Genomic DNA, 196,633 nt, shown 5'->3' on the forward strand with positions numbered 1-196,633 from the left:
TGCTGCGTTAAACGAATTTGTATATGACCGTCTAAGCCAAACCCAAAAAACACATTTTGAAAAAGATACACGAGCTGTACATTATTTTTCACTAGAGTTTTTAATGGGCCGTTTAACTGGGAATAACTTACATAATTTAGGTTTATTTGAAACCGCCAAAAAAGCATTAACAGAATTAGACATAGATATTAATACGTTAGTGGATGAAGAAGAAGACATGGCTTTGGGTAACGGCGGTTTAGGTCGTCTTGCAGCTTGTTTTATCGACTCATTAGCGACTATGGAACTACCAGCTATTGGTTATGGTATTCATTACGAACATGGTTTGTTCCGTCAAGAATTTAAAGATGGTCACCAAATAGAACGCCCAGATAGTTGGCGTGAATACGGCAATCCATTTGAGATCTGCCGTCCTGAAAGCATCCAAGATATACCTGTTTATGGTTATGTTGAAACCAAATTTAATGACGCAGGAAAAGTCGTTAAAGAATGGCATCCGGGTCGAATCATTAAAGGGGTTCCTTGGGATGTACCTGTGGTTGGCTATTCTGGTAAAACGGTCAACGTATTACGTTTGTGGGAAAGTAGAGCAACTAACTTCTTTAACTGGGATGTATTTAACTCTGGTGGTTATCATGATGCACATAAAGAAAATGTTGAATCAGAAACCATTTCTAAAGTGTTATACCCAAATGATGAAACTGATGCCGGTAAAGAGTTACGTTTAATCCAACAATACTTTTTCTGTGCGTGTTCATTAAAAGACATTATCCGTCGTTACAAACGTGCTCATGCTGATGATTGGAGCAATTTCAGTGCTCAAGTAGCGGTACAGTTAAACGACACACATCCGGCTATAGCCATTCCAGAATTAATGCGTATTTTAATTGACCGCGCAGATATGGATTGGGATCAAGCATGGAAAATTTGTCGTGAAACCTTCTCATATACCAACCACACGTTATTACCAGAAGCGTTAGAAAAATGGTCAGTGCGTTTATTTGAGAAAGTTTTACCTCGTCATCTTGAGATTATTTATGAGATAAACCGTCGTTTCTTAGAAAACGAAGTCGATGCTAAATGGCCAGGTGACAACGCCATTAAATCTAAATTATCCATAATAGAAGAAGGTCACGAACGTATGGTTCGTATGGGTAATTTATCAGTAATTGGTTCAAATAAAGTTAACGGTGTGGCTGAAGTACATTCAGCTTTAGTTAAATCTGACCTTTTCCCTGAATTTAACGCCTTGTGGACAGATAAATTCACTAACGTGACAAATGGTGTTACTCCACGAAGATGGTTAAAAGCCTGTAATCCAGCATTATCTAAATTGATTGATAAAACGGTTGGCGATCAGTGGCCAACTAACCAAGAAATTCTAAGAGATTTAGACAAAAAAGCCGATGATGCTAAATTTCAAAAAGCATACATGGACATTAAACACGAAAACAAAGTGGCATTAACTAAAGTCATTAAAGAGTTAACCGACGTTGATGTAGATCCAAGTGCTATTTTTGATATTCAAATCAAACGTTTACACGAATACAAACGCCAACATTTAAACTTGTTACATATAATGGCCTTGTACCGTCGTTTATTGCAAAACCCAACAATGGATATGGTACCTCGAGTCTTTATCTTTGGTGCAAAAGCAGCGCCGGGTTATAAACTTGCAAAAGACATCATCTACGCAATCAATAAAGTAGCGGATAAGGTTAATAATGACGAGCGCATTGGTGGTAAATTAAAAGTTGTATTTTTACCTAACTACCGTGTGTCGTTAGCTGAGAAAATGATCCCAGCTGCCGACGTATCAGAGCAAATATCTACGGCAGGTAAAGAAGCATCAGGTACTGGTAATATGAAGTTGGCGTTAAACGGCGCAATTACAATCGGAACACTGGACGGCGCTAACATCGAAATTGCTGAAGAAGTGGGCGAAGAAAACGTTGTGATCTTTGGATTAACCGTTGATGAAGTTAAAGCGCTTAAGAAACAAGGTTACAACCCTTGGGATTACTATTACGGTAACGAAGAAATTAAAGCGGTATTGGATTGGTTTGATACTGATTATTTCACACCGGGTAAACCTGGTGAGTTATCGTCAATTAAAAACAGCTTTTTAGATGGTGGTGATCCATATTTATGTTTAGCTGACTTTGAATCTTATTCAGAAGGTCAAAAAGAAATCGAAGCTAAATACAAAGACAAAAAAGGGTGGGCGCGTAGTGCAATTTTAAATACCGCTTATATGGGTAAATTTAACTCAGACCGCTCAATTCAAGACTATGTTGACCGTATATGGAAGTTAAAATCGTGCACGGTTAAGTAACTCTAACGGTTTTGTAAACACAAACTGTAAATTAAATAAGCCATCAACTCCATGATGGCTTTTTTTTATTCTGGATTTGTAACGTACTTAAAACATAAATATGGCAAAATAGGGGACTTTTGATAAATCGAAACAAGCATCACAGTATTTATGAATAAAATATCCAACAATGACTTTTTAGCGTTAACTTGTGCAAATGAATATTATTTAACACCATTTAGTATTGACCATCCCCAGTGTGATATCGATATATTAGCCACCGGTGTTATCTATTTTTGTCCAAAAAACATAATCGATAATCAACGAAAAAAAGCCATTGTTATATCGTGTGCGATCCACGGCAATGAAACGGCTCCAATTGAAATATGTAATGACATTATTAGTGATTTATTAAGTAATAACATTAACTTACAGCACCCAACACTTTTTATATTTGGTAATCCCCCAGCTATTAATATTGGTGAACGCTTTGTTGAAGAAAATTTAAATCGTTTATTTAGTGGAATGCGTTCATCAGATAACAATGATTATGACCCAACACTTAATAAAGAAAGGGCCAGAGCAGCAGAATTAGAAAACTTTGTTACTGAGTTTTATCAAAAACACCCAGATGCAGAACGTACCCATTATGACTTGCACACTGCAATTCGTGACTCGGCACATGAGAAGTTTGCTGTTTATCCATTTATACACGGCAAACCTTGGCATAGAGAGCAATTTGAAATTGTAAGAAGTATGGGCGTTACCACATTTTTATTAATGCAAAAACCCGCTACAACTTTCAGTTACTATTCTTCAAATATCCACGGCGCCCATTCTTTTACTATCGAATTAGGTAAAGTAAGACCGTTTGGTGAAAATGATCAAACTAAATTTGCAGCTTCAAAACAAACCATCATAAACCTTATCTCTGGACAAGAAGTGGATATTCATCAATTTGATGCTAGCAATTATCAATTTATGTCTGTTTATAAAGAAGTAGTTAAACATAACGATTCGTTTAAATTAACATTCTCCGATGACGTCGCTAACTTCACCGCGTTTAATCAAGGGGATGTATTTGCTATTGAAGATGATATAGAGATCAAAGCGGATACCAATGGAGAAGCGATTGTGTTTCCTAATGCTAATGTAGCTAACGGACAACGTGCGATGTTAACTGTGATCCCCGTGAATATTGATAACAACTTAGTTTAAGTTTATATGTGGAAAGGCTAACGAGTAAATAAATTCGCTTAGCCTTATAGCTTTACTGACTTTTAAGCCAGTTCATAGCCGCTTCAATATTATCGAAGTTTTGTGCATTTTGAGAACGTCTAGCCGGGGTTCGGCTCTCCAAAATAGCTAAATGTGCAGAAGATTGAATCACTAAGGCTTTTGCCACCATTTTTTGAGTATTTAGCCAAACATTACACTCGTTGATCTTTTCAAACACATCAGGGGTTCCCCCTTCAGTTTCTAAATAATTAAAAAGCAACTTAAAGTCATTTCCGTCAAAATTTTCAATTTCAGACTTTAATTGTGCAATCGTTTTTACAATACCTTCTTTGTTAAAAGCCCCAATAGCTTTAATTGTGATTATGTCGCCTATAACTGTTATTAGCGTTTTTCCATGTTCTATTGTCATACAACGTCTCTAAGAGTTGATAACCACGTATTACTTGAACTGACAATTCAAATTGTGTCACTCAGTGGTTTACATTAACTAATTACATCAAATTTGTAATATTAATAAGAATTTAACAGGTGCATTCAATAGAAACAATGCGCATACCTAACTAATCAATATTTAAATTAAACATCAACTTTCTGTTTAAATAATCATCATATAAACCTGCATAATTATGCTTTCACGGCCAAAGTGGCAATTTTTCTTAACAGTTTTGATTTCTAAACTATTTACTCTAAATTCCTACTAAATTGAATTGCCTGTTACGTAAAGGTAAAGTCGCGCCAAATTCGGTTAATAACAATAATTCAGCACATCAACAATTGCCTAGTTAGACTAGAATTAAGGCATCGTCGCTGATACAGGAGTACTTCCCTTATGGGTAAGCTTAATAATGTCGAAAATCCTAATAATATAAACCGCAGCGATACTTTATCGCTTGAGTTTGTGTCTGAGAACGCTTTATCTATACCTGCATTTAAAATGATGGATGCCAACGGTGACTTGTATGAAGGTGCAGCCAAATCCACATTAGATAAAGCCACAGCATTACGAATATATGAAACTATGCGCTTTGTGCGTGTGTTAGACGAACGTATGTTAGCGGCACAACGTCAGGGACGTATTAGTTTTTACATGCAATGTTTAGGTGAAGAAGCGGCCGTTACTGCAAGTGCAGCCGCTTTAGAAGACAAAGACATGATCTTTGCGCAATACCGTGAACAAGCAGCTTTAGCTTACCGTGGTTTTTCTCTTGAAAACTTCATGAATCAAAATTTCTCAAACTCAAAAGATTTAGGAAAAGGCCGTCAAATGCCTATCCATTATGGTTCTAAAGAATTGAACTACATGACTATATCTTCACCTTTAGGTACACAAATACCACAAGCGACGGGTTATGCTTATGGCCAAAAATTAGATGGCAACGGGGCTTGTTCAATTTGCTACTTTGGTGAAGGTGCAGCTTCAGAAGGTGATTTCCATGCAGGCCTGAATATGGCCGCAGTGCATAAAGCACCGGTATTGTTCTTTGCTCGAAATAATGGTTATGCCATTTCAACACCGGCCAGTGAGCAATTTAAAGGAGACGGTATTGCTTGTCGTGGTGTGGGTTACGGGATGAAAGCCATAAGAGTAGATGGTGTGGATACGTTAGCCGTTTATGAAGCGGTTAAGATGGCACGTGAATATGCTGTCACTCATAACGAACCAGTATTAATCGAATCTATTGCTTACCGATTAGCAGCGCATTCTAGTTCTGATGATCCATCAGGTTATCGTTCAAAAGACGAAGAAGAAAATTTCCGTCAAAATTGCCCAATTGCGCGTTTTAAATCGTATCTATTAAAACAAGGTTGGTTAGACGAAGCTGAAGACGAAAAAGCTAAAGAAGCAATTCGTCAACAAGTGTTAGAGGCTTTAAAAGTATCTGAAAAAGTCGATATGCCAGCGTTAGAAGAAATTGTTACCGATGTTTATGAGCAAGTACCATTACATTTACAAGAGCAATACGAACAACTTAAACAACATATTCTTAAGTATCCAGATGCTTATCCAGCCACGGCCGCAAGAATTAAAACTACACCTGCGGAGGTTAAATAATGTCTAAAATGAATATGTTACAAGCAATCAACTCTGCAATTATGCTGGCGATGGAAGAGAACCAACGTTCTTGTGTATTTGGTGAAGATGTTGGCCACTTTGGTGGCGTATTTAGAGCAACAAGTGGTTTACAAGAAAAGTTTGGAAAAGACCGTGTATTTAATACGCCACTTGTAGAACAAGGCATTATGGGATTTGCTAATGGGTTAGCGGCTTTGGGTTATACCACCATCGCTGAAATTCAGTTTGCTGATTATATTTTCCCAGCGTTTGACCAAATAGTGAATGAAACAGCCAAGTTCCGTTACCGCTCAGGAAATGAGTTTAATGTTGGCAACTTAGTCATCCGTACACCTTACGGTGGTGGTATTGCCGGTGGTTTATATCACTCACAATCACCGGAAGCCTACTTTGCACACACTCCAGGTTTACAGTTGGTATTCCCACGTAATGCTTATCAAGCTAAAGGTTTGTTAACTTCGTGTATTGAATCTAATGATCCTGTGATCTTTTTTGAACCTAAACGCCTTTATCGTGCATCGGTCGGCGAAGTTCCAGAAGAAAAGTATTCAATACCGCTAGGTAAAGCAGAAGTGGTAAAACAAGGTACGGATGTATCTTTGTTAGCTTGGGGCGCTCAAGTTGAAATCATTGAAAAAGCGGCAGCGATGGCGGAAGAAGATGGCATCTCTTGTGAGATCATTGACTTACGCACAGTATTACCTTGGGACAAAGAGACGGTCGTTAACTCTGTAATTAAAACAGGACGTTTAATTGTCTCTCAAGAAGCACCTATCACATCAGGTTTTGCATCAGAAATTAGTGCAACTATCCAACAAGAGTGTTTTTTACACCTTGAATCTCCAATAGACAGAGTGTGTGGTCTGGATACTCCGTATCCATTAGCTCACGAAAAAGAATATATGGCCGATCATCTAAAAGTTTATGAAGCCATTAAACGTTCTGTTAATTATTAAGTCAGTGTAGGAGAAGATAATGAGTAAAGATTTTATATTACCCGACATTGGTGAAGGTATTGTTGAATGTGAAGTGGTTGAATGGTTGGTAGCTGAAGGTGACACCATAGTTGAAGATCAGCCTGTTTGTGATGTCATGACTGATAAAGCGTTAGTGCAAATTCCAGCCATGAGTGATGGTGTTGTTACGAAACTGTATTATCAAAAAGGCGAGATAGCCCAAGTACATCAACCTTTGTTTGCAGTGTCTTCTGCCCAAGAGTCTGCCCAAGAAGTTAGTCCAGCCCAAGGTGTGGTAGAACAAATCATGGACCACGCACCAGTAAAACCAACTAATTTAACCGTTAATGAAGTAGTAGAAGACTTTTTATTACCGGATATAGGCGAAGGTATTGTTGAGTGTGAAGTCGTAGATTGGTTAGTTGCCGAAGGTGATGAAGTTAAAGAAGATCAAGCTATTTGTGATGTCATGACTGATAAAGCGTTAGTGCAAATTCCTGCAAAGTCAGATGGCATAATAGAAAAACTGTATTACGAAAAAGGTGAAATTGCGAAAGTACATCAACCTTTATTTGCTATAGCCATTAAAGGTTCAACGGCTGTTGCTGAACCTAATGTGGTTGCTAATGTTTCTCAATCCAAACCAACGACGGCAGTGTTAGATAAAGAGAGTAGTAATGTAGTTGCCATATCGACAACTGCGTCCTCTGCAAAACTAAACAACTCAGGTCAGTTAGTTACTCAAAAAGCCGTTGCATCTCCGGCGGTGAGACGCTTAGCACGTGAAATGAATCTTGATATCAGAACTGTAAATGGCTCAGGTGCTAAAGGCCGTGTATATAAAGAAGATCTAGTAGCGCATACTCAACAAGCGCAAACACCATACGTAGCAGCCTCAGTTATTCAACAGCAACCTCAAGCTGAGCTAACACAAAATACTAGTGATTCGAGTTATATTGAACCAATCAAAGGCATTAAAGCAGTTATGGCTAAAGCCATGCAAACGTCTGTTTCAACTATTCCGCATTTTACATTTTCAGATGAAATTGATTTAACTGAAATCGTTAAATTACGTAAACAGTTAAAACCTGAATATGAAAAACAAGGCATTAAATTAACGATGATGCCGTTTTTCATGAAAGCTATGTCATTAGCAATTAAGCAATTTCCAGTAATGAACTCGCAACCAAATGACGACTGCACTGAGTTAACTTATTTTAACGATCATAATATTGGTATGGCCGTAGACTCTAAAGTTGGTTTATTGGTACCGAATATTAAATCTTGTCAAAACAAGAGCATTAAAGAAATTGCGATTGCGGTAATGGAAATGACGGAATTAGCTAGAGAAGGCCGTTTGTCTCCTGATAAATTAAAAGGTGGCACTATTTCAATTTCTAATATTGGTGCGTTAGGCGGTACAACAGCAACACCTATTATTAATAAACCAGAAGTGGCTATTGTTGCCTTAGGTAAAATGCAAACTTTACCTAGGTTTAATGATAAAGGTGAAGTAGAAGCACGCCAACTAATGAACGTAAGTTGGTCTGGTGATCATCGAGTGATTGATGGCGGTACAATTGCTCGATTTAATAACCTTTGGACTCAATATTTACAAAACCCAAGCTCTATGATCATGGATATGATCTAAAAAAGAGTAAAACCGAGTTGATGTTGAAACGCTCAGTGGTGTTAATTGCATATTGTGATTAACATTCTGGGCGTTTTTTTATCTTTGTTATCAAAGTCAGTTTCTCTCAATTGAATTCATTAACCATTAAGTGCAATACTGTTAGTAATTAATATTAAGGTGTTCTTGAAAGTTGGAATCAAATCTAAAGAATTTTTACATCGCTGATGAACAGTCAATTTACTTATTATCAGCTAATGACGCCAAAAAATTAAGAGATTGGGTAGAGCTATGTAAAACCCAGCTACGAAAAATGGGCTATTCCAATGTTGAAATGATTGGTAAAGGCGCGTTTGGTTTTGTTTTTGTAGGTACCGACAAAAACCAAACCGAACGTGTATTTAAATTTTCACGGATCACGCTAGCGCAAAACATAAGAGAACGTTTAGAAGAAGAAGGGTACATGTTAAATCTTCTAAATCACCCCAATATTCCCGCTTTTATCGACTTTCAAAGTATAAAGAAACAGGGCATTTTAGTAATGCACCGGGGTAAAGGCATTGATTTACACGAACTTTCCAAACTACGTGGGCGCTTGCCTGTAAGTACTGTGATTAAAATTGCGATTCAACTGGCTAATATTATCAAGTACTTACGTAATTTCACTATGTTAAGTGCAAGTGGTCAATTTGAAAACAAACCTATTGTACATGGCGATATTAAACCGTCTAATTTGATGTGGGATGAGGTAACCGAAACGTTATCGTTAATTGATTGGGGCTCCTGTGTGTTTGCTCAACTAGATGAAAACGCACAACCTGTAGTCAATAATGTAATGGAGTTAATGTCTGCAGATATGCAAAATACCAATGCACGTTTGGGTGATGTCTATTTTATTGGTGATGAGCAATTAAATGGTGCGTTATCTAATACCCGTTTTGATGAACAAGGCGCTGCAGCAACACTTTACGCAATCGCATCAAATCAAAACTGCCGATACGGTTACAAAGCCATTCCTCCATCGTCATTAGGTTTACCTAAGGCTTTTGCTCAAACCCTTAATCATTTATTAAGTCACGACGAAGAATTAAAATGCCATGCCGGCGATCAATTTATTAATCATGTTCAACAAATGGAAAATTGGTATTTACCTGTTCTGGAACTGGAACCCGAGAGCGCCTACATCCCAATTTGGAATAAACGGTCTAATACTAAATTAGATACAGTGGTCTATTCATCTCGTAAGTCATTTCTGCGCCAACAGGGCATCCATAGCGCGCTTTATGGTGTCAAAGATGCTCAGCTAGATAAGTACTATAAAAACTATCTACAAGGCATGGGAGACAACGAGAAAGCGTTTGTCGCAACAGTAAGTCGGTTAAGTGAATTTCCAATTGTAGGTGGTTTTGCAATACATTGGTTAGAAGATGGAGTGTATGTTGATTCAAACTTAAATTTGTTTGACGATGTGTATCGAAAAAGTGTTACTGAAACGGTGAATAATATTATTGATATTGCCCGTTCATTGGATCTTAGAGACGGTATTTTTAAAAGTTGTTTATTTGATGCTAAAAACACGATTCACGTTGAGCGTGAAAATGAAAATCAACAATTTGAATTAACGCACATTCCAAATATACCTTTTGAAATAACTCACACACCGGAAGTTGAACAAGGTAAACAACACTCGTACTTTGAAGATGGTGATGATCCAGACGAACGTTTACGTTTACCTGAGCAGATCATGGCACATATCGTTGCACTCAATGAGATCAGACATACAGGATGTATTATCTTTGAAGTTTTACCTAAGCATTTAAAAATACATAATTATTACAATTTGTTAGACAAAACTAAGGTTGGGGAGTTTACCTTTCATTTAAATGGGATTTTACAAAATATAAAGTATATTGATGATGTTGGCGTATCTGGTTTCATGAAATTACCATATAAAGACGCAAAATTGTTTTGTTATCAAACGTGTCGCTCAGATTTATATTATCCGCAAGACCCTAAGTCGTTTATCCCGAAAAATAGCTAGTTATTTCTTCGCTAAAAATTGCTCAAATTGTTCTTTTAAATCGGTAGCTCGTTTTTTATGACCTTCACCAATTGGCATACCATCAATAATTCGAAATACATTTTTACAGCGTTCAATGTACGTCCATTTTTGTTTTGGATTTTGCTTCATTAGCGCAATCAGAACTTGCACTAAGTTTAATGCACTGCCTGTATTCATTGGGGCAATCACCAATGACTTCTCAAATAAGTCATTGGCTTCTTTCAAGTCACCACGTGAAAATGCTTCAATACCTGTTTTATTTAACAATCGCATACTGGTCATATGGTCTTTCGCCATATATTGCGCATCCATGATCATAGAACGCGTAAAGTCATCTAATTCTATTTTTGATTGTTTTATTTGTTTTACATAATCTAACGCCGTTTCAAATTCACCAATCTTTAACATTAATGAAATACTGTCGGCCAGTAGACCGGCTGGAATTTTAAAATCTGGGTCGTTAAATTTTTGCGTTAATTCAGAAAATGACTTTTTAGCTTTTAAGTTAAGTCCATTTACAGAATCTAACCGCGCTAAACATAATTGTTCAAAGTCTTCTTGATCTATATCGGTAAAGGATGAGCTATCGCGTTTGGATTGTTGTAATGCATATAACGCGTCTTGGTTATATTTTCGTTTTTTCTTTTCATCTTCTTCAAGGTCAACAATATCAATAATGTTTCTTATGTGGTTTAACAAATGACGATAATCTTTTTTAAATGAGTTAGACGTTAAATCAACCACTTGGCTGCAAGCTTTAATTGACGATTCAAAGTCTTTATTTAATTTAGCTACAGCACTTAACTTATATTGACGTGGTACTGAGAAAGGAGAGCGTTCAATACCAGAACGTACCCAATTATATGCTTGTTCTATTTCACCTTTTGCTAAGTAACAGTCGGTGATCACGTCATACGCTTCAACATTCATTTTACTTTGTAACACAGCTTCTTTGGCAAACTTAATGGATGCAAGATACTTTTTTTCGTGTTTCAAAATTTTTGATTTGTAAATTAATGCCCAATTCAAACGCTTTTTTTCTAAAAAGCTATCGATGTAATCATTTAACTCTTGGTATCGACCTAAATAGAATAATACTTGTGCTTTGTATTTGTTACAGGACGCTTTATAACGTGGATACTTGGCTATTATCTTATTGATTAGTTCTAACGATGTTTCATAATCGTTGGCATTCATACTGTGGTAAAAGGGCACAAATACCTGTTTTTTTAGCCATGATTTGGTAACGCGTTGCAGTAATAAGTTTTGAGAGAATGGCTTGACGATGTAATCGTCGGGCAACACTTCTAGTGCCCCCACGACAGCTGTAGCCTGACTTTCACCCGTTACTATGATGCAAATACTGGAGTCTGGAATTAACTTACGTTCCTTGATCTCTTCAAATAACTGTCGACCATTACGACCAGCACCTAAGTTATAATCTATCAGTAAAATATCGTATTGATTTTGCCCACACTTAACAATAGCGGCTTCGCCTGATTGGGCGACCGAAATTTTACTCACATCGAGATCTTTTAACATTCCTCGTATCATCACTTGAAATGGTTTTTGATCATCAACTATCAGTATTTTCTTACCACTAAATATAATATTTGAACGCAAATCTTTACTACTTATTTAATTTAACTATGCCCATTCTTGTAAAAATACACATAAATACAAGTGTTATTTTCATTTAATTATGGATCTGGGTGCGAACACTAAACCTAAATGTAATTGAAATTGATGGACAAGGTTAGTTTGAAAGGCTTGTAGCTAATTATATGAGATTAACAAAGCGCAAGATCAAAAAAACCGATGTTAATTGCTTAACATCGGTCTATTGAATAGATGGTGGAGGGAGGTGGATTCGAACCACCGAAGGCAGAGCCAGCAGATTTACAGTCTGATCCCTTTGGCCACTCGGGAACCCCTCCAACAGGATGCGCATAATACCAAAATTGTTTTGTCTGTAAACATAAAATTAAAGTTTTTTGTTTAACTGCCGTTTAAATACCCAGATGCACAAAGAAAAGAAGTATTGATGCAAACCCAAACCAAAGAACCAATCGCTAAAAACATCCAAGTTATACGGGAATCTTCCGTATTTTCTGATATTCAAAAATCGGTTCACAGCAACGACAGCTCTGCCTTTAGCTTACTTTTAGCTATGGTCACACAAGACAGAATGGAATTAGATGAATTCCATTTACCAAAAAATAAAAAACCTAAAACAACTTCTGATTTAGAAAAAACATTTCACGTTGTACCTAAAAAATTAATCGATAAAGTAAATAATGAACAAGATTTAATGTTCAATCAGTTAATTAATTCAGGATATAGAGAAAGTGTGAGTCTCATGTTGAATTTACACCCTCAACCACTTATTTCGACAAATAGTGAAATAAATAACCCTATCAATATTCCAGCTAAGTTATTTAACAGCTTGGATATAAACCAACAAGCTAAGTTATACCAAGAGATCCAATCTAAAACATCAAATGTGGTAACAGAAGCGCCTATGATGACAACAGATAAAAACACTGATGATGAGAGCATCGAAATGGATGTAGGTACTTGGTTTAGTGTACTAGAACAAGCAAGAACCTTAAGTAAAGTGGCGTAGTTAAGCCACTTATCAATACGTTAAATAATGAAATGTTATAACAAAGTGATTTGAACAATTTCATTTATTTAATTTCTCGTTATAATCAACCGCCTAAATAACTCATTCTTTAGCCGTTTATCTATGATCCGTCGTATTACCAAACAAGAAATCTTATCCGTTACCGTATCTAATTTTTGTGACGAGCTTAAAACCTTTACTGCAAGTAACGGGTTAAAGTTTAATGGTGATGTGGATACTTCATATTCAGCACGTATCTCACAGGCAACAGATAACAGTATCTATCAGGCATTGCCACAAGGGATTTTGTTCCCACGCAATACCGACGACATCCTAGTTTTAACTGAGTTAGCCAACCGAGATAAATACTTATCTCTTCGTTTTTCACCAAAAGGCGGTGGAACTGGGACAAATGGCCAGTCCTTAACAGATCATTTAATAGTAGATATGTCACGCCACATGCGTGAGATAATTGAAATTAATGTTGAAGAGCGTTGGGTAAGAGTACAAACCGGTGTTATTAAAGATCAGTTAAACGACTTCTTAAGACCTCACGGTTTTTTCTTTGCCCCTGATTTATCCACGTCTAATCGTGCCACTATTGGCGGTATGGTTAACACAGATGCATCTGGCCAAGGTTCTTTGGTTTACGGTAAAACAAGTGATCATGTAATTGAATTAGAGGCGGTAACCATAGCTGGTGAACGTCTAGAAACCGCTGACATGTCACTTTCTGATGCACAAGCTATCGCTAATAACGACAGTCCATTAAGCAGTATTTATAAACAAGTACTTGATACATGTACCACTCATCGCGATAACATTCTTGCTACTTTCCCAAGACTCAACCGCTTTTTAACCGGTTATGACTTAGAGCACGTTTTTAATGAGGATATGAGTCGTTTCAACTTATCCCGTATCTTAACGGGTTCTGAGGGCACATTAGCTTTCATTACAGAAGCAAAGTTAAACATCACGCCGATTGCTAAATACAAAACGATGGTGAATGTAAAGTATGACAACTTTGATTCTGCTCTTAGGAACTCGCCGTTTTTAGTTGAAGCCAATGCAACCTCGGTTGAGACTGTTGATTCCAAAGTTTTAAACTTAGCCAAACAAGATGTGATTTGGGATTCTGTTTCCGATTTGATCACAGATGTACCTAATCAAACCATGAATGGCCTTAACATTGTTGAATACAACGATGAGGATCCAGACAATCAAAAACAAAAAATAGAACACCTTTGTGCTCGTTTGGATGCGTTAATTGCCAACAATAATGAAAATGGGGTGATCGGGTATCAAATAATTGAAGACTTAGCTGCCATTAATAAAATTTACGCCATGCGTAAAAAAGCAGTTGGGTTATTAGGTAATGCTAAGTCTAGTAAAAAACCTATTGCCTTTGTTGAAGATACGGCCGTTCCGCCTGAACACCTAGCCGACTTTATCGCTGACTTTAGACGTTTGTTAGACAGTCATCAACTTGATTACGGTATGTTTGGACATGTTGATGCTGGCGTTCTTCATGTTAGACCTGCTTTAGATTTAACTGATCCGGCGCAAGAACAATTGTTAAGAGTTGTCTCTGACGAAGTAGTAAAGCTAACAGCAAAATATAATGGTTTGATGTGGGGCGAACACGGCCGAGGTTACAGAAGTGAATATGGACCAGAGTTTTTTGGGGATGCATTATTCAATGAGCTGAGAAAAGTAAAAACAAGCTTTGACCCTAACAATCGACTAAACCCAGGCAAAATTTGTACGCCAATTGATTCAACTGAAAACTTAGTCTCTGTTGACGGAATTAAACGTGCTCATTTTGATAAACAAATTCCATTATCGGTTATAGAAAACTTTGAAACCACCGTGAATTGCAATGGTAATGGACTGTGTTTTAATTATGATGTTAACAGCCCAATGTGTCCGTCTTATAAACATTCAAAAGACCGTTCATTTTCACCAAAAGGCAGAGCTAATCTGATGCGTGAGTGGATCAGGTTACAAGGTAATAACATCAGTGATGAACAACTTAATCGGTCACGCGATACTATTTTTCAACTAATGACCCTGCCATACAAAGCATTTAGAAGTTTAGGTGCCAAGATGGGGATGTACGATTACAGCCATGAAGTGAAACACTCAATGGATAACTGTTTAGCATGTAAAGCGTGTAGCACGGCATGTCCTATAAAAGTTGATGTTCCTAGCTTTAGAGCTAAATTTTTGTCTATGTACCACCAACGTTACTTCAGACCGTTAAGTGATTATTTAGTGGCGAATATAGAACATTTATTGCCCACTTTGGCCAAAACTCCAAAACTGAGCAATTTGTTTATGCATAATCCGTTATCCACTTGGGTGACAAGAAACATTGTCGGTTATCTAGACGCACCTAAATTTAGTGATTATTTGAATACTCACTTAGACGATGAATTTAAGTTTAGTAAACACAAGATAACAGCATTATCTGCAGCGGATAAGTCAAAGGCCGTATTGATAGTACAAGACCCATTTACTAGCTTTTACGAGTCACAATTATTGCTTGATACCGTCATTGCATTAAAAGGATTAGGCTTTAAGCCATTTGTTTTACCTTTTAAAGAAAATGGTAAACCAGCACATGTTAAAGGCTTTTTGACTAAGTTTAATAAAATCGCGTCTAAGGCTAATAACTTCTACAACCAAATTGCTAAATACGATATCCCAATGGTAGGTATGGATGCCTCTTTGGTATTTGCATATAGGGATGAGTATGTTGAGTCTCTAGGCGCTGACAAAGTAAACTATAAGGTGAGTTTATTAAGTGAGTGGTTATGGCAACAAGATTTTGATCTGTCATCTGAAACTTTATCGCAGAATAGCAATAATGAAACGCCACAGTTTAATTTAATGACACATTGTACTGAAAAGTCAGTATTGCCAAACATAAACACTCAGTGGCAAACTATTTTCGCTAAATTAAATATGACAATTAACCCTATTAATACAGGGTGTTGTGGGATGGCAGGGACCTTTGGTCACGAAGCCAAAAACCAACAAGCTTCAAGCGATATCTATCAATTGAGTTGGAAACCTGCACTTGAGCAGGTCGATCAACGTCCAGTTTTAGTAACCGGTTTTTCTTGTCGTAGTCAGGTGAAACGTTATGAAAACAAGTTACTAAAACATCCTATACAAATTGTGGCTGACTTATTTAGATAAACATCACATGTTTGTGATAGTCACTTGCCATCTTATTGTTATTAATTGGAGATAATGTTGGATTACAGTCAATATGGTGTTGAATTTTTAACCATAGGGTTCGCTCATTTAATTGCTGTCACAAGCCCAGGGCCTGATTTTGCAATTGTGATGAAATATTCGATTAATTACGGTAAAAGGATCGCATTACTCACTAGTTTGGGTGTTGGTTCAGCAATATTTTTACATGTGACTTATGCGTTGGCCGGTATCGGATTAGTGATAAGTACGACCCCTTGGCTTTATAATTTGTTGATTATAGTGGCATCCAGTTTCTTGTTATATCTTGGCTTTGGAGCGATACGATCACAACCTGTATCTGAGCAGAAGATAAAAGATAGTTCGCCAGTCAGATCTATTTCATCTAAAAAAGCATTCCTAATGGGGTTTTTAACCAACGGAATTAATCCTAAGGCAACTTTATTCTTTTTGGCATTGTTTACTGTTGTTGTAGATATAAATACACCTCTGGTAATTAAGGGGTTGTATGGCCTATATATGGCTATAGCAACGGCTATTTGGTTTTGTTTTTTGTCTTTAATTTTAACCCATAAAAGAGTTCAACACTTTTTCCAAGCTAACGCTTATATATTCGATAGGGTAATGGGAGTGGTCATGATCGGTCTTGCTTTAAATATCCTAGTTAATGAATTCTTATTATAAATAAACATAACAAATCATAGCTATACTTAACCCATAGTGCGATGTGGTCTAATTTATGTATACATTTTAACCACATTTAACTTAGGCAGTGATGTCAGGAGGCCACAATGGCTTCTCAAACTCAATTAATTAATCTGTGGGTTGAAACAACCAATTTAAATAATGGTACAAGTGAAAAAAGACATATCACTGTTCCTATAGCAACCCCAACATATAGTAAAAAAAACGTGTTGACCTTATTAACACTTTGTTTATTACCACAATTTAAATTTAATTCTAAACCTAAGGTTAACCCCAATATTCAGCATATAAACCCAGATATTTATATACAAGATGACGTTCACCTTGGTATTGATAGACTGTGGATTTACACTCGATCATTGTCAGCATCTGAATTGAAAAAAGCACAACACAAATGCCAAAAGCTCCTTTGCATTGGAAGTGCAGAGACTTCTGAACTGATCAACAACCATGACCTTCAATTTAATTCCGCTTTAATAGAACAATTATCCAGCAACATACAAAAAAAACTAAACTGGAATATTCTAATAGACGAAGAATCAATTGCTATTACGGACTCTGAACATTATTTATCAGGCAACTTCATTGCCGGACCAAAGTTTAAAAAGTTAAACAGCAATCAGTACCACTTTGATTTAACAGGGTAATATTAGGTCTAATTGTGATTGATTTACCTAAACGAAAAAGGGGACGAAAACGTCCCCTTAATGTTATTGATTTTGTATTAGTGCTCTATTTCCAACAAGTCTAAATAAACAAACTTGGGATTAGTGGCTACCAATGCCTGTTCTAATTTGTCTACTCGTTTCATACTATTGCAAAATGCATCCGCTTTAACTTCGATGAGATCAGCTTTAGCTTCAATCTCTCGTTCAATATTCTCGCCAAAATTATCAAAATCTATATCATCACCTGAGGCGATGGCTTGTCCCATATTAGATATTAAACCACCAATAATAGTGGGCACCATATCATCGACAATTTCATTAACTAACTCGTCAACTTCACCGTCGTCAATATCCATATTAAACTCACCTTCAGTAATTGAATATCGACCTTCATTACTATTGTATTTTTCTCTTATTTTTTCTTGTATTATCTTAAACTTATCTTCATGAACTTCCATATCGACAAATTTACCAAGACCAGCATTTAAACCTTCAAAGGCCAATCCAACCGCCTCAATTGCTATTTCAGTAACTTCTGGTATTGCTTTGCGTATGGAAGTTGAATACTCATTAATCATCGATTGCTGTTTATCCGTTAACTGTATTTGTTCACCTTTTATAAACAAAATACGGTCTTTGTATATATCGACCATAGTTTCATCATCTTCAATGATACGAATATGATCAGGAGTGACCGATAAATCATTCTTTAACGACAAATGGCATTCGTTGTTGTGAGCGTTTGCAGAAACTGAATTAAATAGTAATAGGGTAGAAGCAATGACAGGTAAGGCTAATTTATTTTTTAATGTATTCATTAAACATTCTCCAACAGAAAGGTAATTTTTTTAAATCTAAAAAGTGATAAATTTATCTTTATTGTGTTTGTTATAACAAATACAGTGCCAGTTATATTTTAATTTAAATACAATGACTTAGCTTCATTACAAATAGTTGAGTTAATATAATACGCGTTATTTTCGTAAATTTAACCAATAATTAGTGTTTAAGTTTAATTTATAACTTGTTGGTAAAATTAAATCATTAATTTCTATATTTAAACTTGGAAAAACACTGAGTGGCAATGATATACTCGCGCCAATTAAATTGTTAGAAAAGGTTATATAAATGGCGGATGTAGAGAATCGTCCATCTAATTTTATTAGAAATATCATCGACGCAGATTTAGCGGCAGGAAAATACCCTACAACCCATACACGTTTTCCTCCAGAACCAAATGGTTACCTTCATATTGGGCATGCAAAATCTATCGTGTTAAATTTTGGCATCGCTCAAGATTATGATGGATTATGTAACCTACGTTTTGATGATACCAATCCAGAAAAAGAAGACATTGACTATGTTAACGCTATAAAAAATGACGTTAGCTGGTTGGGTTTCAATTGGAGTGGTGAAATTTGTTATTCATCAAACTATTTTGACCAGTTGTTTAGTTATGCAGAAGAGCTGATCAATAAAGGCTTAGCGTACGTTGAATTCTCTAACCAAGAAACCATGCGTGAAATGCGAGGTACGTTAACATCGCCAGGTACTAACAGCCCATATAGAGACACCAGTCCTGCTGAAAACTTACAGTTATTCCATGACATGCGTGATGGCAAGTATAAAGATGGTGAGTGTTGTTTAAGAGCTAAAATCGATATGTCATCTAGCTTCATGTGTATGCGTGATCCTGTTATTTATCGTGTTCGTTTTGCCCATCATCACCAAACCGGTGACAAATGGTGTATTTACCCTATGTATGATTTCACTCATTGTATATCTGATGCAATAGAAGGGATCACACATTCTTTATGTACGTTAGAGTTCCAAGATAACCGTCGTTTATATGATTGGGTGTTAGATAATATCTCCATTGAAACGCGCCCACATCAATACGAGTTTTCAAGATTAAACCTTGAATACACTATGATGAGTAAACGCAAATTAAATGCGCTAGTTACAGAAAATCATGTACAGGGTTGGGATGATCCTAGAATGCCAACCATAGCTGGTTTAAGACGCCGTGGTTACACGCCAGGCGCAATACAAGAGTTTTGTAAACGTATTGGTGTGACCAAAATGGAAAACACCATTGAAATGGGCGTTCTAGAAGCCTGTATCCGTGAAGATTTAAATGAAAATGCACCACGAGCAATGGCCGTTGTTGATCCAATCAAATTGGTTATTGAAAACCTACCCGATGATCATATTGAATGGATAGACGCACCAAATCATCCAAGTGATGAAAGCATGGGCACGCGCAAGCTACCATTTAGTAAAGTGGTTTATATTGAGCGTGAAGACTTCCGTGAAGAAGCCAATAAAAAATACAAACGTCTAGTGATTGGTAAAGAAGTCCGTTTACGTAATGCATACTTTGTTAAAGCTGAGCGTTGTGACAAAGATGAACAAGGAAATATCACCACCGTTTATTGTACGTACGATGAAACGACGTTAGGTAAGTTACCGGCTGACGGTCGTAAGGCGAAAGGGGTAATCCATTGGGTATCAGCCTCTCATGGTGTTGAAGCTGAGATCAGAGATTATGATCGAATGTTTACCGTTGCTAATCCTGCTGCAGTTGAAGACTTTACCACAGTATTAAACCCTGACTCTTTAGTTATTAGACAAGGCTATATTGAGCCAAGTTTAGTAGAAGCAAAAGCTCAACAAGGTTTCCAATTTGAACGTTTAGGCTATTTCTGTTTTGATGGCAATAAAAACTCAGATGGTAAAATGATCTTTAATAAAACGGTTGGTCTAAGAGATACATGGACTAATAACGAAAATAAATAATTTTTGTGTCGTTACAAACAAAAAAACCTAAACAATTGTTTAGGTTTTTTTATATTTAGTTAGCAAATTACTGAGAGTTAAATTTAAACCAGTTCTATTACTTTAACGCTCGTTGTGTCTATCTCTGCAATTTCAGATTCTGGGTCTATATATGTCGGTATCTCTGGCGCATCAAAAGCCACATCACCTTCTTCAACGTCTTGAGTCAAAGTTTTAAAGTCAAATAACTCTGTGTCTGCAAGATGACTTGGAACCACATTTTGTAACGCGCTGAACATACTTTCAATACGTCCAGGGAACTGCTTGTCCCAATCGTTTAACATTTGTTTAATTTGTTTACGCTGTAAATTCTCTTGTGAACCACATAGATTACAAGGAATAATCGGGTAACCTTTTATTTGTGAAAACAATTCAATGTCTTTTTCTTTAGCATAGGCAAGAGGGCGAATAACCACGTGTTCGTTATTATCACTTTTTAATTTTGGCGGCATCGATTTTAACTTTCCGCCATGGAACATATTTAAAAACATAGTTTCTAGTATGTCATCTCTATGGTGACCCAAAGCAATTTTTGTCGCGCCTAGTTCTTTTGCTGTACGGTACAAAATACCTCTACGCAATCTTGAACATAATGAACAAGTTGTTTTGCCTTCAGGTATCTTATCCATCACGATAGAGTAGGTATCTTCCGTTACTATCTTATATTCAACACCTAACTGTTCTAGATATTGTGGCAGTACATGATCAGGAAAACCGGGCTGTTTTTGATCTAAATTAACCGCTACTAATTCAAAATTGATAGGGGCAGCCTTTTGCAAACTCATTAAAATTTCTAACATGGTGTAACTATCTTTACCACCAGATAAACAAACCATGACACGGTCACCGTCTTCAATCATGTTAAAGTCATTAATAGCCTGACCCACTTGACGACGAATACGTTTTTGTAGTTTATTGAAGTTATATTTTTGTTTTGCTTCTAATGATGTTGCCATACTGCCTCTCAAATTAAACATCAATAAGAGTTATCAAATTGATATAAGGCGCGCATTATAATGTCCTTACATAAACAAAGAAACCGCTAATTTATATTAGCGGTTTTGTAAGTAACAATAATGGCCCTAGATTTGACTATGCTTTAATTGGACTAATAAAATCAGGTGGCTTTAATGCTAATAAATCACAGTTTAAATTATCTATAACGTGTTCCGCCGTATTGCCTATTAAAGCTGCACTGATGCCAGTTCGTCCCACTGTGCCTATCACTACTAATTCAGCGTCCAAAGTACGTGCAACTTCTGGAATAACGTCTTCTGGTAATCCTTCAACTATGTGAGTCTTATTGTCGTCGATGTTAAAGTCCAAAGCCAATTTTGATAATGATGTTTGATGATGATTTTTCATGTTTTCATTGTACTTAACAGTATCAAACTCTGGAATTTCAACCGCTATATTCATTGGCGTAGGGGGATAAGCATTAATCAGATGCGTGTCTGATTGTAATAAACCGGCCATAAAACATGCGTGATTAATGATCTCATAATTTAACAACGCATGACTAGCATCGTCCGTTCCAGCACTCACCGCGGCGAGTACTTTACTGTTTTTAGGCCATGCATGATCTTTAACTAATAATACTGGGCAAGGGCACTTTCTTAATAAGTGCCAATCCGTTGGGGTAAAAATAACTGATTTTAACGAATCATGTTTGTGCGTGCTTTTAATAACCAAATCAAACTGGCCTTCAATCGCTGCACGAGTAATGCTTTCATATGGTCGATTATGCCAAACGACTTCCGTTGAGATATTAGTATTATTTTGTTTAGTTTGTTTTATTAACTCAATTAACCATTCTTTCTTATCTTCTAACACGGCATTTTGCATCACCGTACGTTCATCACTGGATAACATAGTGGTCATTTCATAAGAGAAATCATAAATAGTTAAAAACACTGTAATGTCACAAGGATGTTTTTCTGACATTTCTAAAGCACGCGATAGTGCTTTGTGGTTATCTTCTGTGGGGTCAATTACTACTAATATTTTATTAAAGTGACTCATATTATTCACCTTCCATTTTTATGGGCACTTGCTAAGTGTAGTAAATTATTTAAATTTTGAAGCAGTTAATTGAATGATTTTATTCGTTTTTTATTAATTACTTTCTAGCCGTCTAAATTTCTCGACATTGTCAATTTCAATTAATTTACCATTAACTTGAATGAAACCCGCTTTTTGAAATTTACTAAATATACGACTAACTGTTTCTACCGTTAACCCCAAATAATTACCAATTTCACCACGAGTCATGGTTAATCTGAAAGAGTGTTTTGATAACCCTCGTTGAGAGAAACGATCTGACAAAGAGGTAAGAAATATGGCTATACGTTCCTCAGCAGATTTTTTATTCAACATCATAAACATATTTTGGTCAGCTGAAATTTCGTTGCTCATTAAACGGGTAAATTGATTACGTAATTTAGGCATCTTGTCGGTGAGTTCATCCATTGTGGTATATGGAATTTCACACACCATGGACGTTTCTAGGGATTGGCAATAGGTTTGATGTTTTTGTGTTGCTAATGCATCAAATCCAATGACATCGCCAGGTAAATGGAATCCGGTAATTTGCTCGACACCTTGATCATCCACTAAGTAAGATTTGAAACTGCCAGAACGAATTGCGTAAAGTGATTTAAATGTTTGTCCCGCTTCAACAATACAATCATTTTTATGAAATGGTTTTTTACGCTCAATCACATCATCTAGTTTACGTAATTCATTTTCGTCCAATGAAAAAGGAATACATAATTGATTTAAACTGCAATTTGCACAGTTCAGTGAAAAGTTACTAGAAGAGTTATTAATTAACATTAAATACCTACAATACTTAGAGAAACATTATCCGATTATACGCAAAGTAAAACTGCCATATAGCCATTATAATTACGCTCATACCTAATATAAACCTAACATAGCTATGGTTAAAAATACTATTTAATTTAGCATTTATTAACGTTAATCCGACTAAAGTAGGTAAGGTGCCAATACCGAATAAAAACATGACTGAGAATCCAGTTAATGGTGAAGGTGATGTTATTGCTAAACTTAATGCAGTATAAACGAGTCCACATGGTAAAAATCCCCAAAACAAACCATACAACAAACATTTAAGTGGAGTATCTATTGGTAATATTTTAGATTTAATCGGATCAATAAAAGGTTGAAACCACTTACCAATAAACTCTGTTTTCAAAACAAAACTGTTAATATTAGCAATATGTAGTCCTATTCCAAACATTAAAATTGACGATAAAAGCGTCAGATATAACACGCCACCTTGAGTAATACTGACAACCGATTGGGCAAAAAAGTTAACTATTAAACCAATAAAGCCGTAACCAAAAATACGACCAATACTGATTAAAACCGAATAGAGGAAAAATGATTTTTCTTTAGGGACTGAAAAGCCCAATGCCATGGACAATGACCCACACATAGCAACACAATGACCACTTCCCAAAAAGCCCATTAAAAACGCAGGAATTAGGTATTCAAAAGGGAACGACATTATATTTGGCTATTATTGTTTTGATCGGTATTTGGCGTTGTTTTATTTTGGTCATTAGATTGCAATTCATCGTCGTCCATTAAAATAGACAAACCTTGTTTCTCTAAATCTTCAAACTGTTCTGATTTTGTTGCCCAAAAAAATGCGATGACACCAACAATCACAAAGATAATTGCCACTGGAATTAGGTAATAAATAACATTCATTGGATGTTTACTTGACCTTTAATAAGCGTAATGAGTTCGTCACTACTAAAATGGAGCTCGCTGACATGCCAATTACTGCAATATATGGTGCAACGTAACCAAGCATAGCAACAGGTAATATAACGAGATTATAAATTAACGACCAATATAAATTTGACTTAATCGTGGTTCTTGTTTGTTTGGCCGCGTTAATTAACGAGATTATTGAGTTCAAGTTGCCTTTTAAAATAATGATATCGGCGGCATATTTGGTTACATCCGCACCATCCCCCATAGCGACACTAACATCTGAAGCTGCAAATACAGGGGAGTCATTAATACCATCTCCAACCATAAGGACTAAATTAGTGGGGGAGTTTTGTTGAATATCAGAAACGTATTGTGCTTTTTTATCCGGTAAACATCCCGTTTCGACCCTATCTAATTTTAATTGTTTCCCAAGTAATTTAGCTTGCTCAGACGAGTCACCTGTTAACATAGTAAGCTGATAACCCGCGTTATTAAGTTGACTTAATACATCGATAGATTCTGATTTTAATTGGTCAGATACGTAAAACTCAGCAAGGATTTGGCCTTGATAACAAAGAAATACATTAGCATTTGATAGATGCATACTAGTACCAACACCACAAAATTGTGCGCTACCAACCTTTACGGTTTGACCTAAATATTCACCTTTAATTCCGGAACCAACAACAGCAGAAATGTTAGTTAAGCTGTCTATCTGCAATTGAGCTTCGGGTTGTGTTCCTTGCTCTAGCTCTGCGGGAGATTGTTCGAATATAGTTTGGTCAAATGCATTAGAAATAGGGTGCTCAGAGTGTTTTTGTAGTCGAATGATGATAGCTTTCAACAAATCTACGGGCAAACCCAGTGATAATAAATTCGCTTGATGATAATAAGCTTGTTGTATCTCAAACCGTCCTTTAGTCAAAGTGCCCGTTTTATCAAAACAAACATGAGTCAAATGACTTAATTTATCAAAGGCTAATGGGTCTTTAATTAAAATACCTTGTTTATTCAGAGCTGAAATAACACAAGTATACGCGGTTGGGGTCGCTAAACTTAACGCACACGGACAAGTGGCAACTAAAACAGACAAACTTACCCAAAGGGCATCAACAGGCTCTACAAAGTACCAAATAACATAAGTGATCAAAGCCAGTATTAGCTGGCTGAAGACAAACCAATGGGCAATCTTATCAGCAAACTGGGTATAAACGGGTTTATGCCTAGCAAACTCTTCTTGTAAGTCACCAATTTTAGATAGGGTCGTTTTATCCCCCATAGCCGTCACTTCGACAGTTATAACACCATCATTATTAATACTGCCAGCCAAAACAGTATCGCCAGTTAATTTTGCTATAGGTTCAAACTCACCATTTAATACCGATTCGTTAACGCTGGTAACCCCATCTTGTATAACACCGTCAATCGCAATATTTTGTCCAGGCTTGATAAGTACAAGATCACCTAGTTTTATATTTTTTACCAATTCAACCATAGGTTCACCATTAACTATCTTATTGACAGTGACAGGTAAATTTTTATTTAAATTGGCGTTAGATAAAATGGCTTTACTTTTAGCCCTGAACTCTAAGTACTTACCAATCAATAACAAAAAGGTGAACATGGAAATACTTTCAAAAAATACTTCTCCTTGATCACCATTTAGTCCATTAACTAATAATTGATAAAAGCTAGCAAAAAAAGCACCGTAAATTGCAAATGCGACGGGGACATCCATATTTAACTTTTTAGCTTTGATAGAGTAATAAGAACCAAACAAAAAAGGTAAAGCAGAATAAAAAACCACAGGTACAGATAAAATCAAACTAAGCCATTTAAAATAGCCTACTTGGTGTGACTCCATATTATTAAACGCACCAAAGTACATAGCAAAAGCGATCATCATCACTTGCATAGTAAATAGACCAGCCACACCTAGGCGTTTGATATATTGTTTTTCTTGAAATTTAAGTTTGTGTTCAGTGTCTGACACATTAAACGGAGAAGATGGATAACCCACTGCAGTTAATTTAGATAATATAGAAGATAAAGGCAAAGTAGGGTGTTGCCAAATGATTTCAGCCCTTTGGTTAATCGTATTCACGTTAACTTTGATAATGCCATTTAACGTAGTGAGGGATTGTTCAATTAACCATGCACAAGCTGCACAGTGGATATTATCAACAGAAAGGATTACTTTTCTTACATTTGGATCTTCAGTCACACTAGATATTTGTTCTAAAAATCCAATATCGTCATAAACCAAGAAGCGTTCATCGGTTACATTTTCCTCTGGTTTAGAAGCCATATCAGAACGGAACTGATAATACGTGCCTAAACCATTGTTATAAATATGCTCTGTAACCGATTTGCATCCCAAACAACAAACTTGAAAAGTTTGTCCATTAATATCCGCAGCAATCGGACTTTGATTTTTAGGTAAATCGTTACCACAGTGGTAACAAGATGCAGTTTCCGCCATTTATTTTATAAAGCTATCCAAGTTGAATTTGGTAATGCGATATCTTTACGGATCTTCCAAGCGTTATCCATAGGAGCAATGATTATTTGCCATTTGCCAGCCATAATTGAATCAACGGAAGATGAAAGCGTGCCTTTACCATTTGGAGTTAGGACTAAACTAAAATCTTGATCTGCCAAGGTAGAGTGAACAACATTAACTTTTAACGCAGTGTACGTTTGTGGAGATTTTATCTCAATTCGTTGTTCATCAATCTTTAAGCTTAAGCTTATACCTAGCTCTTTAGCGTTATTGTATAATGTAAGTTCTTGGTTGATTGCTTTGCCTTTTTTATAGTAATCATCAATCACCATATCTGGCTGGTTTTGATTAGTAATAATAATAGTGGCGATACCACCAATTACTGCGAGCATTGGGAAGGTTATGATTAACCAAACCCAAGGATTACGATACCAAATATCCGATTTCATATATTTCACCTACTAATAATTATCCATTACCATCACGTTTAATGGTATTACCGACTTATAAAGAAAGAAACTGAAGCAATGCCTTTTTTTATAAACCAATATGGTTTCGCATGTTTAACAAACTAATGGGAACATAAAAAAAGCCTCCGTAGAGGCTTCTTACAATATGAAGTATCTATTTGTTAGGATGTGATATCCGATAAACGTAACTTGATATAACGTGTACTTTATCTTCACCTAAAACATCTTTCCAAGCAGGCATGACACCGGCACGACCGTTACGGATTGATTCTTCAACTTTATGTGTAGAACCACCATATAACCAAATATTATCCGTTAAATTTGGAGCACCTGTTGCTAAACCATTAGCTACACCACCTTTACCATTTGCACCGTGACACGCTGCACAAAGAGCAAATTTAGCTTTACCAGCTTCAGCCATTTTGTCGTTAACTTTACGACCAGCTAATTTAAGTACGTACTGTGCAACTTCTTTAACACCTTGTTCACCACCTAAAGCAGGTCCCCAAGCGGCCATTCCTGTTGCTACACGACCATGCATAAGTGTTTCTTTAATTTTTTCTGGCGTACCACCATATAACCAATCACTATCAGTTAGGTCTGGGAAGCCAGTAGAACCACGTGCATCTGAACCATGACATAAGGCACAGTTTTGAAGGAATAAACGTTGACCAACTTTAAATGGTTCTATTTCAAGCATACCTTGAGGCCTTTTGCCATCAGCATCTTCAACACATGCCGTCTCAGCATAAACTTCGCCGTTCTTTTCAAAACATAAACCATCTGAGTAAGCTAAATCTAAAATAGGTTTGTCAGCCATAGATTTGAACAGTGGCCCATAGATTTCATCTGCACGTTTGATCTCTTGATCTAACTGAACAAATTCACCTTCAGCAATAGATTTAGCTGATAAAGTACGAGACTCATCTAGAGAAACAATACCTTGGTGTGAACTTTTCCAACCAGATAAACCTTCCCAATTACCCATACCAGGCATAATGATTAGATAACCAATTGACCATACTAAGATGAAGTAGAACATATATGTCCACCACTTAGGTAAAGGGTTATTTAGCTCTTCTATACCATCAAACTCATGGCCCATAGACTCGCCTTCGCCTACGTGGGTATAGTTTGTTAGATTAATTGTAATAATCCAGAAACAACCGATGATAGAAATACTAGTTAGTATTATTACCCACCAATGCCAAAATTCAGTCATTACCATTTTTTTGCTCCTTTAAATTAGGATCTTTGTTTACTTCATCTTCTTCGAAAATAGATTGGGCTATATCGTCAAATTTACTCTTACTTTTTTTGTTGTAAGCCCAGTAAACAATTACCAAAAACAAAACCATTAAAATAAGCGTATAAACGCCTCGATACGTTCCGTAATCCATATTCATTACTTAAGATGCGTGCCAAGTTGTTGTAAATAAGCGATTAAAGCCTGCATTTCAGTTTTACCTTCAACGGCAGCTTTCGCGCCTGCTATATCTTCAGCTGAATACAATGGTATGTAGTTTCCAGCGTCGTCTTTATGGGTTTTGCCTTTTGTTAAAGTATTAAATACTTCAAACTTTTTGCCTATGATTTCGCCATCTAATACAGCTTCGTCTAACCATTTAAATGAAGGCATGTTTGATTGTGGTACAACATCACGTGGATTCATTAAATGAGCATAATGCCAATCGTCACTATAACGTTGACCTACACGAGCCAAATCAGGGCCTGTACGTTTAGATCCCCAAAGGAAAGGGTGGTCCCATACAGATTCGCCGGCAACAGAGTAATGACCATAACGTTCAACTTCAGCACGGAATGGACGGATCATCTGGCTGTGACAGTTATTACAACCTTCACGAATATAGATGTCACGGCCTTCCATTTCTAACGCTGTTAATGCACGCATGCCTTTAACGGGTTCTGTTGTATCTTTTTGAAACATCAAAGGTGTGATTTCCACTAGGGCACCAAAGCTAATTGCTACAACCGTTAGGATAGCCATTAACGTGATATTTTTTTCAATCTTCTCATGATGATTTGCCATATCTATAACTCTCCTTACGCTGCACTAACTTGTTTGCTTTCGCGAACGGTTTTAACTACGTTGTATACCATCACTAACATGCCAGCAACAACAAACACACCACCTAAGAAACGTACAAAGTAGAACGGGTAAGAGGCTTCTAAACTTTGAACAAAACTATAAGTTAATGTTCCGTCAGAGTTAACCGCACGCCACATTAGACCTTGCATAACACCTGAGATCCACATAGCAACAATGTAAAGAACAACACCAACTGTGTGTAACCAGAAATGCGTATTAATTAGCTTAATGTCTGCCATTTCAGTTTTGCCATATAGGCGAGGGATAACATGATATAAAGCACCAATAGAAACCATGGCAACCCAACCTAAAGCACCTGAGTGAACGTGGCCGATTGTCCAGTCTGTATAATGTGATAATGCGTTTACTGATTTGATAGCCATCATTGGGCCTTCAAACGTAGACATACCATAAAAAGATAAAGAAACGATTAAGAAACGTAAAATAGGGTCAGTTCTTAGTTTATGCCAAGCACCTGATAACGTCATAATACCGTTTATCATTCCGCCCCAAGAAGGGATGAATAAGATAACTGACATAACCATACCTAGTGATTGAGTCCAATCAGGTAAAGCTGTGTAATGAAGGTGGTGAGGACCAGCCCAAATGTATAAAGAAATTAATGCCCAAAAGTGAACAACAGATAAGCGGTATGAATATACCGGACGTTCTGCTTGTTTAGGCACGAAATAATACATCATTCCTAAGAAACCAGCTGTTAACAAGAAGCCTACCGCGTTATGTCCGTACCACCACTGAACCATGGCATCAACCGCACCAGAGTATATAGAGTAGGATTTAAACAAAGTAACCGGTATAGCTGCACTATTTACTAAGTGCAATACAGCAACCGTAATAATAAAACCGGCATAGAACCAGTTTGCAACATATATATGACTTGTCTTTCTAATGGCAACAGTACCAATAAAGACATATGCATAAGCTAACCAAACAATCGTGATTAAAATATCAATTGGCCATTCTAATTCAGCATATTCTTTTGAAGTAGTTAAGCCCATTGGTAAAGTAATTACCGCCGATACAATAACGGCTTGCCAACCCCAAAAGGTGAAAGCGGCCACTTTATCGCTTATTAGTTTTACTTTACATGTACGTTGTACAACGTAATAAGAGGTAGCGAATAACGCACTAGTACCAAATGCAAAAATTACAGCGTTGGTATGTAGTGGGCGTAAACGCGAAAATGTTAGCCATGGAGTTTCAAAGTTTAACGCAGGCCATATTAATTGCGCAGCAATTAATACACCAACAGTCATGCCTATAAGACCCCAGAAAACAGTTGTTAAAGCAAATTGCTTTACAACTTTGTAGTTGTACTCTGGATGAGCGATCGTAGTTGTTGTCATATTTATGATTCCACTTACATGTGAAAATTATTGGTATACAAGTTTAAAAGTTTAGACTCTTTAAGATTATTTTGTGAAAAATAACCAAAATCAAACAGATAAGCTTATGGGCAGATGCATAATAAAGACTTTAGGGATAAAATAACAGCGGCTATTCACAAAATATTGTCATAGATCAAGAGACTGAAACATCGCATGAACAAAATATGTACAAAGTTAATTCAATTAGTAACCAGCTTGTTATTTGTTACTTTATTATTGGGATGCCATAGTGAAGAAACTTCAAGATTAAACACCTGTGAAAAGCAGTGTTTAACCATGGAAAACCAAAACCTAAAGGTGACCGTTAACACCCAATATATTTTGGTCGAACAGTCCTATCAATTATCCATTACATCAGATCAAAAAATATCATCAATCTTTATAACTGGTATCAACATGAACATGGGTAAATTACCATTAATCGCGCAACAGATTAAACAAGAGAACGGACAATATTATTACCAGGCCTCTTTTTTGTTAGGTTTATGTTCTGATCCGCAAATGTTATGGCAATTAACTATAAATACAGAACACTCAACAAATCAATTTGAATTTACCTCGTATTGGAAACAACCTGAATAAATACGAAAAAGCAGCCAATGTAATTCACACTAGCTGCTTATTTTTCAATTAATCTAATCGATATTTCTAACGTAAAATGATCAAGGGTAAGTTGGTATTTTCAATCATTTTTAGGGTGTTACTTCCTAAAAAGGCGTGTGCCAATTTTGAATGAGAAAACGCCCCCATAACCAGCATTTCTACATTATTTTCAGATATATAATCCATTAACACATTATAAATATTGCCTTCGATAAAACTGGATTTAACGTCAAATCCGCTGTCGATTAACATAGATTTTGTCTGGTTAAATTTTTCTAATATGTCTTTTTGGCCATTTTTAACTGTCACCAAATGACAGGTTAAATTATGTAGTAAACCACCTTCAATAATACGCTTTACTGCTTTGTCAGCAGTTTCACGACCATCGTAAGCAAACATAAAACTTTTAGGATCAGTAAAGTCTCTATTGGTTATCAGTACGGGTGTATGCACATGACGAATAACTTGTTCTATATGTGAACCTATGGCTTTAAAACTGTGATCATGATTTTTACCAGAACGGCCAATGACAATAAATCGAGCGTCTTGTTCAAGGTCCTGAATAGCTTCAACAATATCACTATGTCTTTGAGTTTGTTCCACATTTTCACATTCATTTTCGTTAGCGATATTAACAGCATGATTGAGCATTTCCTTGCCAACTTTTAACGCTATTTTACTACGATGTGCATCAAGAGATGCCATTTCATTGAGCAATGTTGCGTTGGCTCCAAAACCAATGGTGCCACTTAAATCATCCACCACTGAAACGTGATTTTTCTCTAACGCGTGTAAGAATAAAATGGATTTATTTAACTTTTTGCTAACCCAAATACCCGCATTACAAACATCATCGGAATAAATAGAACCGTCTATACATGTAATAACTTTATTCATTGTCATCTCCTAGTGGCCAGCCATGAATTTTTCAACTTCAGCAGGGTCGTTATGCACACCAAACTTATCAACAATCGTTTCAGTGGCTTCGCTCATACCAATAATTTCAACGTCAGCACCTTCACGTCTAAATTTAATCACCACCTTATCAAGTGATGATACTGATGTAATATCCCAAAAATGTGAATGGGTTAAATCTATAATGACCTTATTTACAACTTCTTTAAAATCAAACGAATCAATAAACTGTTCAGACGACGCAAAAAATACTTGTCCAACTACTTTATACACTCTTATATCTTCGTTTTGCTGTTCGGATTTAACCACCATAAATCGGCCAATTTTATTTGCAAAGAACAAGGTCGCTAATAACACACCAACAAATACACCAATCGCTAAATTGTGCGTCGCTACCACCACAATGACCGTAGATATCATTACCACGTTAGAAGAAAGAGGGTGTTTATTAAGATCGGTAATAGAACTCCAAGAAAACGTGCCTATTGATACCATGATCATTACGGCAACCAGTGCTGCCATTGGGATCTGTTTAATCCACTCATCTAAAAATACCACCATAATAATCAAGAACAAACCTGCACAGAATGTAGATAAACGTCCCCGACCACCTGATTTAACGTTTATAATGGATTGCCCAATCATGGCACAACCAGCCATGCCACCCATTAAACCAGCACCGATATTAGCAATACCTTGACCTTTACATTCACGGTTTTTATCACTGGTGGTATCGGTTAAGTCATCCACTATAGTTGCAGTCATCATTGACTCTAGTAAACCAACAACCGCTAAACCTACGGAGTAAGGTAAAATTATCATTAGGGTTTCTAAATTAAGCGGTACTTCAGGCCATAAGAATATAGGTAAAGTATCTGGTAACTGTCCCATATCCCCAACCGTACGAACGCCAATTCCAAAATACATGGCAATTCCAGTTAACAATACAATACAAATAAGTGGTGAAGGAATGACTTTGCCAATCACAGGTAAATATGGAAATAGATAAATAATTCCTAACCCAGCTATGGTCATTACATAAACATGCCAGGTTACATTAGTTAGTTCAGGCAATTGAGCCATAAATATCAATATTGCTAATGCATTCACAAAACCTGTAACGACAGAGCGAGAAACAAAGCGCATTAAACTGCCTAATTTAAGGTAACCAGCCAATATTTGTAAAATACCGGTTAAAAGGGTGGCTGCCAGTAAATATTCTAGACCATGTTCCTTCACTAAAGTAACCATTAATAGTGCCATGGCACCAGTAGCCGCAGAGATCATACCTGGTCGTCCACCCACAATTGCGATGACAACAGCAATACAAAATGAGGCATATAAACCGACTTTAGGGTCTACACCCGCGATGATAGAAAATGCTATTGCTTCAGGGATCAGAGCTAAAGCTACAACAATACCTGCGAGTAAATCACCTCGTATGTTAGAGAGCCAGTCGAGTTTCATTCTTTCAATCATAAATAAACCTTGTTTATATTTGTTACGGAAACGTATGCATCATGCACAAAGACAATATAAAAATTATCTATTTAGCAGGTAACCTTTGAAAATACGTTGAATTTGTTATTGGCATATAAATGCCTACCGACAAAACGGTATAAGGATGTCACGCAAAAGATGACAGTGTAGAGGGATTGGACGTTATGGTGGCGTAAGACGCAAAATGGATTCCTTATTGTATATTTAAGCGCCTAAGTATATTACAGCGACAGTTATTATAATCAACAAACAACCGATAATTTGTACTAAAAATGCATATATATTAATTAGATACCTAAACATTAAAGGTAAGGGATGGTATTTCATTATGTAAACTGTTTAAAAATACAAATTATAGAATGAAACTTAAGAACAGTTTATAAGTAAACTAAGCCTTAACTTAATCAGTAGCTTTACATCAAATGGAGCTTATCTATTATAACGCTTGTCAAAATATGGTTTCAGGCCATCTTGTCATTAGATAGCTAAATACATACATAGATAAATAGATAGGCTAAACAGAAGGGTTAAATGTATATAAAAACTATAATCCTGCATATGTATGTAACATTCTACCAAACACTCTATTTAACATAATATACATTATACGCATATCACTATACCTATCTATATGATAAGTAAGATATTAGTACCTACACCTATGTCAATCTGTCATTTACGTTTAAGCGTGTGTCATGTTTAATTTTAGAGCTGAGTTTTACAAGCGTTACGGCACTGATTACGAATTGGCGAGCCTTGAACTTGGTAAATCGACACGTACGTTACAGATTTACTTCAGCGCTAACAAATGTGAAATTAAAAATGAAAAGACAAATTGTGTTTTCACTTTTCACTTTAAACGAATTTAAACTTTAAACGTCAGTACTAGCTTTTCAAGTTCATAGAACTGGGCTCTTAAATTCGTACATTCATTTAACGCTTCGGCCAAATTCAGCTGGCCTTGGTTAGCTATATCTCTAATATGATGAACGTCTGAATCGATTGTTTGAGTTACTTCATTTTGTTCTGTAGTCGCTGATGCAACCGTATGATTAACTTTATCAATTTGTCGGATTACTTTACTTACATTTTCCATCTGTTCGCCAGCGTGTGTGGCTTGTTCAACTGACACCTTGGTATCTTCTAAACTTGATTTCATCGCTATAACTACAGATGAAGAACCTTGTTGTAACTGTGCAATGGTATTTTCTATTTCTCTGGTCGACTCTTGTGTTCTAAACGCAAGCTGTCTTACTTCATCGGCGACCACCGCAAATCCACGTCCAGCATCACCAGCTCGAGCAGCTTCAATGGCGGCATTCAAAGCCAGTAAATTGGTTTGTTCACTGACACTTTTGATAACTTCTAATACCTGGCCAATGCTTGCCGTATGCTGTTCTAAGTTTTCAATTTCTTGTTCAGCTTGTTCCATTTTAATAGCTAGATTTTTAATAGAACTTATATTTTTATCTAATGTTTCATGACTTAAATTTGTTTCTGTGCTGGCAGATGTTGCCAATTGTGAGGCTTCTGTTGCATTAGAGGATATATCTAGGGCGCTAGATGAAAGACTTTCTATGGCAAACGTTAATCCATCGGTGAGTTTGGTTTGATCTGTGTACATTTTTTGGGTTGCTTGGGTAGATTCAACTAGATTTTCAACACTGCGTTCCAATTCAATAGTACTGCTGCGTACTTGTTCAATTGATCCATGGATTTTTTCTATGAAGACATTAAAATGCTGACAAAGCTCACCAAATTCATCATTACTTTCAATCACTAAACGTTTAGTTAAGTCCCCTTCTCCTTGCGCTATATCTTTAATGGCATCACTTAAACGTTGCATTGGTCTCATTAAATACTTGAGCAAGGTTTGTAATAGAATAATGATAACAACCACACCTAAAATTAAATAAAGCGCAGCCATATTACGAAAACTAGAAACAGAGGAATACGCAATACTTTGGTCGATAACGACACCTAAATACCAATCAACATTTTTTATTCCTTTAATTTTAATAAACGAAACCAAATGTTCTGTGTCGTTTAATATTACTGATGCAAAGTCAGTTTTTAACGGCAAAGATTCATTAAACAATTTAGACATAGGTACGTCATTAAATTTTGCATCTGGATGACTTAAAATATGACTATTACCATCGACTAAAAACGCATAGCCAAAACCTAAGAAATCGATACTACCAACAATATCGGATATTTTTGCCATATCTATGTCTCCACCGGCCACACCCGAAAACTTGCCATTTTCAAACATAGGCACAACAGCTGAAATGGTTAATTCATCTGTAGTTACATCTACATAAGGCGCTGTAAATGCGGTGGTTTTTCGTGATTTGGCTAATTTATACCAAGGTCTTTGCCTTGCATCATAATCTGCCGGTAATTGGATATTCTGATCATCTAATATAAAGGTGCCATCTACTCGGCCTATATAGACATTTTTAAACGTGCCGGCTTCATCGGCTAAATGTAATCGCTCCAACACTTCAGATTTGGTCAAGTCACTGGTAAATACATTAGCAACACCTGAAATGATGGCTAATTTACCGTTTAACCAGTTTGAAATGTTTTGAGATACGGACTCTGAGATTTCGTGTAAAACTGATGATAACTGCTCTTGAGTTTGATTTTGCATGACGACAAAGTTATTAACGGTAAATAAACCTAAAACAAATACCAATACTAAAGATGCTGCAAACGTAACTTTTGTCGTGAACTTCAATGAACGGAGCATAATTACCTCATTTAATTAATATATTAAACGTCTTTATATAGAGTTATAACTGTATCGGCCAGAATAAGGTTTCTTGCATTAATATATTTCATTTGTTTTACAATAACCTAGCGCCTGTTGTGTGACTATTTTATAGACAATGATGTTGGTGAAACCCGAGGATTTTAGCCTAACTTTTTTTGACATTAAAAACGAGTTTAGTCGATTTTATTAATTTGTCTTAACAACTGTTTAGGTTATTCACATTGGTACAATGTTTAAATTAATGTATGTTAGTCATGGTCATACATAATAAAAATCATAAATATGAATCAATACAAAGTATTAATTATTGGCAGTGGATTTGGTGGATTATGTTCCGCAATTCGGTTAATCAAAGCCAATATCAACGATTTCTTAATTCTAGAACGACGATCATTTATGGGGGGGACTTGGTCTCAAAACACTTACCCAGGTGCCGCTGTTGATGTTCAATCGCCATTATATTCCATTTCTTCTGAGCCTTATGATTGGTCGCAGATGTTTGCTACGCAAGAAGAATTAAAAACGTACACTAATTATGTCATCGATAAAAACAAACTTCGTGAAAAATGCATAGTTAACTCCAATGTAAATCAAATAAAATGGAGTGCAGACAGCGCTAATTGGCTGGTAACATTAACAGATGGAACGGTTTTACGTAGTCAATTTGTGATTAATGCTTCTGGGCCATTAAGTACACCTACAATTCCGAATTTTAAAGGACAAGACAAATTTTCAGGTGCTAGTTTTCATACCAACGATTGGCAGCATGACTTTGATTACACTGATAAAAACGTAGCTATTATTGGTAGTGGTGCCAGCGCAGCTCAGGTGATACCGGCCATCGCAGATAAGGTGAAGCAGTTACATGTATTTCAACGCACACCACATTGGGTTATCCATCGACCAGACAGGAAGTTTACACCTTGGCAAAGAAAGTTACTCAAATACCCTTTTATTCAAAAAACACTCAGAACCCTTACCTATTGGGCATTAGAATATAGAGTATTAGGATTTAAATACTCCAAAACGCTGCTTGATTTAATCGCAGGAAGTGAGGCTAAACGATATATCAAACAACAAGTTAAAGATAAATCATTGCAACAGAAATTAACGCCGGAATTTACCATCGGTTGTAAAAGGGTCATCTTATCCAACACCTATTATCCAGCGTTGTGCAGAGAGAATGTATTTCTGCACGACAAATCGGATGGCATTGCACAGCTTAATCAAACTGGGATCCATACCACAAAAGGCGAACAAATCGATTTAGATTTAATTGTTTATGCAACAGGTTATGATGCTACCGATGGGGTGATTTCATATCCAGTGATTGGTAAAAACAACAAAGTGTTACAAGAATATTGGCACCCCTTTCCACGCGCATATTTAGGTACAAGTATTCCAAACTTCCCCAATTTGTTTATCGTAACTGGTCCCAATACCGGTATTGGTCATACTTCAGCTATTTTCATTATTGAGTCACAGATAAATTACATCATTAATGCGATACAACAAGTGGATGAATTGAATAAACAAGTGGTTGAAGTAACCGAAATTGCAGAACAAAATTATACTGATTTAATTCATCAAGAAATGGAAAAAACAGTATGGAAAACAGGAGGATGTAGTAGCTGGTATCAGAGTAAAAGTGGTCATGTCATTGCTATGTTTCCTGGTTTTAGTTTTACCTATAAACGTTGGGCTAAAAAATTAAAAATAAATGACCATTTATTTTATTAATCCTCAGTCGTTTCCATTAATTAAAGAAGTTAAATATGACAGATTATCGAAATACGTTAGGTTATAAAATTGCGCACTTAGTTGAAAGTATAGAAGCATCAATATACGGTCTTAAAGACGTCACAGTTAATGTGAAGGGTTTAGAAATTGCGGTGTATCAAAGTAAAAGGATTGACCCTTTCAAACCCACTATTGTTATGCTGCATGGCTTTAGTGCTGATAAAAAAGTATGGATCCGATTTGCTAAACACTTTGTAAATGATTTTAATGTCATTATTCCTGACTTAGCGGGGCACGGTAAAACCCCCTATTCTGTTAATAATTCACATTCAATCAGTGCCCAAGCAATTAGAGTTATCGAATTACTTGCCGTTTATGGTATTAACCAGTTTCATCTGCTTGGCAACTCTATGGGTGGGTTTATCACCGCACATTCAAGTATCTATTTTGCTGAACACATCCTAAGTAGCTGTTTAGTTGATCCCGCCGGTATAATTCCTGTGTCATTAAGTAAAATGGACAGACTCGTTATAGCGGGTAAAAATCCATTTTTAATAAAAACGAAACAAAACTTCTATGACTTTTATGCCATGACAATGGCCAAACCGCCTTATATACCTAGATTTATACTGGATTGTTTTGCGCTTGAATATCAAAGTAAATATGACCGGTTAGAAAGCATATTTTCTGAATTTTTAAGTGAAGATGGTTTGTTAGATAAAGAGTTAACTAAAGTGAATTGTCCTACATTAATTTTGTGGGGAGCAAGCGATGAATTGTTACATGTTGATAATGCTAATTTGTGGCATGAAAATATTAAAGACTCTGAATTAACCGTATGGCCTGGCGTTGGTCATATGCCTATGATGGAAATAGCCAAAACATCGGCTAACCGTTATCGATTATTTTTATCTGATAACGGTTTTTGCTGATGTAGCTGATCAGTCATTTAATGACGAATAAATATCTTTCATCGTCTGAATTGGGTTTTCAGATTTCGTGATTGCTCGGCCTATTACAAGGTAATCTGAACCGGCTTCAACTGCTCTTTGTGGTGTCATTATTCGTTTTTGATCATCTACAGATGCATCGGCCGTTCTTATTCCAGGGGTAATTAGTTTAAAGTCAGTACCATAGTTTTGCTTTAACATAACCGCTTCTTGCGCAGAACAGACAACACCATCCATACCCGCTTTATGTGCTAAACCAGCTAAGAAATTGACTTGTTGTTCAGGTGAATGAGTAATACCTAAGTCCAACAGATCTTCTTCTGACATTGAGGTTAACACGGTTACCGCTATTAATATTGGTGCTTTATCACCATAGGGTTTTAAAATCTCTCTGGCTGCTTGCATCATTTTACTGCCACCGGATGCATGAACATTAACCATCCAAACTCCGAGATCAGCGGCGGCTTTTACTGCTTTGGCTACTGTGTTTGGAATATCATGGAATTTCAAATCTAAAAATACGTCAAAGCCTTTGTTTTGTACTTGTGTAACAAAATCAGGACCAAAGTGAGTAAACATTTCTTTGCCAATTTTTAATCGACAAAGATTTGGATCTAATCGGTCAATTAATTCCAAAGCATCCGATTTACGTTCAAAGTCTAATGCTACAACAATATTTTTATTATCCACTTTTTAACTCTCACTAACTATTTGTTAAATACCATCTAATCCGGTTAACGGTTTCATTGTTTGCCAGCTATTACATGCTGAGCAACGCCAAGTAAAATGATTGGATGAAAATCCACAACTCTTACATTCGTAATTTGGTTTTAATTCTATATATCGGTTTATCAAACTCAGTAATTGGTCAAAGTGAGAATTAGACATAAACTCTCGCTCCAGCTCAATTAACTTAGCAAAGCCACGTACACTCGGCACATGTTGTAAATGTTCGATAATATATTTACGGCCAGACTCTAGGCCCTTTTCTTTTACTATGTATTCCGCCATCCGATTGTGCGCGGTAACACTGGTGATGTTTTTATCTTTAATTAACCAATATAACCATGCTGTTTGCTCAAATTCATCAACAAAACATTCTGGCGCTATGTTAAACAATGCAGGGGCGAAGCTAGGTTCATTATCCAAAATACTAATAATGTATTCACGTGACTTATGTTTATGATTACTCGACATATATAATTTAGCTAACGACACTAAACTGCGAGTACAGCCAGAATTTACTTTAAGGGCTTTTTTGTATAATTGTTTTTTGGTTTTTAAACTTTCACTCTTATCTGCAATTTCACAATAAAAGTGACTAACAAGCTGACGATTATCTGCGCTGATCTTGCCATTAGGAATGGTGGTAAATAATTCAACACCTTCATCCCATTCACGTGTTTGTTCGTAAATATGCAATGCCAGTGTGAGCGCATCATTTGCTCTATCATTTTTAAATAATGGTTCTAGATTAAACAGTGCTCTTTCTAACATTCCTGCAGACAAGAAATCTTGGGCTAATTCTAATTGAATGGTTTCTTGTTTTGGTTTGGGGATATCTAGATGTTCGGTTTTTAATAAACCTTCGTGGATTGAAATGGCTTTATCAATTTCGCCTTTTTTACGAAATAGTTGTGCCATTGTAAGATAGTTATCAATACTTGAAGGTGTACCATCTAGGTATTTAATTAACTGATCAAAAGCTTGTTCTTCTTTATTGTTTAATAACAAACTAACACTAGAGGTAAGTGCACTGTTCATTGTAGCCTGTTGCTGCTTTAATTCCTTTTTGGCACTGTGTTTGCCCATTACCCAACCATAAGCTACGGATACAGGTAATAATAAAAATAACAGCTCAAGCATTAGGTTTTATTTTCTTTAATAGGAGCATGATAAAAGAGGAAACTAAGCCAAACAAAAATGCACTGTAAATAACAGTGGCTAAACTCATTTCTAATTTTACGAACAGCAAATTAACAGACACAAGTTGGCTATTCTCACTACCTAGCGCCAACGCTAAGATAACAAGAAAAATAAAAAAGATGTAAGACAAGATTTTCAATAGCAAATACCCCAGTTACTCAAGGGTATAAGGCTATTGTAACTAACAAGTAGAGTCAATCTAGGATTGAGAAAAATCCACTCTTTCTCTTAATTCTTTACCAGGTTTAAAATGAGGAACGTATTTAGCGTCTAAATTTACCGATTCGCCTGTCTTAGGATTACGCCCTACTCGAGGTGCTCGGTAATGTAATGAAAAGCTACCAAAGCCACGTATTTCAATACGTTCACCAGAGGCTAACGTTTCGGCCATATTATCAATGATGGTTTTAACGCCCGCTTCCACTTCTTTAATGGGTAAATGAGGATGTTTTTCAGCCAACGCTTCTATTAATTCAGACTTTGTCATTTTTTCACCTAAGTAACTTAATAATTGCCCATTTAGATGTGGGTCAATTGTTGCCATACGTTCTAACAAATTGAGTTTAGCATTAAAATATATTTATGCACTTCAATAAGTTACATTTTAATTACTTTTTTATTTAAGTCCATTTAAAACAAAAAGCAAATTTACTAACTTCTCTTTATATAAATTAGCTGATTTTAATAATTCACGATCAAAAAAGGTGAACCTAAGTTCACCTTTTTTTAACTTACACAACTAAATGATTAATCATCATCCGTTAAAGTCATTAACGATGTATTACCACCTGAGGCTGTTGTATCAATACTTACCGTTTTCTCAGTCACTAAACGCTGGATTAAGTTATCGTTATATTCAGCAGTTATTGTTGGCAAAATAGCGCCAACACGTTGAGCTAATTTATGTGCAACATAAGCACTACGTCGACATTCAGAGTCAATAACAACACCTGCCAATGTTTCATGTTCTAACAAAGGTTGTAAGTGTTTTAGTCTTGCTACTTGTAAAACACCTTTATCTGCACCGGTTTTATTGAATTTATTCATAAATTCAATCGCTTCTTCATAGAACACATCGGAAACAACAGCAATAACAGTATTACCAGTAGACAGTGCTGTAACAATAGACATAACCCAATAATGGAAAGTTGCGTCTTTATCGGCAAAACAAACTAACGTACCTCTTGGCTCCAAATATAAAATATTTGACTCACCAGTTGGACCTGGCAATACCGTTGGTTTTTTAAGTTTACGTTCTACATCAATTAACTGTGAACGAGCTGTTGCTAATGTTTTATCTAAATCGTCAGCAAATTCATTGGTGTGTTCTACAGTTGCTATGTCAGCTAATAACTGACGAACATGCGAAGTACGCGTATTTAAATCAGCCGAACGCCAATATTTTTCACCAACTAATGCTCGTTCCATTAATTTATTGGCTTCTTTAATAGAAGAGTCCGTTGGCTCTAATGCGTCATCATCTAGTACTAATTCATCTTCACTTGGCGTTGATTTCTCTTGTAATAAACGAGGCAAATAATTTGGTCCACCGGCTTTAGGTCCAGTACCAGAAAGTCCACGGCCACCAAATGGCTGAACACCAACAACCGCACCAATCATATTACGATTAATATATACGTTACCAGCTCTAGACTTTTTGGCTAATTCCATCGCACGGGTTTCAATACGCGAATGGATACCCATGGTTAAACCAAAGCCTGTAGAGTTAATTTGCTCAATAACGTCATCGACGTCTTTACCTTTAAAACGAATGATATGAACACAAGGACCAAATACTTCTTTTTGTAATTGGTTTATATGATCGATTTCGTATAAACGTGGTGCAAAGAAGTAACCATTATTCGTCTCATCACTCATTTCACATTGGTATAACAACTTGCCATGGCTTTGCATGTACTCTGCATGTTCGTTTAACGCGTTTAATGCTTTGGTATCAATAACTGGCCCAACATCCGTCGACAACATTGCAGGGTCACCAATGTGCAACTCTTTCATTGCACCTTTAATCATACGGATAACATTGTCAGCTATGTCATCTTGGACAAACAACACACGTAATGCTGAACAGCGTTGCCCTGCACTTTGGAAACCAGATGCAATGACATCATCAATGACTTGTTCCGGTAAAGCAGTCGAGTCTACGATCATGCAGTTCTGGCCACCAGTTTCAGCAATCAACGGTACTTGTTCACCACCACGCTGTGCCAATATTTGTGATATTAATGTGCCGGTTTGAGTTGATCCGGTAAACATCACAGCCGAAATTCTTGCATCAGGTAACAAGACTTTACCTACTTCAGAACCTTGTGCGATAACAGGCTGTACAATATGTTTTGGCAAGCCACATTCGTGCAATAACTCAATTGCGCGTAACGCTATTAAACTAGTTTGCTCTGCAGGTTTAGCAATAACAGCATTACCTGTAACAATAGCTGCAGCAACTTGGCCTAAGAATATAGCCAGTGGGAAATTCCAAGGACTAATACATAAGATCACGCCACGCGGTTCTAACCGTGGATCTTTTGCTATCTTTTCAGCTTCATTTGCATAATAACGACAGAAATCAACAGCTTCTCTAACTTCGTCAATACCATCTTGCGCAATCTTACCCGCCTCTTTAATACAAAGCGCAATCAGCTCATCCATATTGTGCTCTAAGGCATCGGCGGTTTTTCTTAATATGTCTGCTCTAACGTTTACTGGAGTACTAGACCAAGATTGAAATGCAGTTTCACCTTGCTCTAACATCGTCAACATATCAGCTTGTGTTGCAACAGGTAAACGTCCAACAACTTCGTCTAAATTAGCTGGATTCACCACAGGCAATTCGTTACTGGCTATAGTTGAGATGTCAATTTTGTTATTAGTAAACCACTTATCAAGGTTGTCCCTCAATGGTGTGATTTTAGTGATATCCGTTAAATCTAACCCTTTTGAGTTAGCTCTTTCTTCACCAAACATTTGAATTGGCATTTTTATTTGTTCGTTGTATATCTGCTCAACTCTATGAGTACGCTCAACTGGATCTTCTAATAAAGATTCAACCGGTCGATCAACATCAACAATGGCATTAACAAACGATGAGTTAGCGCCATTTTCTAATAAACGTCTAACTAAATAAGCCAATAGGTCTTCATGAACCCCAACAGGGGCATAAACACGACATTGAATCTTTTCTTTGCTCACAATTTGATCGTATAAGGTGTCACCCATGCCATGTAGACATTGGAACTCAAACCCTTCTTTATCATCACCAGCTAACTCTAGAATCACCGATGCGGTATAACCATTATGAGTAGCAAACTGTGGATATATGGTATCGCGATACTCTAATAATTTATTTGCACATGCGTGATAAGACACGTCAGTAGAGGCTTTACGAGTAAATACAGGAAAATGCTCTAAACCATCTTTTTGAGCGTTTTTAATTTCTGTATCCCAATAAGCACCTTTAACTAAACGTACCATAATTTTACGACCAACTTTTAAAGTAAGCTGACGTAACCATTCAATAACAAAAAATGAACGTTTTTGGTAGGCCTGAACAGCAAGACCAAAACCATTCCATTCACCTAAATCTGGGTCAGAAAAAACGATTTCAATAATGTCTAAAGAGATATCTAAACGCTCAGATTCTTCAGCATCAACAGTTAAACCAATATTGTATTCTTTAGCTAATAAACATAGTGCTTTTAACCTAGGCACTAATTCATTGATTACACGGTCACGGTGGCTAAATTCATATCGAGAATGAATTGCGGATAATTTAATTGAGATACCTGGGCTAGTACGAGGTCCACGACCTTGTGCTGCTTTACCAATTACATGGATTGCTTTTACATATGCTTGGTAATAACGGTCAGCATCGTCCATGTTACGAGCGCCTTCCCCTAACATGTCATAAGAATATACGTAACCATTACGTTCTTTCTCAATGGCACGTTCCGTTGCAGCTTCAATGGTTTCTCCCATTACAAACTGTTTACCCATGATCTTCATGGCAACATTCATTGCTTTACGAATAACTGGCTCTGAAACTTTACCTAGTGTGCGTTTAACCAAACCAAAGTCATGTTTTAGATTCGTATCTGAGTACTTAACCATACTACCGGTTAATAACAATCCCCAAGATGAAGCATTAACAAACATTGAATCACTAGACCCTAAGTGCGAACTCCACTGACCTTGAGATAATTTGTCACGGATTAATGCATCTTGTGTTTTTTTATCTGGTACACGCAATAAAGCTTCTGCAAGACACATTAAAACAATGCCTTCTTCAGAAGATAATGAATATTCACTTAACAATGCATCAATCCCACCTGAGCCTTCAGCTTCAAATCGGATCTGCAACACCATTTTACGGGCACGTTCCCAAGCTCGGCTACGTGCGGCCATACTTATTTCAGCTTCTGGCAAAAGATGTTTTATCGCAATCTTTTCATCGATACGATAATAATTACGGATTTTCTGACGAATTGGACAATCTGTCATCAAGCTGCCATTAAACAACATAAGCGTAAACCTTTATAATTAGTGGTGTGTGGGTATGTATAACATGGCGGCATTTTAGTTCACAGACTCAGTTTTGTGCTAATCAATTATTTTGAAACAGTTGCATAAACAAAACTAATGCTTAACCCTAATTTTCTCTATTACAATTTTGTTGATTTTATTGATAATAATGACGGGAAAATTAAAGGTTTAACTATTAATATTATTGAATTTCATAAAGATAGTTGGGTTTATGAAGGTATATATTAGATGTTTAGTATTCTAAGTGAATCAGCCAATATAGGAGAATATATTGGCTCGCATAAGGCAAACTAATCTTAAAACTATTAAATTTTTTTTGAAAAACTGAAAATTTATTAGTTCCAAAATAAGACGGTATCTGTTTGTTTTTTGGCTTTTTTAATAATGGTTTTATCCATAGGGGTTCCTAAATACATAAACCCAATAACTTCATCTGATTTGTTCAAGCCTAAAGCTGTATTCACAAATTGATTTTGTGAATAACTACCAGTACGCCATATTCCGTTATAACCTTGAGCTTGAGCAGCCATTTGCATATTTTGTAATGCACAGGCGGTTGTGGCTATCTGCTCTACTCTTGGCACTTTATCGTGAGGTTTGTATTTACAAATACCTATGATCACCATAGGTGCACGAAAAGGTAATGTTTTTGCCTTTTCAATTGCTGCAGGTTCAAAGCCGGAATGTATAGCTGCTTGATGGTAAATGTCAGCTAATTTAGCAAGTCCATCACCTTGGCAAACAATAAATTGATACGGGGTTAAATGAGCATGGTCCGGTGCCCGATGCGCTGCCGCAAGAATATTGTCAAGCGCGACTCCACTCGGGGCTGGTGTCGTTAATTTATTATCTGAAGAACGTGTTAACAAGATATCTAATGCATTCATAACAAAACTTACAATCGATTTTAATAATATATTATGAATGCAATACTATCTCAAAAGCACAATGACCTTCAGCTTTTATTTGTGATCTTTTCATTAGTATAAAACCGTTTAGCTAGGTAATGATCAACACTAGTAAAGCGTCCTGCACCATAGAAAAATAACACCAACAACATAATAAAGTACGTAATGGAAAACTCCATTCCATTATTTAGTATGGTAAAACTGCCACTGCTAGATAACCAATCGTAGTTACCGTGTTGTTGTAAAATCGCGACAGCCGCTTCTTTTTTCTCAGCTGCCGCCATAATAGATTCATTAAAGAATATGGTGCCATCAGCTAACCAACTGCTTGAGTCTGCTAACGCAAGCCAACCATTCTTTCCATGTACACCAAATGCGGCGACTAACATAGTGATCATCAAAGGAATCGCAGTTAAACGAGTAAATAAACCGAGTAACAATAACCAGCCACCAATAAATTCAGAACCGGCAGCTAATGCGGCCAATAAGTCAGGAAAAGGTAATCCTAATCCCCACTGAGCATTGCCAAACCACTGAACGGTAGAATCAAAATTTGCTAATTTGTTCCACCCCGCTTGAATGAATATAGGGGCTAAATATAAACGTAATAACAGAGGGGCAATGCCATCTAAATTTGACAACATTTGTAGACTTTTTTCATAACGACTTGTTATGGCATCAATAATCATAGAAGTTTCCTAAAAACGAACGTATTCTTATTAGAACAGAGTTAATCGTTTCTTATTTCAACTATAGACAGAAAAGTATGAAATCTTCCATTACTGAATTAGAAAAACAAGAGCGTATCCAACGAGCTAAGAATAAATTCCAACTGATCAGGCGTCAACTAAATAATAAACAGGCCAATAAGCATAAACTATTGGCCTTAGTGCAGGAGCTTGTAGCTCAAAGACCTGAAGTAACGGTTCAAATCTTAGCTAAGTGGATAGACACAAAACGTTAATCTAGGTGAGGTAACTTGTAGGCTATATTTTGATGAAAGCGCACGACTAATTGATTCATCTCTGGATCTATGTTCAATCTTGCCGCAATCTGTTTTAAAGCAATATGTATTTGATTTACAAAGCGGCCATAACCTTTGTTGTTGATATCAGCGTCATTGGCAACAAACACTAACGTGAACTTATTGGTTAGTATGGTGCTATTCCACTTAGCAATACAATTTTGATCTTCTACACCATTAAATCCTAAATATATTAACTCCCCTTCGTTATATACAAAACCTTGTTTACTTGATGTCACAATTGGATGACGTCCATTAGCAATCATAACGGCATTTTTTAATTCCATTTCAGAGGTAACTTCTGCTACGACCTTAGAGATACTTGTATATAACTCATTGTAAGGTGCGGTATGAGTGGCGTTTTGATCCATCGTTTCTATCAAAGTTTCAGCAATAGGTAGCTCAGCAACGACATAACCCATTTGGTTATTTAACTGAGGTATTAATACCGACTGTTGTTGATACCTATGTTTTACTTGACGAAATTCATGAGTTGACGTTTTTTTATCGCCTTTTTCAGGACTAAATAAATCATAGGTTACATGCTGATGATCTTTAATTTTAAACAAGCTAGGAGAAAAACCTAATGTATCAGCAAGTTCTGACGCCATTTCAACCGTGTTTTGATGTAATTCAAACGCAGAATGACGTATTTCTTCGTTGTTGGTTAATACAACTAAGCTGATTTTTTTAGCTTTAATGGTTCTATCATAATAACTTTGAAAACCTTTATGGCTAGTTGGATCATAAAATACAATTAGCTGTTCTAAGGTTTCTATAACTTGAGACTCTTCACCGTAACGAAGGCGAACTAATTTATCATTAGCGACAAACAATCCACTGCTGATGCTATTTCGTTTACTGATTGAAATAAATGCTTGTTTAACCTGCATATAGAAATCTGACAGCAAAAATTCATTTATCTGAGCTTCACCAGAAACTAACTGTAACAATTCAGTCGTAATTGGCAGTTCAACGATTAGATAATGATTTTCACGGTTAGTGGCTGGCACATAAACCTTATTATTAAACTTCTTACTGCTATTACTTTGAATCATTTTATTCAACATAACTTAATATCCCTTAGTTAATTTGCGTGTAAATTAACAAGGAGTTATGACTGATATATGTATTATTTATTACTGTTAAATGACAGTGATTAACTTAACCTGTTGTGAAATCTTCAAAACTAGTTTGTGGCATCTCTTCAATATCAACAGTCTGCACTTCGGCGTTTTCAGAACCAACATGTAAAAATGCCTTAAGCTCTTTATGTTGTTCATCGGATCCAGTTGCCATCACTTTAACTTGCCCTGTAACTAAGTTATTGGCATAACCTGTCATGCCTAATTGTACAGCAATCTGCTTAGTGTTTTTCCTAAACCAAACACCTTGTACTTTTCCTGTCACTATATATTTATATGTTTTCATATCGATTCTTTACTTAATGAGTTTTAATGAAAGTCTATTTATTGACCAACATATCTTAATATACGCCTAATTAGCCAGTTCAATCCATATTAACGCTTATACTTTTAAACTGAGAAGATAGCCGGATTAATTGTAATAATATTGGTATTACCTTGTTAGCTAGATTAAAATTGCGGTCTTGCTCCTATATAAAAGTTAATAACATGCCATCTATATTTATTCTTCCAGATCGTGAAAAAAACCTTAAGCGTAAACACCCATGGATCTTCTCCAAAGGGGTTAGCAAAGTTGAAGGTGAACCAAGTGATGGCGAAACGGTTGATGTATTATCTGAAAATGGCACTTGGTTAGCCAAAGGTGCCTACTCGCCTCATTCTCAAATAAGAGTTCGTATATGGAGTTTTGAAAAGCGCCCTATTAATAAACAGTTTTTCATTGAAAAAATTAATCGCGCAAAATTAATACGTAAACCTATTATTCAGCGCGGTGGCTTAACTGGCTACCGTTTGTTATGTGCTGAATCAGATGGTCTTCCTGGTGTAACAGCTGATGTATATAACGACACGATAGTTATTCAGTTATTAAGTTGTGGCGCAGAGTATCAGCGTGACAATATCTTTGAAGCATTAAAACAATGTTTTCCCGACTTTAATATATTCGAACGTTCTGATGCTGATGTACGCAGTAAAGAAGGGTTAAAAAAATCAGCGGGCTTAGTGCATGGCAAAATGCCAAAACAAGTGATCATTGAAGAAAATGGCATCAAAGCTATTGTAGACATAGCACAAGGTCACAAAACAGGATATTACGTAGACCAACGTGATAGCCGAGCCGCCTTAGAAAAATACGTGAAAGGGAAATCCGTATTAAACTGTTTTTGTTATACAGGCACATTTGGTTTATATGCGTTACGTGGTGGCGCTAAAAAAGTGGTACAAGTCGATGCCTCTGAAGATGCTTTAAACATAGCTGCTAAAAACGTAGAGCTTAATAAACTTGATATGAACAAGATGTCGTTACTTAAAAAAGACGTCTTTAAATTATTAAGAGAATACCGCGATAACGGCACTAAGTTTGACGTTATTGTTATGGATCCGCCTAAATTTGCAGAATCAAAGGCTAAGCTAAAAGACGCTTGTCGCGGCTACAAAGACATTAATATGTTGGCCATTAAGTTACTAAATCCTGGTGGTTATTTATTAACATTCTCATGTTCTGGTCTAATGGAAACCCCTTTATTCCAAAAGATCATTGCAGACGCAGCACTTGATGCAGGCAGAGACATGGTATTTGTTGAACGTTTAAGCCAAGCACAAGATCATGTTGTCGGCAGTGCTTATCCGGAAGGTTTTTACTTAAAAGGTTTTGTTTGCCAAGTGTTTTAATTTGCAGGTAAATATCACAAAAGAATCATGCGTGAGATTAATAACTATTGTCTCACGCATTTTTTTGAATTTTAAACATGAATCAAGAAATTGCTTATAACCTTACTGTTCATTTAAATCAAACAAATGTGTTTCACCTTGACCACTGATCAATCTATATTCTGCCAACAAACCTTTTTCATTTAATGTCACTAAACCTGCAGCGGATTGGCTGTGTAAATGCCGTTCATGTTTGCCTTTTCTGGATAATAACGGGTGGTGTTCAATTTCCATTTTTCTTCGTTTAGTAAACAAGTTCAAAATACTGTGTTCTGAGTATAAAAAACGATCTATAAAATCAAAGAACTTTAACAAACCTTGAGGGAATTCATTTTTAAACCCACTACAGGTTAGCTGCCATATTTTGTCGGTATCAGAACTAAAACGACGCATGGCAGAAAAACAAAACGAGTAATGCACATCACCAGATAATATAATGACTTCATCAGGCGCTGAGTCGTGACGCAACATTTCCATTAGTTTTTTTGCTGACCCTTGATGTGCCATCCAGTTTTCTACATCAACTAACAGTTCTTTGCCTAAAAGTTCACACGCCTTTTGTATTACTTCAATAGATTTAACACCAAAAACCGGTGCAGCAGACACGACTAATACTGAATTTTGAGGTTTAAATAAATGTTTTTCAAACTGCTCTAAACGTTCCCAATCCATCAATCCGCTTGGGTTTTTAGTGGAGGTCTCGCTACGCCATCTGTGCGTGCGAGTATCTAATACCACGATTGCTGGTTCCGTTTTTATCGAATAATGCCACTGATTATGTAAATGAATTATTTCAGTGAACTCTTCACTGGCGAAGTCTTTTGATTTTGATAACTCACTGATCTGCTCAATAAGATCTTCTACCTTTTCAGGACAATTGCCCCAGCCCTGAAATAAAGTGTAAGACAATAAACCGTCGCGGATCATATTATTAGTAATGGTATTGCCGTATATATGCTCTTCCCAATCCGCCGTTAAATTCCAGTCATCGGTTATATCGTGATCATCAAATATCATTACCGTCGGTATGTTTGCGACAACTTGGGCAAACAATGGCAAACTTTCAATAAACCCTGTTAAGTGATCCAGTTCATTTTGATAGATAGTTTGTTGATTTGCCTTTAATTGTTCTTTTGCTTCTAGGGTTTGTTCATAAACTAACGACCAACACTGACTTGACCAGGTTAATAAATAACAAGCAAAAAACTCATCTAATCCAATTAAATGGTTTTCGTGATGGCGAGCTGAAACTATGTTATCGCCATGCCAAAATTTGGCAAACCACGACTGGTCTTGTTTTTTAGGAAATAAGGTACTGCGATTAAATAATGAATAACGCCAGTCTAATTGTTGTTTGGAAACCGCCCCCAATTCATGGGTTGCTGAATACAGACCTAATTTTTTGCTCAAATACTGACAAGCCACCAGCATTGGTGCCGCAACGTCATCTGCGTATATTTGATCCCCTGCCATGATCAAATAATCAGGCCTAGTTAAAGAACCATCATTTAGTTGTTTACCAATAGTGGCAAATGCATCAGGAGCTGGATGATCTGGTTTTCTACAAGAGCCTTGGATAACCGAGGATAACTTGTCTTTAACAATAAATGCGGGGCTGCTTTCACCATTTAAGGTTGCTGAAGTTAAATCTAACTTATGTTTTTTACCATTAACTACTTTCTCAATCTGATAACCAATGTTTTGATTTAATGGCCAACTATCTTCTACTTTACAATGAATCTGATTGATAAAACATTGAGAGCCAATCTGAATGTTTTGTAAGTTTTGTTGAAAACTAAGTTTATGCGACTGTTGTTTAAGTTGAACACTGTACTTATGTTCGGCACTGGTAACAAACCAGATAATCGCTTGAGTTTTATCGACTTTTCTTAAAAAAGGGCCACATAATAACTCAGGTATCGTTTTTGTCTTGTGATTTTTTTCTAATGAATCTGCCGATGTTAAGTTGGTGTCAGCCATAACTTAAGGGTTATCCTTTGGTGAAAGTAAAAGAAACAAAATTGCCAATGGCCCAAAAAGTAAACCTAAGATAAACCACGTTGACGTTACTTTATTTCTGTTGGACGCCATATTCAAACAAATTATGCCGCAAATAATACTAATTATGATGGTAATGAACATGTTCGTTCCTCATGCATTTTATTTTGCTGTATCAAGCTTGGTATGAAAACGGACGGCTGATTGATACATTCAACGTTAACTAACATATCCGTTACCTGTTCGCTTGCCGTCATATCGTAGTTAACCGATTGTGGATTAACATACCCATGTTTTAACGGAACTTGAACAATTCTAAGATTCTGTTTTGTAACAAGATGTTGAATAACCTTTGGCAAATCAAAGTGTTCCTCTTCTTTTGGAAACACAATCGTAAACGGACAACTTGGGGTTAAATCTAATGAATGCCTAATTTGTCCCGGATAAAAGCCAATACAATGATTTATACATAAGTGACTGTTGGTGTTCAATTTAGTAGATACCACCTGCCACAATGCCGCAGCACCTGCACTAAAACCAATACAATTGATAGCTTGTTCATCAGAAATGTTAAGTTGAGCCAAACATAACTTTAATTTGTTCACATAAGCTTCCAAACCACCTGCATCTTGAAACGCTTGGTAAGCTTGTTGCTCGTTTTCGAAATTGGTAAGGCCATCATTTTCTTCATAAGGGCTTATACAAAATGTGTTGTGCCCTTTTTGTTGCCATGTTTGTAATAAGGTTTTACACCAAGACGTTTCACCAAAAATATCAGTGACTAATATTAACAATATGTTCTCCTAAACCTTTACCTTGGTTACTAACTTTTTACTCGTCTCTGCTCAATGGATTATCCTAATCGGCCCGCATCCAAATCAACAAATGCTTGCTGAATCTCTTCATTAGTATTCATAACAAAAGGTCCATATTGCACAATCGGCTCTCCGATTGGATCACCCATTACGACTAATGCACCAGAATCAGGAAACAAGGTCAAATCAACGGTGCAGCCTTCACCAAATGTGACTACGTGAGACGATGTTATCTGCTGTTGATTTACTTGGATCTGCCCTTGATAAACATAAATGTAACCTCTGGCATTATGATTAAACATGAGTAACTGTTGATGTTCGACCTCTGAACTTATATCGTAAATTTGTAGTTGGATATCATCCCTAACTACAGGGCCTGTTTTATCAAAGTTTGATACTTGACCAGCAATCAACTTTAGTCGTGTTTTATCTTGCTTAAGAGGTAAAACCGGAATTTGTTCTTTTGTAATATCAACATAGGAAGCGTCAACCATCTTATGTTTAGCTGGAAGATTTATCCATAATTGAAATCCCCATAATAAACCTTGATCTTGTTTAGGCGTTTCCGAATGAATGATACCTTTGCCAGCCGTCATATATTGTACCCCACCGGAATTAATTAACCCGTGTCCTCCGGTAGAGTCATTATGCTCCATGCTGCCATGCATAAGATAAGTTAAGGTTTCAAACCCTCGATGTGGGTGTGGCGGAAATCCAGCAATATAGTCATTTGGATCATCTGAACGAATTTCATCAATCATTAAAAATGGGTCTAAGTTAGGCAATTTAGGCTGACCAATCGCTCTTGTCAGCTTTACACCAGCACCATCTGTCGCCGGCATTCCTTTTAAAATATGGATTATTTGCTTATTCATACTCGTGTTGCCCCATCTGAGTTTAAAGAAATGTCATATGTTCGAATTGGTTAATCATAAAGCGATAAAAGTGAAATAACATAAAAAACCAAAATATTTATAGTCAAATACCCATTATTCTATTATTTTTATTAGAAAGAACATATTGTTAACTCATTATCAAGGTGATTAATGTCAGACCAAAATACTTGTAAATACCATAACCTTGAAGGCAAGCGCTGTGAAGAAAAAGATATGGGTGCAGGTCATTGTTTCTGGCATGATAAAACCATTGATAAAACAGGTATGGACTTAAGTGAACGTTTAGAAAACTACGCAAAAAGTGGTGGAATGTTACAAGGGCTCCAACTTAAACAAGCTAACCTTAAAGACATCCGTCTAGTTCGTCGAGGTTGCACTAGTGGTTACGATATGCGTAATTGTGATCTCTACCGTGCTGACATGGAAAATGCTCATCTGTTTAACATAAACCTAGAAGGTTCTTCTTTAATGAAGACCCGTCTTAATGACTCCAAATTAAATTGTGCAAATTTACATAATACGAATCTATTAGGCGTCAAACTGCAGAATGCACGTATCGATAATATTAAAGTGGGCGAATATGTTCAGCAAGAAGCTATCGCGATACAAGCTGATAAAGATAAAGATAGAACCAAAGCGATTGATTATTATGAACAGTCAGAAGAAATATATCGAAATTTAAGAAAAACCGCTGAAACTGACGGAATACATGTTTTAGCTGGTCATTTTGCCCATAAAGAACTGATTATGCGCCGCAAACAACACCCACAATATTCTCAAAAAAGAGTTGTTTCTAAAGCCGTCGATTTATTTTGTGGTTACGGTGAAAAACCTATAAATGTGATCTTATTCTCATTAATATTGATTTTATTTTGCGCCGTTTTGTATTTTATTCTTGGCATCAAAAGTGATACCGGAATCATTCAATTATCTTTCAACAACTCATTTGTTGAGAATCTATATAACTTTTTCTCTAGCATTTATTTTAGTGTGGTGACTTTTACTACCTTAGGTTATGGCGATATTAACCCAGTCGGATATTCCAGATTGGTCGCCACCATAGAGGCCTTTATTGGCAGCTTTGCATTGGCCTTATTTGTTGTGGTTTTTGTGCAAAAAACCACAAGATAAAACCCCTTCCCCATATTGACGATATTAAGACATCTTATGTTGATGACATATTATGTCTTAATAACAAACTCAAACCTGACTGCCTAACCGTTGCTTTGTTAATAGCTTGTTGAATTTCTTGAGCTTGGCCAAAGATAGTGAACTGTTTTTTAGCGCGAGTTAATCCTGTGTACAGGATCTCTCTGGATAAAATCTTATTGTTAAGGTTGGCATCGGGTAAAACTAATGCCACATGTTTAAACTCTGATCCTTGGCTTTTATGCACTGTCATAGCGTAAACTGTTTCGTGTTTAGGTAACCGTTGGCAAGACACTTTCATCACTTGGCCATCAGGCTGCAAAAAATAAGTCATTAATTGTTTATCATTACCAATAAGCTGTAAGCCAATATCCCCATTATATAAACCCAAATGATACGCGTTTTCTGAGATCATCACTGGGCGACAATGATAATGTTGCTCATGGTGATTAACCAACTTACGAGAAATTAGCCTCTGTTTGATATGCCTATTGATCCCTTCAACACCAAACTCACCTTCTTTTACGCAGGTCAGGATTTGGAACTGCAATAAGTGGTCGAATAACCTTGTTAAAAAAGCATAACTGAGCTCTGGAGGTTGATGGATAAACTCTTTTGCCTGTTGGATTAATAATAGTTGGTGTTTAAAACTGAATTCTATCAACGAGTGATAACTATCTAGGTCTGGTTTTATCCAATTGAGTTCAGCTTCGAGTATATTATGTGCAACCTGGTTTGCTTGGTCTGATAATAAAGAGATTACTTTGGCGCTGTTCCCTTGATTAATAAACCTAGCTAATTGGCCAATTAAACCGGCAGCACTAAAACGATAACTCTTTTGTAATTCAACCACCAAATTCAGAGATTGTGTTTCAACACGGCATATTTCTGCTAATACGTTGCCAGTTTCCACCGACGATAATTGCTGCCTATCCCCTAATAAAATAACTTGAGCATGTTTAGGTACGGCGGCTAACAATTTGCTCATCAAACTTAAGTCCACCATAGAGGCTTCGTCGACGATCAATACATCAACAAATAATTTATTGTTTTCGTTATACGTAAACTCGTTTAACCCTTGGGGTTTTAATAATCTATGAATAGTAACCGCAGTATTAGGAAGCCTATCTTTAATAGTTGAGTTTAATTGCAAACTCCCTAATGAATGCGTTATTGATTCAGCTAATCGTTGTGCCGCTTTACCTGTTGGAGCCGCAAGTTGTATGTTTAACCCTAATACTTGAGTTGTAATTGGTGACTTATATTGTTGAGTTTGTTCATATTGATCATGTAACTGTAATAATGTCGCTAATAGTTTTACTACAGTTGTTGTTTTACCAGTACCTGGTCCACCAGATATCACTGAAAATGGTTTAGTAATGGAGTTAATCACTGCTTGTTTTTGCCAGTCAATCTCTTGGCTAGGTTCAAATAAGGTATTAACTACAGTCTCTATCTGTTGTTTATCAAGGGTGTTAAACCAATACGGTTTATCATTGGCCTCTCCTTTAATAAAGTTCACTACTGCTTTTTCATAATTGAAATACCGACGCATGTATAAGCAGTTGTTAAACAGAACTAATGGCATTCCATCCGTTTCTATCGAGTACTCATCTTCATACAAGGTAAATTGGCTAGCCAAACCACTGTTAAGTAGAATATCTTGCCATTGTGACTGTATTGGCAGCTGCTCTAATACTTGTTTGGTTAAATTATGCTGCTGTAATTCTGGTGGTAACCAAGTAAATGGTTGGCTCAAGTTGACTTGATCTAAATGTAAACACGCATCTTGTATACTCATGTCATAACTAAGTTTCGCAGTCAGTAACAGCACAAAGTTAATTTCTGCTCGGGTTAACTTAATCGTGTTACCCAACTCATTGTTTACGATCATTTCACCGTAGATAAAACAAGCAAAGTGATAATCCATTGATTGAATGATCTTGTGCTGTTTTAGTAACAACAGCCATTGTAACGTTTCGGGTAACTCTCTATTCGCTAGATTAGTGCTGTCATTGGCTTTATCCAATTTGCAGCTTATGTCATCCGATAGCTCTATAGTGTGTTCATTCTCAATGCCTTGAACAAAAACTGACGTGTTTTTAAACCACTGTTTTATTGGCTTTTCTACCATAGCGTTGTCTAAATCCGTGTTAGTAGAATTAGTATTGCTAGAATTGGTTTTATTTATATCAGTCAAAGTCAAACCCCATCTGTGAAACTGTGCTGGTTACGTCTTGATGACTCAAATCATCCGTTGCTGAGTCTGTCTCAGTTTGGCTTTGTTGTGATAAAACAGGTTCACTCTTTTCAGCATAAGTCGACTGTGATTGCTCAAACTTACCTTCTAATGCCGCGTCTAAGTATTCAATAACATCTTGTTTTATATTCATAACATAAACACCAGATGTTGAAGTATTGTTCATTGTTTGCATGCCGCGCAAAAATAAATAAAGAGCACCTCCAACATGAACATTGTAATCGTAATGAGGTAAACGCGACTTTAGCCAGCGATGAAGTGCCAACGTGTAAATCAGTGCTTGTATTTGATAATGATGATCGGACATGGAAACCTCTAAATTAGCATGATTATAAAACAATAAATCATCGCCTAAATAATTGGATTTATAGTCTAATACGTAATATTTATCTTTATGATGTACCGTTAAATCAATAAAACCTTTTACGATACCTGACAGGCCATCTTGATTGGCACTTGCAGATAAAAAATTATCAAAATGCACCGGTTTTAAACCCATCATTTGTAACGCGTTACTTATAATCAATTGGTTCAAACTGTTGAAATTAAAGTAGAATTCCATTTCAACCAATCTATCTTTTTTTTCTATGTCAGCAAGGGAGTAACTCGGCGTTTGATCTGGGGTATTTACGTTTTCATCTATGGATTTGGTATCAGAACCCGCCAATAAATTACAATTAATAATATCTTTCATCCAGTCTATCGTTACTGAGACCCATGACAGTTCTATTCCATATCGCGTTAATCCAGATTCAATAACATCAACCTGTTCAACCACTGGCTGTTGAAAATCTAAGTTCTCCATAATCCAATGTAAACATGTTCCTGCATTCGCGCCTTTGGGAAATGAAAATCTATCTTTTACCATTATTGGCTCAGATGTTATCTGAACATTTGATTGTTCTGGCTCAATATTGTTTTGTTCATCCGATAAACCAGACACCCAAATATCATTTAATTGTTCTTGGGCAAAACTATCCGTAGTTTTATACCCAGCGGACTCCACGAATTTACTTTCGCTGTGATGCGCGCCAGCCACTAATGATGAATAACTTATCATTTTCCAATTATCGTTTACGTTACCACTAAATTGAGAAAAACTAAGTACCGGCGTTTTTTTACTGTGTAAGCTTAGTCCAGCAGATTTACGTTGATTAAACTCATCGACCACCAGATCTTCAGCTTGGCTTTGATATTGGAAACAGTCCTTAAATTCAATGTCATTATTGAAGTCTAGCTGTAACAATCGGTTACAGGCTTGTTCTATTAATTCATTATTTGGTTTTTGATTGGTGGCTAACTCACCTAACAACACTTGCCCTAAACCTGAATTATCTAAAACAGGTCGTTTATATGCATCTAATAAATTATATACACCGATCACTAAATTGAATATTGGACGGGTCATCGCAACATATAATAAACGTAAATCTTCCGCTAAACGTTCAGCTTCAGCTTGTTGTAACTCTTGAGTGCGATTATCAACACGATAAGTTAACCCTTTAGATTCTTGATTTGAGGTATAAATAGCGGTTTTTGCCGCTTTAAAATCACAAACAAAAGGTAGATATACAATTGGATATTCTAACCCTTTTGAAGCATGTAAAGTGGCGATTTGCACTAAGCTACTGTCGGATTCTAAACGTAATTGTTGGTCGTCCGTTGCGTCACTCCAGTTATCATCGGCAATCACTTGCTGCTCAAACCAATGTAGCAGTTTTTCAACACCTGCATGTTTAACCGATTGTTGTTGGATAAGTTCAGACAAATGGCGTTGGTCTGTGATCAATCGTTCATATTCATTTGGCTCTAACAATTGCCATTTATTCAAGGTATCTGCTTGTAGCAAAATGGTGTCAATGGCACTTGAGATTTGACCATAAACCCAACGTTGATTAGCGTTATAAAACCAATCTAAATGCTGCTGCCATAATACAGGATCATGTTGCAGCTTAAATAATGTGTCGATGTCATAAGCAAAAAAACAAGTGGCGCAGGCGGCCCTCACTTTTTGCTCATTAAACGGTGAATTAATTGCCATCAATAACCGCAGTAAATCTTTGGCGACTGCAGTATTGAATATATTGTCACGACTGATAAATACCGAGCGTATATTCAACTGAGCTAGGGTCTTTTTAATTACGCTGGCTTGATTACGGTTTCTTACTAAAATACAAATATCGTTTGCTTGTACGGGTAATACTTTACCCTGTTTATCGATATACGTACTGGGATCGTCACTGGTGGCTGATAACAAGGTTTGCTGTATTTGACTGGCACACCATTTAGCTAATATACCTTCAGCATCTGATTGTTTAAATCCAACTTTATCAGGGGCTTGGGTATCTGGTAATAAATGGCAAAATGTTAATTGATTTGCATCTTTGCCATTATCTATCAGTTTAAATGTATCTGATTTGCCCGCTAACACAGATTCAAAGGGGATCTCTTTTTGTTTAAATCCTTCAACACTTTGTTTGAATACTTGGTTAACGGCATTCACTAGCTTGGGGTGAGAACGCCAATTGGTGTCTAAGGTATAATGTTGTGAGTCGGCTAAATCTTGTTTTGCTTTGATATAAGTAAATATATCGGCACCACGGAACTTGTAAATGGCCTGTTTAGGATCACCAATTAAAATCATATTAGCAGTGGTTGTTTCGCTATCTTGCGACCTGTTATATATGGCATTAAATATACCGTACTGAACAGGATCGGTATCTTGGAACTCGTCAATAAAGGCCAAAGGGTATTTAGTTCTAATGGCCTGCAATAACAAATTATTGTCCTCAACCACATCCACATTTTCCACTGTAGACGTTGCATTTATAGCGTTAAGTAACTGAGTTAACAAATCATCAGGGTTAATGATCTGTTGTTCGTTTTTAATTTGTTGTGCGCGGTTTTCTATATAATCTTTCGCCAGTCTTAACCAATGACTTTGAAAACCTCCATTTTTAAGTTGGTGTACTACCTCAGCCAATTTATCAATGGTTTGGCTAATTGGGTGGTGAAGCGGTTCTGATTTAGCTTTGTAATTACTGGCATTGTTTAATGAATCTGAGCCCCATAATCCCCACTCGTCGCCCTTCTCAAATTCTGGAAACCAATTATCTGATTGAACAAACTCCGTCAACACACCAATACGTTTGTATATCTTGCCAGTCTTTTTAAGATCTGATTCAGCCAATAACTTGGAAAAGTCCGATTTTTTCCATTCTTGTTTTAAATTGATAATCAATGATTGATAATCGTTGATCAACTCATTATAACGGCTTGTATCAAGCGCTGGCGTAATATCTATGTTTTTACCTAATACCGATGCAATCGCTTTGTATAATCCTTCAGGGTTACGCCAGTTTTGTTCAAACCAACCAAACTCAACACCATCTAATGGAACAACGTGTTTACGCCAAAAATCATATAACGCACCTTGTAAAATAGGTTTATTATCCATTTCAAATGTTTGTTCAAAACTTGAGTTAGTTTCAAATGCAAATTGCTTAATGCAACGATGGCAAAAGCCATGAATTGTAAAGATTGAAGCTTCATCTATTAACGTTATGGCATTTTGTAACCTGTGATACCCCTGCAAAACTGCTTTTTTGATATCTTGTTCATTGTGGACAATAGACGCAGGTTCATTGCCATTTTGTATTTCAGCTGGTGAAGTTAACAAACGGTGAATATACGTATTGAGAAGTTTAACTAGATTTGAATCAAAACTATCACCAGTATTTGTCGTTTGTTGCAAGACACTTTGGTTAGGGTCACCTGTTAATTCATCCGTTAATAAAACTTGTTGAGCTTCAAGTAGTTTTTTTCTTACTCTGTCTCTGATCTCTTGCGTTGCGGCTTCTGTAAAAGTAACCACTAAGATCTGCTCAATAGATTTAGGGCTTAATGTCGTTTTTGTATCTACAAGTCCCAATAATGCGCGTAAATATAATGTGGTTATCGTGTATGTTTTACCAGTACCGGCACTGGCTTCAATAAGCGCATTCTGATCAAGTGGTAATGTAAGTGGATTTAATTTATTCATTTTAGATTCACCAACTCCTTGATCTGCTTAATGACTTTTTTCGTCTTTCCACTTTGGTATTGTTCTGCCATGTCTGATAATTGATTTACCGTAATACGTTCAAACTCATCGTCAAACTGCTCCAATTTAAACAAATGTTTAGAAGCGTAATCGTCACTGGCTAAATTTCTTGCACTGAGATTAAACGTATTTGGGGTTATATGTTTAGCTAAAACCGCATTTAATCCCAACTTAGAAGCGCCCTTTTGTTTTTCTGCTAACCAATCTACCGCGGGGTCTATATGCCAAGTTAACATTTGGTTTTGATTTTTATAACGAACAAACTCTGTTGCCCATAATGACAATTGTTCATTAGCATGTTCAGGCTGTAACGGTTCAAACCAGCCTATAGTGTCATCATTACCAATTAATATTGTCATAGATGCGTTAAATGCTGCACATTTACTTAAATGTATTAACCAAGCAGATAAAGTATCAGATTTTCTAATTTTTCCGCTACGGACAAATAAGCTCACCTGTTGGTTATGAGTAATAAACGTTTCTATAGTTGATTGCACTGATATTTGTTCCAACCCCAATTTCGAAGTCAAACTGCTTGGTAGATCTAAACTGACTAAATGTTGGTGTTTAGTTAATTTCAGTTGTTCCATGTGATCGATACTGAGTATCTCTTTTATCAGGTTGACCATATTAAGACTTTGTTTTTGGTATGAATCCAACACTTTTTCACCCCATTTTTTTGCAGGGTAATTTCCAGAGCGTAAATACTTTTGGTTTAACTGTTTATTGGTTTTCTGTGTTGTGACGTTTTGATCGTCGGCTAATGGATTGTTAAATAAAAATAAGTCTAATAACGCCGATTGATTTTTATATTTCTGTAATCCGTCATGCTGGAATACTTCATGATCTGATAAAACATCGTTGTTTAGATCCAGTTTGATATCTAATACACGACGATAAAAATACTTAATTGGATGCGTCCAAAACTCAATCAATTCGCTAAGATCAATTTGATCCTTTTGTAATTTGATAGGATCAAACTGCTCGATATTTTGATCCTGCTGATCCAAATTAGGATCTTGATTGTTATTGGAATGATCGTGTTCACTTGACCTATGGACAAAGTGGTCACTTACTGCACTATTACTTTGTACAGAATTTTGTGTCTTACAAACTTGATACCAACGTTCAGAGTAGGATTTATAAAGGCTTAAGCCGCCTTCATTTAAAAAATAGCCCGAATTAAATGGTTGCAGTTTATGTTTGATCACGACGCGATCAAAGATTGATTCTTTCTCATTAGGATTGTCGACAATAAAAGACTGTTGCATATAATCGATCAATTCCGACAAAATAACCGAAGGCATTAACTCTTTATTATTTTTAGCTGATTGGCCAATAAAACTTAAATGCAGTTTTTCTCTAGCAGAGCTGATGGCTTCTAAAAATAAATAACGTTCGTCTAATTTACGCGAGCGGTCCCCTTTTCTAGCAGAATTTAATCCCACCAGATCAAAACTAATTGGGTCAACATGACGGGGATAATCACCATCATTTAACCCTAAAATACAGATAACTTTAAATGGCACTGAACGCATTGGCATTAAAGTACAAAAATTCATACGTCCTGCCAAAAATCTTTGAGCTACCCCACTCTCACTTAAATGCTGTGCAAAAAAATGATGAATTAAATGGTAATTAATACCACCAGTATAATCACGGTCATCCAAATAAACGTGTAACTGCGCGATTGAATTTCGTATCTTTTGAATGGTGATCACATCAATTTTGTTTTGATATTCCGTTTGTTGTTCATTTTCACCTAAAGTAAATAAGTGCGTAACAAACTGTTCTAATAACTCACACCACTGCTCAATTGTTTTATCACCATTTAAGATCTGCTCTAATTCAACTAAGAAACTAAAGTAGTTTAATAATTTACCCAATATGGCTTGGTTAAGCCCTTCAATTTTTTCATAGGCTAAAATGTTGTTCCATAAACCTTCTTCACCTAACGACACCCCCAACACCATACGTTTTAATCCATATACCCAGGTATTAAGGTCGATTTCTGGTAATTGCCACTTGGCTTTATGTTTAGCGTCAATTGCCCATTTAATTTGACTCTGTTCAATCCATTGTTTTAATAAATTAATGTCGGACAAACTTAAATTAAACGTGGACATTACCGCAGGCACTTCTAAATGATCTAATAACTCTGATACTGTAAAACGAGAAGATGGCAGCAGTAATAAGTCGATAAATGTGTTTAATAATGGATTTTCTTCCAAACCGCCTCGGTCAGAAATCGTGAATGGGATAGTTTGATTATGGCTTGAGTTGTTTCCACTAGTTATAGCGCTAGACTCAGATTTAAAGATAGATTCAATAAAGGGTGCATATTGATTCACGTCCGGCACCATAACCAAAATATCTTTAGGTAATAAAGTGGGATCTTGTTCAAACCAACCTAATAACTGGTCTTTTAGTACCTCAAGTTCACGAATTCGACTGTGGCAGTTATGCACTAATATAGAGTCATCGTCATTGGTTAATAAGACTTTACCGTGATCAGAGTTGATTTGTTTAGGCGTCAACGGAGTTTGTTCACCCCGATATTGTAAATTTAGTATGTCGTTTTGAATTTTTTCTAAACTTGAAAATGAATCTAACTCTGCGCTAGGTTCAATAAAGACATCGGTGATATTAATATTGGCGTTTGTTAACACGTCCAGATAATCACGCCCAACTTTGCCCCAACTTGCCAATAACGGATTACCCGTCACAAAGTAATCCTCTTTATGATTAACATTAAGCTCAGCAATTTGTTTTTGATTACTGTCTAATCGCGCAATGGTTTTATCACTTAATATATCGCCCCAATATTGGCTACACGGATTTAACCATAAAATCTGTACGTCGATATGTTGAGATAACGCTTCCAATACTTCTAACTGATGAGTCGGTAAAGTAGAAATACCAAATATAAATAAACGGTCAAGAGACGTTGGCAATGCGACTTTTAATTCTTCAGTACTGATAGTAGATAATTTATCTAACAATAACTTATGCATACTGGCACGGTGCAATGGGCTTTGGTTTTGTTGATCCGTGAAAGTCACTAATGCTTGCCATAAAATGCACTGCCATTGTTGCCCTTTAATATCATCACCTTTGACAATATCTTCTTTAGGCAAATCTAAATGGCCTTGTTGCCAGTGTTCTAACCACTCGGGTCTATACATTAAATAGTTATCAAATACGTCTGCTATTTTTTCAGCTAATTGGAATAACCTGAGTTGTTCATAACTACCGATCTGTTCTGACGATGATTTTCCATTTTGGTTTGCAAAATGATTTTCGTTGGAATGGTGATCTATACATTCAACAGCAATGGGTTTGTCATTGTTTAGATAATCGGCTATGGACTTGAATTCAGGTTTGTTTAAATGCTCTGGTAATAATTGATATAACTTCCACGTCATTCGGTCTTTATTAAATGGACTTTGTGCAGGAACATCAGGCAATAAGTTTTGATATAGACGCCAAATAAAACTACTTGGTAACGGAAAGTCTATATTAGCCGCTATGCCATTGGCCTCAGCTATTTGCAGTTTTAACCATTGAGACATACCAGGACTGTGCACCAAGATAGTTTCTGGAGTTAGTGCATTATCACTGATTGGGAATTTAATTTGAGTCGACAAAAGCGTAACTAAAGCTTCGAGTCTATTAGATTGATATAGGTTTAACATTGGATGCTAAAAATTCCATTTGTTAGTGCTGTTTTCTATAGTAAGGGATCTTTAATCTATAAGGGAGTATTTAAAGGAATTAATTAGTCAACGACATATAAATTGTTTAACTCATTCTTGCTAATTATAAAGGGAATGCACCTATACATTGGCAATAAAAAAGGACAATTGTTGTGCAATTGTCCTTTATTAAAATGATTTATGACTGCTGTGATATTAAACAGTACCCGACTTACACTGCTCAATGCGTATTTTATTATCGACTACTTTCGGTATTTTCAGTTCTGTTGTTACAACTTCTGAAACCACTTTAGCAGTATCTGTTTCTTCTATCCAAATAGCAGCTTTGTTATCAGTCACTTGTCTTTTTAATGCGTAACGTTGACCTGCATCTAACGTTACATCAAAATTAACATAACCTTCACCACCGATATCAAATTGAGCTTTAACCCAAAGATTATGACGCCCCGCCATCAATTCTCTTGATTCAGAATAATCTGACTGTCTGTTTCGGTAACACGCTAAATAAACGTATTCTTTTGGTGTAGATATATCTTGTCGGTAGTTCTCAATTACAAAGTGGTTATCTTTAACTTTTTTCTCAAAAGGAAAAACACCACAACCGAAAACCAAAGAACTTAACGCAACGACAGTAACTAATTTAACTATTTTCATACAATATATTCCTTTATTAGACCAAATTTACGATAGCCATGATTTAATAAAAAAGCAAATTATCTAATAAAATTAATAAGTAACAATTTGTTATTGATTGTAATTGTAAACTGAATAATTAGTTTTTAACATTTATTTAAGATTATCCCCTTTGCCTGCGACTCTTATTTAAGAGCCTATATTGCAGTTACTAATTTGCTTTTTTTCTTTGCTCTTAATATCAAAACAATGGAGAGCAAAGCACAAACAAAAAAGCCAACAGTCAGCGGTATAGCAGATTCATTATATAAATATCCGATAACACCACCGATAAATACGGAGATTAACGTTTGTATGGAACTTATCACCGAATTAGCTACGCCAGCAATATGGCCTAAAGGTTGAACAGCTAATGAGTTTAAATTGCCAAATAAAAGGCCAAAAAAGAAAAAGCTAATGGATAAATACATCATCAACATGAATATCGTTGGTTCATTTTGTAAAACAAAACAGTATATTAGAAATAAACTACTGCTTATTAACAAACCTAGTAACGCTGTTAAACATAAGTTAACCATTTTATAACGCATTACTAATTTAGAATTACTAAATGACGACAATCCAAGCGCTAGGGCTAATACACCAAAATACAGAGCAAACTGCTCCCCTAATTTATAATGGATTTGCAATAATTGCTGTGACGTACTTAAGTAGCCAATAAAAGATCCAAATATTACGCCACTGGCTAACATGTAATTGCGGCTAACTTTATTGGTTAATGTTTCCTTTATACCGTTAAAAATCGCGGTTAACGTAAAAGGTAAACGTTTATCAAGGTCTAATGTTTCTTCTTGCCTGAAGTGCAACCACAATAAAGATGACATACTAAACAACAATACAAATCCAAAAATTGCACGCCAATCTCCAATCCATAATATGCCTTGACCGACCGAAGGAGCCAACGCCGGTACAATTATGAAAGACATAACAATTAACGACATAACTCGACCCATTTCTGGACCTTCAAATTTATCCCTGATCATTGCTAAACTCACAACTCTGCAAGCGGCCGCGCCAAAGCCTTGTATTACACGACCAATGATCATCATATTAAAATCAACGGCAAACAAAGAAATAAGATCGCCAATAATAAAAATACTGACACCTAAGTAGATTGAATTTTTCCTACCAAAAGAATCAGATATAGGCCCGTATATCATCAGCCCAAATGCCATGCCAAAAAATACCGAAGATAACACTAATTGAGTGTCATTTTCATTGGCGACTTTCAGGTCAGTACCTAGTTGAGATAGCGCGGGTAAAACCGCATCAATGGTTAACGCCACTAAAGACATTAATAAGGCCATTAAACAGATAAATTCAAAATTGCTAATAGCTTTAGCTTGAGATTTCATTTTTATTCTTAATGTTAATAAATAAACGGGGTTAATTGGTTTTATTCACGTTGAATGTGGGACAAACTGGGAATATAACTTAGTAGGATTTTATCATAGGAACACGTTTATAAGTATGCGCTTTTATGAACTAAGGTGACATTAATCAACTGTACCTCATTAAATAACATATTCACTAAATATAAGAAATGACCAAGCTCTGTTTAACTGCACTGATATAGCTCTAACGGCAAGCCATCTGGATCGTTAAAAAAGGTGAACTTTTTATCGGTAAATTCATCCACTCGAACCGGCTCGACCTCAATCCCATTATCTAACAGGTATTGTCGAACCTCTTCCACTGAATCAACACAAAATGCTAGGTGTCTCAAACCTAGCGCTTCTGGATAACTGGGTCTGGGAGGTGAATTGGTAAAAGAGAACAATTCAATTTGACCACCTTTGGGCAATTTTAAGTCAAGTTTAAATGAATCTCTATCCGCTCTATAGTTTTCAGCGATTATTTCAAGTTGTAACACTTCAGTATAAAAATGTTTTGAAACTGGGTAATCAGAACATATTATCGCGGCATGATGAATAGATTTAAACAATGTTTAACCTTAATTTATTTTGGTTATTAACCTAGTTATATTATGAGTTATAACGGTGGATCAATCTTATCCGCTATAGAGGTATTAACTCGAAACCAACCAGCAATAGAATAACGATCACGGTTCGCTTTTAATACTTCATGAGGGAATTCTTCACTTAAAAAAGCGACGATGGTTCCCATCAAAGGGATCACTTTAGTGCCCTCTTTGTCTTTATCATCCTTGTATATGACTAACTCACCACCATCTGTACTTACCCAACCAGAATTGAAATAAGCAACAATGGATAATACTCGGTTTGCCTCACCTCTAAATGCATCATAATGGCGTTTATAATAGTTACCTGGACCATAATGAGCAAAATGGCTTTCAAATGAAAATAAGCCTAAAAATAAACGTCGATTTAGATAACTTTGTAATTGCGCATTCCAATCTAACCATTGTTTGCCCGCATTACTTTCACCTGTTATCCAACAAATCTCATCGGTACGAACAAACTCATTTTTTAAATATTCGCCACCTCGACCAATACCTGCATCTTTGAATTTTTCAGTTTCCATGGTTTGCTGGTGGATATACAAAGCATTTGTTAATTCTACCGGTAAGGCGCCAGGACGAATACTGTAACCTTGTTGTTCAATATCTTGTGCTATTAAGTTAAATAAACCGTCATCACTCGTACTGTTACCATCAAAAGATGAGATCTTTTTTATCGCGACCAAGTTATTTTCTCTTTATATAAAGTAGACAATTGTTATCTTATTTTAAGTGATGCGCATCATACTTAAAAAATTGAAAAGGACACGCTTTTTTATATACTTTAACAACATAAAAAACGGCTATCGTTTAGAAAACCATATACCTATCTTTACCGGCCTTTTTAGCTTGATACATCGCATCATCCGCGTCTTTTATTTCGCTTTCCAAATCTGTATTTTCTGTTACTTGCGTAACTTTTAAGCCAATACTGACGGTGATATTGATCTCATCGTCATTCTCAGTGGTAAATGAACAATTCCTAATTTCATTTAACAGTCTGTCCCCCAATTTAGAGATACATTGCTTTGAAGATACGGCGACAACAAAAGCAAATTCTTCCCCACCATGACGACAAAATGCATCTTCAGTCCTGAATGATTGAGCCAATCTATTCGCTACCACTTTAAGCACTGTATCACCGGTAACGTGTCCATATTGATCATTTATTGTTTTAAAATTATCTACATCAATAAATCCAAACGCTAGAGTTAAATGATTACGTCTTGCTAAATGAATGACTTTTTGTGCTTGATCGATAAAATATCGGCGGTTGGGTATGTTGGTAAGTTGATCAATAAAAGCAATTTGCTCAAGTTTAACCTTAAACTTCATCAGTTCTTTTGTTCTTTCTTCCACCCGTTTCTCTAGACCCACTTTTAATGCTTTTAACTCTTCATTTTTACTTTTTAACTGCTCAATATGGAATTTCTTTTCCGACACATCTCTTTCTATGGCAACAAAATTAGTAACTTCACCAAATTTATTGGTTAGCGGCATAATGTTCATTTCTATCCAATAAGGCCGCCCTTGTTTATCATAATTAAGCAAGGTTTCTGTGATAGCTTGATTATCTTTAAGGGCCTTATTGATGCGGTCAGTGGAGTTTTTATCAGTCAATGCCCCTTGCAGTATTCTTGGTGTTTCACCAATCACTTCTTCAGAGGTATAACCGGTAAGGGTTTCAAACGCTTTATTAACATAAACAATTTTGGGGCCAAACGGTTTATCTATGGTAGACGCTTCGGTAATGATCACTAGGTCCTGAGTATTCTCAACAATTTCTTCAAAAGAATATAATTGTTTTTTATCCGTTATATCGTTAAAAGTCACTACCACAAAACTATCTGTGTCACTTTCCCCACGTTCTACATAAGCATTGATTAAAAACCAGCTTATCGTATCGTTACTACTATCCACCACACCAACAACTTCATCAATTAAAGGGCTATTGAGTTGTTTTACTTTTGTCACTGGGTATTCATCTACAGACAAAATCCTGCCACTTTCATCTACGAAATGCCACTGGGGATCATAAGCAATCTTGCCTAATATTTGCGCTCGGGAGAGTCGTAATAGTCTTAATGCTACGGGATTAGCATACAATACAGAGGTGTCCCATGAATGTATTACTACACCAATATGGGCATTATCTAACAGTCTCTTTAAATTCAAATCATTTGAAAAACCAGGTGTTTTCACATTCATAGACTAATAACTCCTTTTGTAAAAAGCGTAGTTAGCTTTTTACAAAAAATAAAGTGCTTACTCTTTCCTTCAAAATTAAGTTAACTGTAGGTAAAAAATTTGTCGTTAATACTTATGACCTAAAAATCGGTCTATTAATTTTGAAATCCGCTCCATTACTTCTTCTTCTATCAGTTCAAACGTTAAATTTAGTTTATCCAAAACCAGTACAGCCCTTTGCTGTGGTAGTGGTGCTTGATTCATCAGTAACTCTAACTCTGGTAATTTTTTATCGTAACGCGGTACTATTTTAAATGTTAAATTAGCAAATTCTACTTTGGAAAATACCTTTTCTGCGACCACACAAAATGACTCTACGTGGTCAAGTCCATCTGGGCCTAAAGAACCGGGTTCAACTCTTACCACTAACTTTAAATCTAACTCTTGACTCATACCGAGGGTAAACCTACTGAATGTTTATTTAACTATCTAAGCACAGTAATCACATTACGGCTAACTTAATTGATATTTATTAACTGGTTATATGTTGGTGACAAAAGTAATGCACCGCGTTAATTTATATATCGACAATAATATCCAAATAATAAGTTATCCATTTATGAAATTAACAATGAGAGTGGTTGATGCATTTACTGACACTTTGTTCAAAGGTAATTCTGCAGCAGTCATAATACATAACGATTGGCTACCAGTAGTAACGATGGCAAATATAGCAGCTGAAAATAACCTTTCTGAAACTGCCTATATAAAACCAATTAACGACAATCAATTCGCGATTCGTTGGTTTTCACCGATAACTGAAATTGATTTTTGTGGTCATGCTACCTTAGCGTCAGCGTTTGTATTATTTACTGATAATCCACATCTAAACACAATAGTATTTCATACTGATAAAGTGGGCATATTAGAAGTCAATAAAGGTGAAAATGGCATTATCGTAATGCAATTTCCTAATTTAAAACCTACGATTGCAGAGCATATTCCTCTAGCTTTGCTAGATGCTATTTCTATTAAACCCAAACAAGTTTTAAAAAACCAACAAGCTTATTTTGTAATATGTGAAACAGAACACGAAGTACTCAATATTACACGCAATAACGACTTATTAAAGACATTAGACCCTTATGATTTAGTTGTCACAGCACAAGCTAAGTCCAATAATTTTGCTGACTATGATTTTGTTTCTCGCTACTTTTGGCCAGCCAATGGCGGTGATGAAGATCCCGTAACCGGTTCTATTCACGCTGGACTAGCGCCTTATTGGGCTGCGGAATTGGGTAAAAACAAACTGGTCGCTCTACAAGCCTCAAAACGCCAAGGTGTTTTACATTGTGAAATTGATAATTCAAACGGCAAAGATGTTGTGATCATATCTGGTCAAGCTGTGTTGTATATGCAAGGTGAGATACACGTTTAGTATTTTCATTGACCAATTTACATAAACCAAACACCAAGGTTTACCTTACAATCTATGCTGTCCAAAGCCATATGAATGACCAAGCCGATACCGATTAAACGCATCGGCTTAACAAAACACATTGCAATGTACGCAAATACTAAAGGCAATTGGTGTAAGGGATGAAATCCAATACTGCAGCGTAGTGGGTCATATATTGGCGTTGCTAATAAATGGTCAACATCCACCAGCATAGTTAACATCATTATTAACAATGCTTTTTGCCAATCATCTCTGAAAAATACCCAAGCAATAACCAATGGAACTAAAAAGTGTAAAAAAAGGTGGAACATAAAAGAGGCTCTTCCATTAATAATTTGTCGTCTGAGTTAATAGTGATGATACTCATACATAGGCTGCTAGATTAATTTGTCATTTTGAAATGTAAACAAAAGAAATAACAATTAAGGTTATCTCTCATATTTAGTTAACCATTAAGCTGTTATAATCGCGCCAATTTTATTGTTCGCATACATCTAGGGTACTACTTTGACACAAACATCATTTTCATCATTGGCACTTAAACCAGACTTGGTAAGTAATTTAGCCACTCTTGATTATAACGAAATGACTCCAATTCAAGCGCAAAGTTTACCTTTGATCATTGACGGTAAAGACGTTATTGCCCAAGGCAAAACCGGTTCTGGTAAAACGGCTGCCTTTGGTTTGGGTCTGTTACAAAACTTAGATGTAAAACGTTTTCGTATTCAGTCATTGGTATTATGCCCTACCCGTGAACTTGCTGACCAAGTAGCAAAAGAAATTAGAAAGTTAGCCCGTGGTATCCACAACATTAAAGTATTAACCCTTTGTGGTGGCGTACCTATGGGACCTCAAATTGGATCATTAGAGCACGGTGCACATATCATAGTTGGTACACCAGGACGCATACTTGACCATTTAGATCGTGGTCGTTTAAACCTAGATAACTTAAATACATTAGTGTTAGACGAAGCTGACAAAATGTTGGAAATGGGTTTCCAAGATGCGGTAGATGCCATTATCGACTTAGCTCCTAAAAACAGACAATCTTTGTTATTTAGTGCCACCTTCCCAGATCAAATTAAAGGCATTGCAGGTAAGTTACTTAAAGACCCAGTAATGGTTAAAGTAGAGTCTACTCATTCTGGGACTAGCATAGATCAACAATTCTTTAATGTTGATAACAATGACGCACGTAAACAAGCCATTCAGCTTTTGTTAATGCAATACCAGCCTGAGTCTTGTGTGATTTTCTGTAATACCAAAATAGAAACCGTTGAAGTAACAGACTTTTTGTTAGATTCAGGCTTTAGTGCAATTGAATTAAACGGTGATTTAGAACAAAGAGACAGAGATCAAACTTTGGTACGTTTTGCTAATAAGAGTATTTCAATATTAGTAGCAACGGATGTTGCCTCTCGTGGATTGGACATAGACAACTTAGATGCCGTAATCAACTACCAATTAGCCCATGATGCCGATACCCATGTTCACCGTATTGGTAGAACAGGTCGTGCTGGTAGCAAAGGGGTTGCTTGCAGTTTGTTTACTAATAAAGATTCATACAAGGTAGTGGAAATCGAAGACTACATGGATATCCGCATAAAAGAGTCTGAATTACCTGATGCGTCTGTTTTAGAAAAAGAAATCTTTGAACCGCAAATGGCGACCCTTCGCATTGATGGCGGTAAAAAACATAAAGTACGTCCAGGTGATATCCTTGGAGCACTTACAGGTAAAGACGGCATTGCGGGTAAAGACGTTGGTAAAATCAACGTATTGGATTTTTGCGCTTATGTTGCTGTGCATAAATCGGTTGCTAAAGACGCCCTACACAAGTTAGAAAAAGGCAAATTAAAAGGCCGTAGTTTTAGAGCTTGGCGCATACGTTAAACTCATTTGTTCTTTTTAATCAATGAACATTAGGCTAATAGTTAACTACTTATACGTGGTTAACTATTAGACCAACAATATACAAATCCGTTTTAGTGCTAAAGGCACTTCCTATGTAATTCTATCGTAGATATTTTGTTAAATTTAACGCCTTCCATGACAAATACATCTTCCGTTATCCACTGACAATTATCACCTCGGTGATTATCTCTTGTGGTCACTATTAAATTTCCATCAGCAGATTTAGATACAACTATATATGCCATAGAAGAACTAAACGTGACATCAAAATCAGCAGTAAATTGGTCAGCGCCACGTTGGGTGGCTAACAGTCTGACTATGGTCGTATGACCTCCCGCTTTGCTGGTGACTTTAATAATTTGATTTAACTCTTTGTGCCAAAAACGTTCAATCCCCACAACAAAGCCGTTTATTTCAACACTAGAGTCCGGTTTTCCTTTTAATTGTATTTTTGATTGGTTCGTTGGCATGCAAGTCGAATAATGATTATTTAAGCTCTGTTCCCTATATATCTCATAGTTCCCTATAAAAGCATCAAGTTTGGCTGTACAAGTGCTCTTGACTTCAGAAGCATGAGTGAATATTGATAATAAAGAAATGACAATAATTAAATAGTGCATTTTGTAGAAATTTTCTCGTGTCGTTTATAAAAAGTTTCTAATCTTGATAATCATAAAAACTTTATAATTCATTGAATAGCCTAACAATAATTAAATCACCTCATAACTACAACTAATCATTTACCACGCCTAAATCTTCCCGAAAATGTTAATGCACTTATAACTCTTTAATAAATATATTAAGAAACAGATTTGTTTAATTAATCGACAGTGAAGGTCGACTTTAGAGTTAATGCTCTGTATAATGCGCGCGCTCTAGTTGGCAATAACTGGCATTCAGATCAGTTATGGTTCTGCAAGCCCCACATATCAGGAAATACCCTTTGATCACTACCGCAAATATCACCATGCAATTTGGCGCTGTGCCATTATTTGAAAACATCTCGGCTCAGTTTGGCCATGGCAACCGTTACGGTTTAATTGGTGCCAATGGTTGTGGCAAATCAACCTTTATGAAGATCTTAAGTGGTGCGCTATCGCCATCTTCAGGCAATGTTTCCATTACTCCAGGTAATAAATTAGGGGTATTAAGTCAGGATCAGTTCGCATTTGAACAATACTCAGTAGTTGACACCGTTATTATGGGCGACACTAAATTATGGGAAATCAAACAAGAACGTGACCGTATCTATTCTTTACCAGAAATGTCTGAAGAAGATGGAATGAAAGTCGCCAACCTTGAAACTGAATTTGCTGAAATGGACGGTTATACCGCAGAGTCTCGTGCCGGTGATATCTTATTAGAAGCTGGTATAGATGAAGAGTTTCATTTTGGCTTAATGAGCCAAGTGGCACCGGGTTATAAAGTCCGAGTGTTATTAGCTCAAGCCCTATTCTCAAATCCTGATATCTTATTATTAGACGAACCTACCAATAACTTGGATATACATTCAATCAATTGGTTGGCAGACGTGTTAAACCAACGTAAATGCACAATGATCATCATTTCCCATGACCGTCATTTTCTTAACTCTGTTTGTACACATATGGCTGACATTGATTATGGTGAATTACGTATATATCCAGGTAATTACGAATACTTTGTTGAAGCGTCATCGTTAATTCGTGAACAGCTGTTATCAGAAAACGACAAAAAAAGTGCTGAAATTGCTGAGTTAACAGCCTTTGTTGCCCGTTTTGGTGCTAATGCGTCAAAAGCAAAACAAGCCAGTTCACGTGCTAAAAAGCTAGATAAAATTGAATTGTCAGAAGTTAAATCTTCTAGTCGTCGTACCCCTTCAATCGCGATTAAACAAGATCGTAAATTACATCGCCAAGTTCTTATTTTAGAAGAGTTAGGACATGGTTATGATGAAGGTCCATTATTTAAAAACGGTAACTTAATTCTTGAAGCCGGTGCCAAGCTTGCTGTGATTGGTGAAAATGGCGCAGGTAAAACGACGTTCTTACGTTGTTTGATTGACGAGATCAAAGCAAATAACGGTGTGGTTAAATGGTCTGAAAACGCCACTATCGGTTACTGCCCGCAAGACAGCACAACAGATTTTGATTGCGATTTAAGTTTATTCGACTGGTTAAGTCAATGGCGCACCAAAAAACATGACGATCTTCAAGTTCGTGCCATGTTAGGTCGCCTGTTATTCACCGCCGATGACTTCGAAAAGAAAGTGAAAGTTTGTTCTGGTGGTGAGAAAAACAGACTCTTATTTGGTAAATTAATGATGATGGACTTAAACGTGTTAGTCATGGATGAACCTACCAACCATTTAGATATGGAATCAATTGAAGCACTTAACCATGCGTTAAAAGAATTTGACGGTACGCTTATATTTGTCAGCCATGACACCCAATTTGTATCCTCTTTGGCCACGCATGTTATTGAGATCAAAGATAGCAGCATGGATATATTCCACGGTTCTTATCGTGAATACCGCGCAAGTCAAAAGCTAAAAAACAAAGCTGCTTAGCTTTATACGAATTAACCATAAATAAGCCATCGTACGATGGCTTTTTTTATACGTTACATTAAATATTAATATTAACTAGTGTATTAGTGAGCTAACTCAATAGTGTTGACGTCTATGGGTGTTCCCCATAACAAACTAAATAGACCATTTAACTTGATGCCGGCAGATAAGTCCGCGCTTTCTAGTTTAGTACTAAGAAACTCTAATTTACTTTGATCATTTACGTCTTCACATGGACTAACATAAATACCTTTATTTAATATCCCTCTTGTTTCCAACTGACGTTTTAATTCTAAACAAACAGGCATAGACGGCTCTATAATAGTCACAGGCTTAGACGTTAACTCGTTTATGCATTGGCTAATACTGTGAATTAAAAATGCATAATGGGTACAACCTAATACCAAGTGATCTATCCCCTTTTCAATTAAAGGTTTGATATAAGACTTTACCGCTTGTCGAGTGTATTCTGTGTTAAGTTGACCTTGTTCCACCAAGTCCACAAACAAAGGACAAGGGACAAGCTCCACCTGAACTTTATCTTCAAACCGAGCCTTTAATCGTAATAATGAATCACTGTTAATCGTCTGCTGCGTTGCTAACAATCCAACTAATCCTGTTTTACTCATTTGAGATGCCGGTTTTAACGCAGGCTCTACTCCAATAATTGGGATGTCGGTTAATGTGCGTAGATAAGAGATGGTATGCACCGTAGCCGTATTACAAGCGACAACGATAGCTTTACAGCCACGTTTAATAAAATATTCCACAATTAAACTAGTTCGTTGCTTAAGAATGTCTGTGGCTTTATTACCATAAGGGCTAAATTGATGATCGGCTATGTAAATGAGCTGTTCGCCCGGCATTATATTTTGAATCGTTTTTGCGATGGACAAGCCACCCACTCCCGAATCAAAGATCCCTATAGGGGATTGTTGTGTCATTAATTGTATTTCCTGCAACTTCATTTAGCTTAATTCAAAATACGCTCTATTTTTGAATTAACGCTCATTGTCGTATATTTCCCATTGTTAACCTTAACCATGTTACTTGTTGATGTTTAAAATTGATATTGTATAAATAGTTAATTTTAAATTTCTCGTTGTTTTCCTTTGCTATCAAATTTAGATAAAGGCATGATCACACCATATAAGTATTTAACATCTAATAAGAATTATTATGAAAATCATCTCTTTTAATATAAATGGCATTCGAGCCCGTATTCATCAACTTGCTGCATTAATTGAAAAACACAATCCAGATATTATTGGATTACAAGAAACCAAAGCTCACGACGATGTATTTCCTTTTGAAGAGGTTGAAGCCTTAGGTTATACCCCTATCATTCATGGTCAGAAAGCACATTATGGTGTCGCTATGTTGGTACGTAATGATGTAGCAGCGCGAATGACACACTCACAAAAAGGCTTCCCTACCGATAACGAAGATCATCAAAAACGTATGGTTATGGTCACAGTAACGACAGAAATGGGCAACAAAATAACCGTGCTTAATGGCTACTTCCCGCAAGGAGAAGCAATTGATCATCCGGTAAAATTTCCATACAAAAGACAGTTTTATTCTGACTTGATGAATTACTTAATTAGCCATGAAGATGCCAGTGAAAATGTTGTAGTAATGGGCGATATAAATATCTCCCCAACGGATTTAGACATTGGTATTGGTGAACCCAATAGAAAACGTTGGTTAAAAACCGGCAAATGTTCATTCCAACCAGAAGAACGTGAATGGTTGAAAACATTAATGGATTGGGGATTTAAAGATACATTCAGAGAACAACACCCTACTACGGATGATAGATATTCATGGTTTGACTACCGTTCTAAAGGCTTTGACGATAACCGTGGATTACGTATAGATGTTGTTTTAGCTACGCATGGTCTAAACGATAAATGTACTGACACCGGTATAGATTACGAATTACGTGGAATAGAAAAACCATCTGATCATGCGCCAATTTGGTCAGTATTTGATATTTAAAGATAAAAGGAATAACAATGAAATTAACACCTAAGTTAACGTCACGTTTGTCATTATTACTATTAACATTAGTATCTGCTTCAAGCTTTGCTGATTGGACACTTAACAATGATAAATCTAATTTAAACTTTATTTCAGTTAAAAAGTCGAGCATTGTAGAAGTTCATCACTTCTCACAATTAGCCGGTTCAGTTAAAGACTCGTCAGGGAAAGCCAATATAGAGATCAATTTGGCCAGTGTAGAAACATTGATCCCTATCCGTAATGAACGCATACAATCTTTATTGTTTCAAACCAACATGTATCCTAAGGCAAGTATAAGTGCCGACATTAATGTTGCAGATGTTAATCAATTAAAACCTGGTGAGTCGTTCAAAACTAAGCAAACCTTAGTTTTAGATTTACATGGAGTGAAAGATGAATTGGTTGCAGATATTCAGGTCACTAAGTTAATGAATAATTCACTAAATGTTAGTTCGCTAAAACCCGTTGTATTAAAGGCTGCTGATTTTAAATTGGTAGAAGGCATTAATGATCTTAGAGATATTGCAAGCTTGCCATCTATCACCACTCAAATACCAGTTACCTTTAATTTAGTATTTGATATAAATTAACCATTAAAAACATAATCCCTACTACAACGAACCAAAGATAACGTTTAATTCTTTGCTTTGGCTTAATAATAAAAGGCTGTCGTTACTTCCAACGACAGCCTTTTTTAGTGGATAAATGATATGCCCCCATAATTAACTAGGGTGGGTCTTAGTATTAATTAGCGTTAAAATCTGTAATGAACTTGCTCACCCGTGCCGCATTTGCACCAAGATCACTACCGCCAATACGAGAAATTGAACGTAAATCTATTTTACTGCCTGTATCAGTCGTTTGTACTCGGATAACGATATCATCTTTAAATGCCCATAGTGCGGTGGTATCTACCGCTTCAATCTTTCCTTTTTTATAATCCTTGGCCACTATTTCCCAACCTAAATTACTAGCAACATTCACCGCTTTATTGAAAGCTTGTATCATGTTTAAGTCGCTATGAATCGTTTGTAATTCAGGATATGCAGCCTGTTGCAATGGCGCTAGCTTCTCACTGTCATAATCTAATGGATTACTGTTTTCACCACGTAAGCCAACAATCAATTCGAATTCTGGTAAATTAACCGTATCTGTAGTCACTTGATGTAAAAATGGTAATGACTTAGCTTTGGCAGCTTGCATGGATAAACCTACAACAGGTATAGCTAATAATATGGCCACCACTGCACCAGTTATGGTTACCGGCTTTTGTTTCTTAACCAAACCGAACACAGCTAAACCAAGGGCAAGCAATAAAACGGCAATACTTATAAACCCTGTGTATTTTATGATTTGAAATGAAATACCCATAGACCAAATATCTAAACGGTAGGCAATAATGGCAATAGGAAATCCAAGTAACAAAGGTATTACTGCGAATTTACAAAATTTAGTGATGGCATTGACGACCATTATATTCCCTTAATTTAGATGTTAAAAGTGTTGTTAGGTTAGCCATTAAACTGTGAGGCTTCTGAAGTATTTAAACGCATATTAAATAATAGCGCTATCAAAATTGACCGGTTGTGTTGTGATTAAATTTGAAAATAACAGTGAAAATAACAGTGCCACCCACTTTAAATGAAACTTAAACAATCTGTAAACTTAAAGTAAGTTCTAGATTTTTAATCGAAGTTTAATTTGAAATGGAAAATAACAGAAAATAACAGTGCCACCCACCTTAAATTAAACTTAGACAATTTGTAAACTTAAAATAAATTGTAGATTTTTAATCGAAGTTTAATTTGAAATATTGAGTGTAATTGTACGCTTTTACTCGTCTTTTTGGCTTGGTTTAACTTTTGGGTGAATGCTAGATATGCACTTATCTCAGTGGATTCTGATTTGATATTTTGTCTTTTTGGTTAATTTTTTACAGGCTTTTTTGGGGGTTAAGCTAGCAATCTTCTACAACTCGATAAGTTTGGTCGTCGTTTTAGTTGTAAGTTCTCACTGAAGTTTTGTAATACCTGCTCATTACCTACTGCACCATGGAATACTTTGGTGAATTGCTTGGTCATTATTAACCAGCTCTCAGGCTCTATGTTTAAGCGTGTGAGTATACTTGGTAGGTTGTTGTCTATATGCCCTGCTTTATCTTCTCTTATGCAACGTCCTGTCACCTCTACTAATTCTATGTATTCATTTAGTTCAAAAGGAATACCGTTTGGTATATCTTTTCTTGGATTACCAACGAATGGTTTTAATGTGCTTGGTTGTTGTTGGTTTTGGATTATATGTTTAATGCGTTGCTTTATGCTGGTGTAGCTGGAGGTTTCTGGTGTGGTTGCCATTTTGGCTCTTACTGGGTTTAAATCTACATATGCCATACAGGCAAGTAAGGCTGACTCATCTAAGAGGGCTTGGCATTTGAAACGTCCTTCCCAGAATCGCCCTGTGCAGTTATCTTCTTTATTCGCTTGTCTTGCTATACTTTCATTTAATACACGCATAAACCAACTTATGTCCATTAGGCGTTTTCTGTAAATAACGGTGGTTTGCTCTATGGCTAGAAGCTCTGATTGACTTAACGTATCACGTTCATTTTCTGCTAAGGACTGATATTTCTGTGTCAGTAATGTGCCTTTAAACACCTTATGCCAACGAGTTAGAACTTCTGTTGTATTCCAGTTAAGTGCTTGTTGTTCATTTACATGTAACACAAAGTGTGTGTGATTACTCATGACTGCATAAGCACAGACTTCAATAGCAAATACTTGAGGGAGAAATAACAGCTTATCTTCTACCCATTGTCTTCTGTGCTCATAAGATTGATGGGTTTGTTTATCTTCACCACATAAAAATGCCCTACGAACACACCTTGAAATACAATGATAATACGGCGTATCCGATAAGCTAATTTGAAATTCTCTGGGTCTAGGCATAAGCAAACTCACCTGTATCAATATAGGTACAAGCAAGTCTAGTGCAGTTTAAATAACTGTCAAATTGAGGTGGGTGGCCTTGTTATTTTTAGGTGGCCTTGTTAGTTTTGTTAGTTTTGTTAGTTTCAGCCTTGTTAGTTTCAGGTTGGAATGTACTTATGTTATTAGTCGGGTCCTATAATGAGTTGCGAGAACTCGACTTGTGATCAAAAGACAGACTTACAGCTTATAGCCTTAATATTACTTCCGCTCAAATCTAACTTTCAACAACTTAGCCAAATCCATATAAGTCAGCTTGTGTGCTTTTGATTTATTAAGATTAACGCGCTGCTTGATTTCAACGTCACTGCTTTGTAATTGCTGTTCTATTTCTCGGTACCAACTTCTTAAACCACTTGGTAAATCGGCTTCTGCTTGTTTACCTAATAAAAAGTAGCCGTGAACCGGTAAAGACAAAATAAGTAAAGACATAGCGATAGTGGTATTTAAGTTATCCATGCCTATATAAAACAACTGTAAATATGCGGTTATAAACGCAATGATAGGCGCAACCGTTAATGAGAGATCAGCTAGCTTGATATAACCGGTCTGAGGAAATGATAATAGATAAGGTTCTTTTTTTGGCCACGTTTGACTAAATTTATAACCTGAATTTAATGTAGCAACTAAAATAACATTCACCTTTAATGCAATTGTGTTTGAGTCTAACTGATGTTAACAATAACCTAATAATATTAGATTTTGCATCACTATAACAATTTCTTAATTAGAGCATATGTACTAGAATACAACTTTAATTATGAAGTTCAAAAACTTAAGGTAACTATGAGCACTGAAAAAAATATTCTGGTTTTAAACTGCGGTAGCTCTTCTTTGAAGTTTGCCGTAATTAATAGCACAACCGGTGAAACTAAAATAACCGGTTTAGCTGAACGTTTAGGCTCCAACGAAGCAACCATTACCGTAAAATTCAACGGCAATAAACAAGTTACTGCGTTAGTTAACAACAATCAGCATTTAGGTGCGATAGAATATTTAGTTAGTGAGTTACATGCTAATGATTTAAGTGAATCATTAACCGCGGTAGGTCACAGAGTGGTTCATGGTGGAGAAGTGTTTACGTCTTCGGTTGTCATTAATGATGACGTTATAACCGCAATAGAAAAAACCAGTGGTCTAGCGCCATTACATAATCCGGCAAACTTAGTTGGTATTAAAGCGGCGCAAGCTACCTTCCCTGCATTACCGCAAGTTGCCGTATTTGATACCGCCTTTCATCAGACTATGCCGCAGAAAGCATTTATGTATGCAGTAGATAATGATCTTTATAAAGAAAAAGGCATACGCCGCTATGGATTCCATGGCACTAGCCACTATTTTGTTAGTCGTGAAGCGGCAAAACATTTACAACAAGACGCTGAACAAACCTCTTTGATCACGGTTCATTTAGGCAATGGCTGTTCGATATGTGCCATTGAAAATGGAGAAAGTGTTGATACCTCTATGGGTCTAACCCCAGCTGAAGGATTAGTGATGGGCACACGTAGTGGCGATGTTGATCCTGGGCTTATTATTTATTTAATGAACCAACATAATTACAGTGCCAAACAAATTGATGACTTGTTAAATAAACAAAGTGGGTTATTGGGTTTATCAAAATTGAGTAACGACTGTCGTACACTTGAAGATGCTGTATTTGGTGATGATGTTGAAAAACACCAACAAGCAAAATTAGCTTTAGATGTTTTTTGTTATCGTGTGGCTAAATATATTGCTTCTTATACCGTTGCCCTTTCACATTTAAATGCAATCGTGTTTACCGGTGGTATAGGTGAAAATTCAAATTACATTAGAACGCAAATCATTAACCAACTATCTATTTTAAAAATTGCATTAGACGAAAAGCAAAATGAGGCAGCTCGTTTTGGTTCCGCAGGTGCAATTCAAGCGTCTGATTCACAGTTTAAAGTATTGGTTATACCAACAAATGAAGAATGGGTCATCGCCCAAGACGCAGCACAACTATCTGAGAGTAAATAATATGTCACATAGAATCATGTTAGTGCCGGTAGGATCTGGCGTTGGTTTAACTTCTATTACGATGGGTTTAGTCCGTTCAATGGAACGTCAAGCCGTTAACGTTAACTTCTTTAAACCGATTTCCCAGCCAATGCACGGTGATAAAGGTCCTGAAAGAAGTACTGAAATATTTAGAAACTTGTCTCACCTTAATCCGCCAGAACCATTTGATTTAACCTATGCAGAAACCTTAATTGGTGACGGTAATGTAGATGTGTTGTTAGAAGAGATAGTTGGTCGTTTTGAATCACATATAGATCCTAATGAAGCCGTAGTTATTGAAGGTTTAGTGCCTACCAAACACCAAGCTTATGCAAATAAGATCAACCGACAAATTGCGTCTGCTCTTGGCGCAGATGTCGTGTTTGTTATTGCTCCTGGTAGCGAGCCAATTGACTCGTTAGAAGACCAACTTGAAATTGCAGCTAATAATTATGGTGGCTTTAATAAAGAACAAGTCATAGGTTGTATATTTAATAAAGTGAACGCTCCGCGTGACATTCAAGGTAATTTAGCCAATGACTTTACCGAGCAATTAGCGGAACCTGAACTTGAAGATGTTGCTTATAAATATCAGCAAATGTCTATCTTTAGACACAAATTTAAAATGTTAGGTTGCGTGCCTTGGGATCCTGAACTTATTGCTCCAAGAGTTAAAGATTTACAACATTACCTAAATGCTAAAGTATTAAACAAAGGCGATATGGAGTTTAGACGTTTAAGAAGTATTACCTTTTGTGCTCGTACCGTCGGTAATATTTTGGGACGTGTCAGACCGGGTGTTTTATTAGTGACACCAGGAGACCGCTCAGATGTTCTAGTTGCAGCAGCTCTTGCCGCCATGAACGGCACCAAACTCGGCGCTATTTTGTTAACCGGTGGCTTTATGCCAGAACCAACTATTTTGAATCTTTGTAAACAAGCATTTGAAACCGGTGTTCCTGTCTTGTCTACCGAAACAGATACATGGGAAACTTCATTATTGTTACAACGCTTTAACATGGAAGTCCCAACCGATGATGAGCAAAGAATAGAACGCGTAAAAGAACATACCGCTAATCATATCTCTAAAGGTTGGATCAAAGACATGATCCAAAATGTTGCTAAGTCTCGAAAATTGTCCCCTGCTGCATTTAGGTATTTATTGGTTGATAAAGCCAAGAAAGTTCAACGTACTGTGGTACTGCCTGAAGGTAACGAGCCTAGAACCATTAAAGCTGCCGCTATCTGCGGACAACGTGGTATCGCCAAATGTGTGTTGTTAGGCGATGCAGAAGAGATCAAATTAGTCGCATCTCAACAAGGTGTTGAGCTTAATGAAAATGTGATCATAGAAAACCCTGCCAAAATCCGTAATCGTTATATTGCACCTATGGTTGAGTTAAGAAAACACAAAGGGTTAACCGAAGTTGTTGCTGAAGAACAATTACAGGACAACGTTGTGCTTGCCTCTATGATGTTAGCGTTAGATGAAGTTGATGGATTAGTGTCTGGTGCTGTGAGTACAACCGCTAATACAATCCGCCCTCCATTACAGTTAGTAAAAACAGCACCTAACTCAAAACTGGTGTCATCTATCTTCTTTATGTTATTGCCAGATCAAGTATTAGTTTATGGTGATTGTGCTATTAACCCAGACCCAGACGCCGAACAGTTAGCCGATATTGCAATTCAATCAGCTGACTCAGCTAAAGCATTTGGTATTGAACCTAAAGTTGCTATGATCAGCTATTCAACTGGTACCTCTGGTGTAGGTGCGGACGTTGATAAAGTCAGAAAAGCCACTGAGATTGCTAAAAAACTACGACCAGATCTGATTATTGATGGGCCTTTACAATATGATGCTGCGGTCATGGAAAATGTTGCTAAGAAAAAAGCGCCAAACAGCCCAGTGGCAGGTCAAGCTACAGTGTTTATTTTCCCAGACTTAAATACCGGTAATACCACTTATAAAGCGGTACAACGAAGTGCCGATGTAATAAGTATTGGCCCTATGTTGCAAGGCATGAGAAAACCAGTAAATGACTTATCTCGTGGAGCATTAGTTGATGACATTGTTTACACCATTGCGTTAACTGCAATTCAAGCCGGTGAGTAAACTTTAAATTTAATGAGTAAAACATGATAAAAGAGACCTTAACGTCTCTTTTTGTTTATTAACCTTAATATATTTGGTTAATAAGTGGGAGTTAATTGTACGACTGTTCAAAATGTAACACTTTTTAACCCTTTATTTTATCCGTTTAAAAACAATAGGATACAGACTTACAAATTGGTACTTAACAAAGTTATCCACAGATATTGTGGAAAACATTGGAGTTAATTTTAAAAGCATCATTAAGTAGACATAACTTATAGTTTTACTCTTATTAATTTAGCCAATTGATCACTGTTATTTTTGACTAAACATAGTATATTCAACAGATAACGTTTTTAGACTTTTCAAAAGGATTGTTCATTTATGCCAAAACAAACTCTACAAGTATTAACAGAAACGTTTTCCGTACATAGTTTTGATCATGAACAGACCGTCCCACCTGAAGTATTTGCTTGTCCCATCTATTTTATTAGTAAGACCTACGATGAATTATCAATAGTGTGCCCTACATCGTTAAAATTAGACAGCATTGAACATGAAGATAATTGGATAGCTTTAGAGGTATTGGGTCCGTTAGGTTTTTCTTTAACCGGAATATTATCAAATATTTCAGGCGTGTTAGCCGCTGCTAATGTCAGTATTTTTGCTATTTCTACTTTTGATACCGACTATATATTAGTAAAAAAAGACTCAGTAGCCACCGCTATCAAAGTATTAAGAAAAGACGGTTATAAAGTGTTAACTGACGCGGCTTAACCTCACCAATATGTTATTACACTCTATAGTTAACTTTACCACTCCTGACTTGGCTAAGGGCATCAAAATTACCGCCCCAGCTACGGGTAAAGTATTAAATATTGCGGAGTTGGATGGTGAGCAGTCTGCTTATTTAAGCTGTGGAGAAGGTATAGTAATAAAAATGGAGGGGCATCAGGTAAATTCGCCCATTAGCGGTACAGTAATAGATATCGTACCTAGTCACGGTAAAATCATCATTCAAGCGAAAAACAAGTTACGCTTCTTATTACAGTTTCCGTTTGAATACACGAAATTTCATGGCATCGGCATCCAAAACCTGACTTCAATCGGTCAAACGGTTAGGATTAATCAACCTCTTTTACACCTTGATTTATTTCGAATGAATCAATATATCAAACCTGTTTATTTATATTTTATTTTACTCGATGTAACAGCATTTAAGTCGATTGAAGTTTTTCATAAACATGTGCAAATAGGTGCGGATCCTATTTTTTCCTTAGTACCAAAACCTGTAACACCTAAAACTATTAAGAAGACGTAATTATTATGATCACTATGTATGGCATTAAAAACTGCGACACCATTAAAAAAGCAAAAAAATGGTTAGATAATCAGCAAATTGAATACACATTTCATGATTATCGTGTGGATGGTCTTGATGAACAGTGGTTGCAGAGTGCCTGTCAAACATTGGGATGGGAACTAGTATTGAACAAACGTGGAACCACGTTTCGTCAATTAGACAGTGAAATCAAAGAGAACTTAACTGAGTCCAGCGCCATAGAACAAATGCTATTGGCTCCAGCTATGATCAAACGCCCTATTTTAATCGTTGACAACCAATTACACATTGGCTTTAAAGACACTCAATACGCAGAAATATTTAACCGATAGGATCGATTAAGATGCAACCATTATCAGAAACCGTTGAATTAGCTAAAGCCCTAATAAGTAAAGAATCGGTGACCCCAGAAGACGCAGGATGCCAACAATTAATGGCTTCACGTCTAGAAAAACTGGGGTTTAATATTGAATCGTTATTTTATGTCGACACATTAAACATGTGGGCACGCAAAGGTACCCAAGACCCAGTATTTTGTTTTGCAGGTCATACAGATGTAGTACCAACAGGTGATGTGGCTAAATGGACAACGCCTCCGTTTGAACCCACTATTATAGACGGTATGTTATATGGTCGTGGTGCTGCGGATATGAAAGGCAGTTTAGCGGCTATGGTAGTGGCCACTGAAAATTTTGTAAAAAAACACCCAGATCACAAAGGCTCTATTGCATATTTAATTACCAGTGATGAAGAAGGTCCATTCATTAATGGCACCATGAAAGTGATAGACACTTTAGAAAAACGAAATGAAAAAATAACATGGTGTTTAGTGGGTGAACCATCCAGTACTAATTATTGTGGTGATATCGTTAAAAATGGACGTCGTGGTTCATTAACCGGTGACTTAACCATCAATGGTGTGCAAGGTCATGTGGCCTACCCTCATTTAGCGGATAATCCAGTTCACAATGTTGCTCATGCATTGTTTGAATTAACCGAAATAAAGTGGGATGAAGGTAATGATTATTTCCCACCAACCAGTTTTCAGATCTCAAATATAAATGGTGGCACCGGTGCTGGTAATGTTATCCCTGGGGAATTAGACATAATGTTTAATTTCCGTTATTCCACTGAGGTTACAGCAGAACAACTAGTAGAAACTGTTGAAAATTTGTTTGATAAACACGAACTCAACTATAAATTAGATTGGACCTTTAATGGTCTGCCATTTTTAACCGATACAGGCACATTTATTGATGCGGTCAGTGGTGCAATTAAAGATGTTACCGGAAAAGATCCTATTTTATCCACTTCTGGAGGCACATCGGATGGTCGCTTTATCGCACCAACGGGGGCACAAGTAATCGAATTGGGACCATGTAACGCTACTATTCATAAGTTAAATGAATGTGTTGGAGTTGATGAACTTGACCAACTAACATTAATGTATGAAAAAATATTAGAACGTACTTTGTTATAATTGCTTATTGTTTCACCCGATTTTACAAAACCCATTTGAATAACATTACTGTTAATTATCTTTGGAATATAAATGTCATTTAAGCTAAATACTGCAGAGATACTAGGTACTTGTTCAGATCATATTGTGGAGATAGAGCAAGGTATTTTTGTACACGCTGAAATGGCAAACAGCTATAATCACTTACAACAAGAGGCCAAACTCGCTGGCCTCGATATTTGTATCGCATCTGGTTTCAGAAACTTTGAACGACAGTTACACATTTGGAATGCCAAATTTAATGGTCTCAGACCCATTTTAGATAGACAACAACGGTCGATAGACACCTCGTCATTATCTGAATGGGAAATTGTACAAGCGATTTTAACTTACTCTGCACTTCCGGGAACCAGTCGACATCATTGGGGTACTGATATAGATATTTATGATAAGAATGCAGTTCCCAGTGATTATCAATTACAACTGGTACCCAGTGAGTATCACCAGGGACCATTTAATGCCCTTTCAAATTGGATAATAAAAAACAGCCATAAATTCGGGTTTTATTTGCCATATCAGAGTAATAATTCTGGGGTTGCCCCAGAACCTTGGCATATATCTTACCAGCCACTATCATCAATGTATCAAGATAGATTAAAACAAGATCCTCAATGCCTTATCGACTGTTTAAGTCAGAGTAATATTGCAGGTAAACAATCTATTCTTGAAAACCTAGAATATATATTAACGCATTATGTCTTTAATATAAGTTCAGCTAATGGGGTAACTTTATGAATATACTCGCAATAATTATTATCGTATTAGTTCTTGGAATGGTGGTTGGTAATATCATGCTGCTCAAGCATACCGCTAAGTTTTCAATGAAACGTTTAAACCAAGATCCTATCGAAATAGCAAAAGAAACATTAGCCCAGCGTAAACAAGATCAAGACAAATAATTCCGCCCATAAAGTAAAATATTCAAGTTAGTATGGTTATCGCCGTTAACTAAGTATATATTGCAAATAAAACGATTGTTTTAGGCATAAATAACAATAACAGCCTAAACTTGTATTGTTTTAAACAATTACATGCAATTAAAGACTTTTACAATCACAGGGGTTGTTTTGTGGCGCTTCATTTTACAGTAAAACAAAGGTTATTAGCATTATCCATTGGGTTATCACTTATTCCATTGTCATTAGGTGTTTGGTTCACTGGGCAAATTTCTCTCGACTTAATTCAACAGTCACTCAATACATCTAACCAAAACTTGCTTGTCTCTATCCGGGAAAATAAAAAACAACAAATAAGTAATTATTTAGAAAATATAAAAGGCCAGATCTCAACTTACGCCAGTAATGAGATGGTGGTAGCAGCGTTAGATGAATTTGCATTTTCGTTTGAAGATTATGTCAGTGAATATAAAGCGCCCAACGATGATTTAACTCAGTTTTATAACACTGAGTTTAAAAACAAATACACTAGTATTAATAAAACCGACATTAATGTTTCATCTATCATTCCGGATCCAGACAGCACAGCTTACAGTATTCAAACCTCATATTTAGCGCACAATGACAACCCTATTGGCAGTAAAGATCAACTGGAACTTGCCAAAGACAGCACTACCTACAGTAAAGTCCATCAGACTTACCATACTAGTATTCGTAAATACTTAGAGGAGTTTGGGTTTTACGATATTTTTATTGTAAGTATCGATACAGGTGATGTGTTGTACTCCGTGGCCAAAGAAATAGATTTTGCCACTAACTTAAATGATGGTGCATTTGCACAAAGTGGGTTAGGTAAAGCGTTTCATGGAGCAAAAGATTTAGCAGAAGGTGAAATATATACCACCCGATTTGAAGCCTACCAGCCGTCATATAATGCCCAAGCTGCATTTATGGCCAGCCCTATCTATGATCAGGGCCAAAGTTTAGGCGTATTAATATTTCAACTTCCGGTTGATCGTATTTCCAATATCATGACCAATGACAAACAATGGGAAACCGTAGGACTTGGTGCTACAGGTGAGACTTATTTAGTTGGTGCTGACAAAACGCTTCGTAGTGAAAGTCGGTTGTTATTAGAACAGCCATCCCATTATTTTGACGTATTAAAACATACTAACCAAAGCGCCCAAGCCGACTTAATTAAGAAACTAGGCAGTGCCGTTGGTATACACACAATAGATACTAAAGGTGTGGCGTTAGCATTAGATAAACAATCTGGTTTCACCCAATATACAGGTTATAAAAACACCCCAGTCCTTTCGGCTTACACATATATTAACTCTGGTGGTGAAACTTGGGCTTTAATTGCTGAGATTGAAAATAAAGAAGCCTTTTCTACCTTTAATAATTTAAAAGCCGAATTGTCTTATATGTCGGTTATTACCGTGATCATATTTTTAATTGTTGGCAGTGTTCTGGGTTATTTAGTGGCTAAACAAATTAGCAAACATTTAAATAATTTATCCGCCATCATGAACGACATTGCTAAAGGAAATGGCGATTTAACTGCAAAAATAGATTATAACGGCATCAATGAATTTGGTGATATATCACGAGCATTTAACGAGATAATCAGTAAGTTCCATTCCATCATTTATGACATTAGAAACACGTCAAAACAGATCTTGGTTGAGTCTGACGTCGTTTTAGGTGGCGCAAAAGAAAGCCAAGATATTATTTTGTCGCAAAGCGATGCAACCCGAAATACCGTCACGGCTTTAGAACAATTTGAAGCATCTATTGCAACGGTTTCTCAAATCAGTGACGAAAGTCAATCTATCAGTATTGAAGTAGTTAAAGAATGTGAAAGTAGCAGTGAAAATGCTGCACTCGCCACTGATGATATCCGGTTATTAATGACCACTCTGCAAGAGGCTTCACAAGTCGTAAATGAATTAAATATTGAAGTGCAAGATATTACTTCAGTGCTTGATGTCATTACCTCTATTGCGGATCAAACCAATTTACTTGCGTTAAACGCCGCTATTGAAGCTGCGCGCGCTGGCGAACATGGCCGTGGATTTAGTGTTGTGGCTGATGAAGTAAGAAGCTTAGCGAAACGAACGCAAGAGTCGACCGTTGAGATCCAGAAAAAATTAGAGGTGTTGGACAACACTACAAGTGGCGTGGTATCAAGTATGGATAATGCAACCAATATTGCAGATAAAGGCGTTAAACGTGTATTAGACCTGAAGGATACTATTGATGGGCTAACTGACAGAATTCATCAAATGGAGCAACTGATAGCTTCCGTTGCGACTGCAACCGATGAACAAACTCAAACCATCGGCGAGATAAATCGAAATATGAGTTTGATTGATACTCAATCTAAAGAAGTTGCACAAAAATCAGTTGAAAACGAACAAGCCTCCATGAAATTAACTGAAGTTTCTAAGAATATAAATCGACAAGTATCGACTTTTAAATTGCACGATTAATTCAGTCACCTTGTTCAAGTGGATATTAATTACGATATCCACATTTTATTATTTAAGTTAGTCCTTTAACTTTTTAATTATCTGTTTTTGCACTTTCTCTGCAAGCTCTTTATGTTTGATATTTAATACATGAAAACCTTTCTCTTCATATAAAAAGAAACGCTCTGCTTTAGCAAACACAAGATTTACATCATTCCTTTCACTAGAAAATGGATAGATCATGTATTTAATACGGTTATGAGTAAATAGCTTTTCCAAAACCGTAATAGAGGTCATTGTTTCTATACTGGCTTTAATATCTAAATTTTGTGACTTCTTCACTACTGAAGCCATAAATATAGTGTTCTCAGGATCTTCTAAAACACTAGGTGTACAATCAAGCCCTTGTTGACATAACAGATATTGTTTAACGGTTATAAGTGGAGGCTCTACGACAATCATGTTTTCAACACTGGATAAATTAGCCTCTGAATATGCTAATGCCCCATCAATTAAACCGCTCTGTAATGATACTTCTGAACGTTCTCCAGAAATATATACAAAATCTAAATTTATGCCTAGTTCTGCATAAATATTACGTAATAACGGTTCGTAATAATCAATAACGGTTGGATGGTTTATAGAAGCAAAGACTAAGTTTTTTTGTGTTAAAGCAGATGTATTTACAGTAAATAATAATAAAATTAACAACCAACGCATAATTATATACCTTTAACTTTATCTATTAGAGATTATAACTAAGTATGATGAATAAGAATAAGATTTCCATCTTAAATTCAGATATTTAGAGGTAAAATTACATATCAGTTTTGTTTTTTATTCATATATCAACTTATTTTCCTTTAAAGGACCTACTGGCGTTTTGCACCGATTTAATTAATTTGCCAAAAGACTTATCTTTGAGTCTAGTCTCAGCGATAGAAGCGCCATTACGTTCTTGTTCTTTTAATAACTTATAATAGTTATCTAATCGTCGTTGATCTAAACTTTCATTTTCTAAAGCGTTAATAACCGCACAGTGTGGCTCAGTTATATGTTTGCAGTCAGAAAAGCGACATTGTTTGGTTAAGGCTACGATATCTGAGAAGGTCTCTTCTACCCCGGCTTCACAATCTGCAATTTGTAACTCTCTCACCCCTGGTGTATCAAGTAATAAGGCACCCGTTGGCATAATGTGTAACGAACGAGCTGTCGTGGTGTGACGCCCTTTACTGTCATCTTCACGAATACCAGCTGTGTCTTGTGTTTGCTGTTGCATCAAGGTGTTCACCAAAGTGGATTTACCTACGCCAGAACTCCCCACAAAAGCAACAGTTTTACCTAACGTTAACCAAGGACTTAAGGAGACAACACTATCAGTATCTAACGCATTAACAGTTTCAACCATTAAAAATGGGTCGATACTATTTACTTGTGATCTGTATTCATCTAAATCGTTACATTGATCGGCTTTGGTTAAAACAATCACAGGTTCACAGCCACTATCGTGGGCTATGGCTAAATATCGTTCAATTCGATTTAAATTAAAGTCGTCATTTAATGAATTTACGATGAATAAAGTATCCACATTGGCAGCTATCAGTTGTTCTTCAACTTTAGAACCTGCAGCCTTACGAGAAAGCACAGTACTGCGTTCTAACAGTCTGACAAATTCGTGATGTTCTGACATTACTAACCAGTCACCAACGGTCATGGTTGGCATATTAGGCCTTATTTCTAAAGGTATATCCTGACTTTCAGTTTGAATAAGGTAGTGGGTTCTATGATGTTCAAATACACGAGCAAACAGACAAGTCTCAAGTTCTTCAAGACTGATCTGTTGTTGGAACGTCCCCTGCCAACCCAATTGATTTAGTGTGTACTGGTTCATAAAAGGGCTTCTGAACTCACTTCAATGTTTTGATTATTGATATTTAACCACATTTGACCGTCTTGGATAGTCACTTGTATCTGCATATTACGTTCAGTTAAACCAGATAATTCACTCGCTAACTCAGGAGGTAATGTCACAACGGATAAGTTATTACGTTGGGATAGTTTATTCTGCTCCTTTTTCCACCAAACATTAAAGCTATTGTCGGCATAGGAATAGATCATCATTTTTTTTGATTGGTTACAGCCCTTTTTTATACGTTGTTCAGACGGTTGTCCTAGTTCAATCCATAACTCAATCTCGTCAGTATAATTTTTTTGCCATAAGTCTGGCTCTTCATCATCACTAATGCCTTTACTAAAACTTAAAAACTCATGGGCATTATGAATAAAGGCAATTAAACGCAACATCATTCTTTCGTCAGTTTCTGACGGATGTCTGGCTAAGGTTAAGTTATGATCTTGATAATAGTTTCTGTCCATATCTGAAATAGATATTTCAGCTTTGAAAATGGTAGCTTTTTGCGCCATTAGGGTTCTTCTTTTGATAAATTATTGTTACAACGTCATATAAACCAATGATAACACCCAGATGGCGAACAATATAATGACAATATGATTATTTAATTCATTAGATGATTGGTTAACTGGCTAAATACAGTAGTCAATCATTTGTTAGACAAGTTCTGTTTGGCCTTGTTGTACCGAATGGATCAAAGGAGCTTTGAGCTTTTGTTTTATAAACGCCACATTTTGTTTGGCAATATCGGACTCGCCCTCAATGTAATTCGCTATCCAACCTATCAAGTTACAACCACTTTGCTCAATAGCTTGCGCCGTTAATAACGCATGGTTTAAACAGCCTAACTTTACGCCAACTACCATGATCACAGGGATTTGATGCTGTGCTACCCACTCACTTAATAACTCAGAATCATTAAGCGGTAAATGCCAACCGCCAGCACCTTCAATAAGTTGTACCTCACCTAAACCATGAGTTGCCTTGTAAGCCAAATCTAACCGGTCAAAGTCTAAAGATTGTTGTGCGATTTTCGCTGCGATATGAGGCGCTATAGGTTGGTCAAATACGATTGGGTTTATCTGATCTAAGCTGTAACGTCTTTGCACTGCATTATATAAACAAACGGCATCTTCGTTTGCCTTAGTGTTATTACTAGCTTCTAACTCTGGATAGTATTGTGTACCTGCTGATATTGGCTTAAATGGAAAAATATCAAGGTTATCTTTTAACAGCGCCTTAACCATTAAGCTGGCACAAAAGGTTTTGCCAACTTCGGTATCTGTACCTGTGATAAAGATGGTTTTATGTTGATTAAACAGAGTAGAAATATTCATTATTTGGTGAGCTCTAAATACATAACATGATAGGTTGCCGGTATGCCTTGTTGCTGGGGATTATAAAATGCATCTTTATAAGCACTTTCCATTTGTTGCCATGTATTTTTAGTGACTAATCCTTTGTTCTGACGATTTTGCACAAAATTAGCCCCTAAACTTTTTAATTCTTTGGCTAACATTCTGGCATTACTAAACCAAAATACTTCAGCCTGCTGAGTTAATTGTATTTGGCTCCAAGGTCTGTTTTGTACAGTGGATGTTAATTGTTCAACGCTGAGATACTCATGTATATGTTTATCACTGTCTACCTTTGACCACGCTTGTTCTAATTCAAACAAGGTGCCATCAAGCAAAGTGGCAATAACGGCTTTTCCGTTCGGTTTTAACGCATTATAAACTTGATCTAGTACTTGATGTAGGTCGCACCACTGCACCATCAAACTGGAATAAAATACATCGATACTTTGTGGTAAAAACGGTAAGGCATGGGAGTTTGCTTGAACTTTAGCTTTAGCGACGTCATTAACTTTTAACATGTCATTGGCTAGATCCAAGGCGATTACGGTTTCAAATTCTTGATTTAACAAAGGGGTAAATAAACCAGGTCCACAACCTAAGTCGACACAAATATTACTTTTGTTGTAACGGTTTATTAACGAGGTTGCTGCTTTCCCCAGCTTCAATTTATTAAATAGTATTTGCCCAACTCTGTGCTGTAACTGTGCCCTTTTAACGTAGGTTTGAGCAGAGTCTGAAAAATGTTTTTGAATTTGTGAAAATGGAATGTCGAGTGACACTTGTTTATCAGGTATTTGCATAGAGTCTGCGTTAATACTATTCACAGGTTGTAAATCTAACAATGCGCTCATTGCGTTACCTGCTTTATCAATTGATCCAATTGCTGTTTAGTGTGAGACGCGGTAATTGTTACCCTTAATCTAGCTTGTTGTTTTGCCACTGTTGGATAACGCATCGCTGATGCCCAAATTCCATTTGCTTTTAATTGCTGTGAAAGCCCGATAGCTTCAGACTCATCACCGATAACAATAGGTTGAATAGGAGACAAGCTATCAAGTGTCTGATATTTAGAACCTCGTATATTGGATTTAAAATACTCTATGTTTTCAGCCAGCTTTTCCCGACGCCATCCATCCTTTTGAATGGCTTTAATATTGACGATGGCCGCAGCAGTTTGTAGAGGTGATAGGTGGGTAGAATATATATAATCACGACTGAAGTTAGTTAAATACTCTATGGTTTGTTTACTGGCAATAACAGCCGCACCTTGTGCGCCAATTGCTTTACCAAAGGTAACAACTAATACATCACAATTATCTAAGGTCAGGTGTTGAGCAGATAAACTTCCTGCACCGTTTTTGCCATGTATGCCAATTCCGTGTGCATCATCTAACATAAACCATGCATTATTAGCTTTAGTAATTTTCGTTAATCTTTGCAAGTCTGGTTGATCACCATCCATGCTAAACACCCCTTCTGTCACCACTAATTTATTAGTAATTTCATCGGAGTTTTTATTGTTAGATTTAGCCAAAACGGTCTGTAAACTAGATAAGTCGTTATGCAGATACCGTACTTGTTTACAATGACCTAACGCTTGGCTATTTCGACCAACATCCATTAACGACGCGTGATTCAGCTTATCCTGAATAAGTAACGCGTTATCACTTTTGGTGTTAAACAAAGCACTTATGACACCTGTATTAGCACTATAACCAGAACCAAACAGCAGACAGTTAAAGTTTTGTGGAGCACCGACCCAATCTAATAATAATTGTTCTAATTCTAAGTGTATTTTGTGTCGACCAACGACTAATGGACTGGCCATTGCACCTGCAGATAAGTGTGTATATTTATCAATGGAAAGTAATTTTGCAGATGTATGGTCGGATGCGATACCAAGGTAATCGTTACTTGAAAAGTTAAGATATGAGTGACCTTCAACCGTCAAATTTGTAGTAGAAATATCATCTACTACCATCCGACTACGCAACAAACCTAAATCAGTTTGTTGTTTTAATCTGCTCGCTAATCTTGATTCAAACATAATTAACTGAATACTTAATTATGCTGGGTAAAACATTTCTTTTTCTTTCGGCTTTGTTTGTTCATTTATCTGTTCAAACAATGCGGCTTCTTTGGTTTCGTCTGAGTAATCACGACCTTTCTCAGCGTTAATCCCTAATTTTTTAAATAGCTTTTGGTCAAAGTGTTCGTCCGGGTTCCCTGTGGTTAATAACTTACATCCATAAAAGATTGAATTCGCGCCTGCTAAGAAACACATAGCTTGCATTTGTTCATTCATACCTTCACGCCCTGCCGATAAACGTACATGTGATTTAGGCATCATAATACGAGCAATGGCAATAGTACGGATAAACTCAAAAGACTCTAAATCTTCAACGTTATCCAGCGGTGTCCCCTCCACTTTAACTAACATGTTAATAGGCACACTTTCAGGGTGGCGCGGTAAATTTGCTAGCGCAATCAATAAACCAGAGCGGTCTTTAGCGCTCTCACCTAAACCAACGATACCGCCAGAGCATACGTTCATACCTGCATCACGCACGTTTTGCAGGGTATTTAAACGGTCTTCATAAGTACGGGTTGTAATAATGTCACCGTAGTATTCAGGAGATGTATCTAAGTTGTGATTGTAATAATCTAAACCAGCTTCGTTAAGCGCTAATGCTTGCTCTTTAGTTAACATGCCAAGTGTCATACAGGTTTCTAAACCTAACTCTTTAACCCCTTTGATCATTTCAATTACATACGGCATGTCACGGTCTTTAGGATTACGCCAAGCTGCGCCCATACAAAATCGGGTAGAACCTATTTCTTTGGCTTCTTTTGCTCTGGTAAGTACTTTTTCTACTTCCATTAAACGTTCTTTTTCAAGACCTGTTGAGTAACGTGCGCTTTGTGGACAATATTTACAATCTTCTGGACATGCGCCAGTTTTGATAGATAACAAAGTACTGACTTGAACTTGGTTTGGATCAAAATGCTCTCGGTGAGTGACTTGAGCTTTAAACATCAAGTCATTAAAAGGCATGTTAAATAATTCGTTAACTTGGTCTAACGTCCAGTTATTTCTGATTTCAGCAGTCATGTTTCCAGCCATATTCTTATAATTAATGTGTCACTTGGCCAATTATTTACAAACTATGATTGAGCCCGTGACATTTTTTGGCTAGTCTAGCGACCCAATGGCGATTGTCAATTTACAAATCACAACAAACTTTACATCGGGCTAATTTATGAACAAACCTATTGACATTAAATTTGATGAACAACATATTTGGCACCCGTATACGTCGATGAAAACACCATTGCCCTCTTATCCAGTTCAAAGTGCTGATGGTGTTCGGATTAAATTAGAGAGTGGTCAAGAATTAATAGATGGCATGTCTTCTTGGTGGTCTGTTATTCACGGATATAATCATCCTGTGATCAACCAAGCTATTACCGATCAATTATCTAAAATGAGTCACGTTATGTTTGGCGGCTTAACGCATAATCCAGCAATTGAGTTATGTAAAAAGTTAGTAGAAATAACACCTGTAGGATTAGAAAAGGTCTTTTTAGCAGATAGTGGTTCTGTCAGTGTTGAAGTGGCACTTAAAATGGCGATTCAGTGTCAATTGGGACGTGGATATACCAATAGAAACAAGTTTGTCACTATTAAACATGGCTATCATGGCGATACCTTTGGTGCGATGGCCGTGTGCGATCCAGTAAACTCCATGCATTCATTATATTCAGATATTTTACCTAAAAATTACTTTATTGAAGCACCTAAAAGCAAACCAGATCAGGACTTTGACCATAAAGAACTAGATGAATTAAAGATGTTGTTACAACAAGATTCAGACAGTATAGCTGCATTGATTTTAGAGCCGGTAGTACAAGGTGCTGGCGGTATGCGCTTTTATCACCCTGAATTTATCAGTGCGGCTAAGTCCATATGTGAACAATATAAAATATTGTTCATTGCTGACGAAATTGCCACCGGATTCGGCCGTACCGGCAAAATGTTTGCTTGTGAACATGCTCAAATTACACCAGATATCATGTGTTTAGGTAAGGCTATTACTGGTGGTTACATGACGTTAGCCGCTACATTGTGTACTGAACAGGTGGCATTAGATATTAGCCAATGTGACGCTGGAGTATTAATGCATGGTCCTACTTTTATGGCGAATCCATTAGCCTGTGCAGCAGCCAATGCCAGTTTAGATTTGTTAATGACGGGTGATTGGTTTGAACAAGTTAAGCATATTGAAGCTGGACTAAAACAAGGTTTGCAGCCTTGTGAAGAATTAGACTGTGTGACAGAAGTTCGTGTATTTGGCGCAATTGGTGTCATTGAGATGAAACAAGCTGTTAACGTTGCTGAAATTCAAAAACAGTTTATACAACATGATTTATGGATCCGACCTTTTGGTAAATTGGTTTACGTAATGCCGCAATACATTATATCCACTCAAGATTTAGCCTTGTTAACCAGCGGTATCGTCAAAACATTATCAGCCATGTAACGCCAAATTGTATAAGTTCATGTAATCAAAGTAGTCTTGAACCTATTAAATTATGACAGGCTTACCAAGGTGATGAATACCACACTTATCACGACTAACATATACATACTGTATCGTTGACCATCACTATGACGTCTTGATCTAAATTGATTTAACACCAAGGTTAATATCGATAATGATAAACAAAAATATAAGGTGATCTGTAACCATTTTTTTAATTCTAATAACCAACCGGTTCTTACATCGACGGGTTCATCGACCAACTGATAGACAAAATACTCCACTTCGGGTCGAGCATAATGAAAAATAATTAAGGCAACCAAAAAAACAACCCAGGAAAATATATTTAAGAAATTAACGGTTATATGGATCAGATCCGAACTTTTTCGCCTTTCTACCACTCGTTTCATTTTTTAACCTTATAAGTTTAAAGAATCAACCGTCAAATTGAGCATTAATTGTTCAACCAATTGAAAAATGTTTAATTACTTATGCTTACGCTGTTTTAGTACTTGTATATAGGGCGCAAGCCAGTAATATTGCACTTTATATACTTAAAATTTTTAATACAATATTTAGACCGAAACTATCATGGCTCATCAATCAGTAAAATCATTATTAGCGGGCGAATTTGCCGCCGGCGACACAGTAACAGTTAAAGGTTGGATCCGTACTAAACGTGATTCAAAAGCAGGCATATCATTTTTGGCCGTTCACGACGGTTCATGTTTTGATCCTATTCAAGCCGTTGCACCTAATTCATTAAGTAATTACGAAGACATTACCAAATTAACAACAAGTTGTTCAGTTGAAGTAACGGGTGAACTTGTTCAATCTGAAGGTCAAGGCCAAGCGTTAGAAATTCAAGCTCAAGACGTTAAGATCGTTGGTTGGGTGGAAAATCCAGACACATATCCAATGTCTGCAAAACGTCATTCAATTGAATATTTAAGAGAACATGCACATTTGCGACCTCGTACTAATATTATTGGTGCGGTTGCACGTGTACGTAACTGTTTATCTCAAGCAATTCATCGTTTTTTCCACGAACAAGGTTATTACTGGATCAGTACGCCAATCATCACAGCATCTGACTGTGAAGGTGCCGGTGAAATGTTCAGAGTATCAACTTTAGATATGGTTAATACACCAATGAATGACAAAGGCGAAGTTGATTACAGCCAAGACTTTTTTGGTAAAGAAGCGTATTTAACAGTTTCTGGTCAATTAAATGGTGAAACCTATGCTTGTGCGTTAAGCAAAATATATACGTTCGGCCCTACTTTCCGTGCTGAAAATTCAAATACTAGCCGTCATTTAGCTGAATTTTGGATGATTGAACCAGAAGTTGCTTTTGCTGACTTAGCGGATATTGCTCAATTATCTGAAGATTTATTAAAGTACGTATTTAAAGCCGTATTAACTGAATTACCAGATGACATGGCCTTTTTCGCACAACGTGTTGAAAAAACGGCTATTTCTCGTTTAGAGCAAGTAATTAACTCTCCGTTTGTTCGTATGGACTACACTGACGCTATCGACATATTGTTGAAGTGCGATAAAGAGTTTGAATTTCCGGTTTCATGGGGAATCGATTTATCATCTGAACATGAACGTTACCTTGCTGAAGAACATGTTGGCGCACCAATTATTATGCAAAACTATCCTCGCGATATTAAAGCATTCTACATGCGTCAAAATGACGATGGTAAAACCGTTGCGGCGATGGATGTATTAGCACCAGGTATTGGCGAAATCATTGGTGGCTCTCAACGTGAAGAAAGACTAGACGTTTTTGATGCACGACTTGAAGAAATGGGTCTGAGCAAAGAAGATTACAGCTGGTATCGTGACTTACGTCGTTATGGTTCTGTACCACACGCTGGATTTGGTTTAGGTTTTGAACGCTTAGTTGCTTATGTAACAGGTATGCAAAACGTACGTGATGTTATCGCATTCCCACGTGCACCAGGCACAGCTAACTACTAAAGTTAGCTGCTATAACATTAATATTAAAGGGCTAATTCCAGCCCTTTTTTAGTGAAAGATAACATGAGGTCATCATGAAGATATTAGGTATCGAATTAAACGCTAAAGAAGCCGTTGTGTGTTTAATGGCATCAGAAGCAGGTTTATTTAATGTAATGGAATGTCGTACTAGAGGCATTGAATTGCGTGATGCAGATACAGCTGAAGGCATACGCGGTTTTCAATTTCAAATGATTAAGTTGATAGATGATTACTCAATTGACAAAGTAGTGATCAAACAACGTCATTCAAAAGGTAAATTTGCTGGTAGTAGTAATAGCTTCAAAATGGAAGCGGCTCTGCAACTTATTGATTCGGTTTCTGTAGAAATGATCAACCCGACTGAAATCAAAGAAACGTTAAAAAAGAATCCATTGGATTACAACATGAAAGACTTGGAATTACGTAAATTCCAAGAAGATGCATTTTACACTGCTTATACGTTTGCGTTACGTAGTCTTTAATTCAATTTAGTTTGTTTTAAATACTAAAAACCCACTTTTCCAGTGGGTTTTTTATTGTCTTTAATACAAATGGTTAATGGTTATGGCTTTCTTTTAAAACGTTTATTCACTGTTAGTCGATTATTAACATCTCTACTACTTTTTATTAATTCATCGTTTTCAATGTTTTGATTGGCTTTAGCTACTCGGTCATATAAAACAACATTTACTGATGCAGCTAAATTTAAACTGCCTTTGGTTGGCATAAACACAACATGATCAGCTTTGTTTATTACCTCTTGTTTAATGGAGCCATCTTCCGGTCCAAAGACATAAAAAGCACTTTCTGGGTGTTCAAACTCTGGTAAGGGTGTTGCCCCTTCGACTAAATCAACACATATTAAGGGTATATCGTCCGGTTTCTCAGCCAGAAAATCCTCCACGTGCACAATACCTATCTCATCATTGATATTCTGGGTGTCAGTTGAGAACTTTTTAGCTTTGTTATAGCGGTTACCTGTATATAAAATTTCGTGGGCGCCAAAGCAACCTGATGCTCTTAATACACCGCCAACATTGGTTGGGCTTTTAGGGTTTGTTAAACAAATTGTTACTTTTGCAGAATTAGACACGGTCATAGATAGCTTTCATTATTTTATTGCAAGAAAAAGCCAAGCGATTGCTTGGCTTTAAATTGTATTTAATTTTTAGCTTATTACCTAACAATAAATAAGTTTATTTAGATAATAGCGGCTAAATCAGCACCTTGACGGATTGCACGTTTAGCATCTAACTCTGCAGCTATGCTGGCACCACCTATCAAGTGAACGGTTGCACCACTTTGTTTTAACTCATTAAACAAGGTGTTATTTGATGTTTGACCGGCACAAACAATGACATTATCAACATCTAAATACTGCTGTACGCCATCAACTAACACTTCAAGCCCTTGATCTGAGAAGCTTTTGTACTCAACCTTATTCATCATTTTAACACCAGCACGGTTAAGTTCAGCTCTGTGTACCCAACCTGATGTTTTACCAAGACCCGCCCCTACTTTAGTGTCCTTTCGTTGCATCAGGTAAATAGTTTTATCCACTTTGTCTTCTGTAATTGGTTTAACCGCGCCACGATTTTGATAGCTTTTATCAACACCCCAGTAATTTAGCCAATGATCAAGATCGAGTGTATGAGATTTAGGTTGAACTAAACTGCATGCAACGTCAAAACCAATGCCTCCGGCACCAATAATGGCAACTTTGTCACCTACTGGTTTTTTATGCTTTAACACATCTAAATAACCCAGTACTTTATCTGAATCAAATCCCGGTAAATCTAGTGTTCTTGGAGTGATGCCTGTAGCAACTATGATTTCATCAAAATCCATTGCCTTTAAGCTCTCTACAGACTGATGTTGGCCTAAATGTAAGGTAACGTTTTCATCTTTTAACTTATGTTCAAAAAAGCGGATAGTTTCGTAAAACTCTTCTTTACCTGGAATAGTTTTGGCTATATTAAACTGACCACCGATCTCTTCTGCCGCATCAAATAAATGAACTTCATGGCCTTTTTCAGCAGCATAACTAGAGAATGCCATGCCCGCAGGTCCTGCACCTATTACCGCTAATTTCTTTGAATTAGTTGCCGTTTTAAATACTAATTCAGTTTCATAACAGGCCACTGGGTTAACTAAACAAGTTGCACGTTTTCTGGCAAACACATGGTCCAAACAACCCTGATTACATGCAATACAAGTATTGATTTTATCACTTTGGTTGGCTGCAGCTTTTGCTACAAATTCAGCATCCGCTAATAAAGGACGGGCCATAGAGACCATGTCGGCTTGACCTTCAGCTAATATCTCTTCGGCTATTTCAGGTGTATTAATTCGGTTAGTTGTAACAACAGGGATAGAAACTTCTTTTTTAAGACGTTCTGAAATCCAAGTAAATGCTTTTCTAGGCACCGAAGTCACTATCGTTGGTATTCTTGCTTCATGCCAGCCAATGCCAGTATTCAAGATAGTCACACCCGCCTGCTCTAATAATTTAGCCAGTTGTACTACTTCTTCAAACGTAGAACCATCATCAACAAGATCTAACATAGAGAGTCTAAAGATGATGATAAAATCATTGCCTACTTTTTCTCTCGTATGTTTAACAATTTCTAATGCTAGACGGATTCTATTTTCAAAACTACCGCCCCACTTATCAGTACGTTTATTGGTTTTTGGCGCTATGAATTGATTGATTAAATACCCTTCAGAGCCCATAATTTCGACACCGTCGTATCCCGCTTTTTGAGCTAGACCAGCACATTTAGCAAAATCACGAATGGTTTTATTTATGCCGCGTTCAGACAACGCTTTTGGTTTAAATGGATTGATTGGTGCTTTAATAGCAGAACTACTGACATTAAATGGATGATAAGCGTAACGGCCTGTATGTAGAATCTGTAAACAAATCTTAGTGTCATACTTATGGACTGCATTAGTGATCGTTTTGTGTTTATTAACATGCCAAAAACGACTTAATTCTGAACCTAATGGTTCAACTCTGCCGGCAAAATTCGGCGCAATACCGCCAGTAACAATAAGACCAACCCCACCTTTTGCTCTTTCTTCATAAAAGGCAGCCAGTTTTTCAAACCCTTTTTTCTCTTCTTCCAAACCTGTGTGCATTGACCCCATTAGTACACGGTTTGATAATTGAGTGAATCCAAGATCTAATGGTTTTAATAAATGCGGATAAGACATATTCAACTCTTCTAATTATTATTATTTCTTATAGGGATACTCTAACCAACTACTGGTCGGACTTCAATTAAATAAATTAGTTACAAAGGATTCTGGCAATGTATTCTAAATTATTGAACAATAAGTTTAAGTCATTTAATAAATTTAGAGAGAAAAATGGAACATCAGTTAAAGAAAAATAAAAACTGGATAAAGGATTTGTTTAAAGCATGTTGGGGAGTACTTAATTTTACTCGCAGCGCTATTTTAAATATTTTATTTTTAATTGTCGCCGTTTTAGTTATTGGTGGCATTGCTGCAAGTGGTGAACAACCAATAATCGTAGAAGCAAATTCTGTTTTAAAACTGGATTTAGTCGGTGAAGTGGTTGAAGAGAAAACCTACATAGACCCTTATAGTGAGTTCATGGCAGATGCGATGGGCAACAATAATGACAGTCCTGAGGTTTTGCTAACTGATATTTTAGCTAGCATTAAATCAGCAGCTAATGATAATCGAATTAATGCACTGCTTTTGGATGTAAGCAGATTAAGAGGAACAGGCTTAAGCAAATTACAAGAAATTGGACACGCGTTAAAACAATTTAAGCAAATATCTGATAAGCCTATATTAGTTTATGGTGATTATTATTCACAAACTCAATATTACATAGCCGCACATGCAGATGAGATCATTCTTCATCCTATGGGCGCAGTCGCTATCGACGGTTTTGGCCGTTACCGTATGTACTTAAAATCAGCGTTAGAGAAATTAAAAGTTAATACTCATATATTCAGAGTTGGTACCTATAAATCCGCTGTTGAACCATTTTTACGAGATGATATGTCAGAAGCTGCAAAGACGGCTAATCAACAATGGCTGGGTGACTTATGGTCAGAGTATAAGTCAGATGTGAGTACAGCAAGACAGTTTGAACAGAGTAACTTTGATGAACAATTAACAGGTCTTTTAGCTAAATTAAAGAATGTTAACGGTGATTTAGCTCAATTTGCACTTACTAACTCTTGGGTAGATAAACTTATGACACACCAAGAGTTTGAGCAATATGTTGATAATCAGTGGTTAAATCAAAAAAATAAGACGATTAATTTTAACGACTATTTATCTGTAACCTCTCAACAATTTAATCCGATTGAATTAGACAAAATTGGTATTGTAGTGGCTAAAGGTACGATTTATAACGGTACTCGTACCCCTGGCGATATTGGTGGGGACTCAACCGCTAAATTATTAAAACAAGCACGCGAAGATGATCAAATTAAAGCCATAGTTCTACGAGTGGATAGTCCGGGTGGAAGTGCCTTTGCATCTGAAGTGATCCGTAATGAGATAGAAGCTATCAAACAGGCTGGTAAACCTATCATTGTTTCAATGAGTTCAATGGCAGCATCTGGTGGTTATTGGATTTCTGCATCCACTGACGAAATTTGGGCATCCCCAACCACGATCACTGGTTCTATAGGCATATTCGGAATGTTAACTACATTTGAAGACACGTTAACTACATTAGGTGTAACAACTGACGGTGTGGGTACAACTGAAATGGCTGGATTCTCCCCGACTCGTGCACTTAACCCAGCAATGGGACAGGTTATTCAAACAGCTATCGAACATGGTTATGATCAATTCATTGGTTTAGTTGCACAAGAAAGAAATATGACAAAACCTGAGGTTGATAATATTGCACAAGGCCGTGTCTGGTCAGGTAAAAAAGCTTTTGAGTTAGGATTAGTTGATAAATTAGGCTTCTACCAAGATGCTATTGAGTCAGCTGCTGACCATGCCGGTCTAAGTGACTACCAAGTTACTGTCGTTAAAAAACAACTTACGCCTTATCAAGTGTTTATTAATGATTTATTCGCAACCTATGCACCACAGATAACGGTGAATCAAAATAACTCACCAATGATGGATGTATTCAACTCAATCATGAAAGAAACCAAAACATGGGCTCAATTAAATGACCCAGTTGGTATGTATCTTTATTGTTACGAATGCGACATCAATTAAACGTCAAGGCTGTTGGTTTCCTTAACGTTTATATTTAGAATAAGCCCACTAATTTAGTGGGCTTATTTTTTTGCCCATAACGCTATATTGAGACAATTAATGACATCTGCTAAAAAACGAATATATATCGCCTATACTGGCGGCACAATTGGGATGAAAAAGTCACCTAACGGTTATATACCAGTTGAGGGTTATGTCACTGATGTTTTAAATTCGATGACGGAACTAAATCGTCCAGAAATGCCAGAGTTTACAATCTCAGAATTTTGCCCAGTATTAGATTCGAGCAACATGTCACCTAATGATTGGCAGAATATTGCTAATGATATAAAACAAAACTATCAATACTATGATGGCTTTGTCGTGTTACACGGCACTGATACTATGGCTTACACAGCCTCGGCTTTATCTTTTATGTTAGATAACTTAGATAAGCCAGTGATTGTCACCGGAAGTCAAATTCCCTTATCTCAGATCCGTTCAGATGGCTTACATAATTTATTAAATGCCTTGTATATCGCCGCTAACTACCCGATTAACGAAGTCACTTTATTCTTTAATAACCGCTTATACCGTGGGAACCGAGCGACCAAAGCGGATGCTGACGGCTTTAATGCGTTTGACAGTCCAAATTTTCCACCCCTCATTGATGCTGGTATTCAAATAGAAGTAAATGCCGAAGCAATTAATGCTCACCAATCTTTCACAAACATTAATACAAGCTTTAATGTCATTAACATTACGGACCAACCTATTGGAGTGGTAAGTTTATACCCTGGCATCTCACACTTAGTGATCAAAAACATTTTGGCACAACCCGTTAACGCATTAATAATACAGAGTTATGGCGTAGGTAACGCACCAGAAAATAAAGCGTTATTAGCCGAAATAGAAAGTGCTAACGACAGAGGTATATTAGTGGTCAACAGAACTCAATGCCATCGAGGAAGTGTTGATATGGAAGGTTACGCAACAGGGAAAGCCCTACAAAGTGCTGGCGTATTGTCTGCACACGATATGACATTAGAAGCCTGCTTAACTAAAATACATCACTTACTAAGCCAAGACCTTAGTTTTGAGCAAGTTAGGCAGTTGTTTAGCCAAAATCTAAAAGGTGAAATGACCATAGATTAATTTGGCTGTTGATAAGATTACTTTATGATTTTACTTTTTATTTTTGACTAACCACCCATTCAATAATTTAACTTGTCCACATTGCTGAGCAGCATAAGTTAATCGGATGGCATTACTTAATATAGTACTGTCATCCCAATCAGTAATGTTACGAATTTCTGCTAAACAATCTTGTGCTTGTTCAGTTAAATATCCGCGAACTTCTTTTTTTCCAAGAGATTCTTTCTTTTCTCGGTAACGTTTTTGCTTCTCAGCGTTAGTTAATGGTGCTTTTTTAGCCATAATATCAAATATATCACTGTTCAGAGTTGTTTAGCGTACAAGTGTTCGCTAAGATTTGCGCCCTACTTCTTGTAACTAGTATAAGTTTATTTATGTCACAAAAAAACAGCTTTGATAAAAACGATTTAATCGCATGTGGAAACGGCGAGTTATTTGGTGAAGGTAATGCACGTTTACCATCAGATAATATGTTAATGATGGACCGCATTGTTAAGATCACAGACGAAGGTGGTAAATACGGAAAAGGTGAAATCATTGCCGAATTAGATATTACATCTGATCTATGGTTCTTTGATTGTCATTTTAAAGGTGACCCAGTAATGCCTGGTTGCCTTGGACTAGATGCTATGTGGCAACTTATTGGGTTTTTCTTAGGTTGGTCTGGTGGACCTGGTAGAGGCCGAGCTTTAGGTGTTGGTGAAGTTAAATTTACGGGTCAGGTTTTACCTACTGCGAAAAAAGTTACTTACCGTATAGATTTAAAACGTGTAATTAAACGTAAGTTATTTATGGGTTTAGGTGATGGCGTTGTAGAAGTAGATGGTAAAAAAATCTACGAAGCTAACGATTTAAAAGTTGGTTTGTTCACGGATACATCATCGTTCTAACATCTTGTTTGTTTAAGATACAAAAAAGCCCGTTTGATACGGGCTTTTTTGTTAATAATTTATTGAGGTTATTTAAATAACCCGTCGTTTTTATCGCCTATGGCTTCGCGCCATCCTCCTAACCACTGCGATTTACTTTCCATCTGCTGATATGGGCATGCCTCGCGGGAGCGTCCTGTAATGCCAGCTTTATATCCTTGTGAATGAGCTCTGTCTAACCGATCACGTTTCTGTCTTTTCATTGGCAGTTCCTTAATATATTTATTTTTGGAATTTTCAAGATGTGCTTAAAACACTTGTATATGAATAGACAAATTTTAAAGTTTGATCAATGACTTTTTTTACAATTTTATGACAGATAAAAGTAAGCCCATGAATGACATGGGCTTTTTCATATAGAATGCTTAGTTATATAGAACGGCGTCTAATATACAAAAGTGAACTGAGAAATAAAATAAAGACAGGCGCGGTAGATAAACCCTTTCTTTCGTATTTTGGGTTTTCAATATCACTACAATCTTCTATTTCACCTGAATCAATTGGTGATAACAAAACAGATACTGCAACTTGCTCAGTGTAAGATGCGCCTGCTGAATCATAATAAATGTCACCATTAGAATCTCTCAACTCAACACGTTTTAATGCAGTAGCTGCGATTTGATTATTGTTATTAATGCTTTTCATTTCAACAATTTCAAATTCAGAATTACATTCGGTTAAATCATTAATATCAAAAAACGATTTAGTATTGATGTTATAAATAAAACCATGTTTTCTACGAACCGATTCAGTTGTAATTTCGTATTCAGCTTCTCCAACCACAATGCCTAAATCATTAATAGAATTAGCAGTACTTTCTGCCGTTGGATAAAACGTGGTTGGTGTATCAAACGTATCGTTATTTATGTCGTAGATAAAAAACTCATCATTCAGTTCATTGTTATAAACGGTTTGAACTTTACCGATGACAATATTAGAACTGTTAATGTCCGTTGCATAACCGGCATCATATAAATCCACATCGATTAACGTTTTTGTCCCTTCAGAGCCAAATAGTAAAGGTTGTGGATAAAATTGAACGATAGGATCGTTATCTTTGCTATGAACATGCCCATAACCAACACCAACACCAAATTCATTTACTGCTGCTATCGTCGCTGTATAATTTGAAGTTTGAGTTTCTGTGGGTGTAAAAGCGATATCAAACTCTGTGCTGCTCAAAACTTCACCAGTGTCATCAATTTGCCAAATATAAGGTTTTGTTTTGTAAATAGTGCCTGAAGTTTGTTTGGACCAAACACACACTAATAAAGGTGCACCTTCACCATCACAATCGGTTTCAATAGAAACTTGAGCTGATTCAATAAGGCCTGTAGATGAATATCCAGCTATATAACCAGAATTACTGATGTCTACTGCAGAAGTAAGCCCACCGTACTCGCTAAAAACCGGTTCAATAAGCTTAGTCACGCCATTTAAATATATGGTTGCACGAGTTTTGTAATCACGTTGCCAAAATTTAAATTCTGTTTCTACACCCTCTTCGCTGGTTATAACAAAGTCGACCGGTATAAATGGCGCAGAAGCAGTTCCAACCGCAATATCACTAGAATTTATTGCATTCAACTGTTCAACATTACTGCCAGTGTATTCACCTAACTCAGCATCAACATAATCGGTTAATGCAACTAAGTTAGTTTCATTGCCTGAGTATATAAAAGATTTAGAATCGCCAATCTTTTGAAACAGTGGGCTCGATAATCCGGCTAATGTAGATTTAAGGCAAAACGTAGAGGTTGCATCAAAGACACCAGATGACAATTCTGCATCTGATAAATCACATGCTGTTTTGTACGTATCTTCTAAATAAGGTTCTAAATAAAACGGGAAATTAAAGCTATCTCTTACGACTCCAACGACGGTACCCGAGTCATTTAATCCCATTGAAAAATGTTGTCTATATTTTTCTAAAGGTGCAATTTCTTTAATTTCATATTGTGCTGCAAAGGCTTGACCTGAATGAGCAATGAATGCTGTTGCCAGCAAAGATGTTATAAACAATTTTGATTTCAAAATAATACTACCTAATTCAATTTTGTTGTTTTTGTTCTAGCTCTTCCCAGCGAGAATAAGCAACTTCGAGCTTCGACTCAGTTTCAGCTAATTGGTTCAATTTGGCTGAAGTAAAATCGCTATCTTGTTTGAAAAAGTCTGAGGAATTAACGATTTCCTGGATTTCAGAAAGTGTGGACTCTAAGTCTTCTAACAATTTTGGCAGTGATTCTAACTCTGTCGACTCCTTGTATGAAAGCTTTTTCTTTGTTTTGTTAGGAGCAACGTCGTTTTTGTTTTTTGATTTATCAGCAACTGCTGTTTTTTCAACAGACTTAGATTGTTTAGGAGCAATACGCTTTAAATAATCTTCGTAGTCCTGATAACCACCCACGACTTTATTAATGATGGCATTACCTTCAAAAGCCCAAATAGAAGTGGCTGTATTATCAATAAATTCACGGTCATGGCTTACAAGTAAAACCGTACCTTCATAGTTAGCAACTAACTCTTCTAATAATTCTAATGTTTCCACATCTAAATCATTAGTCGGTTCGTCTAGAATCAAAAGATTTGATGGTTTTACGAATAACTTAGCAAGTAACAAACGGTTTTTCTCACCGCCTGATAACGCTTTAACTGGGGTTCTTGAACGTTCAGGTGGAAATAAAAAGTCTTGAAGATAACTTAATACATGACGAGTTCCGCCATTAAATTCGACTTCTTGTTTACCTTCAGCAACATTATCTTGAACACTTTGCTCTTCATTAAGTGCTAATCGGTGTTGATCAAAATACGCAACTTTTAAGTTTTCACCTATTTTAACTATGCCTTCGTCTGGTTCAATTTGCCCCATCATCAGTTTTATTAAGGTAGATTTACCAATCCCGTTTGGTCCAACCAAGGCAATTCTATCGCCACGTGCGACTAATGCATCAAAATCACTAATAAGGGTTCTAGATTTAATAGAAAATGAGATATTGATTGTTTCAAAGACTTTCTTGGCAGACTTATCACCTGCTTGAATAGACATTTTCGCATTTTTAGGCGCATCAATTCTAGCACCACGTTCATTACGTAATGCTTTTAATGCTCTTACACGGCCTTCATTACGAGTACGTCTGGCTTTTATACCTTGTCTTATCCATACTTCTTCTTGAGCAAGCTTTTTATCAAACAGTGCATTCTGCTGCTCTTCAACTTCTAACAAGCGTTGCTTTTCTTCAAGGTAATATTCATAAGTACCTTCAAACGACACTAAATTACCACGGTCTAAATCGATAATACGTGTTGCTAAACTTCTTATAAACGCCCTGTCATGCGAAATAAATACAATCGCGCCAGTGAATTCTTTTAAGAAAGTTTCTAACCATTGAATAGCGTCTATGTCCAAATGGTTGGTAGGTTCATCTAGCAGTAAAACATCGGGTTGTTTAACCAAAGCTCTTGCTAGCGCTAATTTTCTTAACCAACCACCTGATAACTTATTAATGTCTTGTTCAGGCTCTAAACCTAATTTTGTTAGTGTTTGGCTGATCGTTGTTTCTAATGTCCAACCATGGGCTTGTTCAATTTTGTTTTGAACTTGCTCTAATTTATCCATAAGGTTTGGTTCATCAGCAACTTTCATTGCTAACTCATTGTATTCATCCATTAACTGCTTAACTTCTTGCAGTCCTTCTGAGACAAATTCAAACACAGTACCATGTTGTCCACGAGGTGGATCTTGTTCTAATCTGGCAACAATAACGTCACTAACAATTTGTACTTTGCCATCATCTAACGTTAAGTCTTTGTTAATGATCTTCAATAAAGAAGATTTCCCTGCACCATTACGTCCAACAATACATACACGTTCACCTGTATTTAATTGAAAGTCGGCTTTATCTAATATTGGGTTGGTACCAAAGGCAAGTTGTGCCTTTGAAAGTCTAACTAATTCCATAAAATTTCAAATACTGCTTAATTTGTTCTGCGTCAAATGGCCAAAACAGGCCTTGTTCTTCGCGTTCCACCAATAACACTGGGATATATGTACCATATAAATGTACTAAATTATCATCTTCAACAATATCTACGATAGTTGGAGACAACCCCACGGATTGGCATAAAGTAAGGGCGTCATTACATAAATGACACCCATCGGTTGAATATAAAAATACTTGTTTAGGCATCACAAAACTCTAGTTTAATGACAACTTCCAACAATGATGGATTTTACTATTACGTTGAAAATCTTCTGGTAACGTTTGTTTGGTCATATCTTTTATCACAAAACCTAGCGCTTCAATGGCACTTGAGTCCAATTTAAAGTTACGTAAGTTGTTTGAAAATAAAATTTCACCACCTAGATGTAAACGATGTTTTACCAGTTCAATGATTTCAACATGGTCACGTTGTACATCCCAAGTTCTATCCATTTTCTTTGAGTTAGAAAAACTAGGTGGATCTAAAAACACTAAATCAAATTTATCTTGAGACTTAGACAACCAATCTAAACAATCAGCACGTTGGAAAAAATGATTCTTGGTATCAATTTTATTTAATCTGAAGTTATCTTCACACCAATCTATATAAGTGTTCGACATATCTACGCTAGTCACGCGACTTGCACCAGCCAACGCAGCATGAACTGACACACTACCAGTGTAAGAAAATAGATTAAGTACGCTTTTACCATTACACCAAGACGCAAACTCTTTACGAGTTGAACGGTGATCTAAGAATAAACCCGTGTCTAAGTAGTCATGAATATTAACGTAAAATTGAGCATTAAACTCGTTGACGGTAAATCGATGAAATTTACTGTCTTCTTTTTGATATTGATCTTTGCCTTTTTGCGATTTACGTACTTTTAAAGCAAACGTACTTTCGTCCAAATCAAATTTTTGTTGCAAAATACTTAATACATCTAATAAACGTTGTTCCGCTAAATTAGCGTTTACCGTTTTAGGTGCTTGGTATTCGTATACAACAATTTTACCCGCGTAATAATCTACCGCTACATTGTATTCAGGAATGTCTGCGTCGTATATACGGTAACATTCAATATTTTCTTTTTTAGCCCATTTAGTTAAGCGTTTTAAGTTCTTTTCTAAACGCCCTTCAAATGCTTGACCGTCTTTACTTAAATAGTATTTACCGTTTTTAGCACTTTCAGATAATTCACATTGCTGAGGCGTTAAATGATAGTTAGTTAAAATCGTCTCAATCTGGCCATTTTTTAACTTAAACTCTTTGCTTTTTTGTAAGCGTAATAGTTTTATTAACATAGGTTGGCTAGATAATAAGGACACATGCCAATTTTCATAGTTCTGTTTAAAGTTAAGTCCCAAACGTTTGAATAATGACAACAATACAATGGACTCACCAAGTCGTTCACCATATGGTGGATTAGAAACAATCCAACCTGGCTCTAATGATTTAGACACGGTTGCTTTTGAAGCGTCTTGCTGAGCAATAGTGATCACATCTTCTAAACCCGCGTTTTCTACATTAAGCATTGCTTTATCGACGACGTATTTTGAAATCTCAAAACCAATGAATGTGGTCGACGCTGAAACTTCTTGTGCAATAGTTTCATCACGCAACGCTTCATACTTAAACACACTAAATTCAGGATGTTTAACAAATGGGAAACTGCGTTTATTTAAACCCGGTGCGCGCTTCATGTGTATATTAGCGGCTTCAATTAAAATAGTGCCTGAACCTGCAAACATATCAACAAATGGACTTTTTTCATCCCAACCACTTCGTTTTATAATGGCTGCGGCCAAATGTTCTTTTAACGGTGCAGCACCTTGTTCCGTTCTAAAGCCGCGCTGATGCAAAGATGGACCAGAAAAGTCTACATAAATCTTACATTTACCTTTGAACAAACGGGCTTGAATTCTGATGTCTGGGTTTTCTTTATCTATATCTGGACGACGACCTGACTCTTCTCTTAAATTGTCTACGATAGCGTCTTTGACGATTAATGCACCAAACTGTGTATTTCTTATACTTTTGTCAGTCCCTACAAACTCAACCGAAAAAGAACGACATTTTGTAAAGTATGGGTGCCAATCAAAGCCTAAGACGCCATTATAGATGTCATCTTTCTCACTTCCGCGTACTTCTGTAACGTGTCTTAACACTCGAGTTGCTAATCGAGACCACAAACATATTTTTTGTGCGACCTCGAAAGTGGCAGTAAAATACACAGACTGCATTTTATGGTTTACGTCAGTTGCCCCCAACTCAGTAAGTTCGGTGGCTAAAAGAGGTTCAATTCCGGCGGATGTAAGAGCTATAAAATTAGGCATAAGATCAAAAGTTAGTAAATTTGGCATCATTATAGCAAATTTACGTAAAAGACCTATTTATTACAGTTTTTTAATTTATCTCTTGCATAAATAATTTTAAACATTATTATACGCACCTCGTTGAGACAGAGAGTCTTAAACGAAAAACAAGGTCAAATTGCAAAGACCATAAAATAGCAAAAATAGTGTCGCGGGATGGAGCAGTCTGGTAGCTCGTCGGGCTCATAACCCGAAGGTCGTAGGTTCAAATCCTGCTCCCGCAACCAATTCTTACAATATGAATTAAAACTATTGTGGCTTGTTTAACTTTTATTAGTTAAACCATTCGGACGCGGGATGGAGCAGTCTGGTAGCTCGTCGGGCTCATAACCCGAAGGTCGTAGGTTCAAATCCTGCTCCCGCAACCAATTCTTACAATATGAATTAAAACTATTGTGGCTTGTTTAACTGTTCAGTTAAACCATTCGGACGCGGGATGGAGCAGTCTGGTAGCTCGTCGGGCTCATAACCCGAAGGTCGTAGGTTCAAATCCTGCTCCCGCAACCAATTTCATATTTCATATTTTTAAATCTCTAAGTCGTAGGTTCGCTCTTTACAAAAGACGCTGCTACCGCAACCAACATTTCAAATTCTAAAATATCTATATTTAACTAGTAGGTTCGCTATTACAAAAAATTGTTACTCCAGTAACATATTTCATATATTTTTTAGGGCAAAAGTTCGCTCTACACTATCAATTTATATTTCTCACGTTGTAGCTTCACTGGTCATAAAATAATTCAGCTCCCCTATTCTGCTATTTAAATTATATTCACCAGATTTAATATCGGCATTTTGATTTTAGAAACTATATTTTCAGCTCTAGGTTTCATAACTAAAGTTACTTCGCGTTTTAAAAATGTATTTAAATGAAATTAATGTTTTACCAAAAGTAATTTTGTTAATTGTAAACTAAATACTTTGATTGAAGCGGCATTTTACGTAAAGTAACAACAATAGATGATATATTCATTTATTACCTTTTTAGTACGATAGCTTTAACTTAAGGCTTAAATACAAAATTGATATCTGTAACAGATTTTGTAGGGCTAAGACTTAATAAGTGTATATTCAATTTATTATTGCCTTAGATATAGTTATTCATTGAAGCTCACGTAATTTATTACTAATAACAAGTTAAAAGACCATATGTTACCCATTTTCCGTATTTCCCATTTCATCATTATAATTTTCTTAATTAGCTTTTCGACTACTATTGCAGCCAATGTGACCGCAGTTGACTGTGTCACTTGCCATCAATCAGCAGTAAACGACTGGCAACAGTCGGATCATGCAAAGGCGATGGATTTAGCCAACGAAAAAACGATTCTGGGCAATTTTAATAACGTAACAACCAAACACTTTAGTCAACAGGCTCGGTTTTATATACAAGATGAGTTATTTAAAATTGATTTAACCGAGGGAGATAAGTTAACAACATATACGGTCAATTACACTTTTGGACATTACCCATTGCAACAGTATTTAGTGCCAGCCCAAGGTGGTCGATTCCAAGTATTTCCGTTTGCTTGGGACTCTAGGCAAGAGTCACAAGGAGGTCAACGTTGGTATCCAAACTATGCCAATGAAGATATAAAAAGTAACGACAGATTACACTGGCAACAACCCTTGCAAAACTGGAACGGTATGTGTGCCGATTGCCACTCTGATGGATTAAAGCGTAACTACTCTATTGCCGAAAATAGCTTTGAAACAAAGTGGGATAATATTAATGTTGGTTGCCAGTCATGTCATGGAAAAATGGATGACCACACACAAGTAAACGTACAAACCAGTTCAAGTTTAATCGATTCCCCCCAGCAACATCAGCAAGTTTTAAATTGGTTGATTAAACCTGGAGAAAAAGTAGCAAAGTTAAGAGACCAACAAGGTAAATTAGCGACCAAGCAAGAAAAACGAGATAAAGGTAAGTTTATGGATACCTGTTTTTCTTGTCATTCTTTACGTTCTCCTTTAACTGATGGTATTCAACCTGAGCAAGAGTTTTTAAATCAATTTTCACCAAGTTTACTCTCACAACCTTTTTATCATAGTGATGGTCAGATCAAAGAAGAAGTATACGTTTACGGTTCATTTTTACAGAGCAAGATGTTTGCTGAAGGGGTTACTTGTTTAAATTGTCATAACAAACACACAATGAAAGTAAAAACACAAAGTAATGGGTTATGTTTGCAATGTCACAGTTCTGAGGTTTATCAACAAGAAAAACATACACAACATCCACTTACCTCATCAGGAGGCCAATGTGTCAATTGTCATATGCCAGAAACCACTTATATGAGTGTCGATGCAAGACGAGATCATAGTTTTAGAATACCAAGACCAGACCTATCAGCAATCTACAATACACCTAATGCCTGTATTAATTGCCACCAAGATCAAGACAATCTGTGGGCTGTATCTCATTTAGAAAAATGGCACGGCAAATCCAAAATTTTAAGCGATGGAGAGCAACTCTTTATCGAGTTACAACATCAAGGTGGTTTGCCATTAGACTTACATTTTAAATTAATAAACGACCTAAGCTTAAATGAAATTAAGCGAGCCAGTGCCATTATGTTACTACCAAACTCAACAGCAAAACTTAGTGATTCACAAGTGCAATCATGGATCGCATCAGACGAACCACTTATTCGTTTAGCGATGGCTAAAGTTGGTCATTTACTGCCGCTAAATGAGCGAATTAAACATTATAAATCCTTGCTAAATGACCAATACAAGGCAATTCGAATAGCTTCAGCCACTCACCTCGTCAATTTAGGGCTAGAGCAAAGTGTAATATTCAAAAATGCGTTTGATGAATTAGTATTTGCCAATGAAGTAAGTAGTTGGCGTGGTGAAGGCAACTTAAACCAAAGTTTAATTCACTTGAATAAAGGACAAACGACACAAACTATTTCAGCACTTAACAAGTCAATATCCGTTGACCCTTATTTTGATGTCCCCTATGTAAACTTAGCGGATGTTTATAAAAACCTAAATGATAATAAAAATGAAAAATCAACGCTAGATAAAGGGTTAACATTCAACCCAAAATCAGCAAATTTACATTACAGTTACGGCATGTATTTAATCAGGCTTGGCGATAAAAAATCATCTATAAACTCTTTTGCCAGTGCCATCAGGTACGACAATACAAATCCACAATTCGCTTATCTTTATATATTGGCTTTGGACAGTGTTGGCAATACTCAAAAGGCAATTAGAGAATTAAAGCTCATCATTAAGCGTTATAACTATAACCGTCAATTACTTCAGCTTGGACTTGGGTTTGCTCAAAAACAACAAGACCGTTCTAGTTATCAGTATTTTGCTCAGTATATGAAGCCTTGAGTTATTTATTAACCTGAATTATTAATGAATAGTCAAAAACTAACTGTAAAGCTTTTTCACTTTCAATAATATTTAGTATTAATTCATCGAATTTTATAAATATTAACAATAGTTCTTTTCTATTATTGGCCGTAAAACTAATTCATCAACACATGAATTTTCATCTTGAACCATCATATGCAAGATCGAATTTACAACGCTAGATGTTTGCAGATACAGTGGTCTTTCACTATCCCTAAACGGCGTATCAACACCACCTGGATAAATTGAACAAACCTTAACCCCACTTTCTCTTACTTCCTTTCTAAACACCTTAGTTAGTGCATCAAAGCCTGATTTTGACGCCGTATATGCCCCTATGCCTTCATTGGCGAAGTTACAAACCGTCGACATAACATTAATGATCATGCCTTCGCGCTGCTCTTTCATCGACTTATTATACGTTTCTTGCATAAATACAAATGGCGCAATCAAATTGATATTTAACATCCACTCTAGGTCATTAATGTTAATGTCTTTTACTTGTGCTCTAGAGTTATTCAGACCCGCACAGTTAACTAAGATATCAATCTCACCTAAGGTTGAAATAGCATTAACTACAAAGTGAATAATATTATTAGGATCAGCAATATCAAATGTATCAGAAAGCGTTTGTCCTTTTACTTCGCTAACATTAAGTAAAACCTCATTCATCTTATCTTTAGAACGGCCACAAAAAGCAACATTAGCTTCTACAGAAAGTAACTTTTCTGTTAAAGCTCTGCCAATGCCCGACGTTGCGCCTGTAACAATAATATTTTTACCTTTTAATTCTTTCAAGTTTTTATACTCCATTCCTAAGCCCATAAAAAAAGGGGGATCATAAGATCCCCCAAACAACAGGCATTCAATTAGGGTGAATTGAATTACACGTGAAAAATGTTACTTAGTTTCTTTAAGGTAAACGGTTTTCTTTTCTAAATATTGCTCTAAACCAAATTTACCGTCTTCGCCACCAAATCCACTTTGCTTCCAACCATTATGGAAACCTTGGTGCTGTTCGCCCATACCGCGGTTAATATAAACTTCACCAACTTCTAATTCGTTGATAGCTTTATTAATATCAAAAAAGTTTTGGCTGTAGATATAAGCACTTAAACCGTAAATACTGTCATTACAGTATTCAATCGCTTGATCCATATCTTTTACTTTAACAATTGGTAAAACCGGACCAAACGTTTCTTCATGAACCGCAATATTATTCTGCGCTACGTCAACTAATAATGTTGGCTCATACCAACAACCGCCTTCATAACCTTCAACAGTTGCTGTTTTTCCGCCTGTAGCAACAGTCGCACCTTGTTTGATACTTTCTTGTACTATGTGATCGATGTTTTCAATTTCACGTTGATTACACTTTGGCCCCATTTGTGTCTCAGGATCCATAGGATCACCAACTCTAAGGGCTTTAACGGCTGGTACAAACTTGGCCATGAATTTTTCATAAACACTATCTTGTACATATAAGCGTTCAACACAGGTACATACTTGACCACAGTTAGCAAAACGTCCCCAAAGAGCGCCTTCTACAGCTGCATCTAAATCAGCATCTTCCATAACAACCATAGGCGCTTTACCACCTAGCTCTAACATCACTGGTGTCATGTATTCAGCTGATGTTTTATATATTTGCTTACCTGCAGCAGTAGAGCCAGTCATGGTGATCATTTTAGTGATTGGACTTTCACACAAGGCTTGTCCAACAACTGAACCAGAACCATTAATCACGTTTAGAACGCCCGCTGGAATACCTGCTTCGTTAGCAATACGCCCTAATTCGGTGGTAGCTAACGGTGTTTCTTGTGTTGGCTTTAAAACAATGGTATTTCCCGTGATTAACGCCGGACCAATTTTACGGCCAGCTAATGCCAATGGGAAATTCCAAGCTGTGATCCCAACAACAACACCACGTGGTACTTTGTGAATGTAAATTTTTTCGTCTTCGTTATCCGAAGGAAGAATATCACCTTCAATAGTTAAGGCATTATCACAAGCGTAATCAATAAAAGTAGCAGTAACATCTACCTCCATTTGTGCAACTGATAACAATTTTCCTTGTTCTGCCACTAACATTGGCGCAAGAATATCTTTGTTTTCACGAATTTTATTCGCGAAGTTACGTAAAATACTTTGGCGTGTACGTGCCGTTAATTTAGCCCATGTTTTTTGTGCTGATTCAGCCGTTTCTAAAGCTAATTGCGCATCTTCTGCACAACCTTTAGGAATAACACCGATCACTTCACCCGTTGAAGGGCTTAAAATATCAATCTTACCTTCAACTTTTGATGGAATATATTCACCATTGATGAAGTTAACATTGTTTTGAAACTTATAATTTTGAGTAGTCATTGAGATTATCTCCCCATCCAACCGCCGTCTACCAATAAGATAGCGCCGTTAACATAACTAGCAGCTTCAGAAGCTAAGAAGACAGCTGGTCCTTTAAAGTCTTCAGGGTTACCCCAACGACCTTGTGGAATACGACCTAAAATAGCCGCATTACGCTCTGCATCCGCACGAAGTGCTTCTGTATTATCCGTATCGATATAACCCGGAGCAATGGCATTAACGTTTACGCCTTTACCTGCCCACTCGTTCGAAAGTGCCATCACTAATTGACCAATTGCGCCTTTACTTGCCGCATAACCTGGTACAGTAATACCGCCTTGGAATGTTAATAAAGAAGCTGTGAATATAATTTTACCTGAACCACGACTTACCATTTCTTTCCCAATTTCACGGCTCAGAATAAATTGTGAGTTTAAGTTAACATCAATCACTTTATCCCATAAATCATCGCCATGCTCTGCAGCAGGAGCGCGTAATATAGTACCTGCATTGTTAACTAAAATATCAATTTTAGGGAAGTCAGTTTTGACTTGTTCGATGAAGGCATATAGCGCGTCACGGTCAGAAAAATCACATTGGTAACCTTTAAAGTTTTTTCCTAATGCTTTTACTTCTTTTTCAACCGCTGAGCCTTCAAGTTCTAAAGATGCTGAAACACCAATAATATCTGCGCCCGCTTCAGCTAAACCTAACGCAATACCTTTGCCAATACCGCGTTTACAACCTGTAACTAATGCAATCTTGCCTTCTAAACTAAACTTTTCAAACATATTATTCATTTCTTAAACCTTGTCTCTAAAATCAAACTATTCTGCGTTACATTCTACAAGTGCTTTCATGCCTTCAGGATTTCCATCCATACTAGCGAATGCCGTACCTATGTCGTTTAATGGAGTAACTGAGCTAATAAATGGTTTAAGATCAATTTGGCCTGAAGCAATTAATTCAATTGCCCAATCAAAATCTTCTGCTTCGTATACTCGAGCACCAAGTAGTTCTAGTTCTTTCCAGAAAAATTGGAATAAATCAATTTCAGGTTTAGTGCTATGTATCGCTACCATTACTATACGACCTCGACGACCGGCAATTTGAGTCATAGCATCTATTGCAGGTTTTACACCTGACACTTCAAATACTACGTCGGCGCCTTTAGTACCTGTCCATTCATCAACAAACGCTGTTAAGTCTTGTTCAATTGGGTTAATTGATTTCACACCTAATTCGTCGGCAAATGCGCGACGACTTTCATTTGGTTCAGAAACCAATACTTCCGCTCCCACACTTTTAGCTACGGCGGCAACAAGTTGGCCAATTGGCCCGCCTCCAAGTACGACTACTTTTTCACCCGCTTTCAAACGAGAACGACGTACATCATGACAAGCAACAGATAAAGGCTCAACCAATGCTCCTTGTTTAAGGTCAACAGTTGCAGGTAATTTATGTAAAGTTCGTGCTTTAACAGTCCAGCTTGATTGGAAAGCCCCAGGGGTATCAATACCCATAAATTTAAGGTTTTGACAAATATGAGTGTGCCCGGCATTACAAGTAGGACAATCGCCACACCAATCAAGAGGACGAACCACTACTTTTTCTCCAACTGTAAAACCTGTGACTCCTGCACCAATTTCAGCAACAACCCCTGATATTTCATGGCCTATAGTTTGTGGAATTGAAACACGTTGATCCATAACACCGTGATAAATGTGCATATCTGTGCCACAAATGCCTACATAACCAACATTTAATCTTACTTCGCCTTCAGCAGGTTTTTGTGCGCTACCTTCTACAACCTGAAAACCTTTATTACCTATATATTGAGCTGCTAACATGTTTATATTCCTACTAAAAATACTAATAAATTTGTGATCTATTGTGATTAAGATGACTTAACCAAATGCGGTGTAACAAGTTGGGAATCAAACTCAACCCCAACACCTATAATATTTGGAGCTAATGCCTTACCATCTTTTAGTTGCAATGGTGTAGTAGTGTATTCATCAATTGGAAATGAATGGACTTCCAAATAACCAGCATGAGCTTGAGATGACAGCAATGACACATGTAATTCATGCATCCCATGGCTACAAACTGGGATGTTATGTTGTTTAGCTAATGCAGAAATTTCTAACCATCCCGTTATGCCACCTATATTAGAAGCATCCGGCTGTACAAAACCTAAATTTGAGTTGGCAAACGCGTAAGTAAATTCATGATAAGTATGTAAGTTTTCACCCATAGCTAATGGGATAGATGTTGACTTGGCAATGCGTCCATACATTTCATATTCATCAGGAAGGGTTGGCTCTTCAAACCAAGTAATATCCAGATGTTCGATGGCATTAGCAAACGTAATAGCTTGCTGTTCAGACATTGAATAATTAGCGTCCACCATAAATTTAATATTTGGCCCAATTAAATTACGCACCGCTTCTACACGAGCAACATCTTCTAAGTAATCTTCTTTACCTACTTTGATTTTGACGGCATGAAAACCACGATTTAAATAAGATTGAATATTGTTCAGTAATTTTTGTTGTGAGAAATTAAGATCAATTCCACCTGCATAACAAGCGGTTTGATTACTAGCTCCTCCGGCAACTTGCCAAAGAGGTTTGTTTAAAACTTTACATTTGATATCCCACAATGCGATATCAACAGCTGACATAGCAAAGCTTACTATCCCGCCGCGACCTACATAATGTAAGCCCCAATACATGCGGTCCCAAACCTGCTGAATTTGAGACGCGTCTTGACCTATTAATCCAGGTTTAATTTCATCTTCAAGCAGTGAAAATATAGCTCGACCACCTTTACCACCTGTGTAGGTATAACCTGTACCTTCATATCCATCCGTCGTGGTTATGGTACAAGTAATAACTTCAAAATGGGTATGATCACCATGTTTAGCATCTGCTAACACTTCAGCCAAAGGTATATTGTAAATCGCATTTTTTATCGATTTTATTTTTCGAATGGTCATCTCACACTCTCAATGATATAAAATTAATTACTGTTTATTGTTAACAATTTACACTCGGTTTTAATGTATGTAAAGGCAAAGATATAAATAAAGTGAAAATTTTTGATATATAAATGAAAAATATGTAGGAATTTATCTGATATACATTTTGTATTTAGAAAATAGTTAAAATACGGTAAAAAATATTAAAAATCAGATGATTATTGGTGACTAAGCTTGCAGAAACCTGCTACTTAATCACCAATATATTTATACCAAAGTGGAGTTACGAACCTGTGTTTTGGAAAGTACCTACATCTAACACCTGTTTACGAACTTTAAATTTACAAATAAAGTTCCAATTCCAGCTGGCATCATATTTATGGCATAACCCCCATGGAATCCCAGGATTGGGTAATTTTGCATCAGGATCTCTAAACAAACCTATTGCTTCTGGTGCCCCTTTAATATGGGCCATAATTTCAAAATTTATTCCGTCAGGTGCAAATTGAATTGTATTTTTTTCAGGGCCATCGGTTGTTAACAATGAGGCAACACCACCATTTTGTATCCAAACAACCACTTCATGGCCTGAGTTAGAAATTGGGTTATATTCAGACTTTACGTAAGGTCCTTGAATATCATCAGCGATAGCAACACCATGTTTTATCTCTCGGCCACCAAAGTTCATGCCCTCGCCCATGGTTTCACCTTTATAATACAAATAAAACTTATTATTAAATGGCAAAATACATGGATCGTGTACTTTATGACTATCAAAGCTACCTTTTGATTTAACCTGAAAACGATTATCTTCACTACCAAGCCACTCTCCATCTTGGGCTGGAGAAAGTATTGGCTTATCTGATTTTTGCCAAGGTCCAAACGGTGAGTCTGCCCATGCTAATGCCACTTGTTCAATCTGGCGGTTGGTATAAGGGAACTGAACTGACTGATACACTAAGTAATATTTACCTTCAAACTGTAAAACCTCTGGTGTAAACACAGCTCTATCATCAAAGCGTCCTGACTCACCTCGAGTGATAGCAACACCTTGCTCTTTCCATTCAATTGTATCTGTTGAAGTTGCATGCCAAATTTCCGTTAGATCCCATGGAAATACCTTATCTTCAGGTCTTCCACCAAAACCAACTGTTTCGCCACTACCACGGGTATACCAGCAATGATATACACCATCAACTTCGATAACAGATGTTGGGTCTCGACGAATAACACCATGTTCAAACGCAAAATCACCAGTTAATTCTTCAATATCAAATTCGGTCATCCAATCAGAGTTTTTATTGTCATAACCTCGTTCAATTGCACGTAAGCTGGCTGAGCTAAGTTTTTTATTATTCATAATATTAAGACCTACTTTGTAAATTAAGTTTGTTTATCAACGTCTGATCAAATACACCTTGAGGTAAAATAGCACCTTGGTGTTGTACTACTTCTGATGCCACCATAGTCGCATTTAATAACGAATGGTTAATAGACAGCTGATTGATCCTCGATGCCAAGTAAACACCGGCAAAGGAGTCCCCTGCCGCTGTTGTATCAATTTGTTGTGGTGCAGGGACAAAAGGAATATGAACCTTTAGCTGATTATTTTGATAACCATAACTCCCTTTATTTCCCGCTTTTACAATGACTTCATCAACACCTAGTGAATAACAATAGTTTACGACGTCTTCAACTGAGTGATGGTTATAGACCTGTTGGTGTTCATCTAAACCCGGTAAAGCAATAGTCGATACTCGGTATGCTTGTTCAAACCATATTTTAGCGTCTTGTTCACCATCAAACATTTGTGCACGATAATTAGGATCAAATGCGATTTGTTTGCCTAATGACTTTAAACGGCCAAGTACTTTTATTAATTTCGCTCTATCATTATTAGTTAATATCCCCAACGAGATACCACTAAAAAACACAAGATCTACGTTGTTTAACAATGCAACATACTCTTCAACAGTACTAAACTGCATCATAGTGGTGGCGGCAGAGTTTTTACGCCAATAACTAAAACTACGTTCACCGCTATCATCTACCGAGATGGCATAAATACCAATTGAATGATCTGTACTTTTCATCACAAAAGTATCGTCTATGCCTTCTTCGGCCCAACGAGCTTTCATCGACATGCTCATTTCGTCATTGCCTATAGCACTAAACCAGTTTGTAAACATAGTTGGAAATACACGTTTGGCATAAACCAAAGCATTGTAAGTATCTCCTGCATATGATTTTTTTAACGTATGTTGAGTATCAGGACTTAACTCCATCATACACTCACCAATAGCGACAAACACAGGGGATTGACTGCAACTTTCAAACATTAAATATACTCTAATTATGATGAAGGTCTGACCGCCATCAAACAAATGGATAAATAGTGTAACTTAGAAATTACCATTTGTTAATTGTTAACAATAAATATTTTTATCTTAAATTATTACTTATTATTCATATAACCGGTATAGATGGGAGAGATTTTGCTAATCCAAATTGCGACTACCACATCAATCACATGGTAAATAACACTATTAAAATCAATTGGATAATTCATTATACAACCTATATTTTTATATACTCCTCTCCATTTATCGGAAATTTAACGATCTAATAACAATTTTTGCAAAATTGTATTACCAATCGTCATTATCAATGTTATTGCTTAATTAATACTATTTATTGATAGTTATTACATTAGGGTTATTCTCATTTGTCATAACATCCGCTATTGTTAACAATATACATAATGGGGTAATGTAATTATTGACCCGTTATCCAGTCAATTAAAAATAAGTTATTTTCAAATGAATAAAACAGTAAACAAAGTCGTTATTTTAGGAGGTGGTACTGCAGGCTGGATGACAGCAGCCCTGCTCTCTAAGGCATTAACTAAAGTTGATATCACACTTGTTGAGTCCGACCAAATTGGTACCATAGGCGTGGGTGAAGCCACCATTCCCAGTCTTCATTTTTTTAACGATATGTTAGGCATCAATTCATCTGAATTTACTAAAACAACGTCAGGTAGTTTTAAACTTGGTATTCAATTCGAAAACTGGCAGAAACCAGGCTCTAGCTATTTTCATGGCTTTGGTTCAACTGGACTGGGTATGTGGGCTGCAGGTTTTCATGAATATTGGCAACGAGGACTTGAGTTAGGGATAAGTAAGCCGTTTAGTAATTATAACCTCGAGGGGCAAGCTGCACAGCAAGGCAAGTTTGCTCACCAAAAAGACGGCCCAAACTTTGCCTATCACTTAGACGCAAATTTATACGCTAAATTGTTACGTGAAAAAGCCACTAACCAAAGTGTTACTCGTATTGAAGGTTTAGTTGAGCGAGTAAATACCGATGAAGAAACAGGTCACATCAGCTCTCTAAAATTACAAAATGGCACTGAGGTTAAAGCAGACTTTTTCATAGATTGCTCAGGGTTTGCAGGCATTCTTATAGATAAAACTTTAAAAACGCCTTTTGTCGATTGGTCTCATTGGTTACCTATGGATAGAGCCATTGCAGTACAAACTAAGCTAACAGCTCCACCACTGCCTTATACACGTTCAATTGCCAATCATGCGGGTTGGCAATGGCGGATCCCCCTGCAACACCGAATGGGTAACGGTATTGTCTACGCCAGCGAATATATGTCAGACGACGAAGCAAAAGATATATTAACCTCTAGCATCGAAGGTGAAATGTTAACTGAGCCTAGAGTCATTAAGTTTAAAACTGGCCATAGGAAAAAACTTTGGAATAAAAACTGTGTTGCAATTGGTTTAGCTGGAGGCTTTATTGAACCTTTAGAATCAACAGCAATTCATATTATTCAGCAAGGCATAATGCAGCTAATAAAGTATTTCCCAACTTATGGCATTAATGAGTTAGAAGTTGATGAATATAATTATTATATGGACATGGACTATAACGATATTAAAGATTTTATAATATTACACTATGTTCAAACCGAACGAGAAGACTCTCCTTTTTGGAAATTTTGTAAAAATATGGAAGTCCCGACAGCATTAAAACAGCGTATGGATATGTTCAAACAAACTGGTCGATTTGTGCAGCGCAAAAATGAGATTTTTAACGACTCTTGGTTACAAGTAATGATAGGCCAAGGACTCATTCCAGATCAACATCACCCTATTGCTGATGAAATGTCTGAGCAAGAATTAAAAGGGTTTTTAGATAACATTGAACAAGACATCCAAAAAACAGTCAGCACTTTGCCTAACCATGGAGAATACTTAAATCGTTTTTGTAAATCGGATCTATAAACTTTCCCCAAACACAATAAAGTAGGGTTGACATTCAACCCTACTTTATCACTTCCACAACCCCAACTCTTTCCTATTAAACTTTCCAATTGAACTAGTACATATATTTTTGCAAACACAACTTTAATATGTTGATTGTTTTTTGTTAACAATGTAGGTTGTGTGTAAATAATAATCTATTAGGCTAATAAATAATGAATAATAAAAGTACGGTAGTAAATGGGCTAGTTATCATAGGGCTAAGTTCCCTACTGCTGTTATTTGGTTGTACCAATAATCAAATGTCAGTGTCGTCAACCAAAAGCGATGCGTTTACTACAGAGACAGAATTACTGTCTATGTTACCGCAACAAACTGACATTTTAGAAAAATGGTTAAGTAACGATAGTGCTAAAGCTAAGGTAAATCGTGACAAAGAAATTTATATAGACTTTTACGCGTCTCAAAACATGTCAACGTTAACCATTAAACCTGATACACCATGGAAATTAAGTGAGCTTCCTGATCACAACTTGGCATTTGAAGTCGAAAACATTTCTGCATTTTCTACTCACTTTTATTTGTTATTAGAAAATAACCAAGGCGAATCTCAAAGTCGTTCCATTAGTATCCCAGCTAACTATGTCGGTACCCTGTACTTTCCGTTAAGTGGCAAAGAAGCCGAAACAGAAGCAGGTTTTTGGGGGGATTTACCTCCATGGAAAACCCAAGACCAACTTATGATATGGCGTTCGTGGCGTGCTGAGCAAGTTGATGTTTCAACCATTAATAACCTAACTTTTTTAACGATAGGATTACTTGAAGATACCGCTATAAAAGTAAGTGACATTAGAATTAGAAAAAACCCACCGACCGATCCTAATTGGATGAAAAACGTTTTAGATAAATTTGGTCAAAATGCACAATCCAAAACCCAATTACATATTGATAACAGCGCTCAGCTATTAGTTAGGTCACATGCTGAATTAAAAGAGTTAGAAAACGCCTCTCCTGATCCACTTAGATCAAAATTTGGCGGTTACAATGCAGGCCCTCAATTGAAAGCAACGGGGTATTTTAGAACTGAGAAAGTAAATGGCAAATGGTGGATGGTAGACCCTGAAGGTTATGTCTATTTCTCCCACGGACCGGCAAATGTCCGAATGGCCAACTTATCTACATTAACTGGAGTTGATTTTAAAAACGATAACGTGCGTTACCGATCACCTGATGAGCTGACACCTGAAGACTCTATGGGTATTGTCAACATCTCTGATAATGTTAGAGAGAGTCGTTATATCTCGTCTCAATTACGAAAAGACTTATTTGAATGGTTACCTGAATACAGTGATAAATTAGCGAAACATTACAGCTATCGTCGTTCTACTTTAAAAGGTGCTGTACCACATGGCGAGACGTTTAATTTTTACCGTGCCAATTTAGAACGTAAGTACGGTGACGACTTTATGGAGTCATGGTATGACGTAACACTAGCAAGAATGAAAAACTGGGGGTTCACTTCATTTGGTAACTGGGTTGATCCAAACTTTTACGGCAAAAAACAAGTGCCTTATTTTGCGAATGGCTGGATTATTGGTGATTTTCAAACTTTATCCGGTAAAGTTAATCATTGGGGGTTAATGCCCGATCCGTACGACCCTGTTTTTGCAAATCGTGCTAGAGCAACCATAGAGGCTATTGCCAAAGATATTAACAACTCACCTTGGTGTGCTGGTATTTTTATCGATAACGAAAAAAGCTGGGGAGAGCGTGAAGGTAGTGTAGAAGCTCGGTATGGTATTATCTTAGACGCCCTATCTAAAAACGCTTCACAAAGCCCAGCTAAAGCGGCTTTTAGTAAACATTTAAAAGCAAAATACAAAAACATTGATCATTTAAATCAAAGTTGGCAAACGACAATTGCAAACTGGACTGCCTTAGACAAAGGTGTTGAATTCACTCAGTTTTCACAAGCCCAAATAGCTGATCTATCTAAAATGTTAGAATTACTAGGGGAACAATACTTTATCGTTGTTCACAATACGCTTGAGGAAGTATTACCTAATCATTTATACATGGGGGCAAGAATGGCCAACTGGGGCATGCCTGATGAAATTATTAAAGCATCAACCACATACTCTGATGTGCTTAGCTTTAATATCTACGAAGATGGTATGCAAGATCATTACTGGAAGTTTTTAGAAGACGTTGATCTACCAGTTGTTGTTGGTGAATTTCATATCGGCACCGCAACCGACTCAGGCATGTTTAATCCAGGGATAGTTCATGCAAGTGACCAAAAAGACAGAGCCAGAAAATACAAAGCGTATATGCAAAGTTTGTTAACCAAACCTTATATGGTTGGAGCGCATTGGTTTCAATATGTGGATGAACCAATTACCGGTCGTGCACTTGATGGAGAAAATGCCAATATAGGTTTTGTAAACGTTACTGACACTCCTTATCCTGAATTAATTAAGGCGGTTAAAGAAGTAACTGGCAAGATGTACCAGCAACGTTTAGCCAAATAAAACCTTCAAAATAGTGGTAAATATTAGGCCTGAACTTAATGTTCAGGCCTCCTTTTCTTAAAAATTATATTTAGAAATCTATCCAGCAACTAGAAACTAATCGGCGTGTCTCAATTTCAACCGTCTTAATTCTTTATGGGCTGTTAAATATAGAACTGACTCATCACCATTAAATGCCAAGTTTGCAGTAAACCCAGGCATGGCTATTTGGGCTAACAATCGCTTGTCAGAAGAAAATATCCAAACCCCTCCAGGACCTGTCGCGAAAACAGTTCCAGTACTATGTACTTTAAGACCATCCGTTGTGCCATGCTTTATGCCTAAAAACTTGGGTTTAAATAACAAAGATTTATCAATGACATTACCTTGTGCATCTAACAGGTATTGATACCAAGCAGGCTCAGCGTCGTCAGATACCGCAACATAAAGCTTGTCCTGACTTGGTGATATAGCAATACCGTTTGGGAATGTAAGTTCGTCATCAATTAGAGACAATTTATTGTCCACTGACAAACGAAAGACCCCTTGAAAGTCGAGCTCCTTATTAGGGTCGTCCATACGTTTTGGCAGTCCATAAGGTGGGTCTGTGAAAAACAAGACCCCAGAGTTATGCAAAGCGACATCGTTCGGACTATTGAGTCGCTTTCCCTTATAGTGGCTGACAATATGTTGGACGCTTGTTGCTTTGACACGCTCAGTCATTTTCAACTTCGCAACCGTTCTAGTCGCTGTTGACATCATCACTAATGAGCCCTCAGCATCAAATAACAAACCATTGGCTCGGCCACTTGGGTATAAAAAGTCAGTAATACCTTGTGATTCACTATACGAATGTATTTTATTATTGGGAATATCTACAAATAATAAACGTTGATTTTTATCGTCCCAAACGGGCCCTTCCGTCCATTCAAAACCTGATGTAATCACTTCCAATTTTGCATCAAGATCAAGTAAATCAAGCGCTTGTTTATCGTAGATCGTGTATGCCCCCTGTTTCATCAACATAGGGGGCAGTTCTGAGGCTTGAGCATTTGTATTGCAAAAAAATAAACTCAAAATCAGATACTTCAATGGTTTCTTAATCTTTGTTATCTTTTTATCATCTGTAAAATCAAACACTCTGATTTTCCGATTGCTTGATTGTTAAAGGCCAACCATCAAATTGATTGCTCGCTTTGCCATCTGTGATGTCCACCATGAATTTATATGCTTCCATAGTGTAAGTTTTCTCTTCCTTATCGAAAGTAACAAAACCAAAACCACTACTTTTTTCATGTGCCATTACATATCTATTTTTTGAGCGACTAACTTCTGGATTGCCTATGGCATAAATATAATTTTTATTGCCAAAACTATCTAAATATTCACCGGTATTCGCCATACCGTGCTCCGGACGATGAGTGTACTTCAAACCTACATCATCAGGTCGCCACCAACGTTGCCAACCAACCGCAATCGCTGGAGTGCAGAACGCCCAGTTACTATCACGATGTTTCTCTAACCCATACTGAGAAAGACTTGGTAAGTGCGTGTCTCCACAAATATGTAAGGCTTTAGACCCTTTTATTGCTTCTACAGCTCGATTGCGACCTGAAGCTGGCCAACCATTAGCGTCGAAGTCATACTTTAAATAATGTTTAGGGGTCATTTGATGTGTAGCTAAACTTGCAAAAATTGTTTGAGATATCAGAGCTTTCAGCTTATGTTCTCGCCAATCATGGCTCCACTCTTTCAAAAACTGTTCTTGGCGTTCACCCAACAAATGTAAATCTGGAGCGTCCCATTTGGGATTAATATAGTTAGGTTCTTCTTCATTGCCAGAGGTGCCAACTTTTATATCTAATCGTTCTGGGCCACTTTTCCATTGTCTATCTGCAACAATTGCAAAACTAACATCACCATAAATTAATTCACCATAATAAACACTCAAGCCATTTTTTGAAGGTGTAGGATCAATAGGTTTCATATGATGAGCTGTATGAGTGCGATGCACGACATTCAACATTCTAATTGGCTCAATATACCCTCCGGTTTTGTCTACTCGGTTCTCTTCATGAGCAGAAAATGGCATTGGGCTGCCCCCTTCACCCCATAAATTACCTTGCAACACGTCATGATCGTCCGGCAAGCAAATTGTTGGAGCATTTCTCATGGCATCTCTGAAAGCCCACCCAAATTGATAATACTTTCGCAGGTAATTTAAAATCGCCATTTTAGCTGGCACTCGGATCATGCCAAAGCCACCGTGGTTTTCATAAAGTTGATCACCAGAGAACAGCACTAAATCTGGGTCCATTTTTACTACGTTATTAGCAACAGGCTCATATGGAAATGCATAATCATTTTGACATGTCAGCGACGCCATACGCATTTTTCGTCCAGAAGGATTAGCCCTAATCATTCCTTCATAAACATCTAGTTTTGTACTGCCATCGACTTGTCCTTCGCCATAAACAACTCGGTAACGAGTTGATTTCTTTTCATCCCAATTGGCTATTCTAAATGATGCAACCCAAGCATCGGTATCCAGTTCAGCTTTACTGATGACCTGCCAACCCCCATCTTGAAAGGTTTGTAAAATCACTTGTTTAGAGTCTTTTTCACCTAGCGGGCCAGTAAGCACACTCAGGTTCATAACATAACCTTCGTCACTGCGACTGTTGTTTAAGGTGTACATAGTCCAAAGGATAGGCCCAAACTTTTGCTCAACTTTATTACTGAATGCTGCTCCCTCTATTTGCCAATTTTTAAATTGATAACGGCCACCATCACTACTGGATTGCTGTGGTCCACTTTCAAAAGAAGGGATTTCAAAATTACTCACGACAGCGAGGTTTCCTAGTAACTCTTCGCTGGCAACCAAAGACGCCATACGACCAAGAGATTCACCACTGCTCACCGATTTAATTTCAACATTAAGGGCAACTAACTGTGCTTGTGGGGCACCTGAGATTATAATTTCTAATTCTTCATTAACATTGGGTCTGGATAGCGGTTTACGTTTATCTCCTAGCGCTATTTGATTAGCAATTATCCCTATGTCTAGACCTTGTTGCACAAAACAGTTACTACGATATTCATTTATTTCGCTGCGAATGCCAAATCGGATAGACGCGCCGCCATCTTTAATACCCTGTTCTGCTAATTTTACACGTACAGACGTTCTGAATGCTTTGGTGGTATCAACCAACTGATGTTGTAATGAGTGCACGCTACGTTGACCACCTGTTGTAATGCACTCTGCAGCACCATTGTTTATTCGCCAATCTTCCATTGGATTGGCCCAATATTCACCCCCCAACCAAACTCTGTCGTGGGTATTACTCCAGCTGTCTTTAATTGTATTGTGTAACACAGGTTTACTGATCATATTTGTGGTTTTTGTTGAACACGCTACGCTTGTTGCTGCTATACCAGCTGCAAATAATTTTAACGCATCGCGTCTAGATATTTCGTTTTTCATTGTTCATTACCTGTATTTTTTGAGATAAAGAGTTTAATTTTAAAAGCATCACCAAAAGTTAAATCAGAATGATGTTGTGATTTAGGTCTTAAATAATTCCGGTTATTTATTTTGCCGTCCATAAACGAGAACCTTGTATTTTCGTAAACTGAATGAGCGTAAGTCCTATCTACCATCATTCCCTTCTGGACTAAGTTCTCAATACTCGGCATTGAAAATACTTTATATTTGAATTCACCATCATAGGAATGTAACCGATTTGCGCCATAGGCTGTTATGCCATAGTGATTGAGATCATCGATCAAAATTAACACCACATTTGTTTTAGAAACCCTTTCAAAAAGAATTGACGATATGTCCCTTGTATTTGTTTCTATGCTATTACACGCCAACAAACTCAATGATGTTAGTGACAATAAAGCTCAGCGAATCGATTCAAACATTTATGAATTTCAGTATTTATATAAAGAACATAACAATATAAAAATATACAACTTAGTCAACTGTTTTTTGTTGACAATATTAATATTGTAGGCGCTGAGCCCCTTAGGCATTTGTAATAACAAATTTAGCTTTATTTCAAACATCACCGATTATTGTTTATTATAAATTGTTAACAAATTGTATTTTTGTTTAATATTCTGGTAACTTCAGTACCTCAATATCAACTGAAAGCTTATAAAAATATGAACACACTAAACCTAAAAAAATTTTCAATTATATTGTCTATGATCAGTTCATCTCTGATTTTAGGCTGTAACTCAAATAATGACGAAAACACGTCTGTAAATACAGTACCGAGCGCACAAAATGATACGTTAACCGTCGATGAAAATAGTCAAACAGGCTCGGCAAACCAAATTGCCGTATCAAATAACGACGATATTGGTGCTAACGGTAGCGACGGAGATGATTACAGTGTTACTCATTATCCCGTTTACGGTGATGTAACTGAAATTTCTGATGGCGTATTTCAATATATTCCCTATGAAAATTTCACAGGAAACGACTCATTCACTTATGCGCTGACCGATGCTGATGGGGACGAAGTAACAGCGACTGTATCAATTACAGTAAACGAAATAGAAAACCAGCTTACCGTAGATCTATTTAACAACATGGACCCTAGTTTACCGTCTTTTGTATCTATTTCAGATACCACGCCAACAGGAAAGTCTTGGGTTAAACTCGAGTCTATGTCAGACGAATTTGAATCTTGGGATAATTCGAAATGGTTCAAATCATCGTGGAACTATGGCGTCCCGGTTTTTATGTCCACAACAGACGAAAACTCAGGTGTTACCGACGGGAAGTTATGGCTTAAAGCAACATTAAATGAAAGCAACCCTGAAGGGCGTTGGTTCCAAACTGCTCGAGTTCACAGTAAAGCCGAAACCAAATACCCTATGTATACCGAGGCGAGAATAAAAACCTCCCATCTATCAGCCTATACAACATTTTGGTTAAACAATGGAGACAGCGACAACAGAGATGAAATCGACATTATAGAAAATAACTCAAACCCTTCATGTGGATGTAAACCTGAATACCCTAATCAAATGAACTCTCAGTATTTCCAAGCAGATTCAAACAAAGACCCTCAAACCGTTCGTGAACATGGTAACTTTTTGCGTTCAGGTCTGTCGGATGTCAATCCGCTAAAAAATGTGGGTTGGAATGAGGATTACCATATTTATGGTGTGTGGTGGCAAGATGCCAACAACCTGCAGTTTTATTTAAATGGCGAACCAGCAGGAAAAGTCAAAGTCGGTGAGCATTTAGATGGCCAAATGTACGATCGTGAATTTACCAGAGATTTAGAAATAATATTTGATCTTTGGACTAGTGAAGCGAGTTGGGTGGGCGGTCTTCCTAAAAAGTCCGAACTCTCAAACAATGACGTAAATACGGCATATATTGATTGGGTGAGAACTTGGAAGTTAGAAGATCAATAACACAATAATTTAGTAAATGAGATAACTAACGAGCAAATAAAAAAGCTCAGAATTAAAATTCTGAGCTTTTCTTCCTTTCCATTCGCTGATCAACTTCGGCATTAATTTCAGTGTAAAACTGACGTAGTAGTGTTCCAGTGGCCGATAACTACTTTGTGCTTAGATTTTCGCTTAATATGTTCAAAAGCTTAATGTATCAATGGGTAAATATTTGGCTTGTAACGTCACTGTGTTGACAATAAGTCAGGTACCCCTGTTCAGCCAGTTATCTCGTTATTAACCCAACGACTAACCAACCCCTAACGGCAACCCTTTCAACTAAATAATTACCCATTAAATAAATATTATTTCCTATCGGCAATTGAAGGAATGAGCTCTTGTGGTATATCGAGCACCTTATCATCCGCACCTTTAGCAAAATTACTTATGTACGTATCGTTTTGTTTATTCCAATCCACTTCAATTCTTTGATCTCCCAAAAAAAATGTTTTGCGTTTTATTTCTCAAAATAGTGGTAACCGGATTGTAAGTAGCCTCAAACACAACCTGATTTCCCTATTGACTTACATTACTGCTGGATTTTACGAACCAAAATCACCCAGTCTTTATCTGGATTGTTTGGTGCAGCGCCTAAATCTTTTTGATGTCGAACCCAAAAGTGTTTAAATGGCTTGTTTTGTAACAATTGAGTTACTGAGCCTTGTTTTAATTCACCACCGTTTCTTGGGTCATACCATGACACACTATAATTCGCAGGCTCCCCAGGTAATTTAAGCGAAACACCTGCTGATGCATCTTTGGTGTAAACAACATAAAACTCATTATCTTTGGCTAACACCCAAGCGTTTGTAGCCCAATCATCTTTGTTGACGGCATTAGGTAAATCTAAATTGGTGATGTTAAAAAAGTCGATAGCGTGTTTGGCTTGCGACCAAAAGTTATCTCTGGTTCGCCAATCTTGCGCGGTTAAATCCGAGTGTTTATTTTTATAACCAAAGTACCATTCAGTGCCCCACGCGCCTGCGGTTAATGCGCCCCATAAACCATTTGAACGCGCATCAAAATGTTCAGGGTTTAGTGCATCAGAACGCAAAGCGTATTCAGCGTCACCGGGCTCATCTACTGCGATAGCCAATGGTCGGCCATTATTAACAGGCCAATCTCTGAGACGTTTAACCGCACCATGAATTTGTGAAAAATCGGGTGAGGAAGTTTGCACTGAAGCGCCTGTATATTGGCTGTTGTTGGCTGCTATATCATGAAAGTATTGACCATTGTGTATGACTCTGTGGTGTTGATACGGATCGGTTTGTTTAAAGTACTCAGCCATTGCCAACCGCTGGATGGTGGTTTGTGGTGGTGTTGGCGGATTAGGATGCCATTCACCATTTTCTTCTCCTAAATTCCAGTTAAGCGCTAAGTGATGCCCAAAGCGCGCTATTAGTTCGCGGTAATAAAGCTTACGTTCAAGTCCCAATCCACCATTGTCTAATAGACCCTGATTTTCCACTTCTTGTGTCTTAAAGTGTAAAAACAGACCTAAAGATTGAGCATGTTCAAACACCATTTCCCACTGCGCCAATTTCGACACATCAAAGCGTAAAAAATCTTTATTATCGACATAAGGAAATACATTTTGATCGTCGCCAACAATATTAAGCGTTAAGAATGAAATCGAGTTCATGCCTTTACTGGCAATATAATTCAGTGCGCCGATCAGCCCTTTGCCTTTTTCAGATTTGAACGTAGGGTCCCCCTTTTGCCAGTCTCGAACATGAGGTTGCCAGGTTTTGACTAAATTATCTTTAAACCCATCGTTTTTAAATCCGCCATCAAAATCAGCGTACGACAGCAAATTTTCAGGAGAGTCAGGTCCTGCTTTTATAAAATATCCACCTTGATCCGCAAACCTTAAATAGGGCTTATTAACATATTGTAGACGGCCGTATGCTCTAAAATCTGGACCTCGTTTGTCCGTGGCATTTACTTCAAATGAGCCAGATTGCCCATCCATAAAACCAGCACTCAATCCTGTTTTATTGGTTTTCGCAACGGCAACATAATTACCTTTTATAAAACTCGCCTTCCAATTCCATAGGCCTATTTCATCTGGACTGAAGTGCACACGCCACTTATTGCCTGAATCAGCACTGGTATTTTCCGCATTCCCATCTGCGGCAAAATACCCGGGAACGAGGTAAGTAGCTTTGGCCTTTGAATGGGTAAACAATACGTTCAATTTATAGTTAATGAACGGATTGAAGTTATCCTGTTCCGATACATTTGGCCCAGCAAATTCAAGAGTGATCTTGTGCCATTTTTTCAGCTCACCTTGAACTGAAACTGGGACTTGAGCTATAGAACAAAAAGAAAATAACGCTAATAAACCATACAATCTCATCGATAGTGTCATGTTGCGAAACATAGAAAACGCCTTTAACTTAGTTATTCAAGCTTTACTCTAAACCTGCTGCCCAGCGAGTGCCTTTTGCCAGTATCGACATAAAGATTGTGTCTTGGAATGCCGTCGAATCATGTCCAAGGGGCGTATGAAATACTCGGCCCTTATGGTATTTAATGGTCATAAAGACGGGTTCATTCCGTCCAAAACCATTAAATTTTTTATCGTCGTAAGCCGTGGCTAATATGGTTAAATTTTCCGCAGGACCGCGCAACCGGTTATATAACTCGTCTTTACTGTGACGCCAACTAGTTGGTAAATCTTGCATAATTGGGTGGTTTTTGTTTCTCACTTGAATATCAAACTCATGTTGATGCCCATGACCTCCGCCATTCCCCGGTGTCATATCCCTTCGTAATTCACCAGCGTCGTCGAAATAGAGGTAAGGGCCATCTTTCTCAGTACGACCACCCCAACCACCTAACCCAATCATTTTGTTATATTCAACCCATTGTGGAAACGAATTGTTGGCCGCGTGAACAGTGACAAAACCACCGCCATTTTTCATATATTGCTCAAACGCTAATTGTGTTGATTCTGGCCAAGGCGCTGCTTGCCAACCAAAATTGGAAATCACAACATCATAGTTTAAAAATGTAGGACTGAATGTGGGATCATGTTTCGGTTGTTTAGAAGCTTGATGTTTTCTGCCATCTTGAGCTGGAAATTGGGTTATTAAGTCTTTTCCCATCCAAGTGAATTGGGTGCGATAAATATCAACCTCGAACTGCCCAATGCCCTCCAAGTAACCTTTCATCATCTGGGTTGTTTTTGGCCAGATAGCATGGTTATTTTGGCCATCAATAATCAGTACCTTTAGCTTAGGTTCAGCTTTATTAATCACCGAGCAACTAAGCAAAAAATAACATAAAGCTAAAGACATTAATTTCAGTTTCATCACGGCTTTTACTCACGTAACTTATTCAAGGTGTAATACACTTTTTCCACACTCACAGAGCGTCCTTTGACGTCTCTTAAACCGGGAAAATCAATTTGTATTACTCTGTCGCTTGCCAAAGGCATCTGAACATAGATTGTTTTGTGGTCTTCAGACAAGGTAACCTTATTAATCGTTAAAGGGGTTAAGTCCACCTTAGGGGAACCATAGTTACTTGAATAATGGTAATGCCAAGATTGGGCGCTGAAACTATTAGCGGTAACAGATTCAGGGTTTAATGCTTCAGTAAAGCTGAGTTTGAATCCGCTTTTGGTCAGTTTTATGTCTAATAATTCGAATGGATTGGTTCCGTCCCATACCACTTTTTCCAAACCAAATGGTTTGCCACCTTGAGCGCCCCAACCTCGTGCAGTTTGTCCTATCCATAACTGACCATGAATATCAAACTCAGCCCTTATATTGCCACTTTGAAATTTGTTCATGAAGTTAATAACAGCACCTTGATATTGGCCGTTCACTTCATCTAATAAGACTCGAAATACATTTGATTGAGTTTGATCACCTATAAATATTTGCCCCTCAAACGGGCCAAATTTACCTTTAGTGGTGTTCCACTCTGGATTACCTGGTGAATTGGCGACTTCAACATGAGGGATCCAAACCACTGGCTTTTCACTCATAGCGCTTAGTGTATCTAACGATAATGCTTTTACACTCTCTTGAGTAAATCCGTCGATTTCAATTAACGATACAGGGTGACCATAAAACTTATCTTGTTTTAATAAATGCATTTTAGAGGTTGGTACCCAATCCCCTTGATTATCGGTAAAAAATATTTCTCCTTTTGGGCTTGAACCTAAACCCGCAGGTGAACGTAACCCATAGGCAAATGGGGAGTAAGTTCCTTGAGTGTCTACTTTAAACGCAAAACCTCGATAACCACCTGCGGTACCCATGGCCCCCATGGTAAAGGCATCAGGATTATTATGACTTAAGTTTAACGTGCCATATAAATTCCCTTGTTTATCTTTAACTGGCCCAAAGGTAAATTCATGATAGTTATCGTGAAACGTCCATTGGTTCGCAACTGGTATATAACTGTCCGCAAGTCCATCCTTATTGTTGTCAATTAAGCGAGTTAGCTCTGGTTTTTGTGCAACTAAAATCGAACCATCTTCATCCACTAATAACCCGGTAGGTTCATGTAAACCTTCCGCAAATTTAGACCAACTATTATTTTTTAAATACCACACTTCACCTAAACGTGTTGCCACCCAAATAACGCCATATTTATCACTATCTAAGCCGGTAACATGAAATCGTACGTCTTTAGGTGTCTCAACCGTAACAATTTTATAACCCTCTGGTTTGTATTCATGTTTTGGTGCTTGTGCGGATGACGCGAGGAACGAACAAACCAGTAACATAGTTGCGATACTTAGCGTTAACCTATTAAATTTGTATATTTTCATTGTATTTATCTCTTTGAATTCATTTCTAAGGTTTGATCGTCGCACTGATGACAATTTCACGGTTATTATTGGGCGTCAGCATGTTATTTCCGTGTAACAAGACTTGGTCATTGGATGACCAAGTCAGTTTATCCGATTCTGGAAGTATGAATGCCGATGACGCTTTGCTGTCTGTTTTATAGTTAAAGCTCAGTGTGTCACTGCCACTTGGCTTAACCTCAAGTGAATATCCTTGATGGCCAATTTGATAGGAAAAAACTGGGTTACCTTGGTCCAATTGATAACCTGTATAGCGACAGTTTCCCTCAAGGTGATTGTGACTGATTTGTTGTCCTGAACGAAACACGAGCTGACCTAAAGGCAAACTCGGATCTTCACCACGTCCTGCGATGTTTGGCCCTATATTTAAGAGATCACCTTGCCATAAAGCAACAATAGCGCAGGATTTGGTATTAAAACCGTAGTTAAGCTTTACCGGAAAACCGACGGAGATAGTTGATGGTGGTAAGTTGTTTATGCGTTTTCGCTGAATAACGATTTTGTCGTTTGCTGTGACTTCAAACTTTTTATCTTCCAAGATGACCTTTGCTCTGCTTGATACAGCAAACATTTTAATTGTCATATCTAAATTAGTACCCAACAAAACAAGATTACGTTGATTTGGCTTAGTTGTGCCTGAGCGATAGGTTAATTTTAGATGTTGTTTACCGCGCTTTAAACGCCATGTTGGGTACCAAGGTTGTCCCCCTCGGTTTACCAATTCATCGTCCACGTACATAGATAGTTCGTGAGGAAAGCCCCACTCAAGCCAGATTTGAGTATCGACATCTTTAGGTGCGTAAAAGTCACCTTCAAATTCTATAAAGTAATGCTGAATTTCTGGAATGGAAAAATCCGCTAATCCTTTTGGCAGCACACCAGATTTAACCAATTTCTGTTCGGTTATGTTTTTATCGTTCTCATCTTCAAGTTGGTATAATTTAAACGTTAAGTCACTCCACCCTTCTCGTTTAGACAGTACATAGGCAATAATTGACTCAAGTTCTGGCCCTGAAAATACACCAGCAAAACCAGGCATTCCTGCATTCATAAACCCCGATTTTACGTTATGAAGGATTTGCGATGGCCGACTACCATGAACCCACTCTGCATCTTTGAGGTTAAAACCCGAAGCTCCACTTAAATCTTTATTATGACAAGACGCACAAATCTGCTCAAAAAGTACTTTACCGCTTTGAGTAATGTGTTTATCTTGGCTTTGTTCATATAATTTAGAATCTAAGTCATTAGCCATAGCGCAATGCGCGAACAAGGTAAATGTTAAACATGTAATAGTTATCAGTCGGTTCATCTCAACGCCTTATCAATCCCTTTAAATGTTAAAAGACTTCATTGAATAATTAATCCATCAACAAGTTATATTTAACACCTAAGCCTAAATCTGCCGCTGGAACGCCAACGGCGACTTGATACTCTACATCAAACACATTCTGCACATAGAAATCGAAGGAGTGAATTGAGTCATAAGCCCAATTTAAGTGGGCATCAATTTTATTGTATGAATTTAATTTACTGATGCTGAAGTCACCAGTATGTAGGCTAGTCGCCGTAGACTCTCCAACGTAATTAACATTGATAGATGTGTTCAATTGGTTACTGTATTCATAATTAACACTCAGCCCCGCTTGCCATTTTGGGCGGCCAGTTAACAAGTCACCACTGTTATGCTTAATATCGACTCTGGTTAAACTTGCCGACATAGCTAGTTTTTCTGTAACTTGACTGTTAACGACGATCTCAGCCCCCTTACTACTTATGTTTGAGCGATTCACTAAGGAAAAAACACCGGCATCAAAATCAACTAAGTTTTTGTATTTATATGAAAATAGAGAAGCACTGACGGTTGTTGCGCCAACAGCCCACTCAACACCAAGGTCTTGGTTAAATGCTTCTTCTGGTGTTAACTCTGAATTACCTATCATATTGTTACTTAATGCGTATAAGCTCGGTAATTTAAAGGCTGATCCTAAGTTAGAAAATATGCGAACCTGTTGCGTTAATTTGTAATCAGCGCCTAACTTCCAAGTATTTTGAGAGTTAAAGTTCTCTGTTGAGTCGTGACGAACACCAAGGAATAATGATAATTGTTGATACGACCATTTAGTGTCAATAAAAGCGGCTGAATTTTGTCTCTTTATTTCGTATATAGTTGGAATATCAGCCCCAAACATACTTATATATCCCGCTGCTTGTCCGGTTTCAGCTTTAAAGTCCAAACCAAATGTCAATAGTAGTTCATCTATCTTAAAGCCATTTAGCCACCGAAATTTGTAATAAGAATACTCATTGTTTGAAACTGTAGGTGGTGCATTAAAATATGGAGCGATACCTGCAGAAACTAAATCATCTGTTGCTTGATAATATTCAGCTTGGGCTGACATTTGATAACTATCATTAACCTGATGTGAATGCCTAAGGCTAGCGCTGATCAATTCACCATCTTTCTGATCTTTAGGGGACATACTGCCAAACATGACACCGCCACTTTGGTCGGCAAAGGCAGATTGGTTATATTTACTGTACCGCATGTTTGCGCGGGTTATACTGTTTTTAATCAAGTTAGATTGATGATTCAAAGAGAACTCTAACGACTCCTGTTCGTCGCCATTTTTTTGCACGTCCGTGTCTAGAGCACTAACCGCAATTAATGTTCCATCAAACCCTACTTTTACACTTGCCGTTTTTTGTCCACGGTTGATGATTCCACTGGAAACACTAATGCCATCAAAGTCAGGATCAAAAGTTACAAAATTTATTACGCCGGCAATGGCATCAGAGCCATAAATTGAGGATTGAGCACCTTTAATTATCTCCACTCTATAAATTGAATCTTTTGTCAAAGAAGTTAAATCAAATCCACCACCTCTACTATCCAAAGGGTTATTTACTTGAACCCCATCTATTTGAATGATGACAAAATTAGTTTCAGCGCCTCGTAAAAATATTTCCTGAACTGCACCTGACTTTTTAATATTAATCCCAGGCACAAATGAAAGTACATCTAACGCCGTACTTCCTGAAAGTCGGTTAATTTGATCATGGGTTAATAAGTAAAATGAACTTGGTAGTTGATTGACTTCGACTGGATTAAAATTACCATAGACTTCAATAGTTTCAATTTCATTGCCTAGCGTTTTTGAAGACGAAAACAACGCTAGCATTGTTAATGTAATAATATATACATCGCTTAATTTTCTAATATTCAAACCTAGTTCCTAAACTCAATTGATGCGATTATTGGCTAATAAACAAAAATACTTTTTATAAATCCTGCGAATGAAATATTACCTAAGACACAAAACTACTTATTCATTTTCCAATTTATTAATTTTTGTAAATGCAGAGAGGAACTAAGAATTAAATGACATATTTGTAGGATGCCCGAGTCGTGACATTGTTTTAGTGCTTTTCCCTTTAACGCTGTCACCTTTTGTTTATCAAAAGTAAAGAGGCCATTGATATTAGCTTTCTCACCATTTGGTAAATCAATATTCAAAGATACTTGCTCTAATAACTCTAAGTCAGATGCCAATTTGAGCAGCTCAGTCGTATATGCTGTGCCCCCCATAAGCTGAGAAAAAGTTGATTCAATACGTTTAAAGTAGTCTGTTGTTTCACCATTAGCTGTGAATAATAACTCGCCTGTTGGATCTCCAACATTTTCACTTGAAATGTCTATCGCGATAGAGCCTTTTGATAAATCATTATTATCTGGAATAAAAGCATGGAAAGGTTTACGCAATATATCTAGTGGAATATAGGTTGAACGCCATTTGCTGCCATCTAAATATAAATTTTCCCCTGTTTCCGTTCCTAATAACGCCGTTAATTGGTAATTGCCATCATCGCGTTTTGTGATAAATATTGGGTATTCATGGATTAAGGTACTTAATTCACTGGCAACAACAACACAGGCATTGACATGATTGTCTTTAATATTAAAGTTTTTGTGATTAATTTTAAGATCGTTATGAGCTTCTGTATTAACTAATTCATATTGTTTTTTTGACATAAAGTCTCCTAGACCTACCCAAATCGTAGGTACTACTTATTGTTATTAAACACAGACCTCTTTTATACACTTATTTTTAATTGTTAACAATTATCAATCCATTAATTTTTATTATTCAGTAGAAAAATTAGAAATAAAAAAACCCCGGTAACAACCGAGGTTTTAAATTCATTACAACTGAACGACGTTATGGAACTCGATCAATCTTAATGTTATCAATAATGTATTTAGCGCCAATCCCTTTTATAACAAAAGTTGCGGTAACATTATCGCTGTTCCAATCTGTATTAGCACCAAATCCGAACCAATGTGTGGTTTCATCAGCAATACCTTGAACTTGGCCAACCCCTGCACCATTCCATATCGTATTGTTTAGAGTAAAGTTTAAGTCACTGTCACCATTTGCAAATACTACATCTAATGCATAACCGCCCCACTGATTAATATTTGGATCAGTTCCTGCTGCTTTATTTTCCTCAAAGTTCACATACTGAATATCAAAAGTGACACGATATTTACCACCAGAAACAATTGCCCCTTTAGGAACTGCAAATTCAACTTTAACTCCGCCAGCATCGGCGCCAGTTGTATCCACATATAGAACTTTGTTATCCGCATTATTTGCGTCGGTTTGAACTTCAACCGTTCCACCACCTGAAGTCGTTGGAGCATAATCTGCGGCTTCAAATGTTCCTTCGTTATTATTCAGTAAATCAACACCTTCTAAATTATCATAACGAACCATATTAAAGTCATCAAAGACTGGCATTCCATCGTTGCCGACCCAAGCACTCATGATGAACAGTTGTAATTGATCGCCAATATCCGTTGGCTTTTCGCCATCAGCATTAGCAGTTGCTAGGTAACCTGCGTTAGTATCGTAATTTATCATTAAAGGACGCCATGAACCGTTAGCTGGGTGCCATGGACGAGCGCCTTGCCAGAAGTTATGAGTTCCATTCGGGTCGTTACTTATCATTATATAAGGTGATGCATCACCATTTCCAACATAAGCATTATAAGATAAATAGTACTTCTGATTTGAAGCTAAATCAGGAAAGTATTGAGCACCAACATTTACATAACAAGGCGCTCCTAACATTTGCATTGAATGTTCACCATTTGCCACAATAGCATCTGTTATTTCAATTCCTGGTACACAATTAAATAAATCGAATCCAGTACCACCATTTTCAAAGCTAACATCGGCACCATTTGCTTTTAATATATTTGACTCGACACCATCGACCGTTAGTTTGAGCTCAGCAGTACCATCAGACATATTGCCATTCGAATCCGCTACTTTATATGTAAAAACAAAGTCTTTAAATGAATTAGCTGCGATATCGTCATAAAATGCATTTGGGTTAAACGTTAAAGTAGTGCCTTCAAATTTAACACCAAATGGTAATTCTGCAGAACCATCTAACATAACGTCACTGATCACAACATCATCACCTTCACGCTCTTCAATTTCATCCGCTAGGTTGTAAACTTTTAAGCCGTCAGTTTCATCAAACTTATCAGTTTTAAAGTAGTTTAAAACTAATGGTGCGCCAGTAATATCTTGTACACCAAGTACGTTAATCGTTAAATTACGAGTTTGGTCAAAGCGATGATCACTCACTGTATAAGTAAAGTTAAAGGTCACTTTTTGTCCATCAGGTATACTACTTTCAACTGCGGATACATCTACATCTAGATTCGTGCCGTTAATAGTAACAGGTAAATTAAAAGGGTTAGCTGAATCAGCGACTAAGTTACTTAATGTCAGTACTTCATTGTCAGCATCAGTAACATTTTTAAGTCCATCTAATACACTGGCACCTGCGTCTCGTGTGAAATTACCAAGTAAACCGCCAGTAATTACGGGTGCAAAATCTTCCCCGGTGATGTTGAACGTTGCTGTACGAGGTGTTTTGTTTACGCCGTCAGTTATATTGTAAGTTAATACAACCGTGTGGGTTTCGTCAGTGTCTAAATTAGGTGCGATATCCAAAGCCCTAACACCTACTGTATTTCCTTGAATTAAAATACCGTCAGAGCCGATATCTTCGATTCTATCACCAGATGTGGTAATGGTTATATCCGTTACAGACAAATAATTACCATCAGCGTCTTTTGCAATGCTTTCACCAGTATTTTCACCCGCTATTGAACCTAATAAATTGTATTGTTTGAATACATTTTTTTCGTGAATATCAACAACAATATCACCACCGTGTGTCGGTGCGACTGAATTACCCATTGCTTCTGGGTCGTATTCAGGATTTTCTACGTTACATCCAGCTAATGCTGCCAATATTGAGCTTACTAATAAAACTCTATTTGTTTTTATTGTTTTCATTTTTTTGTACCAAATTCTGTTTGTTGCTTAGCGGCGGTGCAATACCGCCACAATCCCTACTACCTTTAGAAGTTAACGCGTAATCCTAAGCGGTATGTCGTACCAACTTTGTACTTGGTATAAGTACGATGTGTTGGTGCATCACCCTCAAGTGGATTACCTTCTTCTAACGCAACAAAGTCGTAACCAGCTGCATTATCTGCTGCGACTCGTACAACATTTAACGTACGACTTGTAAAGTAGGTGCGGTATGCTTCATCAGTTAAGTTAATAGCTTGGAATGTTAACGACATGTTTTCACTTAATTGCCAAGAAGCTGACAAATCAACCGTCGTACGACCTTCATTCCAAATTGAACCTTGGTTCCAGCTACGGCCGTATTGGCCATTAGCCCAATCCTTACCCACTAATGAGTCAGAGGTTCCACGCATGCTTAAACGTATTTGATTACCATTTTGTTCCCAGAACGCAGTAAAGTTATAGCTATGTTCAGGTGTATCTGCTACTGGGTATGACGGTAGTAACAGGTTTGGGTTGATTGATGAATACTCTGATTCATATTCACTTTGTTGATAAGTATAATTTGCATTAATACCTAAGCCACCGAAAACTCCAGGTAAGAAGTCATAGGTATCCATGTAACCGACTTCTAACCCTTCAATTGTCGCGTCTTTAGCATTAACCGTTTTTGTCACTGTCATGTTTGCACAGTTGTCACTTGCATCACCGCTAAACGTTGTTGGGTCACTCGCTAGGTAAGCAAATTCAGTTGTCGCTCTAATTGGGTGACATTCTGCAAGGTCGGCTTCATTTACCAAGATTAATTCATCACCACTTTCTGGTGCGTCTTCAGGGTCTCTGACACTGTAAATTGGCGACAAAGTAGTTTCACGATCTGTGAAGTTAGACATGTCTTTTTTGTAATATGCAAGACTTAACATACCCGTTTCACTGAAATACCATTCTAACGATAAATCCAAATTATTAGACTCTAACGGCTCTAATTGCGTGTTATACATATCAACACGACCTACATTTGTATTACCACTACCCCAATAACCAGCCTCAGTCACTTTATAACCAGGACGTAACAAATCTATTTCTGGACGTGTCATGGTTTTTGACATGGCTAAGCGTCCGACAAAATCTTCAGAAAATGCATAGTTTAAATTTAAGCTAGGTAAAACATTTGTATATTTATGGGTTTTATACGCTGGTGTTGACGCAACTTGATTATTAGTAGATGTTTCCCAAAAGTAATTAGTTATTGCGCCCGTCGCTTCCCCATTCCATCCAGGTAGATTATCCCAACCATATGTACGGCCAGTACCTATATCTGCATAACGCCACATACTTTGCCATAACAAGTTATAGTCAGCCAGTGTTGGCAATGCGCCGTTTCCTGCACGATAATCATTTAATGCATCTGCGTAATTAGCAAATAGTGGATCGTGACAAGCACCTTGGTCGTCAATACGAGTCCAAGTCGATGGATCAGGTCCAGCACTTGTATCCCAACCTGTTCCATCTACACGTTGATATTTTAATTCATAATCTTGAGCAACGCCGTCAGAACCTAAATTAAGTGCTCGACACTCAGGTAGACTTCTATCAGCTAATGCACCTAAAGTATGGCGGTCAATGTCACGTTCTAAATCTGAACCGTCTTGTTCATAATAACTCATACCTGAGTAACCAATAGCTTCAACTTCAGTTTCAACATAACGAACACCAATATCACCGGTTAACTGGCCATCAAGGTATTCAAAGTTTGTTTTAAAATAAAAGGCATTTGTATCAATATTTGTTTCACGAGAGGCTGTATTGTCGACATTACGAACCACATTACCGTCGCCTAAAATCATCTCTTTAGCCGCTTTAACATCAATTGGAGTCCAGCCAACTGTAGCCCCTTCTCGTGCATATCCAAGTGACTCCATAAAGTCATCATACTCTATTGGGTCACCAGCGATTAAATCACCTCGAATATCCGTTAATGAACCACCAAGCTCAACCGCTATCTCATTAGTAACAGGGTCTCTGATGATCTCCGTAGCTTCCAAAGATTGGAAACTATAAGATTGATCATCAACATCTTTACTTCGTTTTGAGGTTTTAACACCAAACTCTATAGATGTAATACCATAAGCATCTATATCCCAGTCGAAATCCACTTGAGCATTAGTAATAGTATCTTTAATATTACGATCATTTTCACGGATATAACCTAAATGAAATGATGAAACATCTTGAGGGTTGAACCCAGTTAAAGCCACGTTATCTGCACTACCTAGTACTCGAGCACCCGTCTCAGGGTCGGTATAAGCGTATAAATTCTCACCTAAGTCGACAAACGAATCACCGTATACCATTGAGCAGGTATCACCCCCCCCAGTACAATCAACACCGACAGGTTCAATATTTGCACCGGCATCCCATAATAGCTGACCAGGAACTTGATAATAGTTTTCCATAACCGTATAAGCATTTGGTAAACTTTCTGACGTACTTGATGAATAACCTGCTTGAGCTTGTACGCGCAAACTATCTGTGAGTTCGGCTTGGAAGTTTAACGTCGTGCTCAAGTTTTCATTGTCTTGGCCACCGTCAGAACGCACTAAATTACCGTTACCAAAACGATTAACACGTTTAGTCATGTCATGAGTCGTAGTATCTACTTGGATCCAGTCAACTGGATCAGAATATGGATTTGGACCTCTTACGAAACTTGTAGGTATTTCACCTTCAATCCAATTTGGATTATTCGAAAAACTTTTCGCCTGTATTGCATCAAAAGTTCTGACTAATTCTTGTTTACTATAAGTAACGTCAAACATGAGTTCTGATGTGTCTGTTGGTAAAAACTGTATGCCTAACGAAGCACCTTGACGGTTGCTTTCATTTTGATGAAGTTGATAACTTGCTAAATTTGGTTCTATGGCTTTTACACCAGAAATTACGTTACCATTTTGATCAACCGCTTGAGCATATTCTTGAGATTCAACAAAATTACCCGCACTGTACTGGTCTTTACGATATGCATTTGTTTCATCATAAGCGGTAATTGCAAAACCTAACGTATCATCTAAGAATTTTTCTGATGCTGAGAACTGGACTTTATGGCTCGGGTCATCGACAAAGTCGTTGTATCGACCTTGTACTGTTAAAGAACGAACACTTTTTGTTTGATTAAGAGGTCGGATGGTTACTAAGTTAACTGAAGCACCTAAAGAACCTTCATCATGATCGGCACTAGGTGTTTTTACAACTTCTAGTTTAGATAGGATATCTGCAGAGAAAGAGCTTAGGTCAACAGCTTGAGAGAAATCCGTTGAAGTTAATGCTTGACCATTAAGCGTAATATTATTTTGATTCGCATCAGCGCCACGCACCGTAATTTGAGTACCTTCACCGTCACTACTTACCACAGTAACACCCGTTACACGACCTAAAGCGTCTGCAATGTTTTGGTCAGTAGATTTACCGATATCTTCAGAGTTAATGGTATCCCGTACCCCAGAAGCGAATCGTTTATCGTTAATTGACTTTTTAAGGCTACCTTTTAAACCTTTAATTTCAATTATTTCTATGTCTTTATCGGCGGTTTTATCTTTATCATCAGCTGCAGTTACATGCGATGCATAGCCTGTTGTTGCTAGCATTGCCATGTAAACAGCATTTAGCTTAAATCGACTTTTAGTTGTTGGCATGGTGTTGTCCCGGTTGATTTATTTATTATTGTTTTTGACTCATTCGAAATTAACAACATAGTATTCCGAACAAATTCTAATCACACTTTAGTACTAGCAATCCGCTTATGTCAACATCTTTTTGTTAACAATTTTCAATTAACTTTAAGGTAATGAGATAATAATTTGGCCTTCATTATTAATTAACAAATATTCACCAAGCCTTTAAAATATAAGCATTCAAACGTTTTATTAGTTATTGTCATTCATTTATATAGCGTTAGCATTGGTGAAATAAAATTTGCACAATTATTTTGTTAACAATTTTCAATTTACATTATCTTATGTATACTCAGACCAACTCAACAGGAGAATAGTGATGAAAATAATTAAAAACACAGCATTACTCGCAGTTTTGCTTATACAAGCTTGCGGATCTGAAGTATCAAACAAAAACACGCAAATTAAACCAATACCTAATGAACATATATTGACTAAGTTTATCGATTTTAATGCTGAAGATGTTTTAACAAAAACCATTCAGCTTAATCAAACTTCTGCCAAAATTGTTGAAAATCAACTAATTGTAAACTTTCATTCAAAACAAAATGATTATACCTCTATTTCATTTGTATCTGAACAAGGTTGGGATTGGAGTCATTTTGAAGACTTTAATCTAGCGTTTGATATCTCAAATCCAGGCCAACGTTCTGTACAAGTTTATTTAGATATAACGGATGGTAATGGTGATAACTACACAAGAAGCGTTAGTATCCCAATTGGTGAAAAAAATACTTATTATGCAAAAATGGCTGGTCATGACTTAGCAACGCCAGACGGCAAAGAAAATGTGGAATTAAACTTTAAATCCGGTTTACGTTCAAATCCTGATACTTGGGAATCTAATCAAGTTCAATTTATCTCTTTATGGGGTAAAAAGAATTTAGATGTTTCATCTATAAAAAGAATAACGTTAAGTGTTCAAAGTGCGCTGCATGACAAAACAATTTCAATTAGTAATATTCGATTAAGAAAAAATCCTACCTTTAATACCCAATTCTTAACTAAAATTGTCGATAAGTATGGCCAAAATGCAAAAACTGAGTTTGCCGGTAAGATCCATAATCACGATGAGCTTATCGCGGCAAGAGATGAAGAAATATCTCAATTAAAAGAAAGTTATGATGTTAATACTCGGTCTAAGTTTGGTGGTTGGATAAATGGCCCTAAACAAACTGCAACGGGTTATTTCCGAACTGAAAAAATTAATGGCAAATGGTCTCTAGTTGACCCTGAAGGTTATCCTTACTTTGTTACCGGCCTTGATATTATTCGTCTATCAAATACTTCAACTATGACAGGTTATGATTTTGATCAAGCAACTATAAACCAGCGCAAAGCGACTGATTTCACTCCAGAGGATTCTCAAAAATTAAACCGCGTCAGTGAAAATGCAATTTCTACACGATTTGTAGCATCTGAATTACGTAGCGAATTATTTGAGTGGTTGCCTAAATATGATGAACCTTTAGGTAAACATTACGGCTATAGAAGAAGTGCTCATTCAGGCCCGTTAAAACATGGCGAAACCTTTAGTTTTTACTCTGCCAATTTGGAACGTAAATATAGTGACATGAACCAAGATAACCCAGATCTAGACTTCATGGACATGTGGCAAGAAGTTACTATAAAACGTATGTTAACTTGGGGATTCACATCGTTTGGTAATTGGACTGATCCTATGTTTTACCAAAATAACCGGGTGCCTTACTTCGCTAACGGTTGGATAATTGGTGATTTCAAAACCGTTTCTTCTGGCAACGATTTCTGGGCACCATTACCTGATGTATTTGATCCTAAGTTTGAAGAACGCGCTATGTTCACATTAAAACAAGTTGCAGATGAAGTGAAAGGTAACCCTTGGTGTGTTGGTGTATTTGTTGATAACGAAATGAGCTTAGGTCGTTCTGAAAGCAACGCAGCTCATTATGGCATTGCCTTACATACATTAAAGCGTGACGGTAAAAACGTTCCAACTAAAGCTGAATTCACCCGTTTGATGAAAAACAAATATGGTTCAATTGATAACTTAAATAAAAAGTGGAATACCAATATCAAAAATTGGCAATCCTTTAACGCTGGTGTTGAAGGCGATGTTAATGTTCCTGCTCAGTTAGAAGACTTTTCAATTATGTTAAGTGCTTATGCGGATAAATATTTTGCTACGGTTAAAAAAGCAAAAGACAGATACTTGCCTAACCACATGTATATGGGGGCACGATTCCCAGACTGGGGCATGCCAAAAGAAGCAGTTGAAGCATCTGCCAAACACGTAGATGTGATCAGCTTTAATGTCTATAAAGAAGGTTTAGTTCCATCTAAATGGAAGTTCATGGAAAAAATTGACATGCCTGCAATCGTCGGTGAATGGCACAATGGTGCAAGCGACTCTGGGTTATTCCATCCAGGTTTGATTCACGCATCATCACAAGAAGACCGTGGGGTTATGTACAAGGATTATATGCATTCCGTTATCGACAACCCATATTTTGTAGGTGCGCATTGGTTCCAGTATATGGACTCTCCTATTACAGGACGTGCATATGATGGCGAAAATTATAACGTTGGTTTTATTAACGTTACCGACACACCATATAAACCGATAGTAAAAGCGGCTAAAGAAATAAATGAAGAGATGTACTTACGTCGATTTAAAAAATAATTGTTAACAAAATATTCATATATAAAGAAATATATGCTAATTAATGAGAGTAGGAAGAAGCGCATTCATCTACTCTCCTTTAATTTCAAGGTGTTATTGTTTTTCGAATGTGTTCTTTGTAAACAATAAAACATGAATCAATTGCAAATTATTGGCTATTAATTACAATGTGATTATATCTGAAAATAGGAATCTTTATGGCTAATGCACGAGCGCCAAAAATTTTATCGGTAAAAGACCAAATAGCTGAGCAATTACGCTCTGATATCATTGCAGGTGAATTAGCGCCAAATACAAAATTAAACGAAAAGGAATTAGCTGAACGTTTTGGTTTATCTCGAGGACCAATTAGGGATGTAATTCTACAATTAACTAAAGAAGGTTTATTAATTGCTAAAAACAACTGCGGCGCTTCTGTAAACAGTGTTTTAGAACCTAAGTTGCAAAAGTTAATGATCAAACTTCGTCGCGAAATCGAAGTGTTTGCTATTGAACAACTCAAAGATAAATTAACTCAAAATGACTTTAATGAACTAGAAGCCATATTAAATGATCTACAAAGTGCATTTGAAAACAGTGACTTCACAGAAGTAACTAAAATAGACATTTCTTTCCATAACTACCTGATCAATAAAGCAGGTGGAGATGAACTGGTTAACATTTGGTATCCATATGTTATGCGTATGAGGTTAAACTATAAACGTATTACCACAGGTCAAGAGTGTGTAAATGAACATAGAGTTATTTTAGATGCCCTTAAATCTGGTGATTTAAGCAAAGCAACAAAAGCCATTAAAGCTAACATCAAGTGATTTGTTCATTCATAAAAATTCAAAAAAGCCCTGTTCTACAGGGTTTTTTATTATCTACTCCTCAGCTTTAACTCCATTAATTATTACAATCACCACTTACATTGCACATTGTTAACAAAATACTATTAACAAGGTGTTTTTTATTATATGGTTAATATCTGTTTTGTTACGGATATTTAATAATGTGTAAAATAAATAATATATTTCTCAAAGTAAGTAAAAAAATAATTATTGGCGCCCTGTTAGCTTCTACAATCACAGCTTGTACAGAGCGCAGTTTAGCCATTCAATCTAAGGTTATCTCCCCTAACTTACCTTTTACCATTAATTACAATGTTAAAGATTCGTTGACAAAGAAAGTGATCATCGACCTCGACAATCCCAATAATTATGCAAGCTTTAGCTTATATGCGAATGGAAAGTTATTAATAGATAATTTAAATATCCCCGCTAAAGGCCGCCAAACCGTTAATGTATTGATTCGATTTGATACATTAAAAGAACAAAAACTCAGCTTATCATCGAATAATGCCGAGCTTGTGATCCACAGCTTAATATTCGAAGACATTGATAATATACAAATCCCTAATTATCAGGACATTTCTATTCAAGCCGGAATAGATAAAGATAATTCGATTAAATACGGCGGCCCTACAGTGGCTGATATCGATAATGATGGTGATTATGACTTTATCGTCAATAACCATAACCAACAAAGCAGTAAATTGTACTGGAACAACGGCGATGGCACTGTCACTAAACACGATAAAAACTTAGCTCGTTGGTTTATGCATGACTTACACGGTACTGCTGTTGGTGATTATGATAATGATGGAGATCTTGATCTTGTTGTCACTCAAGGTGGTGGCAACGGTAAAGACCCATCAAAAGCTAATTTTTATAGCAACTCTAATGGCACTTTAGTATTAACTACGGGTGATGTTGGTATTACAAAAGGCGGACGTGGACGCGGAGCAAAATGGTCAGATTTAGATAAAGATGGTGATCTAGACTTAATGTTGATCAACGAAACCAGCTTGGCAGGATCTAAACCACAGCACTTTTTCCATGAAAATTTAGGTGATGGCACATTTAAACCAAGACAAATAAATGGCTTGCAAGACCAACATCAATCTAGAGCGCTAATCACTGATATTAATAATGACCAAGTCGATGACATCGTTCTATTTGGGCCTTTGTCAGTATGGATAGGTAATGGTGACTTTACCTTTACTGATATTACGGCTCAATTACCTGCACATATCACTAATTTAAAAGGGATTATGGCAGTAACGGATATCGATATTGATAATGATGGCGACCTAGATTTATACCTCGCTAGAGGCAAAGAGTTTGAAGGCGGATTTGGTGAAAGCCCATCCCTCGATCATGACCCTATTACCAAAGAGTTATCCATTAAACCTCGCGGTTATAAAGGTACAGATGCATTTGACTTTCAAGCTGATGGCGAGGTGAAACTTCATAGTTATTACTATCTTGCACAAGGTACGTTTAGAGGAAAAGACTACCCTGTTTTTTTAGGCAAGAACAAATCAAAACAACGTTTAGCTAATGGCGAAGAGCTTATATTTAACCAAGCTCAATCACAAGGTTGGCCTGATGATATTAGTAATAATGGCATTTACTTTGGACACATTAAAAATGGACAATGGAAAGCTGCATTAGTACGGGACGGGGATATCTTTTGGGGCTTCAATTTTAGTATGTCTGGCGTTAATTCAGTCACGCCTGAATTTGAGCCAGAAAATAGAAATAGCCAAGACATTTTACTTAGAAATGACGGTGGTCGCTTTACCGATGTGACTGATATGTGGAACATACCTAAGGGCGTTAACTCCCTTGGTGTCACAGTCGGCGACTTCAATAACGACAGCTTTCAAGACTTATTTGTATATCGTTGGGGCAATATAAATAAACGTATCTCTGACTATATGCTCCTCAATGACGGAAACGGTCAATTCCAAACAGTGACAATGCATGGTGCTAACGATGTAGGGGGCCCAGGTAATGGCGATATGGGACAAGCCTTTGATTTTGACCTTGATGGTGATGTCGATTTATTAAATGGCAGCGAAGGCGGTCAATGGTATTTATACGCTAACGAACAAGCTAATGCTCAGTCAACAAATAACAACTACGCTTTAGTTGAAGTAGGTTACTCCCCTATTTCCAACATAGATGCAATTTCAGCTCAAGTTACAATTAAAACAACTAATGGTCAGTATACAAAACGAGTTGGCTCAGCTGGTGCTATTTTCTCACAGAGCTTATTAAACATAGTGCATTTTGGTTTAGGTGATGCAGATAACATCGAAACTATCGTTATTAAATGGCGTAATGGTGAAACCGTTGAATTTACTGACAAATCAGTTAACTCATTGTTTAGCAGTAATAAACTGGACCCATCCAATATTCAAATCGTAGCCAATGATAATAAGATTAGAATTGGATCTACTTTGCAACTTAAAACCAATATTACTCCAGACAATGCAAATAACGACGTAACTTGGTCTAGCTCTGATGACACTATCGTTAGCGTTGATCAAAAAGGCCTAGCTAAAGGTATGAACAATAACATTAGTAAAGCTGGACAAAGTGCGACTGTGACCGTTTCCAGTAATACAAATAATATTTCAGCGTCAACCGAACTAACGTTAGTGGATTGGTTCCCTAATCCAATTAAATCAGTTTCATTACAAACACCTTCAAGTACTCTCATTACTGGGCAAAAGCTGCAATTAAACAACACTGTATTACCAGAAGATGCTGACGACCAAACATTAGTGTGGTCTAGTTCTAACAAGCAAGTGGCTACCGTTAATAAGATAGGTGTTGTGACGGCAATAAGCTCAGGAGAAACCACTATTGTAGTTACTTCAGCCAAAGACACTTCTATTAAAGATCAGCTTACTATTTCAGTACAGCCGTATATTGCCCCCTATATCAAGATTAAAAATGCCAATGAATTTACTAACAAAAATATTCCTGTAGGCAGTGATATCACTTTAAATGTTGAATATCACGCGGGCACAGGAAACCAAGTAATCTCCTCAGACGAAGGTGGTATTCGTTTTTGGTTACGTCATTTTAAATCAAAATGGATACCGGTTAAGGATATAACTCTCATAGATCCTAGTGTGTTAAAGACTGAGTCAGGTTCATCCACTATGACTATTTCCTTAGCGGATTTAATGCCAACTAATGAGTTACCTCAAGGCCAGTTTTATCAATTAAGAGCTTCGTTTGTTTCAAGTAATGGCAGCATGTACGACGCCACTATTTACCCTTTAAATCTCACTAAAAATAATAAATAGAATAAATTTAGGATAACGATATGAAACGTAGAGAATTTATAAAATATACAGTAGGTCTTGCAGGCATAGCCGCTGTTTCACCTTGGATAACTGCCTGCGCGCGTAAAAAAGCCAACATTAGCGGCCTAACCGCAGTTGAACCTATTGCGATACAAACTAAACGAAATTGGCTCGGTAAAGCATATTGGGGTAACCGATTGCAAGATTGGCAAGTAAATAACGGTAGAATTGAATGTTTGAATGGCCAACGTACATGGGAAGTTAGAACCGTTTCGTTATTAACTCGTCGCTTAATTGATAATAACGAAAGCGGCCGGATAAGAGTAAAACTCGGTAAAATTGATATCAATAAAGCTGGCTTTGCTGGTTTTCTAATTGGTGTAGGTCAAGGTCAATTAGATCAAAAAGGCTGTGCAATTGTTCAACGTGCATCAGGAGTTGGTGGTGGATTGATGGCTGTGATTGACGATCAGGGACAACTGTCATTTAAAGACTTCAGTGCAGCTACAAATACGTTAAATTTTGAAACACTAGTGAATTCTACCCAAGCAAAAATTAAAAAGGTCAGAAGCCAATCCATAATATTAGATTGCCAAATGGACCCTATTGGCGTTGATACTTATCAAATTCGCCTGACAGCATTTGATGCAGACAGTAATAAGGAATTAGGTTTTGCTGTATTACCAAAAATTGAAGCCAAGGTGCTGCAAGGAGGTATTTCTTTATTATCATCTCCGCCAAAAGGCAAAGACGGCGCTAGATGGTGGTTTGCAGATGTAGAAACATCAGGGAGCAAGATTGCACATCTCAATGAGTATGAATTAGGTCCAGTTATGGGTTGTATGTATTCGTTAAATAGAGACGTGTTAAAACTCACTGCGCAATTAATGCCTATAGATTTATCGACAAATAAACAGGTTAGGCTCGACTATAAAAAGGTCAATGACAACGTTTGGACTCAAGGCCCTGTAAGTAACATTGAAGAAGGGTTTGTGGGATTATTTAGAGTTACAAACTGGCAATATCAGCAAGAGTTTGAGTATCGTATTGTGTTTGCTGATAACGAGAGCGAAACACTATACTCTGGCCGTATTGTGAAAGATCCTGAGAAAGAAAAAGAGCTTAATATAGCGCTTTATTCTTGTATTATTCCTACATCAAAAAGCTTAGATGCTGTGGAATACACCAAATTACACCCTAAAGAAAAGATACTAGGTAGGTATACCAAAGAGAACATCTTATTCCCACATTCAGAGTTAGTTAAAAACTGTGACAGCCACCAACCAGACTTATATCTATTTGTAGGTGACCAATACTATGAAACCTACCCTACCCGTCACGGCAACCATACCAAGGACGCTAAATTAGATACATTATACCGTTGGTATTTATGGTACTGGACTTTCGCTGATGCCATCTCTAATCGGCCAAGTATTATGTTGGTAGATGACCACGACATACTGCAAGGTAATTTATGGGGCAATGAAGGTATAGACTCCAACACCTTAAAAGAAGAAGACGGTGGTTATAAATGGGATAAATCTTTAGTACGTATGGTTTACCGTTGCCAACATGGTCACAACCCTGATCCATATGACCCAACGCCTATTCGCCACAACATTCCCGTTGCTTATGGTAATTTTGTGTACGGTGGTGTTGACTTTGCGATTGTTGAAGACCGAAAGTTTAAAACTCCACCTAACTATAAAATGGACATATTGAACACAAAAGGTGAGTTATTAGGGAAACGCCAAGAAACATTTTTAGCTGACTGGAAAGACATGAATCCAGGATTACCTAAAGTGTGTATTACTGCTTCCGTTTGGGGTAATCCACAAACTGGTGCTGATGGCAAACCATTAAACGATTACGATTCTAATGGTTACCCAAGAGACGGCCGCGACCGAGCAGTTAAACTTGTATCCGACGCAAAAGCTCTAGTACTAGCAGGTGATCAGCACTTGGGGATGGTCACGCAACAAGGTATCAAAAGTTATGATGACGGTGCCACCTTCTTTGCTGGCCCGGCAGGCGCAGCTTTTTGGCAGCGTTGGTTTGAGGGACAAGGAAAGCTAAAGAACTCAATTAATGGCGATGTAAACACAGGAGATTTTATCGACACATTTGGAAATAAAATGCGAGTGATGGCCGTTGCTAATCCGAAAATCAGTCATGCAGAATTCCAGAGTGGTACGACTGTTTCTTGGGGCAAATTTATCGCTGACAGAAGACTAAAAACTGAGGGGTATGGGCTAGTTAAAGTTAATCATCAAACCAAGCAGTTTACCTTGGAATCATGGGAACACAATGCTAACCCAGCAAAAGATAAACCTATGTCAGGTTGGCCAGTGACAGTTCCATTTAAGGTGTAAACAACATGAAGTTTATAAACTTATTTTTAATTTTAATACTATTAGCTGGGTGTGGCTCTGAAGATTCCGATAAAGACATATCTCCTGATGCCTTTGAGTTTTCCAGTAAAGTTGACGTAGAACTTAACAGTTACGTAATTACCAATGGGGTGATTGTAACGGGCATAGACAATAGTACCCCAATCTCCATCACAGGTGGTGAAATCTCTATTTCTAACAGTGAATTCACAACCGAATCTAGTAATATTTCTGCTCACCAGTCGTTAAGAGTCAGGCTGCTATCGGCAGCCAGGTATCAACAAACAACAACTGCAACGGTCACCGTTGGTGATTACAGTACAAACTTTTCGGTTACGACAAAAGCTGAACCTTCGGTTGAGCCGCCTGTAGTAGAACAACCTGTCGAGCCTCCACTTGATGGCTCTGTTACTGTGGATATAAACTACAACCTTCGTCATACCGTGGGTGGAATAGACACATTCGACAGACAAAAGTTCATCACTATTCATTCCGACTTACCTGAACATGATTGGTTTGACAACGACTCATTCAGTCTTAATTCACCCAATGAAGTCCCAGATTTAATATCTAGTTTTTTGCAAGGTTACGATGTTTACCTAGGCCGGACGACTGGTGGTATTACTTGGAATTTAAATCAAATTAAACAAGATCCTGCAAAACCTGGATTTGCTAGTGAAAGTGACGCTACTACTAGAGGTAACAATGCTAAGTGGAGTTACAACAACTTACCGACTCACAAACAAAGTGTCTACGACAATGAAGATCGCGCGGTTGATATGATAGTTGGCGCCCAACAACATCCTTTCTGGCCAGAAGGTACATTAACAAAAGGTGGGGGTTGGGCTTTATCTCAGGCTGACACTGCAGATGAGCCCATAGGAACAGCAACTGGCCATTATATTAGCCAATTTTTACACAAGTTTTTTGACCAAATACCTAACGACAACATTCGTGACGGTCAAAGTAAGCCGAAATATTTTGAAGTAATGAACGAACCATTATATGACTTAACTACCGTTCGTAGTGGTGCCGATAGTGTTGAGCCTGCAGATGTATTCCGTTTCCATAATACTGTGGCCAATGAAATACGAAAAAATCATAACGATGTATTAGTGGGAGGATACACCACTGCCTTTCCAGATTTTGACAAGGATAACTTCCAACGTTGGTTAGATCGCGACAAACTGTTCATTGACATCGCGGGTGAAAATATGGATTTCTACTCAATTCACCTGTACGACTTCCCTACATTCCAAAACTCTGAACGTTACCGCCGAGGAAGCAATGTCGAAGCCACTTTAGACATGTTAGAAAGTTATTCATTACAAACATTCGGCGAAACTAGACCACTGGTAATTTCCGAATATGGTGCACAAGTACATGACCATATAGGTGTTGGCTGGACGCCAATTCGAAACACGCATTCAATTCGAGCCACAAACTCTATGTTAATGCAGTTTATGGAACGACCAGACATGATCTTAAAAACCATACCGTTTATTGTGGTTAAAGCAGAATGGGGTCGCAACAACTCGATACCGTATGGCCCTCGCTTAATGATCCAAAAATTTGAACGAGACGGAGCGGGTACAGGCAACGAATGGGTTTATTCTGATTTAGTAACCTTTTACCAGTTGTGGGCGAATGTAAACGGAACCCGAGTTGATACTAAGGCGACAGATATTGACGTTCAAACTGATGCGTACGTCGATGGCAACAAAGCATATGTCATTATAAACAGTTTAGAATTTGAAGGTAAAGACGTTAACTTAAATCACCTTGGCTTAGCAGATAACACTATTAATCAAGTAACCATCAATCATTTAACGACTCTAAATGATGGTAGCAATGGCTCGGTTATTAATACTACTACTCTCTCATCTCTACCTGAGTCAATTACGCTTGATGCCGAGGCGACGATAATCATCGAAATAGAGTTCGCAGATGCCATAACGATAGATCAAACTCTAACTGAACAAAAATATTATTCTGATTTGTATTTAGAAACCATATCAAGTAGCAATTTAATCGAATTCAAAATAGATGACGTAACGGTTCCCACTAACGGTGAGGCCGTGTTAAGGATATCACTAGGGCGTGATCACAATAAGTCATTAATACCTGAGCTAAAAGTAAATGGTACAAGATTAACCGTACCCACAGATTTTCGTGGTTACAACCAACAACAAGGCCGAAGTAAGACAGGTCGTGAAAACTTTTATGGTGTAATTGAGGTGCCCGTGCCACTTCAATATCTGCAACAAAACAATCAGCTGTCTCTGTCATTTAGCGACAACGGTGGCAAGGTAGCCAGTGTAGCATTGCAAGTATTTGACAGCTCAATCACGCTAAACAGATTTGAGTCAGGTACAGAGTGAAACTATTAACATTACTGCTCCTAATATTACTTATGCCTGCTGCGGCCAATAGTGATACTAAGGAGCAGCCAAATATCCTGTTTATTCTCAGTGACGACGCTGGTTACGCTGACTTTGGTTTCCATGGAAGCACCGAAATACCTACACCAAACTTAGATCAACTGGCTTCTCAAGGAATGAGGTTCACTCAGGCTTATGTCAGTGCGGCTGTATGTGGTCCGTCTCGGGCCGGTATAATGACAGGGAAATATCAGCAAAGATTTGGTTTCGAAGAAAACAATGTCCCTGGGTACATGAGCCCAAATGGCACCACAGGTGACGATATGGGTTTGCCGTTAGAGCAAAAAACCATGGCGGATTATTTAAAGTTGCAAGGCTATCGCACTGCCCTATTTGGTAAATGGCATCAAGGTAATGCAGATCGTTTCCACCCGTTAAAGCGCGGTTTCGATGAGTTTTCTGGCTTTCGTGGTGGCGCTCGAAGTTTTTGGCCATTTAACCAAGATAACCCGAATGAACGCCTCGAAGATTTTCATGAAATTGGATTCGCACAATATGCTGAGCCTAAGCAATACTATACTGACGAGTTAGCATCGCAAACCATAGACTTTATAAAGCGACATAAACAACAACCTTGGTTTGCATTTGTGTCGTTAACCGCACCTCATGCACCGATGCACGCAACAAAAGAAGATTTAGCCCAATTTCCAGAGTTGACCGGGGTTCGCAAAATTTATGCGGCTATGATGCTTAATATGGATAGAAATATAGGTCGTATATTAAAAGAGTTAGATAAGCTTAATTTAGCTGAAAACACCTTAGTGGTATTTACCAACGACAACGGCGGGCCAACCGATCACAATGCCTCTAACAACTACCCACTAAGCGGCACCAAAGCCAATCATTTAGAAGGGGGAATTCGAGTGCCTATGTTAATACGCTGGCAAAATGTTACCCAACCCGGTGTTAGATTCGAATATCCAGTCTCTTTATTAGATTTATTACCAACCTTTAACGCTGCCGCAAACGGTGACAATATCGATGGTCTAGACGGGGTCAGTTTAAAACCTTATCTCACGGGAAATAACCAACAAAGACCACACCAAACCTTATATTGGAAAAAAGAAAACCGAGGAGCCATTCGTTATCTTGATTGGAAATTATTACGCTTCCCTGACCGTCCAGCAGAGCTCTATGATTTACACCAAGATCCTTCCGAAATAAATAACCTGGCGAGCATACATCCAGAAAAAGTTAAAACTTTGTACAAAAAACTATTTAATTGGGAATTAACGCTTGAACGCTCCGCTTGGCAGCTGAAGCGTGTTTACGAAGGTCACGCCATGAAGCGAATGGATAGCTATAGAGCCCATAAACCAAACAAGTCGAAACAATAACCATAAAAGATAAGGTGAACACTATTATGTTAAAAGTAACTAAACTCTTGTATTTCATTTTATTATTAGTTTCTTTGTCCGTTACTTATGCCGATGAACGGCCTAACATTATTGTGATTTTGGCTGATGATTTGGGATACAACGATCTGGGTTTCACTGGCAATACTCCAATTCAAACACCCAATTTAGATGAGCTCGCTGCTGGCGGGGTAATTTTTAAAAATGGATATGTCACTCATCCTTATTGTGGCCCTTCTCGTGCAGGGTTATTAACTGGTCGTTATCAAGCACGCTTTGGTATGGAAAATAATGTTTCTTATTCACCGTACGATCCAAATATGGGACTGCCTCTTTCTGAAAAAACCTTTGCTAAACGACTGCAAGAAGTCGGTTATAAAACCGCTGTTATAGGTAAGTGGCATTTAGGTGGCGCTGAACATTTTCAACCAAACAACCGTGGCTTTGATTATTTTTATGGTTTTTTAGACGGTGGGCATCACTACAACCCAGACCAAGTATCACTAAACTCAGACGGTTATTCCCTGCCACTTATGCGCAACAAAGAAGTCGTATTATTTGATGAATATTTAACAACGGCATTAAGTCGCGATGCAGCTCAGTTTGTTGCTGATATATCTTCACAAGATAAAGATACACCGTTCATGATGTACTTGTCCTACAATGCGCCTCATGCGCCATTGCAAGCGCCTGCTGAAACCATCAAGAAATACACCCATCTAGAAAATACAAACCGCCAAATTTATGCGGCTATGGTTGATGAAATGGACCAAGGCATAGGAATGGTTGTCGATGCCCTTAAAAAACATAATCAATACACAAACACTCTGATTTTCTTTTTATCAGATAACGGCGGTTTATATCCTGACTCGTGGTGGCCACAGTTTGACTGGGCAGATAATTCGCCCTATCGCCACGGAAAAGTAGCATTAATGGAAGGTGGTGTAAAAGTGCCTTTTATCGCCCATTGGCCGGCCAAAATACCAAAAGGAGAAAAGTTTGATGGCTTAGTATCAGCACTCGATTTAGCCGCGACATCGGTAGCATTAGCAGGGGCAGATACCTCTGACGGTAAATTAGAAGGTGTGGACTTAACGCCTTACATGACAGGCGAAAAAACGGGTTCACCGTCGCAAGCTTTATTTTGGCGTTTAGAGGAAGCCGACCACATTTGGGCTGTGCGTACTATGGAGTCTAAGTATATGAACCAAGCCCTACCAGGGGTTAATCGTGCTTTTTTTGATATGACCACCGACCCAACAGAGCAATACAATATTGTTGATTCTAACCTGAACGAGCAAACCAAATTAGCTAAGTTATGGAACGACTGGAACAAAGGCAACATGAACAATATCTTGTACCAATCTAATGAATACAAACAGGCTCGCGCGTTGTTTTATAAAGAGTTGTTTGAAAAGAACAAACAAGAAGCTATCAACAAAAAAACATATACGGTCAAATAACACTTAACTAATCAAATCAATAAAATCAATAAAATCAATAAAATCAATAAAAGGGTAATGAGTATGAATTATCAACGATGGAAAAAGTCATTGTTTAGTTATTGTTTAATGGTCTTTTTACCGCTAAACACATCCAACGCCTTAGCTGATTCATTTTCACAACAAGAAAAACAAATTGAAATAATATTGAACTCACTAACATTAGAAGAGAAAGCTGGGCAACTCAATTTAATACCAATTGAGGGCGAACCGACAGCGGAACATCTACAATTAATTAGAGATGGTAAAGTGGGCAGTGTGTTAAAAGCAAATGGGGTGGCAAATAACCTAAAGCTGCAAAAAATAGCCGTCGAACAGAGCCGCTCAGGTATCCCCATTTTATTTCAAGAAGATGTAATTCATGGTTATAAAACGATAGCACCTGTACCACTTGCAGAAGCGGCGAGTTGGGACTTAAACGCAATTGAAAAATCAGCCGCGGTGGCAGCTAGAGAAGCATCGGCCGCAGGCATTCAACTGACTTACGCACCAATGGTGGATGTGAGTCGTGATCCTCGCTGGGGTAGAATAATCGAAGCTGCGGGTGAAGATCCCTACTTGGGAAGTTTAGTGGCTGCGGCGCGTGTAAAAGGATTTCAACAAGGCAATGACGATCCAAACTTAAACATATTAGCCACAGTAAAACATTTTGCAGGATACGGTGCAGCCCTCGCGGGTCGCGACTACAACATTCGAGATATTTCAGAGCGAGAACTACGAGAAATTCACCTGCCGCCATTTAAAGCCGCGATAGATGCAGGCGTGTCAAGCGTAATGGGCGCATACACAGCTTATGACGGAATTCCCGCAACCGCGCATCGATATTTAATGGATGACATCTTACGACAAGATCTTGGCTTTAACGGTTTATTAATGACAGACTGGGAAACAATTCCCAACCTTGTTAAATCTGGCAATGCTGAAGACACAAAGCAAGGTGTAGAACTAGCTATTTCCGCCACTTTTGACATGGACATGACATCACAACAGTACCTTGAACACCTTCCCAATTTAGTACGCCAAGGTAAAATATTAGAAGTTAAAGTCGATAATGCTGTGCGCAGGGTGCTGCGACTTAAACAACAAGCTGGATTGTTAGATAACCCTTATTCTCGTTTCAATTTAGACCGTGAACAACAAGAGTTATTATCAAAACAAAACTGGCGAGACACCAAAGACATTACCCTGAAAAGTTTAGTGTTATTAAAAAATGAAAATAACATACTGCCTATTGTTGACTCAGTAAAACATATTGCCGTTATTGGCCCTATGGCCAAAGCAAAAAAAGATCTATTGGGCTGGTGGCACGCTAAAGGCAATGAGAACGACGTTATTTCAATTTTTGACGGTCTTAAAGCAGAATTTGGTGATAAAGTAAAACTCTCATACGCTCAAGGTGTAAGATTCGACAAATTTAATAATGCAGGCACTGAGCTAATCTCGGAGGCGGTGGCGTTAGCTAAACAAGCAGACTTAGTTATATTAGCCGTTGGCGAGCAATTTTGGATGAGTGGCGAAGGGGGTGGCACGGCGTCATTACATTTGCCAGGTTCACAAGAAGATCTCGCGAGTCAGTTAGCTACAACCAAAACCCCCATTGTCACCTTAGTGGTTACAGGTCGACCTTATGTACTTACTGACGTTGTCAAACATTCAGATGCCGTTGTACAAACTTGGATGCCGGGCACAACTGGTGGTGAAGCCATAGCAGAAATGTTATCAGGTCAATTCAACCCTCAAGGCAAGCTTCCGGTTACCTTTCCGGTTCACCAAGGGCAAGTGCCTATATTTTATAACTATAAAAAAACCAGCCATCCTTTTGATCCAGGACCAAATGACAATCGTTATACCACCAGCTACCGAGATATTTCGCATCTGCCGCTCTACCCGTTTGGATATGGGTTAAGTTACAGTTCTTTTGCCTATTCGGATCTTGAATTATCGACTACCAAAATCTCTGAGTCAGAGACATTAATAGTGTCAGTGTCTGTTACCAATACGTCTAAATTAGCTGGTAACGAGGTCGTGCAAATGTATCTGCGAGATCAAGTTGCGAGCGTAACTCGACCAATTAAAGAGCTAAAAGGTTTTACAGTTTTGCCATTAGAACCAAACGAAACAAAAACAGTTCATTTTGAATTAACCAGTAAAGACTTGGCCTTTATAGGCCCAGATCTGAAACAACTTATACAACCAGGTAAATTCACTTTAATGGTTGGAGGTAATTCTGTTGATACGCTAAACGCAGAATTTGAATTAGTGAAATAACACGCAACATAAATCCACACTAAAGAGTGTAGGTTCAGATTTGTCGGAAAATCATTCTAATAAATTCAAACCTATACTCATCATGGAATACCCAAACTTGTAGCTTCAACTAATTAAGTAACTATTTTTATTGATATAAAAATTAACCTAGCATATTTTAATTAAAAACTATACATTGTTAACAATTAACATTACTTAAAGCTAATAATTAAAGTGATTCATATAAATACATTAAAAATAACAAGGCGTCGAGCCAAACAAACAATTAGGGGATAAATATGGGTATCAAAAATTATCTGCTGTTCACCGCAGTTTTGCTCGCATTATTGTTGCAAGCATGCTCTGGTGCTAACAAAGACCAACTAACCAGCACAAGAACAATAAGCTTTAACGCTAATTGGCAATTTAGTCTTGGAGACGATCAAACTTTCGCAAAACCAGACTTTGATGACAGCCAATGGCGTACATTAACTTTGCCACATGATTGGAGCATAGAAGCTGAATTCGATGAAAAATACAATGGTGCCACTGCTTACCTACCTGGTGGAATTGGCTGGTATCGCAAGACATTCCAAACTGACCCAGCTTGGCTTAATAATACAACCTATATATATTTTGATGGTGTTTACGCAAATTCAGAAGTCTATTTAAACGGCAAACATATTGGTGGACGTATTAATGGTTATTCGCCATTTTTCATTGATATTAGTAAATATTTAAACAAAGAAAACAATATTATTGCGGTTAAAGTGGATCACCAACGTTATATCGACAGTCGTTGGTATACTGGCTCAGGTATTTATCGTGATGTGGAGTTGATTTCCACCAGCAAGTTGCATATTCCTGTTTGGGGTAGTTATGTCACGACACCAAGCATAACCAAAGAAAGCGCGGAAATCCTTACCCAAATTGAAGTAACGAACAACTTTAATCAATCACAGTCTTTTACGATTAAAAACAGTATTTACGATCCGAATCACAACTTAGTTTCAGAACAAACTATTCATTCATCAATTAAACCAAATTCGACAACATCTATAAGTAATACAGCGTTAGTGAATTATCCAGCGTTATGGGACATAAACAGCCCTAACATGTATAACTTAGTCAGTGAAGTCATCCTCGATGGCAAAACAGTGGATACCTACAAAACCCCATTTGGTATTCGTACCATTGAATACGATGCTAACAAAGGTTTTTTCCTGAATGGTAAAAGCCTAAAAATTAAAGGGGTCAACGTTCACCACGATGCTGGGTTAGTTGGTACAGCCGTCCCAGACGATGTATGGCGACGACGTTTAGTGACACTAAAAAAAGCAGGAGTAAATGCGATTCGCACTGCGCATAACCCTATGAGATCTTCATTTTTAGATTTATGTGATGAATTAGGTCTGTTAGTACAGGCTGAAATTTTTGACGAATGGGACAATCCGAAGGATAAACGCCTAAATCAGTGGGAACGTCACGACGATGACATCAGCAGAGGATACGCAGAAGTATTTCAAACTGAAGCAGAGCATGATTTAAAAGACCCTATTAAACGTGACCGCAATCATCCGTCTATAATTATGTGGAGCATTGGCAATGAAATAGAATGGACTTACCCACGCTATAAAGAAGCTACCGGTTACTTCGACATGAATGCTTCGGGTAATTATTTTTACAACCCACCGTTTATTAGTCCAGAAGAAATTTATGAACGTTTCCATTCTAGCGAGGAAGGTGAATATGTTTTAGCTAAAACAGCAAAAAAACTGTCTAATTGGGTTAAGGAATTGGACACTACACGTCCTGTAACAGCCAATATGATTTTACCTTCTGTGAGTCATATATCCGGTTATGCAGACGCATTAGATGTAATTGGTTATAGCTATCGTCGCGTTATATACGATTATGGTCACAAACTATTTCCAGAAAAAATGATCATGGGTACAGAAAACGTAGTGCAGTGGCATGAATGGCAAGCTATTGAAGAACGCGATTTTATTGCAGGTACATTTTTATGGACTGGCATAGATTATCTTGGTGAGTCTAATAAAGGTTGGCCACGTAAGGCTTTAGAATCGGGCATGATTGACACAGCAGGCTTTAAAACTCCTTCATATCATATGTTTAAAACCCTTTGGAATGATGAGCCGCATATCCATATTACTAGCCAAACCGCACAGAAATCGCTATACAAAGTTGATGGTAATACTATAGTCGATAAAGGTCCAAAACCATGGCATCAACGTGTTTGGTTATGGCAAGACGTAAATCGCCATTGGAATTATCAAGACGGCGAAAAAGTGATTGTTGAAGTACTAACTAACTGCGAACAAGTTGAGTTATTTCAAAATGGCCAATCATTAGGTGTGCAAAAACTGTCGGACAACCCAGACCGCGAGTTAAAGTGGGCCGTTGATTTTAAAGCTGGCAAATTATCCGCCAAAGGTTTGGGAGCTTGTAACACAAATGACGCAGTTATTACGGCTCAATCACCTAGCCAAACAATCCTCACTGTAGATAAATCCAAATTAGCCGTTAATCCGCATCAAGTGGCGCATATTGAAGTTCAATTAACAGACGGCAAAGACAATTTTGTTCATCACCTAGAAGCAAAGTTAACCTTTACAGTATCGGATAATGTGCAATTGTTGGGGTTAGACAGTGGTAACTCCAGCACTATTAACAAATACCAAGATACCCAAGTATTAACCAGTGAAGGTCGAGCACTCGCCATCGTACGTGTGACAGATGATAAACCTGCGTCAATTACAATTAGTGGTGAAGGTATAACTAGCCAACAGGTTTGGTTAAATAAATAAAACTGATATTTAAGGTACTAAAAAGCCCGCTTCATTCATTATGCGGGCTTTTTTATTGAAGATTATTATCGCTAGTTACCACCAAGTAACATACAGGACGATCAAAATAATTGTGCAACCTAATGCCGCTAAGTTAAAGCTTCTGTCTGTATCAAAATTGATATCATCTGTATTCACTGATGTGTCGACATCTTTGGTATTGTTTTTGTCTGAAAATAAAAACGCCAAGACTATACAAATCAAAAAGACCAAACCTATGCGATCCATAAATGGTAATGATGGCCACAAAAATTTGAGTGCAACCGAGAATAACGCTGAACCAATTGCCGCAGCCAACGCCCCTCTTGACGTTGTACCCTTATAGAACATACCCATAATAAATATTGCGGTAATGCCTGGTGAAAACAGCCCAGTGAACTCCTGAATATACTGGAAGGCTTGATCAAATTTGCCAAGTAAAGGCTCAGCCATAACAAGCGCAATTGCCAACGAAACCAAAGTTGTTAAACGACCGACATGTACATAGTGACGTTGAGATTTTTCTTTCACCAATGATTTATAGATATCCATAGTGAAAATAGTTGAGATACTATTGGTCATTGATGCTAGTGAGGACACAATCGCAGCTATTAGCGCTGCAAATACTAAACCTTTAATCCCAGTAGGCATTAATGCCATTAATGACGGATAAGCTTGATCTGGCTTGTCTAATCCTGGGTAAAGGATCACCGCTGCAATACCCGGCAATACTACTATGATTGGCATCAACAATTTTAAATAAGCAGCAAAGGCGATACCTTTTTGCGCTTCTTTTATATTCTTAGCAGCCAAAGCTCGTTGAATTATATATTGGTTAAAGCCCCAATATCCTATGTTCATAACCCACAAACCACCGATTAATACGCTCAGTCCTGGTAAACTCATATAGTTAGGGTTGTCAGAGGATAAAATCATATCAAAATGCCCTGGCATTTCTGCGGTTAAACGACTGAACCCGGCAATTACCCCAGCTCCTTCTCCTATTTGCTCTAACGCTAAATAACTTAAAAACAATCCGCCAAACACTAATAACACGACCTGTATAATGTCGGTATAAGCTACGGCTTTTAAACCACCATACAGAGAATAGGCAATGGAAAATACGGCTAGAAATATCATACCAAACATCCAATCAATACCGGCTACAGTTTGAATTGCTAAACCACCTAACCACAAGACAGAAGTTAAATTTACAAAGATAAACACAGCTAACCAAAAAAGTGCTAACGTCGTTTTTACACGCCCGTCAAAACGCTGCTGTAAATATTGCGGCATGGTATAAATTTTATTGCGTAAGAATATAGGTAATAAATATTTACCTACTAAAATTAACGTAATAGCAGCCATCCACTCGTAAGACGCGATTGCCAAACCTAAAGCATAACCAGAGCCTGACATGCCAATTATTTGCTCCGCAGATATATTCGCCGCAATAAGCGATGCACCGATAGCCCACCATGGCAACGATTTCCCTGCTAAAAAGTAGTCCTCTGTATTACGTTCACCTGTGTGATCAGTCCGAGATACCCACATTGCAAGACATAAAAGCCCCGCGACATACACAATGAATACTCCATAATCTAGCTGTTCTAATCTCATTACTCGTCCTTTCTTATTGTTAATACGTTTATTACGCGGTTCACCCAACCCCAAAATGACATATATTTGATATAATTCACGTAAAATATTCTATATTTTTAATTTTTGTACTTTATTATGATAATTATTAAACACACCTACATTGTTAACAAACTACAAAGTAACATACGAGAATAAAAATGGAAAATAGTGTATTACCTGACTCATTCAAACAGGCAAGGGAATCCAAAGGCATCGGCAAAGTTGAAGATCAAAATGATCCAGTCACTATGGTGCTGGGATTAAAAGATGTCCGTAAATGTGCACATAATTGGAAAACATTTCAGTCCGGTGCTAAACCAGGTCGAATCGTTATTCCGTCAGAAGTGAATATTCGAGAAACTCGTCAAATTCCATTTGAGGTCGATCCTCCAGCACACAAAGGGTTTAGAGACTTAATCGACCCTTGGTTTAAACGCCCGTTAGAGTCAGATTATCAAGCGCAACTAAAAAGTATTATTGACGATATTATTGATCATTCATTGCAACAAGATAGTGTTGAAGTGGTTGGTGAATTTGCACTAAAACTGCAATCTCGCGCTTTAACTGTTTTGCTCAATATTCCTTATGAAGAATCTGAATTATGGATTGGTTGGGGCAAACATGTATTTCGTAGTGAAGATACTGATTTAGACGGCGATAAAGCCGCCATTTTATATGATTATATTGATGCTCAAATTGATAAAACTGCTGCCAACCTAGATCAAAGCCTATATGCGTTATTACTAAATTCAGAAGTGAACGGAAAGAAGCTCAGTAAAGAAGAAATTAAAGGCGTGATGATCTTAACCTTCGCCGGCGGTCGTGACACGATAATCAATGCAGTGACTAATTCAATTGCGTATTTTTCTGAACACCCTGAGTCATTAACTCAACTTGCTGAAAATCCAGATATGAGCAGCATAGCGGTGGAAGAATTAATTCGTTACTTCTCTCCTCTTACCCACATGGGACGTGTTGCAACAGAAGATACCCAAGTATGTGAACATGCCGTTAAAGCAGACACTCGCATTTCCCTTTGCTGGGCGTCAGCTAACCGTGACGAACGTGTATTTGAAAACCCGAATGAAGTTGTTCTTGACCGAAAAGTTAATCCACACGTTGGTTTTGGTTTTGGTACACACAACTGTCTTGGGGCAACACATGCGCGTCAGTTGTTGAACATACTTATTACGAGCTTAGCTGAGAAAGTATCAACGATGGAGATTCAGTCTCAACAAGACAATGTTGAAGATTGGGGCGAGTTTCAACGTAAGGTAGGTTACGACAGCCTTAACGTTAAATTCACAGCTCGTAAATACTAATACTCAGTGAAAAAACAACAGATTTAATTGGAGAGTGAAACATGGCTAAAATTACTTTTATTGATAGTAACAAAATTGAAATTACCGTTGAAGCTGACTCAGGTTCGGTGATGGAACTAGCAGTACAAAATGGTATTAGTGGTATAGATGGCGATTGTGGTGGCGTTTGCTCTTGTGCTACTTGTCATGTTCATGTGGCCGCCGAAGACATGGACAAAGTGGGAGCAGCAAATGAAATCGAGCAAGATATGTTAGAGCTTGATGACAATGTTAATGAATTTAGTCGTTTGTGCTGCCAAATCCAAATATCAGAACAATTGGATGGGGTAACTCTCACGGTTGCGGCTGAATAACAAACCTGTTGGTTAAGGGCAACCTAATCAACTGTATTACCGATAATTTAGTCATAGTGAGTGATAGTTATGCTTGAACATACACAAAATCAAACCTGTGTTGTCATAGGTGCAAGCCATGCAGGAGTTAACTTTGCTTTTTCATTGCGAAAACAAGGTTACGCTGGAAATATTACCTTAATTGATATTGATCCTACTCTGCCGTACCACAGACCGCCTTTATCTAAAGCTTATCTAACCTCAGATAATGACATTGCTAGTAATGCGCTAAAAGCCGCTGATTCCTACATTAAAGAAAACATTAAGTTAATGTTAGGTACAAAAGTCGCTAAAATCGATGCAGAACATAAACATGTCATTATGGCCGATGGTACTAACATACAGTTTGATCAGCTTGTCATAGCCACAGGTGCCCGCCCTTTCATTCCACCAATTGAAGGGTTAACAACAGCATCTAATTTATATCCTCTGCGTACAGCAGCGGATGTCACCAAAATAAAAACAGCACTAAAACAAAGTGAACATAAACGTGTTGTGATCATTGGGGGTGGTTATATCGGCCTTGAAACGGCAGCATCAATGCAGAAGCTCGGCGCGCAAGTTACCGTATTAGAACGTGAAGAGCGTATATTAGCACGGGTAACCGCACCAGAAATGTCCTCGTTTTTCCAACAATTACACGCGGACAATGGGGTAAATGTATTAACGTCTAAAAACGTTGCATCCATACAAACCAATAATGGTCATAATCAAGTCATTTGCGCTGATGGTGAACAGTTTGATGCTGACGTAATTGTTGTTGGTGTTGGTATTAGAGTAAATTCAGAAATAGCAGCTGACGCTGGTTTAACCGAAGATAACGGTATACACGTTAATGAAAGCGCTCAAACTAATGTAAAAAATATCTACGCTATTGGCGATTGTGCTTATCATTATAATCCTCATTTTGCTCGATTTATTCGTTTAGAGTCTGTGCAAAATGCACTTGATCAAGGCAAAGTTGCGGCAGCCAATATTTGTGGCAAAGATACACAATACGATACTATCCCGTGGTTTTGGTCTGATCAATATGACATAAAATTACAAATGGTGGGGTTATCGCAAGGTTATAACAAGATTGTTAAGCGTACAGAACCGTCAGACAATCACAAATTTTCGGTCTGGTATTTCAAAGATGACGAATTACTTGCTGTTGATGCGGTCAACAATGCAAAAGCTTATGTACTTGGCACTAAATTCATTAAAAACCGGAGCAAAGTCGATAAACAAAAGTTAGCAGATTTAACCGTTGATTTTAAAGCTGATACGCTGGTAATAAATTAACAAAATAGCTTTGTTCTTTATGTTAAATCCATAAAAAGCAAAGCCCTATCCTTTTATCTATAATCCAATAAGCAATCACGTTAACCTTTAGTTAACAACCTAACTGACGTTTTATTTTTTCAGCACACAGCAACAAAGACTCTTTAATTGAAGCTTTAACATCCGAGTTCAATTCAAGGTTAAGAGACGACACAGTTAACGCAGCCACTACCTTGCCTTCAGGTTCACCTATTAACGCCGACATATCAAACACACCGGGAGTTAATTCACTGTTTGCCGCGTAACAGTCTTGTTGCTTTATACCTTCTAACAAACCATTAAACGCTTTTTTCTCTAGCGCTGTTTTGCTTACATAAGTTTTTGAACGTTGTAATATCATAGTGCGTACCTCAGCATTACTGTTGGCCAGTAAAACTCTACCTGCGGATAACTCTACGGTTGGGAATAACGTGCCTTCGGTAACATGCAATGACACTGGAGAGGGACTATTGGCCTGTACGATTACCATAGTTTGGCTTTGATATAACATGAATAATTGGCAACTTAATCCTAGTTTAACCGCCAAATCTTCCATATGAGGTAATGCGCTCTGACGCATTTGATCTATCGGAGAAATACTACGAGATAAATTGTATAACTTTAACGACACTCGGTAACGACCTGAGTCTTGTTCTCGACTTAGATAACCTCGCATTTCTAATCCTACCAATACACGATATATCTCATTTGCACTGCGGTTTAGCCCCAGCGCTATTTCAGCTTGGGTTTTAGGTAAAGGCTGCATTGCGAGATATTCTAATACATCCAAGCACTTATCTACTGCAGGCACTGCGTATTTATTAGTTTGCATTATGGTTAACTTAATAAGTTGAGTTAACCAAACTATACCACCACATCATTCATATATAAATATGACATTCATATAAAAATTAATTTTGCCTAAAAGTATTGAATTATTCATAGTCTGACTATGAATACAAAGATACAAATACTTAGGAGAGATAATGAGTAAATTAATTTTAACCGACCAACAAGTACAAGACTTTCATAGAGATGGTTATGTCATCGTCAAAAATTTCTATTCAGAAGCAGAAATTGCCCGATTACAAGAAAAGGCATTTAACGATGACAATTTATATAAAACAGCTTGGGATAAAAAAGATTCATCCGGCACAGTATCAAAAGTGTGTTTGTGGCAAGATTTAGGCGATGACTTTTATTCTATGTTCTCAAGAGGACGTAGGCTGGCTGATTCGGTCGAAAAAATACTCGGTGAACCTGTATTCCATACCTCCAGTAAAATAATGATGAAAGAACCTTTTGTTGGTGGTGCTTGGGAATGGCATCAAGATTATGGCTATTGGGCAAATGATAATTACCACCTTTATCCTCGCCTTGTCAGCTGTATGATCGCAATAAATAAAGCGACGGTTGAAAACGGTTGTTTAGAAGTATTAAAAGGAAGTCATCATATTGGTCGTATTAACCATAATAAAACGGGTGACCAAAAAGGGGCTGATATGACTTTTGTTAACGAAGCACTAAAACATCATGAACTAATTAAAGTTGAACTGGAACCTGGGGATACCTTATTTTTCCACTGTAACTTGCTGCATAAGTCCAATCAAAACCGTTCTGCAGACCCACGTTGGGTAATGATCCCTGCTTATTGTGGAGAAAGTGCAAAACCGTTTAAAGAAAACTCTTTGGTTTATAGACCACTAGATAAAGTGGATGACGATGCCATCTTAAATTGGAAAGAATAAATCAAATAAACCTATAAAATATTGGCTGAGTGATTACAAAGGTAATGACTCAGCCGTTAATTTTATAACCGTTCTAGTTTATATGGGTAACTATTATTAGCCCGCCACTGCCCTACGTATAAATCACCGTTTTTATCAGCAATGACACCATGAACATGGCTAAACACCTGCCAATCTGAGCTCATAGGTTGTAGTTTATTATCTTCATAGAAGGCAGGCGCTGCGCCTAAAGTAGAGACCACCTTATTGTTTTTGTCAAAGATGCAAAGAAAGCCAGAATCATCAACATTTTTGTTGTTTATGTCGGTCCAACACACAGCCGATATAAAATGATCTCCCATAAATACTGGTCCGTGGATCCACGCTCCCGGTGTGTCTATGCTTGATAAATATTCTCCGTGCATAGAAAATACTTTTAAGCATTGCTCTGCCCGGGAGCTGATGATTAACTGAGGTTCAGCTCCCCTATTATCAATCGCAATACCATGAGCATTCTGTAAATTATGCAGTGCCGAGCTATTGTCATGCCCGCCCCAATGCCGGATATACTGACCATTTTTATTGTATTGCAAAACATAATCAGAGCCATAACCGTCAGTTATATAAATGTCACCATTATCCGCAACACATATATCTGTTGGATTAAATGCCATTTCTGGCTGATAAACCCCAATAGTTTGCGGGTGGCCTAATGTAAATACAACTAGGCCATCCATGGTTAACTTGGAAACTGTGCCTGCTTGTGCGATGACTTTATTATATGGTGAGTCCCAAGCTTCCGTTGAAACTCCATCCCATTGACGGTTCAGTTTCCAACCGCTATCCACAATATAAATAAACTCAACACCATCTTGCTGAACTATTTCGATGGCGTGTATGCCAGGAAATTCCGTTCCCCAAGCATCTAATAGTTTACCGTTTTGGTCATAAACTAATATGTTGTTTTGCACGTTATCTGTGACCATAAAAATACGATCTTGACTATCGATCGCAAAATCATGGCAGTTTTCTACTGGATATTTATTCGCATCTAATTGCCCCCACTCGGCGTTTACTTTATATCTATAATCGCCTTGGCCTACGATTTGGCCGTGTGGTGTTCGTTTTAATTCAGACATCTATTATTTCACTTCAGACTTTGCCAACAAAATAGCTTCAACTTCTTCAATTGAGCGATTTTTGGTCTCTGGTAAGTAACGATAAAGCAAGTAAAAACCAATGATCCCTGCAGCAGCATAGGAAAGGAATATATCGCCAGCCCCCATATGTTTTAGTTGCCATGGGAAAAACTTCTGCATGAAATAAGAAATAGTACTGCAAATTAACGCAAACATAGGGATCGCCACACCACGGATTTGAGTGGGTACAATTTCAGAAAATACCACCCACATGATAGGACCGATGGAAATATGGAATGCGGCAATAAAACCAACAATGCCCACTAATACCAACATGGCATTAATGTTAACCGAGGTTTGAATTAGTTGGCTTTCATATAATCTAAAATTATCTTCACCTATTAACGGCTTCACAGCATCTTTAAAGTCAGTATCGCTAGAAAAAGTTGTATCAATAATCGGTTGTAGTTGGCTAACATTAATTTCTGTATTCTGGCTTAACTTAACTAAGTCTTGCTGAGTAATTTCGTAGGTCGCTTGTTTAAATGCAAATACACACATCATCAAACAAATAATTGATGCGATTAACCCGCCATTGACCAAAGGACGTCGGCCAATTTTATCAACTAAACTAATGGCTAATGCGGTAAATATAAAGCTCACAATACCTATAATTAAACTTTGTTCGTACGCTGCATTTGTGCCAATACCTGTTTGTTCAAACACCATAGGTGCGTAAAACAATATTGGATTTACCCCAGTTAAAGGTTGTACAAATGCAAAGATTACCCCAACCATTAAGGCTAATCGGAATTTCTTTTCTGTTAGTTGTAACATCTGTTTAACAAATCCACTTTCGGCTGGTTTGTCTTTTTCTAGGCTGTCTTTGATAGAACCTATTTCAGCTTCAATTTTATCCTCAGGCATTAACTTAGCTAACGTACGTTTTGCTTCTGGCTCTAAGCCTTTGCTCATTAACCAACGAGGACTTTCTGGAATAAACAGTAATAAGCTACACCATAACATTGCAGGTATAATTTCCATGCCTAACATCCAACGCCATATGTCTTGTTGTACAAAACCTATGCTTTGCAGAAATGGACCAACATCTTGTATTTGTATCAATGCATAATTTGAAAAGTAAGCTGCAGTTAAACCAATTACGATCATAATTTGGTTCATTGATACTAGCTTGCCACGCTGAGATGCAGGTGCAATTTCACCAATGTACATTGACGCTAATGACAGAGAAGTAAAGGCTAATCCACCAAGAAATCTAGCCGCAACTAAAGAATAATAACTAGGAGCAAAGGCAGAACCAATTGCGGAAACAACGTAAAGTAACGCTATCAATATTAACGTTTTTTTACGGCCAAAACGTTCACAAATAGCACCTGTGACAACTAAAGCGATTAACACACCAAGTGCTGGTGCACTCACTACATTGCCTATTTGTATATCATCTAATGCAAATTCAATTGCTATAAATTTAACGGTTCCTGAAATGACAGCCGCATCTAGGCCGAATACAAATCCACCTATAGTGACAATTGCAGCATAAATAAAAGCTGCTCTAGTATATTTATCCATCGAGATAACCCTGTTTTAATTATTATTTTGTTAACAATTTACAAAGGTTAACTTAATTATGCAGTGAATAATAGAATTAATTTTACTCTTAGCACTTATTAATTAGCACATATAAATCAACTCTTAAAAAATTAGTACATTACATGTATATAATTAATCTAACCGTTTTAATACTTGTTTCTGAAACTGCAATGGAGTCGTACCAAACAAGCGTTTAAATTGAGCTATAAAATGTGATGGACTGGAGAAGTATAAGTCGTAACTTATATCGGTTATTGATTGTTTATTTCGGCTTAATAATCGTGCAGCACTGTACAGTTTATGTCTTAACATATACTCCGAAAAACTGTATCTGAATACTTGTTTAAACAAACGAGAGAAATAAGATGGCGATAAATGACATAGTTTCGCGGCATCTGTTAAGGTTAATTCAACTACGGTTTCATACCTAAATTTATTGATCACAGGTTGCAATTTATCGTAGCCCCTGGTGGCTGCAATCGGTAATACGTTAGTGTCGACCACAGGCTTTGCATGCTCTGCAATCCAAATAATTAACAACTTTAACAATGTGATACTTTTAACGCTTACCGGATCTTGTTGATAACTCTGAAGCAGCCACTTAACTTGCAGTTGGATATTTTGTAATTGTTCAGGGTCTAACCTCAAGTGCATGCCCTGCTGGAAAAAAGTTGCGTATTGTTGTAACCCTTCTTGTTTAAATATGTCTGGCAAGATTTGTAGGATAAACCAAGATTTTGCATTATTAGTTAATTCGAAATCATGAGTTTCAAGGGCTGGCGTAAAAACAATATCTTTATCTTCTAAGTCTGACTGACCTTGACTATAGAAATATTGACCTTCGATTTGATCAAAAAATATAAACTCATGCACCTCATGAAAGTGCATGAAACAAGAATAGGCATCATCTTTGTTATAACTCACAGCATGAATTTCAAATTGATATCCTTTTTCAATACAAAAAGGTTCGCAATAGACCTGGCTCATTTTTATTCCAACACCAATATTTAACATGATAATGGTATTTTTTTACATGAAAGTCCAGTGGACTAGTTAGTATGTGACATATATTTAATATTTTTCAATATTTATTTGACAGAAACTTGCTTTTTTTATTGCTTGAATATAACTAACAAAAATAAATGTAGATAACTTAATATGATCACAGCAAAAGCACTTATTTCCGATGGACAAGGTCAGTTCACGGTTAAACAAATACAAGTCGGCGACCCAAGTAACGGCGAAGTTAGAGTGAAGATCAAAGCCTCTGGCATTTGCCATACCGACTGGGATTCAATTCAAAATTGGAATAAAGAATTTATTGTCGGCCATGAAGGCGCTGGCGTTGTTGACGCTGTTGGTGACGACGTAAAAGATTTAGCGGTTGGTGACAAAGTGATCCTCAACTGGGCAATCCCTTGTGGTGAGTGTTTTCAATGTGGTGAGGGCAATTTACATATCTGTGAAAAACACTCCCCTGTTTGTGGCTGTGCCTTAGAAGGACATGCCCATATTGATAGCTCTACATTAAACAATAAAGGCATTGAACGCTCTTTCCATTTAGGCACTATGTGCGAATACGCGGTTGTGAAAGCCCAAGCTGTGGTAAAAATAACAAGTGACATCCCATATTCATCGGCTTCAATTGTCGGTTGTGGGGTGATGACGGGCTGGGGATCTGTGGTTAATGCTGCGGACGTTCAAGTGGGATCAAGTGTTGCGGTTATTGGTTGTGGAGGTGTAGGTTTAAACTGTATTCAAGCCGCTAAACAATCTGGTGCCACCACCATTATTGCCATTGATATTAATGCAGAACGACTAGAGCAAGCCAAACAATATGGTGCGACTCATGGTGTTATTGCTACGTCTGATGATATTGACTTCATTAGAGTAAAACAGGCTGTTCGTGAATTAACCTATGGTCGTGGCGCTGATTATGCCTTTGAATGCACCGCCATTCCGGCTTTAGGTTCAGCCCCATTAACTTTGGTCAGAAACGCAGGCACTGCAGTACAAGTATCTGGCATTGAACAGCGAATAGATTTTGATTGTGAATTATTTGAGTGGGATAAAAAATACATAAACCCTTTATATGGTATGTGTAATCCACAAAGAGACTTTAATAAAATTTTAAGCTTATATAATAATGGGCAAATGAAATTAGACGAATTAGTCACTAAAACATATACATTGGAAACCATAGCAGAAGGTTTTGACGACATGTTAAATGGACGAATTGCCAAAGGCGTTGTCATTTTAGATGACTCGGAGTAAATTTGATGACAATTCAACGTATCGAAATTTCCAATTCAATTTATGCACAACCGAATACCACTAAGTTAACGATATTCAGTAGCCACATAAACTCACGCCAAGATGTCTCGGTTTACCATAATTGTTATGGCAAAACGGATGTACCTATCATAGTTTTACTCCATGGTGTCTATGGCTCTAATTGGGTATGGATGGAACTTGGTGGCGTGCATCAAGTATTGGAGCAACTCAAGTCTCAAGGCGTTAATGACTTTATATTAGTCATGCCCTCTGATGGCGGCTTGTGGGAAGGCTCTGGTTATTTACCACTGACGACTCATGGTGATTATGAACAATGGATCCTTGATGATGTATTAACGGCGGTTAAACAAAACATTCCTGAAGCTTCTGAGCGCTCTAACCTGTATATCACAGGTTTATCTATGGGGGGTTATGGCGCACTGCGCTTAGGTGTTAAGTACCCTAGTTTATTTCAAGGTATATCGGCTCACTCTGCAGTGACCAGTTTAGAAGATTTACAGCAATTTATCCAAAATCCAATTACCGATTATCAATGTGAATTTGAACATGAATCTAACTTAGTATATTGGCTGGGTAAAAACGCAAAACAGTTACCGCCAATACGTTTAGATTGCGGTTCTGATGATAGTCTATTTACCAGTAACTTAGCGTTAACCAATGCAATGGCAACCTTAGGTCTCAAATTTACATTTGATCGATATTCTGGTGGACACGAATGGGCTTATTGGCACAAACACATAGCCACCACTATTACGTTTTTTGACCAAATAGAAAAATCTTAACCTCTTGTCTTAATTAAAAGTGGATGTTTTTTATAAAAAAACATCCACTTTTATTCGATTTAAACCACCAGTTATACCAATTTCATTAAATATTGGAAAATTGATAACTGATGTGATTACGATAAGTATTATTAGGTTGCAACATAATACTAGGGAATGTTGGTTGATTAGGGGCATCTACATAACCTTGGCATTCAAAACAGATACCTTGAAATGGTATAAACGGTTGTTGTAAAAACTTACCTGAATACACTTGCACCGCTGGTTGATTGGTAAAAACTTGTAGTTTAACGCCTGTTTTGTCTGACCATAATTCAGCTTTCGCTTGTTCATAACCTGTATTGTCTAATACAAAACAAGTATCTAATCCAAGTTCCTGCTTAATTTGTTGATAACCCGACGCTGCAACGAGATTATTCACACTCGTACCTTGACGTAAATTCACCCCAATGACATCTGTACCTAACACGTTTCCAGTCGGAATACCTATGCTACTACGCTCAAGGAACGCAGACGATGCCAAGTTAAAGTTCAAATCTAAGCAATCCTTTTCACCTAAGTTGAAATAAGCATGATTGGTTAAATTAATTGGGGTTGGTTTATCGGTTGTGGCGCTATAAATAATATCTAATTTGTTATCATCAGTTAATGTGTATTCGGCAACAAGTGTTACTTTACCTGGAAATCCACCAGCCAAATCATCATGGTTCAGTGTTAATTTAACGTAGTTTGACGTTAGCGTTTTTGAATCCACATCCCAATATTGTACAGAGATATTATTGAGCCCGCTGTGTAACGTATTGTCACCGTCATTTTTGTCTAACGAATATGTATGTCCGTTAAGTACAAACTGTGCTTGGCTTATTCGATTACAAACCGGACCACAGGTTGCCCCTATATAATACGGATCGGTTAATTGATGTTTAACATCATCATAGGCCACCGTCATAGCTTGTAATCCATGTGCGGTGGGAAACATAACAGAGGAAAGCCGAGCGCCAAAGTTAATCACCTCAACATTCATTCCTTTGTTATTGGTTAGGGTAATAAGTTTCAATTCATCCATTAGTTGTTATAACCATTTGGATTAGCTGACTGCCAGCGCCATGTGTCCGTCATCATATCTTCAAGGCTACGTTTAGCTTGCCAATTTAACGCCGTTTTTGCTTTATCTGCATTAGCCCAAAAAGCCGGTAAGTCACCGTCTCGTCTTGGTGATATTTCAAATGGAATGTTTTTGTTTGTTGCGACTTCAAACGCATTAATGATCTTAAATACAGAAGTCCCTGTACCTGTGCCTAAGTTAAACGCTTCAACGCCACGAAATTGTGCTGAATCTTGTAACCAAGTTAACGCAGCCACATGCCCTTCTGCTAAATCCATTACGTGTAAATAGTCTCGTTCGCAACTACCATCTGTTGTTGGGTAATCATCACCAAAAATACTTAACTTCGCTCGTTTACCAACCGCGACTTGAGCCACAAAAGGCAATAAATTATTTGGAATACCTTTTGGATCTTCACCAATTTGCCCACTCTCATGAGCACCAATTGGATTAAAATAACGTAACGATATTCCTCTGAATTTTTCATTACTCTTACTCACATCATCCATGATATTTTCGACCATGACTTTGGTCGTACCGTATGGACTGGTTGGCCTACCTAACGGCATGGTTTCTAAATATGGTGATGGATTGTGCTCACCATAAACCGTAGCGGACGACGAAAAGATAAAATTGTGCACGTCAAACTCAGCCATCACTTCAAGTAAGGTTAATGAACCATGCACATTATTCTGATAATAGTCCAAAGGAATTTGAGCCGATTCCCCCACCGCTTTTAATGCGGCAAAATGGATAACCGCATCTATGTTATTGGTTTTAAATAACTCAGTAAGTGCTAAACGCTCTCTTATATCGCCTTCAACAAACTTAACCGTTTTAGCCGTTAGCTTTTCTACGCGTTTTATCGCTTCGTAACTTGAATTGCATAGGTTGTCATAAACAACCACGTCATAACCACTATTGAGTAGGCATAAAACTGTGTGTGAGCCTATATAACCCGCGCCACCAGTAACTAATACATTCATAATTTGCTTCCAATCTTTACTTCAACTATTCAACGGCAAAAGTTAATGATTTTATTTGCTATAAATCTTTACGCTGAAAATGCACCACTTTTGGCAACACATACATATAAGTCAGCTTCTAAACCGGTTTGTTGTTGATAGTTCTTAGTGATAACAGACTTAATACCGTCCACTAACCCGTCAGGCACTAACGCCACAACACAACCACCAAAACCACCACCCGTCATACGAACGCCACCTTGATTGCCAATAACAGAAGCAATAATGTCCACTAGGTAGTCCATCTCTTTTGTTGTTACTTCAAAGTCTTCTCTTAATGACGCATGTGACGACAGCATTAATTCACCCATAAGTTGCAAGTCGTTTTCACGTAATGCGATTAATGCCTGTTCGGTGCGCGTATTTTCGGTCACAACATGACGAGCTCGTTTGTATAATACTGAGTCTATTTCTGACTTGGCAGACTCTAGCTCCGCCAAAGTCACATCGCGTAATGCAACTTTACCAAAATGTTTTGCCACCGCTTCACATTGCTCACGACGTGTATTGTATTCACTGTCTACTAATCCACGTTTAACATTGGAGTTAATTATCACAACCGACACCCCTTTAGGGATTGGCGCGTGTTGAAAAGTCAAACTACGACAGTCTAATAACATGGCGTTGTCTTCTTTGCCCATGGCAGAAATAAGCTGATCCATAATGCCGCAATTACAACCGACAAATTGATTCTCTGCCTTTTGCCCCATTAAAGCGGCCTTAACACCATCAAGCGGTAAGTTATTTAACTTGGCAAATGTTTTTAAAATTGCAATCTCAAAACTAGCGGATGAACTTAACCCAGCTCCTTGAGGTACATTACCAGATACCACTAAGTCAGCACCTTTAATGTTAGGAAACTCTTCCATTAACGCTAAAAGCGTTCCACCAATATAATTAACCCACATTTGATCTTTATTAAACTCAATGCTGTCTAAGCTGAACTCAATTGATTCTTCATTTAAGTCTATTGCGGTTACACGAACAATTCGATCATCACGGTTACTTGCCGCGATATCAGTACCAAAGTTAATTGCCGCAGGTAAAACAAAACCGTCATTATAATCGGTATGGTCACCTATAAGATTAACCCGACCAGGACCATGACAAGTAACATCAGCAACGTAGTCAAATTGTCCCAAAAACTGTGTTTGAATGATATTTTGTCTGTTCATTATTTGTTTTCCTTATAGTGCACCGAAGACACTTCTTTCAATCTTGTTGCGGCTTGTTCTGCGGTTAAATCACGTTGGGCTTCTGCCATCATTTCGTAACCCACCATAAATTTCCTAACCGTTGCTGAACGTAACAATGGTGGGAAAAAACTAGCATGTAATGTCCATTCTTGATGGCGTTTTCCATCATATGGAGCACCATGCCATCCCATTGAATAAGGAAATGAACAGTTAAATAAATTGTCATACCTAATGGTAATTTGCTTAAGAATGTCGGCTAGGGTGACTTGCTGATTCTCCGTCAAATCAACCATACGGGCGATAGCAAATTTTGGTAATAATAAGGTTTCAAACGGCCAACTTGCCCAATATGGAACAACCACTACCCAATCTTCATTTTCAACCACCACTCGTTCTTGCTGAACCACTTCTCGTTCAGCATAATCTTGTAATAAGTTACTGCCATATTCGGCAAAATAGTTTGATTGTGCGTTTTGTTTTTTCTCAACTAAGGTTGGTAAATGTTGTTGTGACCATATTTGTCCATGTGGGTGTGGATTAGAACAGCCCATTACCGCACCTTTGTTTTCAAACACTTGTACCCAAGAATACACTTTCCCTAGCTCTTCACATTGCTGCTGCCATGTTTTAACTACTTCAGTGATCTCTTGTACAGACAATTGCGGTAAGGTTTTACTGTGATCAGGTGAAAAACAAATAACTCGACTTTCCCCCTGCTCTGTATGCATTTTAAATAGTGGATCGTTCGTTGATATTTTTGGTGTATCCGTTTTCATCGCGGCAAAATCATTTGGAAATACAAAGGTGTTTTTATAATCGTCGTTAACTTCACCATTGATACGAGTATTACCTGCACATAAAAAACATGTGTCGTCGTATGGCGGCTTAACGTCTTCATCTAAAGTTTCAACTTGTCCTTGCCAAGGACGTTTGGCTCTATGAGGTGATACTAATACCCACTCATTAATCAGCGGGTTATAACGACGATGAGGGTGTTCTGTTGGGTCAAATTCAGTTGTCATTACCATTCCAATTTATATTAATTTTAAAGCGATCAAATAAAGGGTAAACGTTTACATTTATTTTTACAAACATATTTTTAATTTTATTGAGTAAAGAACTTTTGCTTTATTTAATGGTGTAGGGTTATCATAAGAAAATAAAATCACACTGGAAAACGTTTACCCCCATGTCTACAATTAAAGACGTTGCCCGTATAGCCAATGTATCTATAGCTACTGTTTCAAGAGTGGTAAACAATGGCCCTAAAGTTGGGGCGAAGACTAGAGAAAAAGTCCTCTCTATAATGCAAGAGTTAGGTTATACCCCTAATGCAAACGCCCGAGCGTTAGTCACTCAGAAAAATACAACTATTGGTGTAGTGATCCCCGACTTAACTGATCCATTTTTTGCATCTTTAGCTAATGGCGTAGACACCATAGCTAGAAAATTTAACATGCAACTATTATTAAGTACTGGCCAAATGAGCGAAGAGTCTGAACGTGAAGCCATAAACTTATTATTAGAACGCAGATGTGATGCTTTTGTTGTGCACTCCAAAAAGCTCAGTGATCAAGAATTGATTGAACTGGCACAACGTATACCTGGTCTGATATTAATTGATAGATATATAGAGTCCATCAAACACCGCTGTGTGTGGTTAGATAATTATGAAGGTGGACGAATTGCAGCAAGGCACCTTATCTCACTTAAACACCAACATATTGCATGTATCAACAGTAAATATGTCATTGACGATCCCCAACTTCGATTACAAGGTTTTGCCGATGAGCTAGAACACGCTAACCATCAGATAAACTCAGAATTAATCGTTACCTCAGAGCCCAATCAACAAGGGGGCGAGATTGCAACACAAGCCTTACTGGCTAAAGGGTTACCTTTTAGTGCTATTTTTGTTTACAACGACGCTATGGCGATAGGTGTCATTTCTACCTTAGAAGATAACGGTTATAGAGTTCCGATAGATGTGTCAGTGATTGGATTTGATGATGTATTACTATCACGCTACTCTCGTCCCAAATTAACAACGTTACACTACCCTATCGAAGAGATGGCCGCGCAAGCAGCAACTTTAGCATTAGAGTTTAGAAATGGTACAGACCATGATCTACATACAGTTCCTCACAAATACATACCAAGATTAGTCAAACGTGAATCGACCTTAGCCAAAACCTAACCTAGATTGCAGGTTAGGTCTTAGTCAAACTTAAAAAATTTAATAGGCAACTGTGCCTCGGATTGGATAATCACTTTGATTACGAACAAAAGAGATCCCTCGAACCACAACGTCTAGTTCAGGTCGTAAAAATGGAGTATTAGAAATATTTACAGCTTGTAACTCCCCTACTTCGTTAATAATAAACAGCCCTGGTTCTGCAAAGTTATGATCCGTTTCTTGTTCAGAGCGCGGCGCTGAAATATATAAACCTAATTGCTTCATTTGTTGCTCTGTTAAACCATAAGCAATTGGATAGGTGATTGTTAACTTTTCCATTGTATCTTCAAGTTGTTGTTTTGAGTCGGCTGACACGGCAGAAACACTCACACCTATATCCATTAATGCCGTTTTATATTGTTCTAATAGGTTTAAATAACGTACACACAAAGGACAATGTTTACCTCTGTATACAATGATCATCTGCCAATCAGCACCACTGTGTGCTTGACCTAGGTTAATAAACGAGCCATCTAAAAGCGTTGCTTCTGTGGTTGGAAAAGTGTTACCTGTGGTTAATTTTATTGAATGCGTCATTGAGTTCTCGTTATTTTGATTTGTAAAAAAATTGTGAATTTCATTGTTATTTTTTGCGAATGAATTGAACATCACATTTAGTAAAATAATTAATATGCTAACCCCAACAAAGACAGTCAATTAATACAGTGCTAATACCTTAACACCTCTAATTGATCACTTGTTTGTTAGTAAATTATACAGTGATGGTTGCCACTTTATGGCTTTAGATAACGTAACTATCCAAATTCCATTACAACGACAATATAGACATAATACCAACAAGGTCGCGGTAAATGCATTTGTGGATTTCGTTTTAACTAATAAAGATGGCATACAATCTAATATGGCAAACTAACGCGACTCAAATGGAATTGCTATGTAAAAGGAAAAACAAGTTTGTTGAATATCAAATCAATATTTATTACTGTGCCCAACAATACTGATATTAATCAGTCATATCAGATAAAACACTCTAAAACCTTTAAAGGAAACGATATAAATGAAACCAATTACCATGCGTATTTTACACCGTTATTTAGGCTTTTTTTTAGCGGGTATAATGACCGTGTATGCGCTTAGTGGAATTGTACTAATTTATCGGGATACAAATACCTTTAAACTTGCTCAAACAATTGAATCTCAATTATCGCCAGGTCTGAGTCAAACCGAATTAGGTAAGGCGTTAAAGTTCAGACGTTTTAACGCTGAGTCTGAAGATAAACAGTCAATCAATTTCAAAAATGGTTCATACAATAAAGAGTCTGGTTTTGTTTCTTACACTCGATATGAATTGCCTGTGGTTCTAGATAAGATGACACATTTACATAAGGCGACCACTGACTCTCCAGCATATTGGTTGAATATATTTTTTGGCAGCGCTTTACTATTTTTTGCCATATCGTCTTTTTGGATGTTTATTCCAAAAAGTAAAACATTTAAAACAGGTGTTAAATACAGTTTAGCTGGTGCAGTTTTAGCATTTATATTAATTTCAATAAGTTAATTCAATGTTTAAGTAAACTATTGGGGCACAGGCATCTTAAATGATGCATATGCCCTTATTAAACCTCAATGAAGTTTACAATTTCACCCCATTTAGATTAATTAAACTTCAGTTAAAAGTTGTTATCTGGCTGTTAAAAAGTTACCTTTCCGTTATACAACTTTTATTCCCATTTCAATTCAGAGTTTACTTAGTGCTTAGATATTTATTTCTTTTTGTTTTCATTCCATTTTCTAGTCAAACCCAATCTACAGAAATCACTGTTGCGGCACCTGAAATATTCCCTTTTGTTTACCTAGACAACGAACACAAACCTACGGGTTTATTTGTTGACTGTCTAAAAAGTAATGTAAACACAGATTACTCATACAAAGTTTTAGTCTTACCTTGGGCAAGGGCCCTAGAAGAAGTTAAAAACAATCGTATCAATGCATTAATGCCAACCATGTATACAGAACAACGAGCTGAATACCTTTCATACCCAACCGAACCATTGGTTTATTTTCTAGATGATGTATTAGTGCAGAGAAAAACGTCCTCTTTTGTTAGTTTCAAACAGGCTGTAGCGAATAAAAAAATTATCGCGAAAGTTCGCTCCACTACATTAACTGAAAATTTAAAATATGAAGTAAACCTTGGCAATGTAGATCTATTTTTAGTCAAAGATATTGCCAGCGGTTTAGCTATGTTAGAACAAGGCCGAATTGACTATCTGGTTGGCGATTACCACATTATTAAATACACGGCTCAACAGTCACAATTAGCCGATCAATTTACATTTGTTTCTTTTTCTAATGAAAAAATTCCGTCTTATTTATCTTTTTCTAAAAACTTCAGTAAAAATAACGATATAAATAAAATCATGAGCGGAGTGAACTGCGGTGCAAATTTGGCAGGTAAATTTAAGCATTAAATAAATTCACTTATCTCTTTATCAAAGCAATCTATCTTATTTTCCCAATAAAATTTATTTGACTAATTATAATGCGAACAACTTTTTGGGTATTAGCTTGACCTAATTTTTCCTATTAGAATTAACTATTTAAGATAATTATGAAAATTCGTATTAAATCTATTTTGTTTTCGCTTTTAACCTTGCCTTTTATGGCTATTTCTTCCGAAATTATCACTACAAACACCACCCACCTTTCCAATTTGCAAGTGCCCAAAACCGATAAAAAAATTAAGGTTGATGCGCATATCGATGAAGCCATTTGGCAAAAAGCATTAAAAATTGAGTTGAATAATGTAACTTGGCCATACGAAAATACTCGGGCTCCGGTAAAAACAGAAGCCTATGTTATCGAAAATGGCGATACCCTTTATGTTGCTTTTAAAGCATTTGATCCTAAACCACACGAAATTAGAGCTCGTTTAACTGACCGAGACAAAAACTGGGGGGACGACCGAGTTGCAATAAAGATAGATACCTATAACGATCATGCCCTAGCCTACCAGTTTTTTATTAACCCTCTTGGAACACAATCAGACGTTTTAGAGAACGAACTCACCAAAAGCGAATCTTCTTCTTGGGATGTTATTTGGGACTCTGCCGGACGGATCACTAAATTTGGTTATATTGTTGAAGTGGCCATTCCATTAAGAACGTTAAACTTTAATGATCAATTAGATATTCAACAATGGGGAATGGAATTTGTTCGGTTCTACCCTAGAGATACTCAACTGAGGATTTCTCATATGGAAATAGATCATGATAACTCATGTTTTATTTGCCAAATGCCGACTCTTCATGGCTTTAAAGGTGCCAAACAAGGTAAGAACTTATCATTCGTGCCCACCTTTGTCAGCGGTAGTTCTGAGTATCGTGACTTATCAGAAACCAATGATTGGGATACTGAAACAAATACAGATGTAGGTTTAGACATAAAGTGGGGAATAACACCGGATACCACATTAAATGCGACGTTTAATCCAGATTTCTCCCAAGTTGAAGCCGATTCAGGCCAATTAAATGTCAATAATACCTTCGCTCTATTTACACCAGAAAAACGCTCATTCTTTTTGGCTAACGAAGACGCTTTCTCTACTCCTGTTGATCTTATCTACACCAGAAATATCAACAACCCTGATTTTGGTGCGAAGTTAGCAGGCAAAGTAGACCAACACTCCTTTGCGGGTTTTATTGCTAACGATAAATCCACCACTTTTATCTTGCCAGGTAACTTAGGTTCTAATTTGTATGAGTTGGATGAAGAAAGTACAAATGGTGCGTTCAGGTATCGTTATGCCGTCGACAAAGAAACCTCAATAGGAGCGACATCCACGGTACGTAATTCAGACAGTTACAGCAACATTATCACCAGTATTGATGGTAAATATAAATTAACAGACAGCGACACCTTCAATGTTCAAATAATGAATTCTACGACTGACATAGACAGCTATATCATTGATGATATGAAGACTGGTGATTACGGTGACGAACAAGCCCTAAGAGCTGAAACCTTAAATAACAGTGATACGTCATATGAAATCGATTACCGACACGAAAACAAAGATTGGTTTGTTCGACTTACTCGTCAAGATATAGGCAAAGATTTTAGAGCCGACTTAGCGTTTTTTAATAATACCGATTACATCAAAAACATTGTTGGCGGTGGATATAATTGGCATGGCAACACAGACGATTGGTGGAGCCGAATTCAAGTTAATGGTGATTGGGATATAAGTACTAACCAAGATGGCGATAAAATTGAAGAAGAGTTTGAAATTTATTTCAGTGTCAACGGCCCGAAACAATCTTATGTCCGTCCTGGCATAGTAATACGAGAAAATACGTCAAGTAGAATAGATACGTCTGTTTTATCACTAAAAGATAATACGTATGTTTTTGATGAAAAAATGTTCACCTTCTGGGGTGAGTTTCAAGCGACAGCCGATATCTGGTTTGGTAATTATTTTGAAACAGGTAAAAGAATAGATTACGCCAACAATCAACTTGTTGATTCATTCTCTATGGAACCGGGTTTTAATTGGAATATCAATACTAGAACCCAATCTAACTTAACCTTTAACTACCGTACCCTTTCAAAGGGTGGTTCTAATTTGTTAGTCGCAAAATTAACTGATTATCGTCTTAGTTATCAGTTTTCTATTCGTAGTTTCTTACGTTTATCAATTGTGTATGCGGACATCAGTCGAAATTTAGATTTATATAATAACCCTGATGACTACAACGCCACCTATAAAAGCTTATCAACACAGTTGTTATACTCTTATAAGGTCAACCCTCAAACGTTATTTTTTGTTGGTTATTCTGACGGCGGTTATCAAGATGATGCTCTTGAAGATATAACCAAAGATAGTCGAAGTGTATTCTTAAAAATGAGTTATGCCTGGTTACGATAATAAGCCGTAAATATATTGTTTATAAGCCGCTAGTTAGCGGCTTTTTTAATACTTAATTTTTCAGTCTAAAGTGATTCATCAATTTATCAATCTACTTACTTGATGTTAGAATGTTGTCTGTTTTATTACTTTTCATCTCATATTTATTATTTAGGCTTTCATGATCTCTAAAAATCAACTCAAACACATAAGGGCATTAGGCCAAAAAAAGCAGCGAAAAGCCCTGGGTGAGTTTTTAGTGCAAGGTGAAAAAAATGTAATTGAGTTGTTAAAATCGGATTTAACTATAAAACAGCTTTTTGCTACTACTGAGTTTATTCAAACCAATTCAGCCATGCTTACGAATCTAGACGTTATTGAATCAGATATTGAGTCATTAACTAAAGTGAGTACATTGGTGTCTAACAATAGTGTTATCGCCATTGTAGGTACACCACAATTAACAATGCCGCCAAACAAAGGCCTAACGCTGGCACTAGATGGGGTTTCAGACCCTGGTAATTTAGGCACTATTATTCGTGTAGCTGACTGGTATGGCATTACCCATATTGTTTGCAGTAACGATTGTGCTGACCCTTTTAATCCTAAGACCATCAGTTCCACTATGGGTTCTTTTGCCCGCGTGAATGTGTACTTAACCGATTTACCTGAATATTTAAATAACGATAGTCGTGTGATTTATGGTGCCTATTTAGGGGGTGAAAACGTACATAAAGTGAGTTTTAAACACGATGCTATTTTAATGATGGGTAGCGAGTCTCATGGTATACGCGAAACTGCAGGACAATACGTAAACGCACCAATTACCATTCCTAATTTTGGTCAAGCTGAGTCGTTAAATGTGGCAATGGCAACGGGCATTATCTTGGATAATATGTTTAGGGCTCAATAATTATTTAATAGTCTGGTTTATGGCTTGGTAAATAAATTATTAACGTTGTAACAATGCCAGTTTATTAGGCACTCCATTCCATTTATCTGCATCGGCGGGCGCCGGCTTTACTTCCGTGATCACAGGCCAGTTTTGTGCGAGTTCTGCGTTTAATTCTATAAACTCAATTTGATCTTCAGGTACTGCGTCTTCTTGAAAGATAGCATTGGCAGGACATTCAGGCTCACATAAGCTGCAATCAATACAAATCACAGGATCAATAGCTAAAAAATTTGGACCTTCAAAAAATGCGTCTACAGGACAAACTGCAACACAGTCTGTGTATTTACATTTAATACAATTATCACCAACGATAAATGCCATAAAACTCCCCTAATGTCACAAAACCAATGAGTCTTTAATTCTCAAGATTGCGGATCATACTGAATCGTTTTCAAACTACAATAGAAAATCACGACTAACATGAACAAGGCCATAACCTGATAAAATTGCGATCTATAAAAGTTGTTATCAATTGGATAAATAATTATTCGCTTATTTTTACCAGTACCAGTAAAATGCGCGACTATTTTCTACACTAGTTATATGGGTAACCAATGATACGTTTAACTGAAATTAAATTGCCGTTAAATCATGAACCAGAAGCACTAAGTACTGCAATAACGACAAAACTAAAAATTTCTGCTGAGCAAATGGGATCATTTGTTGTGTTTAAACGTGGTTACGATGCTCGTAATAAAAGAAATATCCAATTAATTTATACCTTAGACGTGACACTAAATGACCCTGAATTAACCACGCAGTTACTTAGTCAGTTTGAAACCGATCAACATGTTAAACCAACACCAGATACCAGTTATAAATACGTTGTCCACGCACCAACAGATTTAACTGAACGCCCAATTGTTATAGGTTTTGGTCCTTGTGGACTCATGGCGGGTCTTACTTTAGCGCAAATGGGTTTTAAACCGATTATCATTGAACGCGGCAACGAAGTAAGACAAAGAACCAAAGATACTTTTGGTTTTTGGCGTCAACGTAAACTTAACACAGAATCTAACGTGCAATTTGGTGAAGGCGGCGCAGGCACATTTTCAGACGGAAAGTTATACAGCCAAGTTAAAGATCCAAATCATTATGGCCGCAAAGTCATGACTGAATTTGTTAAAGCTGGCGCGCCAGATGAGATATTATTTGTCAGTAAACCGCACATTGGTACTTATAAATTAGTCAGCATGGTTGAAAAAATGCGTGCTGAGATCATCGAACTTGGCGGTGAGATTCGTTTTGGTACTCGCGTAGACGACATTCATATTACTGACGAACAGATCACTGGCGTTACTTTAAACACAGGTGAAATACTCAATACAAATCATCTTGTATTAGCGGTTGGACACAGCGCCCGTGATACGTTCCAAATGATCTACGACAAAGGCATTTATGTTGAAGCAAAACCTTTCTCTATTGGTTTTAGAATTGAACATAAACAATCCGCAATTGACCAAGCCCGTTTTGGTGATAACGCTGGTAACGAAATTTTAGGCGCTGCGGATTACAAGCTAGTTCATCATTGTAAAAATGGCCGTTCTGTTTACAGTTTTTGTATGTGTCCGGGCGGCACTGTGGTTGCGGCAACGTCTGAAGAAAACCGCGTAGTCACCAATGGCATGAGCCAATACTCAAGAAATGAACGTAACGCCAACAGCGCTATTGTTGTAGGTATAGACCCAGAGCGAGATTACCCAAACCACCCTCTTGCCGGCATAGACTTGCAAAGAGAATTAGAGAGCTTAGCATTTGAACTAGGTGGCAGAGATTACAACGCTCCAGCGCAAACTATAGGTGATTTCTTAAAAGGTAAACCAGATTCAGAATTAGGTGATGTTAAACCATCATTCACACCGGGCATTACTCTCACAGACTTAAGCAAAGCATTACCTGACTTTGCCGTAGACGCCATACGTGAAGCAATCCCAGCGTTTAATAAAAAAATCCAAGGTTTTGCTTCTGAGGACGGATTATTAACAGGTGTAGAAACCAGAACATCATCACCTATCAGTATTAAACGTAATAAAGATTTCCAAAGCATAAACACCAAAGGTTTATTCCCTGCCGGCGAAGGCGCTGGATATGCAGGTGGGATATTATCAGCGGGGATAGACGGCATCAAAGTGGCAGAGGCTGTAGCTAAGTCGATGTTGAAGATAGATTAATATTAGCTAATAGCTAATAGCTAATAGCTAATAGCTAATAGCTAATATTAAGTCAGGTTAGATTTAGTCAAACTATATATTCATTCTGATAAACAAATTTTGCTGTCCGTTTATCAGAATTTTTAATGTTCAATTTCAGTTCAACAAATAAACTAAACGTTAATTGGTAAAGTCACCCAGTGACATTGTAAACATAATGCCAATATCAACACCGCCTTGTCGAATAAATGATTTTGCTGTAATTCCTATACCTAAATATTTACCAAAAGCCCCTGATATATGAACAGGAACTCCAAATCTCACTCAGTCTGATATATCACACACTTCATTAGGTAATATATAAAAAACTCAATGGATCACCAGTTACTTCAAAACAGTCACTTGCCCAAGTACCATTAGCCAAACCAAAACCAACTCCAGCTTCTAAGTAACCGTATCATCTAATCCTATTCCAGTTTTTGCTTTTGCTTTTGC

At 37.2% G+C, this 196,633-nt stretch carries 152 protein-coding genes and 4 tRNA genes (1 of these 156 only partly in view); 66 read left to right on the top strand and 90 right to left on the bottom strand.

The features are described 5' to 3' along the window. Together KO505_RS12225 and astE are read left to right on the top strand one after the other, a co-directional pair. Nucleotides 1-2,335, top strand: the 3' portion of a protein-coding gene (locus tag KO505_RS12225) for a glycogen/starch/alpha-glucan phosphorylase (protein WP_216055728.1). 143 nt of this gene lie to the left of the window's left edge; 2,335 of the gene's 2,478 nt are visible here — the last part of the coding sequence; its start codon lies off the left edge, out of view; the stop codon is at nucleotides 2,333-2,335. Nucleotides 2,336-2,485: 150 nt separating this feature from the next. Beyond that, nucleotides 2,486-3,532 carry a succinylglutamate desuccinylase gene (gene astE / locus KO505_RS12230; RefSeq protein WP_216055729.1) on the top strand — a complete coding sequence of 349 codons (1,047 nt, stop codon included), beginning with the start codon at nucleotides 2,486-2,488 and terminating at the stop codon, nucleotides 3,530-3,532. Nucleotides 3,533-3,584: 52 nt separating this feature from the next. On the opposite strand, the gene KO505_RS12235 is transcribed toward astE, so the two are convergent. Then, nucleotides 3,585-3,962 (bottom strand): hypothetical protein, encoded by a 378-nt coding sequence (locus tag KO505_RS12235; RefSeq protein ID WP_216055730.1) that lies wholly within the window; start codon nucleotides 3,960-3,962, stop codon nucleotides 3,585-3,587. A 420-nt stretch (nucleotides 3,963-4,382) separates the two neighbouring features. Between KO505_RS12235 and KO505_RS12240 the strand changes: the two genes are divergently transcribed. The 4 genes from KO505_RS12240 to KO505_RS12255 all read left to right on the top strand — a co-directional run bounded on the left by KO505_RS12240 (nucleotide 4,383) and on the right by KO505_RS12255 (nucleotide 10,254). Further along, nucleotides 4,383-5,606 (top strand): thiamine pyrophosphate-dependent dehydrogenase E1 component subunit alpha, encoded by a 1,224-nt coding sequence (locus tag KO505_RS12240; protein ID WP_216055731.1) that lies wholly within the window; start codon nucleotides 4,383-4,385, stop codon nucleotides 5,604-5,606. Further along, complete coding sequence (locus KO505_RS12245; protein ID WP_216055732.1) at nucleotides 5,606-6,583, top strand: alpha-ketoacid dehydrogenase subunit beta; 978 nt, start codon at nucleotides 5,606-5,608, stop codon at nucleotides 6,581-6,583. The genes KO505_RS12240 and KO505_RS12245 overlap by 1 nt, the downstream gene beginning before the upstream one ends. A gap of 19 nt (nucleotides 6,584-6,602) precedes the next feature. After that, nucleotides 6,603-8,234, top strand: coding sequence for a dihydrolipoyllysine-residue acetyltransferase (locus tag KO505_RS12250; protein WP_216055733.1), 1,632 nt, complete (start codon nucleotides 6,603-6,605; stop codon nucleotides 8,232-8,234). A 172-nt stretch (nucleotides 8,235-8,406) separates the two neighbouring features. Further along, nucleotides 8,407-10,254, top strand: a complete 1,848-nt coding sequence (locus tag KO505_RS12255; protein WP_216055734.1) for a protein kinase — start codon at nucleotides 8,407-8,409, stop codon at nucleotides 10,252-10,254. Here the strand turns inward: KO505_RS12255 and KO505_RS12260 are convergent, their stop codons facing one another. Both KO505_RS12260 and KO505_RS12265 read right to left on the bottom strand, forming a co-directional pair. Then, nucleotides 10,255-11,898 carry a response regulator gene (locus tag KO505_RS12260; RefSeq protein ID WP_216055735.1) on the bottom strand — a complete coding sequence of 548 codons (1,644 nt, stop codon included), beginning with the start codon at nucleotides 11,896-11,898 and terminating at the stop codon, nucleotides 10,255-10,257. A 229-nt stretch (nucleotides 11,899-12,127) separates the two neighbouring features. After that, a tRNA-Tyr gene (locus KO505_RS12265) sits at nucleotides 12,128-12,212 on the bottom strand. A 107-nt stretch (nucleotides 12,213-12,319) separates the two neighbouring features. On the opposite strand from KO505_RS12265, the gene KO505_RS12270 reads away from it, so the two are divergent. The 4 genes from KO505_RS12270 to KO505_RS12285 all read left to right on the top strand — a co-directional run bounded on the left by KO505_RS12270 (nucleotide 12,320) and on the right by KO505_RS12285 (nucleotide 17,475). Further along, nucleotides 12,320-12,901, top strand: coding sequence for a VC2046/SO_2500 family protein (locus tag KO505_RS12270; protein ID WP_216055736.1), 582 nt, complete (start codon nucleotides 12,320-12,322; stop codon nucleotides 12,899-12,901). 123 nt (nucleotides 12,902-13,024) lie between these two features. Then, the gene (locus KO505_RS12275; protein WP_216055737.1) at nucleotides 13,025-16,105 is read left to right on the top strand and encodes an FAD-binding and (Fe-S)-binding domain-containing protein; all 3,081 of its coding nucleotides are present in this window, start codon (nucleotides 13,025-13,027) and stop codon (nucleotides 16,103-16,105) included. Nucleotides 16,106-16,159: 54 nt separating this feature from the next. Next, a complete protein-coding gene (locus KO505_RS12280; protein ID WP_216055738.1) occupies nucleotides 16,160-16,807 on the top strand; it encodes a LysE family translocator in 648 nt (215 codons plus the stop codon). Between the two features lie 107 nt (nucleotides 16,808-16,914). Continuing rightward, nucleotides 16,915-17,475, top strand: a complete 561-nt coding sequence (locus tag KO505_RS12285; RefSeq protein ID WP_216055739.1) for a hypothetical protein — start codon at nucleotides 16,915-16,917, stop codon at nucleotides 17,473-17,475. A 77-nt stretch (nucleotides 17,476-17,552) separates the two neighbouring features. Here the strand turns inward: KO505_RS12285 and KO505_RS12290 are convergent, their stop codons facing one another. Next, nucleotides 17,553-18,314, bottom strand: a complete 762-nt coding sequence (locus KO505_RS12290) for a DUF2884 family protein (protein WP_216055740.1) — start codon at nucleotides 18,312-18,314, stop codon at nucleotides 17,553-17,555. A gap of 310 nt (nucleotides 18,315-18,624) precedes the next feature. Here KO505_RS12290 and glnS point away from each other — a divergent pair, with 310 nt between their 5' ends. Next, the gene (glnS, locus tag KO505_RS12295) at nucleotides 18,625-20,295 is read left to right on the top strand and encodes a glutamine--tRNA ligase (protein ID WP_216055741.1); all 1,671 of its coding nucleotides are present in this window, start codon (nucleotides 18,625-18,627) and stop codon (nucleotides 20,293-20,295) included. 83 nt (nucleotides 20,296-20,378) lie between these two features. On the opposite strand, the gene ttcA is transcribed toward glnS, so the two are convergent. The 11 genes from ttcA to ccoN form a co-directional block, all read right to left on the bottom strand. Next, nucleotides 20,379-21,290 carry a tRNA 2-thiocytidine(32) synthetase TtcA gene (ttcA, locus tag KO505_RS12300; protein WP_216055742.1) on the bottom strand — a complete coding sequence of 304 codons (912 nt, stop codon included), beginning with the start codon at nucleotides 21,288-21,290 and terminating at the stop codon, nucleotides 20,379-20,381. A 136-nt stretch (nucleotides 21,291-21,426) separates the two neighbouring features. Continuing rightward, entirely contained in the window at nucleotides 21,427-22,356 is a 930-nt protein-coding gene (gene uspE, locus KO505_RS12305) for a universal stress protein UspE (protein ID WP_216055743.1), read from the bottom strand. A gap of 93 nt (nucleotides 22,357-22,449) precedes the next feature. Further along, on the bottom strand, nucleotides 22,450-23,169 hold the full coding sequence (gene fnr / locus KO505_RS12310; RefSeq protein ID WP_216055744.1) for a fumarate/nitrate reduction transcriptional regulator Fnr: 720 nt from the start codon (nucleotides 23,167-23,169) through the stop codon (nucleotides 22,450-22,452). Between the two features lie 16 nt (nucleotides 23,170-23,185). Continuing rightward, on the bottom strand, nucleotides 23,186-23,866 hold the full coding sequence (locus tag KO505_RS12315; protein WP_216055745.1) for a sulfite exporter TauE/SafE family protein: 681 nt from the start codon (nucleotides 23,864-23,866) through the stop codon (nucleotides 23,186-23,188). After that, nucleotides 23,866-24,072 (bottom strand): cbb3-type cytochrome oxidase assembly protein CcoS, encoded by a 207-nt coding sequence (gene ccoS, locus KO505_RS12320; protein ID WP_216055746.1) that lies wholly within the window; start codon nucleotides 24,070-24,072, stop codon nucleotides 23,866-23,868. Before ccoS ends, KO505_RS12315 begins: the two co-directional genes overlap by 1 nt. Nucleotides 24,073-24,079: 7 nt before the next feature. After that, on the bottom strand, nucleotides 24,080-26,563 hold the full coding sequence (locus KO505_RS12325) for a heavy metal translocating P-type ATPase (RefSeq protein ID WP_216055747.1): 2,484 nt from the start codon (nucleotides 26,561-26,563) through the stop codon (nucleotides 24,080-24,082). A 5-nt stretch (nucleotides 26,564-26,568) separates the two neighbouring features. Further along, nucleotides 26,569-27,033, bottom strand: coding sequence for a FixH family protein (locus tag KO505_RS12330; RefSeq protein WP_216055748.1), 465 nt, complete (start codon nucleotides 27,031-27,033; stop codon nucleotides 26,569-26,571). A gap of 175 nt (nucleotides 27,034-27,208) precedes the next feature. Continuing rightward, nucleotides 27,209-28,276 carry a c-type cytochrome gene (locus KO505_RS12335; protein WP_216055749.1) on the bottom strand — a complete coding sequence of 356 codons (1,068 nt, stop codon included), beginning with the start codon at nucleotides 28,274-28,276 and terminating at the stop codon, nucleotides 27,209-27,211. Then, the gene (locus KO505_RS12340) at nucleotides 28,269-28,454 is read right to left on the bottom strand and encodes a cbb3-type cytochrome c oxidase subunit 3 (protein WP_216055750.1); all 186 of its coding nucleotides are present in this window, start codon (nucleotides 28,452-28,454) and stop codon (nucleotides 28,269-28,271) included. The genes KO505_RS12335 and KO505_RS12340 overlap by 8 nt, the downstream gene beginning before the upstream one ends. Before the next feature lie 5 nt (nucleotides 28,455-28,459). Further along, nucleotides 28,460-29,104 (bottom strand): cytochrome-c oxidase, cbb3-type subunit II, encoded by a 645-nt coding sequence (gene ccoO, locus KO505_RS12345; protein WP_216055751.1) that lies wholly within the window; start codon nucleotides 29,102-29,104, stop codon nucleotides 28,460-28,462. Between the two features lie 14 nt (nucleotides 29,105-29,118). Continuing rightward, complete coding sequence (gene ccoN / locus KO505_RS12350; RefSeq protein ID WP_216055752.1) at nucleotides 29,119-30,531, bottom strand: cytochrome-c oxidase, cbb3-type subunit I; 1,413 nt, start codon at nucleotides 30,529-30,531, stop codon at nucleotides 29,119-29,121. A 195-nt stretch (nucleotides 30,532-30,726) separates the two neighbouring features. Between ccoN and KO505_RS12355 the strand changes: the two genes are divergently transcribed. Continuing rightward, a complete protein-coding gene (locus tag KO505_RS12355) occupies nucleotides 30,727-31,155 on the top strand; it encodes a hypothetical protein (RefSeq protein WP_216055753.1) in 429 nt (142 codons plus the stop codon). Nucleotides 31,156-31,221: 66 nt separating this feature from the next. On the opposite strand, the gene KO505_RS12360 is transcribed toward KO505_RS12355, so the two are convergent. The 3 genes from KO505_RS12360 to KO505_RS12370 all read right to left on the bottom strand — a co-directional run bounded on the left by KO505_RS12360 (nucleotide 31,222) and on the right by KO505_RS12370 (nucleotide 36,346). Beyond that, entirely contained in the window at nucleotides 31,222-32,073 is an 852-nt protein-coding gene (locus KO505_RS12360) for a universal stress protein (protein ID WP_216055754.1), read from the bottom strand. Nucleotides 32,074-32,082: 9 nt separating this feature from the next. Next, on the bottom strand, nucleotides 32,083-33,570 hold the full coding sequence (locus tag KO505_RS12365; RefSeq protein WP_216055755.1) for a SulP family inorganic anion transporter: 1,488 nt from the start codon (nucleotides 33,568-33,570) through the stop codon (nucleotides 32,083-32,085). A gap of 886 nt (nucleotides 33,571-34,456) precedes the next feature. Further along, complete coding sequence (locus KO505_RS12370) at nucleotides 34,457-36,346, bottom strand: methyl-accepting chemotaxis protein (protein ID WP_216055756.1); 1,890 nt, start codon at nucleotides 36,344-36,346, stop codon at nucleotides 34,457-34,459. Nucleotides 36,347-36,652: 306 nt separating this feature from the next. Between KO505_RS12370 and KO505_RS12375 the strand changes: the two genes are divergently transcribed. Next, nucleotides 36,653-38,110 (top strand): NAD(P)/FAD-dependent oxidoreductase, encoded by a 1,458-nt coding sequence (locus KO505_RS12375; protein WP_216055757.1) that lies wholly within the window; start codon nucleotides 36,653-36,655, stop codon nucleotides 38,108-38,110. Between the two features lie 35 nt (nucleotides 38,111-38,145). Beyond that, on the top strand, nucleotides 38,146-39,042 hold the full coding sequence (locus tag KO505_RS12380) for an alpha/beta fold hydrolase (protein WP_216055758.1): 897 nt from the start codon (nucleotides 38,146-38,148) through the stop codon (nucleotides 39,040-39,042). 9 nt (nucleotides 39,043-39,051) lie between these two features. Here the strand turns inward: KO505_RS12380 and pyrF are convergent, their stop codons facing one another. The 7 genes from pyrF to KO505_RS12415 form a co-directional block, all read right to left on the bottom strand. Beyond that, nucleotides 39,052-39,750, bottom strand: a complete 699-nt coding sequence (gene pyrF / locus KO505_RS12385; protein ID WP_216055759.1) for an orotidine-5'-phosphate decarboxylase — start codon at nucleotides 39,748-39,750, stop codon at nucleotides 39,052-39,054. A gap of 24 nt (nucleotides 39,751-39,774) precedes the next feature. After that, nucleotides 39,775-40,926 carry a hypothetical protein gene (locus KO505_RS12390; protein ID WP_216055760.1) on the bottom strand — a complete coding sequence of 384 codons (1,152 nt, stop codon included), beginning with the start codon at nucleotides 40,924-40,926 and terminating at the stop codon, nucleotides 39,775-39,777. Further along, complete coding sequence (locus tag KO505_RS17575; RefSeq protein ID WP_371819997.1) at nucleotides 40,919-41,131, bottom strand: LapA family protein; 213 nt, start codon at nucleotides 41,129-41,131, stop codon at nucleotides 40,919-40,921. Before KO505_RS17575 ends, KO505_RS12390 begins: the two co-directional genes overlap by 8 nt. Nucleotides 41,132-41,185: 54 nt before the next feature. Beyond that, complete coding sequence (locus KO505_RS12400; protein WP_216056001.1) at nucleotides 41,186-41,473, bottom strand: integration host factor subunit beta; 288 nt, start codon at nucleotides 41,471-41,473, stop codon at nucleotides 41,186-41,188. A 260-nt stretch (nucleotides 41,474-41,733) separates the two neighbouring features. Further along, a complete protein-coding gene (gene putA / locus KO505_RS12405; RefSeq protein WP_216055762.1) occupies nucleotides 41,734-45,522 on the bottom strand; it encodes a bifunctional proline dehydrogenase/L-glutamate gamma-semialdehyde dehydrogenase PutA in 3,789 nt (1,262 codons plus the stop codon). 356 nt (nucleotides 45,523-45,878) lie between these two features. Then, nucleotides 45,879-46,430, bottom strand: coding sequence for an NAD(P)H nitroreductase (locus KO505_RS12410; RefSeq protein WP_216055763.1), 552 nt, complete (start codon nucleotides 46,428-46,430; stop codon nucleotides 45,879-45,881). A gap of 68 nt (nucleotides 46,431-46,498) precedes the next feature. After that, nucleotides 46,499-47,140: a DoxX family protein gene (locus KO505_RS12415; RefSeq protein WP_216055764.1), complete on the bottom strand. Its 642-nt coding sequence runs from the start codon at nucleotides 47,138-47,140 to the stop codon at nucleotides 46,499-46,501. Between the two features lie 77 nt (nucleotides 47,141-47,217). Between KO505_RS12415 and KO505_RS12420 the strand changes: the two genes are divergently transcribed. Further along, nucleotides 47,218-47,415, top strand: coding sequence for a hypothetical protein (locus KO505_RS12420; RefSeq protein ID WP_216055765.1), 198 nt, complete (start codon nucleotides 47,218-47,220; stop codon nucleotides 47,413-47,415). On the opposite strand, the gene KO505_RS12425 is transcribed toward KO505_RS12420, so the two are convergent. Together KO505_RS12425 and KO505_RS12430 are read right to left on the bottom strand one after the other, a co-directional pair. Continuing rightward, on the bottom strand, nucleotides 47,412-48,545 hold the full coding sequence (locus KO505_RS12425; protein ID WP_216055766.1) for a DUF3083 family protein: 1,134 nt from the start codon (nucleotides 48,543-48,545) through the stop codon (nucleotides 47,412-47,414). The genes KO505_RS12420 and KO505_RS12425 overlap by 4 nt on opposite strands. A gap of 94 nt (nucleotides 48,546-48,639) precedes the next feature. Next, the gene (locus KO505_RS12430) at nucleotides 48,640-48,906 is read right to left on the bottom strand and encodes an acylphosphatase (protein ID WP_216055767.1); all 267 of its coding nucleotides are present in this window, start codon (nucleotides 48,904-48,906) and stop codon (nucleotides 48,640-48,642) included. Nucleotides 48,907-49,109: 203 nt separating this feature from the next. Here KO505_RS12430 and KO505_RS12435 point away from each other — a divergent pair, with 203 nt between their 5' ends. Continuing rightward, nucleotides 49,110-50,291: a class I SAM-dependent methyltransferase gene (locus KO505_RS12435; RefSeq protein WP_216055768.1), complete on the top strand. Its 1,182-nt coding sequence runs from the start codon at nucleotides 49,110-49,112 to the stop codon at nucleotides 50,289-50,291. Nucleotides 50,292-50,393: 102 nt separating this feature from the next. Here the strand turns inward: KO505_RS12435 and KO505_RS12440 are convergent, their stop codons facing one another. The 3 genes from KO505_RS12440 to KO505_RS12450 all read right to left on the bottom strand — a co-directional run bounded on the left by KO505_RS12440 (nucleotide 50,394) and on the right by KO505_RS12450 (nucleotide 54,018). Further along, nucleotides 50,394-52,310 carry a metallophosphatase gene (locus KO505_RS12440; RefSeq protein ID WP_216055769.1) on the bottom strand — a complete coding sequence of 639 codons (1,917 nt, stop codon included), beginning with the start codon at nucleotides 52,308-52,310 and terminating at the stop codon, nucleotides 50,394-50,396. A 143-nt stretch (nucleotides 52,311-52,453) separates the two neighbouring features. Continuing rightward, nucleotides 52,454-53,122 (bottom strand): dienelactone hydrolase family protein, encoded by a 669-nt coding sequence (locus tag KO505_RS12445; RefSeq protein WP_216055770.1) that lies wholly within the window; start codon nucleotides 53,120-53,122, stop codon nucleotides 52,454-52,456. Between the two features lie 59 nt (nucleotides 53,123-53,181). Further along, the gene (locus KO505_RS12450) at nucleotides 53,182-54,018 is read right to left on the bottom strand and encodes a pirin family protein (RefSeq protein ID WP_216055771.1); all 837 of its coding nucleotides are present in this window, start codon (nucleotides 54,016-54,018) and stop codon (nucleotides 53,182-53,184) included. A 171-nt stretch (nucleotides 54,019-54,189) separates the two neighbouring features. On the opposite strand from KO505_RS12450, the gene KO505_RS12455 reads away from it, so the two are divergent. Beyond that, on the top strand, nucleotides 54,190-55,170 hold the full coding sequence (locus KO505_RS12455; RefSeq protein WP_216055772.1) for an ion channel: 981 nt from the start codon (nucleotides 54,190-54,192) through the stop codon (nucleotides 55,168-55,170). A gap of 34 nt (nucleotides 55,171-55,204) precedes the next feature. On the opposite strand, the gene recD is transcribed toward KO505_RS12455, so the two are convergent. The 9 genes from recD to KO505_RS12500 form a co-directional block, all read right to left on the bottom strand. After that, nucleotides 55,205-57,388: an exodeoxyribonuclease V subunit alpha gene (gene recD, locus KO505_RS12460; RefSeq protein WP_216055773.1), complete on the bottom strand. Its 2,184-nt coding sequence runs from the start codon at nucleotides 57,386-57,388 to the stop codon at nucleotides 55,205-55,207. Next, nucleotides 57,381-61,490, bottom strand: coding sequence for an exodeoxyribonuclease V subunit beta (gene recB, locus KO505_RS12465; RefSeq protein WP_216055774.1), 4,110 nt, complete (start codon nucleotides 61,488-61,490; stop codon nucleotides 57,381-57,383). Before recB ends, recD begins: the two co-directional genes overlap by 8 nt. After that, nucleotides 61,487-65,245 (bottom strand): exodeoxyribonuclease V subunit gamma, encoded by a 3,759-nt coding sequence (gene recC / locus KO505_RS12470; protein WP_216055775.1) that lies wholly within the window; start codon nucleotides 65,243-65,245, stop codon nucleotides 61,487-61,489. The genes recB and recC overlap by 4 nt, the downstream gene beginning before the upstream one ends. A gap of 216 nt (nucleotides 65,246-65,461) precedes the next feature. Further along, the gene (locus tag KO505_RS12475; RefSeq protein ID WP_216055776.1) at nucleotides 65,462-65,920 is read right to left on the bottom strand and encodes a hypothetical protein; all 459 of its coding nucleotides are present in this window, start codon (nucleotides 65,918-65,920) and stop codon (nucleotides 65,462-65,464) included. A gap of 176 nt (nucleotides 65,921-66,096) precedes the next feature. Beyond that, a complete protein-coding gene (locus KO505_RS12480) occupies nucleotides 66,097-67,314 on the bottom strand; it encodes a multidrug effflux MFS transporter (protein WP_216055777.1) in 1,218 nt (405 codons plus the stop codon). Between the two features lie 203 nt (nucleotides 67,315-67,517). Then, the gene (locus KO505_RS12485) at nucleotides 67,518-67,904 is read right to left on the bottom strand and encodes a VOC family protein (protein WP_216055778.1); all 387 of its coding nucleotides are present in this window, start codon (nucleotides 67,902-67,904) and stop codon (nucleotides 67,518-67,520) included. Nucleotides 67,905-67,951: 47 nt separating this feature from the next. Next, a complete protein-coding gene (locus KO505_RS12490) occupies nucleotides 67,952-68,626 on the bottom strand; it encodes a 2OG-Fe(II) oxygenase (RefSeq protein WP_252731780.1) in 675 nt (224 codons plus the stop codon). Between the two features lie 124 nt (nucleotides 68,627-68,750). After that, complete coding sequence (locus tag KO505_RS12495) at nucleotides 68,751-70,148, bottom strand: sensor domain-containing diguanylate cyclase (protein WP_216055779.1); 1,398 nt, start codon at nucleotides 70,146-70,148, stop codon at nucleotides 68,751-68,753. A gap of 105 nt (nucleotides 70,149-70,253) precedes the next feature. Further along, complete coding sequence (locus KO505_RS12500; protein ID WP_216055780.1) at nucleotides 70,254-70,580, bottom strand: hypothetical protein; 327 nt, start codon at nucleotides 70,578-70,580, stop codon at nucleotides 70,254-70,256. Between the two features lie 166 nt (nucleotides 70,581-70,746). On the opposite strand from KO505_RS12500, the gene KO505_RS12505 reads away from it, so the two are divergent. Further along, a complete protein-coding gene (locus tag KO505_RS12505) occupies nucleotides 70,747-71,565 on the top strand; it encodes a PhzF family phenazine biosynthesis protein (RefSeq protein WP_216055781.1) in 819 nt (272 codons plus the stop codon). 17 nt (nucleotides 71,566-71,582) lie between these two features. Here the strand turns inward: KO505_RS12505 and KO505_RS12510 are convergent, their stop codons facing one another. After that, a complete protein-coding gene (locus tag KO505_RS12510; protein ID WP_252731781.1) occupies nucleotides 71,583-71,897 on the bottom strand; it encodes a DUF6122 family protein in 315 nt (104 codons plus the stop codon). Nucleotides 71,898-72,093: 196 nt separating this feature from the next. On the opposite strand from KO505_RS12510, the gene dbpA reads away from it, so the two are divergent. Next, entirely contained in the window at nucleotides 72,094-73,479 is a 1,386-nt protein-coding gene (gene dbpA, locus KO505_RS12515; protein WP_216055782.1) for an ATP-dependent RNA helicase DbpA, read from the top strand. Nucleotides 73,480-73,577: 98 nt separating this feature from the next. On the opposite strand, the gene KO505_RS12520 is transcribed toward dbpA, so the two are convergent. Beyond that, nucleotides 73,578-73,970, bottom strand: coding sequence for a hypothetical protein (locus KO505_RS12520; protein ID WP_216055783.1), 393 nt, complete (start codon nucleotides 73,968-73,970; stop codon nucleotides 73,578-73,580). Nucleotides 73,971-74,443: 473 nt separating this feature from the next. Here KO505_RS12520 and KO505_RS12525 point away from each other — a divergent pair, with 473 nt between their 5' ends. Continuing rightward, the gene (locus KO505_RS12525; RefSeq protein ID WP_216055784.1) at nucleotides 74,444-76,048 is read left to right on the top strand and encodes an ABC-F family ATPase; all 1,605 of its coding nucleotides are present in this window, start codon (nucleotides 74,444-74,446) and stop codon (nucleotides 76,046-76,048) included. Between the two features lie 83 nt (nucleotides 76,049-76,131). Here KO505_RS12525 and murI read toward each other — a convergent pair whose 3' ends face one another. After that, nucleotides 76,132-76,992: a glutamate racemase gene (murI, locus tag KO505_RS12530; RefSeq protein ID WP_216055785.1), complete on the bottom strand. Its 861-nt coding sequence runs from the start codon at nucleotides 76,990-76,992 to the stop codon at nucleotides 76,132-76,134. A gap of 235 nt (nucleotides 76,993-77,227) precedes the next feature. Here murI and xthA point away from each other — a divergent pair, with 235 nt between their 5' ends. Together xthA and KO505_RS12540 are read left to right on the top strand one after the other, a co-directional pair. Beyond that, nucleotides 77,228-78,049 (top strand): exodeoxyribonuclease III, encoded by an 822-nt coding sequence (xthA, locus tag KO505_RS12535; protein WP_216055786.1) that lies wholly within the window; start codon nucleotides 77,228-77,230, stop codon nucleotides 78,047-78,049. Between the two features lie 17 nt (nucleotides 78,050-78,066). After that, on the top strand, nucleotides 78,067-78,663 hold the full coding sequence (locus tag KO505_RS12540) for a YceI family protein (protein ID WP_216055787.1): 597 nt from the start codon (nucleotides 78,067-78,069) through the stop codon (nucleotides 78,661-78,663). 154 nt (nucleotides 78,664-78,817) lie between these two features. Here the strand turns inward: KO505_RS12540 and KO505_RS12545 are convergent, their stop codons facing one another. The 3 genes from KO505_RS12545 to KO505_RS12555 form a co-directional block, all read right to left on the bottom strand. Continuing rightward, nucleotides 78,818-79,546, bottom strand: coding sequence for a DUF1499 domain-containing protein (locus tag KO505_RS12545; protein ID WP_216055788.1), 729 nt, complete (start codon nucleotides 79,544-79,546; stop codon nucleotides 78,818-78,820). A gap of 479 nt (nucleotides 79,547-80,025) precedes the next feature. Continuing rightward, nucleotides 80,026-81,018, bottom strand: a complete 993-nt coding sequence (locus KO505_RS12550) for a transposase (RefSeq protein WP_216055789.1) — start codon at nucleotides 81,016-81,018, stop codon at nucleotides 80,026-80,028. Nucleotides 81,019-81,258: 240 nt separating this feature from the next. Further along, on the bottom strand, nucleotides 81,259-81,699 hold the full coding sequence (locus KO505_RS12555; RefSeq protein ID WP_216055790.1) for a DUF412 family protein: 441 nt from the start codon (nucleotides 81,697-81,699) through the stop codon (nucleotides 81,259-81,261). 144 nt (nucleotides 81,700-81,843) lie between these two features. Here KO505_RS12555 and KO505_RS12560 point away from each other — a divergent pair, with 144 nt between their 5' ends. The 9 genes from KO505_RS12560 to KO505_RS17580 all read left to right on the top strand — a co-directional run bounded on the left by KO505_RS12560 (nucleotide 81,844) and on the right by KO505_RS17580 (nucleotide 91,429). Next, the gene (locus KO505_RS12560; RefSeq protein WP_216055791.1) at nucleotides 81,844-83,058 is read left to right on the top strand and encodes an acetate kinase; all 1,215 of its coding nucleotides are present in this window, start codon (nucleotides 81,844-81,846) and stop codon (nucleotides 83,056-83,058) included. Between the two features lies 1 nt (nucleotide 83,059). After that, the gene (gene pta, locus KO505_RS12565) at nucleotides 83,060-85,195 is read left to right on the top strand and encodes a phosphate acetyltransferase (protein WP_216055792.1); all 2,136 of its coding nucleotides are present in this window, start codon (nucleotides 83,060-83,062) and stop codon (nucleotides 85,193-85,195) included. A 363-nt stretch (nucleotides 85,196-85,558) separates the two neighbouring features. Beyond that, entirely contained in the window at nucleotides 85,559-85,951 is a 393-nt protein-coding gene (locus tag KO505_RS12570) for an ACT domain-containing protein (protein WP_216055793.1), read from the top strand. 10 nt (nucleotides 85,952-85,961) lie between these two features. Beyond that, on the top strand, nucleotides 85,962-86,495 hold the full coding sequence (locus KO505_RS12575) for a PTS glucose transporter subunit IIA (RefSeq protein ID WP_216055794.1): 534 nt from the start codon (nucleotides 85,962-85,964) through the stop codon (nucleotides 86,493-86,495). A 5-nt stretch (nucleotides 86,496-86,500) separates the two neighbouring features. Continuing rightward, nucleotides 86,501-86,848 (top strand): ArsC family reductase, encoded by a 348-nt coding sequence (locus KO505_RS12580; protein ID WP_216055795.1) that lies wholly within the window; start codon nucleotides 86,501-86,503, stop codon nucleotides 86,846-86,848. Between the two features lie 11 nt (nucleotides 86,849-86,859). Further along, entirely contained in the window at nucleotides 86,860-87,996 is a 1,137-nt protein-coding gene (gene dapE / locus KO505_RS12585; protein WP_216055796.1) for a succinyl-diaminopimelate desuccinylase, read from the top strand. A gap of 72 nt (nucleotides 87,997-88,068) precedes the next feature. Then, nucleotides 88,069-88,770: a M15 family metallopeptidase gene (locus KO505_RS12590; protein ID WP_216055797.1), complete on the top strand. Its 702-nt coding sequence runs from the start codon at nucleotides 88,069-88,071 to the stop codon at nucleotides 88,768-88,770. Continuing rightward, complete coding sequence (locus tag KO505_RS12595; protein WP_216055798.1) at nucleotides 88,767-88,934, top strand: DUF2897 family protein; 168 nt, start codon at nucleotides 88,767-88,769, stop codon at nucleotides 88,932-88,934. The genes KO505_RS12590 and KO505_RS12595 overlap by 4 nt, the downstream gene beginning before the upstream one ends. Before the next feature lie 170 nt (nucleotides 88,935-89,104). Next, complete coding sequence (locus KO505_RS17580; protein ID WP_216055799.1) at nucleotides 89,105-91,429, top strand: methyl-accepting chemotaxis protein; 2,325 nt, start codon at nucleotides 89,105-89,107, stop codon at nucleotides 91,427-91,429. A 57-nt stretch (nucleotides 91,430-91,486) separates the two neighbouring features. Here KO505_RS17580 and KO505_RS12605 read toward each other — a convergent pair whose 3' ends face one another. The 7 genes from KO505_RS12605 to bioB all read right to left on the bottom strand — a co-directional run bounded on the left by KO505_RS12605 (nucleotide 91,487) and on the right by bioB (nucleotide 97,790). Continuing rightward, the gene (locus KO505_RS12605) at nucleotides 91,487-92,128 is read right to left on the bottom strand and encodes a hypothetical protein (protein WP_216055800.1); all 642 of its coding nucleotides are present in this window, start codon (nucleotides 92,126-92,128) and stop codon (nucleotides 91,487-91,489) included. A 133-nt stretch (nucleotides 92,129-92,261) separates the two neighbouring features. Beyond that, nucleotides 92,262-93,299: a ribosome small subunit-dependent GTPase A gene (gene rsgA / locus KO505_RS12610; protein WP_216055801.1), complete on the bottom strand. Its 1,038-nt coding sequence runs from the start codon at nucleotides 93,297-93,299 to the stop codon at nucleotides 92,262-92,264. Further along, nucleotides 93,296-93,832: a YaeQ family protein gene (locus KO505_RS12615; RefSeq protein WP_216055802.1), complete on the bottom strand. Its 537-nt coding sequence runs from the start codon at nucleotides 93,830-93,832 to the stop codon at nucleotides 93,296-93,298. Before KO505_RS12615 ends, rsgA begins: the two co-directional genes overlap by 4 nt. Before the next feature lie 144 nt (nucleotides 93,833-93,976). Further along, nucleotides 93,977-94,657 (bottom strand): dethiobiotin synthase, encoded by a 681-nt coding sequence (gene bioD / locus KO505_RS12620; protein WP_216055803.1) that lies wholly within the window; start codon nucleotides 94,655-94,657, stop codon nucleotides 93,977-93,979. Beyond that, complete coding sequence (locus KO505_RS12625) at nucleotides 94,657-95,529, bottom strand: methyltransferase domain-containing protein (protein ID WP_216055804.1); 873 nt, start codon at nucleotides 95,527-95,529, stop codon at nucleotides 94,657-94,659. Before KO505_RS12625 ends, bioD begins: the two co-directional genes overlap by 1 nt. Further along, nucleotides 95,526-96,725 carry an 8-amino-7-oxononanoate synthase gene (locus tag KO505_RS12630; protein ID WP_216055805.1) on the bottom strand — a complete coding sequence of 400 codons (1,200 nt, stop codon included), beginning with the start codon at nucleotides 96,723-96,725 and terminating at the stop codon, nucleotides 95,526-95,528. Before KO505_RS12630 ends, KO505_RS12625 begins: the two co-directional genes overlap by 4 nt. Nucleotides 96,726-96,743: 18 nt before the next feature. Next, nucleotides 96,744-97,790 carry a biotin synthase BioB gene (gene bioB / locus KO505_RS12635; protein ID WP_252731782.1) on the bottom strand — a complete coding sequence of 349 codons (1,047 nt, stop codon included), beginning with the start codon at nucleotides 97,788-97,790 and terminating at the stop codon, nucleotides 96,744-96,746. 148 nt (nucleotides 97,791-97,938) lie between these two features. Between bioB and bioA the strand changes: the two genes are divergently transcribed. Continuing rightward, nucleotides 97,939-99,219: an adenosylmethionine--8-amino-7-oxononanoate transaminase gene (gene bioA, locus KO505_RS12640; protein ID WP_216055807.1), complete on the top strand. Its 1,281-nt coding sequence runs from the start codon at nucleotides 97,939-97,941 to the stop codon at nucleotides 99,217-99,219. A 50-nt stretch (nucleotides 99,220-99,269) separates the two neighbouring features. On the opposite strand, the gene KO505_RS12645 is transcribed toward bioA, so the two are convergent. Beyond that, nucleotides 99,270-99,629, bottom strand: coding sequence for a hypothetical protein (locus KO505_RS12645; protein WP_216055808.1), 360 nt, complete (start codon nucleotides 99,627-99,629; stop codon nucleotides 99,270-99,272). Nucleotides 99,630-99,810: 181 nt separating this feature from the next. Here KO505_RS12645 and asnS point away from each other — a divergent pair, with 181 nt between their 5' ends. Next, on the top strand, nucleotides 99,811-101,208 hold the full coding sequence (gene asnS / locus KO505_RS12650) for an asparagine--tRNA ligase (RefSeq protein WP_216055809.1): 1,398 nt from the start codon (nucleotides 99,811-99,813) through the stop codon (nucleotides 101,206-101,208). Nucleotides 101,209-101,282: 74 nt separating this feature from the next. Continuing rightward, nucleotides 101,283-101,711, top strand: coding sequence for a DUF3010 family protein (locus KO505_RS12655; RefSeq protein ID WP_216055810.1), 429 nt, complete (start codon nucleotides 101,283-101,285; stop codon nucleotides 101,709-101,711). 80 nt (nucleotides 101,712-101,791) lie between these two features. On the opposite strand, the gene KO505_RS12660 is transcribed toward KO505_RS12655, so the two are convergent. Both KO505_RS12660 and KO505_RS12665 read right to left on the bottom strand, forming a co-directional pair. After that, a complete protein-coding gene (locus tag KO505_RS12660) occupies nucleotides 101,792-102,328 on the bottom strand; it encodes an RNA methyltransferase (RefSeq protein ID WP_216055811.1) in 537 nt (178 codons plus the stop codon). Between the two features lie 101 nt (nucleotides 102,329-102,429). Then, nucleotides 102,430-104,445, bottom strand: a complete 2,016-nt coding sequence (locus tag KO505_RS12665) for an FAD-dependent oxidoreductase (RefSeq protein ID WP_216055812.1) — start codon at nucleotides 104,443-104,445, stop codon at nucleotides 102,430-102,432. Between the two features lie 156 nt (nucleotides 104,446-104,601). Between KO505_RS12665 and sppA the strand changes: the two genes are divergently transcribed. Then, nucleotides 104,602-106,455, top strand: coding sequence for a signal peptide peptidase SppA (gene sppA / locus KO505_RS12670; protein WP_216055813.1), 1,854 nt, complete (start codon nucleotides 104,602-104,604; stop codon nucleotides 106,453-106,455). 99 nt (nucleotides 106,456-106,554) lie between these two features. Beyond that, a complete protein-coding gene (ansA, locus tag KO505_RS12675) occupies nucleotides 106,555-107,589 on the top strand; it encodes an asparaginase (protein ID WP_216055814.1) in 1,035 nt (344 codons plus the stop codon). A 30-nt stretch (nucleotides 107,590-107,619) separates the two neighbouring features. Here the strand turns inward: ansA and KO505_RS12680 are convergent, their stop codons facing one another. Next, nucleotides 107,620-107,871 (bottom strand): hypothetical protein, encoded by a 252-nt coding sequence (locus tag KO505_RS12680; protein ID WP_216055815.1) that lies wholly within the window; start codon nucleotides 107,869-107,871, stop codon nucleotides 107,620-107,622. Nucleotides 107,872-107,963: 92 nt separating this feature from the next. Here KO505_RS12680 and fabA point away from each other — a divergent pair, with 92 nt between their 5' ends. Next, nucleotides 107,964-108,479, top strand: coding sequence for a bifunctional 3-hydroxydecanoyl-ACP dehydratase/trans-2-decenoyl-ACP isomerase (gene fabA, locus KO505_RS12685; protein ID WP_216055816.1), 516 nt, complete (start codon nucleotides 107,964-107,966; stop codon nucleotides 108,477-108,479). 68 nt (nucleotides 108,480-108,547) lie between these two features. Here the strand turns inward: fabA and rmf are convergent, their stop codons facing one another. From rmf to rlmKL, 5 genes are all read right to left on the bottom strand, one after another. Next, a complete protein-coding gene (rmf, locus tag KO505_RS12690; protein ID WP_216055817.1) occupies nucleotides 108,548-108,721 on the bottom strand; it encodes a ribosome modulation factor in 174 nt (57 codons plus the stop codon). A 166-nt stretch (nucleotides 108,722-108,887) separates the two neighbouring features. Continuing rightward, entirely contained in the window at nucleotides 108,888-110,552 is a 1,665-nt protein-coding gene (locus KO505_RS12695; RefSeq protein ID WP_216055818.1) for a DUF3466 family protein, read from the bottom strand. Between the two features lie 16 nt (nucleotides 110,553-110,568). Continuing rightward, nucleotides 110,569-112,476, bottom strand: a complete 1,908-nt coding sequence (locus KO505_RS12700) for an ABC transporter ATP-binding protein (protein WP_216055819.1) — start codon at nucleotides 112,474-112,476, stop codon at nucleotides 110,569-110,571. After that, nucleotides 112,463-112,705, bottom strand: a complete 243-nt coding sequence (locus KO505_RS12705; protein ID WP_216055820.1) for a glutaredoxin family protein — start codon at nucleotides 112,703-112,705, stop codon at nucleotides 112,463-112,465. Before KO505_RS12705 ends, KO505_RS12700 begins: the two co-directional genes overlap by 14 nt. A gap of 9 nt (nucleotides 112,706-112,714) precedes the next feature. Then, nucleotides 112,715-114,835 (bottom strand): bifunctional 23S rRNA (guanine(2069)-N(7))-methyltransferase RlmK/23S rRNA (guanine(2445)-N(2))-methyltransferase RlmL, encoded by a 2,121-nt coding sequence (gene rlmKL / locus KO505_RS12710; RefSeq protein ID WP_216055821.1) that lies wholly within the window; start codon nucleotides 114,833-114,835, stop codon nucleotides 112,715-112,717. A gap of 189 nt (nucleotides 114,836-115,024) precedes the next feature. On the opposite strand from rlmKL, the gene KO505_RS12715 reads away from it, so the two are divergent. The 4 genes from KO505_RS12715 (at nucleotide 115,025) to KO505_RS12730 (ending at nucleotide 118,228) form a co-directional block, all read left to right on the top strand. Continuing rightward, a tRNA-Met gene (locus tag KO505_RS12715) sits at nucleotides 115,025-115,101 on the top strand. 64 nt (nucleotides 115,102-115,165) lie between these two features. After that, nucleotides 115,166-115,242: transfer RNA gene (locus KO505_RS12720), tRNA-Met, on the top strand. Between the two features lie 62 nt (nucleotides 115,243-115,304). Next, nucleotides 115,305-115,381: transfer RNA gene (locus KO505_RS12725), tRNA-Met, on the top strand. A gap of 642 nt (nucleotides 115,382-116,023) precedes the next feature. Further along, entirely contained in the window at nucleotides 116,024-118,228 is a 2,205-nt protein-coding gene (locus tag KO505_RS12730; protein ID WP_216055822.1) for a multiheme c-type cytochrome, read from the top strand. 102 nt (nucleotides 118,229-118,330) lie between these two features. On the opposite strand, the gene KO505_RS12735 is transcribed toward KO505_RS12730, so the two are convergent. The 7 genes from KO505_RS12735 to KO505_RS12765 form a co-directional block, all read right to left on the bottom strand. Continuing rightward, nucleotides 118,331-119,047: an SDR family oxidoreductase gene (locus KO505_RS12735; RefSeq protein WP_216055823.1), complete on the bottom strand. Its 717-nt coding sequence runs from the start codon at nucleotides 119,045-119,047 to the stop codon at nucleotides 118,331-118,333. A gap of 102 nt (nucleotides 119,048-119,149) precedes the next feature. Further along, nucleotides 119,150-120,616, bottom strand: coding sequence for an aldehyde dehydrogenase (aldA, locus tag KO505_RS12740; protein ID WP_216055824.1), 1,467 nt, complete (start codon nucleotides 120,614-120,616; stop codon nucleotides 119,150-119,152). 5 nt (nucleotides 120,617-120,621) lie between these two features. Further along, a complete protein-coding gene (locus tag KO505_RS12745) occupies nucleotides 120,622-121,386 on the bottom strand; it encodes a 2,5-didehydro-3-deoxy-L-galactonate 5-reductase (RefSeq protein WP_216056004.1) in 765 nt (254 codons plus the stop codon). Between the two features lie 36 nt (nucleotides 121,387-121,422). Beyond that, nucleotides 121,423-122,445 carry a zinc-binding dehydrogenase gene (locus tag KO505_RS12750; protein ID WP_216055825.1) on the bottom strand — a complete coding sequence of 341 codons (1,023 nt, stop codon included), beginning with the start codon at nucleotides 122,443-122,445 and terminating at the stop codon, nucleotides 121,423-121,425. 47 nt (nucleotides 122,446-122,492) lie between these two features. Continuing rightward, complete coding sequence (locus KO505_RS12755) at nucleotides 122,493-123,596, bottom strand: mandelate racemase/muconate lactonizing enzyme family protein (RefSeq protein ID WP_216055826.1); 1,104 nt, start codon at nucleotides 123,594-123,596, stop codon at nucleotides 122,493-122,495. Between the two features lie 265 nt (nucleotides 123,597-123,861). Next, on the bottom strand, nucleotides 123,862-124,938 hold the full coding sequence (locus KO505_RS12760; protein ID WP_216055827.1) for a family 43 glycosylhydrolase: 1,077 nt from the start codon (nucleotides 124,936-124,938) through the stop codon (nucleotides 123,862-123,864). A 4-nt stretch (nucleotides 124,939-124,942) separates the two neighbouring features. Further along, complete coding sequence (locus KO505_RS12765) at nucleotides 124,943-125,917, bottom strand: sugar kinase (protein WP_216055828.1); 975 nt, start codon at nucleotides 125,915-125,917, stop codon at nucleotides 124,943-124,945. Nucleotides 125,918-126,397: 480 nt separating this feature from the next. Here KO505_RS12765 and KO505_RS12770 point away from each other — a divergent pair, with 480 nt between their 5' ends. Next, nucleotides 126,398-127,873, top strand: a complete 1,476-nt coding sequence (locus tag KO505_RS12770; protein ID WP_216055829.1) for a tryptophan halogenase family protein — start codon at nucleotides 126,398-126,400, stop codon at nucleotides 127,871-127,873. A gap of 194 nt (nucleotides 127,874-128,067) precedes the next feature. Continuing rightward, nucleotides 128,068-130,383, top strand: a complete 2,316-nt coding sequence (locus KO505_RS12775; RefSeq protein WP_216055830.1) for an agarase — start codon at nucleotides 128,068-128,070, stop codon at nucleotides 130,381-130,383. A 96-nt stretch (nucleotides 130,384-130,479) separates the two neighbouring features. Here KO505_RS12775 and KO505_RS12780 read toward each other — a convergent pair whose 3' ends face one another. Genes KO505_RS12780 through KO505_RS12790 form a run of 3 tightly spaced genes read right to left on the bottom strand, consistent with a single transcriptional unit; the run spans nucleotide 130,480 to nucleotide 134,151 of the window. Next, nucleotides 130,480-131,439, bottom strand: coding sequence for an SMP-30/gluconolactonase/LRE family protein (locus KO505_RS12780; protein WP_216055831.1), 960 nt, complete (start codon nucleotides 131,437-131,439; stop codon nucleotides 130,480-130,482). A gap of 55 nt (nucleotides 131,440-131,494) precedes the next feature. Next, nucleotides 131,495-133,846 carry an alkaline phosphatase D family protein gene (locus KO505_RS12785; RefSeq protein WP_216055832.1) on the bottom strand — a complete coding sequence of 784 codons (2,352 nt, stop codon included), beginning with the start codon at nucleotides 133,844-133,846 and terminating at the stop codon, nucleotides 131,495-131,497. Beyond that, the gene (locus KO505_RS12790) at nucleotides 133,843-134,151 is read right to left on the bottom strand and encodes a hypothetical protein (RefSeq protein ID WP_216055833.1); all 309 of its coding nucleotides are present in this window, start codon (nucleotides 134,149-134,151) and stop codon (nucleotides 133,843-133,845) included. The genes KO505_RS12785 and KO505_RS12790 overlap by 4 nt, the downstream gene beginning before the upstream one ends. A 381-nt stretch (nucleotides 134,152-134,532) precedes the next feature. Here KO505_RS12790 and KO505_RS12795 point away from each other — a divergent pair, with 381 nt between their 5' ends. Further along, complete coding sequence (locus tag KO505_RS12795) at nucleotides 134,533-135,801, top strand: Ig-like domain-containing protein (RefSeq protein ID WP_216055834.1); 1,269 nt, start codon at nucleotides 134,533-134,535, stop codon at nucleotides 135,799-135,801. Nucleotides 135,802-136,369: 568 nt separating this feature from the next. Here KO505_RS12795 and KO505_RS12800 read toward each other — a convergent pair. The 8 genes from KO505_RS12800 to KO505_RS12835 form a co-directional block, all read right to left on the bottom strand. Beyond that, nucleotides 136,370-138,226 (bottom strand): DUF5060 domain-containing protein, encoded by a 1,857-nt coding sequence (locus KO505_RS12800; protein WP_216055835.1) that lies wholly within the window; start codon nucleotides 138,224-138,226, stop codon nucleotides 136,370-136,372. Between the two features lie 31 nt (nucleotides 138,227-138,257). Next, nucleotides 138,258-139,106 carry a ThuA domain-containing protein gene (locus KO505_RS12805; protein WP_371819998.1) on the bottom strand — a complete coding sequence of 283 codons (849 nt, stop codon included), beginning with the start codon at nucleotides 139,104-139,106 and terminating at the stop codon, nucleotides 138,258-138,260. A 62-nt stretch (nucleotides 139,107-139,168) separates the two neighbouring features. Beyond that, a complete protein-coding gene (locus KO505_RS12810) occupies nucleotides 139,169-140,632 on the bottom strand; it encodes a hypothetical protein (protein WP_252731783.1) in 1,464 nt (487 codons plus the stop codon). Between the two features lie 25 nt (nucleotides 140,633-140,657). Next, on the bottom strand, nucleotides 140,658-141,983 hold the full coding sequence (locus tag KO505_RS12815; protein WP_216055837.1) for a cytochrome c: 1,326 nt from the start codon (nucleotides 141,981-141,983) through the stop codon (nucleotides 140,658-140,660). Nucleotides 141,984-142,032: 49 nt separating this feature from the next. Beyond that, nucleotides 142,033-143,898 (bottom strand): TonB-dependent siderophore receptor, encoded by a 1,866-nt coding sequence (locus KO505_RS12820; protein ID WP_216055838.1) that lies wholly within the window; start codon nucleotides 143,896-143,898, stop codon nucleotides 142,033-142,035. Between the two features lie 95 nt (nucleotides 143,899-143,993). Continuing rightward, nucleotides 143,994-144,704 (bottom strand): SapC family protein, encoded by a 711-nt coding sequence (locus KO505_RS12825; RefSeq protein WP_216055839.1) that lies wholly within the window; start codon nucleotides 144,702-144,704, stop codon nucleotides 143,994-143,996. Between the two features lie 187 nt (nucleotides 144,705-144,891). Beyond that, complete coding sequence (locus tag KO505_RS12830; RefSeq protein WP_216055840.1) at nucleotides 144,892-147,051, bottom strand: hypothetical protein; 2,160 nt, start codon at nucleotides 147,049-147,051, stop codon at nucleotides 144,892-144,894. Nucleotides 147,052-147,116: 65 nt separating this feature from the next. Beyond that, the gene (locus KO505_RS12835) at nucleotides 147,117-150,761 is read right to left on the bottom strand and encodes a TonB-dependent receptor (protein ID WP_216055841.1); all 3,645 of its coding nucleotides are present in this window, start codon (nucleotides 150,759-150,761) and stop codon (nucleotides 147,117-147,119) included. A 358-nt stretch (nucleotides 150,762-151,119) separates the two neighbouring features. Between KO505_RS12835 and KO505_RS12840 the strand changes: the two genes are divergently transcribed. The 9 genes from KO505_RS12840 to KO505_RS12880 all read left to right on the top strand — a co-directional run bounded on the left by KO505_RS12840 (nucleotide 151,120) and on the right by KO505_RS12880 (nucleotide 170,372). Next, a complete protein-coding gene (locus tag KO505_RS12840) occupies nucleotides 151,120-153,462 on the top strand; it encodes a beta-galactosidase (RefSeq protein ID WP_216055842.1) in 2,343 nt (780 codons plus the stop codon). A gap of 197 nt (nucleotides 153,463-153,659) precedes the next feature. Continuing rightward, nucleotides 153,660-154,274 carry a GntR family transcriptional regulator gene (locus KO505_RS12845; RefSeq protein ID WP_216055843.1) on the top strand — a complete coding sequence of 205 codons (615 nt, stop codon included), beginning with the start codon at nucleotides 153,660-153,662 and terminating at the stop codon, nucleotides 154,272-154,274. Between the two features lie 182 nt (nucleotides 154,275-154,456). Then, the gene (locus KO505_RS12850) at nucleotides 154,457-157,609 is read left to right on the top strand and encodes an FG-GAP-like repeat-containing protein (RefSeq protein ID WP_216055844.1); all 3,153 of its coding nucleotides are present in this window, start codon (nucleotides 154,457-154,459) and stop codon (nucleotides 157,607-157,609) included. Nucleotides 157,610-157,629: 20 nt separating this feature from the next. Beyond that, a complete protein-coding gene (locus tag KO505_RS12855; protein WP_216055845.1) occupies nucleotides 157,630-159,981 on the top strand; it encodes an alkaline phosphatase D family protein in 2,352 nt (783 codons plus the stop codon). Between the two features lie 5 nt (nucleotides 159,982-159,986). Continuing rightward, complete coding sequence (locus KO505_RS12860) at nucleotides 159,987-162,380, top strand: hypothetical protein (RefSeq protein WP_216055846.1); 2,394 nt, start codon at nucleotides 159,987-159,989, stop codon at nucleotides 162,378-162,380. After that, complete coding sequence (locus KO505_RS12865) at nucleotides 162,377-163,777, top strand: sulfatase (RefSeq protein WP_371819999.1); 1,401 nt, start codon at nucleotides 162,377-162,379, stop codon at nucleotides 163,775-163,777. Before KO505_RS12860 ends, KO505_RS12865 begins: the two co-directional genes overlap by 4 nt. Before the next feature lie 26 nt (nucleotides 163,778-163,803). After that, a complete protein-coding gene (locus KO505_RS12870; RefSeq protein WP_216055847.1) occupies nucleotides 163,804-165,258 on the top strand; it encodes a sulfatase in 1,455 nt (484 codons plus the stop codon). A 63-nt stretch (nucleotides 165,259-165,321) separates the two neighbouring features. Continuing rightward, nucleotides 165,322-167,565 carry a beta-glucosidase BglX gene (gene bglX, locus KO505_RS12875; RefSeq protein ID WP_216055848.1) on the top strand — a complete coding sequence of 748 codons (2,244 nt, stop codon included), beginning with the start codon at nucleotides 165,322-165,324 and terminating at the stop codon, nucleotides 167,563-167,565. 278 nt (nucleotides 167,566-167,843) lie between these two features. Further along, entirely contained in the window at nucleotides 167,844-170,372 is a 2,529-nt protein-coding gene (locus KO505_RS12880; protein ID WP_216055849.1) for a sugar-binding domain-containing protein, read from the top strand. A gap of 75 nt (nucleotides 170,373-170,447) precedes the next feature. Here the strand turns inward: KO505_RS12880 and KO505_RS12885 are convergent, their stop codons facing one another. Then, entirely contained in the window at nucleotides 170,448-172,010 is a 1,563-nt protein-coding gene (locus KO505_RS12885; protein WP_216055850.1) for a sodium/sugar symporter, read from the bottom strand. A 179-nt stretch (nucleotides 172,011-172,189) separates the two neighbouring features. On the opposite strand from KO505_RS12885, the gene KO505_RS12890 reads away from it, so the two are divergent. The 3 genes from KO505_RS12890 to KO505_RS12900 all read left to right on the top strand — a co-directional run bounded on the left by KO505_RS12890 (nucleotide 172,190) and on the right by KO505_RS12900 (nucleotide 175,029). Next, the gene (locus KO505_RS12890; RefSeq protein ID WP_216055851.1) at nucleotides 172,190-173,353 is read left to right on the top strand and encodes a cytochrome P450; all 1,164 of its coding nucleotides are present in this window, start codon (nucleotides 172,190-172,192) and stop codon (nucleotides 173,351-173,353) included. Nucleotides 173,354-173,394: 41 nt separating this feature from the next. Next, nucleotides 173,395-173,706, top strand: a complete 312-nt coding sequence (locus KO505_RS12895; RefSeq protein ID WP_216055852.1) for a 2Fe-2S iron-sulfur cluster-binding protein — start codon at nucleotides 173,395-173,397, stop codon at nucleotides 173,704-173,706. 69 nt (nucleotides 173,707-173,775) lie between these two features. Next, nucleotides 173,776-175,029 (top strand): NAD(P)/FAD-dependent oxidoreductase, encoded by a 1,254-nt coding sequence (locus tag KO505_RS12900; RefSeq protein WP_216055853.1) that lies wholly within the window; start codon nucleotides 173,776-173,778, stop codon nucleotides 175,027-175,029. Between the two features lie 91 nt (nucleotides 175,030-175,120). Here KO505_RS12900 and KO505_RS12905 read toward each other — a convergent pair whose 3' ends face one another. After that, nucleotides 175,121-175,879 (bottom strand): IclR family transcriptional regulator, encoded by a 759-nt coding sequence (locus KO505_RS12905; protein WP_216055854.1) that lies wholly within the window; start codon nucleotides 175,877-175,879, stop codon nucleotides 175,121-175,123. Nucleotides 175,880-176,033: 154 nt separating this feature from the next. On the opposite strand from KO505_RS12905, the gene KO505_RS12910 reads away from it, so the two are divergent. After that, nucleotides 176,034-176,795, top strand: a complete 762-nt coding sequence (locus tag KO505_RS12910) for a phytanoyl-CoA dioxygenase family protein (protein WP_216055855.1) — start codon at nucleotides 176,034-176,036, stop codon at nucleotides 176,793-176,795. 62 nt (nucleotides 176,796-176,857) lie between these two features. Here the strand turns inward: KO505_RS12910 and KO505_RS12915 are convergent, their stop codons facing one another. The 3 genes from KO505_RS12915 to KO505_RS12925 form a co-directional block, all read right to left on the bottom strand. Beyond that, entirely contained in the window at nucleotides 176,858-177,913 is a 1,056-nt protein-coding gene (locus tag KO505_RS12915; protein WP_216055856.1) for a 6-bladed beta-propeller, read from the bottom strand. Nucleotides 177,914-177,916: 3 nt separating this feature from the next. Then, on the bottom strand, nucleotides 177,917-179,503 hold the full coding sequence (locus KO505_RS12920) for a sugar porter family MFS transporter (RefSeq protein ID WP_216055857.1): 1,587 nt from the start codon (nucleotides 179,501-179,503) through the stop codon (nucleotides 177,917-177,919). A gap of 153 nt (nucleotides 179,504-179,656) precedes the next feature. Then, nucleotides 179,657-180,511 (bottom strand): AraC family transcriptional regulator, encoded by an 855-nt coding sequence (locus KO505_RS12925; RefSeq protein ID WP_252731784.1) that lies wholly within the window; start codon nucleotides 180,509-180,511, stop codon nucleotides 179,657-179,659. Between the two features lie 171 nt (nucleotides 180,512-180,682). On the opposite strand from KO505_RS12925, the gene KO505_RS12930 reads away from it, so the two are divergent. Further along, nucleotides 180,683-181,798 carry a Zn-dependent alcohol dehydrogenase gene (locus KO505_RS12930; RefSeq protein ID WP_216055858.1) on the top strand — a complete coding sequence of 372 codons (1,116 nt, stop codon included), beginning with the start codon at nucleotides 180,683-180,685 and terminating at the stop codon, nucleotides 181,796-181,798. A 5-nt stretch (nucleotides 181,799-181,803) separates the two neighbouring features. Then, nucleotides 181,804-182,601, top strand: a complete 798-nt coding sequence (locus tag KO505_RS12935) for an alpha/beta hydrolase family protein (protein WP_216055859.1) — start codon at nucleotides 181,804-181,806, stop codon at nucleotides 182,599-182,601. Nucleotides 182,602-182,686: 85 nt separating this feature from the next. On the opposite strand, the gene KO505_RS12940 is transcribed toward KO505_RS12935, so the two are convergent. From KO505_RS12940 to KO505_RS12955, 4 genes are all read right to left on the bottom strand, one after another. Continuing rightward, entirely contained in the window at nucleotides 182,687-183,667 is a 981-nt protein-coding gene (locus KO505_RS12940) for an aldose epimerase family protein (RefSeq protein WP_216055860.1), read from the bottom strand. After that, on the bottom strand, nucleotides 183,667-184,692 hold the full coding sequence (gene galE, locus KO505_RS12945; protein WP_216055861.1) for a UDP-glucose 4-epimerase GalE: 1,026 nt from the start codon (nucleotides 184,690-184,692) through the stop codon (nucleotides 183,667-183,669). The genes KO505_RS12940 and galE overlap by 1 nt, the downstream gene beginning before the upstream one ends. A gap of 68 nt (nucleotides 184,693-184,760) precedes the next feature. Further along, nucleotides 184,761-185,906 carry a galactokinase gene (galK, locus tag KO505_RS12950; RefSeq protein WP_216055862.1) on the bottom strand — a complete coding sequence of 382 codons (1,146 nt, stop codon included), beginning with the start codon at nucleotides 185,904-185,906 and terminating at the stop codon, nucleotides 184,761-184,763. Then, nucleotides 185,906-186,949, bottom strand: a complete 1,044-nt coding sequence (locus KO505_RS12955; protein WP_216055863.1) for a UDP-glucose--hexose-1-phosphate uridylyltransferase — start codon at nucleotides 186,947-186,949, stop codon at nucleotides 185,906-185,908. Before KO505_RS12955 ends, galK begins: the two co-directional genes overlap by 1 nt. Nucleotides 186,950-187,116: 167 nt before the next feature. On the opposite strand from KO505_RS12955, the gene KO505_RS12960 reads away from it, so the two are divergent. Next, a complete protein-coding gene (locus KO505_RS12960) occupies nucleotides 187,117-188,124 on the top strand; it encodes a LacI family DNA-binding transcriptional regulator (protein ID WP_216055864.1) in 1,008 nt (335 codons plus the stop codon). Nucleotides 188,125-188,163: 39 nt separating this feature from the next. Here KO505_RS12960 and KO505_RS12965 read toward each other — a convergent pair whose 3' ends face one another. Next, a complete protein-coding gene (locus KO505_RS12965) occupies nucleotides 188,164-188,700 on the bottom strand; it encodes a redoxin domain-containing protein (protein ID WP_216055865.1) in 537 nt (178 codons plus the stop codon). Between the two features lie 199 nt (nucleotides 188,701-188,899). Between KO505_RS12965 and KO505_RS12970 the strand changes: the two genes are divergently transcribed. From KO505_RS12970 to KO505_RS12990, 5 genes are all read left to right on the top strand, one after another. Then, complete coding sequence (locus KO505_RS12970; RefSeq protein ID WP_216055866.1) at nucleotides 188,900-189,037, top strand: hypothetical protein; 138 nt, start codon at nucleotides 188,900-188,902, stop codon at nucleotides 189,035-189,037. A gap of 144 nt (nucleotides 189,038-189,181) precedes the next feature. Beyond that, nucleotides 189,182-189,685, top strand: a complete 504-nt coding sequence (locus KO505_RS12975) for a PepSY domain-containing protein (protein ID WP_216055867.1) — start codon at nucleotides 189,182-189,184, stop codon at nucleotides 189,683-189,685. Nucleotides 189,686-189,725: 40 nt separating this feature from the next. Continuing rightward, nucleotides 189,726-190,598, top strand: coding sequence for an ABC transporter substrate-binding protein (locus KO505_RS12980; RefSeq protein WP_216055868.1), 873 nt, complete (start codon nucleotides 189,726-189,728; stop codon nucleotides 190,596-190,598). Nucleotides 190,599-190,738: 140 nt separating this feature from the next. Then, a complete protein-coding gene (locus KO505_RS12985) occupies nucleotides 190,739-193,054 on the top strand; it encodes a carbohydrate binding family 9 domain-containing protein (protein ID WP_216055869.1) in 2,316 nt (771 codons plus the stop codon). 160 nt (nucleotides 193,055-193,214) lie between these two features. Then, on the top strand, nucleotides 193,215-193,946 hold the full coding sequence (locus tag KO505_RS12990; protein WP_216055870.1) for an RNA methyltransferase: 732 nt from the start codon (nucleotides 193,215-193,217) through the stop codon (nucleotides 193,944-193,946). 39 nt (nucleotides 193,947-193,985) lie between these two features. Here KO505_RS12990 and fdxA read toward each other — a convergent pair whose 3' ends face one another. Beyond that, nucleotides 193,986-194,309 (bottom strand): ferredoxin FdxA, encoded by a 324-nt coding sequence (gene fdxA / locus KO505_RS12995; RefSeq protein WP_216055871.1) that lies wholly within the window; start codon nucleotides 194,307-194,309, stop codon nucleotides 193,986-193,988. A gap of 233 nt (nucleotides 194,310-194,542) precedes the next feature. On the opposite strand from fdxA, the gene KO505_RS13000 reads away from it, so the two are divergent. Then, nucleotides 194,543-196,159 (top strand): NAD(P)/FAD-dependent oxidoreductase, encoded by a 1,617-nt coding sequence (locus tag KO505_RS13000; RefSeq protein WP_216055872.1) that lies wholly within the window; start codon nucleotides 194,543-194,545, stop codon nucleotides 196,157-196,159. Nucleotides 196,160-196,633 lie beyond the last annotated feature (474 nt).

The organism is Psychrosphaera sp. F3M07 (genome assembly GCF_018860345.1).
GTDB lineage: Bacteria > Pseudomonadota > Gammaproteobacteria > Enterobacterales > Alteromonadaceae > Psychrosphaera > Psychrosphaera aquimarina.

Coding starts and splice junctions, on each gene's coding strand:
- KO505_RS12860 (WP_216055846.1), top strand. CDS start 159,987: ATGAAGTTTATAAACTTATTTTTAATTTTAATACTATTAGCTGGGTGT.
- KO505_RS12810 (WP_252731783.1), bottom strand. CDS start 140,632: ATGAAAATATACAAATTTAATAGGTTAACGCTAAGTATCGCAACTATG.
- bioA (WP_216055807.1), top strand. CDS start 97,939: ATGAACAAACCTATTGACATTAAATTTGATGAACAACATATTTGGCAC.
- KO505_RS12645 (WP_216055808.1), bottom strand. CDS start 99,629: ATGAAACGAGTGGTAGAAAGGCGAAAAAGTTCGGATCTGATCCATATA.
- KO505_RS12245 (WP_216055732.1), top strand. CDS start 5,606: ATGTCTAAAATGAATATGTTACAAGCAATCAACTCTGCAATTATGCTG.
- aldA (WP_216055824.1), bottom strand. CDS start 120,616: ATGACTACTCAAAATTATAAGTTTCAAAACAATGTTAACTTCATCAAT.
- KO505_RS12550 (WP_216055789.1), bottom strand. CDS start 81,018: ATGCCTAGACCCAGAGAATTTCAAATTAGCTTATCGGATACGCCGTAT.
- galK (WP_216055862.1), bottom strand. CDS start 185,906: ATGAACAGACAAAATATCATTCAAACACAGTTTTTGGGACAATTTGAC.
- KO505_RS12940 (WP_216055860.1), bottom strand. CDS start 183,667: ATGGATGAATTGAAACTTATTACCCTAACCAATAACAAAGGAATGAAT.
- KO505_RS12425 (WP_216055766.1), bottom strand. CDS start 48,545: ATGTTGAATAAAATGATTCAAAGTAATAGCAGTAAGAAGTTTAATAAT.
- galE (WP_216055861.1), bottom strand. CDS start 184,692: ATGAATGTATTAGTTACTGGTGGCGCGGGTTATATAGGCTCACACACA.
- KO505_RS12825 (WP_216055839.1), bottom strand. CDS start 144,704: ATGTCAAAAAAACAATATGAATTAGTTAATACAGAAGCTCATAACGAT.
- KO505_RS12475 (WP_216055776.1), bottom strand. CDS start 65,920: ATGAAAATAGTTAAATTAGTTACTGTCGTTGCGTTAAGTTCTTTGGTT.
- KO505_RS12730 (WP_216055822.1), top strand. CDS start 116,024: ATGTTACCCATTTTCCGTATTTCCCATTTCATCATTATAATTTTCTTA.
- fdxA (WP_216055871.1), bottom strand. CDS start 194,309: ATGGCATTTATCGTTGGTGATAATTGTATTAAATGTAAATACACAGAC.
- KO505_RS12990 (WP_216055870.1), top strand. CDS start 193,215: ATGATCTCTAAAAATCAACTCAAACACATAAGGGCATTAGGCCAAAAA.
- glnS (WP_216055741.1), top strand. CDS start 18,625: ATGGCGGATGTAGAGAATCGTCCATCTAATTTTATTAGAAATATCATC.
- ttcA (WP_216055742.1), bottom strand. CDS start 21,290: ATGGCAACATCATTAGAAGCAAAACAAAAATATAACTTCAATAAACTA.
- KO505_RS12340 (WP_216055750.1), bottom strand. CDS start 28,454: ATGGATTACGGAACGTATCGAGGCGTTTATACGCTTATTTTAATGGTT.
- KO505_RS12560 (WP_216055791.1), top strand. CDS start 81,844: ATGAGCACTGAAAAAAATATTCTGGTTTTAAACTGCGGTAGCTCTTCT.
- KO505_RS12430 (WP_216055767.1), bottom strand. CDS start 48,906: ATGAAAACATATAAATATATAGTGACAGGAAAAGTACAAGGTGTTTGG.
- KO505_RS12870 (WP_216055847.1), top strand. CDS start 163,804: ATGTTAAAAGTAACTAAACTCTTGTATTTCATTTTATTATTAGTTTCT.
- KO505_RS12895 (WP_216055852.1), top strand. CDS start 173,395: ATGGCTAAAATTACTTTTATTGATAGTAACAAAATTGAAATTACCGTT.
- KO505_RS12235 (WP_216055730.1), bottom strand. CDS start 3,962: ATGACAATAGAACATGGAAAAACGCTAATAACAGTTATAGGCGACATA.
- KO505_RS12915 (WP_216055856.1), bottom strand. CDS start 177,913: ATGTCTGAATTAAAACGAACACCACACGGCCAAATCGTAGGCCAAGGC.
- KO505_RS12495 (WP_216055779.1), bottom strand. CDS start 70,148: ATGAATGTGAAAACACCTGGTTTTTCAAATGATTTGAATTTAAAGAGA.
- KO505_RS12830 (WP_216055840.1), bottom strand. CDS start 147,051: ATGAAAACAATAAAAACAAATAGAGTTTTATTAGTAAGCTCAATATTG.
- KO505_RS12480 (WP_216055777.1), bottom strand. CDS start 67,314: ATGAAATCTCAAGCTAAAGCTATTAGCAATTTTGAATTTATCTGTTTA.
- KO505_RS12760 (WP_216055827.1), bottom strand. CDS start 124,938: ATGAATAATAAAAAACTTAGCTCAGCCAGCTTACGTGCAATTGAACGA.
- KO505_RS12975 (WP_216055867.1), top strand. CDS start 189,182: ATGAAACCAATTACCATGCGTATTTTACACCGTTATTTAGGCTTTTTT.
- ccoN (WP_216055752.1), bottom strand. CDS start 30,531: ATGACAACAACTACGATCGCTCATCCAGAGTACAACTACAAAGTTGTA.
- KO505_RS12815 (WP_216055837.1), bottom strand. CDS start 141,983: ATGAACCGACTGATAACTATTACATGTTTAACATTTACCTTGTTCGCG.
- KO505_RS12800 (WP_216055835.1), bottom strand. CDS start 138,226: ATGTTTCGCAACATGACACTATCGATGAGATTGTATGGTTTATTAGCG.
- KO505_RS12270 (WP_216055736.1), top strand. CDS start 12,320: ATGCAAACCCAAACCAAAGAACCAATCGCTAAAAACATCCAAGTTATA.
- KO505_RS12590 (WP_216055797.1), top strand. CDS start 88,069: ATGTCATTTAAGCTAAATACTGCAGAGATACTAGGTACTTGTTCAGAT.
- KO505_RS12540 (WP_216055787.1), top strand. CDS start 78,067: ATGAAATTAACACCTAAGTTAACGTCACGTTTGTCATTATTACTATTA.
- sppA (WP_216055813.1), top strand. CDS start 104,602: ATGGAACATCAGTTAAAGAAAAATAAAAACTGGATAAAGGATTTGTTT.
- KO505_RS12855 (WP_216055845.1), top strand. CDS start 157,630: ATGAAACGTAGAGAATTTATAAAATATACAGTAGGTCTTGCAGGCATA.
- KO505_RS12745 (WP_216056004.1), bottom strand. CDS start 121,386: ATGTTTGAAAAGTTTAGTTTAGAAGGCAAGATTGCATTAGTTACAGGT.
- KO505_RS12575 (WP_216055794.1), top strand. CDS start 85,962: ATGTTATTACACTCTATAGTTAACTTTACCACTCCTGACTTGGCTAAG.
- KO505_RS12380 (WP_216055758.1), top strand. CDS start 38,146: ATGACAGATTATCGAAATACGTTAGGTTATAAAATTGCGCACTTAGTT.
- ccoO (WP_216055751.1), bottom strand. CDS start 29,104: ATGGCAAATCATCATGAGAAGATTGAAAAAAATATCACGTTAATGGCT.
- KO505_RS12500 (WP_216055780.1), bottom strand. CDS start 70,580: ATGAGTCAAGAGTTAGATTTAAAGTTAGTGGTAAGAGTTGAACCCGGT.
- KO505_RS12275 (WP_216055737.1), top strand. CDS start 13,025: ATGATCCGTCGTATTACCAAACAAGAAATCTTATCCGTTACCGTATCT.
- KO505_RS12935 (WP_216055859.1), top strand. CDS start 181,804: ATGACAATTCAACGTATCGAAATTTCCAATTCAATTTATGCACAACCG.
- dapE (WP_216055796.1), top strand. CDS start 86,860: ATGCAACCATTATCAGAAACCGTTGAATTAGCTAAAGCCCTAATAAGT.
- xthA (WP_216055786.1), top strand. CDS start 77,228: ATGAAAATCATCTCTTTTAATATAAATGGCATTCGAGCCCGTATTCAT.
- recB (WP_216055774.1), bottom strand. CDS start 61,490: ATGAATAAATTAAATCCACTTACATTACCACTTGATCAGAATGCGCTT.
- KO505_RS12375 (WP_216055757.1), top strand. CDS start 36,653: ATGAATCAATACAAAGTATTAATTATTGGCAGTGGATTTGGTGGATTA.
- KO505_RS12580 (WP_216055795.1), top strand. CDS start 86,501: ATGATCACTATGTATGGCATTAAAAACTGCGACACCATTAAAAAAGCA.
- astE (WP_216055729.1), top strand. CDS start 2,486: ATGAATAAAATATCCAACAATGACTTTTTAGCGTTAACTTGTGCAAAT.
- KO505_RS12660 (WP_216055811.1), bottom strand. CDS start 102,328: ATGACCGTGTCTAATTCTGCAAAAGTAACAATTTGTTTAACAAACCCT.
- KO505_RS12965 (WP_216055865.1), bottom strand. CDS start 188,700: ATGACGCATTCAATAAAATTAACCACAGGTAACACTTTTCCAACCACA.
- KO505_RS12775 (WP_216055830.1), top strand. CDS start 128,068: ATGAATAATAAAAGTACGGTAGTAAATGGGCTAGTTATCATAGGGCTA.
- fabA (WP_216055816.1), top strand. CDS start 107,964: ATGTCACAAAAAAACAGCTTTGATAAAAACGATTTAATCGCATGTGGA.
- recC (WP_216055775.1), bottom strand. CDS start 65,245: ATGTTAAACCTATATCAATCTAATAGACTCGAAGCTTTAGTTACGCTT.
- ccoS (WP_216055746.1), bottom strand. CDS start 24,072: ATGAATGTTATTTATTACCTAATTCCAGTGGCAATTATCTTTGTGATT.
- KO505_RS12970 (WP_216055866.1), top strand. CDS start 188,900: ATGGCTTTAGATAACGTAACTATCCAAATTCCATTACAACGACAATAT.
- KO505_RS12595 (WP_216055798.1), top strand. CDS start 88,767: ATGAATATACTCGCAATAATTATTATCGTATTAGTTCTTGGAATGGTG.
- KO505_RS12700 (WP_216055819.1), bottom strand. CDS start 112,476: ATGGAATTAGTTAGACTTTCAAAGGCACAACTTGCCTTTGGTACCAAC.
- KO505_RS12900 (WP_216055853.1), top strand. CDS start 173,776: ATGCTTGAACATACACAAAATCAAACCTGTGTTGTCATAGGTGCAAGC.
- KO505_RS12410 (WP_216055763.1), bottom strand. CDS start 46,430: ATGAATGCATTAGATATCTTGTTAACACGTTCTTCAGATAATAAATTA.
- KO505_RS12315 (WP_216055745.1), bottom strand. CDS start 23,866: ATGTCGTTCCCTTTTGAATACCTAATTCCTGCGTTTTTAATGGGCTTT.
- KO505_RS12325 (WP_216055747.1), bottom strand. CDS start 26,563: ATGGCGGAAACTGCATCTTGTTACCACTGTGGTAACGATTTACCTAAA.
- KO505_RS12890 (WP_216055851.1), top strand. CDS start 172,190: ATGGAAAATAGTGTATTACCTGACTCATTCAAACAGGCAAGGGAATCC.
- KO505_RS12630 (WP_216055805.1), bottom strand. CDS start 96,725: ATGTTTGAATCAAGATTAGCGAGCAGATTAAAACAACAAACTGATTTA.
- KO505_RS12765 (WP_216055828.1), bottom strand. CDS start 125,917: ATGTTTGAAAGTTGCAGTCAATCCCCTGTGTTTGTCGCTATTGGTGAG.
- KO505_RS12400 (WP_216056001.1), bottom strand. CDS start 41,473: ATGACAAAGTCTGAATTAATAGAAGCGTTGGCTGAAAAACATCCTCAT.
- KO505_RS12335 (WP_216055749.1), bottom strand. CDS start 28,276: ATGACTGAATTTTGGCATTGGTGGGTAATAATACTAACTAGTATTTCT.
- KO505_RS12665 (WP_216055812.1), bottom strand. CDS start 104,445: ATGTCTTATCCGCATTTATTAAAACCATTAGATCTTGGATTCACTCAA.
- KO505_RS12505 (WP_216055781.1), top strand. CDS start 70,747: ATGAAATTAACAATGAGAGTGGTTGATGCATTTACTGACACTTTGTTC.
- KO505_RS12440 (WP_216055769.1), bottom strand. CDS start 52,310: ATGGCTGACACCAACTTAACATCGGCAGATTCATTAGAAAAAAATCAC.
- KO505_RS12510 (WP_252731781.1), bottom strand. CDS start 71,897: ATGTTCCACCTTTTTTTACACTTTTTAGTTCCATTGGTTATTGCTTGG.
- KO505_RS12905 (WP_216055854.1), bottom strand. CDS start 175,879: ATGCAAACTAATAAATACGCAGTGCCTGCAGTAGATAAGTGCTTGGAT.
- KO505_RS12985 (WP_216055869.1), top strand. CDS start 190,739: ATGAAAATTCGTATTAAATCTATTTTGTTTTCGCTTTTAACCTTGCCT.
- rlmKL (WP_216055821.1), bottom strand. CDS start 114,835: ATGCCTAATTTTATAGCTCTTACATCCGCCGGAATTGAACCTCTTTTA.
- asnS (WP_216055809.1), top strand. CDS start 99,811: ATGGCTCATCAATCAGTAAAATCATTATTAGCGGGCGAATTTGCCGCC.
- KO505_RS12880 (WP_216055849.1), top strand. CDS start 167,844: ATGGGTATCAAAAATTATCTGCTGTTCACCGCAGTTTTGCTCGCATTA.
- KO505_RS12910 (WP_216055855.1), top strand. CDS start 176,034: ATGAGTAAATTAATTTTAACCGACCAACAAGTACAAGACTTTCATAGA.
- pta (WP_216055792.1), top strand. CDS start 83,060: ATGTCACATAGAATCATGTTAGTGCCGGTAGGATCTGGCGTTGGTTTA.
- KO505_RS12785 (WP_216055832.1), bottom strand. CDS start 133,846: ATGAAAAACGAAATATCTAGACGCGATGCGTTAAAATTATTTGCAGCT.
- uspE (WP_216055743.1), bottom strand. CDS start 22,356: ATGAGTCACTTTAATAAAATATTAGTAGTAATTGACCCCACAGAAGAT.
- KO505_RS12680 (WP_216055815.1), bottom strand. CDS start 107,871: ATGGCTAAAAAAGCACCATTAACTAACGCTGAGAAGCAAAAACGTTAC.
- KO505_RS12545 (WP_216055788.1), bottom strand. CDS start 79,546: ATGGTCGTCAATGCCATCACTAAATTTTGTAAATTCGCAGTAATACCT.
- KO505_RS12240 (WP_216055731.1), top strand. CDS start 4,383: ATGGGTAAGCTTAATAATGTCGAAAATCCTAATAATATAAACCGCAGC.
- rsgA (WP_216055801.1), bottom strand. CDS start 93,299: ATGAACCAGTACACACTAAATCAATTGGGTTGGCAGGGGACGTTCCAA.
- bglX (WP_216055848.1), top strand. CDS start 165,322: ATGAATTATCAACGATGGAAAAAGTCATTGTTTAGTTATTGTTTAATG.
- KO505_RS12330 (WP_216055748.1), bottom strand. CDS start 27,033: ATGAAATCGGATATTTGGTATCGTAATCCTTGGGTTTGGTTAATCATA.
- KO505_RS12455 (WP_216055772.1), top strand. CDS start 54,190: ATGTCAGACCAAAATACTTGTAAATACCATAACCTTGAAGGCAAGCGC.
- KO505_RS12390 (WP_216055760.1), bottom strand. CDS start 40,926: ATGCTTGAGCTGTTATTTTTATTATTACCTGTATCCGTAGCTTATGGT.
- ansA (WP_216055814.1), top strand. CDS start 106,555: ATGACATCTGCTAAAAAACGAATATATATCGCCTATACTGGCGGCACA.
- KO505_RS12605 (WP_216055800.1), bottom strand. CDS start 92,128: ATGCGTTGGTTGTTAATTTTATTATTATTTACTGTAAATACATCTGCT.
- KO505_RS12280 (WP_216055738.1), top strand. CDS start 16,160: ATGTTGGATTACAGTCAATATGGTGTTGAATTTTTAACCATAGGGTTC.
- KO505_RS12655 (WP_216055810.1), top strand. CDS start 101,283: ATGAAGATATTAGGTATCGAATTAAACGCTAAAGAAGCCGTTGTGTGT.
- KO505_RS12930 (WP_216055858.1), top strand. CDS start 180,683: ATGATCACAGCAAAAGCACTTATTTCCGATGGACAAGGTCAGTTCACG.
- KO505_RS12360 (WP_216055754.1), bottom strand. CDS start 32,073: ATGAATAAAGTTATTACATGTATAGACGGTTCTATTTATTCCGATGAT.
- KO505_RS12625 (WP_216055804.1), bottom strand. CDS start 95,529: ATGAGCGCATTGTTAGATTTACAACCTGTGAATAGTATTAACGCAGAC.
- KO505_RS12835 (WP_216055841.1), bottom strand. CDS start 150,761: ATGCCAACAACTAAAAGTCGATTTAAGCTAAATGCTGTTTACATGGCA.
- KO505_RS12250 (WP_216055733.1), top strand. CDS start 6,603: ATGAGTAAAGATTTTATATTACCCGACATTGGTGAAGGTATTGTTGAA.
- murI (WP_216055785.1), bottom strand. CDS start 76,992: ATGACACAACAATCCCCTATAGGGATCTTTGATTCGGGAGTGGGTGGC.
- KO505_RS12615 (WP_216055802.1), bottom strand. CDS start 93,832: ATGGCGCAAAAAGCTACCATTTTCAAAGCTGAAATATCTATTTCAGAT.
- KO505_RS12955 (WP_216055863.1), bottom strand. CDS start 186,949: ATGACAACTGAATTTGACCCAACAGAACACCCTCATCGTCGTTATAAC.
- KO505_RS12370 (WP_216055756.1), bottom strand. CDS start 36,346: ATGCTCCGTTCATTGAAGTTCACGACAAAAGTTACGTTTGCAGCATCT.
- KO505_RS12960 (WP_216055864.1), top strand. CDS start 187,117: ATGTCTACAATTAAAGACGTTGCCCGTATAGCCAATGTATCTATAGCT.
- KO505_RS12365 (WP_216055755.1), bottom strand. CDS start 33,570: ATGATTGAAAGAATGAAACTCGACTGGCTCTCTAACATACGAGGTGAT.
- KO505_RS12420 (WP_216055765.1), top strand. CDS start 47,218: ATGAAATCTTCCATTACTGAATTAGAAAAACAAGAGCGTATCCAACGA.
- KO505_RS12355 (WP_216055753.1), top strand. CDS start 30,727: ATGAACAAAATATGTACAAAGTTAATTCAATTAGTAACCAGCTTGTTA.
- KO505_RS12705 (WP_216055820.1), bottom strand. CDS start 112,705: ATGCCTAAACAAGTATTTTTATATTCAACCGATGGGTGTCATTTATGT.
- KO505_RS12885 (WP_216055850.1), bottom strand. CDS start 172,010: ATGAGATTAGAACAGCTAGATTATGGAGTATTCATTGTGTATGTCGCG.
- KO505_RS12520 (WP_216055783.1), bottom strand. CDS start 73,970: ATGCCAACGAACCAATCAAAAATACAATTAAAAGGAAAACCGGACTCT.
- KO505_RS12450 (WP_216055771.1), bottom strand. CDS start 54,018: ATGAATAAGCAAATAATCCATATTTTAAAAGGAATGCCGGCGACAGAT.
- KO505_RS12845 (WP_216055843.1), top strand. CDS start 153,660: ATGGCTAATGCACGAGCGCCAAAAATTTTATCGGTAAAAGACCAAATA.
- KO505_RS12840 (WP_216055842.1), top strand. CDS start 151,120: ATGAAAATAATTAAAAACACAGCATTACTCGCAGTTTTGCTTATACAA.
- KO505_RS12925 (WP_252731784.1), bottom strand. CDS start 180,511: ATGAGCCAGGTCTATTGCGAACCTTTTTGTATTGAAAAAGGATATCAA.
- KO505_RS12570 (WP_216055793.1), top strand. CDS start 85,559: ATGCCAAAACAAACTCTACAAGTATTAACAGAAACGTTTTCCGTACAT.
- KO505_RS12290 (WP_216055740.1), bottom strand. CDS start 18,314: ATGAATACATTAAAAAATAAATTAGCCTTACCTGTCATTGCTTCTACC.
- fnr (WP_216055744.1), bottom strand. CDS start 23,169: ATGTTAATTAATAACTCTTCTAGTAACTTTTCACTGAACTGTGCAAAT.
- bioD (WP_216055803.1), bottom strand. CDS start 94,657: ATGAATATTTCTACTCTGTTTAATCAACATAAAACCATCTTTATCACA.
- putA (WP_216055762.1), bottom strand. CDS start 45,522: ATGTTGTTTAATGGCAGCTTGATGACAGATTGTCCAATTCGTCAGAAA.
- rmf (WP_216055817.1), bottom strand. CDS start 108,721: ATGAAAAGACAGAAACGTGATCGGTTAGACAGAGCTCATTCACAAGGA.
- KO505_RS12795 (WP_216055834.1), top strand. CDS start 134,533: ATGAACACACTAAACCTAAAAAAATTTTCAATTATATTGTCTATGATC.
- KO505_RS12920 (WP_216055857.1), bottom strand. CDS start 179,503: ATGGATAAATATACTAGAGCAGCTTTTATTTATGCTGCAATTGTCACT.
- KO505_RS12755 (WP_216055826.1), bottom strand. CDS start 123,596: ATGACCATTCGAAAAATAAAATCGATAAAAAATGCGATTTACAATATA.
- KO505_RS12750 (WP_216055825.1), bottom strand. CDS start 122,445: ATGTTAGCAGCTCAATATATAGGTAATAAAGGTTTTCAGGTTGTAGAA.
- KO505_RS12415 (WP_216055764.1), bottom strand. CDS start 47,140: ATGATTATTGATGCCATAACAAGTCGTTATGAAAAAAGTCTACAAATG.
- KO505_RS13000 (WP_216055872.1), top strand. CDS start 194,543: ATGATACGTTTAACTGAAATTAAATTGCCGTTAAATCATGAACCAGAA.
- KO505_RS12850 (WP_216055844.1), top strand. CDS start 154,457: ATGTGTAAAATAAATAATATATTTCTCAAAGTAAGTAAAAAAATAATT.
- KO505_RS12770 (WP_216055829.1), top strand. CDS start 126,398: ATGAATAAAACAGTAAACAAAGTCGTTATTTTAGGAGGTGGTACTGCA.
- KO505_RS12980 (WP_216055868.1), top strand. CDS start 189,726: ATGATGCATATGCCCTTATTAAACCTCAATGAAGTTTACAATTTCACC.
- KO505_RS12285 (WP_216055739.1), top strand. CDS start 16,915: ATGGCTTCTCAAACTCAATTAATTAATCTGTGGGTTGAAACAACCAAT.
- bioB (WP_252731782.1), bottom strand. CDS start 97,790: ATGACTGCTGAAATCAGAAATAACTGGACGTTAGACCAAGTTAACGAA.
- KO505_RS12435 (WP_216055768.1), top strand. CDS start 49,110: ATGCCATCTATATTTATTCTTCCAGATCGTGAAAAAAACCTTAAGCGT.